Origin of the sequence: Streptomyces sp. CB01249, from assembly GCF_001905735.1 — a bacterium.
Taxonomy (GTDB): domain Bacteria; phylum Actinomycetota; class Actinomycetes; order Streptomycetales; family Streptomycetaceae; genus Streptomyces.
On sequence record NZ_LISW01000008.1, the window covers coordinates 56,243 to 286,928 of the forward strand.

General features: G+C 72.5%; 177 protein-coding genes, 2 pseudogenes and 2 riboswitches (2 of these 181 cut by a window edge). Of the genes and pseudogenes, 76 read left to right on the forward strand and 103 right to left on the reverse strand.

Annotated features, from left to right (window positions below; translation table 11 throughout):
* From rhaS (AMK18_RS28910) to AMK18_RS28920, 3 genes are all read left to right on the forward strand, one after another.
* On the forward strand, positions 1 to 11 hold the 3' portion of the coding sequence (gene rhaS, locus AMK18_RS28910; protein WP_073865089.1) for a rhamnose ABC transporter substrate-binding protein. 1,072 nt of this gene lie to the left of the window's left edge; 11 of the gene's 1,083 nt are visible here — the last part of the coding sequence; the start codon falls outside the window, past its left edge; the stop codon is at positions 9 to 11.
* Positions 12 to 204: 193 nt separating this feature from the next.
* Positions 205 to 1,281, forward strand: coding sequence for a rhamnose ABC transporter substrate-binding protein (gene rhaS / locus AMK18_RS28915; RefSeq protein WP_018105119.1), 1,077 nt, complete (start codon positions 205 to 207; stop codon positions 1,279 to 1,281).
* 27 nt (positions 1,282 to 1,308) lie between these two features.
* Entirely contained in the window at positions 1,309 to 2,739 is a 1,431-nt protein-coding gene (locus AMK18_RS28920) for a BNR repeat-containing protein (protein WP_073865090.1), read from the forward strand.
* Positions 2,740 to 2,801: 62 nt separating this feature from the next.
* Here the strand turns inward: AMK18_RS28920 and mmsB are convergent, their stop codons facing one another.
* Genes mmsB through chvE form a run of 3 tightly spaced genes read right to left on the reverse strand, consistent with a single transcriptional unit; the run spans position 2,802 to position 6,747 of the window.
* Complete coding sequence (mmsB, locus tag AMK18_RS28925; protein WP_018105121.1) at positions 2,802 to 4,049, reverse strand: multiple monosaccharide ABC transporter permease; 1,248 nt, start codon at positions 4,047 to 4,049, stop codon at positions 2,802 to 2,804.
* The gene (gene mmsA, locus AMK18_RS28930; RefSeq protein ID WP_198957110.1) at positions 4,046 to 5,593 is read right to left on the reverse strand and encodes a multiple monosaccharide ABC transporter ATP-binding protein; all 1,548 of its coding nucleotides are present in this window, start codon (positions 5,591 to 5,593) and stop codon (positions 4,046 to 4,048) included. The genes mmsB and mmsA overlap by 4 nt, the downstream gene beginning before the upstream one ends.
* 44 nt (positions 5,594 to 5,637) lie before the next feature.
* Positions 5,638 to 6,747, reverse strand: coding sequence for a multiple monosaccharide ABC transporter substrate-binding protein (chvE, locus tag AMK18_RS28935; RefSeq protein ID WP_073865092.1), 1,110 nt, complete (start codon positions 6,745 to 6,747; stop codon positions 5,638 to 5,640).
* A 317-nt stretch (positions 6,748 to 7,064) separates the two neighbouring features.
* On the opposite strand from chvE, the gene araB reads away from it, so the two are divergent.
* From araB to araD, 3 genes are read left to right on the forward strand one after another with little or no spacing between them, the layout of a single operon-like run.
* Positions 7,065 to 8,771 (forward strand): ribulokinase, encoded by a 1,707-nt coding sequence (gene araB, locus AMK18_RS28940; protein ID WP_073865093.1) that lies wholly within the window; start codon positions 7,065 to 7,067, stop codon positions 8,769 to 8,771.
* Between the two features lie 43 nt (positions 8,772 to 8,814).
* The gene (gene araA / locus AMK18_RS28945; RefSeq protein ID WP_073865094.1) at positions 8,815 to 10,323 is read left to right on the forward strand and encodes an L-arabinose isomerase; all 1,509 of its coding nucleotides are present in this window, start codon (positions 8,815 to 8,817) and stop codon (positions 10,321 to 10,323) included.
* Between the two features lie 35 nt (positions 10,324 to 10,358).
* Positions 10,359 to 11,072, forward strand: coding sequence for an L-ribulose-5-phosphate 4-epimerase AraD (araD, locus tag AMK18_RS28950; protein WP_073865254.1), 714 nt, complete (start codon positions 10,359 to 10,361; stop codon positions 11,070 to 11,072).
* A 54-nt stretch (positions 11,073 to 11,126) separates the two neighbouring features.
* Here the strand turns inward: araD and AMK18_RS28955 are convergent, their stop codons facing one another.
* Complete coding sequence (locus AMK18_RS28955) at positions 11,127 to 12,167, reverse strand: LacI family DNA-binding transcriptional regulator (protein ID WP_073865095.1); 1,041 nt, start codon at positions 12,165 to 12,167, stop codon at positions 11,127 to 11,129.
* 341 nt (positions 12,168 to 12,508) lie between these two features.
* On the opposite strand from AMK18_RS28955, the gene AMK18_RS28960 reads away from it, so the two are divergent.
* From AMK18_RS28960 to AMK18_RS28995, 8 genes are all read left to right on the forward strand, one after another.
* Positions 12,509 to 13,459: an ABC transporter substrate-binding protein gene (locus tag AMK18_RS28960; protein ID WP_018105128.1), complete on the forward strand. Its 951-nt coding sequence runs from the start codon at positions 12,509 to 12,511 to the stop codon at positions 13,457 to 13,459.
* 68 nt (positions 13,460 to 13,527) lie between these two features.
* Complete coding sequence (locus AMK18_RS28965) at positions 13,528 to 15,075, forward strand: sugar ABC transporter ATP-binding protein (RefSeq protein ID WP_073865096.1); 1,548 nt, start codon at positions 13,528 to 13,530, stop codon at positions 15,073 to 15,075.
* Positions 15,072 to 16,079 carry an ABC transporter permease gene (locus AMK18_RS28970; protein WP_018105130.1) on the forward strand — a complete coding sequence of 336 codons (1,008 nt, stop codon included), beginning with the start codon at positions 15,072 to 15,074 and terminating at the stop codon, positions 16,077 to 16,079. Before AMK18_RS28965 ends, AMK18_RS28970 begins: the two co-directional genes overlap by 4 nt.
* Entirely contained in the window at positions 16,076 to 17,059 is a 984-nt protein-coding gene (gene yjfF / locus AMK18_RS28975) for a galactofuranose ABC transporter, permease protein YjfF (RefSeq protein ID WP_018105131.1), read from the forward strand. Before AMK18_RS28970 ends, yjfF begins: the two co-directional genes overlap by 4 nt.
* Positions 17,060 to 17,157: 98 nt before the next feature.
* A complete protein-coding gene (locus tag AMK18_RS28980) occupies positions 17,158 to 19,983 on the forward strand; it encodes a beta-L-arabinofuranosidase domain-containing protein (protein WP_073865097.1) in 2,826 nt (941 codons plus the stop codon).
* Positions 19,984 to 20,217: 234 nt separating this feature from the next.
* Positions 20,218 to 21,858, forward strand: a complete 1,641-nt coding sequence (locus AMK18_RS28985; protein WP_241836670.1) for a SulP family inorganic anion transporter — start codon at positions 20,218 to 20,220, stop codon at positions 21,856 to 21,858.
* Positions 21,855 to 22,280, forward strand: coding sequence for an ATP-binding protein (locus AMK18_RS28990; protein ID WP_073865099.1), 426 nt, complete (start codon positions 21,855 to 21,857; stop codon positions 22,278 to 22,280). The genes AMK18_RS28985 and AMK18_RS28990 overlap by 4 nt, the downstream gene beginning before the upstream one ends.
* A 140-nt stretch (positions 22,281 to 22,420) precedes the next feature.
* A complete protein-coding gene (locus AMK18_RS28995) occupies positions 22,421 to 22,801 on the forward strand; it encodes an ArsR/SmtB family transcription factor (protein WP_051083960.1) in 381 nt (126 codons plus the stop codon).
* 17 nt (positions 22,802 to 22,818) lie between these two features.
* On the opposite strand, the gene AMK18_RS34980 is transcribed toward AMK18_RS28995, so the two are convergent.
* Complete coding sequence (locus AMK18_RS34980; protein WP_018105136.1) at positions 22,819 to 22,965, reverse strand: DUF6126 family protein; 147 nt, start codon at positions 22,963 to 22,965, stop codon at positions 22,819 to 22,821.
* Positions 22,966 to 23,040: 75 nt separating this feature from the next.
* Positions 23,041 to 23,643 (reverse strand): TetR/AcrR family transcriptional regulator, encoded by a 603-nt coding sequence (locus tag AMK18_RS29000; protein WP_073865100.1) that lies wholly within the window; start codon positions 23,641 to 23,643, stop codon positions 23,041 to 23,043.
* Between the two features lie 175 nt (positions 23,644 to 23,818).
* Here AMK18_RS29000 and AMK18_RS29005 point away from each other — a divergent pair, with 175 nt between their 5' ends.
* The 5 genes from AMK18_RS29005 (at position 23,819) to AMK18_RS29025 (ending at position 29,092) form a co-directional block, all read left to right on the forward strand.
* On the forward strand, positions 23,819 to 24,745 hold the full coding sequence (locus AMK18_RS29005; protein WP_073865101.1) for an acetoacetate decarboxylase family protein: 927 nt from the start codon (positions 23,819 to 23,821) through the stop codon (positions 24,743 to 24,745).
* A gap of 29 nt (positions 24,746 to 24,774) precedes the next feature.
* Entirely contained in the window at positions 24,775 to 26,370 is a 1,596-nt protein-coding gene (locus AMK18_RS29010; RefSeq protein WP_073865102.1) for a succinic semialdehyde dehydrogenase, read from the forward strand.
* 99 nt (positions 26,371 to 26,469) lie between these two features.
* Positions 26,470 to 27,186: a type 1 glutamine amidotransferase domain-containing protein gene (locus AMK18_RS29015; RefSeq protein ID WP_073865103.1), complete on the forward strand. Its 717-nt coding sequence runs from the start codon at positions 26,470 to 26,472 to the stop codon at positions 27,184 to 27,186.
* A gap of 76 nt (positions 27,187 to 27,262) precedes the next feature.
* Positions 27,263 to 28,183, forward strand: coding sequence for an NAD-dependent epimerase/dehydratase family protein (locus tag AMK18_RS29020; RefSeq protein WP_073865104.1), 921 nt, complete (start codon positions 27,263 to 27,265; stop codon positions 28,181 to 28,183).
* 108 nt (positions 28,184 to 28,291) lie between these two features.
* Positions 28,292 to 29,092: an SAM-dependent methyltransferase gene (locus AMK18_RS29025; protein WP_073865105.1), complete on the forward strand. Its 801-nt coding sequence runs from the start codon at positions 28,292 to 28,294 to the stop codon at positions 29,090 to 29,092.
* 84 nt (positions 29,093 to 29,176) lie between these two features.
* On the opposite strand, the gene AMK18_RS29030 is transcribed toward AMK18_RS29025, so the two are convergent.
* The 12 genes from AMK18_RS29030 to eccD form a co-directional block, all read right to left on the reverse strand.
* Entirely contained in the window at positions 29,177 to 31,555 is a 2,379-nt protein-coding gene (locus AMK18_RS29030; protein WP_073865106.1) for a glycoside hydrolase family 65 protein, read from the reverse strand.
* Positions 31,552 to 32,292: a beta-phosphoglucomutase family hydrolase gene (locus tag AMK18_RS29035; RefSeq protein ID WP_073865107.1), complete on the reverse strand. Its 741-nt coding sequence runs from the start codon at positions 32,290 to 32,292 to the stop codon at positions 31,552 to 31,554. Before AMK18_RS29035 ends, AMK18_RS29030 begins: the two co-directional genes overlap by 4 nt.
* Positions 32,293 to 32,384: 92 nt before the next feature.
* Positions 32,385 to 33,488 (reverse strand): RICIN domain-containing protein, encoded by a 1,104-nt coding sequence (locus AMK18_RS29040; RefSeq protein WP_073865108.1) that lies wholly within the window; start codon positions 33,486 to 33,488, stop codon positions 32,385 to 32,387.
* 91 nt (positions 33,489 to 33,579) lie between these two features.
* The gene (locus AMK18_RS29045; protein ID WP_073865109.1) at positions 33,580 to 52,149 is read right to left on the reverse strand and encodes a hypothetical protein; all 18,570 of its coding nucleotides are present in this window, start codon (positions 52,147 to 52,149) and stop codon (positions 33,580 to 33,582) included.
* 18 nt (positions 52,150 to 52,167) lie between these two features.
* Positions 52,168 to 52,536: a hypothetical protein gene (locus AMK18_RS29050; protein WP_073865110.1), complete on the reverse strand. Its 369-nt coding sequence runs from the start codon at positions 52,534 to 52,536 to the stop codon at positions 52,168 to 52,170.
* 7 nt (positions 52,537 to 52,543) lie between these two features.
* Positions 52,544 to 52,993 carry a YbaB/EbfC family nucleoid-associated protein gene (locus AMK18_RS29055; protein WP_018105147.1) on the reverse strand — a complete coding sequence of 150 codons (450 nt, stop codon included), beginning with the start codon at positions 52,991 to 52,993 and terminating at the stop codon, positions 52,544 to 52,546.
* 47 nt (positions 52,994 to 53,040) lie between these two features.
* Positions 53,041 to 56,544, reverse strand: coding sequence for an AAWKG family protein (locus AMK18_RS29060; RefSeq protein WP_073865111.1), 3,504 nt, complete (start codon positions 56,542 to 56,544; stop codon positions 53,041 to 53,043).
* 61 nt (positions 56,545 to 56,605) lie between these two features.
* Positions 56,606 to 57,052, reverse strand: coding sequence for a type VII secretion system-associated protein (locus AMK18_RS29065; RefSeq protein ID WP_018105148.1), 447 nt, complete (start codon positions 57,050 to 57,052; stop codon positions 56,606 to 56,608).
* A gap of 115 nt (positions 57,053 to 57,167) precedes the next feature.
* On the reverse strand, positions 57,168 to 57,491 hold the full coding sequence (locus tag AMK18_RS29070) for a WXG100 family type VII secretion target (RefSeq protein ID WP_018105149.1): 324 nt from the start codon (positions 57,489 to 57,491) through the stop codon (positions 57,168 to 57,170).
* An 82-nt stretch (positions 57,492 to 57,573) separates the two neighbouring features.
* Positions 57,574 to 57,912 (reverse strand): hypothetical protein, encoded by a 339-nt coding sequence (locus AMK18_RS29075; protein WP_018105150.1) that lies wholly within the window; start codon positions 57,910 to 57,912, stop codon positions 57,574 to 57,576.
* A 155-nt stretch (positions 57,913 to 58,067) separates the two neighbouring features.
* On the reverse strand, positions 58,068 to 59,552 hold the full coding sequence (gene eccB / locus AMK18_RS29080; RefSeq protein ID WP_073865112.1) for a type VII secretion protein EccB: 1,485 nt from the start codon (positions 59,550 to 59,552) through the stop codon (positions 58,068 to 58,070).
* A gap of 53 nt (positions 59,553 to 59,605) precedes the next feature.
* Positions 59,606 to 61,006 (reverse strand): type VII secretion integral membrane protein EccD, encoded by a 1,401-nt coding sequence (gene eccD / locus AMK18_RS29085; RefSeq protein WP_073865113.1) that lies wholly within the window; start codon positions 61,004 to 61,006, stop codon positions 59,606 to 59,608.
* A gap of 402 nt (positions 61,007 to 61,408) precedes the next feature.
* Between eccD and eccCa the strand changes: the two genes are divergently transcribed.
* Positions 61,409 to 65,344, forward strand: coding sequence for a type VII secretion protein EccCa (gene eccCa, locus AMK18_RS29090; RefSeq protein ID WP_073865114.1), 3,936 nt, complete (start codon positions 61,409 to 61,411; stop codon positions 65,342 to 65,344).
* A gap of 36 nt (positions 65,345 to 65,380) precedes the next feature.
* Here eccCa and AMK18_RS29095 read toward each other — a convergent pair whose 3' ends face one another.
* The gene (locus AMK18_RS29095) at positions 65,381 to 66,610 is read right to left on the reverse strand and encodes a S8 family serine peptidase (RefSeq protein ID WP_073865115.1); all 1,230 of its coding nucleotides are present in this window, start codon (positions 66,608 to 66,610) and stop codon (positions 65,381 to 65,383) included.
* Positions 66,607 to 69,945 (reverse strand): right-handed parallel beta-helix repeat-containing protein, encoded by a 3,339-nt coding sequence (locus AMK18_RS29100; protein ID WP_073865116.1) that lies wholly within the window; start codon positions 69,943 to 69,945, stop codon positions 66,607 to 66,609. Before AMK18_RS29100 ends, AMK18_RS29095 begins: the two co-directional genes overlap by 4 nt.
* Before the next feature lie 197 nt (positions 69,946 to 70,142).
* Between AMK18_RS29100 and AMK18_RS29105 the strand changes: the two genes are divergently transcribed.
* From AMK18_RS29105 to AMK18_RS29150, 10 genes are all read left to right on the forward strand, one after another.
* Positions 70,143 to 71,216 (forward strand): hypothetical protein, encoded by a 1,074-nt coding sequence (locus tag AMK18_RS29105; protein ID WP_241836664.1) that lies wholly within the window; start codon positions 70,143 to 70,145, stop codon positions 71,214 to 71,216.
* A gap of 552 nt (positions 71,217 to 71,768) precedes the next feature.
* The gene (locus tag AMK18_RS29110) at positions 71,769 to 72,194 is read left to right on the forward strand and encodes a hypothetical protein (protein ID WP_018105157.1); all 426 of its coding nucleotides are present in this window, start codon (positions 71,769 to 71,771) and stop codon (positions 72,192 to 72,194) included.
* Between the two features lie 46 nt (positions 72,195 to 72,240).
* Positions 72,241 to 72,936, forward strand: a complete 696-nt coding sequence (locus tag AMK18_RS35360; RefSeq protein WP_241836665.1) for a hypothetical protein — start codon at positions 72,241 to 72,243, stop codon at positions 72,934 to 72,936.
* A 176-nt stretch (positions 72,937 to 73,112) separates the two neighbouring features.
* Positions 73,113 to 73,964, forward strand: coding sequence for a HipA family kinase (locus AMK18_RS29120; protein WP_198957103.1), 852 nt, complete (start codon positions 73,113 to 73,115; stop codon positions 73,962 to 73,964).
* The gene (locus tag AMK18_RS29125) at positions 73,961 to 74,344 is read left to right on the forward strand and encodes a DUF3037 domain-containing protein (RefSeq protein WP_018105160.1); all 384 of its coding nucleotides are present in this window, start codon (positions 73,961 to 73,963) and stop codon (positions 74,342 to 74,344) included. The genes AMK18_RS29120 and AMK18_RS29125 overlap by 4 nt, the downstream gene beginning before the upstream one ends.
* A 212-nt stretch (positions 74,345 to 74,556) precedes the next feature.
* The gene (fabG, locus tag AMK18_RS29130; protein WP_018105161.1) at positions 74,557 to 75,318 is read left to right on the forward strand and encodes a 3-oxoacyl-ACP reductase FabG; all 762 of its coding nucleotides are present in this window, start codon (positions 74,557 to 74,559) and stop codon (positions 75,316 to 75,318) included.
* Positions 75,319 to 75,338: 20 nt separating this feature from the next.
* Positions 75,339 to 76,094, forward strand: coding sequence for an SDR family oxidoreductase (locus AMK18_RS29135; RefSeq protein ID WP_026171791.1), 756 nt, complete (start codon positions 75,339 to 75,341; stop codon positions 76,092 to 76,094).
* A gap of 117 nt (positions 76,095 to 76,211) precedes the next feature.
* Positions 76,212 to 77,798, forward strand: a complete 1,587-nt coding sequence (locus AMK18_RS29140; protein WP_073865119.1) for an ABC transporter substrate-binding protein — start codon at positions 76,212 to 76,214, stop codon at positions 77,796 to 77,798.
* A gap of 103 nt (positions 77,799 to 77,901) precedes the next feature.
* A complete protein-coding gene (locus AMK18_RS29145) occupies positions 77,902 to 78,585 on the forward strand; it encodes a uracil-DNA glycosylase (protein ID WP_073865120.1) in 684 nt (227 codons plus the stop codon).
* A 94-nt stretch (positions 78,586 to 78,679) separates the two neighbouring features.
* Positions 78,680 to 79,165 carry a hypothetical protein gene (locus AMK18_RS29150; protein ID WP_073865121.1) on the forward strand — a complete coding sequence of 162 codons (486 nt, stop codon included), beginning with the start codon at positions 78,680 to 78,682 and terminating at the stop codon, positions 79,163 to 79,165.
* Between the two features lie 22 nt (positions 79,166 to 79,187).
* On the opposite strand, the gene AMK18_RS29155 is transcribed toward AMK18_RS29150, so the two are convergent.
* The gene (locus tag AMK18_RS29155) at positions 79,188 to 79,628 is read right to left on the reverse strand and encodes a hypothetical protein (protein WP_073865122.1); all 441 of its coding nucleotides are present in this window, start codon (positions 79,626 to 79,628) and stop codon (positions 79,188 to 79,190) included.
* Positions 79,629 to 79,750: 122 nt separating this feature from the next.
* Positions 79,751 to 80,338 (reverse strand): TetR/AcrR family transcriptional regulator, encoded by a 588-nt coding sequence (locus AMK18_RS29160; protein ID WP_018105167.1) that lies wholly within the window; start codon positions 80,336 to 80,338, stop codon positions 79,751 to 79,753.
* A 93-nt stretch (positions 80,339 to 80,431) separates the two neighbouring features.
* Here AMK18_RS29160 and AMK18_RS29165 point away from each other — a divergent pair, with 93 nt between their 5' ends.
* Together AMK18_RS29165 and AMK18_RS29170 are read left to right on the forward strand one after the other, a co-directional pair.
* Positions 80,432 to 81,646, forward strand: a complete 1,215-nt coding sequence (locus tag AMK18_RS29165; protein WP_073865123.1) for an FAD-dependent monooxygenase — start codon at positions 80,432 to 80,434, stop codon at positions 81,644 to 81,646.
* Positions 81,647 to 81,666: 20 nt separating this feature from the next.
* Positions 81,667 to 82,566, forward strand: coding sequence for a Gfo/Idh/MocA family protein (locus AMK18_RS29170; protein WP_073865124.1), 900 nt, complete (start codon positions 81,667 to 81,669; stop codon positions 82,564 to 82,566).
* Here the strand turns inward: AMK18_RS29170 and lnt are convergent.
* A complete protein-coding gene (gene lnt / locus AMK18_RS29175) occupies positions 82,563 to 84,134 on the reverse strand; it encodes an apolipoprotein N-acyltransferase (protein WP_073865125.1) in 1,572 nt (523 codons plus the stop codon). The two genes, AMK18_RS29170 and lnt, sit on opposite strands and share 4 nt — an antisense overlap.
* A gap of 92 nt (positions 84,135 to 84,226) precedes the next feature.
* Positions 84,227 to 85,096: a universal stress protein gene (locus AMK18_RS29180; protein ID WP_073865256.1), complete on the reverse strand. Its 870-nt coding sequence runs from the start codon at positions 85,094 to 85,096 to the stop codon at positions 84,227 to 84,229.
* A gap of 145 nt (positions 85,097 to 85,241) precedes the next feature.
* Here AMK18_RS29180 and AMK18_RS29185 point away from each other — a divergent pair, with 145 nt between their 5' ends.
* Positions 85,242 to 85,619 carry a hypothetical protein gene (locus tag AMK18_RS29185; protein WP_198957104.1) on the forward strand — a complete coding sequence of 126 codons (378 nt, stop codon included), beginning with the start codon at positions 85,242 to 85,244 and terminating at the stop codon, positions 85,617 to 85,619.
* 53 nt (positions 85,620 to 85,672) lie between these two features.
* Here the strand turns inward: AMK18_RS29185 and AMK18_RS29190 are convergent, their stop codons facing one another.
* Both AMK18_RS29190 and AMK18_RS29195 read right to left on the reverse strand, forming a co-directional pair.
* Positions 85,673 to 86,545, reverse strand: a complete 873-nt coding sequence (locus AMK18_RS29190; RefSeq protein ID WP_073865126.1) for an undecaprenyl-diphosphate phosphatase — start codon at positions 86,543 to 86,545, stop codon at positions 85,673 to 85,675.
* Positions 86,546 to 86,733: 188 nt separating this feature from the next.
* On the reverse strand, positions 86,734 to 87,450 hold the full coding sequence (locus tag AMK18_RS29195) for a TVP38/TMEM64 family protein (RefSeq protein WP_018105174.1): 717 nt from the start codon (positions 87,448 to 87,450) through the stop codon (positions 86,734 to 86,736).
* A 364-nt stretch (positions 87,451 to 87,814) separates the two neighbouring features.
* Here AMK18_RS29195 and tuf point away from each other — a divergent pair, with 364 nt between their 5' ends.
* Positions 87,815 to 88,996: an elongation factor Tu gene (gene tuf, locus AMK18_RS29200; protein WP_073865127.1), complete on the forward strand. Its 1,182-nt coding sequence runs from the start codon at positions 87,815 to 87,817 to the stop codon at positions 88,994 to 88,996.
* Positions 88,997 to 89,075: 79 nt separating this feature from the next.
* Positions 89,076 to 89,921: a spermidine synthase gene (locus AMK18_RS29205; RefSeq protein WP_073865128.1), complete on the forward strand. Its 846-nt coding sequence runs from the start codon at positions 89,076 to 89,078 to the stop codon at positions 89,919 to 89,921.
* Here the strand turns inward: AMK18_RS29205 and AMK18_RS29210 are convergent.
* Together AMK18_RS29210 and AMK18_RS29215 are read right to left on the reverse strand one after the other, a co-directional pair.
* Positions 89,883 to 91,196 (reverse strand): MFS transporter, encoded by a 1,314-nt coding sequence (locus AMK18_RS29210; RefSeq protein ID WP_018105177.1) that lies wholly within the window; start codon positions 91,194 to 91,196, stop codon positions 89,883 to 89,885. The two genes, AMK18_RS29205 and AMK18_RS29210, sit on opposite strands and share 39 nt — an antisense overlap.
* Positions 91,197 to 91,250: 54 nt before the next feature.
* Complete coding sequence (locus tag AMK18_RS29215; RefSeq protein WP_018105178.1) at positions 91,251 to 92,348, reverse strand: hypothetical protein; 1,098 nt, start codon at positions 92,346 to 92,348, stop codon at positions 91,251 to 91,253.
* 156 nt (positions 92,349 to 92,504) lie between these two features.
* Here AMK18_RS29215 and AMK18_RS29220 point away from each other — a divergent pair, with 156 nt between their 5' ends.
* Together AMK18_RS29220 and AMK18_RS29225 are read left to right on the forward strand one after the other, a co-directional pair.
* On the forward strand, positions 92,505 to 92,942 hold the full coding sequence (locus tag AMK18_RS29220) for a DUF4442 domain-containing protein (RefSeq protein WP_018105179.1): 438 nt from the start codon (positions 92,505 to 92,507) through the stop codon (positions 92,940 to 92,942).
* A gap of 147 nt (positions 92,943 to 93,089) precedes the next feature.
* Positions 93,090 to 93,752: a DedA family protein gene (locus tag AMK18_RS29225; RefSeq protein ID WP_018105180.1), complete on the forward strand. Its 663-nt coding sequence runs from the start codon at positions 93,090 to 93,092 to the stop codon at positions 93,750 to 93,752.
* 7 nt (positions 93,753 to 93,759) lie between these two features.
* On the opposite strand, the gene AMK18_RS29230 is transcribed toward AMK18_RS29225, so the two are convergent.
* Positions 93,760 to 94,290 (reverse strand): gamma carbonic anhydrase family protein, encoded by a 531-nt coding sequence (locus tag AMK18_RS29230; protein ID WP_018105181.1) that lies wholly within the window; start codon positions 94,288 to 94,290, stop codon positions 93,760 to 93,762.
* A 139-nt stretch (positions 94,291 to 94,429) separates the two neighbouring features.
* On the opposite strand from AMK18_RS29230, the gene AMK18_RS29235 reads away from it, so the two are divergent.
* A complete protein-coding gene (locus AMK18_RS29235) occupies positions 94,430 to 95,167 on the forward strand; it encodes an acyltransferase (protein WP_073865257.1) in 738 nt (245 codons plus the stop codon).
* 5 nt (positions 95,168 to 95,172) lie between these two features.
* Here the strand turns inward: AMK18_RS29235 and AMK18_RS29240 are convergent, their stop codons facing one another.
* On the reverse strand, positions 95,173 to 96,039 hold the full coding sequence (locus AMK18_RS29240; protein ID WP_018105183.1) for a DMT family transporter: 867 nt from the start codon (positions 96,037 to 96,039) through the stop codon (positions 95,173 to 95,175).
* Between the two features lie 92 nt (positions 96,040 to 96,131).
* Between AMK18_RS29240 and AMK18_RS29245 the strand changes: the two genes are divergently transcribed.
* On the forward strand, positions 96,132 to 96,704 hold the full coding sequence (locus AMK18_RS29245; protein WP_073865129.1) for a helix-turn-helix domain-containing protein: 573 nt from the start codon (positions 96,132 to 96,134) through the stop codon (positions 96,702 to 96,704).
* 43 nt (positions 96,705 to 96,747) lie between these two features.
* Complete coding sequence (locus AMK18_RS29250) at positions 96,748 to 97,320, forward strand: YbaK/EbsC family protein (protein WP_073865258.1); 573 nt, start codon at positions 96,748 to 96,750, stop codon at positions 97,318 to 97,320.
* Here the strand turns inward: AMK18_RS29250 and AMK18_RS29255 are convergent.
* Positions 97,317 to 97,724 carry a CoA-binding protein gene (locus AMK18_RS29255; protein WP_026171794.1) on the reverse strand — a complete coding sequence of 136 codons (408 nt, stop codon included), beginning with the start codon at positions 97,722 to 97,724 and terminating at the stop codon, positions 97,317 to 97,319. The two genes, AMK18_RS29250 and AMK18_RS29255, sit on opposite strands and share 4 nt — an antisense overlap.
* Positions 97,725 to 97,783: 59 nt before the next feature.
* Here AMK18_RS29255 and AMK18_RS29260 point away from each other — a divergent pair, with 59 nt between their 5' ends.
* From AMK18_RS29260 to AMK18_RS29270, 3 genes are all read left to right on the forward strand, one after another.
* Positions 97,784 to 98,410, forward strand: coding sequence for a YigZ family protein (locus AMK18_RS29260; RefSeq protein WP_073865130.1), 627 nt, complete (start codon positions 97,784 to 97,786; stop codon positions 98,408 to 98,410).
* Between the two features lie 117 nt (positions 98,411 to 98,527).
* Positions 98,528 to 99,694: an exonuclease SbcCD subunit D gene (locus AMK18_RS29265; RefSeq protein WP_073865131.1), complete on the forward strand. Its 1,167-nt coding sequence runs from the start codon at positions 98,528 to 98,530 to the stop codon at positions 99,692 to 99,694.
* Complete coding sequence (locus AMK18_RS29270; protein ID WP_073865132.1) at positions 99,691 to 102,747, forward strand: AAA family ATPase; 3,057 nt, start codon at positions 99,691 to 99,693, stop codon at positions 102,745 to 102,747. The genes AMK18_RS29265 and AMK18_RS29270 overlap by 4 nt, the downstream gene beginning before the upstream one ends.
* On the opposite strand, the gene AMK18_RS29275 is transcribed toward AMK18_RS29270, so the two are convergent.
* Positions 102,737 to 103,183: an Lrp/AsnC family transcriptional regulator gene (locus AMK18_RS29275; protein ID WP_018105190.1), complete on the reverse strand. Its 447-nt coding sequence runs from the start codon at positions 103,181 to 103,183 to the stop codon at positions 102,737 to 102,739. The two genes, AMK18_RS29270 and AMK18_RS29275, sit on opposite strands and share 11 nt — an antisense overlap.
* Before the next feature lie 93 nt (positions 103,184 to 103,276).
* Between AMK18_RS29275 and AMK18_RS29280 the strand changes: the two genes are divergently transcribed.
* Positions 103,277 to 103,765, forward strand: coding sequence for a rhodanese-like domain-containing protein (locus AMK18_RS29280; protein ID WP_073865133.1), 489 nt, complete (start codon positions 103,277 to 103,279; stop codon positions 103,763 to 103,765).
* A 46-nt stretch (positions 103,766 to 103,811) separates the two neighbouring features.
* Here the strand turns inward: AMK18_RS29280 and AMK18_RS29285 are convergent, their stop codons facing one another.
* Entirely contained in the window at positions 103,812 to 105,497 is a 1,686-nt protein-coding gene (locus AMK18_RS29285; RefSeq protein ID WP_073865134.1) for a DUF885 domain-containing protein, read from the reverse strand.
* A 38-nt stretch (positions 105,498 to 105,535) separates the two neighbouring features.
* A complete protein-coding gene (locus AMK18_RS29290; protein ID WP_018105193.1) occupies positions 105,536 to 106,054 on the reverse strand; it encodes an Lrp/AsnC family transcriptional regulator in 519 nt (172 codons plus the stop codon).
* Positions 106,055 to 106,113: 59 nt separating this feature from the next.
* Between AMK18_RS29290 and AMK18_RS29295 the strand changes: the two genes are divergently transcribed.
* Positions 106,114 to 107,361, forward strand: a complete 1,248-nt coding sequence (locus AMK18_RS29295) for a trans-sulfuration enzyme family protein (protein WP_073865135.1) — start codon at positions 106,114 to 106,116, stop codon at positions 107,359 to 107,361.
* Here the strand turns inward: AMK18_RS29295 and AMK18_RS29300 are convergent.
* The 4 genes from AMK18_RS29300 to pdxR all read right to left on the reverse strand — a co-directional run bounded on the left by AMK18_RS29300 (position 107,288) and on the right by pdxR (position 114,373).
* Complete coding sequence (locus tag AMK18_RS29300; protein WP_198957111.1) at positions 107,288 to 108,682, reverse strand: GNAT family N-acetyltransferase; 1,395 nt, start codon at positions 108,680 to 108,682, stop codon at positions 107,288 to 107,290. The two genes, AMK18_RS29295 and AMK18_RS29300, sit on opposite strands and share 74 nt — an antisense overlap.
* Positions 108,683 to 108,835: 153 nt before the next feature.
* Positions 108,836 to 111,499: a DUF7824 domain-containing protein gene (locus AMK18_RS29305; protein WP_073865137.1), complete on the reverse strand. Its 2,664-nt coding sequence runs from the start codon at positions 111,497 to 111,499 to the stop codon at positions 108,836 to 108,838.
* Positions 111,496 to 112,869: an SWIM zinc finger family protein gene (locus AMK18_RS29310; protein ID WP_073865138.1), complete on the reverse strand. Its 1,374-nt coding sequence runs from the start codon at positions 112,867 to 112,869 to the stop codon at positions 111,496 to 111,498. Before AMK18_RS29310 ends, AMK18_RS29305 begins: the two co-directional genes overlap by 4 nt.
* Before the next feature lie 55 nt (positions 112,870 to 112,924).
* The gene (gene pdxR / locus AMK18_RS29315; RefSeq protein WP_241836666.1) at positions 112,925 to 114,373 is read right to left on the reverse strand and encodes a MocR-like pyridoxine biosynthesis transcription factor PdxR; all 1,449 of its coding nucleotides are present in this window, start codon (positions 114,371 to 114,373) and stop codon (positions 112,925 to 112,927) included.
* A gap of 47 nt (positions 114,374 to 114,420) precedes the next feature.
* Here pdxR and AMK18_RS29320 point away from each other — a divergent pair, with 47 nt between their 5' ends.
* Positions 114,421 to 115,392: a DMT family transporter gene (locus AMK18_RS29320; RefSeq protein WP_073865140.1), complete on the forward strand. Its 972-nt coding sequence runs from the start codon at positions 114,421 to 114,423 to the stop codon at positions 115,390 to 115,392.
* Between the two features lie 152 nt (positions 115,393 to 115,544).
* On the forward strand, positions 115,545 to 116,315 hold the full coding sequence (locus AMK18_RS29325; RefSeq protein WP_018105200.1) for a GntR family transcriptional regulator: 771 nt from the start codon (positions 115,545 to 115,547) through the stop codon (positions 116,313 to 116,315).
* 36 nt (positions 116,316 to 116,351) lie between these two features.
* Here AMK18_RS29325 and AMK18_RS29330 read toward each other — a convergent pair whose 3' ends face one another.
* Complete coding sequence (locus AMK18_RS29330; RefSeq protein ID WP_018105201.1) at positions 116,352 to 117,509, reverse strand: ROK family protein; 1,158 nt, start codon at positions 117,507 to 117,509, stop codon at positions 116,352 to 116,354.
* Positions 117,510 to 117,790: 281 nt separating this feature from the next.
* Here AMK18_RS29330 and AMK18_RS29340 point away from each other — a divergent pair, with 281 nt between their 5' ends.
* Positions 117,791 to 118,225 carry a hypothetical protein gene (locus AMK18_RS29340; RefSeq protein WP_073865141.1) on the forward strand — a complete coding sequence of 145 codons (435 nt, stop codon included), beginning with the start codon at positions 117,791 to 117,793 and terminating at the stop codon, positions 118,223 to 118,225.
* On the opposite strand, the gene mug is transcribed toward AMK18_RS29340, so the two are convergent.
* From mug to bioB, 10 genes are all read right to left on the reverse strand, one after another.
* On the reverse strand, positions 118,222 to 118,767 hold the full coding sequence (gene mug, locus AMK18_RS29345) for a G/U mismatch-specific DNA glycosylase (RefSeq protein ID WP_018105203.1): 546 nt from the start codon (positions 118,765 to 118,767) through the stop codon (positions 118,222 to 118,224). The two genes, AMK18_RS29340 and mug, sit on opposite strands and share 4 nt — an antisense overlap.
* A gap of 31 nt (positions 118,768 to 118,798) precedes the next feature.
* Positions 118,799 to 120,232 (reverse strand): adenylosuccinate lyase, encoded by a 1,434-nt coding sequence (gene purB / locus AMK18_RS29350; RefSeq protein ID WP_073865142.1) that lies wholly within the window; start codon positions 120,230 to 120,232, stop codon positions 118,799 to 118,801.
* 68 nt (positions 120,233 to 120,300) lie between these two features.
* Entirely contained in the window at positions 120,301 to 121,170 is an 870-nt protein-coding gene (locus AMK18_RS29355) for an SGNH/GDSL hydrolase family protein (RefSeq protein ID WP_073865143.1), read from the reverse strand.
* A gap of 27 nt (positions 121,171 to 121,197) precedes the next feature.
* On the reverse strand, positions 121,198 to 122,217 hold the full coding sequence (locus AMK18_RS29360) for a hemolysin family protein (protein ID WP_018105206.1): 1,020 nt from the start codon (positions 122,215 to 122,217) through the stop codon (positions 121,198 to 121,200).
* Positions 122,214 to 123,551, reverse strand: coding sequence for a hemolysin family protein (locus AMK18_RS29365; RefSeq protein WP_073865144.1), 1,338 nt, complete (start codon positions 123,549 to 123,551; stop codon positions 122,214 to 122,216). The genes AMK18_RS29360 and AMK18_RS29365 overlap by 4 nt, the downstream gene beginning before the upstream one ends.
* Positions 123,552 to 123,789: 238 nt before the next feature.
* Positions 123,790 to 124,218, reverse strand: coding sequence for a GNAT family N-acetyltransferase (locus AMK18_RS29370; protein WP_073865145.1), 429 nt, complete (start codon positions 124,216 to 124,218; stop codon positions 123,790 to 123,792).
* 64 nt (positions 124,219 to 124,282) lie between these two features.
* Positions 124,283 to 125,566, reverse strand: coding sequence for a cytochrome P450 (locus tag AMK18_RS29375; protein ID WP_018105209.1), 1,284 nt, complete (start codon positions 125,564 to 125,566; stop codon positions 124,283 to 124,285).
* 222 nt (positions 125,567 to 125,788) lie between these two features.
* Entirely contained in the window at positions 125,789 to 126,478 is a 690-nt protein-coding gene (gene bioD / locus AMK18_RS29380; protein ID WP_073865146.1) for a dethiobiotin synthase, read from the reverse strand.
* Between the two features lie 3 nt (positions 126,479 to 126,481).
* The gene (locus AMK18_RS29385; protein WP_073865147.1) at positions 126,482 to 127,786 is read right to left on the reverse strand and encodes an adenosylmethionine--8-amino-7-oxononanoate transaminase; all 1,305 of its coding nucleotides are present in this window, start codon (positions 127,784 to 127,786) and stop codon (positions 126,482 to 126,484) included.
* Positions 127,779 to 129,002 (reverse strand): biotin synthase BioB, encoded by a 1,224-nt coding sequence (gene bioB, locus AMK18_RS29390; RefSeq protein WP_073865148.1) that lies wholly within the window; start codon positions 129,000 to 129,002, stop codon positions 127,779 to 127,781. Before bioB ends, AMK18_RS29385 begins: the two co-directional genes overlap by 8 nt.
* 142 nt (positions 129,003 to 129,144) lie before the next feature.
* Here bioB and AMK18_RS29395 point away from each other — a divergent pair, with 142 nt between their 5' ends.
* On the forward strand, positions 129,145 to 130,287 hold the full coding sequence (locus tag AMK18_RS29395; RefSeq protein ID WP_073865149.1) for an 8-amino-7-oxononanoate synthase: 1,143 nt from the start codon (positions 129,145 to 129,147) through the stop codon (positions 130,285 to 130,287).
* Positions 130,288 to 130,301: 14 nt separating this feature from the next.
* On the opposite strand, the gene AMK18_RS29400 is transcribed toward AMK18_RS29395, so the two are convergent.
* Both AMK18_RS29400 and AMK18_RS29405 read right to left on the reverse strand, forming a co-directional pair.
* Positions 130,302 to 130,499: a DUF397 domain-containing protein gene (locus AMK18_RS29400; RefSeq protein WP_073865150.1), complete on the reverse strand. Its 198-nt coding sequence runs from the start codon at positions 130,497 to 130,499 to the stop codon at positions 130,302 to 130,304.
* A gap of 25 nt (positions 130,500 to 130,524) precedes the next feature.
* The gene (locus AMK18_RS29405) at positions 130,525 to 131,385 is read right to left on the reverse strand and encodes a helix-turn-helix domain-containing protein (protein ID WP_018105215.1); all 861 of its coding nucleotides are present in this window, start codon (positions 131,383 to 131,385) and stop codon (positions 130,525 to 130,527) included.
* Positions 131,386 to 131,589: 204 nt separating this feature from the next.
* Here AMK18_RS29405 and AMK18_RS29410 point away from each other — a divergent pair, with 204 nt between their 5' ends.
* Entirely contained in the window at positions 131,590 to 132,021 is a 432-nt protein-coding gene (locus tag AMK18_RS29410) for an ATP-binding protein (RefSeq protein WP_073865151.1), read from the forward strand.
* A gap of 10 nt (positions 132,022 to 132,031) precedes the next feature.
* Here the strand turns inward: AMK18_RS29410 and AMK18_RS29415 are convergent, their stop codons facing one another.
* From AMK18_RS29415 to AMK18_RS29425, 3 genes are all read right to left on the reverse strand, one after another.
* Complete coding sequence (locus AMK18_RS29415) at positions 132,032 to 132,505, reverse strand: C40 family peptidase (protein ID WP_018105217.1); 474 nt, start codon at positions 132,503 to 132,505, stop codon at positions 132,032 to 132,034.
* Positions 132,506 to 132,508: 3 nt separating this feature from the next.
* Positions 132,509 to 132,673: riboswitch (cyclic di-AMP (ydaO/yuaA leader) on the reverse strand.
* A gap of 338 nt (positions 132,674 to 133,011) precedes the next feature.
* Positions 133,012 to 133,320 carry a hypothetical protein gene (locus AMK18_RS29420; RefSeq protein ID WP_073865152.1) on the reverse strand — a complete coding sequence of 103 codons (309 nt, stop codon included), beginning with the start codon at positions 133,318 to 133,320 and terminating at the stop codon, positions 133,012 to 133,014.
* A gap of 7 nt (positions 133,321 to 133,327) precedes the next feature.
* Positions 133,328 to 133,960 (reverse strand): ATP-dependent Clp protease proteolytic subunit, encoded by a 633-nt coding sequence (locus AMK18_RS29425; protein WP_073865153.1) that lies wholly within the window; start codon positions 133,958 to 133,960, stop codon positions 133,328 to 133,330.
* A 96-nt stretch (positions 133,961 to 134,056) separates the two neighbouring features.
* Between AMK18_RS29425 and AMK18_RS29430 the strand changes: the two genes are divergently transcribed.
* Positions 134,057 to 134,341, forward strand: a complete 285-nt coding sequence (locus tag AMK18_RS29430; RefSeq protein WP_073865154.1) for a type II toxin-antitoxin system Phd/YefM family antitoxin — start codon at positions 134,057 to 134,059, stop codon at positions 134,339 to 134,341.
* A gap of 59 nt (positions 134,342 to 134,400) precedes the next feature.
* Here the strand turns inward: AMK18_RS29430 and AMK18_RS29435 are convergent, their stop codons facing one another.
* Positions 134,401 to 135,390 (reverse strand): ABC transporter permease, encoded by a 990-nt coding sequence (locus tag AMK18_RS29435; protein ID WP_073865155.1) that lies wholly within the window; start codon positions 135,388 to 135,390, stop codon positions 134,401 to 134,403.
* A gap of 141 nt (positions 135,391 to 135,531) precedes the next feature.
* On the opposite strand from AMK18_RS29435, the gene AMK18_RS29440 reads away from it, so the two are divergent.
* Positions 135,532 to 136,161, forward strand: coding sequence for a TetR/AcrR family transcriptional regulator (locus AMK18_RS29440; RefSeq protein WP_073865156.1), 630 nt, complete (start codon positions 135,532 to 135,534; stop codon positions 136,159 to 136,161).
* A gap of 15 nt (positions 136,162 to 136,176) precedes the next feature.
* Here the strand turns inward: AMK18_RS29440 and AMK18_RS29445 are convergent, their stop codons facing one another.
* The 13 genes and pseudogenes from AMK18_RS29445 to AMK18_RS29495 all read right to left on the reverse strand — a co-directional run bounded on the left by AMK18_RS29445 (position 136,177) and on the right by AMK18_RS29495 (position 153,388).
* Positions 136,177 to 137,226 carry an NAD-dependent epimerase/dehydratase family protein gene (locus AMK18_RS29445; protein ID WP_073865157.1) on the reverse strand — a complete coding sequence of 350 codons (1,050 nt, stop codon included), beginning with the start codon at positions 137,224 to 137,226 and terminating at the stop codon, positions 136,177 to 136,179.
* Positions 137,227 to 137,269: 43 nt separating this feature from the next.
* The gene (locus AMK18_RS29450; RefSeq protein WP_073865259.1) at positions 137,270 to 138,004 is read right to left on the reverse strand and encodes a lysophospholipid acyltransferase family protein; all 735 of its coding nucleotides are present in this window, start codon (positions 138,002 to 138,004) and stop codon (positions 137,270 to 137,272) included.
* Between the two features lie 79 nt (positions 138,005 to 138,083).
* A complete protein-coding gene (locus AMK18_RS29455; protein ID WP_073865158.1) occupies positions 138,084 to 139,682 on the reverse strand; it encodes a sigma-70 family RNA polymerase sigma factor in 1,599 nt (532 codons plus the stop codon).
* 192 nt (positions 139,683 to 139,874) lie between these two features.
* Positions 139,875 to 142,004 (reverse strand): glycoside hydrolase family 6 protein, encoded by a 2,130-nt coding sequence (locus tag AMK18_RS29460; RefSeq protein WP_073865159.1) that lies wholly within the window; start codon positions 142,002 to 142,004, stop codon positions 139,875 to 139,877.
* Positions 142,005 to 142,144: 140 nt separating this feature from the next.
* Positions 142,145 to 142,606, reverse strand: a pseudogene (locus AMK18_RS35375) (cellulose binding domain-containing protein); the annotation flags it as partial.
* 66 nt (positions 142,607 to 142,672) lie between these two features.
* Positions 142,673 to 143,365: pseudogene (locus tag AMK18_RS35380) on the reverse strand (GH12 family glycosyl hydrolase domain-containing protein); the annotation flags it as partial.
* A gap of 62 nt (positions 143,366 to 143,427) precedes the next feature.
* Entirely contained in the window at positions 143,428 to 146,187 is a 2,760-nt protein-coding gene (locus AMK18_RS29470) for a glycoside hydrolase family 48 protein (protein ID WP_073865161.1), read from the reverse strand.
* Between the two features lie 194 nt (positions 146,188 to 146,381).
* Positions 146,382 to 147,938, reverse strand: coding sequence for an endo-1,4-beta-xylanase (locus AMK18_RS29475; RefSeq protein WP_241836667.1), 1,557 nt, complete (start codon positions 147,936 to 147,938; stop codon positions 146,382 to 146,384).
* Positions 147,939 to 148,899: 961 nt separating this feature from the next.
* Positions 148,900 to 149,058 (reverse strand): hypothetical protein, encoded by a 159-nt coding sequence (locus AMK18_RS34985; protein WP_198957105.1) that lies wholly within the window; start codon positions 149,056 to 149,058, stop codon positions 148,900 to 148,902.
* Between the two features lie 66 nt (positions 149,059 to 149,124).
* Complete coding sequence (locus tag AMK18_RS29480) at positions 149,125 to 150,075, reverse strand: cytochrome c oxidase assembly protein (RefSeq protein ID WP_018105232.1); 951 nt, start codon at positions 150,073 to 150,075, stop codon at positions 149,125 to 149,127.
* 118 nt (positions 150,076 to 150,193) lie between these two features.
* The gene (locus AMK18_RS29485) at positions 150,194 to 151,219 is read right to left on the reverse strand and encodes a 6-phosphofructokinase (RefSeq protein WP_026171801.1); all 1,026 of its coding nucleotides are present in this window, start codon (positions 151,217 to 151,219) and stop codon (positions 150,194 to 150,196) included.
* A gap of 167 nt (positions 151,220 to 151,386) precedes the next feature.
* Positions 151,387 to 152,115, reverse strand: a complete 729-nt coding sequence (locus tag AMK18_RS29490; RefSeq protein WP_073865163.1) for a type 1 glutamine amidotransferase — start codon at positions 152,113 to 152,115, stop codon at positions 151,387 to 151,389.
* Positions 152,116 to 152,149: 34 nt separating this feature from the next.
* The gene (locus AMK18_RS29495; protein ID WP_018105235.1) at positions 152,150 to 153,388 is read right to left on the reverse strand and encodes a Mur ligase family protein; all 1,239 of its coding nucleotides are present in this window, start codon (positions 153,386 to 153,388) and stop codon (positions 152,150 to 152,152) included.
* 388 nt (positions 153,389 to 153,776) lie between these two features.
* On the opposite strand from AMK18_RS29495, the gene AMK18_RS29500 reads away from it, so the two are divergent.
* A complete protein-coding gene (locus AMK18_RS29500; RefSeq protein WP_073865164.1) occupies positions 153,777 to 154,943 on the forward strand; it encodes an alanine--tRNA ligase-related protein in 1,167 nt (388 codons plus the stop codon).
* A 49-nt stretch (positions 154,944 to 154,992) separates the two neighbouring features.
* On the opposite strand, the gene AMK18_RS29505 is transcribed toward AMK18_RS29500, so the two are convergent.
* Both AMK18_RS29505 and AMK18_RS29510 read right to left on the reverse strand, forming a co-directional pair.
* Complete coding sequence (locus AMK18_RS29505) at positions 154,993 to 156,186, reverse strand: right-handed parallel beta-helix repeat-containing protein (protein ID WP_018105237.1); 1,194 nt, start codon at positions 156,184 to 156,186, stop codon at positions 154,993 to 154,995.
* A gap of 139 nt (positions 156,187 to 156,325) precedes the next feature.
* Positions 156,326 to 157,003 carry a 2-phosphosulfolactate phosphatase gene (locus AMK18_RS29510; RefSeq protein ID WP_073865165.1) on the reverse strand — a complete coding sequence of 226 codons (678 nt, stop codon included), beginning with the start codon at positions 157,001 to 157,003 and terminating at the stop codon, positions 156,326 to 156,328.
* A 113-nt stretch (positions 157,004 to 157,116) separates the two neighbouring features.
* Here AMK18_RS29510 and def point away from each other — a divergent pair, with 113 nt between their 5' ends.
* A complete protein-coding gene (def, locus tag AMK18_RS29515) occupies positions 157,117 to 157,662 on the forward strand; it encodes a peptide deformylase (protein WP_198957106.1) in 546 nt (181 codons plus the stop codon).
* Between the two features lie 15 nt (positions 157,663 to 157,677).
* Here the strand turns inward: def and AMK18_RS29520 are convergent, their stop codons facing one another.
* Entirely contained in the window at positions 157,678 to 158,328 is a 651-nt protein-coding gene (locus AMK18_RS29520; RefSeq protein WP_073865167.1) for a TetR family transcriptional regulator, read from the reverse strand.
* Positions 158,329 to 158,499: 171 nt separating this feature from the next.
* Between AMK18_RS29520 and AMK18_RS29525 the strand changes: the two genes are divergently transcribed.
* The gene (locus AMK18_RS29525; RefSeq protein WP_018105241.1) at positions 158,500 to 159,726 is read left to right on the forward strand and encodes an acyl-CoA dehydrogenase family protein; all 1,227 of its coding nucleotides are present in this window, start codon (positions 158,500 to 158,502) and stop codon (positions 159,724 to 159,726) included.
* Between the two features lie 155 nt (positions 159,727 to 159,881).
* A complete protein-coding gene (locus AMK18_RS29530; RefSeq protein ID WP_018105242.1) occupies positions 159,882 to 160,277 on the forward strand; it encodes a hypothetical protein in 396 nt (131 codons plus the stop codon).
* Here AMK18_RS29530 and AMK18_RS29535 read toward each other — a convergent pair.
* Together AMK18_RS29535 and AMK18_RS29540 are read right to left on the reverse strand one after the other, a co-directional pair.
* Positions 160,274 to 160,762 carry a glutathione peroxidase gene (locus tag AMK18_RS29535; RefSeq protein ID WP_073865260.1) on the reverse strand — a complete coding sequence of 163 codons (489 nt, stop codon included), beginning with the start codon at positions 160,760 to 160,762 and terminating at the stop codon, positions 160,274 to 160,276. The two genes, AMK18_RS29530 and AMK18_RS29535, sit on opposite strands and share 4 nt — an antisense overlap.
* Before the next feature lie 35 nt (positions 160,763 to 160,797).
* Positions 160,798 to 161,340: a GNAT family N-acetyltransferase gene (locus AMK18_RS29540; RefSeq protein ID WP_018105244.1), complete on the reverse strand. Its 543-nt coding sequence runs from the start codon at positions 161,338 to 161,340 to the stop codon at positions 160,798 to 160,800.
* Positions 161,341 to 161,554: 214 nt separating this feature from the next.
* Between AMK18_RS29540 and AMK18_RS29545 the strand changes: the two genes are divergently transcribed.
* Positions 161,555 to 161,989, forward strand: coding sequence for a DUF7144 family membrane protein (locus AMK18_RS29545; protein ID WP_018105245.1), 435 nt, complete (start codon positions 161,555 to 161,557; stop codon positions 161,987 to 161,989).
* Positions 161,990 to 161,993: 4 nt separating this feature from the next.
* On the opposite strand, the gene AMK18_RS29550 is transcribed toward AMK18_RS29545, so the two are convergent.
* Positions 161,994 to 163,745, reverse strand: coding sequence for a cation:proton antiporter (locus tag AMK18_RS29550; protein WP_073865168.1), 1,752 nt, complete (start codon positions 163,743 to 163,745; stop codon positions 161,994 to 161,996).
* Positions 163,746 to 163,877: 132 nt separating this feature from the next.
* Positions 163,878 to 164,507 (reverse strand): TetR/AcrR family transcriptional regulator, encoded by a 630-nt coding sequence (locus AMK18_RS29555; RefSeq protein ID WP_073865169.1) that lies wholly within the window; start codon positions 164,505 to 164,507, stop codon positions 163,878 to 163,880.
* 104 nt (positions 164,508 to 164,611) lie between these two features.
* Between AMK18_RS29555 and AMK18_RS29560 the strand changes: the two genes are divergently transcribed.
* Positions 164,612 to 165,637, forward strand: coding sequence for a hypothetical protein (locus AMK18_RS29560; protein ID WP_241836668.1), 1,026 nt, complete (start codon positions 164,612 to 164,614; stop codon positions 165,635 to 165,637).
* 9 nt (positions 165,638 to 165,646) lie between these two features.
* Here the strand turns inward: AMK18_RS29560 and AMK18_RS29565 are convergent, their stop codons facing one another.
* The 3 genes from AMK18_RS29565 to AMK18_RS29575 all read right to left on the reverse strand — a co-directional run bounded on the left by AMK18_RS29565 (position 165,647) and on the right by AMK18_RS29575 (position 169,822).
* A complete protein-coding gene (locus tag AMK18_RS29565; RefSeq protein ID WP_073865171.1) occupies positions 165,647 to 166,345 on the reverse strand; it encodes a hypothetical protein in 699 nt (232 codons plus the stop codon).
* Between the two features lie 61 nt (positions 166,346 to 166,406).
* Positions 166,407 to 167,291 carry an acyl-CoA thioesterase gene (locus tag AMK18_RS29570; RefSeq protein ID WP_073865261.1) on the reverse strand — a complete coding sequence of 295 codons (885 nt, stop codon included), beginning with the start codon at positions 167,289 to 167,291 and terminating at the stop codon, positions 166,407 to 166,409.
* 17 nt (positions 167,292 to 167,308) lie between these two features.
* On the reverse strand, positions 167,309 to 169,822 hold the full coding sequence (locus AMK18_RS29575; RefSeq protein ID WP_018105251.1) for a DEAD/DEAH box helicase: 2,514 nt from the start codon (positions 169,820 to 169,822) through the stop codon (positions 167,309 to 167,311).
* Positions 169,823 to 169,992: 170 nt separating this feature from the next.
* Between AMK18_RS29575 and AMK18_RS29580 the strand changes: the two genes are divergently transcribed.
* The gene (locus AMK18_RS29580; RefSeq protein WP_026171803.1) at positions 169,993 to 170,784 is read left to right on the forward strand and encodes a metal-dependent hydrolase; all 792 of its coding nucleotides are present in this window, start codon (positions 169,993 to 169,995) and stop codon (positions 170,782 to 170,784) included.
* Between the two features lie 43 nt (positions 170,785 to 170,827).
* On the opposite strand, the gene AMK18_RS29585 is transcribed toward AMK18_RS29580, so the two are convergent.
* Positions 170,828 to 172,624, reverse strand: coding sequence for an ABC transporter ATP-binding protein (locus AMK18_RS29585; RefSeq protein ID WP_073865172.1), 1,797 nt, complete (start codon positions 172,622 to 172,624; stop codon positions 170,828 to 170,830).
* Positions 172,625 to 172,635: 11 nt separating this feature from the next.
* On the reverse strand, positions 172,636 to 174,459 hold the full coding sequence (locus AMK18_RS29590; RefSeq protein WP_073865173.1) for an ABC transporter transmembrane domain-containing protein: 1,824 nt from the start codon (positions 174,457 to 174,459) through the stop codon (positions 172,636 to 172,638).
* Positions 174,460 to 174,754: 295 nt separating this feature from the next.
* Between AMK18_RS29590 and AMK18_RS29595 the strand changes: the two genes are divergently transcribed.
* A complete protein-coding gene (locus AMK18_RS29595; RefSeq protein ID WP_073865174.1) occupies positions 174,755 to 175,474 on the forward strand; it encodes a L,D-transpeptidase family protein in 720 nt (239 codons plus the stop codon).
* A 10-nt stretch (positions 175,475 to 175,484) separates the two neighbouring features.
* Here the strand turns inward: AMK18_RS29595 and AMK18_RS29600 are convergent, their stop codons facing one another.
* Both AMK18_RS29600 and AMK18_RS29605 read right to left on the reverse strand, forming a co-directional pair.
* Positions 175,485 to 178,418, reverse strand: a complete 2,934-nt coding sequence (locus AMK18_RS29600) for an FAD-binding and (Fe-S)-binding domain-containing protein (protein WP_073865175.1) — start codon at positions 178,416 to 178,418, stop codon at positions 175,485 to 175,487.
* Positions 178,419 to 178,476: 58 nt separating this feature from the next.
* Entirely contained in the window at positions 178,477 to 178,920 is a 444-nt protein-coding gene (locus AMK18_RS29605; protein WP_018105257.1) for a MarR family winged helix-turn-helix transcriptional regulator, read from the reverse strand.
* A 144-nt stretch (positions 178,921 to 179,064) separates the two neighbouring features.
* Here AMK18_RS29605 and AMK18_RS29610 point away from each other — a divergent pair, with 144 nt between their 5' ends.
* Together AMK18_RS29610 and mltG are read left to right on the forward strand one after the other, a co-directional pair.
* Positions 179,065 to 180,870, forward strand: a complete 1,806-nt coding sequence (locus AMK18_RS29610; RefSeq protein WP_018105258.1) for an ABC transporter ATP-binding protein — start codon at positions 179,065 to 179,067, stop codon at positions 180,868 to 180,870.
* Positions 180,871 to 180,923: 53 nt separating this feature from the next.
* Complete coding sequence (gene mltG, locus AMK18_RS29615; RefSeq protein WP_073865176.1) at positions 180,924 to 181,784, forward strand: endolytic transglycosylase MltG; 861 nt, start codon at positions 180,924 to 180,926, stop codon at positions 181,782 to 181,784.
* Between the two features lie 15 nt (positions 181,785 to 181,799).
* Here mltG and AMK18_RS29620 read toward each other — a convergent pair whose 3' ends face one another.
* Complete coding sequence (locus tag AMK18_RS29620; protein ID WP_073865262.1) at positions 181,800 to 182,891, reverse strand: NAD(P)-binding domain-containing protein; 1,092 nt, start codon at positions 182,889 to 182,891, stop codon at positions 181,800 to 181,802.
* Between the two features lie 102 nt (positions 182,892 to 182,993).
* Here AMK18_RS29620 and AMK18_RS29625 point away from each other — a divergent pair, with 102 nt between their 5' ends.
* From AMK18_RS29625 to AMK18_RS29640, 4 genes are all read left to right on the forward strand, one after another.
* On the forward strand, positions 182,994 to 183,419 hold the full coding sequence (locus AMK18_RS29625) for a YjbQ family protein (RefSeq protein ID WP_073865177.1): 426 nt from the start codon (positions 182,994 to 182,996) through the stop codon (positions 183,417 to 183,419).
* A gap of 85 nt (positions 183,420 to 183,504) precedes the next feature.
* Positions 183,505 to 184,689 carry a threonine synthase gene (locus AMK18_RS29630; protein WP_073865178.1) on the forward strand — a complete coding sequence of 395 codons (1,185 nt, stop codon included), beginning with the start codon at positions 183,505 to 183,507 and terminating at the stop codon, positions 184,687 to 184,689.
* A complete protein-coding gene (locus AMK18_RS29635; protein ID WP_073865179.1) occupies positions 184,686 to 185,327 on the forward strand; it encodes a helix-turn-helix transcriptional regulator in 642 nt (213 codons plus the stop codon). The genes AMK18_RS29630 and AMK18_RS29635 overlap by 4 nt, the downstream gene beginning before the upstream one ends.
* Positions 185,328 to 185,350: 23 nt before the next feature.
* Complete coding sequence (locus tag AMK18_RS29640; protein WP_073865263.1) at positions 185,351 to 185,758, forward strand: FKBP-type peptidyl-prolyl cis-trans isomerase; 408 nt, start codon at positions 185,351 to 185,353, stop codon at positions 185,756 to 185,758.
* 1 nt (position 185,759) lies between these two features.
* Here the strand turns inward: AMK18_RS29640 and AMK18_RS29645 are convergent, their stop codons facing one another.
* Entirely contained in the window at positions 185,760 to 186,995 is a 1,236-nt protein-coding gene (locus tag AMK18_RS29645; RefSeq protein ID WP_073865181.1) for a DUF6357 family protein, read from the reverse strand.
* Between the two features lie 28 nt (positions 186,996 to 187,023).
* Positions 187,024 to 187,875, reverse strand: a complete 852-nt coding sequence (locus AMK18_RS29650) for an alpha/beta fold hydrolase (RefSeq protein WP_073865182.1) — start codon at positions 187,873 to 187,875, stop codon at positions 187,024 to 187,026.
* A 201-nt stretch (positions 187,876 to 188,076) separates the two neighbouring features.
* On the opposite strand from AMK18_RS29650, the gene AMK18_RS29655 reads away from it, so the two are divergent.
* Positions 188,077 to 188,910, forward strand: coding sequence for a PIG-L family deacetylase (locus AMK18_RS29655; RefSeq protein WP_018106166.1), 834 nt, complete (start codon positions 188,077 to 188,079; stop codon positions 188,908 to 188,910).
* Between the two features lie 66 nt (positions 188,911 to 188,976).
* Here AMK18_RS29655 and AMK18_RS29660 read toward each other — a convergent pair whose 3' ends face one another.
* The 7 genes from AMK18_RS29660 to AMK18_RS29690 all read right to left on the reverse strand — a co-directional run bounded on the left by AMK18_RS29660 (position 188,977) and on the right by AMK18_RS29690 (position 201,323).
* Entirely contained in the window at positions 188,977 to 190,485 is a 1,509-nt protein-coding gene (locus tag AMK18_RS29660) for a DUF4246 domain-containing protein (RefSeq protein ID WP_073865183.1), read from the reverse strand.
* 74 nt (positions 190,486 to 190,559) lie between these two features.
* Positions 190,560 to 192,275 carry a PP2C family protein-serine/threonine phosphatase gene (locus AMK18_RS29665; RefSeq protein WP_018106168.1) on the reverse strand — a complete coding sequence of 572 codons (1,716 nt, stop codon included), beginning with the start codon at positions 192,273 to 192,275 and terminating at the stop codon, positions 190,560 to 190,562.
* A 127-nt stretch (positions 192,276 to 192,402) separates the two neighbouring features.
* Complete coding sequence (gene atzF, locus AMK18_RS29670; protein WP_073865184.1) at positions 192,403 to 194,106, reverse strand: allophanate hydrolase; 1,704 nt, start codon at positions 194,104 to 194,106, stop codon at positions 192,403 to 192,405.
* Complete coding sequence (gene uca / locus AMK18_RS29675; RefSeq protein ID WP_073865185.1) at positions 194,103 to 197,684, reverse strand: urea carboxylase; 3,582 nt, start codon at positions 197,682 to 197,684, stop codon at positions 194,103 to 194,105. Before uca ends, atzF begins: the two co-directional genes overlap by 4 nt.
* A gap of 30 nt (positions 197,685 to 197,714) precedes the next feature.
* The gene (locus AMK18_RS29680) at positions 197,715 to 199,370 is read right to left on the reverse strand and encodes a purine-cytosine permease family protein (protein WP_073865186.1); all 1,656 of its coding nucleotides are present in this window, start codon (positions 199,368 to 199,370) and stop codon (positions 197,715 to 197,717) included.
* Positions 199,371 to 199,447: 77 nt separating this feature from the next.
* Positions 199,448 to 200,194 (reverse strand): GntR family transcriptional regulator, encoded by a 747-nt coding sequence (locus tag AMK18_RS29685; RefSeq protein WP_073865187.1) that lies wholly within the window; start codon positions 200,192 to 200,194, stop codon positions 199,448 to 199,450.
* A gap of 142 nt (positions 200,195 to 200,336) precedes the next feature.
* Complete coding sequence (locus AMK18_RS29690) at positions 200,337 to 201,323, reverse strand: polysaccharide deacetylase family protein (protein WP_073865188.1); 987 nt, start codon at positions 201,321 to 201,323, stop codon at positions 200,337 to 200,339.
* Between the two features lie 359 nt (positions 201,324 to 201,682).
* On the opposite strand from AMK18_RS29690, the gene AMK18_RS29695 reads away from it, so the two are divergent.
* Complete coding sequence (locus AMK18_RS29695) at positions 201,683 to 202,870, forward strand: cellulose-binding domain-containing protein (protein WP_073865190.1); 1,188 nt, start codon at positions 201,683 to 201,685, stop codon at positions 202,868 to 202,870.
* Between the two features lie 45 nt (positions 202,871 to 202,915).
* Here AMK18_RS29695 and AMK18_RS29700 read toward each other — a convergent pair whose 3' ends face one another.
* Genes AMK18_RS29700 through AMK18_RS29710 form a run of 3 tightly spaced genes read right to left on the reverse strand, consistent with a single transcriptional unit; the run spans position 202,916 to position 205,711 of the window.
* On the reverse strand, positions 202,916 to 203,608 hold the full coding sequence (locus AMK18_RS29700; RefSeq protein ID WP_073865191.1) for an IclR family transcriptional regulator: 693 nt from the start codon (positions 203,606 to 203,608) through the stop codon (positions 202,916 to 202,918).
* Positions 203,605 to 204,837, reverse strand: a complete 1,233-nt coding sequence (gene fahA, locus AMK18_RS29705) for a fumarylacetoacetase (RefSeq protein WP_073865192.1) — start codon at positions 204,835 to 204,837, stop codon at positions 203,605 to 203,607. Before fahA ends, AMK18_RS29700 begins: the two co-directional genes overlap by 4 nt.
* Positions 204,838 to 204,862: 25 nt before the next feature.
* Positions 204,863 to 205,711 (reverse strand): hypothetical protein, encoded by an 849-nt coding sequence (locus AMK18_RS29710; RefSeq protein ID WP_073865194.1) that lies wholly within the window; start codon positions 205,709 to 205,711, stop codon positions 204,863 to 204,865.
* Between the two features lie 177 nt (positions 205,712 to 205,888).
* Between AMK18_RS29710 and AMK18_RS29715 the strand changes: the two genes are divergently transcribed.
* The 4 genes from AMK18_RS29715 to katG all read left to right on the forward strand — a co-directional run bounded on the left by AMK18_RS29715 (position 205,889) and on the right by katG (position 212,603).
* Positions 205,889 to 207,109 (forward strand): chitinase, encoded by a 1,221-nt coding sequence (locus tag AMK18_RS29715; protein ID WP_198957107.1) that lies wholly within the window; start codon positions 205,889 to 205,891, stop codon positions 207,107 to 207,109.
* A 169-nt stretch (positions 207,110 to 207,278) separates the two neighbouring features.
* Positions 207,279 to 209,501, forward strand: coding sequence for a serine/threonine-protein kinase (locus AMK18_RS29720; protein ID WP_073865196.1), 2,223 nt, complete (start codon positions 207,279 to 207,281; stop codon positions 209,499 to 209,501).
* Between the two features lie 26 nt (positions 209,502 to 209,527).
* The gene (locus AMK18_RS29725; RefSeq protein WP_073865197.1) at positions 209,528 to 210,142 is read left to right on the forward strand and encodes a class I SAM-dependent methyltransferase; all 615 of its coding nucleotides are present in this window, start codon (positions 209,528 to 209,530) and stop codon (positions 210,140 to 210,142) included.
* A gap of 229 nt (positions 210,143 to 210,371) precedes the next feature.
* Positions 210,372 to 212,603: a catalase/peroxidase HPI gene (gene katG / locus AMK18_RS29730; RefSeq protein WP_018106181.1), complete on the forward strand. Its 2,232-nt coding sequence runs from the start codon at positions 210,372 to 210,374 to the stop codon at positions 212,601 to 212,603.
* A gap of 63 nt (positions 212,604 to 212,666) precedes the next feature.
* Here katG and AMK18_RS29735 read toward each other — a convergent pair whose 3' ends face one another.
* From AMK18_RS29735 to AMK18_RS29760, 6 genes are all read right to left on the reverse strand, one after another.
* A complete protein-coding gene (locus AMK18_RS29735) occupies positions 212,667 to 215,972 on the reverse strand; it encodes a GH92 family glycosyl hydrolase (RefSeq protein ID WP_073865264.1) in 3,306 nt (1,101 codons plus the stop codon).
* Between the two features lie 256 nt (positions 215,973 to 216,228).
* Positions 216,229 to 218,439, reverse strand: coding sequence for a HelD family protein (locus AMK18_RS29740; RefSeq protein ID WP_073865198.1), 2,211 nt, complete (start codon positions 218,437 to 218,439; stop codon positions 216,229 to 216,231).
* A gap of 179 nt (positions 218,440 to 218,618) precedes the next feature.
* Positions 218,619 to 219,494 carry an alpha/beta fold hydrolase gene (locus AMK18_RS29745; protein ID WP_073865199.1) on the reverse strand — a complete coding sequence of 292 codons (876 nt, stop codon included), beginning with the start codon at positions 219,492 to 219,494 and terminating at the stop codon, positions 218,619 to 218,621.
* A 42-nt stretch (positions 219,495 to 219,536) separates the two neighbouring features.
* Positions 219,537 to 220,169 carry an isochorismatase family protein gene (locus AMK18_RS29750; RefSeq protein ID WP_073865200.1) on the reverse strand — a complete coding sequence of 211 codons (633 nt, stop codon included), beginning with the start codon at positions 220,167 to 220,169 and terminating at the stop codon, positions 219,537 to 219,539.
* Positions 220,170 to 220,202: 33 nt separating this feature from the next.
* Positions 220,203 to 221,861 (reverse strand): (2,3-dihydroxybenzoyl)adenylate synthase, encoded by a 1,659-nt coding sequence (locus AMK18_RS29755; RefSeq protein WP_073865202.1) that lies wholly within the window; start codon positions 221,859 to 221,861, stop codon positions 220,203 to 220,205.
* Between the two features lie 52 nt (positions 221,862 to 221,913).
* Complete coding sequence (locus tag AMK18_RS29760; protein WP_073865203.1) at positions 221,914 to 222,753, reverse strand: 2,3-dihydro-2,3-dihydroxybenzoate dehydrogenase; 840 nt, start codon at positions 222,751 to 222,753, stop codon at positions 221,914 to 221,916.
* 422 nt (positions 222,754 to 223,175) lie between these two features.
* A riboswitch (cyclic di-AMP (ydaO/yuaA leader) is annotated at positions 223,176 to 223,360 on the forward strand.
* A gap of 3 nt (positions 223,361 to 223,363) precedes the next feature.
* Between AMK18_RS29760 and AMK18_RS29765 the strand changes: the two genes are divergently transcribed.
* The 4 genes from AMK18_RS29765 (at position 223,364) to AMK18_RS29780 (ending at position 228,887) form a co-directional block, all read left to right on the forward strand.
* Positions 223,364 to 224,242 (forward strand): transglycosylase SLT domain-containing protein, encoded by an 879-nt coding sequence (locus tag AMK18_RS29765; protein ID WP_018106188.1) that lies wholly within the window; start codon positions 223,364 to 223,366, stop codon positions 224,240 to 224,242.
* A gap of 220 nt (positions 224,243 to 224,462) precedes the next feature.
* Entirely contained in the window at positions 224,463 to 225,989 is a 1,527-nt protein-coding gene (locus AMK18_RS29770; protein WP_073865204.1) for an FG-GAP-like repeat-containing protein, read from the forward strand.
* 84 nt (positions 225,990 to 226,073) lie between these two features.
* Positions 226,074 to 226,262 (forward strand): antitoxin, encoded by a 189-nt coding sequence (locus AMK18_RS29775; RefSeq protein ID WP_018106190.1) that lies wholly within the window; start codon positions 226,074 to 226,076, stop codon positions 226,260 to 226,262.
* A 117-nt stretch (positions 226,263 to 226,379) separates the two neighbouring features.
* Positions 226,380 to 228,887 carry a SpoIIE family protein phosphatase gene (locus AMK18_RS29780; RefSeq protein ID WP_079199355.1) on the forward strand — a complete coding sequence of 836 codons (2,508 nt, stop codon included), beginning with the start codon at positions 226,380 to 226,382 and terminating at the stop codon, positions 228,885 to 228,887.
* A gap of 9 nt (positions 228,888 to 228,896) precedes the next feature.
* Here AMK18_RS29780 and AMK18_RS29785 read toward each other — a convergent pair whose 3' ends face one another.
* The gene (locus tag AMK18_RS29785; RefSeq protein ID WP_073865205.1) at positions 228,897 to 229,832 is read right to left on the reverse strand and encodes an alpha/beta hydrolase; all 936 of its coding nucleotides are present in this window, start codon (positions 229,830 to 229,832) and stop codon (positions 228,897 to 228,899) included.
* Positions 229,823 to 230,686 carry the 3' portion of a dipeptide ABC transporter ATP-binding protein gene (locus AMK18_RS29790; protein ID WP_073865206.1) on the reverse strand. 750 nt of this gene lie beyond the right edge of the window, so the window shows 864 of its 1,614 coding nt (coding positions 751-1,614); its start codon lies beyond the right edge, outside the window; the stop codon is at positions 229,823 to 229,825. Before AMK18_RS29790 ends, AMK18_RS29785 begins: the two co-directional genes overlap by 10 nt.

The window sequence follows — 230,686 nt, forward strand, 5'->3', positions numbered from 1 at the left end:
ACGACTTCTGACGCACCCTTCGGGTGCCCCGGACCTCCGATGAATTGAACGATTCAATCGGAACGGCGTTACGGTTCTACCTTTCTCATGCAGGTCCATTGACGCACCGCGCCGGGCGCGTTTAGTGTCCCGGCAACCCCCTGTGAATCCTTTCACCTCTGCCGATCTCCGGCGCCACCCTCACTCCCTCCGTAAGGACCCACCATGCGCATCCGTTCGCGTAGATTCCTCGTCGCTCTGGCGGTCACCACCTCCGTGGCCCTCGGCGCCGGCGCCTGCGGCGGCACCACGAAGGACTCCGCCGCCGACGACGGCGGTGCGAGCACCACGGCCGGCAAGGCCGACCCCGGTGCCGCCACCAAGAAGGGCCTGACCGTCGGCTTCCTGCCCAAGCAGGTCAACAACCCCTACTTCAGCTCCGCCGACAAGGGCGGCCGCGCCGCCGTCGAGGAACTGGGTTCCACCTTCAAGGAGGTCGGCACCAGCAGCGGCACCGACACCTCCGGCCAGGTGTCGTACGTCAACACCCTGACGCAGCAGCAGGTCGACGCGATCGCGGTCTCCGCCCAGGACCCGGGCGCGCTGTGCACCGCGCTCAAGCAGGCCATGAAGAACGGCATCGCGGTCGTCACGTACGACTCCGACACCAAGCCGGGCTGCCGCAACGCCTTCGTCTCGCAGGCGAGCGCCGAGGACCTGGGCCGCACGGAGGTGCAGCTGCTGGCCGAACAGATCGGCTACAAGGGCGAGATCGCGATCCTGTCCGCCGCGCAGACGGCCACCAACCAGAACACCTGGATCGACTACATGAAGGAGGAGCTGAAGGACCCCAAGTACAAGGACATCAAGCTGGTCAAGACCGCGTACGGCAACGACGACGCCCAGCAGTCCTTCCAGCAGACGCAGGGCCTCCTCCAGGAGCACCCGAACCTGAAGGGGATCATTTCCCCGACCACCGTGGGCATCAAGGCGGCCGCGCAGTACCTCTCCGGCTCCAAGTACAAGGGCAAGGTCAAGCTGACCGGCCTCGGCACCCCCAACGACATGCGCAAGTACGTCAAGAACGGCACCGTCGAGGCGTTCGAGCTCTGGGACCCGGCGAAGCTCGGCGACCTCGCCGCCCGTACCGCCGTCGCCCTCGCCTCCGGCCAGATCACCGGCAAGGAGGGCGAGACCTTCAAGGCCGGTACCGCCACCTTCACCATCGGCAAGGACGGCGTCATCAACCTCGGCAAGCCCACCGTCTTCAACGCGGAGAACATCGACACCTTCTCGTTCTAGCCCCCTCGGTCCCCCCAGGAGCACACGATGATGCGACGCCGTACCCTGCTCGCCGGTGCCCTCATGGGCGCGGTCGCCATACCCGCCACCGGACTCACCGGCAGCGCCCACGCCGCCACCCCGGGCCCCTCGGTCACCAAGTCCGGAACGAGCCAACTCGACGCCAGGGCCCTGTTCTTCGTCTCCTACGACGGCCTGGTCAACAACAACTCGTTCCAGAAGAACGGACTGCTCACCTACAAGGGCTACCAGTACGCCGCCTGGTACACCTCCGACCGCAACGCCGTCGTGGCGCGCCGCGCGGCCGGCTCCACCACCTGGTCCACCATCAGGGCGGGCCACACCCTCAAGGCCGACGACTCGCACAACGTCATCTCCATGGGCGTCTCCCGGTCCGACGGCCGGCTGCACCTCAACATGGACTCGCACAGCAACGGCTTCACCTACGTGAAGTCCGTGGCCGGGCTCCTGGACAACCCGGCGGGCACCGCCTGGAACACGGCCGTCCTCGGCGCCCCGCAGTCCACGCTCGACGGGCTGGCGCTCACCTCCCAGTTCACCTACCCCCAGTTCCTCTCCACGCCCGACGGCAGGCTCCAGCTCAGCTACCGCGCCGGCGTCTCCGGCAACGGCCGCAACGCCCTCGCCGAGTACAACGGCGGCACCTGGACCAACCTGGGGGAGTGGTCCAGCTCGACGGGGACGTACACCAGCGAGCACGGCTCCTCCGGCGCCCGCAACATGTACCTCCACGGCATCGACTACGACACCAACGGCCGACTGCACTCCTTCTTCACCTGGCGCGAGCAGTCCGGCTCCGTGATGTGCAGCGGCGGCGGCCTCACCAACCACGACACCGGCTACGTCTACTCCGACGACCGGGGCCGCACCTGGCGCAACAACGCCGGAAACGTCGTCGGCACCACCGGCACCTCCGACCTGGTCGCCGTCACCGACGCCGGACTGGTCGTGGACCCGCTCAACCCGGACCACTCCCTGATGAACCAGGAGAGCCAGTCCACCGACTCCGCCGGCCGCCCGCACGCGCTCATCAGCTACGTACCGGGCCGGTTCGGGCAGTGCACCACCAGCTACGCCGCCGACCGCACCGCCAACGGCCGCGTCTTCCACGTCCGCCGCAACGCCTCGGGGACCTGGCAGAAGACCGAACTCCCCGTCGCACCGGCCTCCAGCCAGCGCACCAAGCTGGTCCTGGACAAGTACGACAACGCCTACGCGGTCCTGCCGTACGGCCGGATCGCCGGGGCCTCCGCCTCCTCCGGGTACACCGACTGGAAGCTGCTGTACGACGGCAGCGGCCTGAACGCCTTCGGGGAGGTCGTCATCGACGAGCTGAGGGTGAAGGCCGACAACGTGCTCTCCGTGATGTACCAGGAGAAGTCCACCGGCACCACACCGTCGGCCCTGCACGTGGTCGACTTCAAGCTGCCCGCCTGAGCCGGAACACGGCTGTGCCCGCCGGTGAGCCCACCGGCGGGCACAGCCACCACAGCCGAGGGTCAGGCGCCCGCCCTCCGCTTGTTCCACACGTCGAAGCCGACCGCGGCGAGCAGCACCAGGCCCTTGATGACCTGCTGCCAGTCGGTGCCGACCCCCACCAGGTTCATCCCGTTGTTGAGCACACCGAGGACCAGACCGCCGATGATGGCCCCCAGCACGGTGCCCACACCGCCGCTCATCGACGCACCGCCGATGAACGCGGCGGCGATGGCCTCCAGTTCGAAGTTCACCCCCGCCTTCGGCGAGGCCGCGTTGAAGCGCGCCGCGAAGACGAGACCGGCCAGCGCGGCGAGCATCCCCATGTTGAGGAAGACCGCGAAGGTCACCTTCCGGTCCTTGACCCCGGACAGCTTCGCCGCGGGCAGGTTGCCGCCGATCGCGTACACATGACGGCCGATCACCGCGTTCCGCATGACGTAGCCGAAGCCGACCAGCAGTACGGCCAGGATGAGCAGCACCACCGGCGCGCCCTTGTAGCTCGCCAGCAGCAGGGTCGTGACCAGCACGGCGGCGAGCAGGGCCGTCACCTTCAGGGCGAACAGGCCCGTGGGCAGGGTGTCCAGCGTGAACTCCTGCTGGCGCCGGCGGTCCCGCAGCTCCTGGAACACGATGTACCCGGCCAGTCCCAGGCCCAGCAGCAGGGTGATGTTGTGGTAGTTCGTCTCCGGCCCCACCTCGGGCAGGAAGCCGTTGGCGACCCGCTGCATGCCCTCCGGGAACGGGCCGAGCGTCTGCCCCTTGAGGAAGATCTCCGTGAGTCCCCGGAACAGCAGCATGCCCGCGAGCGTCACGATGAACGAGGGGATGCCGACATACGCGATGAAGAAGCCCTGGAGCGCTCCCGCGACGGCCCCGAGCAGCAGGGTGAGCACCACGGCGACCGGCCAGGCCACATGGTGCTCGACCATGAGCACCGCCCCGACGCCCCCGACCAGCGCCATCAGGGAGCCCACCGACAGGTCGATGTGCCCCGAGATGATGACGATCATCATGCCGATGGCCAGGATCAGGATGTAGCTGTTCTGGAGCACCAGGTTGGAGACGTTGCGCGGCAGCAGCAGGTCGCCCCCCGTCCAGATCTGGAACAGGAGCACGATCAGACCGAGCGCGAAGAGCATGCCGTACTGGCGCATGTTCCGCCGTACACCGTCCAGGAGCATCCGGACGACCGGAGCTCCCGTCGGCGGTGACCCGCCCTGGCCCGAGGGCGGGGTGGCCTTCGTGTGGGTGCTGACGTCGGTGCTCATGACTGCTGTCCTTCGGGTGGTACGGGGGTGGGGTCCTGGGTCATGTGCCGCATCAGCACTTCCTGGGTGGCGTCCGCGCGGGCGACCTCACCGGTCAGCCGCCCGGCGGCCATGGTGTACACGCGGTCGCACATGCCGAGCAGTTCGGGCAGCTCGGAGGAGATGAAGAGGACCGCCTTGCCCTCGGCGGCGAGCCGGTCGATCACGGTGTAGATCTCGAACTTGGCGCCCACGTCCACACCGCGCGTGGGCTCGTCCAGGATGAGGACGTCCGGACCGGTGAGGATCCACTTGCTGAGGACGACCTTCTGCTGGTTGCCGCCGGAGAGCCGGCCGACCGCTTCGAGGACGTTCGGCGTCTTGATGTTCATGCTCCGCCGGTACCGCTCGGCCACCTTGCGTTCCTCGTGGCCGTCCACCACCCCGCGCCGGGCGAGGGTGCCCAGCGAGGCGAGCGAGATGTTGCGGCCCACCGAGTCCCCGAGGTCGAGACCGTAGTGCTTGCGGTCCTCGGTGACGTACGCGATGCCGTGGGCGACCGCCTCGGGCACCGTACGGGTACGCACCTCGTGGCCGTCCCGGAGGACGGAGCCCCCCTCGTAATGCCCGTACGAGCGCCCGAAGACGCTCATCGCGAGCTCGGTCCGGCCCGCGCCCATGAGCCCGGCGATGCCCACGATCTCGCCGCGCCGGACCCGGAGCGAGACCCCGTCGACCACCTTGCGGCTGCGGTCGAGCGGATGGCGCACCGTCCAGTCCCGGACCTCCAGGGCGGGCCGGGCGTCGGTCTCGCCGGTGTACGGGGTGCGGTCGGGGAAGCGGCTGTCGAGGTCCCGGCCCACCATGCCGCGGATGATGCGTTCCTCGGTGGTGGCCGGGTCGTTGACGTCCAGGGTCTCGATGGACCGCCCGTCGCGCAGGATGGTGACGGAGTCGGCGATCCGGGCGATCTCGTTCAGCTTGTGCGAGATGATGATCGAGGTGATGCCCTGGTCCTTCAGCTCCCGCATCAGCCGCAGCAGCTTCGCGCTGTCCTCGTCGTTGAGCGCGGCGGTGGGCTCGTCCAGGATCAGCAGCCGGACGTCCTTCGCCAGCGCCTTCGCGATCTCCACCAACTGCTGCTTGCCGACACCGATGTCGGCGACCCGGGTCTCCGGATGGTCGTCCAGGCCGACCCGCTTGAGCAGCGCGGACGCCCGGCGCAGCGACTCGCGCCAGTCGATGATCCCGCGCCGGGCCGGTTCGTTGCCCAGGAAGACGTTCTCGGCGATCGACAGGTGCGGGACGAGCGCGAGTTCCTGGTGGATGATGACGATCCCGCGCTGCTCGCTGGCGCGGATGTCCTTGAAGCGGCACGGTTCGCCGTCGAAGAGGATCTCGCCCTCGTACGAGCCGTGCGGGTGGACGCCGGAGAGCACCTTCATGAGCGTCGACTTGCCGGCACCGTTCTCCCCGCACAGGGCGTGCACCTCGCCGCGCCGCACGGACAGGGTCACCTCGGAGAGCGCCCGGACACCGGGGAACGTCTTGCCGATGGACCGCATGTCGAGGACCGGTCCGGGTGCGGAGGGGGATTCGGGCGCGGTGGTCACCCGAGCTCCTTCGCGTCGATGTAGCCGGAGTCGACCAGGACCTTCCGGTAGTTCGACTTGTCGACGCTGACCGGGTTCAGCAGGAAGGCGGGCACGACCTTCTTGCCGTTGTTGTAGGTGGAGTCGTCGTTGATCTTCGGCTTCTTGCCGTTCAGGACCGCGGTCACCATGTCCGCCGCGACCTGGGCCAGCGCCCGGGTGTCCTTGTAGACGGTCTGGGTCTGCCGGCCCGCGATGATCGACTTCACCGAGGCGACCTCCGCGTCCTGGCCGGTGACGACCGGGAGCGGCTTGGCCTTGCTCCCGTAGTCGTCGGACTTCAGGGCGGACAGGATGCCGATGGAGATGCCGTCGTACGGGGAGAGCACCGCGTCGACGTGTGCGGTGGAGTACGCGGAGGTGAGCAGGTCGTCCATGCGCTTCTGGGCGGTGCCGCCGTCCCAGCGCAGCGTGGTGACCTGGTTGAGCCGGGTCTGCTTGGAGCGCACGACCAGCTGCTTCTTGTCGAAGTAGGGCTTCAGCACCTTCATGGCGCCGTTGAAGAAGTACTTGGTGTTGTTGTCGTCGTTGGACCCGGCGAACAGCTCGATGTTGAAGGGGCCCTTCTTCGCGCCGTCCTTCAGCCCCAGCTTGTCGACGATGTACGTGGCCTGGAGCTCGCCGACCTTCTCGTTGTCGAAGGAGGCGTAGTAGTCGACGTGCGGGGAGCCCAGGATGAGCCGGTCGTACGAGATCACGGGGATGTCGGCGTCGGCGGCCTGCTGGAGGACGTTGGACAGGGCCTCGCCGTTGATGGCGGCCACGACCAGGGCGTCGACGCCCTGCGTGATCATGTTCTCGATCTGGGCGACCTGCTGGTCGGGGTCGTCCTCCCCGTACTGGAGCGTGGTCGCGAATCCGGCCTTCTTCAGGCTCGCCGTCATGTTCTTGCCGTCGGCGATCCACCTCTCGGAGGACTTGGTGGGCATGGCGATGCCGATGGTGAGGTCCTTCTTGTCCTTCCCCTCCTGGCTGCCCCCTTCACTGTTCTGTCCGCAGGCGGTGAGGAGCAGGGCGCAGCCGGTGGTCACCGCCACGAGGGCGGACGCGGCTCGGAAGTTCTTCATGGGCATTACCTGACAATCCCGTCGTGGCGGCGGCCTTGGTGGAGCTCGATTGTTAGCGCTCGCATCAACCCCGTGCAAGGGGCCTCCACGTCTTTTCTTGCACCGACGTGCGGCCGTAACCGGAGGAAAGGGAGGTAATCGTGGCGCATCCCGCAGGTTCAACTCGTAGGCCGCGCTACGCGCGGAGCCGGACGGCGCCGCCGGGTCGGACCGGAATGACAAAAGTGCACGCAACCCTTGCCTCCAGTGATTGTGAGCGCTAACAATCAACGGGGGCCGTCGGCGCCCCGCTCACCCCTGACGAGAGAGACCGCATCGTGACGCCACACGCCTCTTCCGGCCCCGTCGAACGTCACCATCCCGACGCCTGCACGGTCGGGGTGGACTTCGGCACCCTGTCCGGGCGCGCCGTGGTGGTCAGGGTCCGCGACGGTGCCGAACTCGGCTCGGCGGTCCACGACTACCGCCACGCCGTCATCGAGGACCGCCTCCCGCTCACCGGCGTACCGCTGCCCCCCGACTGGGCGTTGCAGCACCCCGAGGACTGGCGCGACGTGCTCCGCACCGCGGTCCCGGCGGCGGTCGAGGCCGCCGGGGTCGACCCCGCCCGCGTCATCGGCATCGCCACCGACTTCACCGCCTGCACGGTCCTGCCCGCCACCGCGGAGGGCGTTCCGCTCGCCCTGCTCCCCGAGTGGGCCGACCGCCCGCACGCCTGGCCGAAGCTGTGGAAGCACCACGCCGCACAGGAGCAGGCCGACCGCGTCAACGCCCTCGCGCACGCCCGGGGCGAGACGTGGATCAGCCGGTACGGGGGCCGGATCTCCTCCGAGTGGCAGTTCGCCAAGGCCCTCCAGGTGCTGGAGGAGGACCCCGCGGTCTACGCCGCCTGCGCGCGCTGGATCGAGGCGGCCGACTGGATCGTCTGGCAGCTCACCGGCGCCGAATCGCGCAACACCTGCACCGCCGGCTACAAGGGCATCCACCAGGACGGTGCCTACCCCTCACCCGAGTACCTCGGTCAACTCCACCCGGACTTCGCGGACTTCCCCGCCACCCGCCTCGACCACCCGCTCGCACCCCTGGGCTCCCGCGTCGGCGGGCTCAGCGGCCGCGCCGCCGGGTGGACCGGCCTGCCCGAGGGCATCGCCGTCGCCGCGGGCAACGTCGACGCGCATGTGGCGGCCCCCGCCGCCGGAGCCGTCGAGAACGGGCGGCTGCTCGCCATCATGGGCACCTCCACCTGCCACGTGCTCAACGGCGCCACCCTCGCCGACGTCCCCGGCATCTGCGGCGTGGTCGAGGGCGGCATCGTGGCGGGCGCCTACGGCTACGAGGCCGGGCAGAGCGCGGTCGGCGACATCTTCGCCTGGTGGCTCCGGCAGGGCGTACCCGACGACTACCGCACCGAGGCCCGGGACGCGGGCGAGGACCTGCACCAGCTGCTGACCCGCAAGGCCGCCGGACAGCCGGTCGGGGCGCACGGACTGGTCGCCCTGGACTGGATGAACGGCAACCGCTCCACCCTGGTCGACCACCACCTCTCCGGGGTCGTCGCGGGGCTCACCCTCGACACCCGCCCCGAGGACGTCTACCTCGCCCTCCTCGAATCCACCGCCTACGGCACCCGGGTGATCGTGGAGGCGTTCGAGAACGGCGGGATCCCCGTCGAGGAGTTCATCGTCACCGGCGGCCTGAAGAAGAACGCCCTCCTCATGCAGATCTACGCCGACGTCCTGCGCCGCCCCGTCTCCCTCGGCACCTCCGAGCAGGGGCCCGCCCTCGGCTCCGCCATCCACGCCGCCGTCGCCGCGGGCGCCCACCCGGACGTCCGGACCGCCGCCGCCGCGATGGGCAGCGTCCAGCGGCACGCGTACACCCCGGACCCCGCCCGCGCGGACGCCTACGACGCGCTGTTCCGCGAATACCGCGCCCTGCACGACCACTTCGGCACCGGCGCCGACCTCCTCCTGCACCGCCTGCGCCGCATCCGCAACGCCGCGCGCACCACGACTGCCGGCTGACCGGCGAGAACCCTTTTACCGCACAACGAGGAGCACACCCGACATGACGCTCGCCCAGCCCGACCGCGAGATCTGGTTTCTCACCGGCAGCCAGGCCCTCTACGGCGACGAGACCCTGGCCCAGGTCGCCGACCAGTCACGCGTCATCCGCGACACCCTCGCGGACCAGCCGCAGATGACGGTGCGCGTGGTCTGGAAGCCCGTCCTCACCGACGCGGCCGCCATCCGCCGGGTCTGTCTCGACGCGAACGCCGACGACCGGTGCATCGGCCTCATCGCCTGGATGCACACCTTCTCCCCGGCCAAGATGTGGATCGCCGGCCTCGACGCGCTCAGCAAACCCCTGCTCCACCTGCACACCCAGGCCAACCGCCAACTGCCCTGGTCCACCATCGACATGGACTTCATGAACCTGAACCAGGCCGCCCACGGCGACCGCGAGTTCGGCTTCGTGCAGACCCGCCTCGGCGTCCCCCGCAAGACCGTCGCCGGCCATGTCACCACCCCCGAGGTGACCGACCGCATCGCCGGCTGGGCGCGCGCCGCCGTCGGCCGCGCCGAACTCGCCGGACTCAAACTCGCCCGGTTCGGCGACAACATGCGCGACGTCGCCGTGACCGAGGGCGACAAGGTGGAGGCCCAGCTGCGGTTCGGCGTCTCGGTCAACACCTACGGCGTCAACGACCTGGTCACCGCCGTCGACGCCGCCGACGAGGACACCGTCACCGCGCTCGTCAAGGAGTACCAGGACCTCTACGCCCTCGCCCCCGAGCTGCGGCCGGGCGGCGAACGCCACGACTCCCTGCGCTACGCCGCCCGCATCGAGGCAGGACTGCGCGCCTTCCTCACCGAGGGCGGGTTCCGCGCCTTCACCACGAACTTCGAGGACCTCGGCGGCCTGCGCCAGCTGCCCGGGCTCGCCGTCCAGCGCCTGATGGCCGACGGCTACGGCTTCGGCGGCGAGGGCGACTGGAAGACCTCCGTCCTGCTGCGCACCCTCAAGGCCATGGCGCACGGACGGCCCGGCGGCACCTCGTTCATGGAGGACTACACCTACGACCTCACGCCCGGCCAGGAGCTCATCCTCGGCGCCCACATGCTGGAGGTCTGCCCCTCGCTCACCACGGCGACCCCGAGCTGCGAGATCCACCCGCTCTCCATCGGCGGCCGGGAGGACCCGGTCCGGCTGGTCTTCGACGCGGCCCCCGGCCCCGCCGTCGTCATCGGGCTCGCAGACATGGGCGACCGCTTCCGGCTCGTCGCCAACCACATCGACGTCGTCACCCCGCCGGAGCCGCTGCCCGCACTGCCGGTCGCCCGCGCCGTGTGGCGGCCCAGCCCCGATCTGCGTACCTCCACCGAGGCATGGCTGACGGCCGGAGCACCGCACCACACCGTCCTCACCACCGCACTCGGCGGCGAGGAACTGGAAGACCTCGCCGAGATGCTGCGCACCGAACTCGCCGTCATCGACCGGGACACCACCATCCGGCGCTTCACCCGCGAACTGCGCTGGAACCAGGCGTACCACCGGCTGGCCCAGAGCCTGTGACCGCCACCGACACCCCCACCAGGACGGAGCCCCCCGTGGCCGGGACCGTATCGAACGAGCTGCGCCGAGAAGTGCTCGAAGCCAACCTCCGCATCCCCCTGGCCGGGCTCGCCACCCTCACCTGGGGCAACGTGAGCGGGGTCGACCGGGAGGCCGGTGTCTTCGTCATCAAGCCGTCCGGGGTCTCCTACGACGCGCTGGGCGCCGACGACCTCGTCGTCGTCTCGCTGGCCGACGGCAGCGTCGTGGAGGGCCGGCTGCGCCCGTCCACCGACACCGAGACGCACCGCAGCCTCTACCTGGCCTTCCCCTCGATCGGCGGGGTGACGCACACCCACTCCACCCACGCGGTCGCCTTCGCGCAGGCCAGACGCGCGATCCCGGTGCTCGGCACCACCCACGCCGACACCTTCAACGGGCCCGTCCCGGTCACCGCCGCGCTGACACCCGAGCAGTGCGCCGAGGACTACGAGTACAACACCGGGCAGGTCATCGTGGACCTCCTGGAGGGCGACGACACCCGGGCCGGGGAGGTGCCCGGCGCCCTGGTCGCCCATCACGGCCCGTTCACCTGGGGCGCCGACGCCACCAAGTCCCTGGAGCACGCCATCATCTGCGAGGCGGTCGCGGAGATGGCCCTGCACACCATCGCCCTGGGCACGGTGGAACCCCCGCAGCACCTGCTGGACCGCCACTTCACCCGCAAACACGGCCCGGACGCCTACTACGGCAACCCCGGAGCCGCGTGACACCACCGCACATCACACCCGCCCGGGCCCCGCACACCGTGTGCGGGGCCCGGCTCAGCGGCCGGCGGGCGGGCGCACGCTCTCGCGGCGGACGAGCTCCGGGGTGATGACGGGCTGCGCGCCCTTCGTCTCGGCGCCGTTGATCAGCCCGAGCAGGAGGTCGAGCGTCGTGGTGGCGACCGCGCCGAAGTCCTGGCGCACGGTGGTCAGCGGCGGCGAGTAGAACGCCGACTCGGGCACGTCGTCGAACCCGGCGATGCTCACCTGGTCCGGGACCGAACGCCCCCGCTCGGTCATGGCGCGCAGGGCGCCGAGCGCCTGGTGGTCGTTGGCCGCAAACACCGCGGTGACCTCCGGCATCCGGGCCAGCATCTGCCCCGCCCGGTACCCGGAGGCGGCGGACCAGTCGCCCGTGCTGACCGGGGGCACCTCAGCCCCGGCCTCCTGGAGCGCCCGGCGCCACCCGCGGATGCGGCCCGCCGCGTCGAACCAGTCCGGCGGGCCCGAGATGTGCCACACGGTCTCGTGGCCCGCCTCCAGCAGGTGTTTCGTGGCCTCGTACGCGCCCTGCTCCTGGTCGACGGCCACCATCGGCGCGCCGCGCTCGGGGTCGCCGTCGATGGTGACCAGGGGGACCTCGGCGGGCACCCCGGCCAGCGCGGCGTCGGCCGAGGCGGTGGGCGCGATGACCACGATCCCGGCCACGCGCTCGTCGCGGTGGCGCTCGACGGCGGCGGTGATCGAGGACTGCCCCAGCTCGGGCACCCGGTGCACGCTGACCGCGAAGCCCTGGCGGGCGGCGGCGATCTCGAACGCGGCCAGGAGCGAGGAGGGTCCGTACAGGGTGGAGTTCTGCGCGATCACGCCGATCAGCTGCGAGCGGCCCGTCACCAGGGCGCGCGCCGCGCGGTTGGGCCGGTAGCCGAGCTCCTTCACCGCCGCGAGCACCCGCAGCCGGGTCTGCTCGCGGACGTTGGGGTGGCTGTTGAGTACCCGGGACACCGTCTGATGCGACACGCCCGCGAGCCGTGCGACGTCGGTCATCGCCGGTTCCCGCACCACTGGACTCGTCACCGTGGCGTCCTCCACACCCATCTCCTCCTGACGGTGACCGCCCCGGCCCGGCGGTCCGCCGGCGGCCGCGAGTGATCCGCGTTGAACGTTCAATCTACGCCCCGGCCACGGTACGGCCCCCGCGGTGCGGGCTCCCACCGCCCCCGCCGAGGCCGGTTCCCGCCAGCCTTGGATCTCATAGTGAGCGCTAACAGTCTCGTTCACAACCGGTCCGCCGCGATGCCGAATTGTGGTTGCGCCAGGGGTTGACGCGGTAAATGTTAGCGCTCACTGTTGACGCCCGTGGCCCCCGATCGAAGCGGTCGACGGGCAGGGACGCACGGTTCACGATGGAGGACGACGCTGTGTTCAAGAGAATTGCCATGGCCGGCTGCGCACTGGCGCTGGCCGCACTGACGGCCTGCGGGAGCGGCGACGGCGGCGGCTCCAAGGGCTCCGGCGGCGACAAGCTGGTCATGGGCTTCGCCCAGGTGGGCGCGGAGAGCGGCTGGCGTACCGCCAACACCAAGTCGGTACGGGAGTCGGCGAAGAGCGCCGGGATCGAGCTGAAGTTCTCCGACGCGCAGCAGAAGCAGGAGAACCAGATCAAGGCCATCCGCTCCTACATCCAGCAGAAGGTCGACGTGATCGCCTTCAGCCCGGTCGTGGAGACCGGCTGGGACGCGGTCCTGCTGGAGGCCAAGCGCGCGAACATCCCGGTGATCCTGACCGACCGGGCCGTCGACTCCTCGGACACCTCGCTGTACAAGACGTTCCTCGGCTCCGACTTCGTCGAGGAGGGCCGCAAGGCCGGGAAGTGGCTGACCGAGAACACCGACGGTCCGGCCGAGGTCGCGGAGATCCAGGGCACCACCGGCGCCGCCCCGGCCATCGACCGGCAGAAGGGCTTCAAGGAGGCCATCGCCGGAAAGTCCGACATCAAGATCGTGGCCTCGCAGAGCGGTGACTTCACCCGGGCCGGCGGCAAGCAGGTCATGGAGGCACTGCTGAAGTCGCACCCCGACATCAACGTCGTGTACTCCCACAACGACGACATGGGCCTGGGCGCCATCGAGGCGATCAAGGCGGCCGGGAAGAAGCCCGGCACCGACATCAAGATCATCACCGTGGACGCGGTCAAGGCCGGGATGCAGGCCCTCGCGGACGGCGAGATCAATTACATCGTGGAGTGCAACCCCCTCCTCGGCGACCAGCTGATGGACCTGGCGAAGAAGGTCGTCAAGGGCGAGAAGGTCCCGGAGCGCGTGGTCACCGAGGAGACCGCCTTCACCTCGGAGCAGGCGGCCAAGGTCCTCAAGGACCGGAAGTACTGACAGGCGCCGCGGCCCCGCCACCGGCACGGGTGGCGGGGCCGGTCCCCCCCTTGACGAAAGCACGGGTCATGACCGATTCCTCAGCGGCCGGCGCCAGCCCGGTCGTCGACATGCGCGGTATCACCGTCGAGTTCGCCGGCGTCAAGGCGCTCGCGGGCGTCGACTTCCGCCTGTTCCCCGGTGAGGTGCACGCACTCATGGGTGAGAACGGCGCGGGCAAGTCCACCCTGATCAAGGCCCTCACCGGGGTCCACCGGCCGGCGGCCGGCACCATCCGGCTGCACGACGAGCCGGTCGAGTTCACCACCCCCGGCCAGGCGCAGGCCGCCGGGATCAGCACCGTCTACCAGGAGGTCAACCTCTGCCCCAACCTGTCGGTGGCGGAGAACATCCTGCTCGGCCACGAACCGCGCAGACTGGGCGCCATCGACGGCCGGGCCATGAGGGCCCGCGCCACCGGACTCCTGGCCCGGATCGGTCTGGCCATCGACCCCGGCTCCGTACTGAGCAGCCACTCCATCGCCGTGCAGCAGCTGGTGGCCATCGCCCGGGCGCTGGTGGTGGACGCCCGGGTGCTGGTCCTGGACGAGCCGACCTCCAGTCTCGACAGCGACGAGGTCGAGGAGCTGTTCCGCATCGTGCGCGTGCTGCGGGACGAGGGCGTGGCGATCCTGTTCGTCTCGCACTTCCTGGACCAGGTCTACGCGTTGTCGGACCGGATGACGGTGCTGCGCAACGGCACGCTGGTGGGGGAGTACCTGCCGAAGGACCTCGACCGCATGGCGCTGGTCTCGGCGATGCTGGGCCGTGAGCTCGGTGTGCTGTCCGAGGTGGAGCGCCGCTCGGAGGAACGGGCCCCGGGCAGCGCCCCGGTCCTGGTCGCCCGCGGCCTCGGCCGCTCCGGTGCGATCGAGCCGTTCGACCTGGACATCCACGAGGGCGAGGTCGTCGGTCTCGCCGGGCTGCTGGGGTCCGGCCGGACCGAACTCGCGCGGCTGCTGTGCGGCGCCGACCGCGCGGACCGAGGCACCCTCTCGGTCGGCGGCGAGACGGTACGGGCCCGGGGGCCGCGCTCCCTCATCGCCAAGGGGGTCGCCTTCTGCTCCGAGGACCGCAAGGCCGAGGGGGTCGTCGCCGATCTGAGCGTGCGCGACAACCTGGTCCTCGCCACCCAGGCGGCCCGGGGCTGGGCGCGGCCGGTGCCCCGGCGCACCGCCGAGGCGATGGTCGCCGAATACATCGAACGGCTGGACATCCGCCCGGCCGACCCCGAGGCCGTGATGGGCAACCTGTCGGGCGGCAATCAGCAGAAGGTGCTGCTCGCCCGGTGGCTGGTGACCCGGCCCCGGCTGCTCATCCTGGACGAGCCCACCCGGGGCATCGACGTCGGTGCCAAGGCACAGATTCAGAAGGTGGTCGCCGAACTGGCCGCCGAGGGCATGGCGGTGCTGTTCATCTCCGCCGAACTGGAGGAGGTGGTACGGGTGTCCGACCGGGTCGTGGTCCTGCGGGACCGGCACAAAGTGGCCGAACTGTCCGGCGGTGACGTCTCCGTGGACGCCGTCATGTCGGCCATCGCGGCCGACGCCCACACGGACGCGGCGGTGGCCTCATGATCCGCGGACGTCTGCTCTGGCCGCTCGCCGCCCTGGCCGGCCTGCTCCTGCTCAACGTCGTCTTCACCCACTCCTTCCTCGAACTGCGCATCCAGGACGGCCACTTGTACGGCAGCCTGGTGGACATCCTCCGCAACGGCGCCCCGACCATGCTCATCGCCGTGGGCATGACCCTGGTCATCGCCACCCGGGGCATCGACCTCTCCGTCGGCGCGGTCGCCGCGATCGCCGGTGCGATCGGCTGCACGTGGATCGCCGACGGCGGGGACGTGCCGACGGCCCTCCTCCTCGCCCTGGCCGTATCCGTGCTGCTCGGCCTGTGGAACGGCTTCCTGGTCTCCGTCCTCGGCATCCAGCCGATCATCGCGACCCTCGTCCTGATGACGGCCGGGCGCGGCGGCGCGATGCTGCTCACGGAAGGCCAGATCGTCACCGTCGACAGCTCCGCGTACCGGCAGATCGGCGCGGGCTTCCTCGTCCTGCCGATCGCGATCCTGATCAGCCTCGCGGTCCTCGGCGGCGTCGCCCTGCTGACCCGTCGCACCGCGCTCGGCATGCTGATCGAGGCGGTGGGTGCCAACCCCGAGGCCAGCAAGCTCGCCGGGGTCCGCTCGCGCACGATCACCTGGACCGTGTACGTCTTCGCCGCGTTCTGCGCCGGTGTGGCCGGGCTGATGATCAGCTCCAACGTCAGCGCCGCCGACGCCAACAACGCCGGTCTGTGGATCGAGATGGACGCCATCCTCGCGGTCGTCATCGGCGGCACCTCGCTCGCCGGCGGCCGCTACTCCCTGGGCGGCACCCTCGTCGGCGCGCTCGTCATTCAGACGCTGACGACGACCGTCTACTCCATCGGTGTGCCCACCAACGTCACCCTGCTGTTCAAGGCGGTCGTGGTGATCACCGTATGCCTGCTCCAGTCCCCGCGCACGGCGCGCGTCATCGGCGGCCGGCGCAAGCCCCCCGTCACCGCACCCCGATCCGAGAAGGTGGCCGCCGGATGAGCACTTCGGCCCTCGCGTCCGTACGACCGCGCCTGCCCCAGCGCTTCCTGCCCGTCGTCGCCACCGTCGTGGTGTTCGCGGTGACCTTCGGCATCGGCTCGGTGCGCTACCAGGACTTCGCCTCCGGCCAGGTCGTCGCGAACCTCTTCATCGACAACGCCTTCCTCATCGTGCTGGCCGTCGGCATGACCTTCGTCATCCTCACCGGCGGCATCGACCTCTCCGTGGGTGCCGTCGCCGCACTGTCCACCATGATCGCCGCGTCCACCCTCAGGGCGGGCTGGCCGGTGCTGCTCTCCGTCCTCGCCGTCCTCGTCTCCGGGACCGTCCTCGGCCTGCTGATGGGCCTGGTCATCCACTACTTCGACGTACAGCCGTTCATCGTCACGCTGGCGGGCATGTTCCTGGCCCGGGGACTCTGCTTCCTCATCAGCGTCGAGTCGGTGTCCATCACCAACACGTCCTTCCGCGACTTCGCCACCGGCACCGTCGTGCTGCCCGGCGACGTCACGCTCACCTACAGCGTGCTCGTCGCGCTGGCCGTGGTGGCGGCGGCGGTGTACGTCCTCCACCTCACCCGCTTCGGCCGCACGGTGTACGCGGTCGGCGGCAGCGAGACCTCGGCGCGGCTGATGGGCCTGCCCACCACGCGGGCCAAGGTCGGCGTCTACGCGGTGAGCGGCTTCTGCTCCGCCCTGGGCGGCCTGCTGTTCGCGCTGTACATGCTCTCCGGCTACGGGCTGCACGCCGTCGGCATGGAGCTGGACGTCATCGCCGCCGTGGTCATCGGCGGCACCCTGCTGGCCGGCGGGGTGGGCTATGTGGCCGGTTCCACGGCGGGCGTCCTGGTCCTCGGCACCGTACAGGCGCTGATCTCCTTCGAGGGCACCCTCAGTTCCTGGTGGACCAAGATCGTCATCGGCGCCCTCCTGCTGGCCTTCATCGTCCTCCAGCGTCTCATCGTGCGGCAGCCCCGGTAACCGGGCCGACCCGCACACACCTCCGTGAACGCCGAGGAACAGCGCACCCGCCCTACCGGACCACCCCCACCCGACGACGAGTCGAGGAGCGCACACCCATGAGCCCAGCACTCTCCCGGCGCACCCTGCTGCAAGCCGCGGTGTTCACGGCGGCCGCACCCGCCATCGGAATCGCCCTCCCGCCACCGGCGGCCGCCGCATCCCGCGCGGCGGCCGCCCCGGCCCTCCCCGCGCCGTCCACCTGGACGGTCCGCCCCTTCGCTCTCCAGGACGTCACCCTCGGACCCGGACTCTTCGCCGCCAAGCGGCAGTTGATGCTCGACCACGCCCGCGGCTACGACGTGAACCGGCTGCTCCAGGTCTTCCGCGCCAACGCCGGACTGGCGACCGGGGACGCCGTCGCACCCGGCGGCTGGGAGGGGCTGGACGGCGAGGCCAACGGCAACCTGCGCGGCCACTACACCGGCCACTTCCTCACCATGCTCTCCCAGGCGTACGCGAGCACCGGAGACCCCGCGTACGCGGACAGGATCCGGCACATGGTTGGTGTGCTGAACGACGTACGCGAGGCGCTGCGCCACGAGCCGCGCATGCTCGCCGTCCCCGGGAAGTTCGGCACCGGGCAGGACAACGTACGCGGCTCCTACCAGTACGTGGACCTGCCCGACACCGTCCTGGGCACCGCGACCGCGTTCACCCTCTCCGCCTGGATCCGGCCCACGCACGCGGACGACTGGGCCCGGGTCGCCGACTTCGGCAACGACACCACCCGCTACCTCTACCTCGCGGCCCGCGACGCGAACGGCGTCCCCCGGTTCGCCGTCACGACCGGCGGACCCGGCGGCGAACAGGCGCTCACCGGGAGCGCCCCGCTGCCCCTGAACCAGTGGAGCCACCTCGCCGTCACGATCGGCGGCAACACCGGCACCCTGTACGTCAACGGCACGGCCGTCGCCCGCAACACCTCGATGAGCCTCACCCCGGCGGCCCTCGGCGTGCTCGCCGACCACTGGCTCGGCCGCTCCCACTTCGCGTCCGACCCGGTGTTCGCCGGGGCCTTCGACGAGTTCAACCTCTGGTCCCGCGCGCTGACGGCGGCCGAGATCACCTCTCTCCAGTCCCGGCGCGCACCGGAGACCACCGCCGGGCGCGGCGACCTCGCCTCGTACGACTTCTTCGAGACGACCGGCGGGACGTTCACCGACGCCTCGGGCCGGGGTCTGCACGCGACCCTCCGCCGCACCTGGGGCGCCCCCAGTCACCCGGGCTTCCTCGCCGCCTACCCGGAGACCCAGTTCATCGAGCTGGAATCGATGACCAGCGGCGACTACACCCGCGTATGGGCTCCGTACTACACCGCCCACAAGATCCTCCGGGGTCTGCTGGACGCCCACCTCGCCCTGGGTGACGCACGCGCACTCGACCTCGCCTCCGGTCTCTGCGACTGGATGCACTCCCGGCTCTCCAAGCTGCCGGCGGCCACGCTGCAACGGATGTGGGGCATCTTCTCCAGCGGCGAGTTCGGCGGGATCGTCGAGGCGATCGTGGATGTGCACACCCTCACCGGCAAGGCTGAACACCTCGCGCTGGCCAGGCTGTTCGACCTGGACCGGCTCATCGACGCCTGCGCCGCCGACACCGACGTCCTCGACGGCCTGCACGCCAACCAGCACATCCCGATCTTCACCGGCTACGCCCGGCTGTACGACGCCACCGGCCAGGACCGCTACCTCACCGCCGCGAAGAACTTCTGGGACATGGTCATCCCGCACCGCATGTACGGCATCGGCGGCACGAGCCAGGGGGAGTTCTGGAAGGCACGCGACGTCATCGCCGGAACCATCGGCGCCACGACCGCCGAGACGTGCTGCGCGTACAACCTCCTCAAACTGAGCCGCACCCTGTTCTTCCACGACCAGAACCCGAAGTACATGGACTACTACGAGCGCGCTCTGTACAACCAGATCCTGGGCTCGAAAGAGGACCGGGCCGACGCCGAGAAGCCGCTCGTCACCTACCTCATCGGTCTGTCACCCGGCCATGTCCGCGACTACACCCCCAAGCAGGGCACCACCTGCTGCGAAGGCACCGGCATGGAGAGCGCCACCAAATACCAGGACTCCGTCTACTTCGCCCGGGCCGACGGCAAGGCCCTCTACGTCAACCTCTACAGCGCCTCCACGCTCACCTGGGCGGAGCGCGGCGTCACCGTCACCCAGACCACCGACTACCCGCGCGAACAGGGCACGACCCTCACCCTCGGCGGCTCCACCGCCGCCTTCGACCTCAGACTGCGGGTGCCCGCCTGGGCCACCGCCGGATTCCGGGTCACCGTCAACGGCGCCACCGCCGGCGGCGCACCCACCCCCGGCAGCTACCTCACCGTCAGCCGCACCTGGACCGCCGGTGACGTCGTCAAGGTGACGATCCCCTTCCGGCTCCGGGTGGAGAAGGCCCTCGACGACCCCACCCTCCAGACCCTCTTCCACGGCCCCGTCAACCTGGTGGGCCGCCACTCCTCGACTACGTACCTGCCGGTCGGGCTGTACCGCAACGCCGCGCTCTCCGGCGACCTGCTCCCGTCCCTCGCCCCGGTGCCGGGCAAACCCCTGCACCACACGCTGGACGGCGTCGAGTTCGCCCCCTTCCACGAGGGCACCACCGACCCGACCCACGCCTACGTCCGCCGCACCGAACCCCGCCTGGTCTTCGGCGGCACCGACTCGGGCGTCGCCAACCCGGCCCGCGCGGACGGCACCACACTGCTGGACGAGATCTGGTCGGCGGCGCCGTTCGCGTCCAAGGACGCCCTGGTGAACCGGGTGCGGACCACGGTGGACGGCTGGGTCTCCGCCGGGCTGCTCGGCCGGGAGGACGGCCGGAAGGCGCTGACCACCGCGCAGAACGCCACGTACGTGCCCTGACGGCGCCACGGGCCCGCAGGCCGGAGGGAGCATTCAACGAATTGCAATAATCTGCAATTACATACATCCTTAGGTGCTGTGCGGGCGGGCGACCGTCCGCACAGCCCTGGCGCGCGCGGGCCACCGGGGGACCAGGCCCGAGGAGGGGACGTGCTCGTTCCGCTGTACCCCGCTCTCCTCGGCGCGGCCCGCCGGGTGCGCGGCGTCCTGCCCGCCCGCGCCGACTTCCGGCTGATGGCCCAGAACCCGCGCAGGGATCTCCTCGCCGGGCTGACCGTGGCGATCGTCGCCCTCCCGCTCGCCCTGGGATTCGGGGTGTCCTCGGGGCTCGGCGCGGAGGCCGGACTGGCCACGGCGGTGGTGGCCGGAGCCATGGCCGCGGTGTTCGGGGGCTCCAACCTCCAGGTGTCCGGGCCCACCGGCGCGATGACCGTGGTCCTCGTGCCGATCGTGGCGCGGTACGGGCCCGGCGGCGTCCTGACCGTCGGACTGATGGCCGGGGTCCTGCTCATCGGGCTGGCGCTGCTCCGGGCCGGGCGGTACATGCGCTATGTGCCCGCCCCGGTGGTCGAGGGCTTCACGCTCGGGATCGCCTGCGTGATCGGCCTGCAACAGGTACCCAACGCCCTCGGCGTCGCCGCTCCCGAGGGCGAGAAGGTGCTCCTGGTGGCGTGGCGCGCCGTGGAGTCGTTCGCCGCGACGCCCCACTGGACCGCGCCCGGGCTCTCCCTGGGCGTCGCCGCGCTGATGCTGGCGGGAGCCCGGTGGCGGCCCGCGATCCCGTTCTCCATCGTCGCGGTCGTCGCCGCCACCCTGGTCGCACAGCTCTGTCACCTGGACACGGCCCCCATCGGAGAGCTGCCCGCCGGGCTCCCCGCGCCCTCCCTCGCCTTCCTCGCCCCGTCCTCCTTCGGTGCGCTGATCGCTCCGGCCGTGGCCGTCGCCGCACTGGCCGCGCTGGAGTCCCTGCTGTCGGCGACGGTGGCCGACGGCATGACGGTGGGTCAGCGGCACGACCCCGACAGGGAACTGTTCGGGCAGGGCGTGGCCAACCTCGCCGCCCCGCTCTTCGGTGGCGTCCCGGCGACGGCCGCCATCGCCCGTACCGCGGTCAACGTCCGCACCGGGGCCTCCTCGCGGCTCGCCGCCCTCAGTCACGCCGCCGTCCTCGCGGTCATCGTGTTCGCCGCGTCCCCGCTGGTGTCGAAGATCCCCCTCGCCGCGCTCGCGGGCGTCCTGCTCGCGACCGCGGTCCGCATGGTCGAGGTCGGCGCGCTGCGCGCCATGGCCCGGGCCACCCGCTCCGACGCCGTCGTCCTGGTGCTGACCGCGTCGGCGACGCTGGTGCTCGACCTGGTGTACGCGGTGATCATCGGGCTCGTCGTCGCGGGCGCCCTCGCCCTGCGCGCCGTCGCGCTGCAGGCCGGTCTCGAACGCGTCGACCTCCGCGCGGATCTCCCCGGCGAGCACGGCGACGAGGAGCACGCGCTGCTCGCCGAGCACATCGTCGCGTACCGGATCGACGGCCCGCTGTTCTTCGCGGCCGCCCACCGCTTCCTCCTCGAACTCTCCGAGGTGTCGGACGTCCGGGTCGTCATCCTGCGCATGTCGCGCGTGACGACGATGGACGCGACCGGCGCCCTCGTGCTGAAGGACGCGGTGGAGAAGCTGAACCGGCGCGGCATCGTCGTCATGACCTCCGGCATCCGCCCCGGCCAGCGTCAGGCGCTGCGGTCCGTGGGGGCGCTCGACCTCCTGAGCCACGAGGGCCGCGCCTACGCGACCACCCCGGAGGCCATCGCCGGTGCACGCCGCCACCTCGAACGGGCCGGGCTGCTGCCGGCCCCGCACCACCCCGGGAAGGCGCTGCGATGACGGGCGTACCACCGCAGGCGCTGTCCTTCCGGCACGTCCTCACCCTGCCCGCGATGGGTTCGGCGGTACGGGTGGCCCGCGAGACGGCCGAAGAGGTGCTGGTCGAGTGCGGGGTCGGCCTGCGCCACCCGAGCACCGGGCGGGCCCTGCTGATCCTCTCGGAGCTCGTCACCAACGCGGTCCGGCACGCCGCCGCGCTGACCCCCGCGATCACGGTCACCTACGCCCACGGCCCCGGCGTCTTCGCGTTCGGCGTCCACGACCGGCACCCCTACCGGCCCCCGCTCGTCGGCGCGGCCGTCGCGCCCGGCAGCGGACTCGCCACGGTGGTCGAGACGACGGCCGAGCTGGGCGGCACCGCTGTCACGCGCGGCGACGCGGACGCGGGCGGCAAGTGCATCTGGATCACCCTCCCGCTGTGAAGGGCCCCGGCCCCGGACCGGTGTCCCGGCGGGTGGCCGCGGGCTCCGGAAGTTGCAGGAATCTGCAATTGTGGAGGTCGAACACTGTGCAGAACCGGGGCGGAGACGCCGCCCGGCACGAGGAGCGTGGGGTGGACGAGGTGCGCGGTACAGGCGCGACGGGCAACGCGGGCGAACCCGGCGGTACGCAGGCACCCCTCTACCAGCTCAAGGCCGAGTTCTTCAAAACCCTCGGCCACCCGACCCGCATCCGCGTCCTGGAGCTGCTGAGCGAGCGTGAGCACGCCGTCGCGGAAATGCTCGCCGAGGTGGGCATCGAGGCGGCCAGCCTGTCCCAGCAGCTCGCCGTGCTCCGCAAGGCCAACCTCGTCCTCACCCGCCGTGAGGGCTCCAACGTGTACTACCGGCTGGCCAGCCCCGACCTCGCCGAACTCCTGCGCGTTGCCCGGGGCATCCTCTCCGGCGTCCTCCAGGGCCAGGCCCAGCTGCTGGCCGACCTGCACGCCACCCGCCCCCGGTAACCACCGCCGCGAGCGCGCTACTTCTGGGCGTGCTGGCCCACGTAGAAGAGCACCCACACGAAGCCCGCGAACAGGTGGGTCCCGAAGATGTAGAAGAAGGCGCGCAGCGCGACGCCCTTCTCCAGCCACCGCTCGTGCTCGTCCGCCGCCGTTTTCTCCGTCATGGGCCGCCCGTCTCCGCTCCACCCGATGTTACATATGCGAATCTAGCCAATTGCATAACATTGCAAGTGTAGAGGTTAGTCCCCCTTGATCGCCGCCCCGAGCGCGGGGGAGGCCGTGAACAGGGCCCGGACGGCGGCGGTGACCTGCGCGGTGACCACTTCGGGGGTGGAGGCGTCCAGCTTGCCGTCCAGGTGCAGGAACGCCAGCCCGTGGACCAGGGCCCACACCGTGGTCGACAGGGCCTCCGGGTCCACGTCGGGGAAGGCCGCGCGCACGATGTCGCGCACGTACGCGGAGATGGCGGCCGTCGCGGCGACCCGCTCCTCGCTGGACGGGTCGCACGGCTCGGCGAACATCGCCCGGAACATGGCCGGATGCTCCAGGGCGAACCGCACATAGGCGACGGCGACCGCCGCCATGCCGTCCGGGGTCGAGGGTGCGGGGTCGGCGGCCGCCAGGGCCTCGGCGAGTTCGCGGTACCCCTCGGCGGCGACCGCGGAGACGAGCGCCTCGCGGTCCGCGTAATGGCGGTAGGGGGCCGTGGGCGAGACGCCGGCCCGGCGGGCGACCGCGCGCATGGACAAGGCCGCGCTGCCGTCCTCCTCCAGCAGTTCGCGGGCCGCCCGCAGGCAGGCGGCGCGCAGATCGCCGTGATGGTACGTGCCGTTCTGGGCCATGGGTCCCACCCGCTCTTCCGGTGCCGCGCAATCGATGTAAATGGTGCATACATCCTAGGTGATCGGTGCGCGCGAGGGGGGTGTCGAAGGGTGCGCCCGCTCGATTGTTGACGGTGCTTACATCGGGCCGTACAGTCATGTGTACACCGCTTACATGAGAGTGAGGCGCACCGTCATGGCTCCGTCCGCCCCGCAGCAGGACACCGTCGCGGTCGATCTGGGAGGCCGCGAGGTCCGTGTTCCCCAGGGCGGCCTGTACGACAGGTACCGGATGAACCCCGACCTGGACGTGATCGCCCGGGACCCCCGCGTCAGCGGCGTCGACTTCTTCCGGGCGCTCCCCAAGGTCCGGGTCGACTCACCGGTCGGGCCCACGCTCACCCCGAACTTCTACTACGCGCTCTCGACCGCCCGGATCACCATGGCGGCGCCCTCCCGCGCGATCCGCGCCCGGCTGCCCGAGGAACTGGCGCCGCTGGAGATCGTGCCCGGCCTCGGCCTCGTCTCGGTGATGTTCTTCCGGTACGACGTGTGTGACATCGACTTCTATACCGAGGCCGCCGTGGGGATCGCCGTGAAGCCCGCGCGCCACGGCGGGCTCGGGTTCTTCGACCTCGTCTCCGGCCTGAAGAACGAGAGCCTGGACTCGTACGTCCTGTCCCTGCCGGTGAGTTCGGACATCGCCCAGGTCCGCGGCCACGACGGCTACGGCTTCCCCAAGTGGGTGACCGGCCTCGACGTCGCCGTCGACCGGACCCGGACGACCGCGCGCGTGGCCAACGCGTCCGGCGGGACGGACCTGTCCCTCGTCGCGGACACCCCGGCCCAGCAGGCGTACCCCAGCGGCGAGCGGGTCGGCTCGCTGACCTCGTACACGACGATCGGCGGCGCCTGGCACGCCACGCTCAACCAGACCAACGTGCTGAGCGCCGGAACGACGTGCCGCACCCGCGGCATCGGCCTCCGGCTCGGCGAGGGCCGGATGTCCGACGACCTGCGGTCGCTGAGGCCCGGGCGGATCATCCAGCTCGACGTGATGACCGAGGGCCAGGCCGCCCTGCACATGCCGGTCCCCACCTCGGTCCGCAGCCGGACCAGGTGACCGGACCCCGCGACAAAGGAGCCCCCGCCATGGCCACCGCACACGCCCGCCCCACGACCGCCCGCGGCCCCCGCCTCCCCGCGTCCCTCACCCCGGCCGTCCTCCGGCGCCTCGCCGGCCGCGTCTCGGCGGCGCCCGACGCCGCGCGGGTCACCACCAGCGCCCCCTACACCGGCGTCCCCCTCGCCGACCTGCCCGTCTCCACGCCCGCGGACGTCGAGGGCGCCTTCGCCCGCGCCCGGACCGCGCAGAGGGCCTGGGCCGCGACCCCGCTCGCCGAGCGCCGGAAGATCCTGCTGCGCTACCACGACCTGGTCCTGGCCCGGCAGGACGAAGTCCTCGACCTGATGCAGGCCGAGAACGGCAAGACCCGCCGCGACGCCTTCCTGGAAGTCGTGGACATCGGCATCGTCTCCCGCTACTACGCCCGCAACGCGGCCAGGTACCTCGCCCCCCGACGCCGGCGCGGCGCGATCCCGCTGCTCACCCACACCACCGAGGTCCGCCACCCCAAGGGCGTCGTCGCGGTGATCTCGCCCTGGAACTACCCGCTGAGCATGGCCGCGAGCGACACCCTCGCCGCTCTGACGGCCGGGAACGCGGTCGTCCAGAAGCCCGACACCCAGACCGCGCTCACGGCCCTCTGGTCGATGGAGCTCATGTACGAGGCCGGGCTGCCGGAGGGCGTCTGGCAGATGGTGATCGGCCGCGGCAGCTCCATCGGCGGCGCGCTGATGGACAACGCCGACTACATGATGTTCACCGGCTCCACCGCCACCGGGCGCGAGATCGCGAGCGACGCCGGAAAGCGCCTGATCGGCGCCTCCCTGGAGCTCGGCGGTAAGAACCCGATGATCGTCCTGGAGGACGCCGACATCGAGAAGGCGGCGGAGGGAGCCGTCGCGGCGTGCTTCCCCTCCGCCGGACAGCTGTGCGTCTCCGTCGAGCGCCTGTACGTGGCCGAGTCGGTCCGGGACGCGTTCGTCGCCGCGTTCACCGCCCGCACCAAGCGGCTCCGTATCGGCGCCGCGTACGACTACGGCGTGGACGTCGGCAGTCTCACCACGCCCGCCCAGCTGAAGACCGTCACCGAGCACGTCGGCGACGCCGTGGCCAAGGGCGCCACCGTCCTGGCCGGAGGCAGGGCGCGCCCGGATCTCGGCCCGCTCTTCTACGAGCCGACGATCCTCACGGGCGTCACCCCGGACATGACCCTGCACGCCCAGGAGACCTTCGGTCCGGTCGTCTCCGTCCACTCCTTCCGCGACGTGGACGACGCCGTGGAGCAGGCGAACGCCACCGCGTACGGCCTCAACGCGAGCGTCTGGTCGCGCGACGGCAGGCGCGGCCGGGCCGTCGCCGCCCGCGTCCACGCCGGGACCGTCAACGTCAACGAGGCGTTCGCGGCCGCCTGGGGAAGCGTCGACGCCCCCATGGGTGGCATGGGGGACTCCGGACTCGGCCGCCGCCACGGAGCCGAGGGCATCCTCAAGTACACCGAACCCCAGACCATCGCCCACCAGCGCGTCCTGGGCTTCACCCCGCCCCGCCGTGTAGCGCCCGAGACCTGGGCCGCCGTCCTGACCGGAGGGCTCAAGGCCCTCAAGGCGCTCGGTGTGCGCTAGGCCGGGCCCCATGGCGCCGCTCCGGCCCGGGGCAGATCATGGTTTCGTACCGATTCCAATGCATATCAGAGGAAATTCCGAGGCAGCAGGAGGCCCGTCGTGACCAGGGTGTTGTTCGTCGTGTCCGCGGCAGACCGCTGGACCCTGCGGGACGGGGAGGTGCATCCGTCGGGGTTCTGGGGCGAGGAGCTCGCGATGCCGCACAAGATCTTCTCCCGGGCCGGGTGGGAGATCACCCTCGCGACCCCGGGCGGGAAGGTCCCGACCCTGGACCGGCTGAGCATGTCCAGGACGGCCGGGCGCCCCTCGAAGCTCCGCGAGGTCGCCGCCTATCTGGAGTTCATCCGGGGCGAGTTGCACAACCCTCGGAATCTCGGCGACATCGATCCGGACGACTTCGACGTCGTGTTCTACCCCGGCGGGCACGGCCCCATGGAGGACCTGGCGGTCGATCCCGTCTCCGGTGCGCTGCTGACCCGGGTGCTCGCGTCCGGGAAACCGCTGGCGCTGCTGTGCCACGCACCGGCGGCGGCGTTCGCGGCGAGGAACGAGGACGGATCCTGGCCATTCGCGGGCTACCGGATGACGGGCCTGTCGAACCTGGAGGAAAAGTTCAACAGCTTCGGCCGCAAGGCCCTCTGGCTGCTGGAGGACCGGCTGAAGGAGAGCGGGGCCACGTACTCCAAGGCCCTCCTGCCGCTGCGCCCGTACGTGGTGGTCGACCGCAACCTCTACACGGGCCAGAACCCCCCGTCCTCCGAGCGCCTCGCGGAACGCCTCGTCGCCGACGTCGGAGCGGCGACGAGCACCGGCTAGCCCGCACCGCGCAACGACCACCGGCGGCCCGTGACGGGCCCCGGGCTTCGAGAGACAAGAAAGAGTGACACTTCCCATGCACGCAGTCCTGGGCGCCAACGGACCGATCGGCGAGGAGCTCACCCGCGAGCTGTACCGCACCTTCACACGGGACATCCGGCTGGTCAGCCGCAAACCCGCGAAGATCCACGACACCGATCAGCTCGTCGCCGCCGACCTCACGGACCCCGGGGCCACCGACCGCGCCGTCGAGGGCAGCGAGGTCGCCTACCTCACCGTGGGCCTGCCAATGGATTCCGCGCTGTGGGAGCGGCAGTTCCCCGCGATGATGCGCAACGTCATCGACTCCTGCGCGAAGTACGGCACCAAGCTCGTGTTCTTCGACAACACCTACATGTATCCCGGGACCACCACCCCGCAGACCGAGACGACCGGCTTCGAGCCCAACGGCCGCAAGGGCCGGGTGCGCGCGCAGATCGCCACGACGCTGCTGGACGCGATGGCCGAGAAGTCCGTCGAGGCCGTCATCTGCCGGGCGCCCGAGTTCTACGGCCCCGGCAGGACCAAGAGCCTGACCAACTCGCTCGTCTTCGACCGGATCAAGGCGGGGAAGCGGCCGCTCGTCCCCGTCGGCGCGCACACGGCCCGCTCGCTCATCTGGACGCCGGACGCGAGCCGCGCCATGGCCCTGATCGGCAACACCCCGGACGCCTACGGCCAGACCTGGCACCTGCCCGTGGACCCGGACCGCCCGACCTACGCCGAGCTGGTCCGGCTGGCCGGAGAGATCACCGGCCGCCGCCTCCGGTACACGGTGCTGCCCGAAGCCCTCTTCCGTATCGGCGGCCGCTTCGTCGGCCAACTGGGCGAGGTGCGGGAGCTGTTGCCGCGCTACCGGGGCGACAACATCTTCGACACCACGAAGTTCACCACCCGCTTCCCCGGCTTTCCCGTCACCTCCTACCGCGAGGGGATCACCGAGATCCTGCGCGCCTGAAGGGAGTTGTCCCACTTCGGGCTGGTGCGGATGTGGCCCGTGGGGAAGCATGGGGCCCGCGTGGCACGGAGTCGCCCGTGCCACCGTCGTACGACGTGAAGAGGGCCGATGACTGACGGGCAGGGCACCCAGGTGGCGGTGGACGGAATCGACACGAGCACACCGCATTCGGCGCGCGTGTGGAACTACTGGCTGGGCGGCAAGGACAACTACGAGGTGGACCGCCGGCTCGGCGCCATGATGGAGGAGTCGTACCCCCAGATCATCGAGATAGCGCGCGCCTCCCGGGCGTTCCAGGCGCGGGCCGTCCGCTATCTGGCCGCCGAGGCGGGCGTCCGGCAGTTCCTGGACCTCGGCACCGGCCTGCCGACGGCCAACGCCACCCACGAGGTCGCCCAGGGCGTCGATCCGGCGGCACGCATCGTGTACGTGGACAACGACCCGATCGTCCTCGCCCACGCCCGGGCCCTGCTGACGAGCAGGCCCGAGGGGGCCACGGACTACGTGCACGCGGACCTGAGGGACGCGGAGACGGTCCTGCGCGCGGCGGCCCGCACCCTGGACCTCAGCCGCCCGGTGGCCGTGATGCTGCTCTCGACGCTGGGACACGTGGCGGAGGCGGACGACGCCGCGGCCCTGCTCCGCGGCTACCTGGACGCGCTGCCCGCCGGCAGCCATCTGATGCTCTGCGACACCATCGAGACCCCGGAGACCCGGGCCGCGTCCGACGACTACGCCGACGGCGGCGCCATGCCGTACATCTCGCGGCCCAAGGAGATCGTCGCGGCGTTCGCGGACGGGCTCGAACTGGTGGAGCCGGGCTTCGGCTCGATCAGCCTCTGGCGCCCCGAGGAGCCGTTCACCGGAGAGCCGGTCGACCAGTGGGGCTTCGTGGCCGCCAAGCCGTAACCGCCCCGGCCCGGGGTGGCGGGTACGGGCCGGGGCCCCGCGCCGCTCGGGCGGCTGTCCGGGAGCCCGGCCCGTACCCCCGGCTCACCCCTGCTCGGGGCCCGGCCGGTCGGTGGCGCCCGGGCTGCGGTGCAGGGGCTGTTCGGGCGTGGGCCGCCGCTCCGGCGGGGCGATCGCGAGGGTGACGGGCCCCTCACCGTCCACGTGCGCCTCCGTGCCGTGGTGGTGGATCGTCAGGGGATCGCCGAGCAGCAGCGAGTACGTCGCCTTGTCGGGCCCGATCTCCACCTGGAGGCAGCGGCCGCGGAACTGGAGCCGGAAGGCCAGGCGACTGAACTTCTCGGGCAGCCGGGGCGCGAAGCGCAGGCTGTCGCCGTCCCGGCGGGTGCCACCGAATCCGGCGACCAGCGCCATCCACGTACCGGCCAGCGAAGCGATGTGCAGTCCGTCGCGGGTGTTGTGCTCCAGGTCGGCCAGGTCCATCAGCGCGGCCTCGGCGGTGTAGTCGTACGCCAGCCGCAGATGTCCGGTACGGGCGGCGACGACGGCCTGGCAGCACGCCGACAGAGAGGAGTCCCGTACGGTCAGCGGCTCGTAGTAGGCGAAGTTCGCGGCCAGTTGGTCGTCGTCGCAGTGGGCGTCGAACCAGGTGCCGCAGGTGTACATCGCCAGTACGAGGTCCGACTGCTTGATCACCTGCTTGCGGTAGAGGTCGAAGTAGGGGAAGTGCAGCATCAGCGGGTACTGGTCGGCACGGGTGTTCGCGAAGTCCCAGCGCTGGTGGTGGGTGAAACCGGCGTGCTGCTCATGCACGCCGATCTCCTCGTTGTAGGGGATGTGCACGGCCTCGGCGGCGTCCCGCCAGGCGGCGCTCTCCTCCTCGTTCACACCCAGCCGGGACGCCTCCTCCGGGTGGCGTTCGCACACGTCGGCCGCGGCGAGGAGATTGGAGCGGGCCATGAGGTTGGTGTACGTGTTGTCGTCCACGACGGCGCTGTACTCGTCCGGCCCCGTGACGCCGTCGATGTGGAACACACCGTGCGGGTCGTGATGGCCCAGCGAACGCCACAACCGCGCCGTTTCCACCAGGAGTTCCAGCACGGTTTCGCGCTCGAAGGCGGTGTCGCCGGTCACCGCCGCGTGCCGCACCGCGGCGTGCGCGATGTCCGCGGCCACATGGAAGGCGGCGGTACCGGCCGGCCAGTACGCGGAGCCCTCCGAGCCGTCGATGGTCCGCCACGGGAACGCGGCACCGCGCAGCCCGAGCTGGGTGGCCCGGTCCCGGGCGGCGGGCAGGGTGGCCTGCCGCCAGCGCAGCGCCTCGGCGACCGCCTTGGGCTCGGTGTAGGAGAGGAGGGGCAGCACGAACATCTCGGTGTCCCAGAAGGCGTGGCCGTCGTACCCGGAACCGGTCAGCCCCTTGGCCGGGATCGCCCGTTGCTCGGCGCGGGCACCGGCCTGGAGCACATGGAAGAGGGCGAAGCGGACGGCCTGCTGGATCTCCTCGTCGCCGTGCACCTCGACGTCGGCACGGGCCCAGAAGTCATCGAGGTAGGCCCGCTGCTGGGCCACCAGCCCGTCCCAGCCGCCATGGGCGGCGGCAGCCAGTGCGGCCTCGACCTGATCGCTCATCGCGGGCCGGGAACGGGCCCCCGACCAGCCGTGGGCGACGGTCTTCTGCACCCGCAGCCGCTGTCCCGGCTCCAGGACGGAGGTGACGGTCAGGCGGGCGACGTCCGGGTTGCTCTCGCTGCTGGTGGTGATCTCCCCGGGGGCCTCCACGACGTGGTCGGCGGCCACGGCGACCCTGAGGCCGCTGTGCCGGGTGCGGTGGACCAGCCGCAGCCGCGACCCGACGGCCTGGTCCTCCTCCGGCTCCAGCGGGGACTGCAAGGCCTTGGCCGTCCGGGGGTCGCCGTCGGACGAGGGCAGGCTCTCGTTGGTGACCAGCTCCGACTGGATGACGACCCTGGTCCGGCTGTCGACGGGCTCCACCTCGTACTGCACGGCGGCGATGGCGCGCTGGGTGAGGGAGACGAGGCGGGTGGAACGCACCCGGACGGTCGTACCGGCCGGGGAGGTCCACTCGCAACTGCGCTCCAGCACCCCGCGCTTGAAGTCCAGGGTGCGTTCGTGCTTGCGGAGCCGCCCGTAGCGCAGGTCGAACGGCTCGTCGTCCACCAGCAGCCGCAGCAGCTTGCCGTTGGTGACGTTGATGACGGTCTGGCCCGACTCGGGGTAGCCGTAGCCCGCCTCGGCGTAGGGCAGCGGGTGCAGTTCGTACACCCCGTTGAGGTAGCTGCCGGGCAGGCCGTGCGGTTCGCCCTCGTCGAGGTTGCCTCGCCAGCCCACATGCCCGTTGGACAGGGCGAAGACGGATTCGCTCTGCGCCAGGAGATCGAGGTCGAGCGCCGTCTCACGCACGCGCCAGGGCTCCACGGTGTACGTCCGGTTGGTGATCACGCGCTGCCTCCGAGCTCGGCGAGGTCCTTGACGACACGGTCGGCGCCGTGGGCGTACAGCGCGTCGGTCTGCCCGACCCGGTCGACGCCGACGACGAACCCGAAGTGCCCCGACCTGCCCGCGTCCATGCCGGCGAGCGCGTCCTCGAAGACGGCGGCCCGGGACGGTTCGATCCCGAGGTCCCGGGCGGCGGCCAGGAAGGTGTCGGGGTGCGGTTTGCCCGGCAGCTTCCGTTCCCGGGCCACCACCCCGTCGATGCGTACGTCGAACAGCCGCTCGGCGTCGATGGAGTGCAGGACGTCGCGGGTGTTGGCGCTGGAGGAGACGATCGCGGTGGCGAGCCCGGCGGCGCGGACCGCGTCGATGTAGCGCAGCGTGCCCTCGTACGGCTCCACACCGTCGGTACGGATCTTCTCCAGGAGGAGCTCGTTCTTGCGGTTGCCGACCCCGTTGACACTCCGCGTGTCCGGTGGATCGTCGGGGGTGCCCTCGGGCAGTTCGATGCCCCGGGAGGCGAGGAAGGAGCGGACGCCGTCGGCCCGGGGGCGGCCGTCGACGTACTCGTCGTAGTCCGCATCGGTGAAGGGGCGGAAGTCCGCTCCGTCACGCTCGCGCAGGAAGGCGTCGAAGGTCGCCTTCCAGGCGGCGGCGTGCACCACCGCCGTCCTGGTGACCACTCCGTCGAGATCGAAGAGACAGGCCTGGATGCCTTCGGGAAGTCCGAGCTGTGTCGTCATGACCCCACAGTTCCCCGCCGAAGCGGGTCCGATCGGATGACACGCTGTGAGGTACGCCGCCTACCTGCCCGGACCCGAGACCGTCGGCGGACTCAGCGCCTGCTCCATTTCTGGTTGTCCTGACCGTTGCAGTCCCAGAGCTGGAGGCGGGCGCCGCCGCCGGTCTGCGCGTTCTTCACGTCCACACACTTGTTGGCCTGCGGGTTGACCAGGTCGTGGTCGGCGCTCAGCACGAACTGCTGGGCCGGGTTCCCGCTGCACCACGCGATCTGGATCACCGCGCCGTTGTCGTGCGAGCCCCACGCCACGTCCATGCAGAGCCCCATCGAGCGGATGGTGCCGTCCGGGCGGAAGTCCCACTTCTGCCAGTTCTTGCCGGTGCAGTTGGCTATCTGGAGAGGGGAGCCGTCCGCCCCCTTGTGGGCCACCATCTCGATGCAGCGGTTGGAGGCGTGGCCGAAGAGCGTGGTGCCCGGCGCAGCCGTCACCGTGGTGGTGACCGCGGGCTTCGGGGGCGCCTTCTTCGGCTTCTTCGACGGCTTCGGGGTCTTCGGCGCCTCCTCCGTGCTCTTCACCACTGCCGGACCCGCCGCCACGGCGCCGGTCCTCGGCTCGCGCTTCCCGTCGTCTCCCGCACTCTTGCTCTTGCTCGCGGACGGCGACGGGGACGGGGACGACGGGGCCGGGTCGGCCGATCCGTAGACGCCGGGGGCCGCGCCGTCGCCCTGGTTGTTCAGCACCGTGCCCGCGTCGGCCACCCGGTCCGCACCTCCGCCGTTCCCCGGGCCCGATCGGTCCAGGGCGCCCGACACCAGGAACGGCACCCCGACCAGCAGCGCCCCCGCAATGGCCGCACCGGCCAGCAGGCCCCGGGACGGGCGGCCGGAGGGACGGGGGGCCGTGGACTTGCCGTCGGCCGCTTGGGCCTCGGGCTCGGCTTCCGCGTCGGGCTCCGCCGTGGCTGTCGCCGTGGCCGTCGGTTCGGGGTCCGGCGCCGTTGCCTGAGCGGTCGCCGCTTCCGGTGCTTCCGGTGTCTCCGGGGCGGGCGTGCTCTCCGCGGTGGCAGGCCCCGGCTCGGCGGTCTTCGCCGGTTCCGGAGCGGCCGCTGCCTCCGGCGCCTCCGGCTCCGGTGTGGTCGGCGTCGCCGCCGACTCGGCCGCCGCGGCCTGGTGCTGCGGTTCGTTCTTGCCGGACATGGTCTTCCTCTCGGGGGGTGGTGTCGCGGGGATCGGGCGGTGCCCGGGGCCGGCCGCCGGGTGGTGCTACGGAGTCGGGCGCTGTCCCTGGTCAGCCGCCTGGTGGGGTGGGCGAGAAGCGGCGGCCGTCGAAGTACAGGTCCAGCGGGTCGCCCTCCTCGGGGCCGAACTCACGGACGCCTTCGCCGGGTCCGAGCACGCGCACCTGGCGCCCGGTCTCCCGGGCGACCAGTGCGGCCAGGGTCGCCACGTACGCCGGGGAATCGGGGCGCGCCAGAACCAGGGCGAGGCGCGCGGCGTCGTCGAGCCCGGCCTCTGCCACGGTCACCCGGCCGCCCTGGAGGATCGACTGGGCGCGCAGCGCGTCGGTGAGGGCGTCGATCCGGGCGAGGTCATCGATGCTCACAAGTGTCCCGTCCTCGGGGAGTTCGGCGTCCTCGGGGGCCCGGCGCGCCGCCACGTCCGTACGCGCCCACGCGCGCAGCGCGCCGTGCGGGTCGCGCGCTCCGGTCCACGCCGGGGCATCGCCGGACGCGGTGAGCAGCCGGGACAGCGAGGCCACGAAGGAGTCCGGACGCTCGCCCCGGGGGACGGGCGGCGGGCCGCCCGCGTCCTCGGCGTCCTCGTCGTCGCCGTCGCCGTCGTCGTCGTCCTCCGAATCCGTGTCGGACGCGTCGGACTCCTCCTCGATCCTGGGAGGTGCCGGCCGCCCCGTGCGGATCGGCCAGCCGGCCGGGGTGCGGGCGAACGAGCCCGTCGGGAGCGGCACCGTGCCGTCGCCCGCCGCCGCGCGCTCCGCCTCCAGGAGGGTCACGAGGTCGGTCAGGTCGTTCTGGGCGTTGCGCTGCCGGTCCGCCTGGCGGGCCTGTTCGGCGAGGGCTTCGCCGACCCGGCGTTCGAGGCCGTTCACCCCCTGCTGGGCCGTGTCGAGCGCCGTGACCGCGGCATCGTGGCGTTCGGTGGCCGCGGTCAGGGCGTCGTGGGCCTCCCGGTCGGCCCGCGACGCCGTCGTGGCCGTGTCACGGGCGCGGGTCAGCGCGGCGGCCGCGGCACCGGCCGCGTCGCGAGCCATGTCGCGGCGGCGGACGGCGTCCTCGGCCGCGTGCCGGGCGGCGTCGGCGGCGCGCTCGGCCGCCCCGGCCGCCGTGCGGGCCGCCTCCAGCGCGGCGCGGGCACCGTCCCGGCGGACCGTACGGCGGTCGACCGACCCGCTGGAGCGGCTGGACCGGTCCGACCGTCCGGACCGGTCCGACCTGCCGGAGCCGCCGGACCCGGCCCCGCCGCGCGAGGCCGCCTCGGCCACCGCCTCCCGCAGGCTGCGTTCCGTCGCCTCCAGGTGCTCCCGCGCGGCGCGGACCGCCTCCTGGGCCTCCTCCGCCTCCCGGGTCGCCGCCGTCGCGCGGGACCGGCGGTCCTCGGCGTCGGCCGTCAGCTCCGCGACGCGGGTGCGCCGTTCCCGGTCGGTGCGCTCGGCGGCGGTGACCGCCCGCTCGGCGGCCGTACGGGCGTCCCGGGCGGCCTGCGCGGCGGCCCGGGCATCGTCCAGCTCCCGCCCCGCACGCGCCACCGGGGGGCGGGCCTCGTCCAGAGCCCGGCGGGCGTCGGGCAGTTCGGCCTGGAGGGCCGCCTCCTCGGCGCGGGCCGTCTCCTCCGCGTGCGCCGCCGCGTCGAGCGTGCCGACCTGCTCCCGGACGGCCGCCCAGCCGGCGCCGTGCTCCTCCGGGCCGGCCGGCTCCGGTTCGCCGTCGGCGTCGAAGCGGCGGAAGCGCACGCCCTCGTCGTCGCGCAGCGCCAGCTCGACCGGCCGGTGCAGCAGCGCCGCCGCGCCGGCGGCGGCGTACAGCGCGCGGGCCGTCTGCCCGGGACCGCCGTCCACGGCCAGCCATATCTGCACGCCCTCCACGGCCGCCCCGTCGTCCGCCCGGACGCCGTCCGCCAGCAGCGTCGGCAGGTCGCGCAGCGGCACCGTACGCCAGTCGCGCAGGACGGCGTCGGCGACGGCACCGGCCGGGGCGCCCGCCGCGTGGGCGCGGGCGTCGGCGGCCACCCGCACCAGGGCGGCACCGTCGAACGTCCCGGCGTCGGTGCGGGCGCCGGTCACACCGAGGCCCAGCAGATCGCGCTCCAGGGGGCGCATCCGCACCGTGCCCGTCACGTACCGCACGCCGTTCGGGCCGTGCACCGTGATCAGCGCGTCGGCGAGGATCTCGTGGCTGCGGGTGCCGCGCGAGCCCTCCGGGGCGCTGGTGTTGCCGTGCTTGAGCCAGTCCCGGCGGGTGCCGCTCACGGCGGCGCCGGGGCCGGGGGCCTGCGGCTGGCGGGCCAGCACCGGGACGGTGAAGTTGACGATCTGCCGGTTGTCGTCGGTGGCGGCGAGCCCGCCCTGTGCCGCGAGCCCGGCGGTGACACCCGCCTGCGAGGAGGACGCCGCGCCGTACGTGCTCAGCCGCAGCCGGTCCACCGTCACATCCCCCGTGTCGGTGACCGGGCGCGGCCGGTACAGCTCCACCGTGAGGCGGGGCGGGGTGCCCGGCGCGCCCTGGAAGGGATAGGCGCCCGGCATCGTCGTGACGGGGCCCGCCGGGCCGCGGGGGTGGTCCAGCGAGAGCGTGCCGGACTGGATCAGCTCGCCCACGCGCACGGCCGTGGCGTCCGCCGATCCGGAGGTGGTCAGGGAACGCCAGGAGCGGGTCAGCCCCGGGGCCACCTCGCCCAGCGCCGCGGCCAGTTCCGCGCCGCCGTCGAAGGCGTACACGGGGGCCGGGCCGTGCGGCACGAAGCGGTCCCCGGCGACCGCGGGCCGCGCGGTGTGCCGGGCCACCGGCAACGGCACGGGCGCGGGGGCCGGTTCGCCGGTCTCGCTGCCGGTGAACCGGAGCGCGGCGGCGGTGTGCACGGTGGTGGTCCGCGTCGGCCGGCCGCCGAAGAGGTGCGCGATGCGGTCGGCGAGCGTGGCGTCCGCCCCGGTGAGGCTCAGCACGCCGTGCTGGAACAGGCTGCCCGGCAGGTCGAGCAGCCACTGCGCGGCCGGGGTGGACCGCACCTCGGCCACCACCCGGTACGGCACGCCCTCGAAGTCGGCGGCGTTGTCGGTGCGCTGCCAGAAGCGGTCCTCGGCGGAGCGGGTGACGCGCGCCGCGTTGCCACGGGTCGTGTCGGCGCTGAGCAGCGCGCCCGCCCGGTCGGTGCGCGGGCCGCCGGTGGGCCGCGGGAAGCGCGACTGGAGCTGGACGAACCCGGCGTGCCGCACACTGCGCGCCGTCCGGTCGGTCACCGAGGAGGGCACATGGCCGAGGAACTGTTCGATGCCCGAGCCCGCCGCCGCCGGATGCCCGCGCAGCGCACGCAGCGCGTGGTCGTCGGCGTCCGGCTCGGTGCGCAGCGTCACCTCGACCAACTGGGCGCCGCCGTAGCCGAGATAGCGGAACCGGAAGCGCTGCACATGGCCGGGGCCGCGACCGGCGAGGGTGCGCAGGCCGGCCGTCGAGGAGAGGTCCGCGACCCTGGTCGCCACGCCCGGCAGGTGGGAGGAGTGGCCGGGCCGGGTGATGCCGGGCGCCTCCTCCTCGATCAGCGCGAGGAGCCGCTGCCGTAGCACGTCGGGGCGCTGCACCGTGCGCGTCGCGTCGGTGAACTCGTCCACCGCGAGCACGCTGCCCAGACCCACCTCACGGGAGGCAGTGAAGCGGCGCGGCAGCGGCACCGAGCCCACCGCCGGGCCCGGTACGGCAAGACCGGGCACGCCCGCGAACCATGCGGCGTGCCGCCGGATCTGCGCCGGGGTGGCCAGGAACCGCACCCCGTCCGTCAGGTCCAGTGCCACCGTCACCGCGCGGCCCTCGCCCTGCCCGAACGCGTTGCCGACGACGTTGCGGCGGCCCCGGCGGAACGTCACCAGCAGCGTCGCGTCGGCGGTGACCCGGTGCTGGGTGCCGCTCTCGGTCGCGGTGCGGTAGGCGGTCGTCGTGGAGCCCAGCGCCCGCGACCGCTCGCTCCGGGCGGTACGGGTGTAGCGGCCCGACGGGTTCAGCGTGCTCGGCCGGGACACCGGCGGCGTGCTCTCCTGCTGACCGGTGGGCTCGGCGCGGGTCACCAGGACGTCGTCGAAGTCGTTGCCCGCGGCCTGGTCGGCGGCCGGAGTCTGCGCCGACGACGTGTTGCGGACCGCGCGGAAGCCGCCCGCCCACTGAGAGGTGCCTGCCGCGCCCCGCTGCTGCGCCGCGCCGTCGGTGGCGCTCAGGCCGGTCTCGAAGTACTGCGCGAAACCGTCCGTCGCCCGGGGCCGCCGCAGCACGCCGCGGATCTCCACCGACAGCACTTCGTCCGACGCGAGCCCCGGCAGCGTCAGGCCCTCCACCACGTAGGCGCCCTTGAACACCTGGTGCCCCCGGGCCAGGAGCGCGGCGGGATTGCGCGCGGCGGCCAGCATCTCCGCCGCCACGGTCGTCGGATCGGTGGCCGCAGCGCCCGCCAGCGACTCGCCCAGCGCCCGGCCCGCCCGCGCCACCGGACGCGGGGTGCGCCCGGCGACCGCGTCCCGCACGTCGTCCAGCAGGCCGCGCGCCGGATGCCCCGGATAGGTGTTGCCGAGCACCGCGCGGAACGCCGAGTCCAGCGCGGCGGACGCCTGGAACACCTCCATGATCGCGTCGTCCGGCAGCAGCACCGTGCCCGGCAGCGCGGCGCCGTCCTCGGCGGTCAGGTCGAGCAGGTCCCGGTCGGCGTCCGTGGCCGCCCGCAGCACGGGCGCCGGGGGAGCCGCCGGCACCGGCGCCGCGGCGGGAAGCGTGCGGTGCGTCGGCACCGAGAGCCGCAGCGTGCCAGGCACCCGGTCCGGCGGCGGGCCGGGCGGCTCGGCGGGCGGGGCACCGTGCGGTACGAATGGCACCGCCACCGTCTCGTGCGCGAAACGCACCGACGGCTGCTCGCCCGGACCCTCGTACAGGTCCAGCGCCAGATCGGCCGGTACGTCGAAGACCTCGCTGCGCTGCCCGGCTCCGCTGCCGATGAACAACTGGTCGTGCCCGACGCCCAGTTGCACGCTGTTGTCGTGCCGCACCTGGTTGCCGCGCACATAGTCGCCGCTGCCGCCCAGCGTCCACGAGCCCTTCGGCAGCCCGAACGAGCCGCCACCGCCGTACGAGAGCCCGTACGACGAACCGCGATGGTCGGCGCCCGCCGCCGACAGCGACGCCACGCCCATGCCCTGCACGTCCGGCAGCACCCGGCTGTGCACACTGTCACCGTCGCCGCGCACCGCGCTGAGCACCAGCCGCACCCGCCGCACCCCGGTCGCCGTCGGGATCTCCAGGAACAGCGAGTGGCCACCGTCCAGCATGGCGTCCGTGGCGGCCCGCTGCCCCACCTCGGAACGGCCCTGCTCGAACCGGCGCAGATTGTTCAACTGCGCCTGCACCAACGCCTCGTCGGGCAGCACCCGGTTGCGTCCCGGTGTGTCGCGGGGCAGGAAGCCCTCCCGCCGCAGCCAGTTCTCGGCGTGGACGAAGAGCGGCGCGGCACCGTCCACGGCCAGCGGCGTCGCCGTCGTACCGACCGACCGCAGGTGCTCCAGCTCCGCGGGCAGCCGCCGCAGCTCGTCCGCCGACGGCACGTGTCCGTTGGCGTCCTCGGCGGTCAGCAGCCGCAGGTGCATGCCGCGCGGCCAGGCGTCCGGCGTGAACTCCCGCCGGCCGCCGCCCGGCAGGTGCAGCACCAGCGTGTGCCGCACCTCGGCCGGGGCCAGCAGATGGCTGCGGTTGGTGCGCACCGCGTGCATCAGCGCCGTACTGCCGCTCTGCACCAGCTCCTCGTGCGTGCCCGCCTGCACCGACGCCCGCCCCAGCACACCGCCGCCGGGCCGGTGCGAGGCGTTCGGATGACCCTGCGACCGGTCCGCGGTGAGCGCCGGTCCGACGCTCCCGGACAGGGAGAGCCCGCTGCTGAACCGCGACTGCGAATCCAGTTTGACCACCTGGGTCAGATGGCTCTCCAGGTTGATCTTCCCGGCCACGCTGCGCCGCAGCGGTTCGCCCACGACGACCTCGGTCCGCAGCTGGAACATGCCCAGGGCGCGCCCCGAGGTGTCGAGCAGCACCGGCGAGAACACCCCCCGGTCCCGCTGCATCGGCAGGGTGCCCCGCAGCAGCGGCTCCGACAGGAACGTCTCCAGCTCCGCCGCCGAGTCCTCGTCCAGCGCGCCCAGCTCGGTGCCGAAGAAGCCCAGTGCCTCCGCGAGCAGCCGCTGCGGCTCGGCGACCGTGTCCACGCCCCACACCGGCAGGTCGTCCAGCTCGGCCGCCTCCGGCAGCGCCTCCGCCTCGTCCCGCGCCAGGTGCTGCGGGAACCAGAACGTCACCGGCCCGTGCGCCCGCGGCGGCCCCCAGGTGACCGGCGGCGCCAGCCTCGGCGCGTCCACCCGCACCTCCCACGAGGCCGTGAAGTCGTACGGCTCCGAGGGCTCGTTGCTGCGCTGCGCCGAAGTCGTCTGCACCACCGTCGTCACCGACGACGTCGAGGACAGCTGGTTCAGCGTCATCGCCAGCGTCAGCGCCACATCGACACCCCGCACCGGGATCGCCCGCGTCACCGGGAACAGGCCCGTCCACGGCAGCAGCAGGGTGCGGATCGTGCCCGACGCCTCCGCGGACACCGACTCCTGGGTGCCGATGCCGCGCCGCTCCACGCGCACGTCCCGCTCGGCGCCCTCCGTCCGCCCGTACCGGGCCGACGCCACCGGGGCCGACAGCCGCATCCGTACGTCCACGGTCCGGTCGCGGCCGTCCACCCGGACGGTGAACCGGAAGCCCAGACTGCCGCGCACATACGGCAGGTTGAGGATCAGCTGCTCACCGCTCGCCACCACCCGGAGCTGTTCCCGCACCGGGTGTGTGTCCGGGGCGTCCGCCAGCCCCAGGGCGCCCATCACCTGCTGGTGCAGCCCCTCCACCACCGCCGGTGGCAGCGGCTCCAGGTACACCAGGCCCACATTGCCGTCCAGTTGGGCGCCGTAGGCGAGCACGTAGGTGGAGGAGGGTGCGGGCACCGGTGCCCGGGAGGTGGGCCAGGCGGGGGCTTCGGTGGCCGGGATGGGGGCGGTGTCGGGGTCGGTGGGGGTGTCGGTGACCGCCTGCGTGTGGTCGTGGAGCCGGGGCCCGGAGTCGGTGACGTTCTCGATGGTGGCGAGGTAGCGGTGGGGAAGCGGCGCGGGGGTTTCGACGGTGGCCATGAGGCCGTCGGTGTGGACGGCCGTGGCGTCGGGATGGTTGCGGAAGAGGAAGTCGTTGTCGCGCTGTTCGTCGGGCAGGCCGAGGTAGTGCAGGAGCTCGTGCAGGAGCTGGCTGTCGGTGTGGTTGAGGTCGAAGTGCGTCTGGTTGGGCCGTGCGGGGGTGTCCGTGTGCGTGAGGGTGATGGCTTCCGGGTGGTCCGGGCTGTCGACGAGGTTGACGTTGACGTGGAGCTGGTCGCCCGAAGTGGGCAGCGCGTAGCCGGTGTTGAGGTGCCCGTCCACGAGCCGGCCGAGGCGCTCCGCGAGCCGGGCGGTGTGCTGGGTGTCGGCGGCGTTGACGGGGAGGTTGAGGGTGTAGTCGCGTACCCACTGGCCGTCCGGGGCCTGGATACGGCGGACCTGGGCGCGGATGAGGGTGGTGGCACCGGAGAGGAGCCCGGGCCGGGGGGCGTCGGCGGTGGGGTCGGCGTGCGGGTCGAAGCGCTCGGTGCGGAGGGTGGCGGGGCGTGCGTGCGGGCGGAGGTGGTGCCAGGTGTCGGGGTGCGCGGGCCGGGCGACACGGGGTGCGGTCCGGTCGTCGCGGGGGTCGCGGCGGGGCGCGGGGCGGCGGCGTCCGGCGGGCCGGGTGCTGGGTGCGTCCTGCGGGCCGCGCGGCGCACTCGACGTCGGGAGCGCGGTGAGCGGGGCCGCGTCGCTGGCCGTGTAGTGGTTCAGCCCCCAGTAGTGGACCTCCAGGACCCGGCCCGCGGTGGGTGAGCCGACGCGGGTCACCGTGCCGAGGCCTGTCGTGGAATCGGGCCGCAGCACCTCCACCGTGACGCCGAGGGTGTCGGCGAGCAGCGGCAGGAACATCTCGCCCTGGTCGCTCTGCCAGGCGCCGGACCAGTTCCGCACGGCGGCCAGGGCGTGGTGCAGCTCCTCCTCCGTGAAGGGGACGGCGCTCTCGGTGTAGGCGGAGTCGATGACCTGGCGGAGCTGGGCGTCGTCCAGTTCGGCGAGGGAGGGCAGCCGGCCGGTGTCGCGCAGGTGGTTGAACATCTGGATGACACCGGGGTCGGCCGGGCGGTCGGTCACCCCGTCCTCGGTCAGCGCGGCGTCAAAACGGGCGTTGAGGTCGTTCAGCTCCTCCGGCCGACGCACCCCCTCGATGCCGTAGCGCCGGGCGGTGGCGAGGAGCTGGGAGCGGTTCATGGCGGCCGTGGCCCGGGTGAAGCGCGGTGCCAGCGTCTGGCGGACCTGGCCCACCACGTCCTGCGGCAACGGCCGTCCGCCCCGGTCCGCGTCGAGCAGCCGCTGTTCGGCCGCCGAGCGGAGGTGGTCGGCGGCGATCAGCAGATGGTGGCGCGCCTGCCGGGCCGCGGGAGAGGTGTCGCCGCGGGCGGCCAGGCTCAGACCGGTGCGCACGTCGTCGGTGCGGCCCAGCCAGGCGTACGTCTCCGGGGCCCGGGTGCTCAGTCCGGGCACCCGCTCGCGCACGCGCTGGGGGTCGGTGCCGATGAAGGTGTAGAGGATGCAGCGGCCGTCGCCGATCGTGGGCACGGTGTTGCCGCGCGGCGCGCGCACCTGGAAGGGCTCGGAGGGCGGCGGCGGGGCCGTGCTCTCGGGCTTGGGCTTGGATTCGAGCTTGGGCTCGTGCTTGGGCTCGGATTTGGGCTTGGGCTCGGGCTTGGGCTCGGGTTTGGGCTCGGGGTCCGGGTCGGCGTCGGGTTCGGAGCGGGCGTCGCCGTCCTTGCTGTCCTTGCCGTGCTCGGAGGTGCCCTCGCTCTTGGGCGGGACCGGAGGCGTCGGGTCCGGCACGGTGAGCGCGGTCTCCACCTCGGACGGGTCGTCGCGGTCATCGGAGTCACGGTCGTCGGCGTCGTGGTCCGAGGCGACCGAGGCGGTGGAGTCCGGCTCGGCGTCGGAATCCGTGTCGTCCCCGGTGGCGGGGGTGTTGCCGGTGGACGGGGCGGCCGTCCTGGGCAGCCCGGAGCCCGGCGGGTGCGGGGCCATGGCGGACAAGGATGTCCGCGAGGGCGCCACCGCCGCGGGCCCGTTCGCCAGGACCGGCCCCGCCGCCGTGGGCAGGGCGCTCTCCGCGTCGGCGCGCCGGGTGGCGGCGTCGTCGCGGCGGCCGAGGATGTCGGCCAGTGCACGGTCGATCTCGCGGAGGCTCAGCTCGGCCCGGTCGTGCGACTCCTGCGCGTCCTGGCGGGCCAGGTCGGTGTCGTCGGCGTGGCCGCGCGCCGTGTCGGCGTCGGAGCGCAGGTCGCGTGCGGTGTCGCGGAGGTCCGGGAGCTGGGCTTCGAGCTCCTTGAGGGCCGCCTCGTCCCGGGCGAAGAAGGCCTCGGACTGCCGGAGGTCCGTCCGGTCGAGCGTCATCTTCTCGCGGAGGCCGTCCAGTTCGCCGTCGATCCGGTCGACCTCGGCGGTCGCGGCGTCGATCCGCTCGGTGAGCCGCGGGTCGACGGCCGGGGGCGTCGCGGGGGCGGTCGTGGGCGTTGTCGAGGGGCCGGGCCCGGTGGCCGGGGCCGGGGCGGAGGCTGCTTCGTTCAGGGCGTCGAGGCGGGCCTGCGCCGCCTCCAGGTCGGCTTCGAGACGGGTCTCCCGGCGTCCGTTCTCGGTGAGGGATTCGGTGAGCGTGTCGATCGTGCCGCGCGTGGTGGCGATGTCCGTGGTCAGCTTGTCGATCCGGCTTTCGAGGTCGCGGACGTCCTGCTCGGCCCCGTCGGCCCCGGTCTCCGCCGAGATGGCTGCCCGGTCGGCGTCGTCGGCAGCCTTGCGCGCGTCGTCCAGCGCCGTGACCGCGTCGCGCAGATCGTCCACCGCGTCCGTCCGCAGGTTCCGCATCCCGTTCTCGTCGGCGAGGGCCTGCGCGTGGTCGCCGTGGGCGCGGTGCAGATCGTTCGCGACGGTCTCGAAGCCGGACCAGGCGCGGTCCAGCGCCGGATCGCCGAGGGGCGGCGTGCTCTCCGTGCCCGGCGCCCCGGAAGGGGTGGTCCTCAGGGCACCGTCCGGGCCGAACGACCAGAACCGCAGTCCCTCCGGCCCACGCGTCACCAGCTCCACCGGACGCCCGGTCAGCCGGGCCGTACGGGACGACCCGTACAGCGCGAGGGCGAGCCGGGAGCCGTCCGGGTCCGCGCCGGTCGCCAGCCAGAACTGGTACCCGTCGTCGTCCGGATCGACCCCGGCGATCAGGGCGTCCGGCAGGTCGCGCGGGGGTGTGGACGCCCACTGCCCCGGCGCGGTGCCGGTCTGCGAGGCCAGCAGCGCGGGCAGGTCGTAGACACGCGGGAGCGGCCGGGGCGGGGTGATGCCGTGGCCCAGCGCGTCGCGCTCCTCGATGCGGAGGGTGGCCGTACCGGTGACGTGCCGCACCCCCTCGGGGCCGCTGACCTGGATGTGCACGTCCGCCTGGACCTCGTACCCACGCGTTCCGCGCCCCTCGGCCGGGGCACTGGTGCTGCCGGTCTTCAGCCACTCGCGGCGCCCGCCCGAGACGTTGCCGCCGAAGTTGCTGGGGTCGATGGGCCGTTGCAGTACGGGCGGAGTGGCGCCGACCAGATTGCGGTCGGGGTCGTCGGCGCTCAGCACGAACGGCAGGGACAGGCCGAGGCCCGTGTCGTTGCCGGAGACCGTGCCCGAGGTGTCGGTGACGATACGCAGCCGGTCCACGGCGACGTCGCTGCTCTCGGTCACCACGCGGGGCCGGTACAGGGACACCGTCAGGGTGGGCCCCTCCGGGGAGTCCAGGAGCGGGAAGGCGCCCGGCATGGTCGGCAGCATCCCGCCGACCTGACGCGGGTTGTCCAGGGTGATCGAACCGGCCTGCAGCAACTCCCCGAGGCGCACCGAGGCGTTCTCGTCCGAGGTGGAAGCGGGCTGCGCGCGCCAGCCGCTGCCGGTGGCCGGCGCCACCTGGTCGAGGGCCGTGTAGAGCTGGTCCCAGGCGTTGAATCCGTACACCGGGACGTTGCCGTTCGGGTGGAACAGGCCGTCGTCCCGCAGCGCGGGCTGCCCGTGCGGCGACGGACGCGGGTCGACCCGGGACACCGAGACGGGGACCGGCAGCGGGTTGCCGCCGCGCGGTGCGGCCGTCTCACCGCCCGCGAACCGCAGGCTGACGTGGGCCGGGACCCGGGCCCGGCCGCCGATCTCACCGGCCAGGGTGCGGCTGATCCAGCTCCGGGTCGGCGCGTCGGCGTCGCTCCAGGCGATGAAGCCGCGCTGCACCAGCGCGCCCACCACGTTCGGCGGCCAGTCCGTGACCCAGGTGGAGCGGACGGTGGCGACCAGTTCGTAGTCCAGGCCGTCGAAGTCGGCGGCGTTGTCGGTGCGCAGCCAGAACCGGTCCTCGGCGGTGCGGCCCCGCTTGTCGGTCTTGACACTGGCCGACGTCCACTGGCCGGAGGGGCCGAGCCGGTCGGTGCGGTCGTCCGCGTCGGGCCGGGTGAAACGGGCCGTCGGATTGAAGGTCACCCGGTGCTGCCGGCTCACCGTGTCCGCCGTGGACCGGCCCGCCGGGGTCTGCGAAGTCCAGCTCTCCAGCCCCGACTTGTCGCCGGGGACGGCGATGCCGCGGCGCGCGCCCCGGTTCGCGGCGGTGGTCGTGGGCCGGGCCGAGAACGTCACCTCGACCAGCGCCGCACCGCCGAACCGGTGGTGCCGGAAGCCGAACCGGGCCTGTCCGCCGCCGCGTCCGATCAGCGCGCGCTTGCCCGCGGTGCTCGTCTGGTCGGCGATCAGGGCCGCGACGCCCGGCAGGTAGGAAGCGTGGCCGGGGGTGGTCACGCCGGGCGCGTACCGGTCGAGGAGGCCGCGCACCTCATTCTGGAACCGCTGGCGCTGCGCGGTGCCCGGCCGGCCGCTCGGGCCCAGCTCGGTGACCGAGGTGACCGCGGCCAGGCCCAGCGTGCCGTCCCGCACATAGCGGCTGGGCAGCGGCGGGCTCGCCAGACCGGTGGGCGGCACGTCGGCGGGCAGCCCCTCGACGCCGCCCATCCACGGCCGGTCACGGCGCAACTGGCTGTCGGTCATCAGGAATTGCAGACCCTGCGGCACGTCCACGGCGAGCTGGACGGTCTGCCCGTGGGTGTAGCCGACGAAGTTCGCGAACGCGTTGCGGTGCCCGGAGCGGACGGTGATGACATAGGTGAGGTCGGCCGTGACCCGGTGCTGGACGCCCGTCTGGGTCGGCACCCGGTTGGTCGTCGTCGTACTGATCGAGGTATCGGACTTGTCCGCCTTGCGGTCGTACTGGTAGCGCAGGGACGGGTTGAAGCGGGACGGCTGCCGGGACTCGGACGTGCTGGGCTGCGGTGTGGAAGTGGCGCCGTCCTGCTGCGGGTTCGGCTCCGGCTCGGTGGCGGGTGCGGGCGACTTCGGGTTGTTCTGTGTCGCCGTGCCCGCCAGCCCGAACTGGTGTGTCTTGCCGAGGCCCTTGAGCTGCTGCGCCGAGTCTGCGGCGGAGACGTCCGACTCCATGTACTGGCTCGTGCCGGACGTCAGCCGCGGGTGGTGCGCGACGGCCTGGATCTCCACCGAGAGCTGCCCGTCGGCGCCGAGACCCGGCAGGGTCAGACCCTCCACCACATAGCTTCCGCCGAGTATCTGCTGCCCGCGCGCGACCAGCGAACCGGCCGACAGCGCCGCGGTCCGGGACTCGGCGGCCACCGTGGTGGGGTCGGCGAACGGGTTGCCGGTGAGCGAGCTGCCGAGGAACCCGGTGAAGCGGCCCAGCAGCGAGGGCGCCGGGGTGAGGGAGACCGGTCCGGGGGCCGGAGCGGTGGTGCCGGTGGTGGGCGCCGTGCCGGTGACGATGCGCTGGAAGGCGTCCTGGAGGGCCGCCGAACCCCGCATCACGTCCACCAGGGCGTCGTCCGGGACCCGCACCACGTCCGGGCGCGGCCGCCCGGCGCCGTCCGTCAGCGCCAGCCGGTCCCGGTCGAGCCGGGAGACCGGGCGTACGGTGAACGGCTCGCCGGCCGGTGCCGGGGGCGGGGCGTCCAGGGTGCGGCCGTGCGGCACGCCCAGCCGGACCGTGCCCGGCACTCCCGCCGGTACGGTGCCCGGCGCGGACTCCAGGTCACCGGGTGGGTGCGGCCGGGGCTCCGGGGTGCCGAAGCGGACGCGCGGACCGGGGCCCGTGCCCTCGTACAGATCGAGCGTGAGGCGGGCGGGAACGTCGAACTCGTGGGCGTCCTGGCCCGAGCTGATGAAGAACTGGTCCTGCCCGACCGTCGTGGAAGTCGTGTTGCCGAGCGAGGCGTTCCCGACGTACTGGTAGTCGCCGGTGCCGCTCAGCGTCCAGGCGCCGTTCGGCGTGGGGACACTGGGGCCGCCGCCGAAGCCGAGGCCACCGCTGTAGCTGTTCCCGAGCCTGCCGTTGCCGCCCGCCGTCGAGGACGACACGCTGATGACGGCGACGCCGGGAAGCACCCTCCTGTGTACCGGCGGCCGGTCCCGGTCCGCGGTCGCGCCGAGCACCAGCCGCACCCGGCGCCGCCCCGTCGACGAGGGCGTCTCCAGGAACAGCGAGTGGCCACCGTCCATCATGGAGTCCGTCGCACCCCGCAGACCCAGCCCGGAACGCAGCTCCTGGAGCCGTCGCAGGTTGTTCAACTGCGCCTGCACCAACGTTTCGTCGGGCAGCCGGCCCCGGCGCGGCGCGCTCGCGGGCGGTGGCAGGAAGCCCTGGTCGCGCAGCCAGGCCTCGGCCTCCGCGAACAGCGGGGCCGTGCCCTCCACGCCGAGCGGCACCGTCGACTGCCCGATCGAGCCGAGCGACGCCAGCTCGGCGGGGAGCTGCCTGACCTCGGACTCGGTCGGCGTGTGGCCCCGGGCGTCGTCCGCGCTGAGCATGCGCAGGTCGAGGCCGTGCTGCCAGGTTCCCGGCGTGTACGAGGAGGTGCTGCCGTCCGGCCGGATCAGGGTGACGGTGTACGAGACGTCGGCCTCGGTCAGCAGATGGCTGCGGTTGGTGCGCAGCGCGTGCACGGAGGCCGCCGAGGAACTCGTACCGAAGGCGTTCTGCGCGCCGAGCTGGACGGTGCCCTTGCCGCTGAAGCTCCCGCCGATGGAGCCGGCGGCGTCCGGGTGGTCCTGCCGCGTGTCACCGGTGAACGACGGGCCGATGCTGCCGGTGAAGGCGACACCGCTGTTGAACGTGGTGTTCTGGTCGTTCTTGACCGTGTTGACGAGGTGGCTCTCCAGGTTGATCTTCGCGTCGATGCTCTTGGCGACCGGGGCGGTCGGTGTGACCCGCGCGTCCAGCCGCACCATGCCGACGGCCCGGCCGTTGCCGTCCGTCAGCACCGGCGAATACAGCCCGCCGTCGCGCTGCATCGGCAGCGTGCCCCGCAGCACCGGCTCGGAGAGGAAGTCGGCGAGCTGCGAGGAGGCGGTGGCGTCGAGGTCGGCGCGGAAGTGCGCCGCCGCGCCCTCGTACAGCTGCCGGGGGTTCAGCACCGAGTCGACGCCCCACAGCGGCAGGTCGTCCAGGGCGGCCGGGGCGGGCAGCTCCTGGGTGGGGTCGGCGTCCGCGTCCACCAGGTGCTGCGGGAACCAGGCGGTGACCGGCCCGTGCTGCCGCACCGGCGACCAGCCGTCCGTGGGATCGCCGTCCGTGGGATCGCCGTCGGTGGAGTCGCTGTCGGGGGTCGGGGCGGTCGGCGCGGGAGCGTCCACGCGGACCTGCCAGTTGCCGGTGAAGTCGTAGGCCCGGGACGGCTCGGCGCTGCGCTGGGCGGTGGTGGTCTGCGTGACCTGGGTGACGGTGAGGGAGCCGTCCGCCTGGTTGTGCGTGAGGGTCGCGGACAGCGCCATGTCCAGCGAACGGACCGGACCCGGCGCGGTGATCGGCAGCGAACCCGTCCAGGGCACCGGGATGGTCGAGAACGTGCCGGACGGCTGCGCCGAGACGTTCTCCCGGGTGCCCTGCCCGCGCCGCTCCACGTGCTTGTCGGGGTCGCTGGTGTCCAGATCGCCCTGCCGCGCGGACGGCCGCCCCCCGTCCAGGGCCAGCCGCACGTCCACGCTCCGGTCGGTGCCGTCGACGCGCAGCGTGACGCGGTGGCCGCCGAGGCTGCGCAGATACGGCAGGTGCTGGGTCATCTGCGACGCCGACAGCACGTCCCGCAACTGGGCGAGGACCGGGTCGTCGGGGCGCGGGGCGGGGCGGCCGAGGGCCGTGATCACCTGACGGTGCACGGCGTCCACCACGTCCGGCGAGAACGGCTCCATGAGGACGAGCCCGACCTGCCCGTCGTGCCGCCGCCCGTAGCCGCCGAGGTACGAGGGACGGGGCCCGCGTCCACCGGTCGTCTCGGACTCCGGCTCGGGGTCCGGGTCCGGATCGGGCAGGGGCGTGGTGTGACCATCCGTCGTGGTCAGCGTCAGCTCCGGCACCACCGGCGGGGGCGTCGCCTCCTCGGAGATGACGACGGGCGGCGGCGTCGCTTCCTCGGAGGTGACCACGGGAGGGGCCACGGTCGTGTCGCCCGGGACCGGCGCGGACGTGGTGCTGATCGGGACCAGCGGCACGGCTTCCGGGTCCGAGACCGGGTCGACGACGGGCGTGGTGGTGGGCGTTGCGGCGGGCGGGACGACCGGCGCCGGCGGGTCCGCGCCGAGGTCGCCGGTGACCGGCACGGGCGGCGTCGCGGCATCGCGCCGCTCACCGTCGGGGCGCGGCCGGGGCGCGTCGGCGGGGTCGCCCACCAGCGTGCCGATGAGCTGGAGGTGCCGGGGCCGCAGCCCGCCCGGCTGGTAGCCGGCCGGGTCCGACGGGTGGGCGGGGACGCCGGTGACCGGGGGCGCGTCGCCCATCAGGCTCTCGTTGCCGCCGCGGTGCGGTGCGGCGGGGTCGAGTCCGCTCTCGTCGCGCAGGCCGAGCTGGTGGCCGATCTCGTGGGCCAGCGCGGAGTCGGAGATGTCCGCCGGCCACGCGTGGTGCGTGGTGGGCACGCCGTCCGCCGGGTCGGTCAGGGTGACGTCCAGGTGCGGTGTCTGCCCCTCGGCGGCCGGAACGACGGTGACGTGCAGCCGGCTGCCGTCGGGCAGGCGGTGGTCCGGGGCGTTGAACACCCGCTGCACGCCCTCTTCGAGCCGCTGCCGCACCCTGTCGGCCTGCGGGCCGAGCTGCGGGTCGCCCGTGACGCGGTAGGTCACGGTGAGATCGGTGACGGGCTCGCCGCCGTGCGTGAACTGCCGTACGTCGAAGGAGGAACGCACCACGTACTGCGTCGGCCTGCCGTCCGGACCCGTGGGCCGCGACACCGGGTCCACCCAGGTGTGACTCCGCGGCGTCGGCGTCGCGCCGTCCCGCGCCTCCCCGAAACTGCCCGGCGCGTGGTGGGGCGCCGGGGCGACGGACGGCGTCGGGGTCAGGACCACGGGCTCCGGTACGGCGTTGGCCACGGGGTCCGGTATGTCGTTCTGTACGGGGTCCGGTGCTTCGTTCCGGACGGGGTGCGGTGGCTCGTTCCGTACGGGGTCCGGCGGAGAGTCCGAGGACGAGGTGTGCACGGGCGACGGGCGTGGGGTGGAACCGGCGGTTGGTGTGTTGCCGGGTGTGCCGTCCGGGGCGGTTGCCTGCGGCAGACCGGTCGGTGGCGGTGTAGTGCTGCCGGTGACGATCGGCTTGGGCGCTTCGGTGACGGGGTTGTGGGCGGTGGTGTCTCCGGTGGAGTCGGGGTCGGTGATGTCACTCTCGGCGGTGCTGTCGGTGTCACTGAACACGGAGTCCGTGTCCGAGTCGCTCTCGGTGTCGGTGTCGGTGTCGGTGTCCAGGCCGGTTCGGGCATCCGTGTCCGTGTCCGTGCCGGTCGTCGTCTTCGTGCCGCCGGGCTGCGGTGAACTCCCGGGTTGCGAGCCACCGTTGGTAGTCGGCGGCTGCTGCTGAACGGTCTGCACCGGCGTCGGATTGCCGTTCGCCGGGTGGGCGGCCGGGACGTTGCCGTCGAGGTGCGGGGTATCGCTGTGGACGTCCACCCCGTCGATCTTGACGGGGTCGATGTGCACACCGTCGAAGTGCACGTCCGGCGGGCCGTCGGTGGTGACCTTGCTGCCGGTCACCTCCACGTCCAGGTCGGGGGACTGGGTCGGAGGCCGGACGGTGACCGGTCCGTTCGGTCCGCCGCCCGTGGGGGAGGGGCCCGGTGCCGTCACACCGTTGCCCGGCCCCGGGGTGGGCGCGCCGGGACCGGGGCCCTTGCCGTCGCCGTTGCCGGGGCGGGGCGCGCCGTCCGTCGAGGAGTCGTCCGGTGTGTCCGGGAGGTGCGCGGTGTTCACGGTGGGCGGCTTGGTGAAGTTGAACTTGTTGCCCAGGGCGGACGCGCCCTGCCCCAGGTGCCGTTCGCTGACCGCGCTCAGCCCGCCGCCGAGGAAGGTCATCGGGCCCTCGACGGGGAGGTGGAAGATCGCCGCCGTGGCCAGCTCGCCCAGCGCCTCCGCGCCGCCCTCGGTGAGGAAGTGGCCGATGTCCTCACCGAACTCGTGCTTGATCCTGTCCCCGAGGCCGGGCGTGGGGGTGTGGGGCGGCTTGGGAAGCGGGACCGGATTGGGCTTCGGCGTGGGGGTCGGTCCGGGGCCCGGCTTCGGCGTCGGCTTCGGGTCCGGCTTGGGCGTCGGCTTCGGGTCCGGCCTGGAGGACGGCCCGTCGTTGAGGTGATGGTTGTCGAACTTGTTGTTGTGGAACTTGTTGCCGTTGCCGTCGATGTTCTTGAACGGGTTGTTCCCGTGGCCCCAGAGGTCCTTGAAGTTCTTCTTCAGGTTCTTGAGGATGTCGTTGAGGAACCCGTGGAACAGTCCGGTGAACGCGCCGAAGACACCGTCCTGGACGATCTGCGACCAGTCGAAGCCGTGCGGCCGCCGCCCCTTGGGCGCGCCCAGCATCATCGCGAGGCGGACCGCGAACGTCGTGAACGCCTCTTCGATCATCTCGGAGAGGGTCGGCAGCAGATGGGTGCGCTTCATCAGCCAGTCGAGCAGCGTGAGGATCGCCACCCGGCTGCGTGCCTTGGCGACCGCCGCCTGGCTGGACGCCGAACCGCCGGTGAAGATGGACAGCGCCATGATGATGGCCAGCTCGATCAGCAGCCGGATCAGCTCGGCGATGATCTGCCACTTGGCCTCCATGATGTCCATGGAGGACTTGGTGCGCGCCTTCTCCAGGTCGTCGAGCTGGTCGGCGAAGTCCTTCAGGTAGTTCTTGCCGCCGTTGTCCAGGAACAGGTGCATGGCCTTGACGTACTGGTTGCCCACCTGCGGCGGCAGCGAGCGCCCGACGCCACCCGCGGTCTGCTCGATCAGATCCGACAGGTCCCGCACCCGCCGCCCCAGCCGCCCGTAGGGACGGCCGTTGGCGTAGGCCATGTCCTCGTCGGCCTGCAGCATTTTCTCACCGATCAGCACGAACAGGAGATTGTTCAGCTGCGGCGAAACCTGGATGCTCATCGGGCGCGGTCCGGTCCGTCAGTGCCTGCCGCCGCCGTGCGTGCCGCCGGAGACGTTGCTGTTGTCGATGTGGGACTCGTGGATCGCGTCGAGGTTGCCGCCCAGCGTGGTCAGGACGCTCTTCAGGTTGGCGAGCGTGCCGTCGCCCACGCCGACGATGGCCTCGGTCAGGGCCTTGCCGGTGTCCACCGCGCCCTCCCGCTGCTTCTTCTCCTGCGGGATCATCGTCTTGGCGTAACTGTCGTCCTTGCCGGGCCAGTCGCTGGTCGCCGACACGTCGTGGAAGAACTCGTTGAACATGTCGACGGCGTAGTCGCTGATCGCCTGGAGCTGCCGGGTGCCGCCGGCCAGGCCGGGAATGCTGGCGTAGTACGCGTTCTCCGTCATCGTCTCCTCAGTCCTCCGGGTCTTCGCTGATCTCGTCACGGAGCCGGCCGGAGCCGCGGCGGCGGTCACCCTTCGGGCCCTCCAGCACGCCGGGCCCGAAGATCTTGTTCCAGTCCACGTCGAAGCCGGTGAGTTCGGGCGCTTCCGCGTGCGCCTGGGTGAACGGCTCGAAGGTGGACATCACCCGCCTGGCCATCCGGGCTCGCGCCTCCTGCGCCGCCTCCAGCACGCTGGCAGCGAGCTGACCTGCGGGCATCGTACGGTACTTGTCGTCCAGGAAGGTCAGTGCGGTCATGTCCCCCTGGGCGGAGACGGTCACCTCGACCGAGCGGTCCGCCGAGCGCACCGTCGCCTCGGCGTGGGCCAGTTCGCTCTCGGCGCGCGCCACTGCGGCCTCGGTCTCCTCCAGCTCCGCCATCGCCTTGGCCAGCCGCTGTTCGATCGACTCACTGTTCACCGCGCACTCCCTCTCCCGTTCTCTCCCGCCTCGCCCCGCGTGCGTCCTCAGCGTCCGATGACCGCCGGGGCGCCGCCGTCGTCGGTTCCCCACACATCGTCGTCCTCAGCCAGCCACGCCTCGCGGGCGCGGTCGCCGCTCTCCGTGGTCGTGGAGCCCTGGCCGGCGCCGCCGGGCCCGCCCACCGGGTAGGGCGAACTGGACGTGGTCGGCCGGGTGTACACGATCTCCTCGTCCTCGTCGGCTCCCGCCGCGGCCCGTCCGACGCGCCCGCCCCGGGCACTGCCGACCGGGTCGGTGAGGACGGCCCGGGTGCGTTCGCTGGTGCCCTGGCCGCCGCCGCCCGCGCCGCCCATGCCGGGCATGCCGCCACCCCCCATGCCCATCGGGTTGAGCGGGGTGCCGTTCGCGGACTGCGCCGGCGAGTTGCCGGTGAGCGCGGCGGTGGCGGGGGTGTTCGACCCCAGGGAGCCGCCGCCGTACGGGGTGCTGTCGTAGTCGTCGTAGTAGTCGTCCAGGCTGGAGTCCGGGCCGCCGGACGCGTTCAGCGAGCCGCCCGGTCCGTGGGTGTTCAGGCCGGACGTGTGGGTGAGCGGCGACGAGGTGGGCGGGCCGTCGAGGCCCTGGGTGTTGAGCCCGTCGGTGTCCGGACCGTTGTGGTTGAGGCTGTCGAGGTCCGGGATGCGGGTGTTGAGCGACGACGGCCCGTCACCGTTCAGGTCGGTCGTGGTGGTGTGCCCGGCGGCGTCCGTGGTGGTCAGCCGGCCCGTATCCGGGTCGAGGACCTGCTGGGAGCCGTCCGGGAACTTCGTGGTCAGCGTGCCGTCGTTGTTCAGGGTGGTGGTGGACCCGTCCGGGTTGGTGAACGATTCACCGGGGTTGAGCTGGTGGGTGGTGACGTGGCCCGAGGGGTCGGTGACGGTGACCTGGCCGGTGTCCGGATTCAGGACCTCCGTCGAACCGTCCGGGAAGTGCGTGCTGATGGTGCCGTCCGGGTTGAGCTGCGCCGTGGACCCGTCCGGTGTGGTGAAGGTGTTCGGGGCCGGATTCAGGTCGGTGGTGGTGACGTGTCCGGCGGGGTCGGTGGTGGTGAGCTGCCCGGTGTCCGGGTTGAGGGTCTCCGTCGAGCCGTCGGGGAACTTCGTGGTCAGCGTGCCGTCGTCGTTCAGGGTGGTGGTGGACCCGTCCGGGTTGGTGAACGACTCGCCGGGGTTGAGCTGGTGGGTGGTGACGTGGCCCGAGGGGTCGGTGACGGTGACCTGGCCGGTGTCCGGGTTCAGGACCTCCGTCGAACCGTCCGGGAACTTCGTCGTCAGTGTGCCGTCGCCGTTGAGCTGGGACGTGGAGCCGCCCGGGTGGGTGAAGGCACCGTCGGTCGGGTCGAGCGTCGACTCGGACAGGCTGCCGTCCGGGTTGAGGGTCTCCACGTGGCCCGTCTTCGGGTCGAGGGTCTGGCTCGAACCGTCCGGGAAGGTGGTGGTGAGCGTGCCGTCGTCGTTGAGCGTGGTGGTCGATCCGTCCGGGTTCAGCAGGCTGGTGCCCGGGTTGAGCTGCGAGGTCGACGTCACACCGTCCGGGGATGTGCTGGTGACCAGGCCGGTGCGCGGGTCGATGGTCTGCGTCGAGCCGTCGGGGAACTTCGTGGTGAGCGTGCCGTCGTCGTTGAGCTGGGTGTTGCCTCCGGTGGGGGAGTTCAGCAGTGAGGAACCCCCGTTCTTGTCCGGGTTGTTCAGGCCGTCGTTCAGGCCGTTGTTCAGCAGCGAGGTGATCGGAGGGACCAGCGCGGACGGGTTCGGCCCACCGAGCGGGGAGTTCGGGTCGCCGTTCGGTCCCAGCCCGTCGCCCAGTCCGTTGTTCAGCCCGTCGTTGAGCGTGCTGAAGTTGTTGTTGAGGCCGTCACCGAGGTTGTTGACACCGTCCCCGAGGCCGTTGAGCCCGTCGCCGAGACCGTTGAGGCTCTCGTTGAGTCCGTCGTTGATCCCGTTGAGACTGTCGTTGAGCCCGTCGTTCAGCCCGTTCAGGTTGTCGTTGAGCCCGTCGTTGAGGTCCTTGAACCCGTCTCCGAGGCCGTTGAGCCCGTCGTTGAGGCCGTCGTTGAGGTCCTTGAACCCGTCGCCCAGGTTGTTGAGGCTGTCGTTCAGCCCGTCGTTGAGGTCGTTGAGACCGTCACCGATCGTGTTGATGTTGTCGTTGAGGCCGTCGAGGTAGTCGTTCAGCTTGTCGTTGTTCGCGTTGGCCTCGTCCTCCGCGATGTCGGCCTCCTCCTTGGCGAGGACCTCGGCCAGCGTCTCGGAGTTCTTGTCGGTGACCTCCTGGTCGAAGGCGTCCGTCACATCGGCCCAGGCGGATTTCACGTTGCTGAGGGCGTCGATGGCCGGCTGCTTCAGCATCGTGTCGGCGTGGTCCGACCAGCTCTTGACGGCCGCGTCGGCGATCTTCTTCCAGGTGGTGTGCTGGGTGAGGTCGCCGTACTCGGAGGTCTGCTTGAACTCGGCCGTGGTCGAGTACGTCTTGTACGAGCCGCCTCCGCCGTAGCCGCCGTAGTACTGGGTCTTCACGTTCACGTGCTGGATGTTGTCCTTGAGGACGAAGCCGGACACGTCGTCCAGCACCTTCACCAGGTGCCTGTGCGGATCGTGCTGGCCGTCCTTGGCCCAGTTGTTCCACGCCGTCTGGAGGTCGGTTACCGCGTCCTTGAGCGCGGTCTGCGCGGCGGCCAGGGCGTCGCTCAGCTTCGACTTGGGGACGTAGCCGCCCACCGTGGTGTTCTTCGGGCTGTAGTCACGGCCGCCCAACTGGGAGACGTAACCGTCGTAGTTGGTCTTCAGCTCCTTCAGCAGGTGCCAGAAGAGGCTGGCCGCCTTGCCCTTCCACGCGGCCTGGTCCTCGCCGAGCGACTTCATCCACCCGTTGACGACGTCCGAGTGGTCCTTGAAGAACTGCATCGCCCGGTCGAAGGACTGACCCGTCTCCTCGAAGGACTTGAACTCGACAGCGTTGCCATCGAGGACCGACAGGTTGCTGAAGCTCCAGCCCTTGGTGGTGTGGTTGTTCAGCAGCTCGTCCAAGGCCAGTTTGCTGCCGGAGATGTACTGGGCCATCGGGCCGGAGTCCCACTGGACGTGCGAGTACGAGCCCTCGAACTCACCGCCGCCGGAGATCGCCCCGTCCCCCCACAGGTCGGCGCGGCCGTCGTCGCCCACGCCCACGCCGATCATCACGATCCGCGCCTTCTTCAGGCTCACACTGTTGTGCGCGCCGTCGCCGCCCGCGTCGTAGAAGGCCAGGTCGTAGTCCTCGCCCTTGCTCTTCTGGAAGCCGCTGAGCGCCGTGTAGTCCTCCGTGGACACCGCGCGCATGGTCTGCCCGGAGATCTCCATCCGGAACAGCTTCAGGTCGGAGAAGTCGTCGCCGCTGTCGCTGCTGAGGGAGTTGAACAGGCTGGACCGGGCCGGAATGGTGTAGCCGGTGAAGTTGGTGATCGCCTGGGCGTAGTAGTCGTCCGGGTCGTAGGTGGGCGTTCCGGAAGTACTTTTGCCGTCGTCGGCCATGGCACGGACTCCGCTGCTGGGGCTGAGGGGGGTGGGGGAGAGGAGGACGCGGGGCCCGGCGTCAGCTGTCGGAGCCGGTGCCGCTCATGTCGTCGTCCACCGTGTCGAAGATGTCCATCAGCTTCTCGCCTTCGATCGAGGCCAGGGTGTCGCCCTGCGTCTTCAGCAGCGTGGTGATGGTTTCCTCGAGAGCGGACTCGATGTCGTCGAAGAGGACCTTCTGGCTCTTGAAGATGCCGTCCAGCGCGCCGCCCTGCGTCTTCAGCGCCTCGATCAGTGCCGAGCCGCCGGTCGGGTCCTCGCTGTCGCCGCCGCCCATCAGGCCGATGCGCAGCATCTTGGCGTCACCGGACGCCGAGCCCGAACCGGTCTCCGCGACCAGGTTCTTCAGCGAGCGGACGCCCGCGTTGTCCTTGCGGATGTTGAGCAGGTCGGTGATGAAGTCCCCGACATCGTTGTTCTTGAAGTTCTTGAGTGCCGTCGAGTCCAGATGCGTCAGGTCTGCCATGGGTGCCTCCGGTGGCGGGATACGCCGGACCGGCGTGCGGCACGGCGACGGTACGGGGAGATGCCTCTGCCGCGCCGACCGAGGGCGGACCGGTCGGCGCGGTCGGGACGTCTGCTCAGCGGCCGATGGTCACTTCGGACCACATCTGGCTGAGCGAGTTCTCGCTGTACTTGTAGTTGCCGGAGATGTCGCTCAGAAGCTGCGCGTGCGAGGTGAGCAGCGTCTCCATGTTCTGTACCGCACCGTCCCAGGCGGCCTGCTTCTGGCGGTACGTGTCGCCGTCGTTGCCGTACCAGGTCTTGGACAGCTCGCTGAGCTCTGCCTCAAGGTTGGACAGCGTCTGGGCGATCGCCTTGGTCTGCATCACCATGTCGTCTGCCGCGTTCGACATGTGGTTGTAGCTGACGTAGATGAAACCGTCGCTCAGGTTGTCTGCCACGGTCTGCCTCTTTCACACGGTTGAGGGGGGCGGCCTGTCCGGTAGGTCACCGGGAGGCCCTGGTGCCGACGAGGCGTCCGGGTCAGCCGGCCAGCTGATCGAAGGCCGACTGGGAGGCGTTGTACGCCTGGTTGATCGCGTCGTTCGAAGAGCCCTGGGTCTTGTTGTGTTCGACGAGGCTCTGGTTCAGCCGGTCGATGACGTCCTCGAGGTTCTTGAGGATGATGTTGCACTGGCCGTCCCACTGAGCGAGGAGCTGGCCGTACTGGCCGCCGTCGCTGCCCTGGTAGCCGGAGCCCAGGGTGGACTTGGTGCCGTCGACATCCTGACGGATCTTCATGATTCCGCTGAAGGCCGATTCGAGGGCCTGGATGCCGTTCCGGGTTGATGACTCGCTTGACTGCTGGCCGTCTCCCGCCATCGTCCCACCTTTCGTGAGTCGGATCTTGGTACGAGCAACTCGAGCCTAAAGTGAGGCAAGTTGAGAAAACAACAAGCTGAGGTAGATCTGAGGTTGAAGCCCGATGTCTTCCCGGCTCGTTAACCGGCGGGAAACCTCTCCGGCGCCGGAAGGGATCACGGTCCCGACGCGACGTCCCCGGTCCGGCACTGCGTCGCGGGACCCGGCGCGGCCTTCTCCGCACCCGTGCCCGCGTTGGACCGCGCCGCGGCCTGCGTACTCAGGTCCGGGCCGGTGGGCAGCAGCGACAACAGCGTGGACGGCACCTTCACCGCATCGCCTTCGGAGTACCCGAGGGCGGCCAGCGCCTCCGCGTCCGCGACGCGGTACTTGACCCCGTCGTCGCCCACCAGGAACGTGCTGTTGCCGACCGTCGCCCCGGCCGCGCCCAGCACCCGCACCAGCGTGCCGTGCCCCGGGCGCGTCACCACATGGTCCACCGCCACACAGGCCGGGACCAGCGCCGCGGAGTCGGCCGCGGCGTAGGGCGACAGCGCCGCCCGGTCGATCCGCACCGAGGTCACCCGCACCTCGCCGCCCTCCGGATCGACCCGCGTGCACGCCGCCTGCCCGGCGGGCAGCCGCAGCGCCGCCGGGGGACTGTCCGGCAGCCCGGCCACCGAGGGGTCGGTGCCCGCCGTGCCCGGCGCCTGGTGCGCGCGCAGATCGGAGACGCCGATCGCGACGGCGGCCGGGGGCGCGCCGTCGTACGCCTTCCCGCGGGTCTCCGGGTCGCCCAGCAGCAGCGCCGCCTGAGTGGCCGTCACAGCGTGCAGGCCGTCCTTCTGGAGCACGTAGTCCTGGCTCACGGAGCCCGCCGTCATCCGGAAGACCTGACCGACCCGGGTCTTCCCGCCCGCCAGCGACGGGCCCTGCGCGCCCCGCTCCGCGACCTTCAGGGTGGCCAGCTTCGGGCCGCTGACCAGGGCGTCCAGGAACGCCGCCGACACCGGGCGGGGCGTCACCGCGCCGTAGCCCAGCGACTCCGCGGCACCCGACTTCCGGTCCAGCTCCAGCCGGCTGCCCTGCCACATCAGGTACGTGCGGTCGTCCGGCCCCCGCACCACCAGCGCCGAACCCGCGCCGACCGGCCGGGTCTCCACCGGCGCGCCCGGCACCAGGGTCGTCTCCTCGCCGCGGCCCGTGGAGCACACCTCCCACGCCGACGTCTCCAGGTCACCCGCGCCCGGTACGCCGTCGGGGGCGCCTGTGATGCCGACCGGAGTGCCCACCGGGGTGCCGCTCAGCGACTTCGTGCCCACCGCGGTCGTGCCCAGGTCCGCGCCGCCGATCAGCAGCGCCGACGCGTAGTTGCGTACGGGACGCAGCCGGCCGTCCGCGTACAGGTAGCGGGCGCCCGTGTCCTTGTTGACGATCAGGGTGTCGCCGCTGCGCCAGGCGTCGTTGCCGCCCGGCCGCAGCAGCCCGTAGACGAAGGCACCGGCGGCGATCAGGATGCCGACGATGATGCCGATCAGCGCACCGCGGGTGGTGCGCCCCAGCGGGCTCTCCGGGGCGTCCGGGTCGGCCAGCAGCATGCCCGAGGTCAGCCGCCCCATCATGAACGTGTGCGCTTGCACCTGGTCGCGCTTGGACCGCACGGTCGCCTCCTGCTCTCAGTGGTTCGTCGTCGTCGCGGTGCCCGGCCGGTCCGTCATCCGTTCCAGCCGCGCAGGGCGCCGAAGACGCCCAGCAGCCAGAGCGTGAGCGGCAGCAGGGAGACCGCCAGAAGGGTGTGCAGGAGCTCCGCGGCCCGGCCCCAGTACGGCACCAGACGGCGGCCCGGCACCGTCCACACCGCGATCGTCAGCGCCGTCGCGGCCACCAGCAGACCCACCACCAGGAGCACCCGGTCGACACCGGTCAGTGCCAGCCCCCAGCCGAAGGCCAGCAGCAGCAGACCCCACGCGCCGGGCAGCACCAGCACCAGCCGCTGCGTGGTGTTCACCAGGCCCCGGCCGTGCAGGAGCAGCAGCAGCGACAGCACCAGCGCGCACAGCAGCGCGGGCAGCGTGGGCCGGTGCGCGAGCGCCACCAGGCAGGCCGACGCCAGCACGCCCGTCGCCCCGTACAGCGCCGTCATCCACTCGCCGGCCAGCTCGGTGCGCAGCGCGACATCGTTGCCGCGGTAGGGCTCGATGCCCTCCTGGAGCTGCTGGGCGTTGGTCGGCAGCGCCGGCATCCGCATCCCCGCGAACCGGAACGACAGCGCCGGCACCAGACCGCCGAGCAGCACCGTCAGCATCGCCACCACGCCCGCCGCGGTGGCCGCCCGCAGATCGAAGAGGGTCATCACCGCACCGCCCACCGCCGCGGCGAACGCGGTCAGCGCGGAAGCCAGGAAGACCGGCGTACGCACCGCGGTGGCCGCCAGCGCCAGCACCGCGCCGCCCGCCCAGGCCGCCGCCGCGCCCAACAGCCGCGCGCCCAGCACCTGGTGGGCCTGGGGCCCGCTCAGCTCGCCGCCCGGCACCAGCCAGCCCGCCAGCGCCAGCGCCGGGGAGGCCAGCAGACCGAGGACCGCGCCGGTAGCGCCGTCGTCCACCGCCCGGCTCGCCGAGGCCGCACCGGCCAGCAGCAGCGCACCGGCGGCGACGGCCGCGCCCGCGCGCAGCGCCACCGACCCGCCCGGCCACGCCAGCAGCGCCAGACCGGCCAGCACGGCCACCGCGACCAGGGCGCGCAGCAGGTGCCGCGCCGCTCCCTCGCTCCAGTCGTGCAGCCGGTCGCGGGTGACCGAGGCGATCCCGTCGACCAGATCGTCCAGGCGCACCTCGGGCAGCGCGTCGGTGCGCGGTCGCAGATGCAGGACGTCGCCGTCGGTCAGCCCCAGGGTCGCCAGCGTCGCCTCGTCGTCCAGCGGTCGCCCGCCGAGGCGCTGGAGTATCCAGCCGTCGTGTTCGAGGCCGGTCTCCTCGATGTCCTCACCCGCGTACCGCAGCACCGTCGGCAGCAGGTCGGCCACCGGCACGTCGGAGGGCACGGAGAGGTCGATGGTGCGGCCCGGGGCGCGCACGGTCAGGTGGCACAGGTCGGCCACGGAGGTGTCGGTCATACCGGGGCTCACGTCTCCTGAGCGTCGGAACGGAGGGCGTGGCGTGCGGTGTTGCAGGCCACTGAGGGGGAGGTGGCGCGGAAGAGATGGACGACAGCTGAACGGTGGGGAGCGTGGGGAGGGAGGGGGTGACGTGGACTTACGGAGTTGACGGGGTGCACACTACTGTCACTCCCGGAGGCCGTCGTAACGGGAGCCCCCGGCAACGTGCACGGCACACATACCGGCCGGACGTCCCAGGACTCCGCCGCCCGTACGGCCTGCCCGTGGCGCGCCCGCCGGCGTCGGCACCCGGACCGTGAGCCTCCCCCCACGTACCGCCGCGTGCGCGAAGACCACTAAGGAGCCCCAGCGTTGAGCGTGGTCCTGTTCCGTCGTCCGGCCCGTCGCCGCGGACCCGACATGCCGAGCGGCGAGCTGACGCTGCAGGAACCGCCGACCCTGATGGAGACCGTGCCGGACACGTCCGCGGTGTGGACGTACCTGCCGATGGCCATGATGTCGGTCTCGATGATGCTGATGTTCCTGCGCATGGGAGGCCAGGGCTCCGGCATCTTCATGTACATCGCGCTCGGCATGATGGTGCTCGCCGCCGCCGCGATGATGGTCGGTCAGGTCATGCGCAAGGCGGGCGACCGCAAGCAACGGCTGCGCGGCGAACGCCGTGACTACCTGCGCTACCTGGCGCAGAGCCGGCGCACCGTGCAGCGCACCGTCGTGGAGCAGCAACTCGCCCTCGCCTGGCGCCACCCCGAGCCCACCGTGCTGCGCTCCATGGTGCGTACCACCCGGCTGTGGGAACGCCGCACCAAGGACGTCGACTTCGCCGAACTGCGCATCGCCGTGGGCGACCAGCAGCTCGCCCTGCGGCTCAACCCCGTCTCCACCAAACCCGTCGAGGACCTCGAACCGCTGTGCGCGCACGCCCTGCGCCGCTTCATCCGCGCCTACAGCACCGTGCCCGGCCAGCCCATCGCGCTCTACCTGCGGTCCTGGTCCCGGGTGCTGCTGCGCGGCGACCAGGACGCCGCGCGGGGCATGCTGCGCGCGGCGCTGAGCCAGCTCGCGGTCTTCCACCCGCCGGAGGAGGTGTGGATCGCGGTGTGCGCCGACGACGAGCACCGCGCCGAGTGGGAGTGGGTGAAGTGGCTCCCGCACAACCAGCACCCCCAGGAGACCGACGGCGCCGGACCGCTGCGCATGGTCGCCTCCGCCTTCACCGATCTGGAGAACCAGCTCGGCAGCGAGTTCTCCGAGCGGCCCGCCTTCGACCCCGACGCCGTGCCCGGCCGCGACGAGCCGCTCGTCGTGGTCGTCGTGGACGGCGCCACCGTCCCGGCCGGCCACCGCTTCGACGGCCCCGGCTACCGCAACGCCGTCATCCTCGACCTCTCGGGCACGCTCACCTGGCGCCCCGGCCGCACCACCCTCCGCCTCGACGTCACCCCCGAGACCGTCGCCCTGGTGCGCACCGACCGCAGCCGCAAGGAACAGACGACCGTCCTTGGCCGTCCCGACCAGGTCGGCCCGGTCGCCGCCGAGACCCTGGCCCGGCTGATATCCCCGTACCGGATGAGCCTCACCGCCGACGCGGTCGAGCCGCTCTCCGCCGACATGGAGCTCACCACCCTGCTCGGCATCCCCGACCTGCACCGCCTCGACCCCGAGTCGCTGTGGCGGCGGCACAACGGCTCCGCACGGCTGCGGGTGCCGGTCGCCGTCGGCGCGGACGGCCGCCCGGTCGAGCTGGACATCAAGGAGTCCGCGCAGGGAGGCATGGGCCCGCACGGCATGCTCATCGGCGCCACCGGCTCCGGCAAGTCCGAGCTGCTGCGCACCCTCGTCCTCGGCCTCGCCCTCACCAACTCCTCCGAGACGCTCAACTTCGTCCTGGTCGACTTCAAGGGCGGCGCCACCTTCCTCGGCCTGGACGAACTCCCGCACACCAGCGCCGTGATCACCAACCTCGCCGACGAGGCCGCACTGGTCGAGCGCATGCAGGACGCCCTCCACGGCGAACTGCTGCGCCGCCAGGAACTGCTGCGCGCGGCCGGCAACTACACCTCCGCCCTGGAGTACGAGCGGGCACGCGCCGGTGGCGCCGACCTCGCCCCGCTGCCCAGCCTGTTCGTCGTCGTCGACGAGTTCAGCGAACTCCTCGCCGCTCACCGGGAGTTCATGGAGCTGTTCGTGATGATCGGCCGCCTCGGCCGGTCCCTGGGCGTGCACCTGCTGCTCGCCTCGCAGCGCCTGGACGAGGGCCGCATGCACCAGCTGGAGTCGCACCTGTCCTACCGGATCGGGCTGCGCACCTTCTCCGCGATGGAGTCCCGCGGCGTCCTCGGCGTCCCCGACGCCTACGAACTCCCCTCCCAGCCGGGCAGCGGCTTCCTGAAGAGCGGCGTCGAGGCGCTGACCCGGTTCCGTGCCGCCTACGTCTCCGGCCCCTACCGCCGTCGCGGCGGCGCCGTCGCCCAGGCCCGCGTCGCCAGCCAGGTCGTGCCCTGGTCCGCCGGATACGTGGTGCCCCGCGCGCCCGCCCCGGCGGCCGTCGAGCCGGAGGCGGAGGAGGAGGCGGACGACAGCTCCAGCCTGCTGTCGGTCGCCCTGGACCGGCTGCGCGACGCCGGGCCGCCCGCCCACCGCGTGTGGCTGCCGCCGCTGGACACCCCGTCCCCGCTCGACGCCCTGCTGCACGGCCTGACCGTCGACCCGGAACGCGGCCTGACCGCGCCGCGGTGGAACGGCACCGGCAAGCTGCGGGTCCCCGTCGGCCTCGTGGACAAGCCCTTCGAGCAGCGCCGCGACCCCCTCGTCGTGGACCTCGCGGCGGCCGGCGGCCACGTCGCCGTCGCGGGCGGCTCGCAGAGCGGCAAGTCGACCGTGCTGCGCAGTCTCATCATGGGCCTCGCGCTCACCCACACCCCGCGCGAAGTGCAGTTCTACTGCCTCGACTTCGGCGGCGGCACCCTCTCCCAGCTCACCGGGCTGCCGCACGTCGCCGGCGTCGCCGCCCGCCTCGACACGGACCGGATCGGCCGGACCGTCGCCGAGGTCACCACCGTGCTCACCCGCCGCGAGCAGTTCTTCCTGGAACACGGCATCGACTCGATGGCCACCTACCGGCGCCGCCGCGCCGCGGGGGAGTTCCCCGACGAGCCGCACGGCGACATCTTCCTGGTGATCGACGGCTGGTCCACGGTCCGGCAGAACTTCGACCAGTTCATCCCGACGTTCAACCAGATCGCCACCGGCGGCCTCAACTACGGCATCCACCTGATCGTCGCGACCTCGCGATGGCTGGAATTGACCGCCCCGGTGCGCGACCAGGCCGCGACCCGCCTGGAACTCCGGCTCGGCGACACGATGGACTCTGTTGTCGACATCCGCAAGGCCGCCGGAGTGCCCCGTACGCCCGGCCGGGGGCTCACCGTCGACTCCAAGCTGCACTTCCTCTCCGCGCTGCCCCGGGGCGACGGCTCCAGCGACCCGGAGACGCTGAGCGAGGGCGTCAGCGACCTGGTCGAGCGCATCGCCGCCGCCTGGCAGGGGCCGCGCGCACCGCAGGTGCGGATGCTGCCGCACCGGCTGCCGGCCGCGGAGCTGCCCGAGCCGGAGCTCGGCCAGGGGCAGAGCCTCAGGCTGCCCCTCGGCCAGGACGAGGAGACGCTCGACACCGTCTGGCACGACTTCTCCCGCACCCCGCACCTCGTCGCCGTCGGCGACACCGAGAGCGGCAAGACCAACCTGCTGCGGGTGGTGGCGGACGCGATCGTCGCCCGTTACGCGCCGACCGAGGCCCGCATCCTCGTGGTCGACTACCGCCGCGACCTGGTGGAGGCGGTGCCCGAGGAGTACCGGCTCGGGCACGCCGTCTCCATCGACGCCCTCAAGCAGCTCGTCGGCGGTTCCGCGAAGGCGCTGCTGACCCGGCTGCCCGGCCAGGAGATCACACCGGCCCGGATGCGCAGCGCCGACTGGTGGACCGGCCCCCGGTTGTTCGTCCTCGTGGACGACTACGACATGGTCGGCGGCGGCACGGTGCTGGACCATCCCTTCGCACCGCTCTTCGACCACCTCGCGCTCGGCCACGAACTGGGCCTGCACATCGTCGTCGTACGGTCCGCCACCGGCGCCGGACGCGGCCTCAACGACCAGCTGCTTCGACGCCTGGACGAGGTCAACACCCCGGGCGTCCTGATGTCCACACCGCCGTCCGAGGGGTACGTCTTCGGGAACGTGAAGCCCCGCGTGCTGCCGCCGGGGCGCGCGCTGCACATCGTGCGGCGCAAGCCCGTACTGATCCAGACGGCGCTGGCGGCGGGCACGGAGGAGTAGACGGCAAACCCCTGTCGGAGGCGCGGGGCCGCTCCCTCAGGGGCGCCGGGCGGACGGGCGCCAGCCCGTGCGGCGGCCCCGGGGGATGATCACGGCGAGCCAGACGACGGTGACCACCACGGCCACACCGGCCAGCGTCGGCCACATCGCGCGGCGCAGCGGCCCGGCGGCCCGGTCCTCCGGCATCCGCACCGGGGCGGCCTGTTCCGTGGCCGCGGCCGGTCCCCCCGGCGCCTTCGCGGCGGTGGAGGCGGTGGCGAGGACCGCGGTGACGGCGGCGTACGGGTCGAGCCGGGGCACGGCGTCCGGGTAGGCCGAGGAGCGCAGCAGACCGGCGGTCTGCGCGGCCGTCAGCTCCGGGTGCACCGATCGCACCAGCGCCGCCGCCCCCGCCACGTACCCGGCGGCCAGCGAGGCCCCCGAACCGATGTAGTGGCCGTGCTTCGACGGACCGATCCCGACCACCCCGTCACCGGGCGCCGCGAGCTGGGCGCTCCCGGTGGTGTACGAGCCGGTCGGCCGCTCACCCTTGACGTCCACGTCGAGTACGGACAGCACCCCGTCACTGGCGGCCGGGTAGTAGTCCCGGGCCGGAACCTCCTGGCCCACCCCGCCGGTCGGCGAGTCCGGCACGGCGGCGGCGACCAGCAGCACGTCCTTCTTCGCGGCCAGGCGCACCGCGGACCTCAGGGCGGCCGAGTCGTCCGCGAACGCCGCCGACACGGTCACCACCCGGGCACCGGCCCCGATGGCGGCCTCGATGCCCGAGGCGACCCGCCCGGCCGTGGCGGCGCCGCGCTCGTCGGTTCCGCGTACCGCGACGATGGCCGACTGCCGCGCGACACCCGCGAACTTCACCCCCTGGTCCGCTTGCGCGGCGATCAGCCCGGCCACGAAGGTGCCGTGTCCGACGCAGTCCTTTCCGGCCGCGCCGACCGCCGTCACCCGGCCCTTCAGCGCGGGCGCGGAGGCCGAGACGCCGGTGTCGACCACGCCGACCTTGACCCCGGAGCCGGAGGCGAACTGCCAGGCCCGCCCCAGCTGGAGGCTGACCTGCTCCCACGGCACGGCGGTGGCCTGCCGCGCCGAACCCCCGGCGCAGTCGACGTTGTCCGTCAGCTTCGTCCTGAGCACCGGCAGCTCGACCGTGTTCCCGCCGTCCGCCGCGGCGCTCACGGCACCGGCGCCGCTCAGCGCGGCCGTCAGCAGCAGGGCCAGCGCTCCGGCGGCGGCCCGGGGCAGCGTCCTCCCGCGCATCGCCGTCACGCCCCCGCCCCGCCGGAGGCGGACGCCGACACCGGGTCGGCGAGGTCCTCCGGGAGCAGCAGCCGCAGATCGTCCAGGCTGGGCGCGGCCACCCGGCTGAGCCGTCCGGCCTGCCGGGTCATCATCCGCTCCAGCACCTGACGCGCGGTGCGCGCGTTGCCGAACGACCGGTCGCGCGGCAGGGTGTCGAAGTGGTGCCGCAGGACCGAGCCGAGCCCGGTGCCGCACTCGTACCCGGCCAGCAGCGCGTGCTGGCGGACGATGGTGACGAGCTCGTCGGACGAGTAGTCGGCGAACTCGATCTTCCGTGAGAACCGCGAGTGCAGACCGGGGTTGGAGGCCAGGAAGCCCTCCATCTCGCTGGTGTAACCGGCGACGATGACGACCACCTGGTCGCGGTGGTCCTCCATCAGCTTCAGCAGCGTGTCCACGGCCTCCCGGCCGAAGTCGGCGCCGGACGCCTCGCGCGGCGTGAGCGTGTACGCCTCGTCGATGAAGAGCACACCGCCCAGCGCCCGCTCGAAGACCTCCTTGGTGAGCTGCGCGGTGTGGCCCACGTAGCGCCCGACCATGTCGGCGCGGGACACCTCGACCAGCTGGCCGCGCGGCAGCACGCCCAGGGAGACGAGGAGTTCGCCGTAGAGCCGGGCCACCGTCGTCTTGCCGGTGCCGGGTGGCCCGGTGAAGACGAGGTGGTGGCTGAGGCGCGGCACCGGCAGCCCGGCGGCCGCCCGCTGCCGGGCCGTCGAGACCAGGTTGACCAGGTCGGTGACGTCCCGCTTGACCGCGGAGAGGCCGACCAGGGCGTCCAGGCGGCTGAGCGCGTCGTCCCCGGCGTCGGCGCCGTCCGGACCGGCCTCGGAGTGGCGGGCGGCCTCCTCGCTGATGTCCTGCGGCAGCAGCAGCGTGAGGTCCTCCTCGGTGACCTGGGCCAGCGAGGCCAGCCGTACCGCCTGCCGGTCCACCATCTCCTCGAAGACCTGCCGTGCCGCCCGGCCGTTGCCGAATCCGGCGTCCTTCGGTATCCGGTCGAAGTGTGCCGCGAGCGCCGTGCGGGTCTCGTCGTTCAGCACGTACTGGTGGCGCCCGCACATGCTCTCCACGATCTCCACCAGTTCGGGGACCGAGTAGTTCTCGAACTCCACCGTCCGCGAGAACCGGGAGGCCAGGCCCGGGTTGGAGCCGAGGAAGCCGCGCATCTCACCGGAGTAGCCGGCGACCACGACCACCACGTCGTCCCGGTGGTCCTCCATCAGCTTCAGCAGCGTGTCCACGGCCTCCCGGCCGAAGTCGGCGCCCGAGCCGCGCGAGTCGGAGGTGAGCGCGTACGCCTCGTCGATGAAGAGCACGCCGCCCAGCGCCCGTTCGAAGGTCTCCGTGGTCTTGATGGCGGTACCGCCGATGACCTGCGCGACCAGATCGGCCCGGGAGACCTCGACCAGATGCCCGGACCGCAGCGTCCCGAGCTCGGCCAGGATCGTGCCGTAGAGCCGCGCGACCGTCGTCTTGCCGGTGCCGGGCGGGCCCGCGAAGACCAAGTGCCGGCTCATCGGCGGTGCGGACATGCCGAGTTGGGCGCGGCGCCGGGCGAGCTGGGTGAGGTTGACCAGCGTGCGGACCTGTTCCTTGACGTTGTCCAGGCCGATCAGGTTCTCCAGCGCGGCCATGGGGCCGTCCGGGCGCCCGGGACCGTCCGACTCGGGCACGGTGCCCGCCGGGTCGGTGCCCTCGGCCTCGCCGTAACCCCAGGCGTCCCGGGCCTCATTGCCGGTGCTGTTCAGGTTCTCCACCGCGAGCCGGCCACTGGCCCTGGACTGGACGAGCCCGCCGCCCTTGTTCTCGCGCACGGTGCAGCCGACCACCGACACCGGCGACTCGGTCTCCACCCGGATGCCGTCCCGGCCGTTGCCCGCCGCCTCGCAGCCGTTGAGGTTGGCCCGGCCGCCCTCGCGGACCAGGAAGCCGTAGTCGGTGGCGGCGGCGGCCCGCACCCGGGTCGCCGTCAGCTCGCCGCCGCTGTCCACGACGACACCGCAGCCGCCCGCCGACACCAGCTCGCCGTCGCGCAGCGCCGCCGTGCCCTCGCCGCCGATCTCCAGACCGGCGCCGCCGGGACCGGTCACCTGCAGGCCCGCCAGATAGACGTTGCCGCCCGAGGCCACCGTCACCCCGGCGCCGCCTGGCGACTCCACCGAGCAGTCCTCCACCCGGCCGCGCCCGCCGTCGGTCACCGAGACGCCGGTGCCGCCCGTCCCGGTGATGCGGGCCCTGCGCACCAGCGGGTTGGCACCGCCCCTGACCACCACACCGGTGCCCCTGACGTCCAGGATCTCCACGCGGTCCAGCTCGGCCGCCGAGTCCTCCTCCAGCAGCACGGCCTCGGCCTCGCCGTCCCGGACGGTCAGTGAGGTCAGGGTGGGGGAGGAGGAACCCGCCACGCGCAGCGCCGGTGCCTGGGCGCCGCTCAGCCAGCAGTCCTCGTACGTGCCCCGCGAACGGTCGGTGACGAAGAGGCCGTTGCCCGCCGTGCGGGAGGTGCGGCAGCGGCGCAGCACCGGGTCGGCGCCGTGCGAGACGACGATGCCCTGGCCGGTGGTGCCGTTGACCCGCACGTCGTCCAGCTCGACCCGGGCGGCGCTGGTCAGGTGCGCGCCGATCGCGGTGTCGTGGATCACGGTCCGCAGTACCCGGACCGCGCTGCGCTCCTCCAGCGCCAGCGCGGGCTTGTCGGTCGAGGAGAGGTCGCAGTCCTCGACGGAGACCTGGGCGTCGCCGTTGGCCAGCAGGCCGTTGCCGCGTGCGTCGCGCACGGTGCAACCGCGTACCGTCGCCCTGCCGCGCTCGCCGATCACCACGCCGCTGGTGCCCAGGTGCTCGAAGGTGCACGACTCCAGCGAGCTCTCACTGCCCGAGGTGACGACGACGCCCGCGCCGGTCCGGCTGGAGACCCGGCACTCGCGCATGGCCAGCGAGCCGGAGTTGCGGGCGAGGACGGTCGCCCAGGACGCACCGGAGACGTCGCAGCTCTGCATCGCGACCTGCCCGTGCGAGGCGTCCACGACGGGCGCCTCCTCGTCCTGGCCCTGCACCACCAGATCGGTCAGCATCAACGCGTCGGCGCGCAGCGAGATCACGGTCCCGGTGCGCGGTGCAAGGCGGACGCTGCCGCGTGACTGCTCGGCGACGATGGTCACGCGGGTGGTGACGACGAGGTTCTCCTCGTACGTTCCCGGGCGCACGCTGAGCACCGCCCCGCCGCGCGCCCTCGCCAGAGCCTCTGCGATCGTCCGGGCGTCCCCGGTGCCCTCCGGACAGATCGTCAGTACCTGGCGCACTCCGCTGACCTCCTTGTATCGGCACCCGTGGGTTGCGGTCGGCCCCATCATGCCTTCCTGCCACCTGCGATCCCACCCCGGAGGGCGGCGGACCGCGCATTACGGGATGATCTGTAACACCCGTACACGGCCCGGGATTTCCCCGAGACCCATTGTTCATTCCAGAGATATGACGTGTCCCCCACATGTGTGCGTGAATGAGAGCGCTCACGGGGACGTACGACGAACTACGGGACGGATGGGGCCAGATGACGGACCGGACCGGAACGGCAGCGAACGCGACGGCGGAGGGGGCTGCGGCGACCCCCGCTCCGGAGACGGCGCCCGGGACCGCCGCTGCCGTTCCCGAGGAGGCCTCCGCCGGTACGCGCCCGGCGCAGGCGCCGGATGAGCAGGCGCCGGACAAGGGAGACGGGACCTCGGCCCCCGAACCCGAGGCGGAAGCGGCTGCTTCCGCGCCCGAGGCGGAGACCTCCGCTTCCGCCCCCGACGCGGCGGCGGAGCCGGGAGTCGCCGAGGCGCTGGCGGCTGCGGCGTCGGAGGACCCGCCGCCCGGTGCGGCGGCCCCCGCGGGGCGCCCGAGCCGCCCCCTGCTGGCGGGCGCCGCGCTGCTGGGCGCCGCCCTGGTCGCCGTGCCGGTCCTTCTCATGAGCCGCCACGGTGAGCCCGAGCGGCACGACACCACGGTCGCCAACCAGGCGGGCACACTCCTCGGCGGCGGCGAACCGACCAAGGAGGGGGCGCAGGCGTACGCCTCGTCGAGCGCGTCGCCCTCGAAGCCGGCGAAGCCGAAGAAGACACCGACGCCGAAGGAGGTCGTGCCGAAGCAGGCCCCGGTGGCGCCGCCCCCGCCCTCCCCGACGAAGAAGCCCTCACCGAAGCCGAGCCCGAAGCAGACGGCGAAGCCGACCCCGAAACCGGTGAAGAAGCCGTCCCGGCCGGCGGACATCACGGTCACGGCCACCAGGGTGCTGCGAGCGGGCGAATCCATCGAGGCGAACAGGACGAGGCTGCGGATGCAGCGCGACGGCAACCTCGTCGTCTACGACGAGAACGACAAGCCCCGCTGGGCCACGATGACTTTCGGCCACAACTACCAGGCGGTCTTCCAGGCGGACGGCAACCTGGTCGTCTACACCTCCGACAGCCGCCCGGTCTGGGCCAGCAAGACCCAGGGCCACCGCGGCGCGATCCTGCGCCTCCAGAAGGACGGCAACCTGGTCATCTACTCGGGAGGCGCACCGGTCTGGGCGTCGAAGACGCAGCACTGAACGCGCCCGCGAGCTCATCGGCGCCGCCTTTGGTGACTGGCGGTCACACGGCTGCCCGGCTGCCCTGAAGACCTGAGTCATATGACGACGGCACTCTCCGGACTGCGGGGGTTGGAAACAAGCCATTCCGTTCGGCGCCTCCCGCACACCGGAACCTGACCTTCTGTCATCAGCGCAGGTAGCGCCTGGTCCCCAGGTGGATCCGGAATCAAGGGATCCGATCACGAAACCAGCCATTCATGATCGCTGAGCGCGCCGATGCGGCTTGAGGTGCTTATGGTCTGGACCGGCGTACGGGCCGGTACCGCTCTGCGCGCCATCGAACAGGTCACCGACTGTGACGACATGGGAGTCGGTCGCAGTCAGCTGTCCTCTGGGGAGGGGAATTCTTCATGGCGAGAGTCACGTGTCTGCCGCCTTGACCGTCCGGTCGCTCACCAACATGTCGCGACCCGATGGGTGCGCGCATGAACAAGACCCCACGCGAACGGCGTGCGAGTTTCACAAGACCTTCAGTTGCAGCATGCAGCTACTCGTTTCATGGGAGTTGAAATGAACAAGATCACGAGAGCCCTCAGTGTCGCAGTCGCAGCCCTCGCATTTACGATGACGAGCGCGGCCACCAGCCACGCGGACGGCAGCCAGGACGGCACGGCATACGCCAGGCCGGTCGGCGGCGATTTCCCGGCGAAGGCACACTTCAAGGCCTACGGCGAGATATTCACCATCTACGACCTCAAGAAGGACGGGCGTTCCGGTATCGGTGTGCTGAGCTACGGGAGCGCGGCGAGCACCTACTACTACTGGAACCACAGCGGCGCCGGCACCACCCTCACGAAGAACCTGGACATCGCAGAGGGAAGGCCGCTGGTCATCTGGTCGTGCACCGGTAACTACCAGGGCACGCCGACCGGCGGACTCGACTGGACCTCCGGCTGCAACCCGAACACCGATGTCGGCACCGCCGTTTGGGCCTGAGCCCTAAGCAACCAGGACGGGCATGGCGATCGTATGAGGACTCGCCATGCCCGTCGGCCTGCGCGACGTCGATCCCCTTGATCGCAGTCGGTACCGAGGAATCGCCGGTATGGCCGCCGCGCAGCGCACAGTAACGGGAAAGTGGGCCATGAAACTGAAATCGTTCGGCAGGAGCATGGCTTCGATCCTGGCCGTTGCCGCCTTGAGCGCAGGCTGCTCGAACCATACGTCCGACGGCACGGCGTCGGCCGCACCAAGCAAACCCGCGTCTGCGCCCCTGCCTCCGGACAGCCTGCCCATAAAAATGAAAGAAGCCGCCGGGAAGGGCCTGGGCTTCTCCGTCCGGGATGCGACAGACCTCGGCCGGACCGTGGATTTGCAGCACACGGAACTGTGGAGGGCCTGCCTGACGAGAAAGGGAATGGCTCCGGACTCCATTGATTTCGCTGCTGTCCCGCGTGAGGAAAAGTGCCCGGATCATTGGGACGCCCATGTTCCCACGCCCAAGACGCCTGACCTCATGGGCAAGGATTTCGAGGAATCCTATGAGCAGCTGCTGAAGAAGGGGTACAACAGCCAGTTCATTGCTGTGTTCGACGGAAGCCGCGGCGCTGTCGGCCCGGAGGACGTCCCTCAGGTGCACGGGAAAATCTGCAGCCAGAGCCCGAAACCTGGCGCGCCGTACGACGCCTCGGAACACGTCGAACTGCACGTCGCGACAGGGAAGTGCCCCTCGGCCTGAATCCGCACGCGTGACGTCAGTGGCGTCTCCGCGCGGGCGTCCAGGCGCCCTCGCTCTCCCACTCTTCGTCGGCGGTCACCCTCGGTTACTATGCTCACTTCATACCGGAGGGGGCGGCCTGCGACGCGGCGCCCTCGACGGTCCGCTCGGGCAGAAGAGATGGGTGGCCTGGGAAAGTGTTGCAAGAGGTTGTCGCGACCCGCTATGTCACGCCCCTGCGTGAAGGCGGCTCGCTCCCCGGGATCGTCGAGGCCGACGACCTCGGCACGTACGTCATGAAGTTCACCGGAGCCGGGCAGGGCCGCAAGACCCTCGTCGCGGAGGTGATCTGCGGGCAGCTCGGGCGGCGGCTCGGGTTGCGGGTGCCCGAGCTCGTGCAGATCCAGCTCGACCCGGTCATCGGGCTCGCCGAGCCCGACCAGGAGGTGCAGGAGCTGCTGAAGGCCAGCGGCGGACTGAACCTCGGGATGGACTTCCTGCCCGGCTCGCTCGGCTTCGACGCGCTCGCCTACGAGGTCGACCCGCGCGAGGCCGGGCGGGTCGTCTGGTTCGACGCGCTGATCAACAACGTCGACCGGTCCTGGCGCAACCCCAACATGCTCGTCTGGCACGGCGACCTGTGGCTCATTGACCACGGCGCCACCATGATCTGGCACCACAACTGGCCCGGCGCCCAGGCGTCCGCCGCCAAGCCGTACAACGCCTCCGACCACGCGCTCGCACCCTTCGGCCCCGACATCGCGTCGGCCGCCGCCGAGCTCGCCCCGCTGGTGACGCCCGAGCTGCTCGCCGAGGCCGCCGCCGACGTCCCCGACGAGTGGCTGGTGGACGAGCCGGGCTTCGGCTCGACGGACGAGCTGCGGCAGGCGTACATGGACGCGCTGGCCGCCCGCGCCGCCACCATCCACGAGCGCATCGTCCTGGACGCGCCCACCCCCGACAAACCGTCCCAGGCCCCGGGCTGGATCACCGAACGGCTCGCCCCGCGCGGCCACGCCGCCGACGGCGAGAAGGGCGGCCGGGCATGAGCGGGCGCGATGTCTTCGAGTACGCGCTGCTGCGCGTCGTCCCCCGCGTCCAGCGCGGGGAGTGCTTCAACGCCGGGGTGGTCGTCTACTGCCGCGCCAAGGGCTTCGTGGCCGCCCGCACCGAGCTGGACGAGACCAAGCTGAAGGCGCTCGACCCCGGCGCCGACGTGACCGGCGTCCGCGCCGCGCTGCACGCCGTCGAGGGCGTCTGCCGCGGCGGTACGGACGCGGGCCAGGCCGCCGGCGACGACGCGGGCCGCCGCTTCCGCTGGCTGATCGCGCCGCGCTCCACCGTCGTACAGCCCGGTCCCGTGCACAGCGGCCTCACCGCCGACCCCGAGGCCGAGGTGGAGCGGCTGCTCGACCTGCTGGTGCGCTGATTCCCGCCCCGGCCGCCGTCCGCCCTCGCGGCACGGCGGCCCGGCGGAGTGTGACATGCGCCGCTGCGCCCGTGGCCCGTTGACACCGGGTGCCAGGGCTTCTAGCGTCTCGTCTGCTGAAGGTACTAAGCGGTTGCTCAGTCATCGGGCGGTTTCTCTCCGGAGCCCCCGACGTCCGCTGAGCCGCTATCCAAGGGCGAGGAGAGCCAAGCATGTCGACCAGCGAGCAGCGCGTAGCCATCGTGACGGGAGCGGCCCGGGGCATCGGTGCCGCCACCGCGGTACGTCTGGCGGCCGAGGGCCGTGCCGTCGCCGTACTCGACCTCGACGAGGCGGCCTGCAAGGACACCGTCGAGAAGATCACGGCCGCCGGGGGCAAGGCCCTCGCCGTCGGCTGCGACGTGTCGGACAGCGCCCAGGTCGAGGCCGCCGTCGCGCGGGTCGCCGCCGAGCTCGGCGCCCCGACCATCCTCGTCAACAACGCGGGCGTGCTCCGCGACAACCTCCTCTTCAAGATGAGCGAGTCCGACTGGGACACCGTGATGAACGTGCACCTCAAGGGCGCGTTCCTGATGGCGAAGGCCGTCCAGAAGCACATGGTGGACGCCAAGTTCGGCCGTATCGTGTCGCTGTCCTCCTCCTCGGCGCTCGGCAACCGCGGCCAGGCCAACTACGCGGCGGTCAAGGCCGGTCTCCAGGGCTTCACCAAGACCCTCGCCAAGGAGCTCGGCAAGTTCGGCATCACCGCCAACGCCGTCGCGCCCGGCTTCATCGTCACCGAGATGACCGCGCAGACCGCGGCCCGCGTCGGCATGGGCTTCGAGGAGTTCCAGGCGGCCGCCGCCACGCAGATCCCGGTCCAGCGCGTCGGCGTCCCCGACGACATCGCCAACGCCATCGCCTTCTTCGCGGGCGACGCGGCCGGCTTCGTCTCCGGCCAGGTCATGTACGTGGCCGGCGGACCGCTCAACTGACCCGAAGGGCTGCGGACATCATGACTGTGCAGGACAGCGGCAAGGTCGCGCTGATCACCGGCGCGAGCCGGGGGATCGGCTACGGCATCGCGCAGGCCCTCGTGGAGCGCGGCGACCGGGTGTGCATCACCGGGCGCAACGAGGACGCCCTGAAGGAGGCCGTCGAGACGCTCGGCGCCGACCGGGTCATCGGCGTCGCCGGCAAGGCGCACGACGAGGCGCACCAGGCGGTGGCCGTCGAGCGCACCATGGAGGCGTTCGGCCGGGTCGACTTCCTGGTCAACAACGCCGGCACCAACCCGGTCTTCGGGCCGATCGCGGAGCTCGACCTGAACGTCGCCCGCAAGGTCTTCGAGACCAACGTGGTCTCGGCGCTCGGCTTCGCCCAGCAGACCTGGAAGGCGTGGCAGAAGGAGAACGGCGGGGCGATCGTCAACATCGCCTCGGTCGCCGGGGTCTCGGCCTCGCCCTTCATCGGCGCGTACGGCATGAGCAAGGCGGCCATGGTCAACCTGACCCTCCAGCTGGCGCACGAGTTCGCGCCGGTGGTCCGGGTCAACACGATCGCCCCGGCGGTCGTCAAGACCCGCTTCGCCCAGGCGCTGTACGAGGGCCGCGAGGAGGAGGCGGCCGCCGCCTACCCGCTCGGCAGGCTGGGCGTTCCGGAGGACATCGGCGGCGCGGCCGCCTTCCTCACCTCCGACCAGTCCGCGTGGATCACGGGCCAGACCCTGGTGGTCGACGGGGGCATTTTCCTGAATGCCGGAGTCGGCTGATCCGGCCTGGGCCGATATGGCCCCGATTGCCTCAAGTGCCTCGCCGGGCCAGCGGATTGACCCGGCGGGGCGCTGCGGTATGGTCTGCCGACCCATGGCTGATCGAGGAGCGTGCACGTGTTCTACCGGGCCAGTCTGCAAGCCGCTGCAGCCCTTGCGTCCCTGTCCTTGCTGGCCGGCTGCGGGCTGTTGCCCGGCGGCGGCTCGGAGGTGGACCAGAAGCTCGCTGTCGGCACGACCAGTGAGCCTTCGACCCTGGACCCGGCGGCGGCGTGGGACGGCTCCTGGGAGCTGATGCGGAATGTGTTCCAGACCCTGGTGAGCTTCCCCACCGGCAGTACGAAGCCCGAGCCGGACGCGGCCGAGGAGTGCAGGTTCACCGATCGCACCAGCACCGCCTACCGGTGCACGCTCCGCGAGGGGCTGAAGTTCTCCAACGGCGACAAGCTGGACGCGGCGGCCGTGAAGTACTCCATCGACCGGATCTCGGAGATCGGCGTCAAGGGCGGCCCCGTCGGCATGCTCGGCTCGCTGGACCGGGTCGAGACCAAGGGCGACGACGTCGTCATCTTCAACCTGAAGAAGCCCGACGCCACCTTCCCCTTCGTGCTGGCCACCCCGGCCATGTCCCTGGTCGCGCCGAGTGCGTACTCGAAGCACAAGATCCGCGACGACGGCAAGGTCACCGGCTCCGGCCCCTACCTGCTGGACTCCTACAAGCAGGGCGACCGCTCCGAACTGGTGAAGAACCCCGATTACAAGGGGTTCGCCGACCGCAAGAACGACGCCGTGACCATCCGGTACTTCAAGGAGTCCGGCGCCATGGTGAAGGCGCTCCGGAACAACGAGATCGACGCCACCTACCGCGGCCTGTCCGCCGAGGACGTCGTCAGCATCGAGGACAGCAGGACCAACGGCAAGGGCAGCGACCTCCAGATCGTCGAGTCCACCGGTGCCGACATCCGCTTCCTGGTCTTCAACCCGGCCGACCCCGCTGCCGGGAAGCCGGCCGTCCGGCGGGCGATAGCCCAGCTGGTCGACCGGGACGCGCTGGTCGCCAAGGTCTACCGGGGCACGGCCGAACCGCTGTACTCGATGGTCCCGAAGGGCATCGCCGCGCACACCACCTCCTTCTTCGACACCTTCGGCAACCCCAGCAAGGACAAGGCCCGCCAGATCCTGGCCGACGCGCACATCACCACGCCCGTCCCCATGACCTTCTGGTACACCACCGACCGCTACGGCTCCTCGACGGAGCCCGAGTTCAACGAGCTCAAGCGTCAGCTGGAGTCGTCCGGGCTCTTCCGCATCACCCTGAAGCACCGGCCGTGGAAGACCTTCCAGGAGGGCTTCACCAAGGGCGAGTACCCGGTCTTCGGCCGGGGCTGGTTCCCGGACTTCCCGGACCCGGACAACTTCATCGCCCCCTTCGTGGGCAAGAACAGCGTCACGGGCACGCCCTACGCGCAGGACGAGATCACCAAGCAGCTGCTGCCCCAGTCCCGCAAGCAGAGCGACCGGGGCACGGTCGGCAAGGAGTTCGAGCGGGCCCAGGAGATCCTGGTGGACGATGTACGGCTGCTGCCGCTGTGGCAGGGCAAGCTGTACGTGGCGGCAGGCGAGGACATCGGCGGCGGCGAGCGCGCCCTGGACCCGCAGACCGTCATGCAGATGTGGGAGCTGTACCGCAAGGCCAGCTGGTAGCACCGCGCGCGGGCGGGCCCCGGTGGCCCGCCCGGACCGCGTTGTCAGTGGCGCCCGGTAGGTTCTGGGAGCAAGAACGGATTGCTTACCGGAGGTTGTTCACGTGACCGACACCGACCTGCTGCCCGAGTCCTGGCGCGGCGTCCTCGGCGAAGAGCTGCAGAAGCCGTACTTCAAGGAGCTCACCGAGTTCGTGGAGGAGGAGCGCGCCGCGGGACCGGTCTACCCGCCCCGGGAGCAGGTGTTCGCGGCCCTGGAAGCGACCCCGTACGACAAGGTGAAGGTCCTCGTCCTCGGCCAGGACCCGTACCACGGCGAGGGCCAGGGCCACGGCCTGTGCTTCTCCGTGCGGCCCGGCGTGAAGACCCCGCCCTCGCTGCGCAACATCTACAAGGAGATGAAGGAGGAGCTGGGCCTGCCCGTCCCGGACAACGGCTATCTGATGCCGTGGGCCGAGCAGGGCGTCCTGCTGCTCAACGCCGTGCTCACCGTCCGCGCGGGCGAGGCCAACTCGCACAAGGGCAAGGGCTGGGAGAAGGTCACCGACGCCGTGATCCGCGCCGTCGCCGCCCGCCCCGACCCGGCGGTCTTCGTCCTCTGGGGCAACTACGCGCAGAAGAAGCTCCCCCTGATCGACACCGAGCGCCATGTGGTGGTGAAGGGCGCGCACCCCTCGCCGCTGTCGGCGAAGAAGTTCTTCGGCTCCCGCCCGTTCACGCAGATAAACGAGGCCATCGCCCAGCAGGGCCACCAGCCCATCGACTGGCGCATCCCCGACCTGGGCTGATCCGGCCCCGAGCCTCCACGCGTCCGCCCGTCCCGGCGGCTAGCGTCGGAAGCCGGACCGCCGGTTTCGGGCGGACGGGCGCGAGGAGGCCGTGGTGACGGAGCAGCGGGAGGCGTCGGAGGACGTCTTCATGACCAGGATCGGCCAGGCGGTCATGCTGCTGCACGGAGGCGACCGGGAAGAGGCCCGCAACCGCTTCACCGTGCTCTGGACCGAGATCGGCGACGAGGGCGACGCCCTGCACCGGTGCACCCTGGCGCACTACATGGCCGATACGCAGGACGACCCCGCCGACGAACTGGCCTGGGACCTGCGCGCGCTGACCGCCGCCCGGGCCCTGGCCGACGAAGGCGCGGCCGGAGACCGGGACGCGCTGGCGATGCGCGCCTTCTACCCCTCGCTGCACCTCAACCTCGCCGCGGACTACATGAAGCTCCAGCGCCCGGGTGCCGCCCGGGACCACCTGGAGCGGGCCCGGGCGGCCTCGGAGGTGCTGGCCGACGACGGCACGGACGACGGTTACGGGGGCGGCGTCCGGGCGGCGATCGGCCGGCTGGAACGGCGGCTGCGCGAGTGGTGACCGGCGCCTCCGGAGCGCCGCCTCACCGCCCGTAGGTGCGGTCGCAGATCCTGGACTGCGGGCTGCCCGCCGGCCAGTGGCCGTAGCCCCTGCCGAGATCGCACACCCCGGACCCGCCGCCGGGCGCGGGCAGGACGGGTGCGGGCGGCGGCGGGGCGATCCGGCGCGGCAGCGGCAGGTCCGGGGCGGGCGCGGGCCGCTGCGGCAGCGCGAGGCGCGGTTCGCCGAGCGGTGCGGCCGGGCGCTCCGGCGACGGCTTGCGCGCGGCGGACGGCGAGGCCGTGCGGGACGGCTTCGCCTTCGGTACGGCCTCCAGCGTGTCGTGGACCGGCGGCCCGGCGGTCTGCGGGGCCAGGTCGTGGGCCGGCCGACCGGCCCCGGGGCGCGGCGGCGCGGCCGGATGCGGCTGGACGGACACGCACCCGGTCAGGGTCGCGACCGCGAGGCAGACCAGGAGTTTCACGGCGGTTCTCGTTCGTTGCACGTGATCAACTCTGCGGGCCCGGTGGCCGCTCCATGCCTCCGTCGCCCCCGATCCGCCCGCACGAGTGACGCCGGTCAGCACGGCGCCGCCGCAACGGCGCGTCAGGACCCCAGCATCCCGCGCAGCAGCTCGCCGAAGCCGGTGCGCAGCTCCGCCTCGCTCGGTACGGAGCGGTGGTAGGAGCCGGCCGCGCACGAGAACATCAGCCCCTCGCACCAGGCGACCAGGGACAGAGTGTGCCGTTCCGGGTCCGGCGACCCGGCCGCGGTCATCAGCGCCACCAGGGGCGCGCGGAACTGCAGGCCCGTCGCGTCGAAGAACTCCCGCAGCTCGGGGCGGCGGGTGGCCTCCAGCGCCAGTTCGTACCGGCAGACCAGCAGCTCCGGGTGGTGCGTCAGATAGCGGTGCAGGGCCCGGGCAAGACCCGCGACCAGCTCGCCGGTGTCCGTGCCCGCCCCGAGTCCGCCGGGTGCGAGGACCCGCGCCTCGCGCTCCGCGAGGCGTCGCACCGCCGTCTCGAGGAGGGCCTGCCGGGTCCGGGCGTGGTTCGACGTCGAGCCCTGGGGCAGTCCGGCCCGCTCGTCCACCGCCCGGTGCGTCAGCCCCCGCATGCCGCGCTCCGCGAGGAGGGCGAGCGCGGCGTCGGCGATCAGTTCGGCCCGGTCGGAGCCGGTGGGGCGTGCGGTCATGGGGTCAACCTACCGCCGGAACTACAGCTGTAGTACGTTGGGCCATGGCACTACAGATGTAGTTTCCGCGCACCTCGAACCGGAGGGAAAGCCATGGACAAGCGCCGTGCGGTCGTCATCGGCAGCGGGATCGGCGGCCTCACCGCCGCCCTCGCCCTGCACCGGTCCGGCTGGCAGGTCACCGTGCTGGAACGCGCCGGATCCCTGGAGCCCGTCGGCGCCGGTATCGGCCTCGCCCCCAACGCCCAGCGCGCGCTCGACGTCGTCGGGCTCGGCGACGAGATCAGGTCCCTGGCCGCCTGGCAGGGCGAGGGCGGAATGCGCGCGCCGTCCGGCCGCTGGCTCGCGCGCACCGACGCCGCCGCGGCGGCCGAGCGCTTCGGCGGCCCGCTCGTCCTCGTGCACCGCTCCCTCCTCATCGACCGCATCGCCGCCCGGCTCCCCGCCGACGCCCTCCGCACCGGCTGCCCGGCCCGCCTGGCCGACCCAGGCACCGCGGGCGGCGCCCCCGCCGTCGTCGGTACGCCGACGGGGACGATCGAGGCCGAACTCGTCGTCGGTGCCGACGGCATCCACTCCGGCGTCCGGAGCGCCCTCTTCCCGGACGCCCCCGGCCCCTCCTACGCGGGCTTCACCACCTGGCGCGTCGTCGTCCCGGCCCCGGACCGCCCCTTCCCGCCGCACGAGACCTGGGGGCGCGCCGCGCTGTGGGGCACCCAGCCGCTCAAGGACGGCAGGATCTACGCCTACGCGGCGGCGACCGCCCCCGCCGGGGCCCGGGCCGCCGACGACGAGAAGGCCGAACTCCTCCGCCGCTTCGGCGACTGGCACGACCCGGTCCCCGGGATCATCGCCGCCACCGCACCGGAGGAGATTCTCCGCAACGACGTGTACCGCATGGCCGACCCGCTCCCCGCCTTCCACCGGGGCCGCGCCGCGCTGCTCGGGGACGCCGCCCACGCCATGGCCCCCACCCTCGGCCAGGGCGGCAATCAGGCCATCGAGGACGGCATTGTCCTCGCCCACCGGGTGGCCCCCGGCCGGGACCTGGGCGCCGGCCTCGCCGCGTACACCGCCGACCGGCTGCCGCGTACCGCCGCCGTCGTCCGCAAGGCCGACCGGGTCGCCCGGCTCATGAGCCTGACCAGTGCGCCGGCCGTCGCCGCCCGCGACCTCCTCATGGCCACCGTCTCGCGGCTCGGCCCCGGGCTCGTCCTGCGCACCTTCGACGGGATCGCCGACTGGCGGCCCCCGGGCGCCACGTATGCTGCCGGGACGACGGAGGAGGCGCCCGGCACACGGCGCTGACCAGCGAGAGGAACAACCCTGTGAAGGTCGGCTGCATCGGGCTCGGGGACATCGCGCGGAAGGCGTACCTGCCGGTGCTCGGCACCCTGCCGGGCATCGAACTCCACCTCCAGACCCGCAACCCGGCCACCCTGGCCGAGGTCGCCGCCGCCCACCGCATCCCGGCGGACCGGTGCCACCAGGACCTGGACGCGCTGCTCGCCCAGGGGCTCGACGCCGCGTTCGTGCACGCCGCGACCGCCGCCCACCCCGAGATCGTGGGCCGGCTGCTCGAAGCGGGCGTCCCCACGTACGTCGACAAGCCGCTCGCGTACACGCTGGAGGAGTCCACCCGCCTGGTGGAGCTCGCCGAGGCGCGCTCCACCGGCCTCGCCGTCGGCTTCAACCGCCGGCTGGCCCCGGGTTACGCCCAGTGCGCTGAGCACCCGCGCGAGCTGATCCTCCTCCAGAAGAACCGGGTCGGGCTCCCCGAGGAACCCCGGACCATGGTCTACGACGACTTCATCCACGTCGTGGACACCCTGCGCTTCCTGGCGCCCGGCCCGGTCGAGCGGACCGTGGTGAGCGGCCGGCTCGTGGACGGCCTGCTGCACCACGTGGTGCTCCAGCTGTCCGGCGACGGCTTCACCGCGATCGGCGCGATGAACCGGCTCAGCGGCTCGACCGAGGAGCGGCTCGAAGTGTCGGGCCAGGACTCCAAGCGCGAGGTGCTCAACCTCGCGGAGGTCATCGACCACAAGGGCCAGCCGAGCGTGCGACGCCGCGGCGACTGGGTCCCGGTGGCCCGTCAGCGCGGCATCGAGCAGGCCGTCCTGGCGTTCCTGGACGCCGTCCGCGACGGCCGCCCGCTGAGCGCCCGCGACGCCCTGGAGACCCACGAACTGTGCGAACGCGTCCTGCGGGAGCTCGACGCGGCCTAGACAGCCTGCGCCGCCGCCCGCGTGCGCCTCCGGGCCCGCACCCCCCGTACGCCCTCCGCCGTGCAGAAGACGGCCAGCACCCCCAGCGCCCCGTACACCGGCCAGTCGCCCAGGCGCACGTACAGCGTCGTGCCCCGGGCCAGCGGCACCCCGTAGACGGCGGTGCCGCTGGTGTCCGTGCCGAGCCGGGGCCCGACCGCCTCGCCGTGCGGCCCGTACACCGCGCTCACGCCCGTGAGGGTGGCGTGCACCATCGGGCGGCCGCTCTCCGCCGCCCGCAGCGCGCCCAGCGAGGCGTGCTGGCCCGGTGCCCAGCCGTGCTGGAAGGAGGACGTGGAGGACTGGGCGACCAGGAGCCCCGCGCCGTCCCGGACCAGACGCCGGCTCATGTCCGGGAACGCGGACTCGAAGCAGACCAGCGGGCCGAGACGCAGCCCGTCCGCGCCGGGCACCCGCATCGTGACCGGGCCCGTGCCGCGCAGCCGGTCCTCGCCCGCCGCCCGGCCCATCGAGGTCGCCCAGCCGAGCGCCGAGCGGGCCGGGATGTACTCGCCGAACGGCACCAGCCGCATCTTGTCGTACCGGTCACCGGTGAGCCCGTCCGGACCGACCAGCACGGCGCTCTTGAAGATCCCGGTGCGCCCCGCCGCGTCGGTCTGCCGGGCGTCCACGTTCACCAGGACGTCCGCGCCCACCGCTCGCGACAGCGCCGCCAGCCGGGCCGCGATCTCCGGCCGCCGGACCGGATCGACGCCGACGCTGCTCTCGCCCCACACCACCAGGTCGACGTCCTTGCCGGCGAGCGACCGCGTCAGCTTCTCGCTGAGGGCGAACCTCCGCTGAATGCTCCCCGGACCCTCCACGATCCCCGGCTGCACGACGGCCACCCGGGCCGTGCCCGTCCGCTCGGGCTGCGGCGCCCACATCCAGGCCGCACCGGCCACCAGCGCCCCCACCAGGAGCGACACCGCGGCGACGGCCCGGGCGGCGGAGTGCACAAGGAGCACGGCCACCGCCGTGTTCACCGCCACCACCAGCAAGGTCACCAGCCACACCCCGCCCACCGAGGCCAGCCGGAGCGCCGGTTCCACCTGCCACTGGCTCGCCCCCAGCAGCCCCCACGGGCCGCCCAGCGCCTCCCACGACCGCACCAGCTCGATCATCAGCCAGCCGCACGGCACCACGACCACCGCCGCGGCCGCCGCCCACCCGCTCACCCGACCCCGCAGCAGCCGGTGCGCCAGCAGCCCCCACGGCGCCCACAGCAGACCGAGCAGCGCCGCGAGGATCACGATGAACACATGCAGGCTGGGCATCAGCCAGTGGTGCACGGCGATCATGTAACCCGTGCCGCCCAGCCACGCGTCCCGCGCCGCCGCGCGCCCGGTCCCGGCGGACCGGACCAGCAACAGCAGCGGGACCAGGCAGACATAGGCGAACCACCACAGCGAGGGCGCGGGGAAGGCCAGGGCCGGCAGTGCACCGGCCACCAGCGCCGCGGCCACGCGCGCCGGAGTCCGGTCCAGCACGCGCGCGCCGCGCTCGCGCCATCCGGTCCACGCATCCATGCCGCACCTCCTCGCCCCGCCCGCCGGCAGGTCCGTCCGCCGTCCGGTCCCGATCTTCTGCCCAGTGTGCGGCAGCGGACGCGGTCCGGCTCTCAGCAGGGGACGACGGCCACCGGGCCCATCGCGTGCGTGAGGGTCGTGTGCGCCACCGGCGAAAGGCCGAGGCCCAGCGACTCACCGCCCCGCCGCCGCCCGATGACGGTCAGCGAGGCCGTCGCGGACGCGGTGACCAGGGTGCGTGTCGCGGAACCGTTGACCGGCTCCTTCATCACCTCGACCTGCGGAAACCGGGCGCGCCAGCCTGCGGTCAGCTCGGCCAGCGACCGCTCGGCCGCGTCCGCCGCCGCGTCCCGGTCGAAGACCGGCCCGCCCGACAGCATGGACGAGAACATCGTCCAGCCGTGCACGATCCGCAACCGGGCGCCCCGGTGCGCCGCCGCCGTCTCGAAGGCGAAGTCCAGCACCCCTTCGCTGCTCTCGTCGGCGGCCACCCCGGCGACGATGTCCGCGAAGACCTCGCCCGCGTCCGCACCGGCCGGCTCCTCGTCGTCCCGGCCGCCGTGCACGATCACCACGGGACACTTCGCCATGGACGCCGTCGCCAGGCTGTTGGACCCCAGCATCAGCGACCGGAACCCGCCGAGCCCCCGCGAGCCGAGCACCAGCAGCGAGGCGTCCCGGCTCAGTGAGACCAGCGCCGCCGACGGGAAGTCGAGCGGTGCCAGCGTGGTGGGCCGCAGCCCCGGAGCGACCTGCGCCACCCGGCGCACGGCCGACGCCAGCAGCTCGCCCGCCTCCCGCTCCTGCGCCTCCTGGCCGGTGCGCCGGGCCAGCTGCCTGACGTGCACGATGAGCAGCGGCCAGTCCCGTACGACCGCCTCACGGGCCGCCCAGTCCAGTGCGTCGAAGCTGTGCGAGGAGCCGTCGACCGCCGCGATCACGGGAAGCTCGGTGCCGCTCATGGGTTCCTCTCCGCCGTCCGGACCTGCTTCGTACGCTACGGCGGCGCGGGCGCCGGTGCCGAGGCGGAGGCGGCCGTCCGGGCCCCGGCACGGCATACCGTCGCACGTCGTAGTGCGGGTGGGCCGGGCCGCCTATGCTCGCGGGATGGAGCAGAGCGAAGTGGTGAAGCGTGTGGTCGGCATCCTCACCGAGGCGGGGGAGATGCGCCGGCTGCTGGAGGAGAACCCGGACCGCGACGACGCCGACACCGACTCGACCGTGGTGACCGCCCTACTCAACGAGACCATGCCCCGGATCGCCATCCCGGAGGACGCCACGGTCGAGGACGTGGTGGTGGTCGTCGGACGCGAGGTCGGGGGAGCGGTGGAACAGCTAGTCGGGGCGTTCACCCTGGCGTTCGCCATGCTGGCCCAGATCCACGACTCCGGGCAGACGGACGTCACCTCGGCGGACGTCCTCCAGGACCTCGCCCTGCGCGCCGAGCAGTTCGGCGCCGAGGGCCCCGACGACACGGAGCTCTGACAAGAACGCCGCCGCCCCCTGCCGAGGCAGGGGGCGGCGGCGTTCTGCGGAGGTCAGCCCGCCGACTCACCCGCGTGCGGGCTCAGCACATCGGCGCCGACGAGGATGAAGAGCAGGACGCCCAGGACGATCCGGTAGATCACGAACGGCATGAAGCTCTTCGTCGTGATGAACTTCATGAACCACGCGATGACCGCGTACCCCACCCCGAACGCGATGACCGTGGCGAAGAGCGTCGGGCCCCAGGAGACGTGCCCCTCGCCCGCGTCCTTCAGCTCGAAGACGCCCGAGGCGAGCACCGCCGGGACGGCCAGCAGGAACGAGTAACGCGCCGCCGCCTCCCGGGTGTAGCCCATCAGCAGACCGCCGCTGATCGTGGCGCCGGACCGCGAGACGCCGGGGACGAGGGCCATCGCCTGGCAGCAGCCGTAGATGAGGCCGTCCTTGACGCCCAGTTCGCGCAGGGTCTTGCGCTGCTTGCCGGCCCGGTGCCGGCCGCCCTTCTCGTCGCGGGCGGCCATCCGGTCCGCGATGCCCAGCACGATGCCCATCACGATCAGGGTGGTGGCGATCAGCCGCAGATCGCGGAACGGGCCCTCGATCTGGTCCTGGAACGCCAGGCCGAGCACGCCGATCGGGATGGAGCCGACGATGACCAGCCAGCCCATCTTGGCGTCGTGGTCGCCGCGCATCGAACGGTTCGTCAGCGACCTGAACCACGCCGAGACGATCCGCGCGATGTCCTTGCGGAAGTAGATGAGGACCGCGGCCTCCGTGCCGATCTGGGTGATCGCGGTGAAGGCCGCGCCCGGGTCCTGCCAGTCGGCGAACGCCGCGGTGAGCCGCAGATGCGCGCTGGAGGAGATCGGCAGGAACTCGGTCAGTCCCTGGACGAGGCCGAGGACGAACGATTCGAACCAGCTCATGGGGCTTGGGCCATCCCGGGGTACTCGTGCACCGGCCACCGGCGTCGGGCGCAGGCGTCGGGCGGTTTGCGGTCACGCGAGGACAGGGCCCGGCCGGGGCCCTGTCTCGTCTGTCGGTCGCGGGCAGCGTATCGCCCCCGGGTGAACAGCCGGTCACACCCCCCGCGCGGCCGGGCAGGTCGCGGTCCTCAGGCGCCCAGGCGGTGGCGGCGGCGCCAGGCGACCACAGCCGCTGCGGCCCCCGTCAGCACGATGAAGCCCATCGCCGCCAGGAACGCGGGCGAGGTCGGCGACGACGCCTCGCTGCCCGCCACCACATAGGCGGCGGTGTTCGGCACCGAGCCCAGGCCCGTCGCCACGAGGAACGGCGGATAGCCCATGCGCGAGACGGCCGCGCAGTAGTTGGCGGCGGCGAACGGCACCCCGGGGAAGAGCCGCAGCGCCAGCATCGAGCGGAAGCCGTGCCGGCTCAGCTGCCCGTCCGCCGCCCGCAGCCAGCGCCCCCGCACCAGGGTGCGCAGGGCGTCCTGGCCCAGGACCCGGCCCAGCATGAAGGAGACCCCCGCGCCCAGCACCGTGCCGCCGATCGCCGCCGCGAGCCCGGCCTGCGCCCCGAACAGGGCGCCCGCCGCGAGGTTCAGCAGCGGACGCGGCACGAACGCCACCGTGCAGACGCCGTACGCGAGTCCGAAGAGCACCACCGCCGTGGAACCGCCGCTCAGCTCCCCGAGCCGGCCCGAGGTCAGCAGCCGCTGCGGATCCAGGAGCAGCATGGCCGTCGCGGCGGCCACCAGCACGGCGACGAGCAGCGAGAGCCGGGACCACGGCGACAGCAGCACCCGCGTGCAGCGCACGGCGAGGCCGGGGGCCGGGGCGGGCCGGGCGGCGGGGACGGTGTCGAGCATTCGGGGAGACTAACCGACAAAGGTGTGTGATCGCCGTAATGCGCCCCCGCCGGGTCCACGCCCGCCCGCGCCCAATCCCCGTACGGCCCGCCGTAATTCGCTCGACGGGCGGGCGGCCCTTCGGAGATGATCGGCGCATGTCCCGGTACGCCTTCCTCGCAGCGCCGTCCGCAGTCGCGGACGCGCCGAAGGCTGCCGTGTGCACCCTCGCAGCAGGTGGCGCCGCAGCGGTCACCGCTGCCGCAGCGCCCCTCGGCGGCGCCCGAAGCTGACCCTCCCCCGGCCGTCCGGCGGACCCCGCGAGGGGAGGGTCGGCCGGCCCCGGGGTCCTCACGTCACGCTTCGCATCCCAAGGAATGAACCCATGCCCAAGACGGCATACGTGCGCACCAAGCCGCACCTCAACATCGGCACCATGGGCCACGTCGACCACGGCAAGACGACCCTGACCGCCGCCATCACCAAGGTGCTCAGCGACCGCGGCACCGGCACCTTCGTCCCCTTCGACCGCATCGACCGCGCGCCCGAGGAGGCGCAGCGCGGCATCACCATCAACATCGCGCACGTCGAGTACGAGACCGGCACCCGGCACTACGCGCACATCGACATGCCCGGTCACGCCGACTACATCAAGAACATGGTCACCGGGGCCGCCCAGCTCGACGGGGCGATCCTCGTCGTCTCCGCGGTCGACGGGATCATGCCGCAGACCGCCGAGCACGTCCTGCTCGCCCGCCAGGTGGGCGTCGACCACATCGTGGTCGCGCTCAACAAGGCGGACGCAGCCGATGACGGCGAGGACGCAGTGCTGACCGACCTGGTCGAGCTGGAGGTCCGCGAGCTGCTGTCCGCGCACGGCTACGGCGGCGACACGGTGCCCGTCGTACGGGTGTCGGGGCTGCGGGCGCTGGAGGGTGACCCACGCTGGACGGGGGCCGTGGAGGCGCTGCTCGACGCCGTCGACACCTATGTGCCGATGCCGGTGCGCTACACCGACGCGCCGTTCCTGCTGCCGGTGGAGAACGTCCTGACCATCACCGGCCGGGGCACGGTCGTCACCGGCGCGGTGGAGCGCGGCACGGTCCGCGTCGGCGACCGGGTGTCGGTGCTCGGCCCGGACATCGAGACGGTCGTCACCGGCCTGGAGACCTTCGGCAAGCCGATGGAGTCCGCCGAGGCCGGCGACAACGTCGCGCTGCTCCTGCGCGGCGTCGAGCGCGACCGGGTGCGCCGCGGCCATGTGGTCGCGGCGCCGGGCAGCGTCAGCCCGAGCCGGCGCTTCACCGCGCGGGTGTACGTCCTGTCGGGGCGCGAGGGCGGCCGCACCACCCCGGTCACCACCGGGTACCGGCCGCAGTTCTACATCCGCACGGCCGACGTGGTCGGCGACGTGGACCTCGGCGAGGCGGCGGTCGCACGCCCCGGCGACACGGTCACCCTGACCGTCGAGCTGGGCCGGGACGTCCCGCTGGAGCCGGGCCTCGGCTTCGCGATCCGCGAGGGCGGCCGCACGGTCGGCGCGGGCACCGTCACGGAGCTGCTCTGAGCCGTACGGGCCCTGGGGCCCGCCTTTCCCGATCCCGGGGGAGGCGGGCCCCCTTCGCGTCAGCCCGCACAATGGGGGAGTGAACGAGTCGATACCCGTCATCCGGGACGTGGACCACGGCACCGCACGCCTCCTCCCGGACGTGGACCGGGAGCGGGCCTGGCTGCTCACGGTCGACGGCGCCCCGCAGTCCTACGTCGACCTCGACGCGCCCGAGCACCTGGAGTTCGAGTACGCCCGCCGGCTCGGCCACGTCGTGGACTGCGCGGCGGACCCGGGCGAACCGCTGGACGTCCTGCACCTGGGCGGCGGCGGCCTCACCCTGCCCCGCTACGTCGCGGCCACCCGCCCCGGCTCCCGGCAGGAGGTGGCGGACGCGGACCGGGGTCTCGTCGGCCTCGTCGCGGAGCACCTGCCGCTGCCCGCGGACTGCGGCATCACCGTGCACGCGGCGGACGCCCGCGCCAGGCTGGAGGCGACCGCTCCCGGCTCGGTGGACCTGCTGATCGCGGACGTCTTCGGCGGGTCCCGGGTCCCCGCCCACCTCACCTCGGTCCCGTACGCCCGGGCGGCGGCGCGGGCGCTGCGGCCGGACGGGATCTACGCCGCGAACCTGGCCGACGGGCCGCCGTTCGGCTTCCTGCGCTCGCAGCTGGCCACGTTCGCCGCGGTCTTCGATGAGCTGGCGCTGATCGCGGAGCCGGGCGTGCTGCGCGGCCGCCGCTTCGGCAACGTGGTCCTGGTCGCCTCCCGTGCCCCGTTCGACGTACCGGCGCTGGCCCGCCGGTGCGCGGCGGACGCGTTCGCGGCGCGGGTGGAGCACGGCGCGTCGCTGGCCGCGTTCGTCAACGGGGCGCGGCCGGTCGGGGACGAGGACGCGGTGGCGTCACCCGAGCCGCCCGACGGCGCCTTCAGCCTCGGCTGAGGTGGGCGGCACGAGCGGGGCGGCGGCCACTTCGACCGTCTCGGACCTGCGGGTCAGGTTGCGTACGTCCGGAACGAACAGCACCGCACCCGTGACGAGCACGACCAGGCCCGCGCACCCCCACAGCGCCTGGGAGCGCCCGACCAGCGACTCGACCGGTCCCGCGAGAGCGGTGGCGACCGGCACCATGGCCACCGAGCCGAACCAGTCGTAGGCGGCGACGCGCGAAAGCTTCTCCTCCGGGATCTCCTGGTGCATGGCCGTCATCCAGGAGACGCCGAACACCTCGATCGCCGTACCGGTGACGAACATCACCAGGCAGAGCCAGTACGCCGACAACGGCACCGCGAGCCCGGCCGACGGCAGGGCCAGCGGGAAGACGCAGAGCGTTCCGGCCAGCAGCAGCCGGCGCGGTTTCCACCGCATCATCAGCAGCGCCCCGGCCAGGTTGCCGACGCCGAACGCGGCGAGCGCGAAGCCCCAGGGCCGGGCGCCGCCGAGCGAGTCGCGGGCGACCAGCGGACCGTAGACCGCCTCGGCCGCTCCGACGGCGGCGACCACCACGGAGAACTGGGCGACGATGGCCCACAGCCACGGGCGGCCCGTGAACTCCTGCCAGCCGTCCCGCAGGTCCGCGAGCAGCCCGCCCCCGGGCTCACGGGCCGGGATGTGGCTGACGTCGAGGAAGGCGCGCAGGGCCCCGGCGACCGCGAAGGCGGCCGCGTCGACGGCGAGCACCCAGCCAGGGTCCATGGCGGCGATCATGGCGCCGCCGAGGGCCGCGCCGCCGATCGCGGCGCCCTGCGTCGACATCCGGAAGAGCGCGAAGGCGCGGCTCGCCTGTTCGCCGCTGACGCTCGACATCAGCATGCCCTCGGCCGCCGGGCCGAAGAACGCCTGCCCGGTGCCGCAGAGCGCGGTGAGCAGCATCATCTGCCACAGCTGTGGGTCGCCGGCCAGGACCAGCAGGGCGAAGAGCGCCTGCGAGACGCAGTTGAGGGTGTTGGCCGCGACCATCACCCGGTGGCGCGGGATCCGGTCGGCGATCGCCCCGCCGATGAGCAGGAACAGCACCAGCGGCACGGTCTTGGCGGCGGCGACGAGACCGACGTCACCGGCGTCGCCGCCCGACTGGAGAACCGCGAACGCCGCCGCGATCAGCGCGCCGTGGGTGCCCAGGGCGGTGATGATCGAGGCGGCGGTCAGCAGCCGGTAGTTGCGGCCCGCCGGGGCGGGTCGGGTGGTGCGGGGGGCGGGGGCGGCTGCGTCGGTCACTCAGGGACTATCGCGGCCGCCGCCCGGTTGTGCAAATGAGTTCCCGGACCGGGGTCAGGACTCGCCGTCGGGGTCGGCGACCGGCACCAGACGCACGGTGCTGAGGATCTTCTCGATCGTCGCGTTCGGCAGTTCGTCGTCCACGCCCGCGGCGGCGTACAGCACCCACGAGGCGAACTCGTTGTTCTTGTTCTTGAACGTGAAGGCGTACGTCTTGCCGTCGCTGCTGCACTTGGAGCGCTTGGTGACGTTGGGCGCGGTCGCGGTGACCAGGCTTCCGGTCAGCCCCGACTTGGTGGTGTACTGCTTGGCCTTGCTGATCTTGATGGTCTTCTTCGGCATGTGCTGCGCGAACGCGGCCCACGCCCAGGTGCCCGCCTCGTTACGGGCGTTCACGTCGGCGTCCGTGGCGCCCTGCGCGCCCCGGGTGCCGGTGCCGGCCAGGCTGTACTTGTCCTTGGTGCCGTCCTTGTCGGCGTCGTCGGTGCACCACTCCTGCTTGAGGTCCGCGGGCGCGCTGAAGCCGATGAGCGGCATGCCGTCGTTCTTCTTCTCGTCCTCGAAGAAGGACTGCACCGAGGGCGGGGACACCTCCCAGTCGCCGGGCACGTCGAACTGGGTGCCCCACTTGGGGTTCGTCACGACCTTCCAGCCCGCGATCTGCGGCTTGGCGTCCTCGCCGCCGCGCGGGTTGTCCTCCGGCGCGGAGGGGGAGCCGGACGGCTTGGCGGGCGCGGACGACTTCTTGTCGTCGGCGACGTTCTTGCCGTCCTTGTCGTCGTCCTTGTTCAGCACGATGACACCGGTGACCGCGGCGGCCACCACGACCGCGGTCGCGGCGACGATGGCGATGACCGTGGTCTTCTTCTTGTCGTTGCCCGGCTGCGGGTCGCCGGGAGGACCGGGCACCGCGTACTGCGGAACGGTCGGCTGCTGGTACGGGTTGGGCTGTCCGTACCCGCCCTGCCCGCCCTGCTGCGGGTAGCCGTAACCGGGCTGCTGGCCCGGCTGCTGGTTCGGCTGCTGACCCTGCTGCTGATATCCCGGCTGCTGATAGGGATTCGGCTGCTGGTACCCCGGCTGCTGGTACGGGTTCTGGTTCTGGTCCTGCGGGTTCTGCTCGCCCCCGGGCGGCTGCTGTCCTGGCCACATGGCGAGTAACGATAGAGGGGCCCCGCCCCGCGTGCTACGTCCGCCCCCGTGTGCGAACGGTGAAGGAGCGGCGGCGGCCCGCCCGGTGAGTGTCCGGAGAGGCATGGCCAAAGCTGTCTACCCATGAGTAACATCCCGTCCATGAGCGCTGAACAGATGACCGCGGGCGAGATGCTCGCCGCGACGGTTCCCATGGTCCGGACCCTCAACCTCGAATTCCTGGAGTCCACCGCCGAGCGCGCGGTGATCCGCATGCCGGACCAGCCCGACTACCACAACCACGTCGGCGGACCGCACGCCGGAGCGATGTTCACGCTGGCCGAGTCGGCGAGCGGCGCCATCGTCATCGCCGCCTTCGGCGACCAGCTCTCCCGGGCCGTGCCGCTCGCGGTCAGCGCCGAGATCGGCTACAAGAAGCTGGCCATGGGCGAGGTCACCGCGACCGCCGTCCTCGGCCGCCCCGCCGCCGAGGTCGTCGCCGAACTCGACGCGGGCGAGCGTCCCGAGTTCCCGGTAACCGTGGAGATCCGGCGCGGGGACGGCGCCGTGACCGGTGAGATGACCGTGATCTGGACGCTGCGCCCGAACTCCTGAGCCGCAGAACCGCATCCGTGCCAGAAGGGCCGCCCCGTACCGGCGGCCCTTCTCGCTGTCCGCCTCCGTGAAGCTGAGGGTAGGCTTCCCGCGGTGCGCCGATGAGTGTCCGGCGGGCGACAGGACATCACTACGGAGGAACCGGCGTTGCACATCCAGGAGTGGCTGGAGACCGTCCCCGCGATCAGCGTCTACATCCTGGTGGGCGCCGTCATCGGGCTGGAGAGCCTGGGCATTCCGCTGCCCGGCGAGATCGTCCTGGTCAGCGCCGCGCTGCTGGCCGCGAGCCACGACGGCATCAACCCCTGGATCCTCGGCGCCTGCGCCACCGCCGGAGCCGTGATCGGGGACTCGATCGGTTACGCCATCGGCCGCAAGGGCGGACGGCCCCTGCTGGCCTGGCTCGGCGGGAAGTTCCCCAAGCACTTCGGCGAGAGCCAGATCGGCCTGGCCGAGCGCTCCTTCCAGAAGTGGGGCATGTGGGCCGTGTTCTTCGGCCGCTTCGTCGCCCTGCTGCGCATCTTCGCCGGTCCGCTGGCCGGTGTGCTGCACATGCCGTACTGGAAGTTCCTCATCGCCAACGTGCTCGGCGGGATCGCCTGGGCGGGCGGCACCACGGCCGTCATCTACTCGGTGGGCGTCGTCGCCGAGGCGTGGCTCAAGCGGTTCTCCTACCTGGGCCTGGCCATCGCGGTGCTGATCGGCCTCGCCTCCATGCTGGTCCTCAAGAACCGTGCCAAGAAGGCCGCCGCCGCGCACTCCGCCGCGGCCGCCGAGCCGGAACCGGACAACGTGCCGGTCGCGGACTGAGCCGGTCTCAGCCCTCGCAGGCTTCGCGGTGGGCCTTAGCCAGCTCCACGTAACCCACCGCGTTGAAGCGGACGCCCGCCAGCTCCTCCTCGGTCAGCTCCCGCTTCACCTTCGCCGGGACGCCCGCGACCAGCGACCCCGGCGGGACGCGCATTCCCTGCGGTACGAGGGCCTGCGCGGCGACCAGCGAGCCCGCGCCGATGTGGGCGCCGTTGAGGACCGTGGCCCCCATGCCGATGAGGACGTCGTCCTCGATGGTGCAGCCGTGCAGGACCGCGTTGTGGCCGACCGAGACCCGTTCGCCGACCGTCACCGTGAAACCGGGGTCGACATGGACGCTGCAGTTGTCCTGGATGTTGGAGTCCGCGCCGATCACGATCGGCCCGCAGTCCGCGCGCAGCACCGCCTGGTACCAGAGGCTGGAGCCCGCCGCCATGGTGATGTCGCCGATCGCCACCGACGTCGGGGCGGTGAACGCCTCCGCGTCGATGACCGGCTCCTTGCCGCCGATGCCCATGATCATCGCCTGCTCCGCCATCGCCCGTTCCTCCGTGCTCCGGTGCCGTCGGTCGTCGCCGGGGAAACCGTATGCGACGCCACGGCGCGGCCCCCTGTTGGGGTGAAGATCACAGGCCGGTCCCGCCGCCCGCCCGGTGGACGCGGCTTACGGTGAGCGCGTGCCGAAGAACCGGAATCCGCTCGCCTCCCTGACCGCCTGGCGGCGGCGCGCCCTGTCCGGCGCCGTCCACCGCTGCTGGCGCTGGGCGCGCGAGGCGGGCTCGGTCACCGCCGAGCACCCCGGAGGGCTGCGGTTCGCCCGGATCGGCACGGGCACCCGGCTGGCCTTCCCGCAGGGCACGGTCTTCGGGGAGCCGTGGATCCGGCTCGGCGACCACTGCATCATCGGCGAACAGGTCACGCTCACCGCGGGCCTCATGCCCGGCCTGGACCTCGGGCCCGACCCCATCCTCACCCTGGGCGACGGTGTCGTGCTGGGCCGGGGCAGCCATGTCGTCGCCGACACGACGGTGACCATCGGCTCGGACACGTACTGCGGTCCGTACGTCTACATCACCTCGACCAACCACAGCTACGACGACCCGCACCAGCCGGTCGGCAAGCAGTGGCCCCGGATGGAGCCCGTCTCCATCGGCCCGGGCTGCTGGATCGGCACCGGCGCGGTGATCCTGCCCGGCGCCCGCCTCGGCCGCAACGTCGTCGTGGCCGCCGGAGCGGTGGTCCGCGGCGAGGTGCCCGACCGGGCGGTGGTGGCCGGAGCGCCCGCCCGTGTCGTACGCGGCTGGGACCCGGAGAAGGGCTGGCAGCCGCCCCTGCGGACACCGGCCCCGGTCCCGATCCCCGAGGGCGTCACCCCGGAACAACTCCTCGCCGTGGCCCGGCTCGAAGAGGGCTGACCGTCCTACCCCGTCGCGAGCAGCACCGTGCCGACCAGGGCCAGCCCCGCGCCCGCCGCCTGCACGCCCCGCAGCCGCTCCTTCAGGAACCCGCGCGCGGCCAGGGCGGTCACCACGGGGTACAGCGAGGCCAGCACCGCGGCGACGGTGACCGGGCCGTGCTGGGCGGCCATGGAGTAGGTGCCGTTGGCCGCGACGTCCGCGAGGCCGACGAACGCCAGCGCCGGAAGCGCCGCCCGGACCGCCGCGGCGCCCCCGTCCTCCGGCAGCGCCCGGCCGCCGCGCCGCACGGAGACGTACAGCGCCCCGCCGCCCACCGCCACGTTGGTGACGCGCTGCACGAACAGGGCGAGGAACAGCCCGGTCACCGTGGTCGACGCCTGGGAGATCAGTGACATCACGGCCCCGAAGCCGAAGGCCGCCACCAGGGTCAGCAGGACCGCCCGCCGCTGCACCGGCGCCCCGCGCAGCTGCGGGCCGCCCGCCAGCACGACACCCACGACGGCCACCGCGACCCCGGCGCCCTGGAGCAGGTCCGGGCGCTCCCCGGCGATCAGCCCGATGCCCACCGGCACGGCGACGCCGAGCGAGCCGAGCGGGGAGACCACGCCCATCGGGCCGAGCGCCAGCGCCTGGTAGAAGCAGAGCATCGCCACCGGTCCGACGACGCCCGCCGCGACCGCGTACCAGAGCCGGGGCCCCGCCTCGCTCCAGCCGCCCGTGGCCATCACGATCACGCCCAGCACCGTCGCCGTGATGATCTGCGAGACCACGACCACGGTCAGCGCGGGCGTGCGCCGGGTCAGCAGGCCGCCCCCGAAGTCGGCCAGCCCCCACAGGAGACTGGTGGCAAGGGCGAACAACGCGGTCATGGGGGCCTCGCAGTACAGTGCGGCGAACGAGTGGGTACACCGCACCGTAGTGCAGGATGCTGGACCGTGTCATACAGAATATTGGACGGAATGTGACGGACCTCGATCAGCTGACCCAGTCCCTCGCGCGCAATCTCAAGCGCTGGCGCGGTGAACGCGGCTTCACCCTGGACCAGTTGGCCGCGCGCGCCGGAGTCAGCCGCGGCATGATCATCCAGATCGAGCAGGCCCGCACCAATCCGAGCGTCGGCACCACGGTCAAGCTGGCCGACGCGCTCGGCGTCAGCATCACCACCCTGCTCGACTACGAACAGGGCTCCCCGGTCCGGCTGGTCCCCGCCGACCAGACCGTCCGCCTCTGGTCCACCGAGGCGGGCAGCTCGACCACGCTCCTGGTCGGCACGGACGCCCGGGGCCCGCTCGAACTCTGTTCCTGGCGGCTGATGCCCGGCGAGGGAAGCCGCTCGGACCCGCACCCCGAGGGCACGGTCGAACTCCTCCACGTCACCGCCGGAACGCTCACACTGGTCGTCGCCGACATCCCCTACGAGATGGGCGCCGGGACCTCCGCCACGTTCGAGGCGCACCACCCGCACGCCTACCGCAACGAGGGCACCGAACCGGTCGAACTCACCATGGCCGTCAGCGTTCCGCCCGTCAGATGAGACGGCGCACACCCCCGCCCGAGGCGCTGTTAGCGTGACGCGCATGCGCGCACCCATCGGCTCCTTCGAGGACGCCAGCCCCGCCGTCGACCGTCAGGACCTGCTCACCGCCCCGGTGGCCGAGGCGGTGCGCACCGGCTGGGGCGGCATCGACCCCGACCAGGTCCTGCACGTCGACACCGACCCGGAGATCGCCGACACGGCGGCCTTCGTCGCCCACCACGGGGCCGACCTGCTCGACCGCTCGGCGAACTGCGTCGTCCTCTCCGGCAAGCGCGGCGCCGACGTCACCCTCGCCGCATGCCTGGTCCTGTCGCACTCCCGCGTCGATGTGAACGGCGTCGCCCGCAAGCACCTCGGCCTGCGCAAGGCGCGCTTCGCCTCGATGGACACCGCGGTCGGCGAGACCGGCATGGAGTACGGCGGCATCACGCCCATCGGGCTCCCCGCCGCCTGGCCGCTGCTGATCGACTCCGCCGTCGTGGACGAGGAGTGGGTCCTCATCGGCAGCGGCTCGCGCCGGGGCAAGCTCATCGTGACCGGCAAGGCGCTGGGCGCCCTGCCGGGTGCGGTGATCCTCGACGGACTGGGGATGCGGGCCCCCGAAGCGCCCTAACCGAGGCGCGGGATCTCGATGGCGGGGCAGCGGTCCATGACCATGTCGAGCCCGGCCGCCCGGGTGCGTGCGTACGCCTGCTCGTCCACCACGCCGAGCTGGAACCAGACGGCCCGGGCGCCCTGGGCGACCGCCTCGTCGGCCACCGCGCCCGCCAAGTCGCTGTTGACGAAGACGTCGACCACGTCCACCGGGAACGGGATGTCCGCCAGCGAGGCGTACCCCTCCTCGCCGTGCACCCGCTCGGCCTTCGGATGCACCGGGACCACGCGCTTGCCGAAGCGCTGAAGCACCTCGGCGACCCCGTAGGCCGCGCGCGAACGGTTGTTGGACAGGCCCACCACCGCCCAGGTGTCGCCGGTGTCTTCCAGGATCCTGCGGATCGTCTCCGTGTCTGCGTACATGATCCGCACAACCGGCGGCCCGCTCCGGCCATTCCCGCAGGTGCGCATAGGGTGGCGGGATGCAGGAGGAGTACCGGACCGTCGCCCGCGCGGGCGTGCACGAGAGCGAGATCAACCGGTCCCGCTTCATCTGCGCGCTCGCCCCCGCGGCCACCGAGGAGGAGGCGCAGGAGTTCATCGCCCGCGTCCGCAGGGAGCACCCGACCGCCACGCACAACTGCTACGCGTACGTGATCGGCGCCGACGCCTCCGTACAGAAGGCGAGCGACGACGGCGAGCCCGGCGGCACCGCCGGAGTCCCCATGCTCCAGATGCTCACCCGCCGCGAGGTCTGCTACGCCGTCGCCGTCGTCACCCGCTACTACGGCGGCGTGAAGCTGGGCGCCGGCGGGCTGATCAGGGCGTACGGGGGAGTGGTCGGCGAAGCCCTCGACGCACTCGGCACCCGCACCCGCCGCCGCTTCCGGCTAGCCACCGTCACCGTCGGGCACCAGCGGGCGGGCCGACTGGAGAACGAACTGCGCGCCACCGGACGGACCGTGCGCGAGGTCCGGTACGCGGCCGACGTGACCATCGAGATCGCGCTGCCGGACGCCGACGTCGAGGCGTTCCGCCGCTGGCTGGCCGACGCGACGGCGGGCGAGGCGTCGGTGGAACTGGGCGGCGAGGCGTACGACGACGCGTGACGCGGGACCGGACCGGCGGGACCTCCCGGACGCGCCCCCGGGCCCCCGGCGGGATGGGACACTGTGGGACGTGAGGGCACAGGGGCGGAGGAAGCGCATGCGGACCGGAGCCGGGTCTTGAGGATTCTGCACACATCGGACTGGCACCTCGGCCGGTCGTTCCACCGGGTCCCCCTGCTCGACGCCCAGGCCGCCTATCTCGACCACCTGGTCGCCACCGTCGCCGAGCACGAGGTCGACGTCCTTGTGGTGGCGGGTGACGTGTACGACAGGGCGGTGCCCCCGCTCAGCGCGGTGCAACTCTTCGACGACGCCCTGCACCGGCTCGCCGCCGCCGGGGTGCCCACGGTGATGATCTCCGGCAACCACGACTCCGCCCGCCGCCTCGGCGTCGGCGCCGGGCTCATCGGCCGGGCCGGTATCCACCTGCGCACCGACCCCGCGCACTGCGGCACGCCCGTCGTCCTTTCCGACGCACACGGCGACGTGGCCTTCTACGGGCTGCCGTACCTGGAACCCGCCCTGGTCAAGGACGTCTTCAAGACCGAGCGCGCCGGGCACGAGGCCGTGCTGACCGCCGCCATGGACCGCGTCCGCGCCGACCTCGCCGCACGCCCCGACTCCACCCGCTCCGTCGTCCTCGCCCACGCCTTCGTCGCCGGCGGCGAGCCCAGCGACAGCGAGCGCGACATCACCGTGGGCGGCGTCGCCGCGGTCCCGGCCGGGGTCTTCGACGGCGTCGACTACGCGGCCCTCGGCCACCTCCACGGCTGCCAGGCCGTCACCGACCGCGTCCGGTACTCCGGCTCCCCGCTCGCCTACTCGTTCTCCGAGGCCACCCACCGCAAGACCATGTGGCTCATCGACCTGGACGCCTCCGGGACGGTCACTGGTGAACGCATCGACTGCCCGGTGCCCCGCCGCCTCGCCCGGCTGCACGGCCGCCTGGACGACCTCCTCGAAGACCCCGCGCTCGACCGCCACGAGGACGCCTGGGTGGAGGCCACCCTCACCGACCCGGTCCGCCCCGCCGACCCGATGGCCCGCCTCACCGAGCGCTTCCCGCACACCCTCGCCCTCGTCTTCGAACCGGACCGGGCACCCGACGACCCGGACCTCTCGTACGCCCGCCGCCTGCGCGGCCGCGACGACCAGACCATCGCGGAGGACTTCGTGGCCCACGTGCGTGGCGGCTGGGGGACCGACGAGCAGGAGCGGGCGGTACTGCGGGGCGCCTTCGACCACGTCCGGGTGGACGACGGCGTGCGCGAGGTGAACCGGTGAGGCTCCACACCCTCCGCGTCACCGCGTTCGGCCCCTTCGGCGCCACCCAGGAGATCGACTTCGACGCGCTCTCCGCCGCCGGCCTCTTCCTGCTCCACGGGCCGACCGGGGCCGGCAAGACCTCCGTCCTGGACGCCGTCTGCTACGCCCTGTACGGGGCGGTGCCCGGCGCCCGGCAGAGCCCCGGCACCTCGCTGCGCAGCGACCACGCCCCGGCGGACCTGCCGACCGAGGTCCTGCTCGACCTCACCGTCGGCGGGCGCCGCCTGGAGATCACCCGGCGCCCGGCCCAGCCCCGCCCCAAGAAGCGGGGCGGCGGCCACACCACCGAGAAGGCGCAGAGCTGGCTGCGTGAGTACGACCCCGAGGACGGCTGGCGGGCGCTCAGCCGCTCGCACCAGGAGATCGGGGAGGAGATCACCCAGCTCGTCGGTATGAGCCGCGAACAGTTCTGCCAGGTGGTCCTGCTGCCCCAGGGCGAGTTCGCCCGCTTCCTGCGCGCCGACGCCGAGGCGCGCGGCCGGCTCCTCGGCCGGCTCTTCGACACCCGGCGCTTCGCGGCCGTCGAGGACCGCCTCGCCGAACTGCGCCGGGTGGCCGAGGCCCAGGTCAAGGCCGGTGACGACCAGATCCTCGCGCTCGCCCAGCGCATCGCCCAGGCCGCCGGACCCGCCGCCCGTGAGTGCCCGCTGCCGGACCTCCAGCCCGGCGACCCCGGGCTCGCCGACGCGGTCCTCGGCTGGGCCGCGAACGCCCGCAGCGGCGCCGCCGAACGCCACGACATCGCCGCTTCGGTCCTGGCCACGGCGGAGCGACGGCACACCGCCGCCCGCATCGCCCTGGACGCCGAACGCGAACTCGCCGCGCTCCAGCAGCGGTACGCCGAGACCCGGCACCGCGCCGACGCCGTGGAGACCGGCCGCGCCGCCTGCGAGGAGGCGCGGGACCGCCTCGCCCGCGCCCGCAAGGCGGACCTCGTCGCTCCGGCCCTCGATCTGCGCGAGGCGGCGGAGCGGGCTTACCGGCGGGCGCGCGAGGAGCGGGACCGCGCGCTGGGCCGGCTGCCCGAGACCCTGGCCGAGGCGGGCGCCGAACAGCTGGCGGCCCTGGAGCACCGGCTCCGCGAGGACCTGGGCGGCCTCGAATCGGCCCGGCGCGCCGAGGAGCGGGCCGGGCAGATCGCCGACGAGCGGGCCGCCCTGGACCGGCAGGCCCGGGCCGATGAGGAACTGGTCCGCGAGGCCGAGGACTGGCTCGCCGGCTGGGAGACCACCCGGCAGGACCTCCAGGCCCGCCTGGACGCCGCCCTCGAAGCCGCCACCCGCACCGAACTGCTCGCCCGCCGCCTCGACCCGGCCCGCCGTCGCCTGGACGCGGCGCGCCGCCGCGACGCGCTGGCCGCCGAGGTGGCCACGGCCGGGCAGGCGCTGACCGCTGCCCGTGAACACGCCGCCACTGCCCATGAGTTCTGGCTCGACCTGCGCGAACGCCGCCTCCGGGACATCGCCGCCGAACTCGCCGCCCAGCTGGCCGACGGCACCGCCTGCGCGGTCTGCGGCGCGACCGACCACCCGGCCCCGGCCCGCCCCGCCGACGGTCACGTGGACCGGGCGACGGAGGAATCCGCCGAACGCGCCCACCGCGACGCGGAACGGGCCCGCGCCACGGTGGAGCAGGAACTGGCGCTGGTCCGCGAACGCCACGCGACGGCCCGCGCTGAGGCGGCGGGGGCCGCCGACGCCGAGCCGACCGGGGGCGCGGCGGCCGACGCCGATCCCACCGTCGCCGAACTCGCCGCGCTCGTGGACGGTCTCGCCGCCGAGCACGCCGAGGCGTACCGCCTTGCCGCCGGGGCGCACTCCGCGCGGGAGGCGCTCGCGGGGGCCGAGCGGGAGCAGCGGCGGCGGGCCGAGGAGCGGCAGCACGTCGGGCAGCGGGGTGCCGCGCGGACCTCGCGGCGCGAGTCGCTGGACCGGGAGCAGGCGGACATCGACACGGTGCTGGACCGGGCGCGCGGGGGGCACCCGAGCGTCGCCGAGCACGCCGACGTGCTGCAGCGGCGGGTCGCCCTGCTCGCCGGGGCGGGCGGCGCCGTGCGCGAGGAGGAGAGCGCGGCCGCCCGGCTGAAGGAGGCCGACGACCGGCTCGCGGACGCCGCGTTCCGGGCCGGGTTCGATACGCCGGAGGCCGCCGCGGCGACGCTGCTGGACGACGCGGCGCAGCGTACGCTCCAGCACCGCATCGACGCCTGGCAGGCCGAGGCCGCAGCGGTCGCCGACCGGCTCGCCGAGACCGACGCCCGGGAAGCCGCGGACCGCCCGCCCGCCGCCCCGGAAGCCGCCCGGGAGCGCTTCGACCGCGCCGAGCGCGCGCTGCGCGAAGCCGCGGCCGGGCTCGACGCGGCGCGGGAACGCCGTACCGAACTCGCCAGGCTCTCGCGCCGCGTGGCGGACGAGGTGCGCGGCCTCGGTCCGGTGCGCGAGGAGTACGAACGCGTCGCCCGGCTCGCCGGGCTCACCGCCGGCACCTCGGCGGACAACGCGCGCAAGATGCGGCTGGAGTCGTACGTGCTCGCGGCCCGGCTCGAACAGGTCGCGGCGGCGGCCACCGCCTGCCTTCAGCGGATGTCCTCGGGCCGCTACCAGCTCGTCCACTCCGACGCCCGTACCGGCGGCCGCCGGGCCGGGCTCGGTCTGCACGTCATCGACGCCTGGACCGGCCGCGAGCGCGACACCGCCACGCTCTCCGGCGGGGAGACGTTCTTCGCCTCGCTCGCCCTGGCGCTCGGCCTCGCCGACGTCGTGACGGACGAGGCCGGAGGCGTACGGCTTGACACCCTGTTCATCGACGAAGGGTTCGGCAGCCTGGACGATCAGACGCTGGACGAAGTGCTCGACGTGCTGGACTCGTTGCGCGAACGGGACCGCAGCGTCGGCATCGTCAGCCATGTCGCGGACCTGCGCCGCCGCATCCCCGCCCAGCTGGAGGTGGTGAAGGAGCGGCACGGGTCCGCCGTGCGGCTCCGGTCCGGGGCGGACGGGATCAGCGACTGATCGGGCGCCCCGGCAGTGGTGAGGAGTAGACGACGCTGGTGGTGACGGAGCCGAGCGCGCCGATCTTCCCGGAGACGGTCTCCAGATGGCTCATCGAGCGGGCCGTCACCTTGAGCACGAAGCAGTCGTCGCCGGTGACGTGATGGGCCTCCACGATCTCCGGTGTGGTCTCCAGCAGATCGTGGAACGGCTTGTAGTTGCCGTTCGGATACCGCAGCCGTACGAAGGCGAGGATCGGCAGCCCGAGCCGTTCCGGATCGACCACGGCCGCGTAACCGCTGATGACCCCGGCCTCCTCCAGGCGGCGGACCCGCTCGGTCACGGCGCTCGGCGACATGGCCACCGCCCGCGCCAGCTCCGCGAACGAGGCGCGGCCCTCGCGTTGCAGCACGTCGAGAATGCGCCAGTCGGTGGCGTCCGGGGAATAGTCGCTCATACGGACAGAGAACCGTGGAATCCCCGGCGGATCAAGGCGGCTGCCGGGAATCCCGCCTTCCGGACCGGGGCTGCCGCTCATAGATTTTCCACCATGACTCCCCAGCCCGGCGTCCTCGCCGCCCACCCCGTCCTGAGCGTCCCGCCCGCCGAACCGGCCGACGCGGTCGCCTACTTCGGAGGCTCGCTCGCCTTCCACGCGGACGTCTCGGACGTCGCCGCGGCCCTCGCGGGCGGAGGCGACCCCGGCTTCGTCCTGCTCGACTCCCGGTCCACCGAGTCCTGGGACCAGGGGCACATCCCGGGCGCCCTGCACCTGCCGACGGCACTCATCGCCGCGCAGGCGCCCCGGCTCCTCGACCCGGCCGTGCCGGTCGTCACGTACTGCTGGGGCCCCGGCTGCAACGGCGCCACCCGCGCCGCCCTCGCCCTGGCCCGCCTCGGCTACCGGGTGAAGGAGATGCTCGGCGGCTTCGAGTACTGGGCGCGCGAGGGATTCCCGTACGAGACCTGGGAGGGCGAGGGGAAGCGCGCCGCCGACCCGCTGACCGCACCGGCCGGGACGGACGACTGCGGCTGCTGACGGCGGCGGGCCCCGGGGACGGCGCCCCGGGGCCCGCCGCACCGGGTCAGAGCTTCGACAGCTCGTCCACCAGGTCGTCCAGGCCCAGCGGGCCCTGGGACAGGGCCGCCATGTGCCACGCCTTGAGGTCGAAGGCGTCGCCGTGCGCCGCCCGGGCGTTCTCCCGGCCCAGCAGCCAGGCGCGCTCGCCCAGCTTGTAGCCGATGGCCTGGCCCGGCATCGAGAGGTAGCGGGTCAGCTCGCTCTCCACGAAGTCCGCGGGCCGGCCGCTGTGGTTGCCGAAGAACTCCTGTGCCAGCTCCGGCGTCCACCGCTCGCCCGGGTGGAACGGCGAGTCGGCCGGGATCTCCAGGCCCACGTGCATGCCGATGTCCACGATCACCCGGCAGGCGCGCATCATCTGCGCGTCCAGGTAGCCGAGCCGGCGCTCCGCGTCGGGCAGGAAGCCCAGCTCGTCCATCAGCCGCTCCGCGTACAGAGCCCACCCCTCGGCGTTGGCGCTGACGATGCCGATCGACGCCTGGTAGCGCGACAGGCTCTCCGCCACGTGCGCCCACTGGGCGAGCTGGAGGTGGTGGCCGGGAACGCCCTCGTGGTACCAGGTGGACACCAGGTCGTAGACCGGGAAGCGCGTCTCGCCCATGGTCGGCAGCCAGGTGCGCCCGGGCCGCGAGAAGTCCTCGGAGGGGCCCGTGTAGTACGGGGCGGCGGCGCCGCCGGGCGGGGCGATCCGCGACTCCACCCGGCGCACCCGCTCGGCCAGCTCGAAGTGCGTGCCGTCCAGCGCGTCGATCGCCTCGTCCATCAGACTCTGGAGCCACGCCTGGACCTCGTCCACGCCCTCGATGTGCTTGCCGTGCACGTCGAGATGGGCCAGCGCCTCCCAGGGGCCCGCGCCCGGCAGCACCTTCTCCGCCTCGGTCCTCATCTCGGCGAGCAGCCGGTGGTATTCGGACCAGCCGTACGCGTACGCCTCGTCCAGATCCAGGTCGGTACCGTTGAAGTAGCGCGACCAGCGGGCGTAGCGCTCCCGGCCCACCGTGTCGGGCTCGCCCTCGATTCCGGGGGCGTACACCTCGCGCATCCACGTCCGCAGCTCGTCCAGCGCGCCGGTGGCCTGCGCGGCGGCCTCGTCCAGCTCCGCGCGCAGGCTGTCCGGACCACCGGCCGCGAAGTCCTGGAAGAAGCCCTTCGTGCCGTCGCCGACCCACTCGTCCAGCTGGCCGATGAACGTGGCGGTGGCGCGCGGACCGCCGTACAGCTTGCGCTCCAGGCCGAGCGCCAGGGACTCCTGGTAGCCGCCGAGCGCCGCCGGGACGGCCCGCAGCCGGTCCACGACGGCCGCCCAGTCCTCGTCGGTCTCGGTCGGCATCACCGTGAACACCTCACGGATCGAGTGCGCGGGGGAGTGCAGGTTCGAGACGGCCCGCAGCGCCTCGTCCGCCTCGTGGACGGCGAGTTCGGCCGTCAGCCGCTCCCGCAGCAGCCGGCCGCAGCGGCGCTCGGTGTCATCGGCGGCCCCGGGCTGTTGCTCCGCGCGGTCCAGCCGGGCGAGCGTGTCCCGCGCCAGCGCGGCCAGCTGTTCCTGGCCGGCCGGGGAGAAGTCGGGAAGGCGGCGCGAGCTTGCCGCGACACCGAGGTAGGTGCCGGAGATCGGGTCGAGTTCGATGAAGGCGTCGACGTAGGCGTCGGCGATCTGGCGCGGCAGTGCGCTGCTGGAAGATTCTGACATGTGTACATCCTCGTACGGGGAGGCCCTCCGCGTCACTATCAATCGGCAGGACGGACCTGACCCGGGACCGGTCCCGCCGCCCCCGGCACCGGCGGGAGCAGCGGCCCGCACTCCCACTGCTGGAAGATCAGCCGCGTCTCCACCCGGGCCACTTCGCGCCGCGAGGTGAACTCGTCCAGCACCAGCCGTTGCAGATCCGCCGTGTCCGCCACGGCCACATGCACCAGATAGTCGTCGGGGCCGGTCAGATGGAACAGCGCCCGGGACTCCGGCAGCGACCTGATCCGCTCCACGAACGGCCCGATCAGCTCCCGCCGGTGCGGCCGCACCTGTACGGAGAGCAGCGCCTCCAGGCCCCGGCCGAGCCTGGCCGGGTCCAGCCGCAGCTGGTGCCCGAGGATGACCCCGGTGCGGCGCAGCCGGGCCACCCGGTCCAGACACGTCGAGGGAGCCACACCGACCTCGGCCGCCAGCTCCCGGTACGTGGTCCGGGCGTCGTTCTGCAACAGCCGCAGAATGTGCAGATCCACCGTGTCGAGAGCGACGGAATCAGTCATTCGGCGAACGTAGCACGGCCTTTGGGCCGGATCTTCCGGTGAGCGTTCAGAGTGCGCGCATGGACAACGAATCCGTGCTGCCGCCCTCGACCACCCCGTCCCGGGCGCTCGCCACCGAAGCCGTGCACGCCGGACGCGACGACCTCGCGGCCCTCGGCCTGCACGCCGCACCGATCGACCTGTCGACCACCTACCCCTCGTACGACTCCCGCGCCGAGGCCGAGCGGATCGACGCCTTCGCCACCACCGGGGCCCGTCCGGACGGCCCGCCGGTCTACGCGCGGCTCGACAACCCCACCACCGGCCGCTTCGAAACGGCACTGGCCCGGCTCGAAGGCACCGCGAGCGCGGTGGCGTTCGCCAGCGGCATGGCCGCGCTGACCGCCGTCCTGCTGGCCCGTGCGAGCGTGGGGCTGCGCCACGTGGTGGCCGTGCGGCCGCTGTACGGATGCAGCGACCACCTGCTGGGCGCCGGGCTGCTGGGCACCGAGGTGACGTGGACGGACCCGGCGGGCATCGCCGAGGCGATCCGGCCCGACACGGGTCTGGTGATCGTGGAGACCCCGGCCAACCCGACCCTGGCCGAGGTGGACATCCGGGCCGTCGCCCACTCCTGCGGTGCGGTGCCGCTCCTGGTCGACAACACCTTCGCGACGCCTGTCCTCCAGCGCCCCGTCGAGCTCGGGGCCCGGATCGTGCTGCACAGCGCCACGAAGTACCTGGGCGGGCACGGCGACGTGATGGGCGGAGTCGTCGCGTGCGACGAGGAGTTCGCCTCCCTGCTCCGCCGGGTCCGCTTCGCCACCGGCGGGGTCCTGCACCCGATGGCCGGCTATCTGCTGCTGCGCGGCCTGTCCACCCTGCCGGTGCGGGTCCGGGCCGCCTCCGCGAGCGCCGCCGAACTCGCCCGCCGGCTCTCCGCCGACCCCCGGGTGGCCCGGGTTCACTACCCGGAGATCGGCGGCGCCATGGTGTCGTTCGAGGTGTACGGGGACCCGCACCGGGTGATCGCGGGGGTGCGGCTGATCACCCCCGCCGTCAGCCTCGGCAGCGTCGACACCCTCATCCAGCATCCGGCCTCCATCAGCCACCGCATCGTGGACGAGGGAGACCGGCACGCCTCCGGCGTCGGAGACCGGCTGCTGCGGATGTCGGTGGGCCTGGAGGACGTCGAGGACCTGTGGGCCGACCTGTGTCAGGCGCTGGACGGCGGGGAGCCCGTACGCGGTGGGGTCAGCGCTCGGCCTGCTCGTACGGCGGCAGCTGCGGCAGGGGGCGCGCCGGGGTCGCCGCGAGGCGTGCGGTGATCACGAGGGTGCCCTCCTCGATCTGGTAGTCGAGCGGCAGCGAGAGCGCGCGCATGGCGGCGACCATGCCGGTGTTGGACGCCTGGGTGACGGCGTAGACGTTCTCGCAGCCGGCCTCTTCGGCCAGCGCCACCAGGCGGGCCAGGAGCTCGGAACCGATGCCGCGCCGCTGCCAGTCGTCCTCGACCAGGAGGGCCACCTCGGTCTCGTCGCCGTCCCAGAGCAGATGGCCGAGGGCGACCATCCGCCCGGACGCCGTCTGCACGGCGAGGGTCCGGCCGAAGCGCGGGCTCAGCAGGTGGTCCAGATAGCGGTCGGCGTCCCGGACCGGGCCGTGGTAGCGCAGCCGCAGGGTCTGTTCGGAGCACCGCCCGTGCATCGCCACCGCCGCGTCGAGGTCGGCCCGGTCCGCCCGGCGCACGGTGATCTCATTGCCCTCGGGCAGCGTGAGCACGTGCTCGCCGCGCGGGACCCGGGGGCCGAGCCGGGCATCCAGCTCCACCAGGGCACGGGCCCGCGCGAACTCCGTCGGCGTGAACGGCAGATGGGGCCGCTCCACCGTGATGACCCCGCCCGAGGGGTCGCGCAGCCGCATCACCGTCTCCTCCAGCACCCCTTCGACCGGGGCTGTCTCGCCGGTGGCGCGCCCGGTGACCGAGACGGCGGGCAGCGAGTGGATCGTGCACCGGCCGAGCAGCTGACGCAGGGCGAGCGGGAGTTCGGCCGCGTCGAGTGCGGTACGGGTGGCGAGGCCGAGCACCCGGGTCGGCGCGTCCACCAGGTCGTGGGTGTCGGCCCGCTCCGTCCAGGTGGAGCTGCCCCCGGCGGCGGCCACCGCACGGGACAGCTCCCGGGCCGGCAGGGAGGCGGGCACCCTCAGCAGGAACTCGTCCACGGTGCCCTGCGCCAGCGGGTGCGTCTGGAGCGTGAGGATGTCGATGCCGTGCCGGGCCAGCACCGTGCACAGCGCTGCCAGGCTCCCCGGCACGTCCCGCACCGTGGTCCGCATCCGCCACAGCACCGTCTCGCCGGGGGCGGCGGAGGTGTCGTCGGAGGCGTTGGGGGCATCGGATGCCGCGGTGGTGCCGGCCGCCGGTTCGGGGGGCGGGGCGTGGCTGTGGCGCCGGGCCCACCAGGTGTGGAACGCGGCCGTGGCGGTCAGCGCCACGGCCGAGGCCACGAGCAGGTAAGGGCCGTCCGGCTGATGCCCGATCAGGTTGGCGATCGCGTCGGCGACCGCCACCGCCGTGAACAGCGCGGCGAGTTCGATCACGTCCCGCCGCCAGTGGTGGGGGCGGCGGGCACTCTTCGCGGATGTCACATCAGTCATGAATCCACTGTGACCGTACCGTGTTGCCTGATCACGAACGCTTTGTGACCGATGGGTTAAAGGGCAACCGGCCTTCCTGCCGTCGATTTCGAAGGCATTGGGGATCTGTTTCGAAGGGTGCCCCGGGGAGCGGGCGCGCGGGGCTCAGCCGGTCGCCGCCCGGCAGGCGGTCTCCAGGCGTATCGCCTGCCGCACCAGCTGGGTCGTCCCGCCGCGCGCAGCCGTCTCCGCGAGCCCCGGGACCGCCCCGGTCTCCGGCGGCCCGCTGCGCTCCGCGCACTCCGCCGCCACCGCGAGCAGATCGCTCAGCCCCCGGGGCGCCTTCTCCCGGGCCAGCAGCGCGGGCAGCACCGGCACCAGGAAGGACAGGACCGTCCCGTACGCCCCGGTCTCCGCCGCCGTCCGCGCCGCGTCCGCCAGCCGGTTGGGCTTGACCGAGCCCTGTTCGATCAGCACGGCCAGCTCGCCGCCGAGCCGCCCGGTGTCCAGCCGCCCCCGCGCCGCCAGCACCAGGAGCGCGTCCACCGCCGCGAGCCGGTCCTCCGCATGCCGGGCGCCGAGCCCGTAGGCCAGGGCGAGGTGGATCGCCCCGGCGGCGGGCCCGCCGGTCTCGGCGAGTGCGGGCAGCAGCCAGGTGGTGCCGCGCTCCTCGTGCACGGACGCGGCGACGGAGGGCAGCAGCCAGGCCGCGAGCGCCTCGCCGTCCTCGGGGAGGGTGGCCACCCACTGCGGGGACTCCGCTATCCAGCAGTAGCAGCTCTGGTTCCTCGGTGAGTGCGCGCTCCCGAGCCAGTGGAAGGGGCGCGGAAACTTCTGCCGGACGAGCGGGTTCTCCCTGGTGGTGAGCAGCGCGCGCCGCGCCTTGACCACCGTCTGCCGCAGCCAGTCGCGGCCGACCTCGACGTCCGTGTCCACATGACGGGGGACCACGGCCGCCACCGGTTCGTCGGCCCGGAGCCATTCCGCCAGGCGGTCGCCCTCCTCGGTGCCGAGTGCGGACGCCTGCTGTGCGGCCTCGCTCGCGTCCGTGCGCCGGACCCTCAGGAGCGCTTGGGCGAAGTCCACCGGCCCGGCCGCCACACCCAGCGCGCGGTAGCCGCGCAACCGCTCGACCAGTTCCCCCGCGTCGATGGCGCCCGTGTGCCACGTGGGGGTGGCCAGCAGATACGGCAGCCTGCCCGACCACATCTCGGCGGCCGCCTCCCACAGCCGGGCGTACAGAATGCCGTTGAGGGCGCTGTGGCAGCAGCGGCCCTCACCCGTCCGGCGGGCCTGGCCGTCGTGCACGCTCCGCCGCGAGACCCGCCCGAGCAGGGCTGCCACGACGACACTCATGCCGTCGTGGTTGCGGGACATCCGCCACTCGATCTCGTCCTCGCCCTCGGAGGCCCACCACTGCCCGGCGAGCGCGGACTCCAGGGCCCCGACCAGCTCCTCCCGGTCCGTGCGGGCGTACCGGACGAGCCCGTCCAGGGCCCGTTCGAACGCGGGGACGTCCTCCTCCCGGTCCGACCGGAGCAGGACCGCCGTCACCTCCTCGGTCAGCTCGGCCACCGAGCCGGGCGGTGCGCCGAGGGGGCGCGGGGCGGGCGGCGGCGGCAGAACCTCCTCGTACGCCGCCTCCGGCTCGTCCTCCAGCAAGTCACCGAACACCGCGCGCGCCGCCTCCCGGTGCAGCGGCGCCAGCAGCGAGGCCGCCCGGGCCGCCTCCTCGCGGGCCTCCGGCGACACGGCGGGCAGGGCGCGGGCGGCCAGCTTGAGCGCGCGCTCCTGCGCATCGGTGTCCGGATGCCCGAAGACGTCCGCGAGCACCGGCAGCAGCTCCTCGGCCGCCGAAGGGTCCCGGCGCAGCACCTTCCCCAGGTGGATCAACTGGGCGCGCACCAGCTTCTTCTCCGTGCGGAAGAGCACCGCGCCGGACACCTCGGCCAGCTGCCGCACCGACAGCGCACCCTGCGCGTCGAGCCGGGCCAGCACCTCCTGGGCGTGGCCGGCCACCGGGGAAGGCCCGTCGGCCGCCATCGCCATCCAGTCGGCGACCCGCGCCGCCTCCTCCTCCGAGGTGGGCTCGAGTCCCCGCACGACGAGCAGACAGAAGCGGAGATCGGTGGGCTTCCCGCCGCGCAGCAGCCGCGCGGTACAACTGTCGAGCAGGGCCGCGCGGTCGAGCAGGCCCTCCGCCACCAGGCCGGTCAGCGCGGCCGGCCAGGAACCGGCGGGGGAGTGGCTGTCCACCCAGGCCACCACCGAAGGCAGCTCCGGCAACGTCAGGAGATGCGGCACGAGGACGTCGAGACGGGCGTCCGCCCGCAACAGGTCGATCAAGGGCTTCTCGGCCCCGCGCTGCCACCGCGCACCGTCGACCCGCTCCGCCCACGTCCGGACCATGCCGTCCGAGAGGGGCAGCGGACAGCCCGCCCGCCGGGCCAGCTCCTCGACCAGCCGGTACTCCGCGTCGGACTCCACGGCCCGGGCGGCCAGCCGCCGGGCGACATCGGCGAGCCAGTCCGGCTCGCGGTCGCCCAGCACCTCGAGGACCCACGGGTACGGCGAGTGCACCCAGTCCCGCATGTCCCGGGCACCGAGCCACGTCGCGCAGCCCGCCGCCCCGGTGTGGCAGCCCGCACCGGCCACCAGGATCGCCTTGCGGACCCGGGTGCGCTCGCCCCAGCTCCAGCCACGGGCCTCCTTGCGCAGCGCCTTCAGCTCGTCGAGGGCGGCCTTGCGTCCGCCCCGGTCGAGCCGGGCCAGCAGGGGGCGGATGTCGTCCATGCGGCCCTCGCGGACCGCGTCCAGCAGGGTGGTCATCGCGCACCCCCGGCGACCGCCGCGCCACGGCGGACCATCCGGACCGCGAGGGCGTGCTTGCACGGGCCCCGGCGGCCCCGGTAGTCCGCCCACCACTGGCAGGTGCAGCTCAGCGCCCCCGCCTGCTCACGGACCTGGTAGCTCCGCTCGCCCGAGCGCACCGCGGCCAGCTCGCCGTCCAGGGCCACCGCCCCCTCCCGGGCCAGCCGCCGCGCCGCGACCAGCCGGGGATTGTGGCGCTCGGCCCGGTCCGCGTCGTACGGCAGCTCGCGGTGGAAGTACGCGGCGTCCGCGAGGTCGTAGCCCACCCGGCCCGCCGTGCCCAGCCGGACCAGCGCGGCCCGGACCCGCTCCACCGGAAGGCCCGCCTGCTCCGCCAGCCGGTCCGGCTCGATCCGGGGCTCCCACGCCAGCAGCACCGACACCAGCTCCGCGTCCGCCGCGGCGTCGTCCGTGGCCAGCGCCTCCAGGACCCCGCCCTCGCCCGAGAAGCCGCGCGAGGCGTCGGGCGACAGCGTCAGCGTGAGCCGCATCCCGGGCAGCACGACCTCCCAGGCGCTCGCGGCGGCCGCGCCGTCGGCCACCGGCCCGTACACGCGGAGCGCCGACGCGTACCGCAGGACCCGCTGGAGCGCGGTCAGCCGCTGGGGGCCGGGAAGGCAGACGGCACCGGGCACCGGCCGGGTCGTGGGCCGCAGCGTCCGCCCGGCCGGCACCACCCACCGCGCGCCGCGCGCGGCCACCCCCGAAGACGTGGGCAGCGACCTCAGGAACCGTACGGCGTCCGCCGCCGGGAGTTCCGCCCGCAGATCGAAGGCGGCGGAGGCCACCTGCGCCTCCGCGAAGCCCCGCAGCCAGCGGTCCGGCAGCGGCACCTTCTTCTCCACGACCGAGCCGGCCGTCGTGGTCACCGCCATCTCCTGCGGGCCCACCCGCAGATGCAGCGGCTCGTCACCGCCCATCCGCGAAAGCGCCTCCCGCAGCGGATGGTTCACGTCCACATTGGTGGTGCCGTGGCCCGTCTCCACGCCCTCCAGGCCCTCGCTGAGCACATCGAGCCGCGCGTACACCCCGCAGCAGCCGGAGAACGACTCGAAGCGCAGCCGGTCGCCGTTGCCTGTCACCACCGGGTCCAGGGACGACAGCAGGGTCCGCTGGTAGTAGCGCGCGGCGGCGACATCGGCGACGGCGAGCAGCCCCCGCGCCGCTATCTGCGGCGAGGCCAGGAACCCCGAGAAGAACCGGGGATGCGCCTCGGCGCCATGCGGTGTGGAGCCGCCGGCCGTCTCCAGGCCGAGCGACCGCCCGGCCTGTGAGGAGGCCAGGGCGGAGGGACGTGAGTAGGCGAGCGCCTGCAACGTTCGGGTCATGGAAAAACCGTAGAACCCACCACTGACAATCGGTCATCACCGCAGGTCAACAGGGCTATTGAACAAGCCCGGCCAGCGCCCGCACCCCGCGCACGATGTCGGCCGGTGCCAGATGGGCGTAACCGAGGACGAGGCGTACGCAGTCGTCCTCCGGCCGCTCCGTCCCGTACTCGCGCAGCAGCCGCACGGCCACCCCGGCAGCCGCCGCGCGCTCCGCGAACTCCTCCTCAGGACCCCGGCGTCCGGGGAGCCGCGCGATGGCGTGCAGCCCCGCCGCGACCCCGCTCACCTCCGTGCCCGGGATGTGCTCGGCCAGGGCCTGCGTGAGCACGTCCCGGCGTTCCCGGTAAGCGCGCTGACAGCGCCTCAGCTGACGGTCGTAGCCCCCGCCGGTCACGAAGTCGGCGAGCACCGCCTGTTCCAGGGACGGGTTGCCGAGGTCCATCATCCGCTTCCGCTCCACGAGCTCGGCGGTCATCGACGCGGGCGCGATGAGCCAGCCCAGACGCAGCCCGGGAGCCAGCGACTTGCTCACCGAACCGGTGTACGCGACGCGTTCCGGATCGAGGCCCTGGAGGGCGCCGACCGGGGCGCGGTCGTACCGGAAGTCACCGTCGTAGTCGTCCTCGATCAGGAGCCCGTCCGTCTCCCGCGCCCACTCCAGGAGACGGCTGCGACGGGCCGCGGAGTACGCCACCCCGGTCGGGAACTGGTGGGCCGGAGTCGTCACCGCGGCCCGCACCCCGGAACGTCGCAGCGGCTCCAGCGCCAGGCCCTCATCGTCCAGCGGAACCATCGAGGTCGCCACCCCGGCGGAGGCGAAGAGCGCCGTGTGCTCCGGGCTTCCCGGATCCTCCACGCCCACCGTGCGCACCCCGCGCCCGTGCAGGACGAACCCGAGCAGCGTCGTCGCCTGCGCGACCCCGGAACACACCAGCAGCCGTTCCGGATCGGCCACCACCCCGCGCCGCCGCGTCAGCAGCGCGGCCAGCGCCACGCGCAGTTCCGGCAGACCGCGCGGATCCGGATAGCCGAGCGCCCCGTGCGGCAGCCGCCCGAGCACCGAGCGATGGGCGGCGGCCCAGGCACTGCGCGGGAAGAGGGACAGATCGGGCGTCCCGGGCCGGAAGTCCACCCGCACCCCACGGGCGCGCGGCGCCAGGTCCCGCGCGCCGCCCGCCGCCGCCCGCGCCGACCCGCTCACCCACGTCCCCGCACCGCGCCCGCTGCGCAGATAGCTCTCCGCCGTCAGCTGCTCGTACGCCTCGGTCACCAGGCCGCGCGAAACCCCCAGATCGGCGGCCAGCTCACGGCTGGACGGCAGCCGCGTCCCCGGTGCCAGGCTGCCGGAGCGGACCGCCTCCCGCAGCGCCGACTGAAGCGCCCGGCCACGCCCACGCGCCGGAGCCGACGCCACCGGAAGCAGCAACTCCCAGGCCGCCGAGATGGATGCACGGTCCGGACCGCCGTCAACGGAAGGCGAATTGGTCCCCGAAGCTGTCATGGAAGTGGACCTTAAACCGAGCCAACCCGCTCCCTAGCGTCGGTCCCATGAACGCGACCTCCCTGCGCGGCGCCCTGCTCGCCGCCTTCGCCTGCGTCCTCGTCGGCGCCTCCTTCACCGCCAACAGCGTCCTCGGCGACTACCCGTACGCGGGCGGCCAGGCGCTCCGCTACGGCCTCGCGGCACTCCTCCTGCTGCCCCTCATCCACCGCCCCGGCGAACCCCGCCCCGCCGCCACGCTCCGGCTGCTCACCGGGCGCCAGTGGGGGAGGCTCGCCCTGCTCTCCGCCGTCGGCATGGTCGGCTTCAACCTCGCAGTCCTGGCCGCCGAACGCTCCGCGGAACCCGCAGTTCCGGGCGTCTTCGTCGGCTGCGCCCCGATCCTCGTCGCCGTCCTCGTACCCCTGCTGGAAGGGCGCAGGCCCGCGCGGCCCGTGCTGTACGCGGCGGCGCTGGTGGCCGCCGGGGCGTTCACGGTCCAGGGCTGGGGGCGCACCGACCTCAGCGGCCTCCTGTGCTCCGTCGGCGCGCTGGCCGGCGAGGTGGGCTTCGCCGTGATCGCGGTACCGGTCCTGCGCCCGCTGGGCCCGAAGCTGCTGTCCGCGACCGTGTGCGCGATCGCGGCGGCCGAGTCGGCGGTCCTGGGCCTGGTGCTCGACGGCGGCGGCTTCCTGCGCGTGCCGACCGGGGCCGAGGCGCTGGCCCTGATCTGGCAGGCGGCCGTGGTGACGGTCATCGGATTCGTCTGCTGGTACATGGGCATGCAGCGCATCGGCGCCGAGCGCGCCACCCTGTTCTCCGGGCTCATCCCCGTCTCCGCCGCGCTCACCGCCCCGCTCGTCGGCACCGGTTCCTACGGCCTCGCCCAGGCGGCCGGATCCTGCCTCGTCGGCCTCGGTGTCGCGATCGGCTCGGGGGTGCTGGGGAGGCGCGGCGTGACCGCCCCGCAGGTGGAAGCCCCAGCTCCGAAGGCGGACACCGGGTCGCGCGCGGTGCGCCGGTCCGCGAACGTCCTGTGAACGCTGTGCGGCACGCCGTCCATTCACAGGGTCTTCGGCGCAGGATTGGTCTTGACCAAGGGGTTGCGCCGTCCTATGGTCTCAACGTTAAGACAGGAACCTTTAATAAATAACGTCGCGGAATAAGCCGCTGGGTGATTGCGGAGGACAGGGTGGGGACCACGCAGCTGGAAACGGTGCAGGAGCCGAAGTACTGGCACCTCAAGACCGTGCTCAGTGAGGCACTCGACTCGGACTTTGCGGTGGGGGAGATCCTTCCCAACGAGCGCGAGCTCGCCGCCCGGTTCGGCGTCGCCCGGGCCACGCTCCGGCAGGCCCTGGAGCAGCTCGAACTCGAAGGCAGGCTGCACCGCCGCCGGGGCGTCGGGACCACGGTCGCCCCGCCCCGCGTCGGTGTGGCCGTCTCCACGGCCCGCAACGACTGGACCGACGGCGGGGCCGACACGGCCTGGCAGCCGGTGGACTGCGAGAGCGCTCCCGCACCGGCCACCGTCGCCGCCACGCTGAACGCCGGCGCCGAGGAGCCCGTGCACATCGTGCGCCGGATCCGCACGAGCCACGGCCAGGTGGTCGCCGCCGAGCTGCTTTACGTGCCGTCCTCCTCCGTGCCCGAGCTGTCCGGCATAGACGCCCCGTCCGGCGCGGCCCGCGCCCGCAACGTCGTCCGCGAACTGCACCGGCTCGGCCTCGACGGCCAGGACCGCTCCGTCGAGCTGGGCTCCGCCCGCGCCGACGACGCCAGGGAGCTGGACCGGCTCCCCGGCGCCCCCGTCCTCGTGGTCACCACCCGCTACCTCGCCGCGGGCGGCACGGCGGCGGTCTCGGTCGCCACATACCGGGCCGACACCTGCCGGCTCACCTTCGGCGACTCGGGCGACCTGGAGATCAGCCACCCGGCCCAGGAGGAGCGCCAGGCGTCCTGACGCGAGGCGCATCGAGCACCCCACGGCCCGTCGCGTTCAGCGGCGGGCCGTCACCGTTCCCTCGACCGCGAACAGCTCCTCCTCGACGTGGTCGAGCGCGAGCCGGAGCGCACCGGTCGCCACCGCCGCCTCCCCGAGGAGCGACAGGCACACCCGGGGCGGGCGCAGGCAGTAGCGGGCCAGCTCGCTCCGCAGCGGGTCCAGCACCCCGTCCAGACCGGCGGCCCAGCCCCCGACCACCACCAGCTCGGGGTCGAGCGCCAGCACCAGCGCCGCCACGTCGTGCACCAGACGCTGGATGAACCGCTCCACCGCGGCCTGCGCCTGCTCGTCCCCGTGCCGCGCCTTCGCGAACACCGCGGCCACCGCGTGCTCGTCCAGCGGGTCCAGCGGGGTGTCCGTCGTGGACAGCAGGTGTTCCGGCGTCACGTCCCGGCCGAGCAGGTGCAGCGCGCCGATCTCCCCGGCCGCGCCGCCGAACCCGCGGTGCAGCCGCCCGCCGATCAGCGAACCGGCGCCCGGGCTCAGCCCCGCCAGCACGAACACGATGTCGTCGGACTCCGTCGCCGCGCCCTTCCAGTGCTCCGCGACGGCGGCGGCGTTGGCGTCGTTCTCCACGAGCACCGGGCAGCGGAAGGAGCGCCGCAGCCGTTCGCCCAGGGGCAGGCCCGTCCAGTCCGGCAGCGCGGTGCCCAGCCGCACGGTCCCGTCGGCCTCCACGATGCCCGGGCTGCCCACGCCGACCGCGCGCAGGCTGCTGCGGGCCACTCCGGTGCGGCGCAGGACGTCGGCGACCACGGCCCGTACCCGGTCGAGGCGGTCGTCGGCACCGGCGGTCTCCGACACCTCGCGGGAGCCGGCGCCGATGATCCGGCCGTCCAGCCCCGACAGCAGGGCGGAGACGCGGTGCGGGCCGATCTCGATGCCCAGCAGGTGCCCGGCCTCGGCGCGGAAGCGGAAGCGGCGGGCCGGACGGCCCTGACGGCGGGTTTCGGCCCCCTCCGGAGCGCACTCCACGACCAGGCCCGCCTCGAAGAGCCCTTCCACGACGCCCTCGACCGTCGGACGCGACAGGCCCGTGATCCGGGTCAGGTCCGTGAGGGTCGAGGAGGCCGCACCCCTGAGGGCATGGAGCACCACCGCGGAATTGATCCGCCGCAGCAGCGAGGGGTCCCCGCCGGTCAGCCGGCCCACGGTGTGTCCTCCCAGCTAGTGCGCATGTCAGGCGGATCGTACTCGCTGCTCAGGGGGTAGGCGACCGAGGGATGCGAAGCCGTTAGGAAGGGGTGGGGCACGCCGGGCGCGGCTGCCGCGGAGCCCGGTGCGACGACCGGTGCCATCTGCTGCCGGGCTCCGACCAGTTGGTCCCCGGGCGGTGCCAACTGGGGGCGCGGCAGGCGGAACGAGGTGGCCGAAATCATCTCAAAGTACGGAGCGGAGTCCCGATTGTCAGTGGGGGAAGGTTTACTGACGGCATGACCACCGCACATCACCTCCGCCTCATCGACGGGATGCGCGCCCGGGAGTTCCCCGCGGAGCGCGTCCGGTCGGGTTCGGGAGTCAGCGGTCCCGGTTACCACACGGCGTTCCTGTACGCGGACGAGGTCTGGGAGGAGGACGAGGCGGCTCGGCTGGAGCGCCGCGCCCAGTGCGTCGCGGACCACGAGGCACTGGTCACCCTGCTCGGCAGTCGCTGGGGCGAGCCGCAGCTGGTCAGTCTGTTCAGCGCCCAGGAGCGGATGCTCGCCGGTGAGGAGATACCGCAGCCGTGGGCGGACACGGTCGCGGGCTGCGCGTACCTGCGTCTCTGGCACATCGAGGAGCGCTGGATAGCGCTGGCCCTCGCCCTGGAGGAGGGCGGCTCCGGCTGCGAGCTGAGCGTGGTCGTCACGGAGACCGACCCGCCCTAACTCGCGTCTTCTTCCACCGCCGCGCGCAGCCGGGCGTACTCCTCGGCCATCGTGGCGGCCGTCCAGTGCGCGTTGAGGCCGCTGGGGTTGGGCAGCGCCCAGACCCGGGCCCCGCCGACCGTCCGGTCCTGCGGCCCGATCCGGGCCCGGCGCTCGCCGAACGCCGTGCGGTAGGCCGTGATGCCCACGACGGCCAGCCAGCGCGGGCGCAGTTGCCCGACCTTGGCGGTCAGGATCCGCCCGCCCTCCCGGTACTCCTCGGCGGACAGCTCGTCGGCCCGGGCGGTGGCCCTGGCGACGACGTTGGTGATGCCGAGCCCGTGGTCGAGCAGTTCGGCCTGCTCGGCGGGGGCCAGCCGGCGCGGGGTGAAGCCCGACAGATGGAGCACCGGCCAGAAGCGGTTGCCGGGGAAGGCGAAGTGGTGCCCCGTCGCGGCCGTCGTCAGGCTCGGGTTGATCCCGCAGAACAGGACGCGCAGGCCGCCCGCGACCACGTCGGGTACGACGCGGTCGCGGGCGGCCTGGAGCTCTTCGGGCGTCATCTGCGCGAGGCGGAGGCGGTGGCCGTCGCCGTCAGAGGATGGAGCCAGGCGCGTAGCCGGCGGCCTCGGGGTGCTGCTTGGTGATCTCCTCGATCCGCGCGACGAGCGCGGTGACCTGGTCGCCGGCCGCCCCGGTGAAGGACAGCTTGTCCGCCATCAGCTCGTCCAGCTGGGCGCGGTCCAGCGGGATGCGCTCGTCGGCGGCGAGCTTGTCCAGCAGCTCGTTGCGCTCGGTGCCCTGCTCGCGCATGGCGAGGGCGGAGGCGACGGCGTTCTCCTTGATCGCCTCGTGGGCGACCTCGCGGCCGACGCCCGCGCGCACCGCGCCCATCAGGACCTTGGTCGTGGCGAGGAACGGCACGTAGCGGTCCAGCTCGCGGGCCACGACGGCCGGGAACGCGCCGAACTCGTCCAGCACCGTCAGAAACGTCTCGACCAGCCCGTCGAACGCGAAGAACGCGTCCGGCAGGGCCACCCGGCGTACCACCGAGCAGGAGACGTCGCCCTCGTTCCACTGGTCGCCCGCCAGCTCGCCGGTCATCGACGCGTAGCCGCGCAGGATGACCATCAGGCCGTTGACGCGCTCGCAGGAGCGGGTGTTCATCTTGTGCGGCATCGCGGAGGAGCCGACCTGGCCGGGCTTGAAGCCCTCGGTGACCAGCTCGTGGCCGGCCATCAGCCGGATGGTCTTCGCCACCGAGGAGGGTGCCGCCGCCAGCTGCACCAGCGCGGTCACCACGTCGTAGTCGAGCGACCGGGGGTAGACCTGGCCGACCGAGGTGAAGGCGTGCGCGAAGCCGAGGTGCGTGGCGATGCGCTCTTCGAGCTCCGCCAGCTTCGCGGCGTCGCCGCCGAGCAGGTCCAGCATGTCCTGCGCGGTGCCGACCGGGCCCTTGATGCCGCGCAGCGGGTAGCGGCCGAGCAGGTCGTCGAGGCGGCCGTACGCCACCAGCAGCTCATCGGCCGCGGTCGCGAAGCGCTTGCCGAGGGTGGTCGCCTGCGCGGCCACGTTGTGGGAGCGCCCGGCGATGACCAGCTCGCGGTACTCGGCGGCCAGCTTGCCCAGGCGGGCCAGGACGGCCACGGTGCGGTCGCGCATCAGCTCCAGGGAGAGCCGGATCTGCAGCTGCTCGACGTTCTCGGTGAGGTCGCGCGAGGTCATGCCCTTGTGGACGTGCTCGTGGCCGGCGAGGGCGTTGAACTCCTCGATCCGGGCCTTCACGTCGTGCCGGGTGACCTTCTCGCGCTCGGCGATCGAGGCCAGGTCGACCTGGTCGAGGACGCGCTCGTAGTCGGCGAGGGCGGCGTCGGGCACCTCGATCCCGAGGTCCTTCTGGGCGCGCAGCACCGCCAGCCAGAGCCGGCGTTCCAGCTTCACCTTCTGCTCGGGGGACCAGAGGACGGCCAGCTCCGTGGAGGCGTAGCGGCCGGCCAGGACATTGGGGATGCGAGGCTTCGCAGACACAGCAGTCACGTGTACGGATTCTACTGGCGGTTTGTGCAGCTCAGCGCCGAGGTCCGGTTTGTGCGTTGCTACGAACCGGACGCGTCCCGCGCCCCCCGCTCACCGGACTCCACCTGACGCCACGTCGCCACCGGAGCCGCCCAGCCGTCCTCCTCCGGGGTCACCCAGAAGGCCCGCCCCAGCTCGGCGTCGAACTGCGCCCCGGCCCGCCCGTCGCCCGAGGAGCGCCCGGTGAGCCGCCGGCCGATCCAGGGCAGCAGGTGCTGCCGGGCGAACCGCACGTCCTCCACCCGCCGGGCACCCCAGCGCGCCGGGGCCGAGGCGGGCAGCGGGGCCTTCCAGTCGCTCTCCGGCGGCAGCCCCAGCGACTGCCAGACCGCCTCGGCCACCCGGCGGTGCCCCTCGGCGGTGAGGTGCAGCCGGTCGACGTCCCACATGCGCTGGTCGGCCAGGGCCGGAGCGCCGTACAGGTCGACCACCACCGCGTCGTGCCGGGCGGCCAGCTCGTCCACCAGCGCGAACAGTTCCTCCATGCGCGGCCGGAACCGGTCGAGCACGGGCCCGTTGCGGCCGGGGCTGCGCATCAGCACCAGCTGCTTGCACGACGGCGCCAGGCGCTCGACCGCCTCCTCCAGGCGTCCGCGGACCATGCCCATGTCGCACTTGGGGCGCAAGGTGTCGTTGAGGCCGCCGACCAGCGTCACCACGTCCGCCCGCATGGCGGCCGCCACCTCCACCTGCTCGTCCACGATCTGGGCGATGAGCTTCCCGCGTACCGCGAGATTGGCGTACCGGAAGCCCGGCGTACGGGCGGCGAGCCGGGAGGCGAGCACATCGGCCCAGCCCCGGTACGAGCCGTCGGGCAGCAGGTCCGACATGCCCTCGGTGAACGAGTCGCCGACCGCGACCAGACTGGTGTATGAGGCATTCATTTCCATGGCGATGCGATCGTATCGCGGTGCCGTTCAGCGGCTCTGCGGCCGCCCCACCAGCTCCCGGAGCACGTCCTCCATCGTCACCATGCCCGCGAGCCTGTCGTCCTCGTCCAGGACCGCCGCCAGGTGCGTACGGCTGCGCCGCAGCGCCGTCAGCGCGTCGTCCAGCGGTGTCGCCGCCCGGACCCGGGCGATCGGCCGCATCGAGGACACCGGGAACGGCATGTCGCGCGGGGTGACGTCCAGGGCGTCCTTCACATGGAGGTACCCGAGGATGCGCTGCTCCGCGTCCATCACCGGGAAGCGCGAGAAGCCCGTCTCGTACGAGAGCCGCTCCAGCTCCTCCGGTGTCGCGCCGACCCGGATGTACATCACCCGGTCGACCGGCAGGACCACGTCCCGTACCGGCCGGCGGCCCAGCTCCAGGGCGTGGTGCAGGCGCTCGGCCGCCCGGTCGTCGACCAGCCCGGCGTCACCGGCGTCCTTCACCAGGCGCGCCAGCTCGTCGTTCGAGAACGTCGCCTCCACCTCGTCCTTCGTCTCCACCCGCAACAGCTTCAGCAGGGCGTTGGCGAAGGCGTTGATCGCGAAGATCACCGGGCGCAGCGCCCGGGCCAGCGTCACCAGCGGCGGACCGAGCAGCAGCGCGGACCGCACCGGCTCGGCCAGCGCGATGTTCTTCGGGACCATCTCGCCCAGCAGCATGTGCAGATAGGTCGCCACCGTCAGCGCGATCACGAACGAGGCCGGGTGGACCAGGCCGTGCGGCACGCCCACCGCGTCGAAGACGGGTTCCAGCAGATGCGCGATCGCGGGCTCGGCGACGATGCCGAGCACCAGGGTGCACAGCGTGATGCCCAGCTGCGCCGCCGCGAGCAGCGCCGAGACGTGTTCGAGGCCCCAGATGACGCTGCGCGCCCGCCGGTTCCCCTGCTCGGCCTGCGGTTCGATCTGGCTGCGGCGCACCGAGATGAGGGCGAACTCCGCCCCGACGAAGAAGGCGTTCACGACCAGCGTCAGCAGACCGATGAAGAGCTGTACGGCGGTCATCGCTCGTCCTCCGACGGCAGGTGGGCACCGGTCAGCGGTGCGTGCAGCAGGGCCCGGGCGGCGCGGCGCCCGGAGGCGTCGACCACGTCGAGCCGCCAGCCGGCCAGCTCGATCGAGTCGCCGACGGCCGGGATGCGGCCGATCTCCGAGGCGATCAGGCCCGCCAGGGTCTCGTACGGGCCGTCCGGCACGCGCAGCCCGATCGTTGCCAGCTGGTCCGTACGGGCGGCGCCGTCCGCCGACCACAGGACGCGCCCGTCGGCGTCCTCGCCGGCCGGGGCCAGGTCCGGCGTCTCGTGCGGGTCGTGCTCGTCGCGGACCTCGCCGACGACCTCCTCCACGATGTCCTCCAGCGTCACGACGCCCGCCGTGCCGCCGTACTCATCGATCACGACCGCCATGGCCAGCTTGCCGGACAGCCGGTCGAGCAGCCGGTCCACGGTCAGCGTCTCGGGCACCAGCACGGGCTCGCGCAGCATCTCGGACACCCGCTTGCGGGGCCGCTCCTCGGCCGGGACCGCCAGCACGTCCTTGATGTGGGCGACGCCCACGACGGTGTCGAGGCTGCCCCGGTAGACGGGGAAGCGGGAGAGGCCGGTGGCCCGGGTCGCGTTGGCGACGTCCTCGGCGGTCGCGCCGACCTCCAGGGCGGTGACCTGTACGCGCGGGGTCATCACGTTCTCCGCGGTGAGCTCCGGGAGATTGAGGGTGCGGACGAACAGCTCGGCGGTGTCCGCCTCCAGCGCGCCCTCCTTGGCGGAGTGCCTGGCCAGCGCCACCAGCTCCTGCGGGCTGCGCGCGGTGGCCAGCTCCTCGGCCGGTTCGAGCCCGAAGCGGCGCACGATCCGGTTGGCGGTGTTGTTGAGGTGGCTGATGAAGGGGCGGAAGACGGCCGTGAAGGCCCGCTGCGGGGTGGCGACCGTCTTCGCCACCGCGAGCGGCGAGGAAATGGCCCAGTTCTTCGGGACCAGCTCACCGACGACCATCAGGAACACCGTGGACAGGGCCGTACCGATGACGAGCGCCACGGACGAGGCCACACCGGGTGACAGGCCGACGGCCTCCACCGGACCCCGGATCATCTTGGCGATCGACGGCTCGGAGAGCATGCCGACCACCAGGTTGGTGACCGTGATGCCGAGCTGGGCCCCGGACAGCTGGAAGGTGAGGCTGCGGACCGCCTTCATGGCGCTCTCGGCGCCGCGCTCGCCCCGCTCGACGGCCCGCTCCAACTGGCCGCGCTCCACCGTGGTCAGGGAGAACTCCGCGGCGACGAAGGCGCCGCAGGCGAGCGAGAGCAGTACCGCAACGAGCAGCAGAAGCACTTCGGTCATCGGTTCACCTCCGTCCCATGATCGGACAGGGACCGGCGGACCGCGCGATGTCGGTGGCTTCTGGTACTGGGAGGCTCGCCCATGGGCGGACGCTCACACCTTTCGTCGGAAGGGGCAGGACTGCCTCCCCATAGTAAAGGATCGGCAAAGTCGCGGATGCGGCCGGTCACCTGCCTCCTGTTCCCGGCCCTAGGGCCTGTCTGATAATTCCCGTCTGCCGGGCGGACGACGGGAATTATCAGACAGGCCCTAGCGGCTTCACCCACCGCCGCCAGTGGTTCTCGCGGTGGTATCCCGCCGCCTGCCAGGTGTGGTGCGCGCGCTCGTTCTCCTCCAGGACCATGGCGTCCACCCGCCGCCCGCCGAGCTCCGCGAAGCGCTGCTCCGCCGCCTCCAGCAGCGCGGTCGCGATGCCCTGCCGACGGTGGTCCGGATGGACGGCGAGCCGGTAGGCCGAGCACCGCCAGCCGTCGAAGCCCGCGATCACGGTCCCCACGAGCACGCCTTCCCGCTCCGCGAGGAGCAGCGCCCCCGGGTCGCGGTCGAGGAGCCGGGCCACCCCGTCGTGGTCGTCGCTGATGCTGGTGCCTTCCGCCGCCGTCCGCCAGAACCGCAGCACGGCGTCGATGTCGGAAGGGGAGGCGGGGTGTATCGAGAGATCACTCATGGCTCGAGCCAATCAGAGGTGCGCGCGGCAGGGCGAGTGCTTTCCGCGCCGGTACGGGGACGGCTCAGCCCAGTCGCGCGGGCAGCGACTCGACCCCGTACACGATCGACAGCTTGCGGAAGGCCAGGTCCTGCGGCGGTACGGCGAGCCGCATCGCGGGAAAGCGCCGGACCAGGGCCGGGAAGGCGGAGCGCAGTTCCATCCGGGCGAGCTCCGCGCCGATGCAGCGGTGGATGCCGTACCCGAAGGCGAGGTGGCCGGCCGGAGTGACCCGGTCCACGTCGAACCGCCCGTCGTCCCCGACGTACGCCGGGTCGCGGTTGGCGCCGCTCAGCGAGCAGAGCACCATGTCGCCGCGCGGGATCACCACCCCCGCGACCTCGATGTCCTCGCGGGCGAACCGGGGAAAGGCCATCTGCACGGCCGACAGATAGCGCAGCACCTCCTCCACGAAGGGCGCCGTCACCGCGTCGTCCGTGCGCAGCCGATCCGCCACCTCGGGGTTCCGCAGCAGGACGAGGGCGCCGAGCGCGATCGTGCTGGCGGTCGTCTCGAAGCCCCCGGTGAGCACCCCGTCGGCCAGGCCCGCCAGTTCCTCGTCGTCCACGCTGTCCCCGTGCTCCCGCACGATCATCCCGAGCAGGCCGTCGCCCGGCGCGCGCCGCTGGTCCCGGACGACGCCCCGGAAGTAGTCGAGCGACTCGGACATGGCGCCGAACGGCGCGGTGGCCCCCTGGAACAGGTCGAAGCGGTCCATGGCGAGCTTCTGGAAGTCGTCGCGGTCCTCGTAGGGCACCCCGAGCAGTTCGCAGATGGTCAGCGAGGGCACCGGCAGCGCGAACGCGTGCACCAGGTCGACCGGCCCCGGCGCGGCCGCCATCGCGTCCAGCCGCTCCGCGACGATGGCGTCGATCCTGGGGGTCAGACGGCGCAGCCGGCGCATCGTGAACTCCGGGGTCAGGATGCGGCGCAGCCGCGTGTGCACCGGCGGATCGCTGAACCCCAGGCCGCCCGGGCTGTGCTCGGCGGCTATGCCCGCGTTGCCCGCCAGGTGCGCGAAGTCGGTGCTGAAGCCCTCGGCGGAGCCGAGCACGGCCTTCGACTCCTCGTAGCCGGTGACCACCCAGGCGTCCATGCCGAACGGCAGCGCCACCCTGGACACCGGTGCGCCCGCCCGGGTCTCGGCCAGCCGCCGGACCGGGTCGAGCCCGTCCCTGCGCAGCGGCATCAGGAGCTGTTCCGGGAGCAGTTTCATCGTGGTCGACCCGAATCCGTGCTTCTGGATCCTGGCCAGGTAGCCGCGCCCGAGCCGGGCCGTGATGCGGGAACGGAACGTCGTCGTACTCAATGTCACTCCATGAGTCGTCGCGAGAACTGGTCGGTTGGCGCGCCTGCGGCGCCAGGACGTGGCCGACCGCGGTGACTTCGGCTACCTGAGCCCTGAGCAGGAATTATGACCAGGTGTTCGACCCATGGGGGGCCGGGGTACGGAATCCGTCCGAATACGCCGGTGAACGGACGCGCGGGCGGCACCGGAGGGCTCCCGGCCCGCCGGTGCCGCCCGCTCCGCTCAGCCCAGCGGCCGGTCGCCGCCCAGCGGCACGGCCAGCCAACCCGCCGCCCGCGCCCGGAAGTCCGCCGGGGCCAGCGACCCGGCGCCCTCCGGCACGACGCCCAGCAGCGGAGCCCCGGCGGCCACCGGGAGGTCCGCCACATTGCAGCGCTCCGCCAGGCCGGGCGCGGCCGGCATGCTGCCGATGACCACGCCCAGGCAGTCGAGCTCGCGGGCCCGCAGCGCCTCCGCCGTCAGGGCCGTGGAGTTGAGCGTGCCCAGACCGGCCGGGGCGACCACCAGGACCGGGGCCGCGAGCAGCCGGGCCGCGTCCGCCAGGGTCGCGCCCTCGTCGTCGAACCGTACGAGCAGCCCGCCGGCGCCCTCGACCAGGACCAGGTCGTGATCGGCGGCCAGCTTCTCGGCGGCCTCGGCGACCTCGTACGGGCGCACCGGGTCCATCCCGGCCCGGCGGGCGGCCGTCGCGGGCGCCAGCGGCTCGGGGAAGCGGGCGAGTTCGACCGCCGTGACATGGGCGCCCGCCAGTCGCGCCACCTCGGCCACGTCGCCGGGTTCGCCCGGCGCCAGGCCGGTCTGGGCCGGTTTGAGGACGGCGACGCGGCGGTGCGCGGCGGCCGCCGCCACGGCCGCCGTCACGATCGTCTTGCCGATCTCCGTACCGGTACCGGTCACCACCAGAACGCTCATGTCTCAGCCCTCCCGCGCCGCCGCGCACACCGCGCGGCAGATGCGTGCCACATCGTCGTCACCGGTCACATACGGCGGCATGGTGTAGACGAGATCCCGGAACGGCCGCAGCCACACCCCTTCGCGCACCGCGGCCGCGGTCGCCGCCGCCATGTCCACCTCGTGGTCCAGCTGGACGACCCCGATGGCGCCGAGCACCCGTACGTCGCGGACCCCGGGCAGCTCCCGCGCCGCCGCCAGGCCCTCGTTCAGCCCGGCCTCGATCCGCTTGACCTCCTGCTGCCAGTCCTGGCCGAGCAGCAGGTCGATGGAGGCGCAGGCCACCGACGCGGCCAGCGGGTTGCCCATGAACGTCGGTCCGTGGGCGAGCACCGGCACCTCGCCGCGCGAGATGCCGTCGGCCACCTCGCTCGTGCACAGCGTCGCCGCCATCGTCAGATAGCCGCCGGTCAGCGCCTTGCCGACGCACATCACATCGGGGGAGACCCCCGCGTGCTCGGCCGCGAACAGCTTTCCCGTACGGCCGAAGCCCGTGGCGATCTCGTCGAACACGAGCAGCACGCCGTACGCGTCGCACGCCTCGCGCAGCACGCGCAGATAGCCGGGGGAGTGGAAGCGCATGCCGCCCGCCCCCTGGACCACCGGTTCCACGATCACGGCCGCCAGCTCGTCCGCGTGCAGCCCGATCAGCTCGCGCAGCCGCGCCGCGTACGCCGGGTCGGGCTCGGAGTCGTAACCGGCGGGCGGTTCACCGGCGAAGACCTGGCGGGGCAGCGCGCCCGACCACAGCTCGTGCATCCCGCCCTCGGGGTCGCAGACCGACATCGGCTGCCAGGTGTCCCCGTGGTAGCCGCCGCGCCAGGTCAGCAGCCGCTTCTTGGCCGGCCGCCCGGCCGACCGCCAGTACTGGAGGCACATCTTCACGGCGACCTCGACCGACACGGAGCCCGAGTCGGCGAGGAAGACGTGGCGCAGCGGCTCCGGGGTGATCTCCACCAGCCGGGCCGCCAGCCGGACGGCGGGCTCGTGCGTGAGCCCGCCGAACATCACATGGCTCATCCGGTCCAGCTGGCCGCGCGCCGCCTCGTTCAGCACGGGGTGGTTGTAGCCGTGCACGGCCGACCACCACGAGGACATCCCGTCGACCAACTCGTGCTGTCCGTGGGCGGGTTCGGCGAGCCGCAGCCGGACCCCGGACGCGGACTCCACGACCAGCGGCTCCTGCCGGCCCGGCATGGGGCCGTACGGATGCCAGACGTGCGCCCGGTCCAGGTCCCGGAGTACGGCGGGGGAGAGCGGCTCAGGCATTGGGAGCGAGGTCCGTGCCCGCGCCGCGGCGGCGTACCGCCACCAGGTCCGTCCGGGCGCCCGGGGTCTCCGGCACCTCGGCGGCGGGTACGGTCGCCTCCTCCGCGCCCCCGCCGCACGGCCCGCAGCCGCCGCCCGCGTGCGAACCGCATGCCTCTGCCTCGGAGGCGCAGCCGGCGTCCGCGTGCGAGCCGCAGCCCGCCGCCGCGTCCGCGCGGTGCCGGGGGAGCGTCGTCGTACCCGCCCCCTCCACCTCGAAACCGGCGTCCGCGATCATGTCCAGATCCGCCTGGCCGGCCTGGCCCTCACTGGTCAGGTAGTCGCCCAGGAAGATGGAGTTGACCAGATGCAGGGCGAGCGGCTGCATGGAGCGCAGATGGACCTCGCGCCCGCCCGCGAGCCGCACCTCCACGTCCGGGCAGACGAACCGCACCATCGCCAGGATGCGCAGACACCGCTGCGGCGTCAGGTTCCACTCCTTGGCGAGCGGGGTCCCCTCGAACGGGATCAGAAAGTTGACCGGCACCGAGTCCGGGTCCAGCTCGCGCAGCGAGAAGACCACGTCGACCAGGTCCTCGTCGCTCTCGCCCATGCCCGCGATCAGCCCCGAGCACGCGGAGAGCCCGGCGGCCTGCGCCTGGTGCACCGTGTCGACGCGGTCGGCGTAGGTGTGGGTGGTCGTGATCTCCCCGTACGTCCCCTCGGACGTGTTGAGGTTGTGGTTGTACGCGTCGGCGCCCGCCGAACGCAGCCGGTCGGCCTGGCCCTCGGAGAGCAGACCGAGGCAGGCGCACACCTCGACGCCCTCGTTCTGTTCCTTGATGGCCTCGATGGTCTGCGAGACCCGGTCGACGTCCCGGTCCGTCGGGCCCCGGCCGCTGGCCACCAGGCAGACGCGCTTGGCGCCGCCGGCCACCCCGGCAGCGGCCGCCTTCGACGCCTCGTCCGGTTTCAGCCAGGTGTACTTGAGGATCTCCGCCTTGGAGCCGAGCCGCTGCGAACAGTACGAGCAGTCCTCGGGGCAGAGCCCGGACTTCAGATTGACCAGATAGTTCAGTTTCACCCGCCGCCCGAACCACTGACGGCGCACCTTGCCGGCCGCGGCCACCACGTCGAGCAGTTGGTCGTCCGGGGTCGCCAGTACGGCGAGCGCTTCTTCACGGGTCGGCAGCTCGCGCCGCAGCCCCTTGTCCACCAGCGTGTTCAGGAGGTCCATGGCGATGATCCTGACGCACCGCACCGCCCGGAGCCAAGGAGGAACCGGACAACAGAGCTCACACGGGGTGTGTGCATTGCCACACCGTGTCTCCGCATGAGCCCGGTTAGGGTCTGTGAGCTGCCTACAAAAGGGACCGCCCATGCCCGCCACCCCGTTCGACTGGATCGACGACGAGGCGCGTCGGCGCGCGGACGCGGGCCTGGTCCGCCGGCTGCGGCCCCGCGAGGCCGGGGCGGAGCTCCTGGACCTCGCGAGCAACGACTACCTGGGCCTCACCCGGCACCCGGAGGTGACCTCCGCGGCGGCGGACGCGGCGCGCCGCTGGGGCGGTGGGGCGACCGGATCCCGCCTGGTCACCGGCTCGACCGCGCTCCACGCCGAGCTGGAACGCGAACTCGCCGCGTTCTGCGGCTTCGAGGCCGCGCTCGTCCTCTCCTCCGGTTACGCCGCCAACCTCGCGGCCCTCACCGCACTCACCGGACGCGGCGCCCTCATCGCGTCGGACGCGGGCAACCACGCCTCCATCGTGGACGGCTGCCGGCTCTCCCGGGCCGAGACCGCCGTCGTCCCGCACGCCGACCCGGAGGCCGTCCGCAAGACGCTGCGCGGGCACGGGGGCCGGAAGCTGGCCGTCACCGACTCGGTGTTCTCCGTGGACGGCGACGCCGCGCCGCTGGCCGCACTGGCCGCCGTCTGCCGGGCGGAGGGCGCCGCGCTCCTGGTGGACGACGCGCACGGGCTCGGGGTGCTCGGCGCGGGCGGACGGGGGGCGCTCGACGCGGCGGGGCTCGCGGGTGACGCGGACGTCGTCGCCACGCTCACCCTGTCCAAGTCCCTGGGCAGCCAGGGCGGCGCGGTCCTCGGGCCGGTCCGGGTGATCGACCACCTGGTCAACACCGCCCGGACGTTCATCTTCGACACCGGACTCGCCCCGGCCGCCGTCGGCGCCGCCCTGGGCGGGCTGCGGCTGCTGCGCCGCGAACCGGAGCGCGCGCTCAGGGCCCGTACGGTCGCCACCGCGCTGTACGAGGGGCTGACGGCGGCCGGTCTGACCGCGGTGCGGCCCGACGCGGCGGTCGTCTCGGTCCGGGCGCCCTCGGCCGACGCCGCCGTGCGCTGGGCCGCCGACTGCCGGACGGCCGGGATGGCGGTGGGCTGCTTCCGGCCGCCGTCCGTGCCCGACGGCATCTCGCGGCTGCGGCTGACCGCCCGCGCGGACCTGACGGACGAGCAGGTCGCGCGGGCGGTGGAGACGGTGCGGCGGACCGCACCGCAGAGCTGAGGCGGTGGTCCGCCTCAGCGTTTCAGGCCGGAGACGAAGGACGTCCAGGCCGTCGGCGAGAACGCCAGGTGCGTCAGGCCGATGTCCTTCGAGTCGCGGACGGCCAGCAGCCGTCCGCCTCCGGACGGCGCGGTCTCGACGCAGTTGTTCATTCCCGTGCTGTAGCTGCTGCGTCGCCAGCGCGACGCGGGCCGGGCGGGGTGTTGGGACATGACGCTTCCTCCGGGCGGTGGGGGGTCACCGGTCGCCGCGGTCGATCGCGGCGATCAGGTCCAGCGTGTGCTCCGGCGACAGCGCGTGCGTCTGAAGGGTCTCGAAGGCCGAGCTGTACGCCGCAAGGTCTTCTTTCCGTTCCAGATAGAGGCTACTCGTCAAGTGGTCAAGAACGACCACGTCAAGGTCGGAAGCGGTCGGAAAGGAGAAGATAACGAAAGGGCTCGTGAGGCTGACATAGCCGCCGACCGAGAACGGAAGTAACTGGAGTTGCACATGCGGAAGTTGTGCCACCCGGGCGAGATGGCGCAACTGCTCCCGCATCACCCGCCGGCCGCCGACCTCCCGGCGCAGCACCGCCTCGTCCAGGACCGCGCTCAGCCGCAGCGGCGGATCGCTCCGCAGCACCCCCTGCCGGGTCAGCCGCACCTCCACCAGTGAGTCCAGCTGACCGGACGGCAGCCCGTCCAGCGAGGCCCGGGTCACCGCGCGGGCGTAGTCGGCCGTCTGCAACAGGCCCGGCACCACCGTGGTCTCCAGCGTGCGGGCGGTGCGCGCCTGCGACTCCAGGCTGATGAAGTCGCGGTACTGGGGCGGGATGAGCCCCCGGTAGGCGTGCCACCAGCCGGCGCCGCCCCCGCCCGCCGAACCGGCGAGCGCGCCCAGGACCTCGCGGAGCTTCGGATCGTCCATGCCGTACGCGTCGAGGAGCCGGTTCACGTCGTCCGGCCGCACCCCGCTGACACCTGTCTCGATCCTGCTCACCTTCGACTGGTGCCAGCCGAGCAGCGCCGCCGCCTCCCGGCTCGTGAGCCCCGACGCCTGGCGCAGGCTCCGCAGCTCCTCTCCCAGCTTGCGGCGCCGCACCGCAGGGCCGTGCTGCATCCGATGACTCCCTCCGCTGTCCGACGAGCAGACAGTGTGGCGCCGGAGCGGGCCCGCGTGGGGAGAGTTCACCGGTTTGAGCGACAGATATATGCATATCTTGGTGGATCGCCGCCACGGAGGGCGGTATCGGTGGCACTCTGGCGCGAAGCACAACCGGACCGCACGACGGCCCGGTACCGGGTGGGAAAGGGACGGCTCGCCATGGCAGACCATCAGGAAGCACGTGTCACCCTGCCGAGCGAGCCGGTCTCGGTCTCCGCGGCCCGCGGGTTCGTCGCCCGGGTGCTGACGGAGTGGGGCCTGCCCGAGGAGGCGGAGATGGCCGACACCGTCCGCCTCATCCTCTCGGAGCTGGCCACCAACGCCGTCCTGCACACCTTCGGGCAGTCACCCACCTTCACCGTCGACCTGCGCCTCGAGCGGGACGAGGAGCTGCGCCTCGGGGTGACGGACAGTCACCCCCGCCGCCCCCAGCGGCTGCCCGCCGCCGTCCAGCAGGACAACGGACGCGGCATGGTGATCATCCGCTCGCTGGCCAAGGAGTACGGCGGCCGGCTGACCGTCACACCCACCGTCGACGGCGGCAAGACCGTCTGGGTGGCGCTCCCGTGGCAGGTCCCCGTCCAGCCCTGAGGCGGCCGGATCAGGCGACCCGGCCGTAGTAGACGCTCCTGGTCCAGATCTTCTCCAGGCGGACCACGGCGCCGGTCTTCGGCGAGTGCCAGATCTTCCCGCTGCCGGCGTAGATGCCCACGTGGTAGACGCTGCGCCCCGAATGGAAGAAGACCAGGTCACCTCGTTGGCGCTGGGAAGCCGAGATGTGCCTGGTCCTGTTGTACTGCTGCTGGGCCGTCCGGGGGAGTCTCTTGCCGGCCTTCTTGAACGAGTAGAGCGTCAGCCCCGAACAGTCGAAGCTGCCGGGCCCGGTGGCGCCCCAGCGGTAGGGCGCACCCTTCTTCGACGCGGCGATCTTCAGGGCTTTCATCGCGTGGCCGGCCGCCTGCGCCTCGGGCGCGGCTCCTGGGACGCACAGCGTGCCGCCGACGGCGGCGAGAGTCATGACCGAGGCCGTGGTGGCCCGGGCGAGCAGAGACGGGACATGAACCTGCGCACTCATGCGCAACCCTTCGTCAGCCGCCTGTGAAGGATGACCTGTCGGGTTCGGGCTGGCGAAGTTGCCCGGCCGCGCGAGGCGGCTTCACCCCGAGGGACAACCGGAGATCCGGCGGTCCCGTAGTGCTCGGGTCCTCCACTCCTGCCGATCCACTCCTGTCGACCAGTCATCCGGGCGGCGGCAGGACTCGGCGTCCGCCCGGACCGCCCCGCCGCGGTGGCGGGGGCTTGTCGTCCCAGGGATCTTGACTCACCTCGTGCCGGATTTCCGAGCCGGAACAGCCATCGGTGAAGACCGCCGCGGATGGCCCGTTCAGGTGGACGGAAACCCGGACGGCGGTCCGCCGGCCGCCCGCGGCCACGGCCGTACCAGCGGTGTCGCGGAGGAACGCGCCCCACGCGCATCAGGAAAAGGCAAATCGGACCGTCGCTCGTGAGAGGGAACGCCTACGCCGAACGAGCGAGGAAATTCCGCACGCCCGCCGGGCGTGTCGGTGACCTGCGGGGGCGTCAGTCCGGCGGGGCGGGCGGCAGGACGACCCGGGCCGCCCGCCGCTCGCCGTCCAGCTCCCGCAGCGCGCGGGTCAACGTGGCGCTGTGGATACGGGTTTCGCCGCGCCGGTGCATCAGCGCGAGCGCGTCCCGTAAGGCCGCCGCGTGCGAGGCCAGCGCCTGGGCGGCGCGCAGGGCCGCGTAGGTGTCGTCCCCGTGCGCCGGGTTGATCCGGCCCACCTGGTCGACCACCCGCAGATAGCCGTCGATGAACTCGGACTCGGCCCGGGTCAGGGCGGGCAGCGGCGGGAAGTCCGGTGGCTGCATCCCCGGTTCACCACCCGGAGCGCGGCGGCGCCGGGACCCGGTTCCGCACGATGTGGTCGACCAGCCCGTACGCCAGGGCGCCCTCCGCGTCGAGGACGAGGTCGCGCTCGGTGTCCTCGGTGACCTGCTCGACGGAGCGCCCCGTGTGCCGGGCCAGCATGCCGGTCATCGTCTCGCGCATCCGGGCCAGTTCCCGCGCCTCGATCTCCAGGTCGGACGGCTGCCCCTGAAGCGGCTCGTCCAGCGCGGGCTGGCTGACGACCACCTTGGCGCCGGGCAGCATGTGCCGCCGGCCCGGGGCGCCCGCGGCGAGCAGCACCGCCGCCCCGGCCCCCGCCCGGCCCAGGCAGTAGGTCTCCACCTCGCAGCCGAGGAAGTGCATCGTGTCGTACAGGGTCGTCATCGCGCCGAACGAGCCGCCCGGCGAGTTGATGTAGAGCGAGACGGGCCGGTCCGGCGCGTCGTGCTCCAGGTACATCAGCTGGGCGACCAGGTCGTTGGCGGCCGTCTCGTCCAGGGCCGTGCCCAGGAAGACGACGCGCTCGGCGAGCAGCTTGGAGTACGGGTCGAGGGTCCGGGACCCCTGGGAGGTGCGCTCGGTGAACTCGGGCAGGACGTGACGGGCGACGGGACGGTACACGGCTGTGCCTCTCCTCCGGTCGCGCGGGCACAGCGGGGCGCCCGCGCACGCTTCCGTAAAAAATGTACAGGACGTACAGAAGGTTATGATGGGAGCATGGCCTACGAGATTCCGGTGACGCAAGCCCGGGCTGAACTCGCCGAACTGATCAACCGCGTCGTCTACGGCGGCGAGCGCGTGGTCGTCACGCGGCACGGAAAGCCGCTCGTCGCCCTCGTATCGGCCGCTGACCTCGAACGACTCGAGAAGGAGGAGGCGGCGGAGCAGGAGCACGTGATCAGCTCGGTCTCCTCGATCGGCTCCACCCCGTCCGCTCCCGGCGAACGGCGGCGCTTCGGCATCGCGGCGGAGCACCGCGGCCACCACGGCCGGGACGACTGACCCCCGTACACGGCGAAGCGCCCCCGTCCGGCCGGACGGGGGCGCATTCCTGAGCGTGGTCAGCCGGCCAGTGCGGGCTCCCGCGCCGAGGCCGGGGCCGTCGTGTCGGCCGCCGTCCCGCGGCGCCCGCCGACGAGCACCGCGCCCAGTCCCAGCACCGCCCACACGCCGAGCGTCAGGGCGGGGACGGCCGCCGCCGCGCCGTCGAAGAACGCCACCGAGCGCAGCGCGGACCCCGCTGCCCCGGGCGGCAACAGCTGGCCGATCACGGCGATCGGGCGGGGGAGCAGTTCGGGTGCGCTGGTCACTCCCGAGAAGGGGTTGCCCAGCAGCACCATGAGCAGGGCGCCGATCCCGATGCCCGGAGTGCCGAGCAGGGCGGCCAGGCCCGCGACCGGCGCGCCGATGGCGAGCACGGTCAGGGCGATGGTCCCGGCCTCGCTCCACCAGTCGCCGGTGAGGGCGCCGAGCCAGCTGTCCGTCACCGCGGTGGCCAGGAGCCCCACCATGACGGCCACGCCGAGCAGGGCGACCGCGGCCCGCGCCCCGCGCAGCCTCAGTACGGTCACGGCCGCCCCGGCGGCGACCCCCGCGATGGCCAGCGGCAGGATGCTGGAGCCGAGGACGGCGCCCCGGGGGTCGGCGGCGGGCGCGGCCACCACGTCGGTGACCGGTACGGCCGTGCCGGCCGGTGCTCCGGTGGTCACCGCCTCGCGCAGCAGCTGGGCGACCACCGTGCTGCCCGCGCTCGCCGTCAGCAGCTCGGGGCCCTTGGCGGTCACGACGACCGCGCCGTAGACGGTCCGGTCCTCGATCGCGTCCCGGGCCGCGGCCTCGGAGTCGTAGCGGTGCACGTCGAAGGCCCCGTCGCGCTCCTCGAACCGCTGCTGGAGCTGGTCGGCGGCCGGTGCGGTACCGGCGATCCCGACCGGCAGGTCGCGCGGTGCGGTCCGGGCGGCGGGCCAGGCGAAGGCCCACAGGGCGAGGGTCACCACCAGCGGAACCAGCAGGACCACCACCACCAGGCGGCGGTTCGGGGTGAGGGACATGGGACGGGCCTCGATTCAGGGAGGGCGGCTCAGGGAGAACGGTCCCTCAAAGAGAAGGATCGTTCGTTTTATAAGACACGGCCACTGTCGCCCCGGCTGTCGGCAGTTGTCAAGAATGAATGTTCGTTTTAGGTTGGCGGCATGGCCCGTGTATCCCAGGCGCACCTCGACGCCCGCCGCAGACAGATCCTGGACGGCGCCGCGCGCTGCTTCGCCCGTGACGGCTTCCACGGCACCTCGATGCAGGACGTGCTGAAGGAGGCCGGTCTCTCGGCGGGGGCGGTCTACCGCTACTTCAGCGGCAAGGAGGACCTGATCGCGGCCATCGCGACCGAGGCCGTGAACGGGGTGCGCCGGGCCTTCGAGGGGGCGGCCCGGGACACCCCCGTCCCCGCCCCGGACGTGCTGATCGGCCGGGTGTCGCGGAGCCTGTTCGCGGACGGCCTCGAATCGGGGCGGGGGCTCGAACCCCGGGCGTACGCGGGGCTGATCATCCAGGTGTGGTCGGAGACCCTGCGCAGCGAGCGGCTGGCGGCCACCCTCGCCGAGGCGTTCGGCGGACTGCGCGGGGCCTGGACCGAGCTGGTCGGGCTGTACCGGGAGGCGGGGGTGCTCCGGGCGGACGTCCCGGACGAGCACGTCGCCCGGGCCCTCATCGCGACCGCCCAGGGGTTCATCGCCCAGCTCGCCATGTTCGGCGACACCGGCCCGGAGGTCCTGGAGAACGGGCTGCGCGGGCTGATGTCGATGGACGTGACGCGGACGGGCTGACGCGCCCGCCCTGGCTCACCCCTGCCGGTCGTGCTCCGCCAGCCAGGCGTCCTCCGACTCGTAGTCGAACAGGCTCGTGCCGTACGACCGGAGCATGGCCGGGTACGCGTCCCGCCAGTCCCGTCCGGCGAGCTGCCCGGCGATCCACTCGACGGTCTCCGGCAGCGACTCGGCGTACCCCGTCACCGGCCGGTAGCCGAGTTCCCGCTCGGCCGCCGACATGTCGTAGACGATGGGGTGCGGCGCGCTCCACGGCGTCGAGCCGACGCCCTCCGGGGACGGGTCGCCGGGCATCAGCACCGTCTCCGTGCTCAGGCCCAGGACCGCGTCCACCGCCGTACCGATCTCCGCGACCGTCGGCGCCTGCGGATCGGCGGCGTTCAGCACCCGCGACCCGGGCCGGGCGGCGGCCAGCCGGATCAGCTCCGCCACGTTCGCCGAGTGGACCGGGTGGAAGCGCGAAGCCCCGCCGTACGCCAGCACGCGCCGGGTGCGGCCGTCCAGCCCCCGCTTGACGAAGTACAGCTCACGCGGCGAGCGGCAGTGCGGGCCGTGCACCGCGCCCGCCCGCAGCAGCGTGGCGGGCAGCGCGTCGCCGGCCGCCAGGAGATCGCGCTCCAGCCGGATCTTGCGCGCCGCGTACGTGTCCTCGCCCGGTGCCACGGTCGCCAGCGACTCGGGGATCGGCACCGGATAGCAGGGCGCCCCGCCCGGTTCGGCCTGGGTGTCGAAGCTGTGGCCCTGCTCGTCCTCGTACACCGCGCCGCTGGAGACGACGACCGCCGAGCCGATCCTGTCGGCGAGCCCGGTCAGCTGCGCGGCGTGTTCCCGCCCGTACGCCACCATGTCGACCAGGACGTCGCAGCCCGGTCCGAGCGCCGCCGCGAGTGCGCCCTCCTCGTCGCGGTCCAGGGCGACCGCCCTGACCCCGTCGTCCCACCGCTCGTCACGGCCTCCGGCGCGCGAGGCCGCCGTCACCTCCCAGCCGTCCTCCGACAGCGCGCGCACAGCGGCCCGCCCGATCTGTCCCGTCGCTCCCAGCACCCATGCGTGTCCCTTGCTCATGGCCCGAACGCTAGGACCGGGCCACCCCCCTGACCAGGGGCGTTCACTGCTCGCGAATCCGCTGTCGGCGTCGCCGTTTCGGGAACCGGCCCGGCTGCTTCTCCCCGGCCGCCTGCTTTGCCTTCACCGCGTACTCGTCCACGTACTCCTGCTCGGAGAGCCGCAGGATCGCGTACATGATCTCGTCGGTCACCGCCCGGATGGCCGCCTTCTCGTCCTCCAGGCCCGCGTAGCGGGAGAAGTCCAGCGGTTCGCCGAAGCGGATGGTGACGGGCTTGAGGCGGGGGAGGCGCCGGCCGGGCGGCTGGATCTCGAAGGTGCCGACCATCGCGCACGGCACCACCGGCACCCCCGCCCGGATGGCCATGACCGCCACCCCGACCTTGCCCTTGTAGAGCCGTCCGTCGTGCGAGCGGGTGCCCTCCGGGTAGATGCCCAGCAGCTCGCCGCGCTCCAGCACCCCGATGCCCTCGCGGATCGCGGCTTGCCCCGCCTCCTTGCCCGACCGGTCCACCGGGATCTGGCCCGCGCTGCGGAAGAAGGCGGCCGTCAGCCGGCCCTTCAGGCCCGGGCCCGTGAAGTACTCGGCCTTGGCCAGGAAGGTGATCCGCCGCTTGAGGATCGCGGGCATCAGGAAGTGGTCCGAGAACGACAGGTGGTTGCCCGCGACGATCGCGGCGCCGTCGTCCGGAATGTGCTCCGCGCCCTCGATGACCGGCCGGAACAGCAGCCGCAGCACCGGGCCGAGGACGACGTACTTGAGGACGTAGTAGAACACGGTCTCTCCCCGGTCCGGCTCCATCAGCGGGTCGATGATGGAGACGTATACCCCGTGCCCGCCCGGCGACGCCGCGGCCTCACATCTGCGCGCCGAAGTCCTGCGTCCAGACGATGCCGCCGGGGCTGTCCTGGATGCCCACGCCCAGCTCCTTGAACGAGCAGTTCAGTATGTTCGCGCGGTGGCCCGGGCTGTTCATCCAGGAGTTCATCACGTCCGCCGGTGTCCGCTGCCCCTTCGCTATGTTCTCCCCGTACGTGCTCCACCGGTAGCCGGCCGCGGTGATCCGCTCGCCGGGGCCCGAGCCGTCCTGCGAGGTGTGCGAGAAGTAGTCGTGCGCGGCCATGTCCTCGGAGTGCCGCTGCGCGGCGGTCGTCAGCTCGTCGTTGCCGGTCACCGGCGAGCAGCCCTCCTTCGCCCGCTCGGTGTTCACCAGGGCCAGGACCTGTTCCGCGTCCGAGGGCGGGCTCGGCGCGGGCTCGGCCGGGGCCGGACGGGTCGCGGAGGGAGCCTTCGTCGCCGGGGGGCGCTTGGTCGCGGGCGCCGACTTCTTCGGCTTCGCCCGGTCCTTCTTCTTCGTGGCGCTCGGGCTCGGGCTCCCGGCGGAGTGCGAGGGCGAGGCGGACGGCGTCGCGGAGGCGGACGCCCCGGCCGAAGCGGTCGCGGTGACGGAGCCGTCGGCCTCCGGGGCGGTCGCGACGGAGACCTCGTCGCCGCCGTCGTCCTCCGTCGACAGATGGACGGCGGCGCCCCCGGCCCCCAGCACGCCCACCGCGAGGACGGACGCCACCACGGCGTTGCGCCGACGGCGGCGCGCCTGGTTCCGGCGCAGCGCCGCCCGGCCCGGCCGCACCGGCGCGTCCAGGGGCGTGCCGGCCGCGACCTCGGTCAGCCGGGGGGCCCGGCCCGCCCCGGCCACGGCGAGCGGGACCAGTGCGAGGCCCACGAGCAGGCCCTCGGCCGGCACCAGGCCCGAGCCGAAGCCCGAGCAGACCGTGCAGCCGCGCGCGTGCCGTGCGATGCGCTTGCGCCACAGCGGCGAGGGCGCCCCGTCCCAGCCGTTCAGGATGTCGTCCAGCAGGATGCACCGGGGCTGCGCCGCCAGCGCCCCCACCACCACGCGGGCGGTGTCCAGCTGCGCCTTCATCCGCTGCACGCGTACGGCGGTGTGCTCGGGCGACAGGTTCATGGCGGCGGCCACCTCGGCCCGGGTCAGCTGCCCCGCCGCCTCCAGCCACCACAGCGAGAGCAGCGCCCGGTCGTCCTCGTCCACCCACCGGGTCGCCTCGGCGACCTGGCGGCGCTGCCCGGACAGGCCGAGCCGCAGGATCGTCACGTCCACGAAGTCCGCCGCCGGATCGACCCGGTCGTGGCCGGTGGCCAGCGGTTCCACGGGGATCGCGGCGGACTGCCGGTCGCGCCAGTGCCCGCGTATCTCGTTCATCGCGATGGCCACCAGCCAGGAGCGGAAGCTCTCCGGACTCCGCAGGCCGGGCAGGGCGCGCAGCATGCGCAGGACCGTCTCCTGCACGACGTCGTCCACGTCCGCGTGGCCGTTCAGCGCGCGTCCGACGATGTTGTAGAGCAGCGGAAGACAGGACGCGACGAGTTGGTCCTTGGCGTCGGGGTCACCGGCTCGTGCCGCCTTGATCAACGCCCGTTCGCGGTCCTGGCCCATGCTGTGCTCACTCTTCCGGAGTCCTGTTCTGGCTTCACGCACACCTGGGAGATGCGGCCCGGCCGGTGACCATAACAAAAACCCGTCGCTCACTTGTACGTAAAGATGTCCGGCCCCGCGGGCGCGAAGAAGTCCGGCCCCGCCACAGAGGTGGCGGGGCCGGACGGAGTCACCGGATCATCCGGTCACTGATCAGGGCGCGGTGCCCCAGGAGAGCGCACCGGCCGTGTACACGCCGATCTTCGAAGCGTCGGCGAACGAGGTGCCCGTGCCGTGGCTGTAGTCGTCCGCCTCGTTGAAGTTGGACCAGTCGCTCTTGTTCAGCCGCAGCTGCATCTCACCGGTGGAGGCGCCGGCCGCGAGACTGCCGCTGCCGAAGGAGACCTCCAGGTAGTGGCTGGCCCCGGCCGCCGAACCGCCCGACTTCACCGCCAGGCTCAGCTTCCCGCAGCCCAGGACCGCGTAGTCGCACGCGGTGCCGAAGGTGGAGGAGCCGGACTCGGGGGTGAACCAGTAGCGCAGCTTCACCGTGGACAGGTCCACCGCCGAGCTGCCGGTGTTCACCAGCTGGAGACCGAACCGGATCTGGTTGTCGGTCGCGGAGTTGTCGTTGTTCTTGTACTGGACCTTCAGCGAGCCCGTTCCGGTGCCGCCCCCGGCGGAGGTGGTGACGGAGAGGGCCGAGGAGGCCGCCGAGACGTTACCTGCCGCGTCCTTCGCCTTCACGGTGTAGCTGTAGGCGGTCGAGGCCGACAGGCCCGTGTCGGTGTACGAGGTGGTGGTGGTCGAACCCACCTTGGTGCCGCCCCGGTACACGTCGTAGCCGGTCACCGCCTTGTTGTCGCTCGACGCGGTCCAGGACAGCGAGACGCTGCTGCTGGTCTTCGCCGAGGACGTCAGACCCGTCGGCGCGGTCGGCGCCTGGGTGTCGTCGTCGCCACCGCCGGGGTTCTCGCCGCTGCCGTCGATCGGCGGGTAGGCGTTGCGGACCAGCTCCTGGAACTGCGCGGAGAACCAGTGACCCGCGACCGGGGAGTTCGGCAGCGCGCCCGTCTTGCTGTTGCCGTTGCGCCCGTTGCCCTCATAGGTCGGGTCGCACATCCGGTCCCAGCCCTTGCCCTCGTCGTTCTCCTCGGGCTCGCTGTTGCCGTCCGACTCCCCCGGGGGCTTCGCCCACACATACGCGTCGATCCCGGGCTCGGGGGCGGCGGTGGGCCGCTCACCGATGCCGGCTCCGCTCTGGTTGCACCAGTTGCCGGCGTGGATGCGCCGGTCGACGCGGCCGCCGTTGACGTAGTCGTCCACGCTGGTCAACGGGCCCGCCGAGGTGGGCCGGTCGGCGCCGCCCCAGCCGTTGCGGGCGGTGTCGATCAGCATGCCGATGTTCGAGTTGAAGCCCTGGCCCACCAGCTGGGTGCGCAGCGCCTGGGCGAACGTCAGCTCATCGGTGTAGTAGTTCCAGTCGATCCACTTGGACTGACGCACCGTGGTGCCGTTCACCGAGTCGGTGATCTTGAAGTTCGGCTCCTTGAGAGCCGAGTAGTTGGCCGTGTTGACGATGAATCCGGAGACATCGTTGACCGTGGCGCCCTCGGAGGTGGCCGCCTTCTTGAACTCCAGGCCCGCCGGGGCCATGTTGCTGTCCCAGCCGAGCCAGCCGTGGTGGGCGGCGTCGATGTAGTTGTAGACGTTGGGAATGGCACCCAGGGTGTGAAGGGCGTAGCCGATGCCCTTCTCGTAGTTGCCGTTCGCCTTCATCGTCGCGCAGTCCTCGGTCGAACCGGCGGTACCGCCCGCGTTGGTGACGATGTTGGGCAGCGAGTCGGGCTCGATGATCGTGACGATGCGCAGGTTCGCGTACGCCGGGTCGGCGAGGATGTCGGCGATCGGATCGATGTATTCGTCCTTGTACCGGTCGATCTCCGTGGCGCCGAGCTCACCGTGGGAGGCCAGCGCGGCACAGTCGCGTCCCGGCAGGTCGTAGATGACGACCTGGAACAGGTCCGCACCCTGGGCGAGGGCGGTGTCCAAGTGGTCGCGCAGGCTCCGCTTGCCTTCCGTGCCCTCGATGGCCGCGATGCGGTCCATCCAGACGAAGGCGGGCGTGTTCGCGATGGCCGCGCCGCCCGGCTCGGCAGCCGCCAGGGCGGACCAGTCCGGGTTCACATAGGCCTTGGCGCCCACGTAGGGGTTGTCGACCCGGGCCGCCGCCGCGTCGGCGGTGGTGGGGATCGCCACCGCCAGCGCCGCGCCCATGGCCAGGGCGGAGGCTGCGGCCAGCCTCCGGCGCAGACCTTGCTTGATGGTGCCTCTGGTACTCATTGCGGCTCCGTGCTCCTCTCGTACGCCTGCGGAAACTCCCCGCAGACGGGTTCATGGGGGGTGCTGCCCGATGGCGGGCTCAGCGGGGTGAGTGTTTGACCCGCCATCGGGAGTGGTGGGGTGACTGGCCGTTCAGCCGGTCAGGGGGCGGTGCCCGAGGACAGGGCGCCGTTGAGGTACACCCCGACCTTCGAGGCGTCGGTGAAGGCCGTGTTGGCGGCCCGGCTGTAGTCGTCCGCCTCGTTGAAAGCCGACCAGTCGGACTTGTTGAACCGGAGCTGGATCTCTCCGGTGGCGGCCCCGGGGGCGAGGCTGCCCCCGGTGAAGCCGACCTCCAGGTAGTGGCTCGCACCGGCGGCGGTACCGGCCTGCTTCACCGTGTGCGTCACGTTTCCGCAGCCCAGGGCCGCGTAGTCGCACGCGGTGCCGAAGCCGGTGGCGCCGGACTCGGGGGTGAACCAGTAGCGCAGCTTCACCGTGGACAGGTCCACCGCCGTGCTGCCGGTGTTGACCAGCTGGAGGCCGGGCCGGATCTGGTTGTCGGTCGCGGAGGAGTCGTTGTTCTTGTACTGGGCCTTGAGGGCGCCGGTCGTGCCGCCCCCGCCCGGATCGCCGTCGCCGCCGTCGTCGCCGCCGTCCGGACCGGCGCTCGCCTCGAAGGAGAACTCCTTCATGCCGAGCCCCTGGCCGCCCTGCCAGATCTCGAACCCGGCCTCGGCGTCGATCAGGTAGTGCGCCGGATCGATCTGGCCCCGGCCGACCCCGTCGTCGATCAGGCTCTTCACGTCGAAGCCGGTCAGCTCGGTCGCGCCGCCCTGGAGGACGTACGAGATCACCTTCCAGCCCGACGCGCCGGGGCCGGTCCACACGTCCCAGGTCCGGCCGTCGAGCTGGACCGTCGCCGTGCGGGAGCCGATGGGCTGGACCCCGCCCCGGTGGTTCATCCAGATCATCAGCTCGGTGCCGTCCGGCTGGTCGTCGGTGACCGGCGCCGAGTTGAACCAGACGTCCATCGAGACGTTGTACGCGCCGGAGCCGACCTGGGTGGTCGACCAGTCGGTGCGTACGCTGCCCAGCTCGTCCACGCGCAGCGGCAGCCCGCTGTCCGACGTGCAGGCCCCCCAGTGGCAGCCCTTGTAACTGGACGGGTACGTCGCCGGGGCGCCGTTCGTCGGCAGGTTGAACGAGGACGTGGTGACGGACCAGGCACCGGTGTCCGGGTCGACGCCGACACACTGCTCGCTGTCGGAGTTCCACTCGTTCTGCTGGTAGAGGTATTCCCCGCCGCGCAGTTCGGTGGTGCCCCAGGGCGTGCAGTCGGTGACCGGCGACGCCGAGGCCGAGGACGCGCCCGTCAGCATCGACGCCGCGGCCAGGACCAGGGCGGCGGCCGCCCCGGCCAGCGCCGGCAGCGGTCGGCCTGTCACGGCTCGACCCCCCAGGCGAGGGCGCCGGCGACATACGCGCCGACCTTCGAGGAGTCCGCGTACGCGGTGTTGGTGGCCCGGCTGTAGTCGTCCGCCTCGTTGAAGTTCGACCAGTCGCTCTTGTTGAGCCGCAGCTGGATCTCACCGGTGGAGGCGCCCGCGGCCAGCGTGCCCGCGCCGCCGGTGAACCCGACCTCCAGGTAGCGGTCGGCACCGGTCTTCGGGCTGGAGACGGCGACCACCGTGTGCGTGATGGTGGACGAACCGAGCGCCGCGTAGTCGCAGTAGGTGCCGAAGGTGCTCGGGCCGCCGTCCGCGGTGAACCAGTACCGGACCTTCACCGTCGACAGGTCGACGGGCGCGCTGCCCGTGTTCACCACTTGCAGGCCCATCCGGATCTGGTTGTCCGTCGCGGCGGAGTCGGTGCTCTTGTACTGCACCTTCACCGCGCCGGTCCCGGTCGAGCCGCCGGTCTTCGTCTTGGCGAGGACCGCGTCCGACAGCGCCGAGGTGTTGCCGCCCGCGTCCCGCGCCGCCACCGCGTAGGTGTACTCGGTGTTGGCGGCGAGCCCGGAGTCGGTGAACGTGCGCCCCGTCGCGTTGCCCGCCAGCACACCGTTGCGGTACACGTCGTAGCCGGTCACCGCGGTGTTGTCGGTGGACGCCGACCAGGAGAGCGAGACGCTGTCCTTGGTCGTCGCGGTCACCGTGAGGCCGCCCGGCGCGGTCGGCGGCTCGGTGTCGCCGCCCGGCTCACCGCCGCCGCCCTCCACCAGCAGCTCCGCGTAGATCGCGAAGGCCAGGGCGAGCGCGGCCTGCGCCCAGAAGCGGTGGTACGTGAAGACGGGCGCGTCCCCGCCGTCCAGGTACGCCTGCACCTTCGGCCAGTCCGGGTCGTCCTTGTACCAGCTGCGGATCCCGATGAAGGTCGAACCCGGCCGGACCGGGTCGCCGTTGGGCATGGTGCCCGACCAGCCGGACGGGATGTACACCTCGTCGTCGAACCGGTTGTAGTCCAGCCGGGTCTCCGGCACCGAGATGCCCTTGTCCGTGGTGTTCAGCGCCATCGCGTCCAGCAGGGCCTTGGCGAGCGCCGCCGCGTCCTCGTCGCCCGACTTGGCGGCGTAGTAGGTGAGCGTCTTGACGTACGCGGCGCCCACGCCGACGTCGTTGGCGTAGTCCACCACGGACACGTGCAGACCGGCGTTGTCACCGGGCGAGGCGGCGTTCCAGGTGTCGGGCTCCCCGGTCCAGTTGAGGGTGGAGGGGAAGCGGAAGCTGCCGTCGGAGCCGATGGTCGTCTCGCTCGACGCCCAGGCGACCCACTTCGACAGGACGGCCTCGGCGGTCGCGTTGCCGGTCACGTAGTAGTAGGCGGCGACGCGCTCCATGCCCCACGCCTGGAAGCCGAACCAGTTGTTGCTCGCCGGGTCGTGGTACACCGGCTGCCAGTCGTACGCCATCCCGTAGAAGGTGGGGGTGCCGGCCGGGGGCGCGCTGTAGCTGCCCTCCCAGCTGTTGGTGCAGCCGCCCGCGAGGGCGCCCTCGCTGGACTGGAGCCAGGTGAGGAACTCCAACTGCCGGGTCAGGCTCTTGGACCAGTCCGACCTGGCCGTCGCCGACTTGGGGGTGAGCGAGGGCACGTTGGACAGCGCCCAGGCGGCCAGCGGGTTCTGGTAGCCCTGGTGGGAGGCGCTGTCACCGATGCGCCAGGCCCAGCCACCGCCGCTGCCCGCGGACCCGCCCCAGGCGTAGTACCACGACAGCAGGTAGTGCTGGGAGTCTCTGCCGGAGGCGGCCGGGCAGGAGTTGGGATCGGTGCAGTCGCCGATACGCTTGAAGTACTTGTCGAACATGGCGTAGCGGAGGTAGTCGCCCATCTTGGCGGCCTTCGCCACCGAGGCCGCGACCTGGCTCTCCTTGCCCTGCTCGGAGGCCCAGCGGTACGCCCAGTAGGCCGCCTGCACCGCGCGGGCGTCGGCGTCCGGCGCGTTGGTGTACTTCCACTGCTTGGCGTAGCTGGAGTCCCCGACGAAAAGGTCGAGATATCCGTTGGGGCCGCCGTACTTGAAGAGGTCGGTGGTCGGCTGCGGGACGGTCTCCCACACCGATTCCTGCGCACCGCGCTGGTAGGTGTTGATGAAGGAGGCCCCGGCCCCCGGCCCGGACTCGCCGCCGGTGCCCGGCTTGTTGCCGTAGCCGTATACGTTGTCCAGGTCCATCAGCCAGTGCATGCCGTAGACGTCCATCGTCCCGTAGGACGAGGCGAGTTCGGCCGACAGCGGGTCGGTGCCCACCGGCACGGAGCCGTTCATCGCGGAGGGGTAGCCGCTGGGCAGCGGGTGCTCGGCCGCGAAGGTCGCGGGTGCGGAAGGGTTGTACGAGTCACTGGTCGGCTGGTCGGCGTGCTGCGGGATGATCGTCTTCTCCGCCACCGCCCAGGCCGCGTTGAACGGCGCCCAGTCACCGGTCACCCTGCCGTACGCCGCCTCCAGCCACATCCAGAAGCTGACGGCCTCCGACGTCGTCTGGTGACCGTGGTCCGGCGCCTCGACCATCAGGGTCTCGACCGAGTGGTACGGGAGACCGTCGGGGCTGAAGTAGCCGTTCGCGGCGTCCTTGAGCTTGCCGTACTGGGTGAGGAACGCCTGCGTGTACGGGTCGTCGCCGGCGGCGGCCGCGCGGGCTCCGGTGCCGGCCTGCGCCGAGGGCGGCCGGGCGATCGCGGTGCCCTGGGCCAGACCGACGGCCAGCATGCTGCCGCCGAGGGCGCTGCTGAACGTTCTACGTGATATCGACACAAATCCTCCAGTGGCGGGTGTCGTCGAGGGGGAGGGGAGGAGGGGAAGCGGTGGGGACGGGGTGCGGCGGATGCGCGGGAGGGTGTACGGGTGGGGTCGCGTGGGGGTGTACGCGAGGGGAGCGGGGGCCTGAGCGGAGGCCCCCGGGATCAGGGCTCGATGCCCCAGACGAGTGCGCCGCCGACGTAGACGGTGACCTTCGAGGCGTCCGCGTACGAGGCGCCGGTGCCGTGGCTGTAGTCGTCCGACTCGTCGAAGTTCGACCAGTCCGTCTTGCTGAGGCGCAGCTGCATCTCGCCGGTCGACGCGCCCGGGGCGAGGGTGCCGCTCGCGAAGCCGACTTCGAGGTAGTGGTCGGCGCCGGCCTTCGGGGTGCTCGCGGCCACCACCCGGTGCGTGATGGTGGAGCAGCCGATCGGGGACCAGTCGCACCAACTGCCGTACGTGGTGGCGCCGTTGTCGCCGGAGAACCAGTAGCGGACGGTCACCGCGGGAAGGCTGACCGGGGCGCTGCCGGTGTTCACGAGTTGGAGACCGGGCTTGATCTGGTTGTCGCCGGCCGAGGTGTCGTTGGCGCGGTACTGGGCCTTGAGCGTGCCGGGCGTACCGCCGTCGCCGCCGTCGTCACCCCCGTCGTCCCCGCCGTCCTCGTCGCCCAGGGCGGTGCGGACGGCGGCGTAGGCGGGCTTGGGGGCCAGGTTGTCGTCGTACAGGTTGGCCGCGCCCTCGCCCGGGAAGGTGCTCGGGACCCAGGAGTACTTGTCCGTGTAGTCCCAGACCGTGATGCCGACGCAGCGCTCGACGGCGAGGCAGGCGTCGACCACCTGCGCGTAGTACGAGGACTGGGTGGCGAGCTTGGCGGCGTCCGCCGGAAGTTGCATGCGCACGTCAAGTTCGGTGACGGCGACGTCCAGGCCCAGATCGGCGAACCGCTGAATGTTCGCCTGCATCTGGTACGGGAAGCCGTACTGGATGGCCAGGTGCGCCTGCATCCCGACCCCGTCGAGCGGCACGCCCTCGGCGAGCAGGTCGCTCACGAGGTCGTACATCGCGTCGCTCTTCGCGCCCTTGCCCTCGACGTTGTAGTCGTTGATGTAGAGCTTGGCGTCCGGGTCGGCGGCGTGCGCCGCGCGCAGGGCCTTGGCGATGTAGTCCTTGCCCATCGCGTTGTAGAACGGGCTGGTACGGAAGGTCCCGTCCTCGTTGAACGGCTCGTTCACCACGTCCCACGCGGCCACTTCGCCGCGGTAGTGGGTGGCCTCCGCGGTGATGTGGTCGGTCATGGCCGTCTCCACCTCGGCGGAGGGCAGTGAGCCCACCCAGCCGGGCAGCTGGCTGTGCCAGACCAGGGTGTGGCCGCGCACGGTCTGGCCGTGCGCCTGGGCGAAGTCGGTGATCACATCGCCCTTGGCGAAGTTGAACTGGCCGCGGGTGGGCTCGGTGGTGTCCCACTTCATGGAGTTGCCGGGGGTGATCTGCCCGAACTCGGAGCCCAGTTCCGCCGCGTAGGCCGCGTCGGGGAGCTCGGGGTTGTCGGTGGCGGAGCCGAAGTACTTGCCCTGGGCCGCGGCGAGGTCGTGCAGTGTGTCCTGCGGCGCGGCCGACGCCGGCCCGCCCGCCGCCAGGCCGGTGGCCAGGGCGAGTGCGCCGACCACGAGGGCCGGGAGCCCCGGGGAGCGGGGCCTACAACGCTTCACCAAGCTCATGACAAACGCCTTCCTCTGCCGGGTAGCGCGGAACGTCACGGGGAGCGCGGCTGCGCCCCGTAACTCCCTTGCGGCTCACCGGCGTTGGGGGAGAAGGGGAGGGGGTGGAGTGTGCAAGTCTTGATTGTGGGAGCGCTCCCAAGGTGGCGTGGCGACAGGCACCTGTCAAGAGTTAAAGCGCAACTGGCTTACGACCGTGTGAACGGGCCCACACGTCGAACGGAAGCCCCGCACAGCGGAGTTGACGACCGGGTAACCGCCCGTGACCGGGTGCGGGGAGGCGTCTTGTCGCGCCCGCGAAGACGTTCGCAATCGCATGCGCGGGGCCGCGTGCGCGGCCGGACGCCTCTTTGTGGCGGCGACTGAATGGTCACCCAGGGTGAGACGTTGCTCGGGTACGGTGACGGGCTCCACGGCACATCGGTCGATGGCGAACCGCCAGGGCAGCGGAGTGCCCGGCAGGAGCGAGCGGCGTCTCCGGGGCCCCGCGGCAACAGCACTCGTGCATCGAAACCGACAGGGAGTGACGAGGGATGCGGGAGTGGCGACTGCCGCCCGGGGCGTTTGCGCCGTTCGCATCGCCGCACCCGAGTCGACAGGTGTACGCCGCAGCGGCGGGTGCGCCCCGGTGGCGCCAAACCAACCGTGCGGCCAGTCCGGAACCGGTTGCGGCCGGTCACCGTATGCACCGGTTCACCCTCGCGTAACGCTGCTGGAACCACTCACCCGAAGGGCCGGGAACCCCTGTGGGAGCGCTCCACCACTTCTTCCCCGAAGCGCGGAACGCCCACGGGCGTCGGGTACAGCCGTCACCCATGACGGACGAACAGCGGCACGCGCCGCACTACGGGGCGAGAACCCTACGGTGCTCCTGAGGCCGGAGGTGAGGTTCGCCGGAGCTGCTCCGGTCGGGCCCGGCGCTCCGGCCCCGTAACGGACAGCAGGCGGCTTTGCCGCCCACTCACGTCTCCCGCGTAGCCGCCATCCCGATCGTGATCAGGCCCAGGATCACCCAGCCGAACCAGAGCCAGCCGTTGCTTCCCAGGGCCACCGTGTAGGCGGTCACCGCCACCAGGGTGCCGGCGGTGAGCATTCCCATCGTCTTCGTGGATCCGGACATGCGCGCACCCTCCTCGTCGGCCGCGCGGCCGTTAAGGCCATCGTCACCCGAAAGGAGGGTCCGCCGCTACTGTCCGCGCGCCTGCAACGAGGCGAGATACGCGTTGTACGCCTGGAGCTCCTGGTCCCCGTCGCGGTCCGCGGCCCGGTCCGAGCGCTTCGCCGTGCGCTGTTCCGAGCGGTACCACTGGAACACCAGGGCCACCAGGACCACCACCGAGGGGATCTCGCTGAACGCCCAGGCGATGCCGCCCGCCGCGCTCTGGTCGGACAGCGCGTCGATGCCGAGCGAGGGCGACGGGTTCTTGTACACCTCCACCATCGGCGTGGAGGCCATCATGAGGGCGATCCCGAAGAACGCGTGGAACGGCATCCCGGCGAACAGCTCCAGCATCCGCATCACATAGCCGGGTCGGTGCGGCCCCGGATCGACGCCCATGATCGGCCAGAAGAAGAACAGGCCGACCGCCAGGAAGTGCACCATCATCGCCAGATGCCCGGCTGTGGAGCCCATCAGGTAGTCGAAGAGCGGCGTGAAGTACAGGCCGTACAGGCTGGCGATGAACAGCGGGATCGTGAACGCCGGATGCGTGACGATCTTCATGTACCGGCTGTGCAGGAGCATCAGCAACAGCTCGCGCGGCCCCTTCGTGCCGCGCGGCGCGACCGGCAGCGCGCGCAGCGCGAGCGTCACCGGCGCGCCGAGCAGCAGCAGGATCGGCGACAGCATGCTGATCACCATGTGCTGCACCATGTGCACGCTAAACATGACCATGCCGTAGTCGTTGAGCCGGGTGCACATCACGAGCGCGATCGTCAGCACACCGATCACGAACACGACCGTGCGCCCCACCGGCCACTCGTCCCCGCGCCGCCGCAGCCGCAGCACGCCGTACCCGTACAGCAGCACCGCCAGGACGCAGCCGATCAGGAAGAACGGGTCCGCGGAGAAATGGAGCCCGCGTCCCAGCGTGAACGGCGGCAGGTCCATGTTCATGCCGTGCCCGCTGTGATCCATCTGTTCACTCCCGACGGGAACGCCGGGACGTCCCTGTTTCGTGCTGGTTGTCCCGACCAGACTAGAACCGCCCCCGGCCGAGGATGCGGCCGGGGGCGGTCTCGTGTCGGGGTGTCGCTCAGAGCACGCACTCCGCCTCGGCGTACCGGGCGGCCGGAACCGTCTTCAGGGTCTCCACCGCGTGCGCGAGGGGCACCAGCGTGATGTCCGTGCCGCGCAGCGCCGTCATCATGCCGAACTCGCCCCGGTGCGCCGCCTCCACCGCGTGCCAGCCGAACCGGGTCGCGAGGACGCGGTCGTACGCGGTCGGCGTGCCGCCGCGCTGGACGTGGCCCAGGATCACCGGGCGGGCCTCCTTGCCGAGGCGCTGCTCCAGCTCGACGGAGAGCTGCGTCGCCACGCCCGTGAAGCGCTCGTGGCCGTAGACGTCCTTGGCGCCCGCCTGGAAGTCCATGGAGCCCTCGCGCGGCTTCGCGCCCTCCGCGACGACGACGATCGCGAACTTCTTGCCGGCCGAGAAGCGCCGGCCCACGACCTCGGTCAGCTCGTCGATGTCGAACGGGCGCTCCGGGACGACGACGGCGTGCGCGCCGGCCGCCATGCCGGAGTGCAGGGCGATCCAGCCCGTGTGGCGGCCCATGACCTCGACGATCATGACGCGCTGGTGCGACTCGGCGGTGGTCTTCAGCCGGTCCAGCGCCTCGGTGGCGACGCCGACGGCGGTGTCGAAGCCGAAGGTGACGTCGGTCGACGCGATGTCGTTGTCGATGGTCTTCGGCACCCCGACGATCGGCAGCCCCGCCTCGGAGAGCAGGTTCGCCGCCTTGAGGGTGCCCTCGCCGCCGATCGGGATGATCGCGTCGAGACCCAGGTCCTTCACATGGCCGCGGGCCGTCTCGACGCCCCCGCGCAGATGCGCCGGCTGGACCCGGGAGGAGCCGAGGATCGTGCCGCCCCGGGCGAGGATGCCGCCCACGGCGTCCAGGTCGAGCTTGCGGTAGTCGCACTCCAGGAGGCCCCGCCACCCGTCGTGGAAGCCGATGACCTCGTCGCCGTGGTCGACCACAGCGCGGTGGACGACGGACCGGATGACGGCATTGAGGCCGGGGCAGTCGCCGCCGGAGGTGAGCACACCAATTCGCATTGCCCGGGAAACCTTTGCAACGTGGGCCGACGACCGGACCACGTCGTCCGGTTGGATCCCCGCCACCCTACCGGCGCAGGGTGGCGGGACCGAACCGGGCGTCCGCCTGCTGGACGCCGCTCATCCGAGCCCTGCGCCACTCATCGGACAACCAGTGAATTGCCTGGTCAGGCGGGCTGTGTGGCAGCCGCGACGCGCTCCGCGCGCAGCGCCTCGTACCACCGGTCGTCGGTCGGCGGGAGCGCGTTCACATCGAGGGCCAGCTTCAGCAGCAGGTCCGCGATCATGGGGTTCCGTGCCATCACCGGACCGTGCATGTAGGTGCCGAAGACGGTGTCGTTGTACGCGCCCTCGGTGCCGTCCCCCGTGCCGTTGCCCCGGCCGAACCGCACCCGGGCGAACGGCCGCGCCGTCGGCCCGAGATGCGTGACGCCCTGGTGGTTCTCGAACCCGGTCAGCGGCGGAAGGCCCAGCTGCGGGTCGATGTCCGCCAGCACGTCGCCGACGCACCGCGCGCCCTCGCCGCGCGTGGAGACCACGTCCAGCAGGCCGAGGCCCTGCTCGCGCTCACCGAGGTCGTTGATGAACTCGTGGCCGAGGATCTGGTACCCGGCGCAGACCGAGAAGATGATCGCGCCGTTGGACGCGGCCCGGCTGAGCCCGCCGTCGCGGCGCAGCCGCTCCGCCGCGAGCCGCTGCGGCCGGTCCTCGCCGCCGCCGATCAGATAGATGTCGCCCGACGTGGGCACCGGCTGGTCGCTGCGCACGTCGACGCGCGCCACGTCCAGTCCCCGCTGGCGGGCCCGGCGCTCGACCACGAGGGCGTTGCCCTGGTCGCCGTAGGTGCTCAGCAGGTCCGGGTACACCCACACCAGCCGCAGGCTGTTGTTGCTCATGCTTCGTCCTCTCCGGAGGGGCCCGGGGCCGGGGTCAGTTGCCGACACGGCGGCGCAGGTCCTGGAAGGCGGTGTAGTTGGCGATGACCTCGATGCGCCCGGGCGGAGCCTGCTGCACGGCCTCGTCCAGGTTCTCGCAGACTCGGAAGTCGAGTCCGGCCACTTCGAGGCGGACCGCGAGGTCCAGCTTGCGGTCGCCGAGCACGAAGATCGGGTGGCCCGCGAGCTGGGTGTAGTCGACGTCCCACAGCCACGAGGTGTCCGTGCCGTCCGCGCCGCGCGCGTTCACGGAGAGGATCACGGGGGTCGGCGGCGGATCGATCAGCGAGAACGTCTCCAGCCAGCCCGCCGGGTTCTTCGCCAGCAGGAGCCGCAGCTCACGGCCGAGGAAGTTCACCACGTCGTACCGGCCGGCGACGGCCTGCACCTGGTACATCCGCTCCAGCGCCACCTGCGGCGGCACCCCGAAGACGGCGGCGACGGCCGCCGAGCTCGTGGCGTTGGCCTTGTTGGCGCGGCCGGGGAGCTGGAGGTGGATCGGCCACGCCGAACCGTGCGGGTCGAGCACGTAGTCGCCGTGCAGCACCCAGCTCGGCGGCGGACGCCGGAAACCGCACTCGCCGCAGAACCAGTCGTCGCCGGGGCGCTGCATGACCCCGCCGCAGGACGGGCAGGACCAGGCGTCGTCCTTCCACGCCTGGCCGGCCGCGACCCACACCACGTTGGGGGAGGAGGAGGCCGCCCAGACGATCAGCGGGTCGTCGGCGTTGGCGACGATCACGGCCTTGGAGCCGGAGAGACCCTCGCGCCACTTCTCGGCCAGCATCCGCGTCTCCGCGGCCCGGTCCAGCTGGTCGCGCGAGAGGTTGAGGAGCGCGATCACCTTGGGCGTCGTGTCGCGGGCCACCCCGGCGAGGTACTTCTCGTCGACCTCGATCACGCCGTACTGCGCGTCGGACCCGCCGGCCAGTGCCGACGTGATGCCCGCGGGCATGTTGGCGCCGAGCGCGTTCGACACGACCGGGCCCGCGGCGCGCAGCGCCTCGGCGATCAGCCGTGTGGTGGTCGTCTTGCCGTTCGTCGCCGAGACGAGGATCACGTCCAGATGCTGCGCCAGCCGCCCGAGCAGGTCGGGGTCGAGTTTGAGCGCCACCCGGCCGCCGATCACCGATCCGCTGCCCCGCCCGGCCGCCCGCGACACCGCCGCAGCGGCCTTGCCCGCCGTCACGGCCAGCTTGGCCCGCGGCGACAACGGCTCCGTGTTGCCTGCCATCGTCCTAGATCCTCCTTGCATCGGTCCGTCGCCCAGCCTATCGATGTCCGGCACGGTGACCGCACGGCGGCACCGTCCGGCACGTGTACTTCCCGTGGAATGGAGGACGCGTGAGCGGGCCGTCGCGTTCTCCATGAGCCCGCCGGCGACGGAATCCGGGTGCACGGGCGGCCGGGGGCGCGTTACCGTCGGCGTATGGACGTCAACGGCATCACCACCACCGCGACCGGGCGAGCGACCAGCTCGCCGGTTGCCGCCGTCTGACTTTCCCTTTCCCCGGCGACCGGAAACGGTCCGTCGGTGGTTGCCGTGGTGATTCCTCCCCGGCCGGGTGACCGAACGGCCCGTTCTCCGGCGCCTCCCCGCCACCCGCGAAGGAGCCGTCCCCATGGACACCGAACAGCTCGCCCGTACCTTCCTGGAGTACTTCGAGGAGCGCGGCCACCGCCGCATCACCGGCTCGACGCTGCTGCCGCCGCCCGGCGACCCGGTGCTCTTCACCACATCCGGGATGCATCCCCTCACCCCGTACCTGGAGGGCCGTCCCCATCCGCTGGGCAGCCGGCTGGTCAACCGGCAGCGCTGCCTGCGCACCACCGACCTGGACGAGGTCGGCGACGCCACCCACCTCACCGTCTTCGAGATGCTCGGCAGCTGGTCGCTGGGCGACTACGAGGGTCCGCAGAGCCTGGAGTGGGGATACGGGCTGCTCACCGAGGGCCTGGGCATCGACCCCGGCCGGCTGCACGCCACGGTGTACGCCGGGGACGAGCACACCGAGCGCGACACCGCCTCGCTGCGGACGTGGCAGGAGCTCGGCGTGCCGGTGGAGCCGACCGTCGAGGACAACTGGTGGTCCAACGGGCCGACCGGGCCGTGCGGCCCCGACTCGGAAATCTTCCTGTGGAGCGGTGAGGGGCCGCCCGTCTCCACGCCCACCGGGGACGACCGCTGGGTGGAGGTGTGGAACCACGTCACGATGAGCCACCGCAGGATGGACGACGGATCCCTGGTGCCGCTCCCGCAGCGCAATGTCGACACCGGGCTCGGCCTGGAACGGCTGGCCTCGCTGCTCCAGGGCAAGTCGTCGGTGTTCGAGTGCGACGTCTTCGATCCCTGGCGCCGGCTCGTACCGGCCCTCTGGCCGCTGGACGAGCCCTCGCTGCGGCTGGTCTGCGACCACCTCCGCTCCGCCGTCGTCGTCATCGGCGACGGGGTCCGCCCGGCCGCCACCGGGCGCGGTTACGTGCTGCGCCGCCTGCTGCGACGCGCCCTGACCGTGCTCCGGCAGGGCGACCCCTCGCGCACGCTCGGCGATCTGCCGCCCGAGCCGGTCCGGCACACCCTGGACCACTTCCGGCAGGACACGGACCCCGGCGAGGTGCTGCGGGTGCTGGCCGAAGAGGAGCGCCGGTTCGACCGGCTGCTGGAACGCGGCAGGCAGGTGCTGGCCCGGCCCCGGTTCCGGGGGACGCTGACGGAGGAGGACCTGCGCTTCCTCCACGACACCCACGGGCTGCCGCGCGACCTGGTGACGAGCCTGCGGGAGGACTGAGACGACGGCGGTGCCGGGGGCCGCCCGCCCCCGGCACCGCCGTCCGCGATTACGGAGTGACCACGGTCCCGCCGAAGGAGACGACCAGGCGGCCGTCGGAGGCGAAGGACCAGTCCATGGCCCCGTCGTACGCGGAGCACCGGGAGCCGTTCGAGCCGGTCCAGAACTGGTTGGAGCCGTCCGCGTCGCCGACGGTCTTGTCGTTGGAGCCGTCACCGCTGCGGCAGGAGGTGTTGTCCCGGAACACCGAAGTGCCCTTGTCGAACGAGAAGTTGCGCTCCTCGTTGTCGATGCCGACGTTGTCGGACACGGTCATCGAGCCGGGGTTGCTGTTGTACGTGAAGCCGTGGTGGCCGTTGTTGTAGGCGATGTTGCGCCGCACGATGTGATCGACCTCGATCCCGTCGCCGCCGAGCTTGAAGCCGTTGCGGTCGCCGTCCTCGTTCACGGTCCCGTCGGAGAGGGTGCCGTTGTCGTAGCTGAGGGAGTCCTCGATGGTCACCGGGCCGATGGGGCCGGTCTCCGTCTTGGTGTAGAGGTCCCAGCCGTCATCGATGTTGTTGTGCGAGACGGTGTAGCGGAAGACGTTGCCCGGGCCCGCGGTGAGCTTGGCGGCGAACCCGTCCGCGTCCTCGCCGTCGGAGTCCGCGTTGTCGTGGGACTCGGAGCTCAGGACGAGGTTGTTCGCGGGCCACTCGTCGTCGGGGGTGTCGGAGGAGATCCGGGAGATCTGGAGCCCCGAGTCGTGGTTGAAGCGGGTCACGACGTGCTCGATGACGTTGTCGCTGCCGCCGACGAAGATGCCGTTGTCACCGGCGTGCTCGACCGTGAGGCCGTCGATGTGCCAGTAGTCGCCGTTCACCGCGAGCCCGCGGTTGGCGGGATCCTCGCTCATCTCCGAGAAGTTCAGCACCGGTTGCTCGCCCGGGTAGGCGGCCATGGTGGTGCGGGCGCCCGATGTGCCGTCGTTGCCCGGCGGGATGGTGACCGTCTGCCCGTAGCGGTACGTGCCGCCGCGCAGGTAGATCGTGCCGCCGGCGTTCACCCGGCTGATCGCCGAGGCGAGCGTGGTGGGGTCCGACTCGGTACCGGCGGCGTCGGCGCTTCCGTCCGGCGCCACGTACAGCGCGGCGGCCGCGAGGGAAGCGTTTTCCTGACCCGGGGCGGCCTGCGCGGTGGTGCCCAGGACGGCGAGCGAACCGGCCAGCAGGCCGGCACATGCGAGAACAGGCTTGAGCTGCATCTTCGACTCCAGGTGGGGGGAGTGAACCGGACGGGCTCCCGCCCGGCATGGTGCAAGCGCTTTCCGTCGACCGTAGAGTGGCGCCATGGGCACGTCAATGGTCATGCATGTGTTCAGTGATCGGATATGTGAACGTCTGCTACGGGGCGGTGTACGGGCGCAGCGCCATGAGGGAGTCCTCCTGCGTCGCCACCATGGCGAAGGGGAACCGGTCGAGTTCGAGACAGAGCGCCACGTCATCGGGGTGGGCCCCCTCGCGCACGCCCTCCGCCAGTTCGGCGGCTGCACGCGAGTTCCCGGCCCGGCGCAGGTACGGCGCCGCGTCCACCGCCTCCCCGGCCGCCCGGCGGGCGATGTACTGGGCGCACGCCAGATCCTCGTCGGCGCGCCCGTCCTCACCGGTGACCACGAAGGTGACGTCGCCGCCACCGCGTTCCCGCAGCAGCCGCGCCGTCGCCTCCGCCACCACGAAGCCGGCGCACAGCACCAACGGCGCGTCCTTCACCGCGAGGGCGCCGACCGTCCCCGCCGTGGTCTTCTGCACCACGGTCCGGCCGCCCAGGTCCCGCGAGCGCAACTGCCCCGGAGAGTTGACGGCGTCGAACCCGGGCGCGGGCGCCCCGTCCTTGAGCGCCACCCAGTCCGGGTGGCGGCCCTTGAGCGCCAGCGCCTCGTCCAGCGAGCCGGCGAGCACGATCTTCTCCGCGCCCCGGGCGAAGGCCCAGGCCGCCACGGTGTATGCGCGCATGACGTCGACGACGACCGCCACGGACGGGGTCGCGGACAGCTCGGCGATACCGAGGAAGCGGGTGTCCATCCGCCCATGATCGCCCACGGCCCGCCGCGTCCGCCCGGGTGACCGGGGCAAGGGCGTTGACGCAGGCTGTCCGGCGTCTCCGGTGCCACCCCGTGGAACGTACGATGACCGCCATGCGCAACCGCCCGATCCCCGGCAGCTCCGGCATCGTCCGCACCATGAGCCTGCTCGGCGACCCCGTCCTGCACGCGCCGTGCGAACCGGTCACGGAGTTCGGCCCGTCGCTCGCCCGGCTGGTCGAGGACATGTTCGCCACGATGTACGAGGCGCGGGGCGTCGGGCTCGCCGCCAACCAGATCGGTGTGCCGTCACGGGTGTTCGTCTTCGACTGCCCCGACGACGAGGACGTGCGCCACCTCGGTCACGTGGTGAACCCGGTCCTCGTGGAGGCGGACGGGATTACGGTGCGCGGCTCCGAGGGCTGCCTCTCGCTCCCCGGTCTGGAGGCCGGCACCCCGCGCTTCGACCATGCGGTGGTCGAGGGCGTCACCGTGACCGGCGAGCCGGTCCGGATCGACGGCACCGGGTTCTTCGCCCGCTGCCTCCAGCACGAGTGCGACCACCTGGAGGGCCGGGTCTACACCGACCGGCTGACCGGGCTGCGCCGGGCGCGGGTGCTGCGCGCGGCGCGCCGGGCGCCGTGGGCGCGTAACGACTGACCGGCCGGCGGCCCGTCAGAAACCGGGCCCGTCCGCGCGGTCGCCCGCCTCGGCCAGCCTGCCCCAGAGGAGGTCGGCGAGGCTGCGGACCAACTGCTCGCGCGAGCAAGGGCGTTCGCCCAGCCACCAGTCACCGGCCGCGTGCATCATGCCGACGATGCCGTGGCCCCAGATCCGGGCCATCGCCTCGCTGTCCGGGCCGAGATCCACCCGCTCCGCGATCACCATGGCCAGCTCCTCGCCCAGGCGGCGCAGCAGCGGTGCGGAGTGCCGGCCCACGTCGAAGCCCTGCTCGGGGGAGGGGGTCGCGTCGTCGGACGGATGCATCAGGAAGCGGTACACCTGCGGGCGGGCCTCGATCGCCGCGAGGTAGGTGTCGAGCGTCGACTCGACCCGGGCGCGCCGCTCCGCCGGGGCGTCGAGCGCGGCGCGCAGGGCGCTCAGCAGTGCGTCGGTGTGCCGCTTGGCGAGGGCCCGGTAGAGCCCGCCCTTGTCGCCGAAATGCCGGTAGAGGATCGGCTTCGTGATGCCCGCCTCCGCCGCGATGGCGTTCATCGAGGCGCCGGGGCCGTCCCTGAGCACCACGCGGTCGGCGGCGTCGAGCAGCTCTCGGCGGCGGCGCTCGGCCGTGGTCCGCTGGCGCTCGGCCTGTCGTGTGGTCTCCATGTCGTCTCTCCCACCCCTGACCGTGCCTGTCCGTCGTGCCTGCGCAACGTAACACCCTGTCCGGCGGGGTGCGGATGGCGTCTCATGCGGTTGACACAGGCTACTTGCCAGTAACAGACTGTTGTTACCGCAAGTAACGAGGCGTTTCGACGGCAGTACGTGGAGGGGAACATGGCCGAGTTCACGCTCGAGCTCAACGATGACCAGAAGCAGGTCCGTGACTGGCTCCACGGCTTCGCCGCGGACGTGATCCGTCCGGCCGCTTCGGAGTGGGACGAGCGTGAGGAGACGCCCTGGCCCGTCATCCAGGAGGCGGCCAAGGTCGGGATCTACTCCCTCGACTTCTACGCCCAGCAGTTCTTCGATCCTACGGGCCTCGGCATCCCGATGGCCATGGAGGAGCTGTTCTGGGGCGACGCCGGGATCGCCCTGTCGATCGTCGGCACGGGCCTGGCGGCCGTCGGCGTCCTCGCCAACGGCACCGAGGAGCAGATCGGCACCTGGATCCCGCAGATGTACGGGGACGCCGACGACGTGAAGGTCGCGGCCTTCTGCTCCTCCGAGCCCGACGCCGGTTCCGACGTCGCCTCGATGCGCACCCGCGCGGTCTACGACCAGGCCAAGGACGAGTGGGTGCTCAACGGCACCAAGACCTGGGCGACCAACGGCGGCATCGCCAACGTCCACGTCGTGGTCGCGGTGGTCGACCCCGAGCTCGGCTCCAAGGGCCACGCCTCCTTCATCGTGCCGCCGGACACCCCCGGCCTCTCTCAGGGCCAGAAGTTCAAGAAGCACGGCATCCGCGCCTCGCACACCGCCGAGGTCGTCCTGGAGGATGTGCGCGTCCCGGGCCACTGCCTGCTCGGCGGCAAGGAGAAGCTGGACCAGCGCCTCGCCCGCGCCCGCGAGCGCGCCGCCACCGGTGGCGAGCGCGTGAAGAACGCCGCGATGGCCACCTTCGAGGCGTCCCGCCCGGCCGTCGGCGCGATGGCGGTCGGTACCGCCCGCGCCGCGTACGAGGTGGCGCTCGACTACGCGAAGACGCGGACCCAGTTCGGCCGCCCGATCATCGACAACCAGGGCGTCGCCTTCCAGCTCGCCGACATGCGGACCCAGATCGACGCGGCCCGGCTGCTGGTCTGGCGCGCCTCCTGGATGGCCACCACCGGCAAGCCGTTCGAGTCGGCCGAGGGCTCCATGTCCAAGCTGTACGCGAGCGAGACGGCCAAGAAGGTCACCGCCCAGGCCGTCCAGATCCTCGGCGGCAACGGCTTCACCCGCGAGTACCCGGTGGAGCGCATGCACCGGGACGCCGCGATCTACACCATCTTCGAGGGCACCAGCGAGATCCAGCGCCTGGTCATCGCCCGCACCCTGTCGGGCATGCCCATCCGCTGACCGCGCCGCGACGCCCGTACGGCGACCACGGCCCCCGTCCCCGGTTCACGCCGGGGGCGGGGGCCGTGGTCGTGGGGCACTCACGATGGTGTGCACCTGCCATGTACCTGTAGATTCCCGGTGGAGATCGTGACCGGGTGGTGGAGGGAGCAGGCATGGCGAGATCCGGTGCACGGATCGCGGTGACGGCGGCGGCGGCCTTCGGGCTCGTGGTCACCGTGCAGACGACGGCGCACGCCGAGCCCCGGTCGGTCGACGCCGTCTTCGGCGGTTACGGGGAGTGGAACGCGGACCCGTACGGCGGTGCCCCCGGCGACTCCATCCGCGCCTGCGACACCACCGCCGACGGCTGGAGCATCGAGGTGAAGCTCGACATCGGCCGGGACGGCACCTGGGACCGCACGGCCACCACCCGCGGCCACACCTCGCCGTACTGCACGTCGTGGAAGACGGGCAACATCAAGGAGGGCACCCCCGTCCTCATCCAGGTGGCGAACGTGGGCGGCGATGCCACTTACCCCAAGGGCTCCGTACTGCTCAGCCGCGCCTAGCCGGGCAGCTGGGCCTCGATCGCCTTCACCAGCTCGGGCGCGTCCGGCTCCGTGCGGGGGCGGATGCGGGCGACCGGCTCGCCCGCCGGGGAGATCAGGAACTTCTCGAAGTTCCACTGGACGTCCCCGGCCTCGCCCCCGGCGTCCGCGAGACGGGTCAGTTCCACGTACAGCGGGTGCCGGTTCGCGCCGTTCACCTCGGTCTTCTCCAGCAGCGGGAAGCTCACCCCGTACGTGGTCGAGCAGAAGGTCTCGATCTCCTCGGCGGTCCCCGGCTCCTGGCCGCCGAACTGGTTGCACGGCACGCCGAGCACGGTGAGGCCCCGGTCCCCGTACTCCTTCTGGAGCCGCTCCAGACCCGCGTACTGCGGGGTCAGCCCGCACTTCGATGCCACGTTCACCAGCAGCACCGCCCGGCCGCGGTAGTCGCCCAGCGAGGTCGGCTCGCCGGTGAGGGTGCGCAGCGGAATGTCGTACAGCGTCATGGATGTCTCCTCGTCGGTGTCTTCCCGGCCCATTCTCACCCCAGGGGTACGTCCGTATCGCGGCCGACCGCCTTGTAGTAGAAGGTCGTCGGCTTCAGGACCCCGTCGGGCCCGGCCGCGTAGTCCGGAACGGAACCGCACTCCGTCCAGCCCGCCGCGCGGTACAGCCGTTCCGCCGGGCTGCCGCTCTCGGTGTCCAGGACCAGCAGCGTGACGCCCTCGTCGGCCGCCGTGCGCTCGGCCGCGGCCAGCAGCTCACGGCCGAGCCCGCGCCCGCGCGCCGAGGGGCGGACCATCAGCTTGGCCACCTCCGCGCGGTGGCGGGCGTTGGGCAGCGGCGCCCGGACCAGGCCGATGGTGCCCGCGATGCGTTCCCCGTCCCGGGCGATCCACACTCGCAGCCCGTCCGCCTCGACGGACGCGGCCCGCGCGCGCCACCAGTCGGCGGCGGCGTCCCGGTCAAGGGGTGCGAGGAAGCCGACGGACGAGCCGTTCTCGACGGTCTCCACCAGCAGGGCGGCCAGCTCGTCGGCGTAGGTGACCAGCTCGGGGCCGGACACCGGGACGATCTCGGTCATGGGGCAGGTCCTTCCACGGAACGCCGGGCCGCATTTCCGCGCGGACCGGCTGCGACGTGATCCTAAGCGGACGGTGCGCGGCGGCGGACGCCCGGTCCCTCGGCCCTCTTTCCGCCGTTCTGCCGGACACGCCCACCCGTGACACTCTGGAAGCGGAACGTCCGGTTTGGATCCGGTCCGTGCCGGGCGACCGTGCGAGCAAAGGAGGCCCGAGATGGCCAGCACGGGCAGCGCACCGGCAGCTCCACAAGGCACCGACGGATCACACCACCCCTTCAGAACGGGCTGGACCGCGTTCGCTGCGGTGCTGATGATCTTCGGTGGAGTCATGGCGATCTTCCAGGGGATCTCCGCCATCGCCAAGGACGACGTCTTCGTCGCCACGCGCAATTACGTCTTCCAGTTCAACCTGACCGGCTGGGGCTGGATCCACCTCATCCTCGGCATTGTCATCGTCCTCGCGGGCTGCGCCCTGTTCACCGGAGCCCTCTGGGCGCGCGTCGTCGGCGTGATCCTCGCCGGACTCGGCGCACTCGCCAACTTCGCCTGGCTGCCGCACTATCCGCTGTGGTCCCTCGTGCTCATCGCCATCGACGTCTTCATCATCTGGGCGCTCTGCACGGACGGGAGCGGCCGCGCGAAGGCGTGAGACCTCACGCCTCCGTCAGCAGAATGAGCGTGTCGCCCGGGACCGGCTCCGGGCGCACGCCGTCCGTGACCGGGACCAGCCGGCCCTCCGGACGCACCACGAAGAGCACATGCTCCCCGGCCGCCGGAGGGCCGTCCGCCGCCCGCGTCACCACCCGCGCCCCGGCCTCGTACCGCCGGACGATCTCGGGCCGGGTGAGGCCAGCGTCGAACAGCGCCTCGCCCCCGGCGTACGGGGCCACCACCCCCTCGCTCGCGGCGGACGGCGCCAGGCGGTGCACCGCCCCCTCGACGCTCTCCCGGAGCGTGAGCGAGGCCAGCGCGTTGAAGTCGTCCTCACCGGTGAGCAGCAGGACATCGGTGATCCCTTCGAGCACCGCGCCGAACCCCTCCGCCGAGGCCATCAGCTCGCCCGGTGCCAGTTCGAGCCCCGCTGCCTCGATCCGCGCCCGCTCCTCGTCCGCGCCCGCCCACATCAGCACGTCGAGCCCCGCCGCGCTCAGGGCGCGGGCCAGGTCGACCGCCCAGGGCGCCCCGCCCACCAGCAACGGCCTGGACCGGGCCGGCCGCAGCACCCCGAGCCGCCGCGCCACCGGGAACGCCGTCAGGCCGTAGAGCGTGACCGTCGCGACGATCACCACGAAGGTCGCGGGCAGGATGCGCCCGGCACCGGCGATGTGGTGCGCGGCGAGTTCGGCGGAGAACGTGGAGGCGGTGGCCGCGGCGACGATGCCCCGGGGCGCCATCCAGCCGATGAACCACCGCTCCCGCGCGGGTACGTCGGTGCCGGCCGCCGCGAGGTGCGCGATGAGCGGCCGGGTCACCAGGACGAGGAGGGCGGTCAGAGCCAGCGAGGGCAGCACCACGTGCCGCAGGGACTCCGGGGTGACCGTCGCGGAGATGGAGACGAACAGCAGCCCGATGATCAGGGAGACCAGCGTCTCGAAGAACGGCCGGCGTGTGGGGAGTTCCAGGCCCGGCAGGTTGGCCAGGGCCATCCCCATGACCACGGCGGAGATCAGCCCCGTGTCGTCGCGCAGCGCGTCGCAGGCGGCGGCCACCCCGATCACGGCGGCCAGTTGTACCGAGGTCGCCAGTTCCTCGCTGAGCCGCACCCGCCGCAGCACCAGCCACAGCACCCCCGCGCCGACCGCGCCCGCCCCCAGGCCCAGCGCCGCGCTGGCCAGGAAGTGCCCGAAACCGGTGCCGAACCCGGGCCTGCTGCCCGCGAGGACCCCGTGGAAGACCAGCGCCCCCAGGATGCCGCCGACCGGATCGATCAGCGAACCCTCCCAGACGAGGATCCGCCGCAACCGCTCGGTGGGCCGTACGAAGGCGAGCAGCGGCCCCACGACCGTCGGGCCGGACACCACGAGGATCGTCGCCAGCATGACCGCCGCCTGCGCCGACATGTCCAGCACCGGTACGGCGAACAGCGCGGCGGACACCATCGTCAGTAGCGTGCCCAGCCACAGCAGCCGGATCACCACCCGCCGGTTGTGCCCCTTCAGCCGCCTCAGGTCCAGCCCCAGCCCGGCGTCGTAGAGGATCACGGCCACCGCCAGCGACACCAGCGGTGAGAAGGAGTTCCCGAGCAGCCGCTGCGGATCGACGTTGTCCGTGAGCGCCCCGGCGGTGAACCCGGCCGGGAGCAGTACGAGCAGCGCCGGTACCCGCAACCGGCTCGCCAGCAACTGCGAGCCGACCGCGAGGACCACGATCAGCCCGACCCCCGCGTACACCTGATCCGCCGACATCCACCCGCCTCCTCCCGCGCGCCCCCGCGGCAGCGCGCGTGACCACCATCCGCGCCGCCGCACACGGCGAGCGCGAGGGCTCGCGCCGGGAGACGTAATCAGGGGGCTGGATCGCCCGGAAGGGCTAGCCGCTCACGGCCGGGCGCGGCCCTCGGCGCCGTCGAACGCGGGCGCGAGCGGGGCCAGCGCCGCGCGGAGCCGGTCGGACAGGGAGCCGGCGGGCACGACCAGCCCTCCCGGGTCCCCGGTCGGCCGGATCCAGCCTTCCAGCGCGATGCGGACCGCGGCGGCCGTGCTCGCCGCGAGGACGCGGGCGGCCGGTGCCGAGGCGTCGTCCAGGCGGGCCGCGAGGGCCGTTGTCAGCGGCGGTTCGATGGAGGCGGTGGCGTCGAGGTAGGCGTCGCGCAGCGCGGGCCGGGTGGTGACGAGCAGCAGCGCCTCCTGGCCGTGCGCGCCGGGGTCCGTGTACTGCTCGACCACCGCATCGGTCACGGCGTCGGCCAGGCGGACGTCCGCGGGCCGGGCCGCGACGGACGCCGCGACGCGCGCCTCCCGGTCGGCGGTGACGGCGGCGACGATCGCCTGCTCGCGGCTGGCGAAGTAGTTGTTGTAGGTGCGCGGCGAGACGCCGGCCGCCTCGGCGATGTCCTCGACCCGCACCCGGTCCGGCCCGCGCTCGACGGCCAGGCGCAGCGCCGCCTCGCGCAGCGCCTCGCGAGTGGCCTGCTTCTTGCGCTCCCGCAGCCCCGGTGGTGTCGTCACGCCGCCAGCGTTCCACAGAGGCTGCGTGCACGCAAACTTGCGTGCACGCACTTTTCCTGTCAGCCTCGGCCCGACCCGAACGGACCGACGGAGAGGACGCCACCATGCGGGCCAGAGGAATGACCTACGACACCGGATTCGTGCTGAACGGCCGCACATCCCGCGAGCACTTCGACCTCGCGGTGGTCCGGCGCGAGCTCGCGATCATCCGCGACGACCTGCACTGCAACGCGGTCCAGATCACCGGCGGCGACCCGGACCGGCTGGAACAGGCCGCGATCGCCGCCGCCGAACTCGGCCTGGAGGTCTGGTTCTCGCCCTATCCGCTGGAGCTGGAGACGGAGCAGATCCTCACGCTCTTCCGTGACTGCGCCGCACGGGCGGAACGGCTCCGGCGGGAGGGCGCCGCGGTCGTGTTCGTCGCGGGCGTCGAGCTGAGCGTGATGAACCGGGGGTTCCTGCCCGGGGAAAGCCCCGAGGAACGGGTCGGGCGGCTGATGAGCCGCCCCGAGCACCGGGCCGACGCGATCCGCGAACTCGGCGTCCGCGTCAACGGGTTCCTCCGCGACGCCGTGGCCGCCGTCCGCGCGCACTACCGGGGCACCCTCACGTACGCGGCCATCCAGTTCGAGCAGGTGGACTGGGACCCGTTCGACATCGTGACGTACGAGCTGCTCCGCTCCGCCGAGATCGCCGACCGGTTCCGCGACGCGGTCCGCACCCTGGCCCGGGGCCCGAAGCCGCTCGCCGTCACCGGCTTCGGCACCGCGGCCTACCGGGGCGCGGGGGACCGGGGCGGGCGGGTCCTGGACGTGGTCGAGCACGACCCGCTGACCAAGGACCCGGTCCGGCTGAACGGCGTCTACGAGCGCGACGAGGCCGGCCAGGCCGCGTATCTGAGCGAACTCCTGGAGGTCTTCGAGACGGAGGGCGTGGACAGCGCGTTCGTCTTCCTGTTCGCGCTGCCCGGCTACCCGCACCGCCCGGACGGCGACCCCAGGGACGACCTGGACCGGGCGGGACTGGGCATCGTCAAACTCCTCGAAGGGCGCCGCGGGCAGACCTACCCCGACATGGAGTGGGAGCCCAAGGCCGCCTTCCGGGCGGTGGCCGAGCGGTACCGGAGGTGACCGGGGCCGCTACTCCCGCTTGTCGTCCCAGGGCGTGCCCAGCCAGCTGTCGAACGACGTGATCAGCGCCGTCAGCGCCGCCGCCAGCCGCTGATCGGTCCACTGCGCGTGGACGACGACCTCGCCGTCGGAATGGAACTCGAACGGGGTCTCACCGGCCGCCCGCCAGCGGATGCGCCGGGGCCCGCGCGGTACGTCGCCGCCGCCGCTCACCAGGCTGCCCACGCCGATGGCCAGCCACAGCGGGAACAGGAGCCACCACACGTACCACCAGAAGATCCGGCCCTTGAGTCCGACGGCCTCGGGGCAGCCGGTCTGGGCGACCGTCCAGCGGGTGCGCAGGCCCTTGCCCGAGCACGCCTTCTCGCGGACGACCGTGCCCAGCACCTCGCCGTAACCGCCCAGCACCTGGTACGCCGATACCCCGTCACCGGATGACGCGGTGACGACCGTTGCCAGCCGGGCGCGGCGCTCCGGGTCGGCCCACAGGACGAAGGAACGGGCGCCGTCCTTGCGGGCGGCGAGGTACGCCGGTATGCCGCCCGGCGGCAGTTCCCGCTCCAGATGGGCCAGCACCCGCGACTCACCGGCCGGCCCGTCCGCGACCTTGACGACATGGCTGAAGGGAGAGACGGGAGGAAGCGGCGGCTCGCCCTTGCGCGGCTTCCTCCCCGTCGCGACGGGACTCACTTTCAGGACGGTGGCCACGTGCGCGCTCCTCCGTTGTGATGATCGGGAAGTCGAACAGTAGCTCTACCGTCTGAGGGAGTTACGCGGACGGCGCGACGTCCAGCCGCCGGAACAGGCCCTCCTGCACCACCGACACCAGCAGATTGCCCGCCCGGTCGTAGATCCGGCCGCGTGCCAGACCCCGCCCGCCCGTCGCGACCGGCGACTCCTGGTCGTACAGGAACCACTCGTCCGCCCGGAACGGCCGGTGGAACCACATCGCGTGGTCCAGCGACGCCATGTCGAAGCCGCGCGGCCCCCACAGCGGTTCCACCGGGATGCGGACCGCGTCCAGGAGCGTCATGTCACTCGCGTACGTCAACGCGCAGGTGTGCACCAGCGGATCGTCGCCCAGCGGCCCCACCGCACGCATCCACACCGCGCTGCGCGGGTCCGCGTCCTTGATCTCCTCGCGCGTCCAGCGCAGCCGGTCCACGTACCGGATGTCGAACGGCTGGCGCCGTGCCATCCGTTCCAGGGCCTCCGGCAGACCGCCCAGGTGCTCGCGCACCTCCTCGGCGACCGTCGGCAGCTCCTCCGGGTCCGGCACCACCCGGGCGGGCGGCAGCTGGTGCTCGAAGCCCGCCTCCTCCGGGCGGTGGAACGACGCCGTCAGGTTGAAGATCGTGCGGCCCTGCTGGACCGCCGTCACCCGGCGGGTGGTGAACGACCTGCCGTCCCGGACGCGCTCCACGTCGTACACGATCGGCACCCCGGGACGTCCCGGCCGCAGGAAGTACGCGTGCAGCGAGTGCACCGGCCGGTCCCCGTCCGTGGTGCGGCCCGCCGCCACCAGCGCCTGTCCCGCGACCTGGCCGCCGAAGACCCGCTGAAGCGACTCGTCGGGGCTCCGGCCCCGGAAGATGTTGACCTCGATCCGCTCCAGGTCGAGCAGATCGACCAGGCGCTCGGCGGGGTTCGTCATGCCGTTCTTCTCCACTCTCACAGCTGGCCCACGGACGTGACCCGCACGACCGCCCGGCCCTCCTCGTCCGACGCGGCGAGGTCGACCTCCGCGCTGATGCCCCAGTCATGGTCGCCGTTCGGGTCGGCGAACGTCTGGCGGACCCGCCACACCCCGTGCGCCGCGTCCTCCTCGATCTTCAGCAGCTTCGGGCCGCGCGCGTCCGGACCGGTGCCCAGCTCCTCGTACTCGTCCCAGTACGCGTCCATCGCCTCGCCCCACGCGTCCTCGTCCCAGCCAGCGTCCGCGTCCAGCTCGCCCAGATCGCGGACCCGGTCCAGCGCGGCCAGCTCCACCCGGCGGAACATCGCGTTGCGCACCAGCACCCGGAACGCGCGGGCGTTCGCCGTGACCGGCTTGACCTCGTCCGCCCGCTCCTGCGCCTGCTCGGCGGTCTCCACCTCGGGGTTGGCCAGCTGCTCCCACTCGTCCAGCAGACTGGAGTCGACCTGCCGGACCATCTCGCCCAGCCAGGCGATCAGATCCTCCAGGTCCTCGGACTTCAGGTCGTCCGGAATGGTGTGCTCCAGCGCCTTGTACGCACTCGCCAGATACCGCAGCACGATGCCCTCGGTCCGCGCCAGCTCGTAGTTCGACGTGAACTCCGTGAACGTCATGGCCCGTTCGTACATGTCACGGATCACCGACTTCGGCGACACCGGATGGTCGCCCACCCACGGGTGGCTGCGCCGGTAGACGTCGTACGCGTGCCACAGCAGCTCGCTCAGCGGCTTCGGGTACGTCACCTCCTGGAGCAGCTCCATCCGCTCCTCGTACTCGATGCCGTCGGCCTTCATCTGCCCGACCGCCTCACCGCGCGCCTTGTTCTGCTGCGCCGCCAGGATCTGGCGCGGATCGTCCAGCGTCGACTCCACCACGGAGACCATGTCCAGGGCGTACGACGGCGAGTCCGGGTCCAGCAGCTCGAACGCGGCCAGCGCGAACGTGGACAGCGGCTGGTTCAGCGCGAAGTCCTGCTGGAGATCCACGGTCAGCCGCACGATGCGGCCCTCCGCGTCCGGCTCGTCCAGCTGCTCCACCACACCCCCGTCCAGCAGCGACCGGTAGATCGCGATGGCCCGGCGGATGTGCCGCAGCTGCGCCCGGCGCGGCTCGTGGTTGTCCTCCAGCAGATGCCGCATCGCCTCGAAGGCGTTGCCCGGACGGGCGATCACCGAGAGCAGCATCGTGTGCGTGACCCGGAAACGCGAGGTCAGCGGCTCCGGATCGGACTGGATCAGCTTGTCGAACGTGGTCTCCGACCAGGCCACGAAGCCCTCGGGGGCCTTCTTGCGGACGACCTTCCGCTTCTTCTTCGGGTCGTCACCCGCCTTCTTGACCGCCTTCTCGTTCTCGATGACGTGCTCCGGGGCCTGCGCCACGACGAAGCCCGCCGTGTCGAAGCCCGCCCGGCCCGCCCGCCCGGCGATCTGGTGGAACTCCCGCGCCCGCAGCGTCCGCACCCGGGTGCCGTCGTACTTGGTGAGCGCGGTGAACAGCACCGTGCGGATCGGTACGTTGACGCCGACGCCCAGCGTGTCCGTACCGCAGATCACCTTCAGCAGACCCGCCTGCGCCAGCTTCTCCACCAGCCTGCGGTACTTGGGGAGCATGCCCGCGTGGTGCACCCCGATCCCGTGGCGCACGTACCGCGAGAGGTTCTGGCCGAACTTGGTGGTGAAGCGGAAGTTGCCGATGAGATCGGCGATCTTCTCCTTCTCCTCCTTGGTGCACATGTTGATGCTCATCAGCGACTGCGCCCGCTCCACCGCCGCCGCCTGCGTGAAGTGCACGATGTACACCGGCGACTGCCGGGTCTCCAGCAGCTCCGTGAGCGTCTCGGTGATCGGCGTCAGCCGGTACTCGTAGCTCAGCGGGACCGGACGGGTCGCCGAGCGGATCACGGAGGTCGGGCGGCCGGTGCGCCGCGTCAGGTCCTCCTCGAACATCCGGACGTCGCCGAGCGTCGCCGACATCAGGACGAACTGCGCCTGCGGCAGCTCCAGGATCGGGATCTGCCACGCCCAGCCCCGGTCCTGCTCCGCGTAGAAGTGGAACTCGTCCATCACGACCTGGCCGATGTCCGCGTACTTCCCGTCACGCAGCGCGATCGAGGCCAGCACCTCGGCGGTGCAGCAGATCACCGGGGCGTCGGCGTTGACCGAGGCGTCCCCGGTGAGCATGCCGACGTTCTCCGTACCGAACAGCTTGCACAGATCGAAGAACTTCTCCGAGACCAGCGCCTTGATCGGCGCGGTGTAGAAGGTGACCTTGTCCTGGGCCAGCGCCGTGAAGTGCGCACCCGCCGCGACCAGGCTCTTCCCGGACCCCGTGGGCGTGGAGAGGATCACGTTGGCCCCGGAGACCACCTCGATCAGCGCCTCCTCCTGAGCGGGGTAGAGGGTGATCCCCTGCGTCTCGGTCCAGGACGAGAAAGCCTCGAAGAGGGCGTCGGGGTCGTCGGTCGGTGGCAGCTGATCGATAAGGGTCACGCCCCCATCTTGCCTGTCTTCCACCCCGATGAGGGAACCGGACGACGGCCCGAAGATCACGGACGATACGCTTCCCTCTCAACTCGGCCACACCGCAACGGCGATGGCCGGAATCCCGCGTCCGGCCACCACCGGGCGCACTCGGCGACACCTACGGGGGCTCGGCAGTCATGATGGGACCGGCACACTCTCTGTCAGGGGCGGCGGCCTGGCTGGGGGTGGGTGCCGCGGCCGCGGCCACCGGCCACACCATGCCGTGGCCCGTCCTCGTCGTCGGGGCGCTGATCAGCGCGGGCGCCGCACTCGCCCCCGACCTCGACCACAAATCGGCGACCATCTCGCGCGCCTTCGGGCCCCTCTCACGCGGGGTGTGCGAGATCGTCGACAAGCTCTCGCACGCCGTCTACAAGGCCACCAAGCTGCGGGGCGACTCCAACCGCAACGGCGGACACCGCACCCTCACCCACACCTGGGTCTGGGCCGTTCTGATCGGAGCGGGCGCCTCCGCCGTCGCGTACACCGGCGGGCGCTGGGGGGTCCTCGCGATCCTCTTCGTTCACCTGGTCCTCGCCGTCGAAGGGCTGCTCTGGCGGGCCGCCCGCGTCTCCAGCGACGTCCTGGTGTGGCTGCTCGGCGCGACCAGCGCGTGGATCCTCGCCGGGATCCTCGACAAGCCGGGCAACGGCGCCGACTGGCTCTTCACCGACCCCGGTCAGGAATACCTCTGGCTCGGGCTGCCGATCGTGCTCGGCGCCCTCGTCCACGACATCGGCGACGCGCTGACCGTCTCGGGCTGCCCGATCCTGTGGCCGATCCCGCTGGGCCGCAAGCGCTGGTACCCGATCGGCCCGCCCAAGGCCATGCGCTTCAAGGCCGGCAGCTGGGTGGAGATCAAGGTGCTGATGCCGGTCTTCATGATCCTGGGCGGCGTGGGCGCGGCCGCCGCGATGAACGTCATCTGAGCGAGCCGCCCGGGGACCGGCGCACCGGCCCCCGGGCGCCGTGTCACCCGTGCCAGGAGCGCCAGAGCGCCGCGTACGCCCCGTCCGCCGCCACCAGCTCGTCGTGGCTGCCCAGCTCCGTGATCCGGCCCTGCTCGACCACGGCGATCACGTCCGCGTCGTGCGCGGTGTGCAGCCGGTGCGCGATCGCCACCACCGTGCGGCCCTCCAGCACCCGGGCGAGTGACCGCTCCAGGTTGCGGGCCGCCCGGGGATCGAGCAGCGAGGTCGCCTCGTCCAGAACCAGCGTGTGCGGATCGGCCAGCACCAGCCGGGCGAGCGCGATCTGCTGGGCCTGCGCCGGGGTGATCACCAGACCGCCCGAACCGACCTCCGCGTCGAGCCCCTTGTCCAGCGCCCGCGCCCAGCCGTCGGCGTCGACCGCGGCGAGCGACGCCCACAGCTCCGCGTCCTCGGCGTCCGTACGGGCCAGCCGCAGGTTGTCCCGCAGCGAGCCCACGAACACATGGTGCTCCTGGTTGACCAGCGCCACGTGCGACCGCACCCGCTCCGTCGCCATCCGCGACAGCTCGGCCCCGCCGAGCGTGACGTCACCGGTCCGGGGCGCGCAGATCCCCGCCAGCAGCCGCCCCAGCGTCGACTTGCCCGCGCCCGACGGGCCGACCAGCGCCAGCCGCGTACCCGGCGCGACGTCCAGCGACACCCGGTGCAGCACGTCGACCCCGTCCACGTACCCGAAGCGCACCTCGTCGGCCCGCACGTCCCGGCCGTCCGGGACGACCCCGGGGTCGCCCGCGTCCGGCTCGATCTCCCGGACGCCCACCAGCCGCGCCAGCGACACCTGGGCCACCTGCAGCTCGTCGTACCAGCGCAGGATCAGACCGATCGGGTCCACCATCATCTGCGCGAGCAGCGCACCCGTGGTGAGCTGACCGACGGTCATCCACCCCTCGATGACGAACCAGCCGCCCAGCAGCAGGACCGCGCCGAGGATCGTCGCGTACGTGATGTTGACGACCGGGAACAGCACCGTCCGCAGGAAGAGCGTGTACCGCTCCCATGACGTCCACTGCTTGACGCGCAGGTCCGACAGCGCGACCCGGCGCGCCCCCAGCCGGTGCGCCTCCACGGTCCGCCCCGCGTCCACGGTCTCCGCCAGGGCCGCGGCGACCGCCGCGTAACCGGCGGCCTCCGAGCGGTACGCCGCCGGGCCGCGGCGGAAGTACCAGCGGCAGCCGATGAGCAGCACCGGAAGCGCCACGACCACCGCGAGGGCCAGCGGGGGAGCGGTGACGGTGAGGGCGGCGACCAGCAGGCCCACCCACACCACGCCGATCGTCAGCTGCGGGACGGCCTCGCGCATGGCGTTGGCCAGCCGGTCGATGTCCGTGGTGATCCGGGACAGCAGATCGCCCGTACCGGCCCGCTCCAGCACGCCCGGAGGCAGCCGCACCGAGCGCACGAGGAAGTCCTCGCGCAGGTCCGCGAGCATCTCCTCGCCCAGCATGGCGCTGCGCAGCCGCATGATCCGGGTGGCGACCGTCTGCACCACGAGCGCGCACGCGAACACCGCGGCGGTGCGCTCCAGATGCAGGTCGCGGACCCCGTCGGACAGGTCCTCCACGAGCCCGCCCAGCAGGTACGGGCCCACGATGGAGGAGACCACCGCGAACGTGTTGAGCAGGGTCACCACGATGAACGGCTTACGGTGGCGCCGCATCAGCTCCAGCACGTAGGCCCGTACGGTCGCCGGCCGGCCCACCGGCAGGGTGGTGGCCGTCTCGGGGGCCGCCGGGTCGTAGGCGGGGGGTACGTGGGCCGGTGGGGCGACGCCGGTCATGGTCTGTCCTTTCATGCCCGTTCCTCGACTTCCTGGTGTGCGGCGTGCTCACCGTGCTCCGGGGCTGCCGCGGCCTCCGCCTCGTCGTCGGTCTCGCGGGTGACGACGGTGCGGTAGCGCTCCTCGGTGCGCATCAGCTCGCGGTGCGTGCCGACCGCCACCACCGTGCCGCCGTGCACCAGCGCCACCCGGTCGGCCAGGTCGAGGAGCAGGGGCGACGAGGAGAACACGACGGTCGTACGGTCCGTACGCAGTTCCTTGACGCCCGCCGCTACCCGGGCCTCGGTGTGCGAGTCGACCGCCGAGGTGGGCTCGTCCAGGACCAGCGTGTCCGGGTCGGTCAGCAGCGACCGGGCCAGGGCGAGCCGCTGGCGCTGGCCGCCGGACAGGGACCGGCCGCGTTCGGTGATCCGGGTGTCCAGCGGCTCGCAGTCCGGCTCGGGGGACGCCTGCGCCAGCGCGGCCAGCACGTCGTCGCACTGCGCGGCGGACAGCGCGGCCGCGGCCTCCACCTTCCCGGACGACGGCACGTCCAGCAGTTCGCGCAGAGTGCCCGAGAGCAGCACGGGGTCCTTGTCCTGGACGAGTACGGCGGTACGGGCCGCGCCCGGGTCCAGTTCGTCCAGCGGCACCCCGCCCAGCAGGACGGAGGGCGGCTCGGGGGCGTCGGATTCCGGTGCCTCGGGCTGGGCGTGTCCGCCGAGCCGTTCCGCCAGCCGGCCCGCCTCGTCGGGGTCGCCGCAGACGACTGCGGTGAACCGCCCCTGCGGGGCCAGCAGCCCGGTGACTGGGTCGTACAGGTCGCCGGACGGGACGGTGTCGACGGTGGCCGGGCGGGTGTTCCGGCTCAGCGACAGCACGCGTACGGCGCGCTGCGCGGAGGGGCGGGAGAAGGAGTACGCCATGGCGATCTCCTCGAAGTGCCGCAGCGGGAACAGGGTCAGGGTCGCCGCGCTGTACACCGTCACCAGCTGGCCCACCTCGATCCTGCCGTCCCGGGCGAGGGAGGCCCCGTAGACGACCAGGGAGAGCAGCAGGACGCCGGGCAGCAACACCTGGACCGCCGAGATCAGGGACCACATCCGGGCGCTGTGCACGGCGGCCTCGCGGACCTCCTGCGAGGCGCGCCGGTAGCGGTCCAGGAACAGTTCCTCGCCGCCGATGCCGCGCAGCACGCGCAGCCCGGCCACGGTGTCCGAGGCGAGTTCGGTGGCCCGGCCGCCCTTCTCGCGCTGCACATCCGCCCGCCGGGTGGCACGCGGCAGCAACGGCAGGACGGACAGGGCGAGGAACGGCATGGCGATCGCCACGAGCACGCCCAGCGACGGGAGGTAGAGGACGAGCCCCACGCTGATGACGACGAGGACCGTGGCGGCGGCCAGGAAGCGCGAGAGCGCCTCGACGAACCATCCAATTTTTTCGACGTCACCGGTTGAAACGGCTACGACTTCGCCCGCCGCGACCCGGCGCGTCAGCAGCGAGCCCAGCTCGGCGGTCTTGCGGGACAGCAGCTGCTGGATCCGGGCGGCGGCGGTGATCCAGTTGGTGACGGCGGCCCGGTGGAGCATCGCGTCGCCCACGGCGGTCAGCACGCCCAGCAGCGCGGTCAGCGCACCGGCCAGCGCGAGCCTGCCGCCGGACCGGTCCACGACCGCCTGGACGGCGAGCCCCACGGTCAGCGGGTACCCCGCGATCGAGCACTGGTGCACCAGCCCCCAGAACAAGGACTTGAGCTGCCCGCGGATCTGATTGCGGCCCAGCCACAGCAGGAGGCGGGGACCTGAACGGACATCGGGATCGCCGGGGTCCGAGTACGGAAGGTCGCGAATGTGCATGACATCCCAAAGGATTGGAAGAAACCGGGCCCGCGAGGCGCCGCGAAAGCGCGTCGGGGCAGCACTGAGTCGCCTGCGGGATGCGCAGGCGGGGGAAACCAGACCGCGCAAGCCTTGCCTGTCGCCCGGATCGCGGCAAACGGTTTTACGCGGCGAGGGTGGGGGCGTGGACGTGGGCGGGGCGCCGGGCGCGGGTAAAGATTCGGCACGCTTTCGCCGGGGCCGCCCGGGGTGGACAACGGCGTACATCGCCAGGTGCGAGCATGGACGGATGCGTATAGCCGGTGCGGTTCGGATGGTGGCCTCGGCGGCCGCCTGTGGTGTCCTGCTCACGACCCTGACGTCCTGCGGTGACGACGGGGACACGAAGAAGGGCGCCGCCGCCGAGCGGTCGGCCGCCGCGAAGGGCGGCACGAAGACCCCGGTCAAGGATTTGAAGCGCATCCCCGATGTGGGTGACCGGCTCCAGTCGCAGATCCCGGCCGCATCCCGCCAGGTCGTCGCCGTCTACGGCGAGGGCAAGGACTCCGCGAACTCGACCGTCGTGCTCTACACCAAGTCCGGCTCCACCTGGGACAAGACCGCCTCCTGGAAGGGCCACAACGGCAAGAAGGGCTGGACGCCCGACCACCACGAGAACGACAACCGCAGCCCCGTCGGCGTCTACACCCTCAGCGACGCGGCCGGTGTCCTGCCCGACCCGGGCGCCCGCCTCCCGTACACGCAGACCGCCTCGATCCAGGCCCCGCACTACTGGGCCAAGTCGCACTGGCACGACTTCGACTACGTCATCGCCATCGACTACAACCGCGTCAAGGGCACCCCGCCCAACGACCCGACGCGCCCGCAGGGCCAGACCAAGGGCGGCAGCATCTGGCTGCACATGGACCACGGCAGCGGCACCTCGGCGTGCGTGAGCGTGTCCAAGGAGGCCATGGAGAAGCTGCTGCGCACCCTGGACCCGAAGCAGCACCCGGTCATCGTCATGGGCGACCGGGCCAACCTCCGCGCCTGACGCGCGCCGCTCAGGCGGGACCGGGGCGGGTCGCCCACTCCAGCTCCATCAGGGCGGAGTGATACGAGCGGCCCGTCGCCCGGTCCATGCCGATCTCGCACATCCGGTTGGCCGAGAGATACGCCTCGTAATCCCGGGACCGCACCTCGGCGGCCTCCTTGGCGGTCGCGGACGCCGTCAGCTCCTGATGCAGCATCCCGCGGTCGCCCGCGAAACCGCAGCACGCGGCGTCGTCGGGGATCACGGCCTCGTCGGCGCAGGCCTCGGCGACCGCGCGCAGCCGGTCCACATCGTCCAGGTGCTCCATCGAACAGGTCGGGTGCAGCACGGCCGAACGGGCCTTCCGTAGCACCGTCAGCTCCGGCAGCAACTCGTCCGCCGCCCAGACCAGGGAGTCGACCACGGTCAGCTCGCGGTGCAGCGCCCGGTTGTCCTCGGTGAGATACGGGACCACCTCATGGGCGATGCCCAGGGTGCACGAGGAGGCGTCGACCACCAGCGGCAGCTTCCCCCCGGCCGTCCAGCCCCAGGCCGCTTCCACGATCCGGTTGGCCATCACGGCGTTTCCGGAGTCGTAGCCCTTGGAGTGCCAGATGGTGGCGCAGCAGGTGCCGTTGACATCGTCGGGGATCCAGACGGGCTTGCCCGCCCGGGCCGACACGGCCACCACGGCCTGCGGCAGCGACGGGCCGCGATGGCTGTCCGGGCTGCCGAAGATGCGGTTGACACAGGCCGGGTAGTAGACCGCGCTCGCCCCCGTCCTGGAGGTGCGCGGCAGCTTGCGGGACGCGGCGCCGGGGACCTCGGGAAGCCACTCGGGGACCAGATCGGGGCTCACCGCCCGGCGGGCGAGCCGGGTGACTCCTTGGAGCAGCCGGTCGTCGATCCGGCTCGCCGCGGCGACCGCGAGCCGCGCCGCCGTCTCCGCCGTACGGAAGTGCCGGGCGGCGAGCGCGGCGATCCGCTCCTCGCGCGGGGAGTGCCGCTGGTGGCGGAAGTTCTTCATCATGGCGCCCGTGTCGATGCCGACGGGGCAGGCCAGCTTGCAGGTGGAGTCTCCGGCGCAGGTGTCCACGGCGTCGTAGCCGTAGGCGTCGACCAGGCTGGTCTCGACGGGCGAACCGTCGGGCTGGCGCATCATCTCGCGGCGCAGCACGATCCGCTGGCGCGGTGAGGTCGTCAGGTCGTGGCTGGGACAGGTCGGTTCGCAGAAGCCGCACTCGATGCAGGGGTCGGCGATGGCCTCGACCTTCGGGATGGTCTTCAGCCCGCGCAGATGGGCCTTGGGGTCGCGGTCGAGGACGATCCGCGGCGCCAGCACCCCGTCGGGGTCGATGACCTGCTTCGTACGCCACATCAGTTCGGTGGCCTGCGGGCCCCACTCCAGTTCGAGGAAGGGGGCGATGTTGCGGCCCGTCGCGTGCTCCGCCTTGAGCGATCCGTCGAACCGCTCGACCGTCAGCTTGCAGAAGTCCGCCATGAAGGCGGCGTACCGGTCGACGTCGGACGGCCGCGCCGCGTCGAACGCGAGCAGGAAGTGCAGGTTGCCGTGCGCGGCGTGACCGGCGACGGCGGCGTCGAAGCCGTGCTCGGCCTGGAGCGCCAGCAGCGCCTCGCAGGCGTCGGCCAGCCGGGACGGCGGGACCGCGAAGTCCTCGGTGATCAGCGTCGTGCCCGAGGGGCGGGAGCCGCCGACCGCGGTGACGAACGCCTTGCGGGCCTTCCAGTAGCCGGAGATGGTGCGGGCGTCCCGGGTGAACTCGTTGGTGACCGAGGTGACGGGCCGGACCAGCTCCAGCCCGCGCACCACATCGGCCGCCGCCCGCTCGTACGCCTCCTGGCCCGCCTCGTCCGGGGCCCGGAACTCCACCAGCAGCGCGGCGGTCTCCTTCGGTAGCCCGGCCCAGTCGGCGGGGACCCCCTGCACGCTGACCGAGGCGCGCAGGGTGTTGCCGTCCATCAGCTCCACGGCGATGGCCCCCGCCTCGTTGAACAGCGGGACGGCGGCGGCCGCGGCGGTCAGCGAGGGGAAGAACAGCAGCGCCGTGGAGATCCGGCGGTCCAGCGGCAGGGTGTCGAAGACGACCTCGGAGATGAAGCCGAACGTCCCCTCGGAGCCGACCATGAGGCCGCGCAGGATCTCCACCGGGGTCGAGCCGTCGAGGAACGCGTCCAGCCGGTAGCCGTTGGTGTTCTTGATCTCGTACTTGGCGCGGATACGGGCCGTGAGCGCCGCGTCCGCCTCGATCTCCGCCTTCAGCGCCAGCAGCCCCTCGCACAGCCGCGGCTCGGCCCGGGCCAGATCCTCGTCGGCCGCCGGGTCCGCGGTGTCCACGACGGTGCCGCTCGGCAGCACGAAGGTGAGCGAGGAGACGGTCCGGTACGAATTGCGGGTGGTGCCCGCGGTCATCCCCGAGGCGTTGTTGGCGACGACTCCGCCGATCGTGCACGCGATGGCGCTGGCCGGGTCCGGGCCCAGCAGCCTGCCGTACCGGGCGAGGGAGGCGTTGGCCCGGACGACCGTCGTCCCGGGGCGGATGCGGGCGCGGGCTCCGTCGTCCAGGACCTCGACGCCCGCCCAGTTCCGCCGGACGTCGACCAGGATGTCCTCGCCCTGGGCCTGGCCGTTGAGGCTGGTGCCGGCGGCGCGGAAGACCACGTTGCGGCCCCTGCCGTGCGCGTACGACAGGATCGCCGAGATGTCGTCCAGGTCCTCCGGGACGACGACCACCTGGGGCACGAAGCGGTACGGGCTGGCGTCCGAGGCGTACTTCACCAGGTCGGAGACCTTCCAGAGCACCTTCTCCGCGCCGAGCAGGTCGGTGAGCTCGGTGCGCAGTGTCTCCGGGGTGCCCTGCGCCTGCGCGTCGGGGACGCGGTCGTGGGAGGGCGGGCGCACCGCCGCGGGGCGCAGCGTGTCGGGGTCCGGCTCCAGCAGCGGCATGGTGGTTCTCCTCGGCGGTTCGTCGGTCCGACGGCTCGGCGCCGCCTCCCGTGACCGGTCAGCAGCGACGCTCCGGCATTCCGTTGACCAGGGCGGTCAGCAGACCGCCGAGCACCTCGCGCTGGTCGGCGGTCAATGGAGCCAGGATCTCCTCTGCGGCTGCCCGGCGCGCGTCGCGCAGCGAGCGGAGCGTGGCGATGCCCTCGTCCGTGATCTCGATCCGGACCACCCTACGACTTTGCGGATCGGGGACACGGCGCACCCTGCCGCTCGCCTCCAGTGCGTCGACCAGCGTGGTCACGGCGCGGGGGACCACGTCGAGGCGCTGCGCGAGATCCGCCATCCGGGGCGGTCCGTCGTAATGGGCGACGGTGCGCAGCAGCCGGAACTGCGCCGGGGTGATACCGATCGGCTCCAGCTGGCGGCCCTGGATGCGCTGGAGCCTGCGCGTCAGCCGCAGCAGCTGCTCGGCGAGCATGCCGTCGGGGTCGGGGGAGTCCATGGGAAGAACGATATCAGGACTTCGTTCATTGTGAGTAGGGGTAACAATGAGCTATGCTCTCATTCGGCTCGACTGTCACGGTCGCGATCCCCGCGCCCGGGCGGCCCCGCCCGCACCACTGCCGCACGCCCGACGAAGGAGCCCATGAAACCCGACGAACCCACGTGGACACCCCCGCCCAAGGACGACGCCCAGCCGCCCGCCGAGCTGCGCCGCATCCTCCGCCTCTTCCGCCCGTACCGCGGCCGCCTCGCGGTGGTCGGCCTGCTCGTCGGCGCCTCGTCGCTGGTGTCGGTCGCCTCGCCGTTCCTGCTGCGCGAGATCCTGGACACCGCCCTCCCGCAGGGCCGGACCGGGCTGCTCACGCTGCTCGCGCTCGGCATGATCCTCACCGCCGTGATGAACAGCGTCTTCGGCGTGCTCCAGACCCTCATCTCCACCACCGTCGGCCAGCGCGTCATGCACGACCTGCGCACCGCCGTCTACACCCAGCTGCAGCGGATGCCGCTCGCCTTCTTCACCCGGACCCGCACGGGTGAGGTCCAGTCCCGGATCGCCAACGACATCGGGGGCATGCAGGCCACCGTCACCTCGACGGCGACCTCGCTCGTCTCCAACCTCACCGCGGTCATCGCCACCGTCGTCGCCATGCTCGCGCTCGACTGGCGGCTCACCGTCGTCTCGCTGCTCCTGCTGCCCGTCTTCGTCTGGATCAGCCGCCGGGTCGGCCGCGAGCGCAAGAAGATCACCACTCAGCGCCAGAAGCAGATGGCCGCCATGGCCGCCACCGTCACCGAGTCGCTGTCCGTCAGCGGCATCCTGCTCGGCCGCACGATGGGCCGCTCCGACTCGCTGACCCAGGGCTTCGCCGAGGAGTCCGAGCGGCTGGTCGACCTCGAAGTGCGCGCCAGCATGGCCGGACGGTGGCGGATGTCCACCATCGGCATCGTCATGGCCGCCATGCCGGCCGTCATCTACTGGGCCGCGGGCATGGCCCTCCAGTCCGGCGGGCCCGCCGTCTCGATCGGCACCCTCGTCGCCTTCGTCTCCCTCCAGCAGGGCCTCTTCCGCCCCGCCGTGAGCCTGCTCTCCACCGGAGTGCAGATGCAGACGTCCCTCGCGCTCTTCCAGCGGATCTTCGAATACCTCGACCTCACCGTGGACATCACGGAGCCGGAGCACCCGGTGCGCCTGGAGAAGGTCCGCGGCGAGGTCCGCTTCGAGAACGTCGACTTCAGCTACGACGAGAAGAGCGGCCCGACCCTCAGCGGCGTCGACGTCACCGTGCCCGCCGGAGCCGCCCTGGCCGTCGTCGGCCCCACGGGATCCGGCAAGTCCACCCTCAGCTACCTGGTGCCGCGGCTCTACGACGTGACCGGCGGCCGGGTCACCCTCGACGGGGTCGACGTGCGCGACCTGGACTTCGACACCCTCGCCCGCGCGGTCGGCGTCGTCTCGCAGGAGACGTACCTCTTCCACGCCTCGGTCGCCGAGAACCTGCGCTTCGCGAAGCCGGACGCCACCGACGAGGAGATCGAGGCGGCCGCCCGCGCCGCGCAGATCCACGACCACATCGCCTCGCTCCCCGACGGCTACGACACCCTCGTGGGGGAACGCGGCTACCGCTTCTCCGGCGGCGAGAAGCAGCGCCTCGCCATCGCGCGGACGATCCTGCGCGACCCGCCGGTGCTCATCCTGGACGAGGCGACGAGCGCGCTCGACACCCGTACGGAATTCGCCGTGCAGGAGGCCATCGACGCGCTCTCCGCCGGACGCACCACGATCACCATCGCCCACCGGCTCTCCACCGTCCGCGACGCCGACCAGATCGTCGTCCTCGACGGCGGCCGCACGGCGGAGCGCGGCACCCACGAGGAACTGCTCCGGCTCGACGGACGGTACGCGGCACTGGTCCGCCGGGACACGGAGATGGCGCCGGTGGCGGGCTGACCGGGAGGCGTGGCTTCCCCGGGGCCGGGACCGGCGCGGGTTAGCGTGCCCGCATGGCGCACGAGACCCCGGATTCCCCGCCCCCGGTCACCCCGCCCCGCCGCCGCACGCGCCTGACCCGGCGCGGCCGCCTGACACTGTTCCTCGGCTCCCTGCTCGTCCTCGCCGTGGCCGCAGCGGTGCTCGTCCCCCTGCTCACACGGGAGACGAAGACCGAGGAGACGGCCCGCACCCTGGTGATCCCCGAGGGCCGCCGGGCCACCCAGGTCTACGAGGCCGTCGACCAAGCCCTCGGCGTACCCGCCGGCACGACCGCCTCCGCCGCGCCGACGTCGGACCTGCCGCTCCCGGGCGCGGCGAAGGGGAACCCCGAGGGCTACCTCTACCCGGCGACGTACCCGGTCACCTCCGCGACCACCCCGAAGAGCCTGCTGCGCTACATGACCGACACGGCGGGCCGGCACTTCGGCGCCGACCACATCACGGCGGGCGCCCGCCGCAACGACGTCACCGTCTACCAGACGGTGACCATCGCCAGCATCGTCCAGGCCGAGGCGGACACCGGGACCGACATGGGCAAGGTCGCCCGCGTCATTCACAACCGCCTGGACCGGGGCATGCCGCTCCAGATGGACTCCACCCTCAACTACGCGTTGAACCGCAGCACCCTGGACACCACCACGGGCGACACCAAGCTCGACAGCCCCTACAACAGCTACGCCCACAAGGGCCTCCCGCCCACGCCCATCGGCAACCCGGGCGAACAGGCGATGACCGCCGCGATCACCCCCACCCCGGGCCCCTGGCTGTACTTCGTGACGGTGGCCCCGGGCGACACCCGCTTCACGGACGACTACGCGGAACAGCAGCGCAACGTGGCGGAGTTCAACCGGAACCGTGGGGGAGGGGGATGAGAGGAGGCCTCGGCATCAGGCGAAGGCGGGCACCTCTGCGGGCGCCGTAGCCGTCCCCTCGCGCAGCAGCGCGACGATCTCCCGCACGGCGGCGCGTCCGGCACGGTTGGCGCCGATCGTGCTGGCGGAGGGGCCGTAGCCGACGAGATGGATGCGCGGATCGCGTACGGCGCGGGTGCCCTCGACCTGGATGCCGCCGCCGCGCTCCCGCAGCCGCAGCGGGGCGAGATGGTCGATGGCCGCGCGGAAACCGGTGGCCCAGAGGATGACGTCGGCCTCGATGCGGCGGCCGTCGTCCCAGGCGACACCGGTGGGTGTGATCCGGTCGAACATGGGGAGGCGGTCCAGCACCCCGGACTCACGGGCGCGCCGGATGGCGTCGTTGACGGGCAGCCCGGTCACGCTGACCACGCTCTGCGGCGGCAGCCCGCGCCGGACCCGTTCCTCCACCATGGCGACGGCGGCCCGACCCTGGTCCGCCCCGAAGGGCCCCTCCCGGAAGACCGGCGGCCGACGCGTGACCCAGTGCGTTTCCGCCGCCACCTCGGCGATCTCCATCAGATGCTGCGTACCGGAGGCGCCGCCGCCGACGACGACCACCCGCTGTCCGGCGAACGCGGCCGGGCCGGGATAGCCCGCCGTGTGCAGCTGCCGTCCCCGGAACGTCTCCTGCCCCGGATAGCGCGGCCAGAAGGGCCGGTCCCACGTCCCGGTCGCGTTGATCAGGGCGCGCGTCGCGTACGTGCCCTCGGAGGTCTCGACGAGCAGTCGCCCGCCCTCGCCCTCGCGCACGGCGGCGACGTCGACCGGCCGGTGCACGCGCAGCCCGAAGGCGCGCTCGTACCGGTCGAAGTAGTCCCCGATGACCTCGGACGAGGGCCGCTCCTCGTCGGCGCCGGTCAGCTCCATGCCCGGCAGCGCGTGCATCCCGTGCACCTTGCCGTACGTCAGCGAAGGCCACCGGAACTGCCAGGCGCCGCCCGGTTCCGGCGCATGGTCGAGGATCACGAAGTCACGGTCCGGCTCCAGACCGCTGCGCCGCAAGTGGTAGGCGGCGGACAGCCCCGCCTGCCCGGCACCGATCACCACGACGTCCACCGACCGCATCGCCATATCGTTCATGCTTCTACCAACTACGACGGGCTCAGGGAACTTCCCGCGCGCCGTCGCTCAGCGGATTCGGCCCCGGACCACGGCAGGATGGGAATCATGTCCTCTCCCGCCTTCACCACCACGGTCCTGCACCTCACGACGGGCTCGACGGAGACCGTCACCGACCTGACATCGGACTGCGAACAGTTCCTCGCCCGCGCGGCCTCCGGCCGCGACGGCCTGCTCAACCTCTTCGTCCCTCACGCCACCGCCGGAATCGCGGTCCTGGAGACGGGCGCGGGAAGCGACGACGACCTCCTCTCCGCCCTCCACACCCTGCTCCCGGCCGACGACCGCTGGCAACACCGCCACGGCCACCCCGGCCACGGCCGCGACCACGTGGTCCCGGCCCTGATCCCCCCGCACGCCACGCTTCCGGTGATCGCGGGCCGACTGGAGCTGGGCACGTGGCAGTCGGTGTGCCTGGTCGACACGAACGTGGACAATGCGGAGCGGCGGGTGCGGTTGAGCTTCCTGGGCTGACCAAGGTCTTGGACTGGTTGTTCATATCTGGACGATGCGTCTAATCTGAGGTGCATGCCCAGTGAAAGGGAAGCCGGGATCGCCCATGACCGATGAACAGCCTTCAGGCGTCACCGCCCCCGTCCTCCTCGACCGGTCCGGCGCGCGCTACCCCCTGGACGACCCGCGCTGGCGGGGCGACGACGGGGGGCCGCTTGCCGTCAGTGCGCTGACGGGGATGCGGCCGGAGCAGATCGACACCGCCGAGCGGTCCCTCTGGCGCTACCGGGCCGTGCTTCCCGTCCCGGCCGAGCGGCGGGTGAGCCTGGGAGAAGGCTGTACGCCGATGATTCCGGTGGACTGGGCGGGGCGGCGGGTCCATTTCAAGTTGGAGTGGTTCAATCCGACGTCCAGTTTCAAGGACCGGGGGGTGTCCGTGATGATCTCCCACCTCGTGGCGCACGGGGTCGACCGTGTGCTGGAGGACAGTTCGGGGAACGGTGGTTCCGCGGTGGCCGCCTACGCCGCCGCTGCTGGGGTCCGGGCCAAGATCATCGTCCCCGCCGCGACCTCGGCGGCCAAGGTCCTCCAGGCCCGGGCGTACGGGGCCGAGATCGAGCTCGTGGCAGGCACCCGTGATGAGGTCTCGGAGGAGGCGATCCGGCAGGCGGAGCGGATTCCGTATGCCAGCCACAACTGGCACCCCATGTTCCTCCAGGGCACCAAGACCGTCGCGTACGAGATGTGGGAGTCGCTGGGCTTCACCGCGCCCGACAACGTGGTGCTCGTGGCGGGGGCCGGCAGCAACGTCATCGGGTGCGACCTCGCGTTCGGCGAGATGCTGGCCGCCGGGCAGATCGACCGGCTCCCGCGCCTCTTCGTCGGGCAGCCCGAGCACTGGGCGACCATCGCCGACACGTTCAACGGCATCGACCCGGCCTCGCGCGGCGCGCGGGTGCCGACGATCGCCGAGGGCGCGTCCATCGCCCGCCCGGTCCGGCTGCCCGAGGCCGTGGAGGCCATTCGCCGGTCCGGCGGAGCCGCGTACGCCGTACCCGAGGCGGAGATCCACGCCGCCGTCCGCGCCCTGAGCGCCCGCGGCCTGTACGCCGAGCCCACCAGCAGTGTCGCCGCGGCAACCCTCGACCACTTCATCGCGTCCGGTGAGATCGCCCCGGACGAGACCACCGTCGTCGTGCTCACCGGCGCGGGTCTCAAGTCCGCCGAGAAGATGGCCGCGGTCTTCGGCGGCCACGACGACGGCCCCCGGGAAGCGGGCGGCACACGATGACCGGCCCCACCGGCGATCCGGACGACGAACACCTCGTACGCGAAGCCGAGCGCATCGCCGTCGCCGTCGGGCGGATGTTCCCCGGGCTGTGCGAGGTCGTCCTCCACGATCTGCGCCGCCCCGACCACGCCATCCGCGCGATCGAGAACAACCTGTCCGGACGGCAGGTCGGCGACCCCGCCACCGAACTGGGCCTGCGCCGCATCGCGGACCCCGACTACCCCGGCGTCGTCCAGAACTACAGCAACCGGTTCCCGGACGGGCGCCCCGCCAAGAGCACATCGATCGGCATCAGGAACGCGGAGGGACGCTATGTCGCGGCCCTCTGCCTCAACCTGGACGTCAGTACGCTCTCGCCCCTGGCCCTCACCCTGGCCAACCTCGTCGCCACGGACGTCCGGCATCAGGGCGAGGCCCTGGAGACACTGCGCGACCGCGGCGGCCGCGAACTCCGGGCGGTCATCGACGCGTTCGCGGCGGAGCGCTCCAGCACTCCGTGCGGCCTCAACCGTGAGCAGAAGCGCGAGCTGGTCCGGCGGCTGCACCGCGACGGGTTCTTCGAGGCGCGCAGCTCCGCCCAGCTCATCGCCGACCAGTTGGGCGTTTCGCGGGCGACCGTCTACAACTACACGAAGTAGCCGTGCGGACGAGCAAGGGATCCATGATGAGCGAACCGGCCAAGCCCGAGGTCCAGGTGCCGGAGGGTGCCGCGCCCACCGAGCTGACGACCCGGGACCTGGTGGTGGGGGAGGGGCCGGAGGCGCTGCCGGGCCGGGTGGTGCAAATCCACTACGTCGGCGTCGCGTTCGCGTCCGGGAGGGAGTTCGACTCCTCCTGGGAGCAGGACCGGCCGTTCAAGTTCGCCGTGGGCGGGGGCAAGGCCATCAAGGGCCTGGACCGGGGCCTGCGGGGCATGAGGGCGGGTGGCCGCCGCGAGATCATCGTTCCCCCGCGCCTCGGCTACGGCAAGCAGTCGCCCTCCGCCTTCATCCCGCCGCACTCGACCCTGATCTTCGTCGTGGACCTGCTTACGGTGGTGGGCCCGGGCGGCTCGACGGGACCGGCCTGACCTACCGGCCGCCCCGGCGACGGCGCGCGCGCTCGAACTCGGCGTGGTCCGCGATCCACGGGCCCAGCCCGTCGAGCGCGGCGCACCCGCCCCGGACGAAGGCGCTCACCAGGCTCCGGTACCCGCTGATCCCGTCGACCAGGGCGTACTCGACCCGGTACTCCGGCTCGGCCCCGCCCCGGCCCTTGCGCACGGTCGTGATCCGGGCGAGGGAGTCCGCGTAGAAGTGGACCTGGATCCCCTCGCCCCGCTCCTCGTCCTCGATGGTGAAGACCTCGTTGTCCGACCCGACACGGTCCTCGACGAACTCCCAGAACTCCACGGCGGCGGTACGGGGGCTGCCAGGGCGCCATGTCTTCTCGGCGCCCTTGTCGTCGGTGAACGACAGGACCCCGCGGCCGACGGCAGGCTCCTCGTAGGCATCCAGGGGCGTGCTCCTGGCGCGGTCGACGGCCTCCGAGCACATCAGGAAGCTCACGGTGCGCACCGCGTCGTCGGCGAGTTCCGGGTGGGCCCGGCGTATGGCCGACTCGACCGCCGCCGCCATCCGCTCCCAGCCCCGCTTGTCCGTGCCGCGCCTGCCGCGTCGCGGATCGCGGTCGATCCGCAGACCGTCGCACGCGTGTTCCGCGGTGGTGACCACCCGCATGACCCCGGGCAGCAGCGCCGGGTCGACGGCGTCGGGCAGCCGCCTCGGGATCGTCGCGCCGTGCACGTACTGGCCCGTGTACCGCAGAACCGCCGCGTCGAGCGGACCGAGCACGGTGCCGCGCTCGGCGCGACGGCGTTCGGCGCGGTACTCCTGGGCCCGTTTCGCGTCGGACGCCTCGGTCGCCGTGCGCATCGCCGCACAGACCTGGCCCCGTTCGAGCAGGTCGACGTCGGCCCCGTGGGCGATGAGCCGGTCCTTGTCCCAGGGGGCGCGCCGGAAGTACGCGTCGACATCGGCGGGCGCGGCGAGAAGGACCGGGTCCAGGAGCGCGGCGGCGGCGTCCTCGTCGAGCCGCCCCCGCGTCCCGGCGGCCTCGCACAGCGGAAGGACCGCACTCCACAGCAGCAGGTGCCTGCCCAGATCCTCGCGGATCACCGCGAGATGGTCCTCCCCGACCGGGAACGTGAACGTCCGGGGCTCATGGTTGGCGTCCGCCCCGGCCCCGAGCATCAGCTTCAGCACCCCGTCCTCGCGGACCACGCTCGGGATCCAGCCACTCCCACGGGTGAAAACGACCTCGCTCATGCCCCCAGTCTTCCCCACGGCCCGGGCTTCAGGAGGAGGCGGTCCCGCCGTCCAGCAGGAAGGACCGGATGTGGGCGCTGAGCTCCTCCGGCTGGTCCTCGGGGATCAGGGTGTAGCTGTCCTCGATCTCCACGAGCCGCCCCTTGGGCAGGAGCCCGGCGAGCCTGCGCCCGTGCTCCGGGGGCATGACCTTGTCCTCGGCCGCCCACACCACGAGGGCGGGCCGGTCGAAGTCCCGCAGCCGCTCCGCCCAGCCGAGCAGGACGCTCTTCGGCGGGACGCCCAGCACGTACTTGCGCAGGTCCCGGCGGATCTCACCGGAGGTCCACAGCGGGGTGAACCAGGCGTCCATCACCTCGTGCGGGACCGGGCGCTTGCTCATCCAGCCCCAGGTCACGGGCAGCCGGCGCATCGGCTTCAGCTTCAGCAGCCTGAAGGCGAGGTTGATGCCGCCCGGCAGCCTCGCCGAGGTGAACAGGTTGCTGCCCGGCACGCCCGGCGGGAAGTTGTCGAACGCCTCGCACGACGTGATGACGAGCCGCCCGACCCGCTCGTCCCTGCCCTCGGAAACCAGGGCCAGCGCACCGCCCCAGTCGCACATCACCAGCGTGACGTCCCGCAGGTCGAGCCGGTCGAGGAACTCGGCGACCAGCCGGGCCACGCCCGCGACCGACAGGTCCGCGTCGGGGCGCATCGGCCGGCGGTGGCCCCCGAGGGGCAGCGTCGGCACCACACAGCGGAAATCGGCCCGCAGGGGCTCCACCACGTTCCGCCACAGGGAGCCGTCCATCGCGACGCCGTGCAGCAGGACCACGACCGGTCCCTCTCCGCCGGTGTCCAGATATTCGACCGTCCCGGCCGAAAGGTCCACCTCAGCCATGTCCCGTCTCCTCCCCGCGCACATGTTGGCCCACTCCTTGAGGAATCTGTCACCGCCGGGGAGGCCGGGCGACGGGTTTCGGCCAGGCCGGTCGGCCCCGCCGGGAACACCGGGTCCGGTCCGGGCGGTTGCATGACCGGGGGCGCGGCGCGTCAGCCGCGCCCCCGTACCGCATGCTCGTTTCCGCTGGAGGACTGTGTGATGACTGACCGGCCGCTGACCCTCATGGCAGTGCACGCCCACCCCGACGACGAGGCCACCGGGACCGGGGGCGTGCTCGCCCGGTATGCGGCGGAAGGCATCCGTACGGTGCTGGTGACCTGTACCGACGGCGGTTGCGGTGACGGGCCGGGCGGCGTGAAGCCGGGGGATCCCGGGCACGATCCGGCGGCCGTCGCCGTGATGCGCCGCCGGGAGCTGGAGGCCAGTTGCGAGGTCCTGAAGATCAGCGATCTGGAGACGCTCGACTACGCCGACTCCGGAATGATGGGCTGGCCGGCGAATGACGCGCCCGGCTCCTTCTGGGGGACGCCCGTGGAGGAGGGCGCCGCCCGGCTCGCCGAGCTGATGCTCCACTACCGGCCCGATGTGGTCGTCACCTACGACGAGAACGGCTTCTACGGCCACCCCGACCACATCCAGGCCAACCGCATCACGATGGCCGCCCTGGAGCTGACCGGGCTCACGCCGAAGGTCTACTGGACGACGGCCCCGCGCTCGATGATGCAGCGCTTCGGCGAGATGATGCGCGAGTTCGGCGAGGACCTGCCGGAGCCCGACCCGGAGGAGACCGCCGCGATGGCGGAGATCGGCCTGCCCGACGACGAGATCACCACCTGGGTCGACACCACCGCGTTCAGCGGCCAGAAGTTCGACTCCCTCGCCGCGCACGCCAGCCAGGGCGAGAACATCTTCTTCCTCAAGATGGGCAAGGAGCGGTTCGGCGAGATGATGGGCGTGGAACCCTTCGTGCGCGTCCGGGACACCACCGACGCCCCCGTCCCCGAGAACGACCTCTTCGCCGGACTGCGCTGACCCCCGGGCCGCCCGGCCGCGTCCCTCCGGCTCACACCCTGCCCGGGTGTGAGCCGGAGGGCGTACTCAGTGCTCGCAGAGGGAGAACTCCCGCTCGAACAGCTGCTCGTTGTGCTCGTTCACGAAGAACTTGCGCTCCCGCATGAGCTCTTCGCGGTACGCCTTCGCCTCCTCCAGGGTCATGGTCGAGGTGTCGGCCCAGGGCTGCTGCGGCGGGACGTCGGAGGTCGAGACGATCGTCTCCGACGGGTCCACCAGGAAGAACGCCAGGATCTTCCGGTGCCCGGCGCGGCTCGGGTCCGCGAGGCGGAACGAACCGACCTGGTGCTGAAGGACGTTGGGGAAGGCCAGACAGCGCCCGGCCGGGGTCGGGGCCGCGCCCAGAACCTGGTTCATCGGGTCGTCGTCCTCCAGGCCGTACACGTCGCTCACGCCGTTGTTGTCGTTCTGCTCGTAGTCCGGCTCGTGGAGCGCGGTACGGAAGCTCAGCCGGCTGTCCGTGATGTTGTCGCTGTCCCAGTAGTAGATGCCGGTCGACACGATCCGCTCGTTCAGCATCCCCTCGACGTGCCAGGATCCCCCGGCGTACTCGGGCTTCTCCGGCGTCAGGTGAATGGTCGCCAGCTTCGCGATGACCTGGAGCCGGCGACCGCGCAGGACGACCCGGTCGGACGCGTCGACCGGCTCGGGCGCGGTGAATTCGGGGGCGTCCGGGACGACCGGGCGACGGTTCTGGTACCAGTCGTCCACCGCCGCCTCGTACGCCTCCAGCGCATCCCCGTACGCGTCCTTGTCGCTGAAGTCGTCCTCGTCCGGGTGCTCCGGCTCCGAGTCGTACCAGCCGTACGGGTTGGCCTTGATCCGCGGGGGACGGGGATGGCGCAGATCGGTGAGCACGTTCTCAAGGAGCGGGAGCATCCGGCCGAACAGCTCCGGCAGGACGGCGGCCAGTTCCCGGTGGTCCTCGGGGTGGACGTTGTTCACGTACGAACGGAAGGCGGCCTCGCCGTCCGCGCTGACGTCGACATCCGTGGGCAGCCACTGGAACCGGTCCGAGAACTCGTACTTCGCCCACGGGTTCGCCGGGTTCTCCCAGGCCCGCTCCGGGCCGCCGCTCACGTCCCGCACCAGGCAGAACAGCGAGGGGTGCACCAGGTCCAGCACCTGGCCGTCCGACCCGGGATGCCAGTCCTTCTCCTCCTCGGGAACCTCCTCCAGCACCCGGACCGCCTCGCGCAGCCGCGACCGCAGCTCCGCGTCGATCAGCGTGTCCGACTGCCAGACCCCGTCGACGGCGGAGACCTCGATGCCGGTACGGGCGTCCCGCAGCTCCGCGTAGTGTGCGAGCTCGGCCAGCACATGGCGCACCTGCGCCTCGGTGAGGCCCTGGTCGATAGCCTCCCGCGTCCACTTGGCGGCTATGGCGGTGTCGTGCATCTTCTCGGACCAGCCAGGCTTCGTCCGAAGGTGCGCGCTGCACGCGATCATCTCCAGTTCACGCAGGGTGCGGGGCTGCGTGGACCCGTCGTCGCGGGAGGTGTGGAACGGCAGCGGAAACGCGGACAGGCCGGTCAACTCTCTGGGTCCTTCCAGGCGGTGGGTGAGGGACCGAAGACTACGGGAGCCCACTGACACCGCCCGGGCACCGGTCAGGGCCGCCGCAGGGCCAGGAGCGTCGCGTCGTCGGTGCAGTGGGGGCCGTCCAGGCGGGCCACCAGCCGTTCGACGTAGTCCTGGAGCCCGGCGTGGCCGGGACCCGGCGCGGACTCCCGGAAGCAGCTCTCGGCCGCGCCGAGGAAGCGGAGGGTGTCCTGGTCCGGGTCGGCCGGACGGCGTTCGGTCAGCCCGTCCGAGTACATCAGGACGATGTCGCCGGTCTCCAGCTTCGTCTCGGTGGCGTTGTACGTCGTTTCCGGCATCACGCCCAGGGTGAGTCCGGGCCCTCCCTCGGGCGCCGGCAGCTGAGCGGCGCGCCCCTCACGCAGCAGCACCGGGCGCGGATGCCCGGCACAGGTCCAGCGGAGCAGGGTGCGCTCCGGGTGGTAGCGGGCGATGATCGCGGTGGCCGTGGACTCCCGGGCGTCCGCGCAGGCCACCTCGTTGAGCCACTGCGTCAGCCGCTCCACGGGCTCCGAGGTGTACGCGAGCCCCGCGAGCGCGTAACGGAGCTTGGCCATCAGGGTGACCGCCTCCAGGCCGTGGCCCCGGGCATCGCCCAGCGCGATCAGCAGCCGCCCGTCGGGCAGCCCGCGGGCCTTGTACCAGTCGCCGCCGACCCCGGCCCCGGGCGCGTCGGGGCGGTAGACGGCCGCCGCCTCCAGGCCGTAGCTGTCCAGCTCGTCCTGGAAGTGCGGCAGTACCGCGTCCCGCAGGACACCGGCGAGCTCCGCCACCGCGTCGGCCCGCTCGTGCTCGCGGCGGGCGTGGCGCTCGGCCCGCCGTGTCGCCTCCCGCCGGCGCCGGTCCGTGGTGACGTCCGTCAGGACCGCCCGCAGGGCCCACACCAGGCCGCCGGGCACGATGCGCACGGGTTCGGCGACCATGCGGAAGATGCGCTCGCTGCCACGGAAGCGCAGCTCGCACCGGGTGACGCGCTTGCGCAGGAGGACGTCGTACAACGCCTGGTACAGCGTGGTCAGACAGTCCGGTGTGGTGGCCGCCGCCAGGTCGGACAGGCTCGGCACCGGGGCGTTCTCCGGCAGCCCCAGCACACTGCGGAATCCCCGCGACGGCTGGATGCCGTCGTCGGCGAGATTCCACTCCGCCCAGCACGTGCGCACCAGCTGCTGGGCCGCGGCCGCCATGATGAGCCGGCCGCCGGGTTCCCAGGTGAGCAGGAACTGGTCGCCGCAGGGCGCGATCCGGACCTCCGCGCTGACCCGCACCGGACCCGTCCGGGTGTTCACCAGCCACTCCACCGCGTCGCTCTGCTGCGGCGCACCCGTGCGGCGCGCGTCGGCCAGCATGCGCGGGATCACCGTGGCGGCCAGCGAGGGGACCCGTTCGAACAGCGACACCGGCCCGGTCCACGCGGGCAGCGCCTCGCCGGGATACCGGGCGGCCGTGTCGGCGCGGGCCGTGGCGTTGCGGGCGAGGAGGATGACGTCCCGGACCTCGCCGTCCTCGCCGAACACGGGGGACAGCAGCAGGGCCCCCACCGAGAGGGCGTCGAGCACGTCCTGACCGGAGGGAGCGGCACCCACGACGGTCTTCGGGGGCCGGGTCACGGCGTCGGGCGCGGGGGGCCCGTACCGCTCGGCGTACTGGGTGACGCGCCGACGCTGGGCATCCAGGAGCGCCCGGATCGACTGGAGTTCCAGACGCGAGCGTGCGCTGCCCGCGGGAGAGGGGTCGTCCACGGGCATGTCGGGCCTCTCGGTGCGGGTACAAGGGCGGCGCCGCAACAGCATCGGGGCGGGGGACCGGGCACGCCACCCGGTGTACGCCGGGTGGCCGCCGCCCGGTCCGCCGAAGGGGCGACGCCCCCTGCCCTCAGGCGCTCGTCGCCTCCAGATAGGCGCGCCAGCCCCCGTGCTCCGTGATGTCGGTGCCGTCCGCCGCCGCGTGCGGGTCGCACTGGAAGCCGAGGACCCAGCTGCCGTCGTCGAGTTCGACGCGGCCCAGTGACATGGGCGCGGGCAGCGCCGCGAGGAAGCGCCCGAGGGCCCCGGGCGAGAGGAGCCACCGCTCGCCCGCGATCGCCGCACCGGCTTCCGGCCCCACGCGGACGAGGCCCGGCTTGGGCGGGGTCGTCCGGAGCGCCGTGAGCCGGTAGGACGCGGTGGTGGTCACCTCACCGGCGTACCGGGCCCCGGTATCGGTGAGCTGGTGGTTGAGCGGCTGCCCGGTCAGGTGGGCGCCGAACACGGCGAGACCGATGCCCCCGTCCGGCAGGGGGTCCGGTGCCTGTTCCCCGGTGAACAGGGCGGCGATGTCGATGGCCGGCTGGTCCTCGAAGGCGCGGGTGATGACGCTGACGCCGAACGGGCTGCCGTCGGCCTCCCCGGCCGGGACCGCGACGGCCGCCATGTCCAGGAGGTTCACGAAGTTGGTGTACGTGCCCATCCGGGAGTTGATCGCCACCGGATCGGCCAGCACCTCGGCGATGTCCGGGTGCCCGGTGGTCGTCGGCAGCAGCAGCGCGTCGTAGCCCGACAGCAGTTTGTACGCGAACACCCGGTACCGGTCCAGCCGTTCCTGGTCGGCGGCCAGCGCATGGGCGGGCAGTCTGCCGGCGGCGAGGATGATCCTGGCGACCGTGGGGTCCACCGCCGACCGGTGGTCCGCCACGAACTCGCCGACGGACGCGTAGCGTTCGGCGACGAGCGCCCCGTCGTAGAGCAGCCGGGCCGCGTCCAGCAGCGGTGTCACGTCCACCACGGCGGTCGTGACACCGGCGGCCTCCAGCTGCTTGACGGCCGCGGCGAACGCGGCGCGCCCCCCGGGCGACAGAGGGGCGAGGTCTTCGTCCCGGGGCACCGCGACCCGGGGCCGGGGCGGGGCGGAGAGACGGACGTCGTCGGGCCAGACCCGGCCGCGCGGGTCGCCCCTGTCCGGTCCTGTCATGAAGCCCATGGCCGTCTGGGCCTCGGTGAGGGTGCGGGCGAACACCGTGACCGCGTCGTAGGGCCGGGCGGCGGGCAGCACCCCGGTGGTGGGCGCGACCCCCAGCGTGGGCTTGATGCCGACGATGCCGTTCAGGGCGGCGGGGACGCGACCGGAGCCCGCCGTGTCGGTGCCGAGCGCGATGTCCACGAGGCCCAGGGCCACGGCGACCGCCGAACCGGAACTGGATCCGCCGGAGATCTTCTCGGGGTGGAGCGCGTTGCGCACGGGACCGTACGGGCTCCGCGTGCCGACCAGGCCGGTGGCGAACTGGTCCAGACTGGTCTTGCCCAGCAGGAGCGCGCCCGCGTCCAGCAGCCGCCGCACGGCCGTCGCGGAGGAGTCCGGGTGGTACGCGAAGGCGGGGCAGCCGCCCGTCGTGGGCAGGTCCGCCACGTCGATGTTGTCCTTCACCGCGAGCAGGACGCCCGCCAGCGGCAGCGTCTCCCCGGCGGCCAGCCGGGCGTCCAGGGCGGTGGCCTCCGCCAGGACCTCCTCCTCCGGGCGCAGGAGGATCCACACCTCCGGCCGGTCGGTCTCGGCGATGCGGCGGTAGGCGGCGGTGACGCGTGCGGCACAGCTCTGGGTCACGCTGCTTCCTCTCGTGCGACGACGGCCAGCGGGGTGCCGGCGTCGATCTGCTGTCCGGGGGTGACGAGGACGTCGGTGACGACGCCGTGCGCGGGGGCGCGCACCACGACCTCCATCTTCATGGCTTCCAGGACCAGAAGTGCCTGTCCCGGCTCAACTCGCGTGCCGGGCACGGCTTCCACCTTCCACACGGTGGAGCTCAGCGGGGCCTCGACCAGGCCCGAGCCGGGCGGCAGGGTGAGCGGGACGGCGCCCTCGGCGGCCGGCTCCGGTTCGGCGCGCGGGGCGAACTCGCCCGCCGCCTCCCACGCCCGCCGCTCGGTCTCGAAGGCGGCGGACTGGCGGTCGCGGAAGGCGGCGATGTCCTCCGCGTTCTTCCGGAGGAACGCCTCGTGCTCGGCGAGCGAGAAGACGCCCGGGCGGATGTCGAGGGCGGTACGCCCGGAGGCCAGGTCGCCCCGGATGTCCAGGAGTTCGTCCGGGCCGACCGGGTGCCAGACGATCCGGTCGAAGAACCTCAGCAGCCACGGCGTGCCGTCGGCGAAGGAGCGGGGCGGGCGCAGACCGCCCCACACCGGGACGGTCCGGCCGATGAGCTGATAGCCGCCGGGGCTCTCCATCCCGTAGATGCACAGGTACGAGCCCCCGATGCCCACCCCGGCCTCCGCCGTCCAGGTGCGCGCCGGGTTGTACTTGGTGGTCACCAGGCGGTGGCGCGGGTCGAGCGGGGTGGCGGCGGGGGCGCCGAGATAGACGTCGCCGAGGCCGAGGACGAGATAGCGGGCGTCGAAGACCGTACGGCGTACGTCCTCCACGCTGTCCAGGCCGTTGATCCGGCGGATGAACTCGATGTTGGACGGATTCCAGGGAGCGTCCCCGCGCACCGAGGCGGCATAGCGGTCGATGGCCTCGTCCACGGTCGGGTCGTCCCAGGACAGCGGAAGGTGCACCTCCCGGCTGGGCACCCGCAGATCGGCGGTGGCGGGCAGCTGCTCCTCGGCCTCCCGGAGCAGACCGAGCAGCCTGCGCAGCGGCAGCACGTCCGGATCGGTGTGCAGATGCAGCGAACGGACGCCCGGAGTGGCGTCGACCAGACCGCGCGGCGCGAGCGCCCGTATGTGCTCGGCGAGGGCGTGGACCCGCATCCGCAGCCCCAGGTCGAGGGTCATCGGGCCGTACTCGACGAGGATGTTGTCGTCGGCGCCCCGCCGGTACGTGACCTCGGGGGCGGTGTCGTCGGCCGGGCGGCGGCCGAGCACCCCGTCGTCGCCGTCCGGGCCGCCGGGGGCCGGCAGCGTGAGGAGGGCCGGGGTCCGGCGCAGGGCGTCGGCCGTCTGCTCGGTGACGGGGACGAACTGGACGGTGTCGCCCGGCCGCAGCTGGCCCGTCTTCCACCGCTCACCGCGCACCACGGTGACCGGGCAGGCGAAACCGCCCAGGCTCGGCCCGTCGGGGCCGAGGATGGCGGGGGTGTCGCCGGTGAGGTTGACCGCGCCGACGGAGTACGCGGTGTCGTGCACGTTGGACGGATGCAGCCCCGCCTCACCCCCGTCCGGACGTGCCCACTCGGGGCGGGGTCCGACCAGACGCACACCGGTGCGCGCCGACTGCGCGGAGACCTTCCAGTGTGTCCCGTAGACCGTTTCGATGCCCTCCCGGGTGAGGAAGTCCGGTGCGGCGTGCGGGCCTTCACTGACCGCGATGCGCCAGTGCGCGGCGAAGTGCGGACGCGAGGCGGCCGGGACGGGGGCGGGCGCCGGGGCATCGGTCCCGGGCCGGGTGGGCCGCAGCACGTCACCGGTGCGCAGGGCGCGTCCGGCGTGGCCGCCGAAGCCGCCCAGGGTGAAGGTGGCCGCGCTGCCCAGGTAGGCGGGGACATCGAGACCGCCGCGCACCAGGACGTAGGTGCGCATTCCGGGGCCCTGGGCGGTGCCGACGTCGAGCAGTTGCCCGGCGGCGAGCTCGACCGGCTCCCACAGGGGCACGGGGCGCCCGTCGACGGTGACGGTGGCGGGGGCGCCGGTGACGCAGACGGTGGCCGGGGCGGAGAAGCGCAGCGCGGGCCCCTCCAGGGTGCACTCCAGGCCGGGGGCGCCCTCCGGGTTGCCGACGGCCCGGTTGCCGAGGCGGAAGGAGAGGTCGTCCATCGGGCCGCCGGGCGGGATGCCGACCTCCCAGTAGCCGGTGCGCCCCGGCCAGTCCTGCACCGTGGTCTGGGCACCGCCGCGCTCCACCTCGATCCGGGGACGCGGATCGCGCAGACCGGCCAGGGTCGCCGTGGTGTGCCGGGCGTCGAGCACGACCGGCTCGCGGCAGGCGGCGCGCAGCAGCCCGAGGTTGGTCTCCACCCCGTCCACCACCGTCCCGTCCAGGGCCTCGGCCAGCCGGGCGAACGCCTCGGCACGGGTGTCGCCCGTCGCCACGACCTTGGCGAGCATCGGGTCGTACGCCGTGGAGACGTGCTGCCCGGTCTCCGCCCAGCCGTCCACCCGTACGCCGTCGGGGAAGGCGACCCGGGTCAGCAGGCCGGAGCTCGGCCGGTGGTCCCGGGCCGGGTCCTCGGCGTAGATCCGCGCCTCGACCGCGTGGCCCCGGGCGGACGGTTCCGTCAGGAAGCCGCTCTCGCCGCGCGCCAGCCGCAGCATCCAGGCGACCAGGTCGATGCCGTGGATCTCCTCGGTCACCGGATGCTCCACCTGGAGGCGGGTGTTGACCTCCAGGAAGTACGCCTCCTCGCGCACCGGGTCGTACACGAACTCCACCGTCCCGGCCGAGCGGTAGTCCACCGAGGCGCACAACTCCCGGGCGGCGGTGTGGAGTACGGAGCGCAGGTGCGGCGGCAGGTCCGGTGCCGGGGCCTCCTCCAGCACCTTCTGGTTGCGGCGCTGGAGGGAGCAGTCGCGGTCGCCGAGCACCACGACGGACCCGGCACCGTCCCCGAAGACCTGCACCTCGACGTGGCGGGCGCGCTCCACGTAGCGCTCCAGGAAGACCCCGCCGTCGGCGAAGCTGCCCCGGGCCAGCCGCGACACCCGGGCGAAGGCGTCCCGCAGCTCCTCGGGCCCGGCACACGCCTGCATGCCGATGCCGCCTCCGCCGCCGGTGGCCTTGAGCATCACCGGGTAGCCGGTCCGCTCCGCCGCGCGCAGGGCCTCCTCCTCGTCGGCGAGGAGCCCGCTGCCGGGCAGCAGGGGGACGCCGGCCGCGAGCGCCGCGGCCCGTGCGGTGTGCTTGGCGCCGAACACCTCCAGCTGGGCGGGCGTGGGGCCGACGAACGCGAGGCCCGCCTTCTCCACGGAGGCGGCGAACGCCGTGTTCTCGGACAGGAAGCCGTAGCCGGGGTGGATCGCCCCGGCCCCGGTGGCGAGGGCGGCCTCCAGGACCGCGTCCGCCCGCAGATAGCTCTCGGCGGCGGGGGCGGGGCCGAGGCGCACCGCCTCGTCGGCGAGGCGGACGTGCGGGGCGGTGCGGTCGGCGTCGGAGTACACGGCCACCGTACGCAGGCCGAGGGCTTCGGCGCTGCGGATGACCCGGCAGGCGATCTCGCCGCGGTTGGCGATGAGCAGGGTGTCGAACATGACGGCAACTCCTGGGTACGGGGCCGGGGTTCAGGCGAGGGGCGGCTGTGCGGGCAGCACGTGGTCACCCACGCCGTCGGTGCTCAGGCAGAGCGAGCAGACGACCGCGTCGTGGGTGGCGCAGGCGGCGACGTCGGGGCGTTCGAACGACTGCTTGCAGACGTGGCAGTCGTACGTCACCGCGCTGGGGTTGCCGTCCGCGTCGAGCATCGGCTCGTCCAGGCCGTCGTCGGTGCGGCGCAGGTAGTACCGGCCCTTGGTGACGTACGCGACCAGGGGCGTCAGCACGAAGGCGATGACGGCGGCGGCGACGGGCGAGTACGGCTGGAGGGTGTCACCCAGGGCGTGGAAGTACATCGCGATCGACAGGCCGGAGGCGGCGGTGAAGGCCACCACGCCGACGGGGTTGACGGCGTACAGCATGCCCCGGCGGAACTCCGGCCGGAGCGGCGAGAGGCGCAGCAGGTACTTGTTGACGCCGATGTCGGTGGCGACGGTGACGATCCAGGCGATGGCGCAGTTGGAGTAGAAGCCGAGGATGTCGTTGAGGAAGCTGAACATGTCGGCCTCCATCAGCGCGAGCGCGAAGCCGAGGTTGACCAGGACGAAGACCAGACGTCCGGGGTAGTGCTTCGTGACCCTGGTGAAGGAGTTGGTCCAGGCAAGCGAGCCGGAGTACGCGTTGGTGACGTTGATCTTGATCTGGCTGATGACCACCAGGACCACGGCGAGCGGGACGACCAGCCAGGACGGCAGCATCGCGTCGAAGGCGCCCCGGAACTGCTGGATCGGCTCGGGCGCGGCGTCGGCCCCGACCTTCGCGATGATGTACACCGCGAGGAACACCCCGATGGCCTGCTTGAGCGCGCCGAGCACCACCCAGCCGGGTCCGGCCATGACCACGGCGGTCCACCAGGTGCGCTTGTTGGCCTCGGTCTTCGGCGGCATGAAGCGCAGGTAGTCGATCTGCTCGCCGATCTGCGCGATGAGCGAGAGGCACACCCCGGCACCGAGGAGCACGGACGCGGTGTCGATCCCGCCCTTGCCGTCCGTTCCGGCGTACGAGAGGAACCGGTCGACCGTGCCGGGGTCGGTGGCGACCAGATAGACCAGCGGGCCGACCATGAGCAGCAGCCAGATCGGCGTGGTCCACACCTGGAGCTTGCTGAGCGCCGACATTCCGTAGATCACCAGCGGAATGACCATCAGCGTGGAGACGAGATAGCCCAGCCAGAGCGGCAGTCCGAGGCCCAGTTTCAGGCCCTGCGCCATGATCGAGCCTTCGAGGGCGAAGAAGATGAAGGTGAAGCTGGCGAAGATGACTCCGGTCAGGACCGAGCCGTAGTAGCCGAAGCCGGAGCCCCGGGTGATCAGGTCCAGGTCGAGGTTGTACCGGGCGCCGTAGTAGGCCAGCGGGAAGCCGGTGACGAAGATGACGACGGCGGCCACCGCGATCGCCAGGAGCGCGTTTCCGGTGCCGTGGGCCAGGCCGATGCCCGCGCCGATCGAGAAGTCGGCCATGTAGGCGATGCCGCCCAGGGCGGTGGTGGCCACGACCGCGGGGGTCCAGCGGCGGTAACTGCGGGGCGCGAAGCGGAGGGTGTAGTCCTCCAGCGTTTCGCTCGTCGCCCGGCTCTCGGCGGCGGGCGGTGGTGTGGACGTCGCACGTGACTCGGTCGTACTCATGGGCAGCCCTTCGGGGAGCGGTGTACGGAGGGAAGGCCGTGCTGAGGACGGGGCGGGCGTCGTCGGCCGCCGGGGTTTCAGAGGCGGTCGGAGTGCAGGGCCATCTGCGTCATGGCGCGCTGGGCCCGTTCGAGGACGACGGCCATGGAGTCGCCGACATGGGCGTGCAGGGCGCGGTGGCCGTCGGCGAGGCGCCCGTCGAGGACGGCCTCCATGATCGCGATGTGCTCGGTGATGGTCGTCCCTACCCGGTCCGGGGTGAGGAAGTCGTACATCCGGACCCGGCGGATGCGCTCGCCGACGGCCACGAGGGCATCCGTCAGGGCGGGGTTCCCGGAGGCGCGGGAGAGCTCGGCGTGGAAGCGCTCGTCCTGGACGACGAAGCGGGGATCGGGGTCCGGGGGCCGCTCGCGCATGGCGTACCAGCGGTCCAACTCGCCCTTGAGAACAGTCGGATCATGCCGTACGGACGGGTCGTCGATCGCCCGGGCGATGCCGCGCAGCTCCAGGGTCACCCGGAGTTCGTAGAGGTCGCGCAGCTGGGCCAGGTTGGGGATCGTGACGAAGAAGCCGCCGTCCCCGCGCTCGATCAGGCCGTCCGCGAGCAGGCGCGCCAGGGCCTCGCGCACCGGGGTCCGTGACACGCGGAAGCGTGCGGCGAGCCGGGTCTCGGCCAGTCGCTCGCGCGGCCCGAACTCGCCGTCGAGCACGGCCGCGCGCAGCTGCCCGTACACCGCCTCGCGGAGCGAGGGCGCGGGCTCCGCGTCCGCGTCCCGCGCTGTGTCCGGGGGTGTATACAGCGTCGTATCCAGCGTCGCATCCATGGGCGGAGACGCTAGGAACCGGTTGTTTCACCGGAGTCCACGGCGGGGTGAACGACTGGTTTCCGGTAGCTCACGCCGGTCCGGGGACAAGGCGAAGCGCCCCGCACACGGGCGCGGGGCGCTTCACCATGGGGGCGAGGGGTCAGCCCGTGGCGCAGGAGACCGTCGGCCAGGTCCAGTTGCCGTTGGACTGGATGGTGACGCCGAAGTTGTTGCCGCTGCCGTTGGGCTTGGCGGTCAGCACCTGGGCGCTGGGGTAGCCGGCGCTGATGTTCCAGGTGGAGAGGACCTTCTCCGGGGACGGCAGGTTCATCGTCACGGTCCAGTTGTTGGAACCGGAGACCGCCACGTTGAGGTTGTAGCGGTCGCCCCAGCTCTGGCCCGCGGACAGGGTCGCCGTGCAGCCGCCGGTGTTCCCGCCGCCTCCGCCGCTGCTGCCGTCGGGGGCGACGGCCCGCCCGGTCTGCGGCGAGATCATGCCCGAGCACAGGCCCCGGGAGGCGAGCGACTGGGCGATGCGCGGGATGGCGGCCAGGGTGTTGGCGGGCCACTCGTGCATCAGGATGACCTGGCCGTTGGTGAGGCGGGACACGGCCTGGACGATCGCGTCGGTGCTCGCCCCGTTCCAGTCCTGCGAGTCGACGTCCCAGATCACCTCCGTGAGCCCGTACTTGGCCTCGACGGCCTTGAGCGTGGCGTTGGTCTCCCCGTACGGCGGCCGGAAGAGCTTCGGTGTGCCGCCGCCCGCGGCCGCGATGGCCTGCTGGGTCCGGGAGAGCTCCGAGTCGATCTGCGCCTGGCTCTGCTGGGTGAGGTGGGGGTGGGTGTAGCTGTGGTTGCCGACCCACATGCCCGCGTCGACCTGGGCCTTCACCTGCGCGGGGTACGAGGCGGCGAACTGGCCCTCGTTGAACATGGTGGCCCGCAGACCGTTCTGCCTGAGAGCGTTGAGCAGGGCGGGGGTGTGGTCGTTGGACGGGCCGTCGTCAAAGGTCAGGCCCACGTAGCCGGTGCAGGCGGCGGCCTGGGCCGGGGCGGCGGCCGTGGCGGTCAGACCCAGGGAACCCGACGCGGCGAGCGCGAGCCCCGCCGCCAGGGCGGCCGGGCGGCGGTGGAAGCGGAGACGCATGAACTGTCCTCCAGGTGAGGGGAGTTCCGGCCGCACGGGCGGCACGGCCGGGCCTGAGCACGGAGTTTTTGGGCCCCTTGAGCGACTGTCAATAGTTTCGGCAAGAGTTTCGAAAGCGTCGGTCTGGTGTTGCGATGGGTTCGGATGGCGACGATGCACGTCAGTGGGGGTGCGGTGTTGTGCGCCGAGGGGTGAAGGGGGTGGGTGGGTCCATGAACGCGTTGCGGCAGGGGGTCATGCGGCGAAACTTTCGGGGCCTCGGAAGGCTCCGTCCGTCCACTGTATTGACAGTGCGCCGTCAACTCGCTGTCATACATGGGAGCGCTCCCACATACTTCCCCACGCCCGAGGAGGCGCACATGACCATCCACCCCCGCCGCTTACCGCGCAGACCCTGGACGGCGGCCGGCTCCGTCGTGGCGCTGGCCCTGTCGCTGCTCGTCGCCATGCCCGCCGGGGGACCGGCCGCGGCGGCGGAGTCCGCGCCCGGGTGTCAGGTCGACTACACGGCCAACGAGTGGACCGGCGGCTTCACCGCCGACGTGCGCGTCACCAACGAGGGCCCGGCGCTCAGCGACTGGCGGCTCACCTGGACGTACGAAGGGGACCAGCAGGTCACCTCCGGCTGGAACGGCACCGTCACGCAGACCGGCCACGCCGTGACCGCCGTCAGCACAGCCTGGAACGGCGCGGTGGCCGAGGGCGGCACCGTCTCCTTCGGTGTGCAGGGGACCTCGCAGTCGGGCGGGCCCGCGCCCACCGACTTCGCCCTCAACGGAGTCTCGTGCGGCGGCGACGTCACCACGCCCCCGACCACGCCGCCGCCCACGACTCCGCCGCCCACCACGCCGCCCTCCGCCGAGTGCGGTGACGCGGTCGTCTGCGACGACTTCGAGGACCAGGCCGGTCCGGCCCCCGCCGGGAACTGGCAGTTCACCGCGCCGGACTGCCAGGGCACCGGGACGGCCGCCGTGGACACGGAGACCGCGCACAGCGGCAGCCGGTCGCTGCGGCTGGACGGGAAGGCGGGGTACTGCAACCACGCCTTCGTGGCCTCCACCGCGGACCTCTCGGCCGTGGGTCCCGTGCTGTACGTGCGCATGTGGGTGCGGCACACCACGGCGCTCCCGGCGGCGCACGTCGCCTTCGTGTCGATGCCCGACAGCTCCCAGGGCGGCAAGGCTCTGCGGATCGGCGGGCAGAACGGGGCGCTCCAGTGGAACCGGGAGACCGACGACGCGACGCTCCCGGCGCAGAGCCCGACCGGGGTGGGGCTGAGCAGGCCGCTGCCGACGGGCAGTTGGCAGTGCCTGCGGTTCGCGGTGGACACCTCGGCCCCGGGGCTCGACACCTGGCTGGGCGACGAGCAGGTGCCCGGTCTGCACGCCGACGGCGTCCCCACGCGTGACGTGGACGACCAGTGGCTCTCGCGGACCACCCCGCCCCGGCCCACCGCCCTGCGGCTGGGCTGGGAGAGCTACGGGGTCGGCGACGACACCCTGTGGTTCGACGACGTGGCGGTCGGCTCCGCGCCGATCGGCTGCTGACGGGCGAGCGCGTACCGGCCGCGTTCACCACGGCCGGTACGCCGTTCACCCGAGGTGGTCGCCCAGTGTGCCGATCGCGGCGGCGGCCTCCAGGACGTGCGGGACGGCCCGGTCGGCGAGTTCGGGGTCGGAGGTGACCACGTTGATCGCGGCCCGGACCGGCCAGCCCGGCAGCGGGGCCGCGATGCCGTGGGCGCCGATGTTGACCTCGCTGTGGGTGATGACGTAGCCGGTCTCGCGGATCGCCTGGACGCGGGGCGGTTCGGCGGTGCGCGGGGGGCCGGAGGCCAGCGCGGCGAGACCGCCGGAGCCGTGGTCCAGGGGGTCGCGGCTGCCCTTGCGGTACCAGAACAGGGGGCCGTCCGTCGGCGGTTCGGCCACCACCGTGGTGACGGCGGCGGTGCCGACGGCCTCGACCAGGCTCGCGGTGGCGTCCAGGCGGCGGGCGAGGCGGTGCAGGACCGGCTCGGCGACGGTCCGCAGACTGGGGCCGGTGCCGCCGAGGAGCCCGGTCACGGCCGGGCCCACGGTGTAGCGGCCGCCGTCGTCGCGCGCGGCGAACCCCGTCCGGTGGAGCGAGACGAGCAGGCGGTGCGCGATGGAGCGGTGGAACCCCGTCGCGGCCGATACCTGACTGGTCGTCAGGCCCTCCGGGTGGCGGCTCAGCTCGACTAGGAGGGCGAGTCCGCGCTCCAGGGTCTGCGAGCCGCCGCTCTCGGGGTCGTTCGGCGGTGTCATTCCACCTCTTCGGGGATCGGCCGGATGGTGGGGAGGATCCTGCCACGGACCTCGCCCAGGCCGATGCGTCCCCGCGCGCCCGGCGCCGAGTAGCGCAGGACGACCTCGTCGCCGTCCTGGAGGAACGTGCGCTCCTCGCCGCCCGCCGTCCAGGTCTCCTTGCCGCCCCAGGACAGTTCGAGGAACGAGCCGCGCTGGTGCTTTTCGGGCCCCGAGATGGTGCCCGACGCGTAGAAGTCGCCGACCCGCAGCGAGGCGCCGTTGACCGTGAGGTGGGCCAGCATCTGCGCGGGCGACCAGTACATGGACGCGTACGGCGGGCGCGCCACCACCGTGCCGTTGACCTCGACCTCCACGTCGATGTCGTAGCCCGACGGGCCCTCCTCGCGCAGATACGGCAGTACGGCGGGTTCCTGGCCGGGCAGTTCGGTGCGGGCGTGCTCCAGCGCGGCGAGCGGGGTGACCCAGGCGCTGATGCTGGTGGCGAAGGACTTGCCGAGGTTGGGGCCCAGCGGGACGTACTCCCACGCCTGGATGTCGCGCGAGGACCAGTCGTTGACGCCGGTCACGCCGAACACGGTCTCGGTGAACTCGGAGGTCGCGACGCGCTGCCCGAGCGGGATCGTGCGGCCGACGACGAAGCCGAGTTCGGCCTCGATGTCCAGGCGCAGCGAAGGACCGAAGGTGGGTGCGGGGTCGGCGGGGGCCTTGCGCTGTCCGGCGGGGCGGTGCACGGGGGTGCCCGAGACGACGACGGAGCCCGCGCGGCCGTGGTAGGCGACCGGCAGATGGCGCCAGTTGGGCATCAGCGCGTCCCCGTCGGGCCGGAAGATCCGCCCGACGTTCGTGGCGTGGTCCGCGGACGCGTAGTAGTCGACGTAGTCCCCGACCTCGAACGGCAGGTGCAGCGTGATGCCGGCCAGCGGCACCAGGCGGACGCGGTCGCGGTACGCGGTGTCGGTGAGCAGCCCGGTCGCCCAGGCCCGGACCTGCGCCCACACCGTCGCGCCCGCGGCCATCAGCGGGTTGAGCGCGGGCGCGTCGAGCAGCGGCGCCCAGTCGGGGCGAAGCGCGGTGGCGGCGGCGCCCAGGTCCAGGACGTGGTCACCGATGCGGACGCCGACGCGCGGGGCGCCGTCCGCGGTCGAGAAGACGGCGTAAGGGAGGTTGTCGACGTCGTACGCGCTGCCGGCCGCGTCCTCGGCCCAGGTGGCGGGGTGGGTGGTCATGCGAGGGCCCTTCGGTGACGGGGGGTCAGGTGGTGGCGGGGCCGAGCAGGCCCAGAGTGGTCAGGTCCTCCAGCGGTTCGAGCACGCTGCACGACCCGTACGAGACGAACGCCTCCCGCGCGGCGGCGGCCTCGGCGGCCGGGAGCGCGGTCACGGCCCGGGCCAGCGCCTCCGCATCACGCTCGGCGAGGGCCGCGCGGATACCGGACAGGGGCGCTCCGGCGCGGGCCCGGGCCGTCGCCAGGAGCACGTTGAGGTAGCCGTGGTGCTCGAAACCGGTGGCGGCGGCGGTGTGGCGGACCGCGTGGTGCAGCCCGGCCGTGCACTTGAAGGCGGCCCCGGCGGCCACGGCCGCGTGGATCCACGCCGCCACCTCGTCCTCGTCCGGGAACGCCGCCGCCTCGGTCCCGCCGGTGCGGAACTTCAGCCGGAAGCCGTGGCGCACCACCAGGGCGAGCGCCTGCTCCCAGGCCCGCGTACCGGGGCGCGGCACCTCCACGTACACCGTGCCGGGGAAGCCGAGTGCGGCCAGCTCCTCGATCTGGGGCCCGAGGGGCGGGGCGGGGTCCGGCTTGAACTCCACGGCCGCCGGGACGAGCCGGTCGGTCCCCGCGAATGCGGCCAGGGCTGACGGGAGCGCGGCGGGCCCGGCCACCACGCTCACCCGCAGGCCGCCGGGGAAGAGCCGGGGCTCGGCCAGTCCGGCCAGCTCGGCGAGCCGGTCGGCGCCGATCACGAACGGGCCGACGAGCTCGGCGTGGCCGGACGCGAGGTGCCCGGCGTGCTCGGTCACGGCACGCGGCAGCGGAGCCAGGCCGGGCGGGAAGACCGCGGCGTCGTCCACGAGATGGCGGAAGGCGAGAGGGAAGGACACGCGCGACACCCTAGCCGAGGGACCCGTAATGCGGACGGAAGATGTTCCGATATCGGTCACGCGCTCACGGGGTGCGCGGTGGGATCTTCAAGAATGCGCAATGGTCTAGGCCAACTCATTGACGTGAATGCGTCATCCTTCGATTCTTGGCGGCACCTTCTCCCGACAGGAGCCTCCATGAGACGTCTTCGCGCTCTGCTCTCCGGCGTGGCCACCGCCGCCCTGGCCACCGCAGGAATCGCGGCCTTCGCCGCGCAGCAGGCATCGGGTGCGTCCGCCGACGCCACCGCGCTCTCCAACCGCTGGTACGCCGCCGCGCCCTATCTGATGCCGCACGACAACAATCCGCCGGACGCGGGCGCCATCATGGACGCCTCCGGCCTCAAGGCGTTCCAGCTCGCCTTCGTCCTGGCCCCCAATGGCGGCGGTTGCAGCCCCACCTGGGACGGTACGTCGCCGGTCTCCTCGGACACCGCGGTCGCCTCCGTCATCAGCGCGATCCGCGCCAAGGGCGGCGACGTGTCGGTCTCCATCGGCGGCTACGGCGGGACGAAGCTCGGCCAGACCTGTTCCGACGCGGCCTCCACCGCCGCCGCGTACCAGCAGGTCATCACCAAGTACCAGCTGAAGGCCATCGACTTCGACCTCGAGGAACCGGAGTACGAGAACACGGCCGCCATCGCCCGCGAGATCGGCGCCGCCAAGATCCTCCAGCAGAACAACCCCGGCCTCTACGTCTCCGTCACCACGGCGGGCACCGCCGACGGCACCGGCTGGTTCGGCAAGCAGATGCTCAACGAGGCCAAGGCGCAGGGCTTCACGCCGAACAACTTCTCCATCATGCCGTTCGACGGGGGCTTCAACGGGGCCGCCGCCCAGACCAGCGCCCTGACGAACTTCAACGCGATCCTGCGGTCCACCTTCGGCTGGGACGAGGCCACCGCGTACGCCCACGAGGGCTTCTCCGGCATGAACGGCCGCAGCGACACCGGCGAGTACTTCACCCAGGCCGACTTCCAGACCGTCCTGGACTTCGCCACCGGCCACCACATGGACCGCTTCACCTTCTGGTCCCTCAACCGCGACCGCCAGTGCACCCCGCCCGACAACAACGGCAAGACCTCCGGCACGTGCAGCAGCGTGGCGCAGGCGGACTGGGACTTCGCCAAGTACTCGGTGAAGTTCGCGGGCGTCACCCCGCCCACCACCACCCCGCCCACCACGCCGCCCCCGACCGGCAGCTGCACCGCCGCCGCGTGGAGCGCCGCAGCCGTCTACAACGGCGGTGACACGGTCTCGTACGGGGGACACACCTGGAAGGCCAAGTGGTGGACCCAGAACGAGACGCCCGGCTCCACCGGTGAATGGGGAGTCTGGCAGGACCTCGGCACCTGCTGACCCGCCGAGCCGAAGGGCCGCCCCGGTCCCGGCCGGGGCGGCCCGTACCACGCACCCGTCTGCACGTGTCACCCGCATTGCCCCGCCCCACCACCCTGCGGCTAGTTTGTGTGCAGCACAGACGGGGACCGTGACGGCAGAGGTGCACGGGGACGAGAGGTCGGGAAGAGTGTCGCTGCGCGCAGGCGATCCAGCCGAGATCGGCGGTTATCCGCTGGAGGCGCGGCTCGGATCAGGGGGCATGGGCACGGTCTTCCTGGCCCGTACGAGCTCCGGCCGGCCCGTCGCGATCAAGCTGATCCACCAGCAGTTCGCCGGAGACAGCGAGTTCCGCATCCGCTTCCGCCAGGAGGTCGCGGCGGCGCGCCGGGTCAGCGGCGCCTTCACCGCCGCCGTGGTGGACGCCGCGCCCGAGGCCGAGCAGCCCTGGATGGCGACCACCTACATCGAGGGCCCCACCCTCGCCGAGCGCATCGCCGCCGAGGGCCCGCTCAACGGGGCCGGACTGCGCAACCTCGCCATCGGGCTCGCCGAGGCGCTGCGCGACATCCACCGCGTCGGGGTCGTCCACCGCGACCTGAAGCCGTCGAACGTCGTGCTGTCCCCCGAAGGGCCGCGCGTCATCGACTTCGGCATCTCGCGCGCCGCCGACCAGCAGACCCTGACGATGACCGGACGCGTCATCGGCACCCCGCCCTTCATGTCGCCGGAACAGCTCCAGGCGCCGCGCGGCGTCGGACCGCGCTCCGACGTCTTCTCCCTGGCCACCCTCCTGGTGTACGCGGCCACGGGCCACGGCCCCTTCGACGCGGACAGCCCCTACCTCACGGCCTACCAGGTGGTGCACGAGGAACCCTCGCTGGACGCCGTGCCCGGGCGGCTGCGCACCGTCGTGGAACCGTGCCTGGTCAAGGAGCCCGAGGGCCGGCCCTCCGCCGACGAGCTCCTGGAGCTGCTGCGGGACCTGCCCGCCGACCTCGGCGGCGCGGTGGCGCCAGGGCGCACCCCCGGCCGCACCCGGGACGTGGCCACCCAGCACCACCTGGCCACGCGCGACACCGAGGCGCCGGGCGCCCCCGCCCCCGAGCAGACCGGTTCCCCCGGTGGGCGCGGGCTGCGCGGCCGCTGGCGGCCCGTGCTCGCGGCGGCGGTCGCCGTGGCCGCGATCGGCGGGGGAGTGGCCGTCCTCAAGGCGGGCGGCTTCGGCGAGGAGCCGGACGACGCCAAGGCCCGCACGGTCGCCGAGCCCGCCGGCACCCTGCCGGGCGGCTTCAGGCCCTGGCGCGTGACCGTGCCCGGCGGGCAGGCGGACATCCCCGACGAGCTGCGGTGCGTCGCGCGCGGCGAGGCGGCGTTCTGCGGGGGCGGCGGCGTCGTCGCCACCCGGATCGACGTCCGGGACGGCTCGCGCGCCTGGACGGTGAAGAGCCCCGGCGTCCCCGTCCAGGGCATGCACCTCGTGGGCGCCACCGACGACACCGTGATCGGTTACCGGTTCTCCGCCCAGGACGACCCCCAGGCGCGGGGCGACGAGGTGGTGGCCGTCGACGCCGACAGCGGCAAGGAGCTGTGGTCCACGGTCTCCGGCGCCCAGTCGACGGCCGTCACGGGCCGGACCGAGGACGCCGTGGTGACCGGCTCCACCGTGATCACCGTCAACGCCTCCGACGACGCCTTCGAGGCCCGGGACGCGCACAGCGGCGAGCTGATCTGGACCGCGTCCTTCCCCGGAGGGTCCCGGTGCGCCCCCGTCCCGGCGGGCGACGCGCTCCTCGCCATGTGCGTCACGGACGCGGAGATCCGGGCCCTGGCGACACGCCGCCCGGTCGTCCACACGCTGGACCCGGCCAAGGGGACCTGGGGCCGGGCCATCGCGCTGGACGGGCCCGGCGTTCCCGTGGGCGCCGACGGCGGCCGGCTCGTCCTGCTCCGGGAGCACACCGAGGGCGCGGCGCTCACCGGCTACGACGCGGTGACCCGGGTCGACCCGGTCTCCGGCAAGGTCACGAACACCCCGCTGGACACCACGTACGAGGGCACGCCCGGCATGGCGGGTTCCACCGTGTACATCAGCGGGCAGACCGGCCGCGTCACCGCCTTCGACCCCGCCACCGGCCGGAGGAAGTGGTCCCGGCAGACCAGCGTGGAGGGCGCGTCGGGCCCGGTGGCCGGGGACGGCGCCCTGCTCTTCAGCTCCGCCACCGGCCGTGTCGTCGCCCTCTCCCCGTCCGACGGCACGGTGCTGTGGGCGACGGACCCGAGGGCCGACGGCCTGACCGGCCAGGCGGGCGAGAGCCCCCGCGTGACCGTCGCCGGACGCGTGGTGATCGTGGCCGCCGCCCGGAACACCGTCTTCGCGTTCGACGCCGGACGGCCGCCGAAGTCGGGCTGACCAGGGCCGCGTCTACAGTGGCCCGCATGAACCGCTGGACCGAACTGACCGGAGACACCTCGGGCGAGGACTACGCCGCCCGCTTCGCGGCCCTGGCCCGCAGCGGCAAGGACATGCACGGCGAGGCGCGGTTCTGCGCCGCCCTGGTGCCCGCCGGGGCGCGGGTGCTGGACGCCGGCTGCGGCACCGGCCGGGTCGCGATCCGGCTCGCGGAGCTCGGGTACGACTGCACCGGGGTGGACGTCGACGCCTCGATGCTGGCCGTCGCGCGCGAGCAGGCGCCCGGGCTGCCCTGGTACCGGGCGGACCTGGCCGCGTTCGACCCGGACGCGCTCTCCATCGAACCGGGGTTCGACCTCGTCGTCGCCGCGGGCAACGTGATGGCGCTGGTCGCCCCCGGCACCGAGGCCACCGTCGTCGCCCGGCTCGCAGGAGCGCTGCGCCCGGGCGGTCTGCTGGTCGCCGGGTTCGGCCTGGACGCGGCCCACCTCCCCGTACCGCCCGGCCTCACCCTCGCGGAGTACGACGCCCACTGCGCCGCCGCCGGGCTCACCCCTGTCGACCGCTTCGCCACCTGGGACGCGGCGCCGTACGAGGGCGGCGGCTACGCGGTGAGCGTGCACCGGCGGGGAGACGGCTGACCGGACAGGGGTTCCGGCCTCGCACACAGGGCCTTCGCGACCCGCACCCGCGCCAGGTCCGTCATCGCCGTTGATCCGTTCCATCGCGTGTTCGTATTGACTTGGACTAGGTCCATCGTAGGATCGGTTCCGGCCGAAGCCAGGGCAGGACGCCCTCCGGGCGAGACCGGTCAGGCCAGCCCCCCACATTCTCAGAGCACCGAGATCCGCCCCGTCCGGAAGGAATTCCATGACTGAGAACCACGACGCGATCGTCACCGACCCCAAGTCGGAGGAGGCCGGCGGCTGCCCCGTCGCGCACGGTCGCGCGCCGCACCCCACCCAGGGCGGCGGCAACCGCCAGTGGTGGCCGGAGCGGCTCAACGTGCGGATTCTCGCCAAGAACCCCGCCGTGGCCAACCCGCTCGGCGACGACTTCGACTACGCCGCGGCCTTCAACGCCCTGGACCTGCCCGCCGTCAAGCGGGACATCGCCGAGGTGCTGACCACCTCGCAGGACTGGTGGCCCGCCGACTTCGGCAACTACGGCCCCTTCATGATCCGGATGGCCTGGCACAGCGCGGGCACGTACCGCATCAGCGACGGCCGCGGCGGCGCCGGCTCCGGCCAGCAGCGCTTCGCCCCCCTCAACAGCTGGCCGGACAACGCGAGCCTCGACAAGGCGCGGCGCCTGCTGTGGCCGGTCAAGAAGAAGTACGGCAAGAACATCTCCTGGGCCGACCTCCTCGTCCTCACCGGGAACGTCGCCCTGGAGACCATGGGCTTCGAGACCTTCGGCTTCGGCGGCGGCCGCGCGGACGTCTGGGAGCCCGACGAGGACGTGTACTGGGGCCCCGAGACCACCTGGCTCGGCGACGAGCGCTACACCGGTGACCGCGAGCTGGAGAACCCGCTCGGCGCCGTGCAGATGGGCCTCATCTACGTCAACCCGGAGGGCCCCAACGGCAACCCGGACCCGATCGCCGCGGCCCGCGACATCCGCGAGACGTTCCGCCGCATGGCGATGAACGACGAGGAGACCGTCGCCCTGATCGCCGGCGGCCACACCTTCGGCAAGACGCACGGAGCCGGTCCCGCCGACGCCGTCGGCCCCGACCCCGAGGCGGCCCCGATGGAGCGCCAGGGCCTCGGCTGGGAGAGCTCGTACGGCACCGGCAAGGGCGGCGACGCCATCACCAGCGGCCTCGAAGGCATCTGGACGGACACCCCCACCAGCTGGGACAACAGCTTCTTCAACATTCTCTTCGGCTACGAGTGGGAGCTCTTCAAGAGCCCCGCGGGCGCCCACCAGTGGCGGCCGAAGGACGGCGCCGGCGCGGGCACCGTGCCCGACGCGCACGACCCGTCGAAGAGCCACGCCCCGACCATGCTCACCACAGACCTCTCGCTGCGCTTCGACCCGGCGTACGAGCAGATCTCGCGGCGCTTCCACGAGAACCCGCAGGCGTTCGCCGACGCGTTCGCCCGCGCCTGGTACAAGCTGACCCACCGCGACATGGGCCCCGTCGTCCGCTACCTCGGCCCCGAGGTCCCCGAGGAGACGCTGCTCTGGCAGGACCCGCTGCCCGAGCGCACCCACGAGCTGATCGACGCCGCCGACATCGCGGCGCTCAAGGAGAAGGTCCTCGCCTCCGGCCTGTCCGTCTCCGAGCTGGTCTCCACCGCCTGGGCCTCCGCCTCGTCCTTCCGGGGCAGCGACAAGCGCGGCGGCGCCAACGGCGCGCGCATCCGCCTCGAACCGCAGAGCGGCTGGGAGGTCAACGACCCGGACCGCCTCGCGGGCGTCCTGCGCACCCTCCAGTCCGTCCAGGAGTCCTTCAACGCGGAGCAGCAGGGCGGCAAGCAGGTCTCGCTGGCCGACCTGATCGTCCTCGCGGGCGCTGCCGGCGTCGAGAAGGCGGCCAAGGACGCCGGTACGGACATCGAGGTCCCGTTCACCCCGGGCCGGGTCGACGCCTCGCAGGAGCAGACCGACGTCGAGTCGTTCGTGGAGCTGGAGCCCGTCGCCGACGGCTTCCGCAACTACCTCGGCAAGGGCAACCGGCTCCCCGCCGAGTACCTGCTGCTCGACCGGGCGAACCTGCTCAACCTGAGCGCGCCCGAGATGACGGTCCTCGTCGGCGGTCTGCGCGTCCTCGGCGCCAACCACCAGCAGACCGCGCACGGTGTGTTCACCGACGCGCCCGGCACGCTGACCAACGACTTCTTCGTCAACCTGCTCGACATGGGTACGACGTGGAAGTCGACGGCCGACGACCAGAGCGCCTTCGAGGGCCGTGACGCCGTCACCGGTGAGGTCCGCTGGACCGGCACCCGCGCCGACCTGGTCTTCGGCTCGAACTCCGAACTGCGCGCCGTCGCCGAGGTCTACGCGAGCGACGACGCCAAGGAGAAGTTCGTGCGCGACTTCGTCGCCGCCTGGGACAAGGTCATGAACCTGGACCGGTTCGACCTCGTCTGACGACACCGGAAGGGCCGGTCCCCCCGCGCGGGGGGACCGGCCCTTGCCGTTGCGTGGAGCCGGTCAGGCGGTGGCCACCGCGAAGACGTGGATGATCCCGCCGTCCGTGGTGCCCGGCAGCGTCACGGACGCGAGCTGCTTCCCGGCCTGGAGCGCGATCGGCGCGGTGGCGAAGACCTCGGTGCCCACCGGGTCCTTTCCGCCGCCCTGCACATCGCGGTACTCGGTGTGCAGGGCCACCGTGTTCCCGTACGAGGGCTGCTGCGAGCCGCCGCCCAGCGTCCAGTCGCTGAAGCCGATCTCCGCCTGCTGCGTGGTGCCGTCGGTGTACGTGAGCGTCACCGTGCCCGACGCCTTGCCCTCGGCGGCGCTCCCGAGGAACGCCAGCTTCGTGTCACCCTCGCCGGAGGCGACGTTCAGCACCTGGGGCCCCGTACCGACGACCTCGATGTTGTCCGGGTCACCGGCCTTCACCTTCGGCCAGGTGAAGTCGAAGCCGCCCGAGGAGACCGTGCCGCCCGGCGCCGCACCGGCCGCCGCCAGCGCCTGGGCCGAGTAACTCCAGCCCTCACCGTCGAAGTTGGCCTGCGGATTCTCGTCGTCCGCCGAGATCCCGGTGCTGTTGCGGTTCCACAGCAGCCCGTTCTTCTCGGCGACCGTCACCGCCGCCGACGTCTTCGGCAGCTCCGTGCCCGCCGACGACGTCAGCGTCACCGGGACCGTGTAGTAGCCCTCGGCGGTGTCCTTCCCCGCCGACACGGTGAGCTTCGCCTGTGCCGCGCCGCTCGCCGGGACCGTGAAGTCGCCCTCCGACGGGGTCACGGTGACCCCGTCCGGCGCCTGGGCCGCCCAGTGCACCGTGGTGGCCTTCGTCTCCAGGCTCTGCACCTTGACCACGGTCTGCGCGCCCTCGCCGCCCGGCTCCACCTTCAGCTGGTCCGGGGAAGCGCCCGTGAAGTACTTCAGCCCGCCGCCGGGGAAGGACGGCGGCGCGTCGGCCGGTGCGCTGCCCCAGGTGGTGTCGGGCGTCGCGCCGAGCGTGAAGTCCAGCCGTCCGCCGTGCTCCACCAGCGAGTCACCGACCCACGGCTTCGTGGACGTACGGCCGTTCACCTTCAGCCCGTGGATGTACGTGTGGTCCGCCGAGGCGGCCGGAGCCTCGATGGTGATCTTCTTGCCGTGCCCGGTGCGCACCACCGCGTGCGGGAACAGCGGTGCGGTCAGCGTCAGATCGGCACGGCTCGGGTTCTGCGGGTACATGCCGAGCGCCGAGAAGACGTACCAGGACGACATGGTCCCCGCGTCGTCGTTGCCCGGAATCCCGCCGGGGCCGTCGGTCCACAGCTGGTCCAGCTCCGCGCGGACCGTCTCCTGCGTCTTGTACGGGGCGCCGAAGTAGTTGTACAGGTAGGGCGCGTTGATGTCGGGCTCGTTCGTCGGGTCGTAACGCGTGTCGTCCTTCGCCGAGAAGTCGAACTTCCCGTCCGGCGTACGGAAGAACGCGTCCAGCCGCTCCGTGGCGCGCTCGTTGCCGCCCATCGCACCGGCGAGACCGGCGACGTCCGAGTAGACCATCCAGGTGTACCGGGCGCTGGAGCCCTCCACGAACCCGGCGCCGGTGCCGGGCGTGAAGGTGCCCGCCCAGCTGCCGTCGGCCTTCCGGTCGCGTATGTACCCGCCGTGCTCGGTGGCGTTGGCGTCGAAGACGTTCGTCCAGTTGCCCGACCGGTCCAGGAACTTCTTGGCGTCGCCCTTGTTGCCCAGCCGCCGGGACAGCTCCGACAGGCCGTAGTCGGCCGCCGCGTCCTCCAGCGTCTCGGCCGCCCCGCCCCAGCAGTGGCAGTTGTCCGCCGGTACGTAACCGAGCTCCAGGTACTTGTCGAGCGCGGGGCGCTGGCCCACGCACTCGACGTTGCAGCCGGAGCTGTCGGAGTCGTTGGCGGTCGGCACGGTCGCCGCCGTGACCAGGGACTTCAGCGCGCCCTTGACGTCGAAGTCACGGCCGCCGAAGGCGTAGATCCCGGCCAGCGCCGCGTCGGACGGGTCGCCCGACATCACGCTCGTCTTGCCGTTCTCCAGCAGCCAGCGGTCCCACTCGCCGTCCCGCTGGTTCGCGTAGTTGAACAGGGACTGCGCGTAGTCGCTGCCCGCCTTCGGGTTGAGCAGCGCCATCAACTGCACCTGCGCCCGGTACTGGTCCCAGCCGGAGAAGGTGCCGTACTGCGCCTTCTGGCCCTTGGACAGCCGGTGCGGCTTGCGGTCGGCGCCGAGGTAGCGGCCGTCCACGTCGCTGGTGAGGGTCGGCTCCAGCATGGAGTGGTAGAGCGCGGTGTAGAACGCGGTGCGCTGGGTTTCGGTGCCGCCGCCGATCTCGACGGCCTTCAGCGCCTCGTTCCAGTTTGCGGCGGCCTGCCGCTTCACCGTGTCGAAGCTCTTGCCGGGTCCGTTCTCCTTGCGGAGGTTGGCCTCGGCGTTCGCGGCGCTGACGTACGAGACGGCCACCTTGGCGCGCGCCTCGGTGGTGCCGTCCGCGAAGGTGACGTACCCGCCGGAGCCCTTGCCCTCCACGGCGTTGCCGGACGAGCTGTAGCCCGTACCGCCGGAGGCGGAGGTGGAGCCGGGGGTGAGGGTGCCGTCCTTCCAGGTGCCGGTCTTCGCGAAGGGCTTGTCGAAGTGGGCGGTGAAGTACAGCGTGTAGAGGTCCTTGCGGTTGTTCGCGCTCTGCGGACCGCAGAAGTTGCCCGCCGTGACCGACCCGGTCACCGTCCGCGCGGCCTTGTCGATCCGCACGGTGGCGTCGGTGCTGCCGGTCTCCGAGTTGGAGGTGCGGAAGAGCAGGCTGGCGGGCTTGTCCGCCGGGAAGCCGAACTCCCCGGACCCCGTCCTGGCGGTCGTGGTCAACGCCGCCGAAGCGCCGCTGGCCAGGCCCACCTTGTAGTAGCCGGGGGTGGCCGTCTCGTCGTCGTGCGAGAAGTCGCTCGCGTACTTCGCGTCGGTGGTGTCCGAGGTGGGGGAGGAGTCCACGTCGCCCACGTACGGCATGATCGGGATGTCGCCGTTCGCGCCCGAGCAGCCCACCCCGTTGAGGTGGGTGAGGCTGAAGCCGCGGATCTTCTTCGCGTCGTACTGGTAGCCGCCGGGGGCGGGCGTCGAGACCTGCTTGCCCCGCGAGTTCTGCGGGCTCCACGCCAGCATGCCGAACGGCTGCACGGCGCCCGGGTAGGTGTTGCCCGCGTTGGACGTGCCGATCAGGGGATCGACGTACGACACCGGGTTCTTCACGATGTCCCTGCCCGGCGCGGCCGAAGCCGGGGCGGCGGCGGCCGTGAGCCCCGCGACGGCCAAGGCGGCGGCCGTGACGGAGCCCACGGCCCGGATCGCGGTGTGCGTACGACGTTTGTGCGTCTGTGGCACCGTTCCTGCCCTTCTGATGTGACGGACGGTCAACGCGGCGGGAGCCGGCCGCCGTGACCGGAGGAACGGCGTCGCCCCGACAACGTTGTCAACGACGTGGAGGATGCTCCTCCTGCCGGTCCGGGGTGTCAAGGCTCCCCGGAATCCGCCCGTCCGGCCGGGCTGCCCTCGCACAACAGCCCGGCCCGCGCCCCCGGTTGCCCCGGGCCCGTCAGCGCAGGGACGCCGGAAGCGCCTCCCGGTGCAGGATGCCCAGCCGCTGCGTCGCCCGGGTCAGTGCCACGTACAGGTCACTCGTGCCGAACCGGCCGGGCTCCACCACCAGGACGTGGTCGAATTCGAGGCCCTTGGCCTGCCGGGGCCCCAGCAGCACCACCGTGCGGGTCAGATCCGGCTCACCGCCGGGCACCACCCCGTCCAGCGGCGCCGCGATCTCCTCGTGCAGCTCGCGCGGCGCGATCACCGCGAGGCGCCCCTCGCCGGGCGTCAGCTCCTCGACCGCCCGCGCCACCGCGCCCGCCAGATCCGCCCCGGTCTCCCGCACCCACGGCACCTCGCCCGTGGAGCGCACCGATCCCGGCGGCTCGAACGACGGGTCCTCGGCCCGCAGCACCTTCGCCGCGACCTCCATCACCTCGGCGGGCGTACGGTAGTTGACCGCCAGCCGCACATGCTCGTACCGGTCGCCGACGTACGGCTCCAGGATGTCCTGCCAGGAGCCGACCCCGGCCTCCTCGGAGGTCTGCGCCGGGTCGCCCACCAGGGTCATCGACCGGGTCGGCGACCGGCGCATCAGCAGCCGCCACGCCATCGGCGACAGCTCCTGCGCCTCGTCCACGATGATGTGCCCGAAGGCCCACGTCCGGTCGGCGGCGGCCCGCTCGGCCGCGGAGCGGTGGTCGGCCTCCTCCTGGCGCTCCGCCATCCGCTCCGCGTCGATGATGTCGTGCGCGGCCAGCAGCTCCGACTCCTCGTCCTCGAACTCGAAGGACTCCGAGCCCCGGGACAGCTCCAGGACGCCCTGGGCGTACGCGATCCGCTCCTGGCGCTCCGCCTCGGCCGCCGCCCGCTCGGCGCTGTCGTCGGTCCCGAGCAGTTCCGCCGCCTCGTCCAGCAGCGGCACGTCGGCCGGGGTCCACGCGCCCTCGCCGGGCGCCCGCCGGATGGCCTCCGCGTCCGCCTCCGGCAGGTGCACCGGCTCGGCCAGGAAGTCGGCCAGGAAGCCCTCGGGGGTGAGCGCCGGCCACAGCTCCTCGATCGCGGCGTGCACCTCCTGGCTGACCGCGACCGCCTTGCCGAGCTGGGCGATGTCGTCCGGGCCCAGGAAGTTGGGCCCGCCGTACGGGTCGGCGCCGATGCGCTCGGTGAGCTGGGCGGTCAGCGCGTCGATGATCCGGAACGCGAAGTGCGGCCGGGCGAGGTTGTACGGCAGCCGGGTGTCCCGGGCCGCCTGCCGGGCCTCGTAGGCGATCTCCCAGTCCAGGATCAGGTCGCCGTCGTCGTGCGGGACGATCAGCGGGGCGCCCGGCTCGGGCAGCAGCTGCCGGTCCCGCACCGCGAGCTCCAGCGCCTCGGCCATGGCCGCGCCGCCCTTCACGGCCGCCGCCCGGGGGGTGTCCGTGCCCCGGGCGTGGACGCCGGGGAACAGCTCGGCCTGGGTGGCGAGGAGGACACCGGTCTCACCGAGCGAGGGCAGCACCTCGCCGATATAGCTGAGGAAGGCCGGGTTCGGGCCCACGATGAGGACCGCCCGCTTGGCCAGCAGCTCGCGCTGCTCGTACAGGAGGAACGCCGCCCGGTGCAGGGCGACGGCCGTCTTGCCGGTGCCGGGCCCGCCCTCGACCACCAGGACGCCCCGGTGCGGCGCGCGGATGATGCGGTCCTGCTCCGCCTGGATGGTCCGCACGATGTCCGCCATGCGTCCGGTCCGCGCCGAGTTCACCGCGGCGAGCAGGACCGTGTCGCCGGTCGGGTCCTCGAATCCGGTGCGCTCCCGGTCCCCGACGTCCAGGATCTCGTCATGCAGCTCGGTGACCGTGCGGCCCTCGGTCGTGAGGTGGCGGCGCCTGCGCAGACCCATCGGGGTGTGATTCGTGGCGAGATAGAAGGGGCGGGCGACCGGTGCACGCCAGTCGATCAGCAAAGGCGTGTGTTCGGCGTCGTCCTCGCGGATTCCGATACGGCCGATATGGTGCGCGACGCCGTTCGTGAGATCGATACGGCCGAAACAGAGCGAGCCGTCCACCGCGTTCAGGGCGGCGAGCAGACCGGAGCGCTCGGCGACCAGGACATCGCGTTCGAGCCGGGCCTGCTGGCCGGTGCCGACCGGCGTCAGGGCGTCCTGGACCTGCTCGGCGGCGTCACCGCGCAGCACGTCGACACGGTGGTGGAGCCGGTCGATGTATTCCTGTTCCTTCTGCAATTCGGTGGTTTCCCGAGTTGACAAAACAGCTCCCTGACGGATATGGTGATTCTTGTTGGCCCCCGGTGAGGGGCCTTTTTCTGTGGGCGCACAGAACCACTCAATATACGTGAGGAAATCCCCGGTCCGCAATTGCGGACCGGGGATTTCGCTTTGCACCGGGAGCCCCGGGCCCGCGTCTACGCCAGGACCTCGCGCAGCCGCGCGGCGTACGCGCGGGGGTGGGTGGTGTTGCCGTTGTGTCCGCCGGGAAAGGTGACGACCTTCCGCCCGGCCAGCCGGGCCAGCCGGTGCGCGCACTGTCCGACGAAGGCGTGCGGTGCCGTGGTGGCGCCGCCGGCCGCCACGATGCGCACCGGGGACGTCCGGAGCGCCTCCGTGTCGAGTTCGGCCTCGATGACCGCGGTGAAGTCGCGCGCGATGAAGAAGCCGAAGTTGGCGGCCCGCTCCGGGGTGAGCGGCATGGGCGTCAGGTCCGGCTCGGTTTCCTGGCGGGCCGGGTCGATGCCGAGCACCCGGGCGATCTCCGGCAGGGCGGCCCGCAACCCGCCCTGCCGGTACACCTCCTGGAGGCGGGCGAGTTCCGCCGCGTGCCCGGCGCGCGGGCCTGCGGGCAGCAGGGAGGGGCTGACCGGGTCGTGCGCCACGAGGGTGCGCAGCCGGCCCGGGTGGGCCACCGCGAGGTGGAGTCCGATCGCGGCGCCCATGCTGCATCCGAGTATCAGGGCGGGTTCGTCGGTGAGTTCGGTCAGCAGTCGGTACGCGTCGTCGGCGTGCTGCTCCATGGTCACGCTCCGCCCGGATGCGGCGCAGGTGCTGCGGGACAGGCCCCGGCGGTCGTACGTGACCACGGTGTACCGGTCGGTGAGGCGGTCGACCAGGTCGGCGCTCCGGCCGGCATCGCCCTCACCGCTCTGCGAGACGAGCAGCAGCGGGCCGGTGCCCCGGACCTCGTAGTACAGGGTGGCGCCGTCGGTGTCGAGGAACATGGGGGTCTTCCGGCCGGTGGGGTCACCGGCGGGGAGGGCGCCGGCGGTGACCCCACCGTACTGCATCTTTTTAGATATATCGGTAATGATGGAGTGTGGCGCGCGGGCTCATATCTCCTTCAGCAGCGCGTCCGTCGTCGTCACGACCGCGCAGCGGCCCGCCGCCCAGCGCAGCGCCATGTCGTGCTCCTCGCGGGAGAAGTCCGCGACCGCGTCGGCCACCACGAACGCCTGGATGTCGCGCATCCACGCGTCGGCGGCGCTCATCAGCACACCGATGTGCGCGTACACCCCGGTGATCACCAGCTGGTCGCGGCCGTCGTCGCGGATGAGCGATTCCAGCTCGGTGCGGACGAACGCGCTGTACTTCCACTTGGTGAGCACCGTGTCGCCCGGCGCGGGCGCCACCTCGTCCGGCGAGGCCAGCACCTCCGGGTCGTCCGCCATCCCCGGCCCCCAGAAGTCCAGTTGGAGACCGCGCTCCTCGGCGGTCTGGCCGCCGCGCTGCGCCGAGTGCACCACCGGGATTCCGGCGCGGCGGGCGGCCTCGATCACGCGGGCGGTGTTCGCGAGCATGCCGGTCAGCGGCTCCTCGCCGGGGCGGTACGCGCGCAGGAAGTGGTTCTGGAGGTCATGGACGAGCAGCACGGCGCGCGCCGGGTCGACGGTCCAGCCGACCCGGTTCGCCGGGAGTTCGCCGGGGCTCGGCAGGGGATAGGGGGCGATGGCGGGAAGTGCCATGAGGGGAGCCTTTCGGTGCCGCGCGGGGCGGACTCAGTTCTGTGCGGGGGGAGTTGACGCGGAGGCGGCGGCGGTGTCGGTGCGCAGGCCCTTCTTGCTGACCTTGCCGATCCCGGTCTGCGGGAAGGCGTCCACGAATTCGACGAGGTCGGGCACCTTGTACGCGGCGATTCCGCGTTCGCGTACGTGCCGTTTGACGGCGAGCGCCCCGGGCGGTTCGGCGCCCTCGCGCAGGATCACGTACGCCAGGGTGCGTTCACCGAGATACGGGTCGGCCACACCGACCACCGACACGTCGTGCACCGAGGGGTGGGCGAGGATGATGTTCTCGATCTCCTCCGGCGCGACCTTCTCGCCGCCCCGGTTGATCTGGTCCTTCGCCCGCCCCTCCACGACGAGATGGCCGGTCGGGGTGCGGCGCACGATGTCGCCCGTGCGGTAGAACCCGTCCTCGGTGAACGCGGTCCTGTTGTGCTCGGGCGCGCGCCAGTAACCCCGGATCGTGTACGGCCCCCGGGTCAGCAGATGCCCGAACTCGCCGTCGGGGACGTCCTGTCCGGCGTCGTCCACGATGCGGATCTCGTCGTCCTCGGAGATCGGCCGGCCCTGGGTGGAGACGACGGTCTCGTGGTCGTCGTCCAGCCGGGTGTAGTTGACGAGGCCCTCGGCCATGCCGAAGACCTGCATCAGCCGGCAGCCGAGCGCCGGTTCGAGGCGCCGGGCGGCCGTCTCGCTGTATTTGGCGCCGCCGACGAGTACCAGTTCGAGGCTCGACAGGTCCTGCTCCGCCGAAGCGGCCGCGTCCGTCCACACCAGGGCGAGCGGCGGCACCATGCCGGTCATGGTGACGCGCTCCCGCTCGATGACCGGGAACGCCGTGGCCGGGTCGGGGCGCGGGCACAGGACGACGGTGCCGCCCGCGTACAGCGTGCCGAGCCAGCCGGGCGAGCTCATCGGGAAGTTGTGCGCGGCGGGCAGGATCACGAGGAAGCGGGTGTCCGCGTCGACGCCGCAGATCTCGTTGGAGCCGCGCAGCGAGTAGATGTAGTCGTCGTGCGTACGGGGGATGAGCTTGGGCACCCCCGTGGTGCCGCCGGACAGCTGGAGGAAGGCCAGGTCGTGCGGCTCGGGCCCGTCCTCGGGCTCCCCGGACGCGTCGCACGGCACGTCGGACAGGGCGGTGTGCCCGCCCGGGTCGCCGACGACGAACACATGCTCCAGGGTGGGCGCCTGCTCCCGTACGGCGGTGGCCAGCGCGCGGTAATCGAATCCGGCGTGCGTGTCCGGGATGACGTAGGCGACGGCCTCGGCGAAGGAGCAGAAGTAGCCGATCTCCGTCTCACGGTGGGCGGGCAGCGCGTAGACGGGCAGCGCGCCGATCCGGAAGAGGGCGAAGACGACCTCGGCGAACTCGGCGATGTTGGGCAGCTGGACGACGACCCGGTCGCCCTTGGCTATCCCGCGCGCCCGGAAGCCGGCCGCCAGCCGGGCCGCGCGCTCGTCCAGTTCCCGGTACGTCCAGGCGCGGCGCTCGGGCGCGGGGTCGATCAGCGCGACGCGGTCGCCGTGGGCCTCGGCCCGTTCGCGCAGCATGCTCGTGAAGGTCTCGCCGCGCCAGTGGCCGGCCGCGCGGTAGCGGGCGGCGAACTCTGCGGGCCAGGACGGGGCGTCGTCGTACGGTGAGGCAGTCATCGTTTCAGGTCTCCAGGGGGAGGGCCGGTTGCGGGGGCGCCGGGCGGACGGGTCAGGCGCGCAGGGTGGCGCCGCCGTCGACGTACAGGTCGTGCAGGGTGATGTGGCGGGCTCGGTCGGACACGAGGAAGGCGACCGCCTCGGCGATGTCGGACGGCTCGGCGATCCGGCCCAGCGGGATGCCCGTGCGGTAGCTCGCCAGGTCCCCGGCGATGACGCGCTGCGCGGCGGGCCCGTCGTCGTGCGCCTCACCGGCCGGCCACATCCCGCGCTGCATGTCGGTGAGCGTGGAGCCGGGCGAGACGGTGTTGCAGCGGACGCCCCGGGGGGCCAGTTCCAGGCCGAGGCACTTGGTGAACATGACGGAGGCGGCCTTGGACGCGGCGTACGCCGCCATGGTCGTACGGGGGATGCCTGCGGCGTTGGACGCGACGGTGACGATGCTGCCCGCGCCCCGGTCCGCCATCCGGCCCGCCACGGACCGCGAGACGTGGAACACCCCGTCGGTGTTGACGGCGAACGTCGCCCGCCAGTCCTCGTCGGTCAGCTCGGTGACGGGTGAACAGCGCAGTATCCCGGCGACGTTGACCGCGATGTCGAGGGCGCCGATCGTGTCCTCCGCCTCGGCGACCAGGGCCTCGACGGCCGCCGCGTCCGTGACGTCCAGCGCCCGGGCCACGACGCTGCTTTCCCCGAACTCCCGGGCGAGGGCGTCCACGCCCTCCGGGGCCGCGTCGGTCGCCAGGACCCGGCAGCCGCGCGCGACGAGGGCCCGCACGACCGCCTCGCCTATGCCGCGTCCGGCTCCCGTCACGAGGGCCAGCCGGCCACTGAGCTCCTCGTCGGCGGGATCGAGGGGACGAGAGGACGAGGGGGCGGAACGCGGCGCCATGGTTCTGGGGTCTCCCTAGGACGGTGAACAGGGGCGGCAACACTTAGGTAAGCCTAACCATAGAGTGATCACGCGAACGAGGGGGTCGGAACCGGCGATCCCGCCCGGCCGCATGCCATCTCATGCCCCTTTTGCTCCTATATGAGCAAAAGGTCAATTGCGGGCGTTCGGGGCGGGTTTGATGCTGTCAGATGCGGCCAAAACGGACGAATGATGTCATTCCGGTTTCAGTGGGCAGCGTCACGTCGGCCGTTTCTGACGCGCAATCCGATCTCCCGGTTCCCAGTCGTGCCAAGAAATTTGACTTCCCCCGGCGCGGGCGATCATGAGCATTTCCTTTGATTGATCTTGCAAAACAATTGTGATCAGCAATTCCGGGCTTGTTCCGGCCGTCGTTTCTCGCTTACGGTCCCGTCATCAATCCGGATGGAACGCCGAATCCTGCCGCCGTCCGGGAACCCGACCACTCACGTACGGCAGGAGCGGGGGACCCAGGTTTGCCGCCGGTCCGGAATCCGGAGCGGCTAGGGGTGAAGTCGCCATGTGCGACCGGACATCTCCAGTCCGAACCCGACAGCTCACCTCGTAGGCGACGGAGAGGAAATACCCCATGCCCATGCCGGGTAAGCACCGTCGTGCCAAGTCCGCGTCCCTGACCCGCGGTTTCATCGCCGTCAGCGCGGGCGGAGCCGTTCTCGCGCTCCCCCTGATCTCGGCCGGATCGGCTTCCGCCGCCCCCGCCAAGACCGTCGTCGCCGAAAAGGCCGCGGCCCCGACTTCCGTTGCCGGCAAGGAAATTGCCGCGCGCAAGGCCGCGCCCACCACCTATTCCGTGGTGTCCGGCGATTCGCTTTACAAGATCGCCCAGGGCCATTCCCTCAGCGGTGGCTGGGAGCGGCTCTACAAGGACAACCGCGGTGCAGTCGGCGGCAACCCCGACCTCATTCACCCGGGCCTGAAGCTCACCATCGGCGCCAAGTCCGAGGCCGCCGCCCCGAAGGCCGCCGAGAAGAGCGCATTCAAGGCGGAGAGCGCCGAGAAGAACGGCGACACGGCCCCCCGGACCGAGAGCGCCGACCGCGCCGACCGTTCCGAGCGCACCGCCGTCCCGGTCGCCGCCGAGAAGACCGCCGAGAAGCCCGCCGAGACCCAGACGGCCGTCGCTTACACCGACGACCTCGACGGCTGGATCAAGGAATCCCTCGCCATCATGGGCCAGCAGGGCATCCCCGGCAGCTACGACGGCATCTACCGCAACATCATGCGGGAGTCCTCGGGCAACCCGATGGCGATCAACAACTGGGACATCAACGCCGTCAACGGCACCCCCTCCAAGGGCCTGCTCCAGGTGATCCAGCCCACCTTCGACGCCTACCACGTGCCCGGTACGTCGACGGACATCTACGACCCGGTCGCCAACATCACGGCCGCGTGCAACTACGCCGCCGCCACGTACGGCTCGATGGACAACGTCTTCGGCGCGTACTGACCGAAACCGGCCCCGCGCTCGGGGCAGGGCCGTGAGCAGGGGCGGAGAGAAGCGGAAGCGCTTCTTTCCGCCCCTTTCACGTGCCGTGACGCTCTTGTCGCGGAAAAGCCGTACAACCCTTGTGGCACAAGCGGTGTCGAACACGGCGTCCAGGAAGGCAGCGGGCCCTTCCTGGCACCCCCCGGAGTCGCCCGGCCATCCTTGATCCAAGGAGCCACTTGTGCGTACGCACCGTTCGGCCGCCGTTCTCGCGGCCTCGATCCTCCTGCTGACGGGCGCGGCCATCGCCGCGCCCTCCGCCTACGCCGGCCCGTCCGCGCCCGGCGCCGTCCAGGCGAAGGACCGCAACACCGACTTCAACGGCGACGGCTACGAGGACGTGCTCATCGGCGCCCCGGGCGCCACGATCGACGGCAAGCTGGGCGCCGGCTTCGTCACCGTCCAGTACGGCTCCCACAGCGGCCTCGGCACCAGCCCGTCCGCCGTCTTCAGCCAGAACACCGCCGGGGTGCGCGGCGCCGCCGAGGCGGGCGACGCCTTCGGCCAGTCCGTGGCCACCGGCGACCTGAACGGCGACGGCTACGACGACGCGATCATCGGCGTCCCGGGCGAGGACATCGAGCCCTTGGCGGACGCGGGCGGCGCCGTCGTGCTCTGGGGGTCCCCGCAGGGCCTCACCGGCACGGACAGCGACTGGCTCCAGGCCGGCGAGCCCACCGCCTGGGCGCGATTCGGCAACGCCCTCGCGGCCGCCCACTTCAGCCCCGACGTCCCCGGCGACGAGCTGGCCGTGACCGACCTGTCCGACCTCATGCTCTTCCGCTACGAACCCGCCCTGCTGAAGAAGGACACCGCGCCCCTCGCCCCCGCCCAGCGCGAGAACGTGATCCCGGCCGAACCCGGACACGAGATCGCCCCGAAGTCGCTGACCACGGGCGACTACGACGGCAACGGCCTCGCCGACCTCGTCGTCTCCGGGACGAGTGCGGGCGCCGCCGCCGGCCGAGGCTGGTCCGCCTACTTCTCCGGACAGGTGCAGGGACTCCGATTCGAGCGCTCCCTGCGTGGCGGCCCCGCCGTCGCCTCGGGTGACATCAACAACGACGGCTACGACGACCTCGTCACGGGCACGCCGCACAACCACGACGACACCAGCGGTGGCGTGCCGGACGGCGGCGTGGTCGGCGTCTACTACGGCAGCGCCGGGGACGGCCCCGTCGTCGGCGCCGCCGGGCCCGGCACCGAGCCCCTCTGGTGGACGCAGGACTCCCTGGGTGTCCCCGGTGTCTCCGAGGAGGGCGACGGCTGGGGCACCGACCTGTCCGTGGGCGACACGGACGGCGACGGCTACGCGGACGTGGCCATCGGCGCGCCGTTGGAGAACATCGCAGCGCAGGGCTCGGGCGTGTCCCGGCTGGACGCGGGAGCCGTGTGGGTGCTGCGCGGAGCGGCCGGCGGTCTCACGACGGCTGCGGCCCGCTCCTGGGACCAGGACTCCGGGGGAGTCCCCGGGGTGACCGAGGACTACGACCAGTGGGGCGGCCAGGTGCGCCTGATCGACCCCGACGGCGACGGACGGTACGGCCTCCTGGCCGCCGCCCCCGGCGAGGATGTGTCCAACGGGGTCGTCTGGGTGCTGCCCGCCGGCCAGGGCGGTGTGACGGCCACCGGATCGTGGACCTTCGACGGCGGATCGCTCGGCGCCCCCAGGACGAAGGCCCACTTCGGCGGGGCGATCGACGAGTAGGCCGCCCGGACCCGGCCGTCCCGGAATGCGAGGGCACGGCGGGGCGTGGATGCTGGAACGGTCAGCGTCTCTAGGAGGTCAGTCATGGGCATGCTCGACAAGATCAAGGACATGATCAAGGGGCATCCGGACCAGGCCCGCCAGGGAGTCGAGAAGGGCGGCGACTTCGTCGACAAGAAGACCGGCGGCAAGTACGAGGGCCAGGTCGACTCGGCTCAGCAGAAGATGAACGACCAGCTCGGTGACCGCCGCCCGCCCGGCGAGGGCCGGTAGGCGCTTGCACGGACCGCGAGGGAGCGGTGGACGACCACAGCCGTGGTGTCCACCGCTCCTGCGCATCCGGGGCGCCTCCGACGTGCCGCACCGGCCGCCCGGGAGCATCCTGGCTGTGTGACCTGGCACGGCGCGGCCGGGCGGCTGCCGTTCGGTCCGAGCGACGGCCCGCCCCGAGGACCGGAGGACAGCCGGGCGCCGGACGATCTGTCCCTGGTGCTCGCCCAGTCCGTCGTGAACGCGATCGAGGCGGTCGGCGGCCGGGCCGGCGGGATCTACCTCCCCTCCCGCACCCCCGGCCTGCTCCGGCTCGCCGTCCTCGCCGGGCTCCCCGGCCCCCTGTTCCTGCCCTGGTGGCGGATGCACGTGAACCGGCCGTTCCCGATCGCCGAGGCGTTCCGCACCGGCAGCCCGGTCTACCTCTCCGACGCCGAGGACGCCATGCGGCGCTTCCCGCAGCTGATGGCCGGGCTGCCGTTCCCCTTCGGCTCGCTGTACGTGCCGGTGCTGCGCCGCCGTGAACCGGTCGGCGTCCTCGCCGTCCTGCGCGGCGCGACGGGCGACGAGCCGGTGCCCGCCGCCGACCGGGACCGGCTCCAGCGCGTCGCCGACGGCCTGGGCGCCGAGCTGGCCGGCCTCGCGGACGCCGGCGTCCGCCCCGAGTGGGAGGGCGAGCCGCTTCCCGTACAGCTGCCCGCCAGGACCTCGCCGCCCGTGCGCATCGGCCGCTTCGACTGGAACCTCGCCACCGGCGCCGTCGACGCGGACGACGAGCTCGCCGCGATCCTCGGCAGCGACGGATCCGACCACTTCCACGGCACCATCGAAGCCCTGGCCGCCCGGCTCGCCCCGGAGGACGTCTACGGCCTCTGGGCGCTGGCCCGGCAGGCGGCGGGCTCCCGCGGCCCCGTCGTACGCCGGATGCGGCTGCGCGGCCCGGACGGGCGCTCCCACCTGCTGGAGGTGTCCGGGCGCCGGCAGGACGACGCGGGGCCCGGCGGACACCTGACCGGCTTCCTGGTGGACCTGGGCATCGGCCCGGTCGTCGCGGAGGCCGCGGACCGGCTGCCGCGCGGCATCTTCTCGCTCGACCGCTTCGGCCGGATCACCTACGTCAACCCGCTCGCCGAGGACATGCTCGGCCGGCCCCGGGCCGCCCTGGTCGGCCGGGTGCTCTGGGAGGCGCTGCCCTGGTTCGCGAACCCGGCGTACGAGGACCACTACCGGGCCGCGATGATCTCCGACGCCCCGGTCCACTTCCTGGCCCGCCGCGACCCGCCCCCCTGGCTCTCGGTCTCCCTGTACCCCGGGCACGACGGCCTGACCGCGGTCCTCACGCCCACCGACACGCCCGCCTACACCCCGGACTCCGTCGTCTCGCCCGGACTGGGGCTCGGCTCACCGGCCGACCGGTCCGCCGCCCTCTACCGGCCGGTCGCCCTCGCCATCGCGCTCACCGAGGCCGTCACCGCCCGGCAGGTCTCCCGCGTGGTCACCGAGGAGCTGCTCCCCGCCTTCGGCGGCCGGCAACTGGCGATCTACCTGCTCAAGGAGGGCCACCTCTACCTGGAGTGGGAGACCGGCTTTCCGCAGGGCTTCCTCGACCGGTTCGACGCGGTCGGCCTGGACGCCCGCATCCCCGGCGTGGAAACGCTCACCACCGGGCGCCCCATCTTCTTCGAGTCGATGCAGCGCCTGGCCGCCGCCTATCCGGGCATCCCGATGGACGCCGACGTCGGCGCTCGCGCCTTCCTCCCGCTCATCGCCTCCGGGCGGCTCGTCGGCTCCTGCATCCTCGGCTTCGACCAGCCGCGCGGCTTCAGCCCGGAGGAGCGTACGGTCCTGACCGCCCTGGCCGGCCTCATCGCCCAGGCCCTCCAGCGGGCCCAGCGCTACGACACCGAGGCCGCCCTCGCCCGCGGCCTCCAGGACGCCCTGCTGCCGCACCGGCTGCCCGCCGTCCGGGGCATCGACACCCAGGGCCGCTACCTCGCCGGCACCCAGGGCATGGACGTCGGCGGCGACTGGTACGACGTGATCGAGACCCACGGCCGCCTCGCCCTCGTCATCGGGGACGTGCAGGGGCACGGTGTGTCCGCCGCCGCGACCATGGGCCAGGTCCGCAGCGCCGTACGGGCCTTCGCGCTCAGCGGCCACGACCCCCAGGAGGTCATGAGCGGCACCAACCGGCTGCTCATCGACCTGGACACCGGCCAGTTCGCGAGCTGCTGCTACATCGTGACGGACCCGGCCACCGGCCGGACGCACGCCGTGCGCGCCGGGCATCCCCAGCCCGTCCTGCGCCGGCCCGACGGCACCGCCGAGGTCATGGACCTCCCGGGCGGCATCGTCCTGGGCATCGACGCCGAGGCCGGCTACCCCGTCACCGAACTGCACCTCGACCCGGGCGCCACGCTCGCCCTGTACACCGACGGCCTGGTCGAGCAGGCGGGCATCGACATCGACGTCGGGGTCGAGCGGCTGCGCTCCACCCTCCAGGGCCTGGGCGCCGCCCCGCTCGCCGACACCGCCGACCACGTCATCCGCCGGGCCCGCCAGGCCGCGGACCGGCCCGACGACATCGCCCTGCTCCTCGCGGCCCGGTGGACCGGGGACGACGCCTGACCGGCCGCCTCAGCCCGCCCCCGGGCCGCCGGGCCCGCCCGGGTGGAGCCCCCGCCGCAACGCGGTCAGGTGCTCCGCCGCCACCCGGCGGGGCGCGTCGGTGTCCGGTGCGCCCGGGGTCTCCGCCCAGGCGCCGAACGCGTGGTACGCCCTCGGGAAGTGGCGCACCTCCACCGGCACCCCGGCCCGGGCGAGGCGGAGCGCGTACAGCAGACCCTCGTCGCGCAGCGGATCGAGCCCCGCCGTCGAGAGGTACGCCGGGGGCAGCCCGCCCAGGTCCGCCGCGCGCGCCGGCGCCGCGTACGCCGGGACGTGGGGCCCGCCGCCGCCCGGCCCCAGGTACAGCTCCCAGCTCTCCCGGGCCAGGCGGCGGTTCCAGACGGGGGTGTCCGGGAACGCGGCCATCGAGTCCGTGTCCAGCCGGTCGTCCAGCACCGGGGTGCTCAGGTGCTGGAGGACGAGGGCCGGGCCGCCCCGGTCCCGGGCCAGCAGGGTGAGACCGGCGGCGAGACAGCCGCCGGAACTGGCGCCCGCGACGGCGAGCCGGGCCGGGTCCGCCCCGATCTCCGCCGCGTGTCCGGCGGTCCACTCCAGCGCGGCCCAGCAGTCGTCCAGCCCCGCCGGGAACGGGTCCCCCGGGGCCAGCCGGTAGGACACCGCCACGACCACCGCGGAGGCGAACACCGCCGCCCGCGCGGCCGCGTGGTGGACCGCGTCCACGCTGCCGAGGACGAAGCCCCCGCCGTGGATCCACAGCACCGCGGGCAGCGCGGCCCCCGCCCCGGCCGGCCGGTAGACCCGCACCCGCAACCGGGGCGCACCCGCAACGCCCGGAATCCAGCGCTCCGCGACCTCGGCCCCCGGCACGGCCGGAAGCTCGTCCAGCGGCAGCGGGCCCGCCCGGTGCGCCGCGACCGCGTGGGCCAGCCGCCCCGTCACCGGCATGCCCGCTCCCGACGCCGTGGCACCGCTTCCAGCAGGGCCCGCGTGTACGGGTGCGCGGGCTCGGCGAAGACCCGCTCCACCGGTCCGGACTCCACGATCCGGCCGTCCCTCATCACCAGCACCCGCGCGCACACCTCCCGTACGACCGCGAGATCGTGCGAGACGAAGAGCGTCGCCAGCCCGAGCTCGTCCTGCAACGACCGCAGCAGGCCGAGCACTTGGGCCTGCACGGACACATCGAGGGCCGAGACCGGCTCGTCGCACACCAGCAGCCGGGGCGCGGGCGCCAGGGCCCGCGCGATGGCCACCCGCTGACGCTGCCCGCCGGACAACGCGAGCGGCCCGCGAACCAAGTGCGCTGCGGACAGGCCCACTTGTTCCAGGAGCCGTACGGTGTGCTCCCGGCGCTCCGCGCGCGCCACCCCGGACACGGCCAGGGCCTCGCCCACGATCCGCTCCACGCTCCACCGCGGGTCGAACGCGCTGAGCGGATCCTGCGGCACGAGCTGCACGGTGTGCCGCCGTTCCCGCCGGTCCCGCTCGCGCAGGGTGCTCCACGGCGCCCCGCCCAGCTCCACCGTCCCGCCGTGGGGCGCGACCAGCCCCAGCACCATCCGGGCCAGCGTCGACTTGCCCGAACCGGACGCGCCGACCAGGCCCACCGCCTCGCCCGGCCGCACGGTGAACGACACGCCGTCCACCGCCGTCCTGCGGCTGCCCCGTGCCCCCTTGAACACCTTGCGGACCCCGGAGACGGCGAGCAGCGGCCCGCCGCCGTCGTCCGGAACCGCCACCGAAGGCGCACGGCGCGCTCCGCTTCCCGGGATCGCCGCCAACAGACCCTTGGTGTAAGG

Excerpts from the sequence above, each read along its gene's own strand:
- AMK18_RS29695 (WP_073865190.1), top strand. The coding sequence starts at position 201,683 with ATGACCATCCACCCCCGCCGCTTACCGCGCAGACCCTGGACGGCGGCC.
- AMK18_RS29475 (WP_241836667.1), bottom strand. The coding sequence starts at position 147,938 with ATGAGCTTGGTGAAGCGTTGTAGGCCCCGCTCCCCGGGGCTCCCGGCC.
- AMK18_RS29260 (WP_073865130.1), top strand. The coding sequence starts at position 97,784 with ATGCAGGAGGAGTACCGGACCGTCGCCCGCGCGGGCGTGCACGAGAGC.
- AMK18_RS29680 (WP_073865186.1), bottom strand. The coding sequence starts at position 199,370 with ATGAGTACGACCGAGTCACGTGCGACGTCCACACCACCGCCCGCCGCC.
- AMK18_RS29785 (WP_073865205.1), bottom strand. The coding sequence starts at position 229,832 with ATGCCGGTGACGGGGCGGCTGGCCCACGCGGTCGCGGCGCACCGGGCG.
- AMK18_RS29105 (WP_241836664.1), top strand. The coding sequence starts at position 70,143 with ATGAGAGCGCTCACGGGGACGTACGACGAACTACGGGACGGATGGGGC.
- AMK18_RS29180 (WP_073865256.1), bottom strand. The coding sequence starts at position 85,096 with ATGAGCGGCACCGAGCTTCCCGTGATCGCGGCGGTCGACGGCTCCTCG.
- AMK18_RS29370 (WP_073865145.1), bottom strand. The coding sequence starts at position 124,218 with ATGAGTGATCTCTCGATACACCCCGCCTCCCCTTCCGACATCGACGCC.
- AMK18_RS29595 (WP_073865174.1), top strand. The coding sequence starts at position 174,755 with ATGGTGGCCTCGGCGGCCGCCTGTGGTGTCCTGCTCACGACCCTGACG.
- AMK18_RS29550 (WP_073865168.1), bottom strand. The coding sequence starts at position 163,745 with ATGTCGGCGGATCAGGTGTACGCGGGGGTCGGGCTGATCGTGGTCCTC.
- AMK18_RS34980 (WP_018105136.1), bottom strand. The coding sequence starts at position 22,965 with ATGACGGAGAAAACGGCGGCGGACGAGCACGAGCGGTGGCTGGAGAAG.
- AMK18_RS29560 (WP_241836668.1), top strand. The coding sequence starts at position 164,612 with ATGCGGGCCAGAGGAATGACCTACGACACCGGATTCGTGCTGAACGGC.
- mmsB (WP_018105121.1), bottom strand. The coding sequence starts at position 4,049 with ATGAGCACCGACGTCAGCACCCACACGAAGGCCACCCCGCCCTCGGGC.
- AMK18_RS29590 (WP_073865173.1), bottom strand. The coding sequence starts at position 174,459 with ATGCACATTCGCGACCTTCCGTACTCGGACCCCGGCGATCCCGATGTC.
- AMK18_RS29445 (WP_073865157.1), bottom strand. The coding sequence starts at position 137,226 with ATGAGCAAGGGACACGCATGGGTGCTGGGAGCGACGGGACAGATCGGG.
- araA (WP_073865094.1), top strand. The coding sequence starts at position 8,815 with ATGACGCTCGCCCAGCCCGACCGCGAGATCTGGTTTCTCACCGGCAGC.
- mug (WP_018105203.1), bottom strand. The coding sequence starts at position 118,767 with ATGACGCCCGAAGAGCTCCAGGCCGCCCGCGACCGCGTCGTACCCGAC.
- AMK18_RS29725 (WP_073865197.1), top strand. The coding sequence starts at position 209,528 with ATGAACCGCTGGACCGAACTGACCGGAGACACCTCGGGCGAGGACTAC.
- AMK18_RS29365 (WP_073865144.1), bottom strand. The coding sequence starts at position 123,551 with ATGACCGAAGTGCTTCTGCTGCTCGTTGCGGTACTGCTCTCGCTCGCC.
- AMK18_RS29775 (WP_018106190.1), top strand. The coding sequence starts at position 226,074 with ATGGGCATGCTCGACAAGATCAAGGACATGATCAAGGGGCATCCGGAC.
- AMK18_RS29600 (WP_073865175.1), bottom strand. The coding sequence starts at position 178,418 with ATGCCGCTGCTGGAGCCGGACCCCGACACGCTGCGCCCCGCGGCGGTG.
- AMK18_RS29310 (WP_073865138.1), bottom strand. The coding sequence starts at position 112,869 with ATGACCCGAACGTTGCAGGCGCTCGCCTACTCACGTCCCTCCGCCCTG.
- AMK18_RS29750 (WP_073865200.1), bottom strand. The coding sequence starts at position 220,169 with ATGGCACTTCCCGCCATCGCCCCCTATCCCCTGCCGAGCCCCGGCGAA.
- AMK18_RS29290 (WP_018105193.1), bottom strand. The coding sequence starts at position 106,054 with ATGACTGATTCCGTCGCTCTCGACACGGTGGATCTGCACATTCTGCGG.
- AMK18_RS29010 (WP_073865102.1), top strand. The coding sequence starts at position 24,775 with ATGGCCACCGCACACGCCCGCCCCACGACCGCCCGCGGCCCCCGCCTC.
- AMK18_RS28985 (WP_241836670.1), top strand. The coding sequence starts at position 20,218 with ATGGCCCAGAACCCGCGCAGGGATCTCCTCGCCGGGCTGACCGTGGCG.
- AMK18_RS29635 (WP_073865179.1), top strand. The coding sequence starts at position 184,686 with ATGACCGGCCCCACCGGCGATCCGGACGACGAACACCTCGTACGCGAA.
- AMK18_RS29230 (WP_018105181.1), bottom strand. The coding sequence starts at position 94,290 with ATGGCGGAGCAGGCGATGATCATGGGCATCGGCGGCAAGGAGCCGGTC.
- eccCa (WP_073865114.1), top strand. The coding sequence starts at position 61,409 with ATGCCGAGCGGCGAGCTGACGCTGCAGGAACCGCCGACCCTGATGGAG.
- AMK18_RS29690 (WP_073865188.1), bottom strand. The coding sequence starts at position 201,323 with ATGCGTCTCCGCTTCCACCGCCGCCCGGCCGCCCTGGCGGCGGGGCTC.
- AMK18_RS29135 (WP_026171791.1), top strand. The coding sequence starts at position 75,339 with ATGACTGTGCAGGACAGCGGCAAGGTCGCGCTGATCACCGGCGCGAGC.
- AMK18_RS29745 (WP_073865199.1), bottom strand. The coding sequence starts at position 219,494 with ATGCAGTACGGTGGGGTCACCGCCGGCGCCCTCCCCGCCGGTGACCCC.
- bioD (WP_073865146.1), bottom strand. The coding sequence starts at position 126,478 with ATGAGCGTTCTGGTGGTGACCGGTACCGGTACGGAGATCGGCAAGACG.
- pdxR (WP_241836666.1), bottom strand. The coding sequence starts at position 114,373 with ATGACAGCTTCGGGGACCAATTCGCCTTCCGTTGACGGCGGTCCGGAC.
- AMK18_RS29405 (WP_018105215.1), bottom strand. The coding sequence starts at position 131,385 with ATGCAGCACGGCCCTGCGGTGCGGCGCCGCAAGCTGGGAGAGGAGCTG.
- AMK18_RS29580 (WP_026171803.1), top strand. The coding sequence starts at position 169,993 with ATGATGGGACCGGCACACTCTCTGTCAGGGGCGGCGGCCTGGCTGGGG.
- yjfF (WP_018105131.1), top strand. The coding sequence starts at position 16,076 with ATGAGCACTTCGGCCCTCGCGTCCGTACGACCGCGCCTGCCCCAGCGC.
- AMK18_RS28920 (WP_073865090.1), top strand. The coding sequence starts at position 1,309 with ATGATGCGACGCCGTACCCTGCTCGCCGGTGCCCTCATGGGCGCGGTC.
- fahA (WP_073865192.1), bottom strand. The coding sequence starts at position 204,837 with ATGACCACCCACCCCGCCACCTGGGCCGAGGACGCGGCCGGCAGCGCG.
- fabG (WP_018105161.1), top strand. The coding sequence starts at position 74,557 with ATGTCGACCAGCGAGCAGCGCGTAGCCATCGTGACGGGAGCGGCCCGG.
- AMK18_RS35360 (WP_241836665.1), top strand. The coding sequence starts at position 72,241 with ATGCCCGTCGGCCTGCGCGACGTCGATCCCCTTGATCGCAGTCGGTAC.
- AMK18_RS29320 (WP_073865140.1), top strand. The coding sequence starts at position 114,421 with ATGAACGCGACCTCCCTGCGCGGCGCCCTGCTCGCCGCCTTCGCCTGC.
- AMK18_RS29430 (WP_073865154.1), top strand. The coding sequence starts at position 134,057 with ATGGCCTACGAGATTCCGGTGACGCAAGCCCGGGCTGAACTCGCCGAA.
- AMK18_RS29255 (WP_026171794.1), bottom strand. The coding sequence starts at position 97,724 with ATGTACGCAGACACGGAGACGATCCGCAGGATCCTGGAAGACACCGGC.
- AMK18_RS29340 (WP_073865141.1), top strand. The coding sequence starts at position 117,791 with ATGACCACCGCACATCACCTCCGCCTCATCGACGGGATGCGCGCCCGG.
- AMK18_RS29285 (WP_073865134.1), bottom strand. The coding sequence starts at position 105,497 with ATGTCAGAATCTTCCAGCAGCGCACTGCCGCGCCAGATCGCCGACGCC.
- AMK18_RS29530 (WP_018105242.1), top strand. The coding sequence starts at position 159,882 with ATGGCGAGATCCGGTGCACGGATCGCGGTGACGGCGGCGGCGGCCTTC.
- AMK18_RS29395 (WP_073865149.1), top strand. The coding sequence starts at position 129,145 with ATGCCCGCCACCCCGTTCGACTGGATCGACGACGAGGCGCGTCGGCGC.
- AMK18_RS29385 (WP_073865147.1), bottom strand. The coding sequence starts at position 127,786 with ATGCCTGAGCCGCTCTCCCCCGCCGTACTCCGGGACCTGGACCGGGCG.
- AMK18_RS29020 (WP_073865104.1), top strand. The coding sequence starts at position 27,263 with ATGCACGCAGTCCTGGGCGCCAACGGACCGATCGGCGAGGAGCTCACC.
- AMK18_RS29125 (WP_018105160.1), top strand. The coding sequence starts at position 73,961 with ATGAGCGGGCGCGATGTCTTCGAGTACGCGCTGCTGCGCGTCGTCCCC.
- AMK18_RS29000 (WP_073865100.1), bottom strand. The coding sequence starts at position 23,643 with ATGGCCCAGAACGGCACGTACCATCACGGCGATCTGCGCGCCGCCTGC.
- AMK18_RS29470 (WP_073865161.1), bottom strand. The coding sequence starts at position 146,187 with ATGCTGGCCGTCGGTCTGGCCCAGGGCACCGCGATCGCCCGGCCGCCC.
- AMK18_RS29685 (WP_073865187.1), bottom strand. The coding sequence starts at position 200,194 with ATGGATGCGACGCTGGATACGACGCTGTATACACCCCCGGACACAGCG.
- chvE (WP_073865092.1), bottom strand. The coding sequence starts at position 6,747 with ATGAAGAACTTCCGAGCCGCGTCCGCCCTCGTGGCGGTGACCACCGGC.
- AMK18_RS29665 (WP_018106168.1), bottom strand. The coding sequence starts at position 192,275 with ATGCCCGTGGACGACCCCTCTCCCGCGGGCAGCGCACGCTCGCGTCTG.
- tuf (WP_073865127.1), top strand. The coding sequence starts at position 87,815 with ATGCCCAAGACGGCATACGTGCGCACCAAGCCGCACCTCAACATCGGC.
- AMK18_RS29185 (WP_198957104.1), top strand. The coding sequence starts at position 85,242 with ATGGAGCAGAGCGAAGTGGTGAAGCGTGTGGTCGGCATCCTCACCGAG.
- AMK18_RS29520 (WP_073865167.1), bottom strand. The coding sequence starts at position 158,328 with ATGGAGACCACACGACAGGCCGAGCGCCAGCGGACCACGGCCGAGCGC.
- AMK18_RS28965 (WP_073865096.1), top strand. The coding sequence starts at position 13,528 with ATGACCGATTCCTCAGCGGCCGGCGCCAGCCCGGTCGTCGACATGCGC.
- AMK18_RS29280 (WP_073865133.1), top strand. The coding sequence starts at position 103,277 with ATGACTCCCCAGCCCGGCGTCCTCGCCGCCCACCCCGTCCTGAGCGTC.
- AMK18_RS29420 (WP_073865152.1), bottom strand. The coding sequence starts at position 133,320 with ATGCAGCCACCGGACTTCCCGCCGCTGCCCGCCCTGACCCGGGCCGAG.
- AMK18_RS29110 (WP_018105157.1), top strand. The coding sequence starts at position 71,769 with ATGAACAAGATCACGAGAGCCCTCAGTGTCGCAGTCGCAGCCCTCGCA.
- AMK18_RS29760 (WP_073865203.1), bottom strand. The coding sequence starts at position 222,753 with ATGGCGCCGCGTTCCGCCCCCTCGTCCTCTCGTCCCCTCGATCCCGCC.
- AMK18_RS29440 (WP_073865156.1), top strand. The coding sequence starts at position 135,532 with ATGGCCCGTGTATCCCAGGCGCACCTCGACGCCCGCCGCAGACAGATC.
- AMK18_RS29490 (WP_073865163.1), bottom strand. The coding sequence starts at position 152,115 with ATGAGCAACAACAGCCTGCGGCTGGTGTGGGTGTACCCGGACCTGCTG.
- AMK18_RS29035 (WP_073865107.1), bottom strand. The coding sequence starts at position 32,292 with ATGACGACACAGCTCGGACTTCCCGAAGGCATCCAGGCCTGTCTCTTC.
- AMK18_RS29360 (WP_018105206.1), bottom strand. The coding sequence starts at position 122,217 with ATGACCGCCGTACAGCTCTTCATCGGTCTGCTGACGCTGGTCGTGAAC.
- lnt (WP_073865125.1), bottom strand. The coding sequence starts at position 84,134 with ATGGATGCGTGGACCGGATGGCGCGAGCGCGGCGCGCGCGTGCTGGAC.
- bioB (WP_073865148.1), bottom strand. The coding sequence starts at position 129,002 with ATGGACCTCCTGAACACGCTGGTGGACAAGGGGCTGCGGCGCGAGCTG.
- AMK18_RS29410 (WP_073865151.1), top strand. The coding sequence starts at position 131,590 with ATGGCAGACCATCAGGAAGCACGTGTCACCCTGCCGAGCGAGCCGGTC.
- AMK18_RS29535 (WP_073865260.1), bottom strand. The coding sequence starts at position 160,762 with ATGACGCTGTACGACATTCCGCTGCGCACCCTCACCGGCGAGCCGACC.
- AMK18_RS29540 (WP_018105244.1), bottom strand. The coding sequence starts at position 161,340 with ATGACCGAGATCGTCCCGGTGTCCGGCCCCGAGCTGGTCACCTACGCC.
- AMK18_RS29525 (WP_018105241.1), top strand. The coding sequence starts at position 158,500 with ATGGCCGAGTTCACGCTCGAGCTCAACGATGACCAGAAGCAGGTCCGT.
- AMK18_RS29305 (WP_073865137.1), bottom strand. The coding sequence starts at position 111,499 with ATGACCACCCTGCTGGACGCGGTCCGCGAGGGCCGCATGGACGACATC.
- AMK18_RS29620 (WP_073865262.1), bottom strand. The coding sequence starts at position 182,891 with ATGCGGTCGGTGGACGTCGTGGTGATCGGTGCCGGGCAGGCGGGGCTG.
- AMK18_RS29510 (WP_073865165.1), bottom strand. The coding sequence starts at position 157,003 with ATGGACACCCGCTTCCTCGGTATCGCCGAGCTGTCCGCGACCCCGTCC.
- AMK18_RS29605 (WP_018105257.1), bottom strand. The coding sequence starts at position 178,920 with ATGGACTCCCCCGACCCCGACGGCATGCTCGCCGAGCAGCTGCTGCGG.
- AMK18_RS29700 (WP_073865191.1), bottom strand. The coding sequence starts at position 203,608 with ATGACACCGCCGAACGACCCCGAGAGCGGCGGCTCGCAGACCCTGGAG.
- AMK18_RS29505 (WP_018105237.1), bottom strand. The coding sequence starts at position 156,186 with ATGCAGCTCAAGCCTGTTCTCGCATGTGCCGGCCTGCTGGCCGGTTCG.
- AMK18_RS29765 (WP_018106188.1), top strand. The coding sequence starts at position 223,364 with ATGCCCATGCCGGGTAAGCACCGTCGTGCCAAGTCCGCGTCCCTGACC.
- AMK18_RS29480 (WP_018105232.1), bottom strand. The coding sequence starts at position 150,075 with ATGGATCACAGCGGGCACGGCATGAACATGGACCTGCCGCCGTTCACG.
- AMK18_RS29275 (WP_018105190.1), bottom strand. The coding sequence starts at position 103,183 with ATGAGCGACTATTCCCCGGACGCCACCGACTGGCGCATTCTCGACGTG.
- AMK18_RS29655 (WP_018106166.1), top strand. The coding sequence starts at position 188,077 with ATGACTGACCGGCCGCTGACCCTCATGGCAGTGCACGCCCACCCCGAC.
- AMK18_RS29165 (WP_073865123.1), top strand. The coding sequence starts at position 80,432 with ATGGACAAGCGCCGTGCGGTCGTCATCGGCAGCGGGATCGGCGGCCTC.
- AMK18_RS28970 (WP_018105130.1), top strand. The coding sequence starts at position 15,072 with ATGATCCGCGGACGTCTGCTCTGGCCGCTCGCCGCCCTGGCCGGCCTG.
- AMK18_RS28960 (WP_018105128.1), top strand. The coding sequence starts at position 12,509 with ATGGCCGGCTGCGCACTGGCGCTGGCCGCACTGACGGCCTGCGGGAGC.
- AMK18_RS29570 (WP_073865261.1), bottom strand. The coding sequence starts at position 167,291 with ATGACGAACCCCGCCGAGCGCCTGGTCGATCTGCTCGACCTGGAGCGG.
- AMK18_RS29755 (WP_073865202.1), bottom strand. The coding sequence starts at position 221,861 with ATGACTGCCTCACCGTACGACGACGCCCCGTCCTGGCCCGCAGAGTTC.
- uca (WP_073865185.1), bottom strand. The coding sequence starts at position 197,684 with ATGTTCGACACCCTGCTCATCGCCAACCGCGGCGAGATCGCCTGCCGG.
- AMK18_RS29545 (WP_018105245.1), top strand. The coding sequence starts at position 161,555 with ATGGCCAGCACGGGCAGCGCACCGGCAGCTCCACAAGGCACCGACGGA.
- AMK18_RS29040 (WP_073865108.1), bottom strand. The coding sequence starts at position 33,488 with ATGTCCGGCAAGAACGAACCGCAGCACCAGGCCGCGGCGGCCGAGTCG.
- def (WP_198957106.1), top strand. The coding sequence starts at position 157,117 with ATGCGCAACCGCCCGATCCCCGGCAGCTCCGGCATCGTCCGCACCATG.
- AMK18_RS29005 (WP_073865101.1), top strand. The coding sequence starts at position 23,819 with ATGGCTCCGTCCGCCCCGCAGCAGGACACCGTCGCGGTCGATCTGGGA.
- AMK18_RS29630 (WP_073865178.1), top strand. The coding sequence starts at position 183,505 with ATGACCGATGAACAGCCTTCAGGCGTCACCGCCCCCGTCCTCCTCGAC.
- AMK18_RS34985 (WP_198957105.1), bottom strand. The coding sequence starts at position 149,058 with ATGTCCGGATCCACGAAGACGATGGGAATGCTCACCGCCGGCACCCTG.
- AMK18_RS29585 (WP_073865172.1), bottom strand. The coding sequence starts at position 172,624 with ATGACCGGCGTCGCCCCACCGGCCCACGTACCCCCCGCCTACGACCCG.
- AMK18_RS29460 (WP_073865159.1), bottom strand. The coding sequence starts at position 142,004 with ATGAGTACCAGAGGCACCATCAAGCAAGGTCTGCGCCGGAGGCTGGCC.
- AMK18_RS29195 (WP_018105174.1), bottom strand. The coding sequence starts at position 87,450 with ATGCTCGACACCGTCCCCGCCGCCCGGCCCGCCCCGGCCCCCGGCCTC.
- AMK18_RS29065 (WP_018105148.1), bottom strand. The coding sequence starts at position 57,052 with ATGGCAGACCTGACGCATCTGGACTCGACGGCACTCAAGAACTTCAAG.
- AMK18_RS29400 (WP_073865150.1), bottom strand. The coding sequence starts at position 130,499 with ATGTCCCAACACCCCGCCCGGCCCGCGTCGCGCTGGCGACGCAGCAGC.
- AMK18_RS29160 (WP_018105167.1), bottom strand. The coding sequence starts at position 80,338 with ATGACCGCACGCCCCACCGGCTCCGACCGGGCCGAACTGATCGCCGAC.
- AMK18_RS29025 (WP_073865105.1), top strand. The coding sequence starts at position 28,292 with ATGACTGACGGGCAGGGCACCCAGGTGGCGGTGGACGGAATCGACACG.
- AMK18_RS29650 (WP_073865182.1), bottom strand. The coding sequence starts at position 187,875 with ATGGCTGAGGTGGACCTTTCGGCCGGGACGGTCGAATATCTGGACACC.
- AMK18_RS29295 (WP_073865135.1), top strand. The coding sequence starts at position 106,114 with ATGGACAACGAATCCGTGCTGCCGCCCTCGACCACCCCGTCCCGGGCG.
- AMK18_RS29640 (WP_073865263.1), top strand. The coding sequence starts at position 185,351 with ATGATGAGCGAACCGGCCAAGCCCGAGGTCCAGGTGCCGGAGGGTGCC.
- AMK18_RS29075 (WP_018105150.1), bottom strand. The coding sequence starts at position 57,912 with ATGGCGGGAGACGGCCAGCAGTCAAGCGAGTCATCAACCCGGAACGGC.
- AMK18_RS29250 (WP_073865258.1), top strand. The coding sequence starts at position 96,748 with ATGCGCGCACCCATCGGCTCCTTCGAGGACGCCAGCCCCGCCGTCGAC.
- AMK18_RS29455 (WP_073865158.1), bottom strand. The coding sequence starts at position 139,682 with ATGGGCCAGGACCGCGAACGGGCGTTGATCAAGGCGGCACGAGCCGGT.
- AMK18_RS28990 (WP_073865099.1), top strand. The coding sequence starts at position 21,855 with ATGACGGGCGTACCACCGCAGGCGCTGTCCTTCCGGCACGTCCTCACC.
- AMK18_RS29190 (WP_073865126.1), bottom strand. The coding sequence starts at position 86,545 with ATGAGCTGGTTCGAATCGTTCGTCCTCGGCCTCGTCCAGGGACTGACC.
- AMK18_RS29220 (WP_018105179.1), top strand. The coding sequence starts at position 92,505 with ATGACCGCGGGCGAGATGCTCGCCGCGACGGTTCCCATGGTCCGGACC.
- AMK18_RS29610 (WP_018105258.1), top strand. The coding sequence starts at position 179,065 with ATGAAACCCGACGAACCCACGTGGACACCCCCGCCCAAGGACGACGCC.
- AMK18_RS29495 (WP_018105235.1), bottom strand. The coding sequence starts at position 153,388 with ATGGCAGGCAACACGGAGCCGTTGTCGCCGCGGGCCAAGCTGGCCGTG.
- AMK18_RS29215 (WP_018105178.1), bottom strand. The coding sequence starts at position 92,348 with ATGTGGCCAGGACAGCAGCCGCCCGGGGGCGAGCAGAACCCGCAGGAC.
- AMK18_RS29355 (WP_073865143.1), bottom strand. The coding sequence starts at position 121,170 with ATGGAAATGAATGCCTCATACACCAGTCTGGTCGCGGTCGGCGACTCG.
- AMK18_RS29645 (WP_073865181.1), bottom strand. The coding sequence starts at position 186,995 with ATGAGCGAGGTCGTTTTCACCCGTGGGAGTGGCTGGATCCCGAGCGTG.
- AMK18_RS29050 (WP_073865110.1), bottom strand. The coding sequence starts at position 52,536 with ATGACGGAGAACGCGTACTACGCCAGCATTCCCGGCCTGGCCGGCGGC.
- mmsA (WP_198957110.1), bottom strand. The coding sequence starts at position 5,593 with ATGCGGTCCATCGGCAAGACGTTCCCCGGTGTCCGGGCGCTCTCCGAG.
- AMK18_RS29715 (WP_198957107.1), top strand. The coding sequence starts at position 205,889 with ATGAGACGTCTTCGCGCTCTGCTCTCCGGCGTGGCCACCGCCGCCCTG.
- AMK18_RS28980 (WP_073865097.1), top strand. The coding sequence starts at position 17,158 with ATGAGCCCAGCACTCTCCCGGCGCACCCTGCTGCAAGCCGCGGTGTTC.
- AMK18_RS29045 (WP_073865109.1), bottom strand. The coding sequence starts at position 52,149 with ATGAGCATCCAGGTTTCGCCGCAGCTGAACAATCTCCTGTTCGTGCTG.
- AMK18_RS29060 (WP_073865111.1), bottom strand. The coding sequence starts at position 56,544 with ATGGCCGACGACGGCAAAAGTACTTCCGGAACGCCCACCTACGACCCG.
- AMK18_RS29625 (WP_073865177.1), top strand. The coding sequence starts at position 182,994 with ATGTCCTCTCCCGCCTTCACCACCACGGTCCTGCACCTCACGACGGGC.
- AMK18_RS29485 (WP_026171801.1), bottom strand. The coding sequence starts at position 151,219 with ATGCGAATTGGTGTGCTCACCTCCGGCGGCGACTGCCCCGGCCTCAAT.
- AMK18_RS28955 (WP_073865095.1), bottom strand. The coding sequence starts at position 12,167 with ATGGGTGTGGAGGACGCCACGGTGACGAGTCCAGTGGTGCGGGAACCG.
- mltG (WP_073865176.1), top strand. The coding sequence starts at position 180,924 with ATGGCGCACGAGACCCCGGATTCCCCGCCCCCGGTCACCCCGCCCCGC.
- AMK18_RS29415 (WP_018105217.1), bottom strand. The coding sequence starts at position 132,505 with ATGAGTGCGCAGGTTCATGTCCCGTCTCTGCTCGCCCGGGCCACCACG.
- AMK18_RS29240 (WP_018105183.1), bottom strand. The coding sequence starts at position 96,039 with ATGACCGCGTTGTTCGCCCTTGCCACCAGTCTCCTGTGGGGGCTGGCC.
- rhaS (WP_018105119.1), top strand. The coding sequence starts at position 205 with ATGCGCATCCGTTCGCGTAGATTCCTCGTCGCTCTGGCGGTCACCACC.
- AMK18_RS29435 (WP_073865155.1), bottom strand. The coding sequence starts at position 135,390 with ATGTCCCTCACCCCGAACCGCCGCCTGGTGGTGGTGGTCCTGCTGGTT.
- katG (WP_018106181.1), top strand. The coding sequence starts at position 210,372 with ATGACTGAGAACCACGACGCGATCGTCACCGACCCCAAGTCGGAGGAG.
- AMK18_RS29500 (WP_073865164.1), top strand. The coding sequence starts at position 153,777 with ATGGACACCGAACAGCTCGCCCGTACCTTCCTGGAGTACTTCGAGGAG.
- eccD (WP_073865113.1), bottom strand. The coding sequence starts at position 61,006 with ATGACCGACACCTCCGTGGCCGACCTGTGCCACCTGACCGTGCGCGCC.